Annotated in this window: 213 protein-coding genes, 3 tRNA genes, 1 other RNA gene, 1 pseudogene and 1 riboswitch (1 of these 219 only partly in view); of the genes and pseudogenes, 110 read left to right on the top strand and 108 right to left on the bottom strand. The window is 62.9% G+C overall.

Annotated elements, in window-relative coordinates; genetic code table 11:
* Window positions 1–20 precede the first annotated feature (20 nt).
* Both ACEN9T_RS21380 and ACEN9T_RS21375 read left to right on the top strand, forming a co-directional pair.
* Window positions 21–305, top strand: a complete 285-nt coding sequence (locus ACEN9T_RS21380) for a hypothetical protein (protein ID WP_092971853.1) — start codon at window positions 21–23, stop codon at window positions 303–305.
* 117 nt (window positions 306–422) lie between these two features.
* On the top strand, window positions 423–1,283 hold the full coding sequence (locus tag ACEN9T_RS21375) for a transglutaminase-like domain-containing protein (protein ID WP_413706988.1): 861 nt from the start codon (window positions 423–425) through the stop codon (window positions 1,281–1,283).
* 15 nt (window positions 1,284–1,298) lie between these two features.
* Here ACEN9T_RS21375 and ACEN9T_RS21370 read toward each other — a convergent pair whose 3' ends face one another.
* Complete coding sequence (locus ACEN9T_RS21370; RefSeq protein WP_009238940.1) at window positions 1,299–1,559, bottom strand: hypothetical protein; 261 nt, start codon at window positions 1,557–1,559, stop codon at window positions 1,299–1,301.
* A 474-nt stretch (window positions 1,560–2,033) separates the two neighbouring features.
* Here ACEN9T_RS21370 and ACEN9T_RS21365 point away from each other — a divergent pair, with 474 nt between their 5' ends.
* On the top strand, window positions 2,034–3,323 hold the full coding sequence (locus tag ACEN9T_RS21365; RefSeq protein WP_092971851.1) for an NRAMP family divalent metal transporter: 1,290 nt from the start codon (window positions 2,034–2,036) through the stop codon (window positions 3,321–3,323).
* A gap of 95 nt (window positions 3,324–3,418) precedes the next feature.
* On the opposite strand, the gene ACEN9T_RS21360 is transcribed toward ACEN9T_RS21365, so the two are convergent.
* The gene (locus tag ACEN9T_RS21360) at window positions 3,419–3,634 is read right to left on the bottom strand and encodes a hypothetical protein (protein WP_092971850.1); all 216 of its coding nucleotides are present in this window, start codon (window positions 3,632–3,634) and stop codon (window positions 3,419–3,421) included.
* 396 nt (window positions 3,635–4,030) lie between these two features.
* On the opposite strand from ACEN9T_RS21360, the gene ACEN9T_RS21355 reads away from it, so the two are divergent.
* Window positions 4,031–4,246 carry a glycine zipper 2TM domain-containing protein gene (locus ACEN9T_RS21355; RefSeq protein ID WP_080693787.1) on the top strand — a complete coding sequence of 72 codons (216 nt, stop codon included), beginning with the start codon at window positions 4,031–4,033 and terminating at the stop codon, window positions 4,244–4,246.
* 93 nt (window positions 4,247–4,339) lie between these two features.
* Here the strand turns inward: ACEN9T_RS21355 and ACEN9T_RS21350 are convergent, their stop codons facing one another.
* The 4 genes and pseudogenes from ACEN9T_RS21350 to ACEN9T_RS21335 all read right to left on the bottom strand — a co-directional run.
* Window positions 4,340–5,227 (bottom strand): slipin family protein, encoded by an 888-nt coding sequence (locus ACEN9T_RS21350; protein WP_413706987.1) that lies wholly within the window; start codon window positions 5,225–5,227, stop codon window positions 4,340–4,342.
* A 90-nt stretch (window positions 5,228–5,317) separates the two neighbouring features.
* Window positions 5,318–5,575 carry a hypothetical protein gene (locus ACEN9T_RS21345; protein ID WP_009238936.1) on the bottom strand — a complete coding sequence of 86 codons (258 nt, stop codon included), beginning with the start codon at window positions 5,573–5,575 and terminating at the stop codon, window positions 5,318–5,320.
* 73 nt (window positions 5,576–5,648) lie between these two features.
* Window positions 5,649–5,807, bottom strand: coding sequence for a DUF3309 family protein (locus ACEN9T_RS21340; protein WP_037028723.1), 159 nt, complete (start codon window positions 5,805–5,807; stop codon window positions 5,649–5,651).
* 488 nt (window positions 5,808–6,295) lie between these two features.
* A pseudogene (locus ACEN9T_RS21335) lies at window positions 6,296–6,478 on the bottom strand (twin-arginine translocation pathway signal); the annotation flags it as partial.
* 475 nt (window positions 6,479–6,953) lie between these two features.
* Between ACEN9T_RS21335 and ACEN9T_RS21330 the strand changes: the two are divergent.
* Window positions 6,954–7,136, top strand: a complete 183-nt coding sequence (locus ACEN9T_RS21330) for a CsbD family protein (RefSeq protein ID WP_092971848.1) — start codon at window positions 6,954–6,956, stop codon at window positions 7,134–7,136.
* A 47-nt stretch (window positions 7,137–7,183) separates the two neighbouring features.
* Here ACEN9T_RS21330 and ACEN9T_RS21325 read toward each other — a convergent pair whose 3' ends face one another.
* Window positions 7,184–7,903, bottom strand: coding sequence for a Crp/Fnr family transcriptional regulator (locus ACEN9T_RS21325; protein ID WP_413706986.1), 720 nt, complete (start codon window positions 7,901–7,903; stop codon window positions 7,184–7,186).
* Between the two features lie 1,608 nt (window positions 7,904–9,511).
* On the opposite strand from ACEN9T_RS21325, the gene ACEN9T_RS21320 reads away from it, so the two are divergent.
* The 4 genes from ACEN9T_RS21320 to ACEN9T_RS21305 all read left to right on the top strand — a co-directional run bounded on the left by ACEN9T_RS21320 (window position 9,512) and on the right by ACEN9T_RS21305 (window position 13,211).
* Window positions 9,512–11,269, top strand: coding sequence for an ABC transporter ATP-binding protein/permease (locus ACEN9T_RS21320; RefSeq protein ID WP_413706985.1), 1,758 nt, complete (start codon window positions 9,512–9,514; stop codon window positions 11,267–11,269).
* Between the two features lie 628 nt (window positions 11,270–11,897).
* Window positions 11,898–12,260: a BON domain-containing protein gene (locus tag ACEN9T_RS21315; RefSeq protein WP_092977233.1), complete on the top strand. Its 363-nt coding sequence runs from the start codon at window positions 11,898–11,900 to the stop codon at window positions 12,258–12,260.
* A 138-nt stretch (window positions 12,261–12,398) separates the two neighbouring features.
* Entirely contained in the window at window positions 12,399–12,686 is a 288-nt protein-coding gene (locus tag ACEN9T_RS21310) for a hypothetical protein (RefSeq protein WP_413706984.1), read from the top strand.
* Window positions 12,687–12,749: 63 nt separating this feature from the next.
* The gene (locus tag ACEN9T_RS21305; protein WP_092977236.1) at window positions 12,750–13,211 is read left to right on the top strand and encodes a PRC-barrel domain-containing protein; all 462 of its coding nucleotides are present in this window, start codon (window positions 12,750–12,752) and stop codon (window positions 13,209–13,211) included.
* Between the two features lie 20 nt (window positions 13,212–13,231).
* On the opposite strand, the gene ACEN9T_RS21300 is transcribed toward ACEN9T_RS21305, so the two are convergent.
* The 3 genes from ACEN9T_RS21300 to ACEN9T_RS21290 form a co-directional block, all read right to left on the bottom strand.
* Complete coding sequence (locus tag ACEN9T_RS21300) at window positions 13,232–13,951, bottom strand: Crp/Fnr family transcriptional regulator (protein WP_092971847.1); 720 nt, start codon at window positions 13,949–13,951, stop codon at window positions 13,232–13,234.
* Between the two features lie 79 nt (window positions 13,952–14,030).
* Window positions 14,031–15,083, bottom strand: a complete 1,053-nt coding sequence (locus ACEN9T_RS21295; protein ID WP_413706983.1) for an AI-2E family transporter — start codon at window positions 15,081–15,083, stop codon at window positions 14,031–14,033.
* A 45-nt stretch (window positions 15,084–15,128) separates the two neighbouring features.
* Window positions 15,129–15,650 carry a hypothetical protein gene (locus ACEN9T_RS21290; RefSeq protein ID WP_092971845.1) on the bottom strand — a complete coding sequence of 174 codons (522 nt, stop codon included), beginning with the start codon at window positions 15,648–15,650 and terminating at the stop codon, window positions 15,129–15,131.
* A 704-nt stretch (window positions 15,651–16,354) separates the two neighbouring features.
* Between ACEN9T_RS21290 and groES the strand changes: the two genes are divergently transcribed.
* From groES to ACEN9T_RS21270, 4 genes are all read left to right on the top strand, one after another.
* Complete coding sequence (gene groES, locus ACEN9T_RS21285; protein ID WP_004629730.1) at window positions 16,355–16,645, top strand: co-chaperone GroES; 291 nt, start codon at window positions 16,355–16,357, stop codon at window positions 16,643–16,645.
* Between the two features lie 104 nt (window positions 16,646–16,749).
* Window positions 16,750–18,393 (top strand): chaperonin GroEL, encoded by a 1,644-nt coding sequence (gene groL / locus ACEN9T_RS21280; RefSeq protein WP_045203590.1) that lies wholly within the window; start codon window positions 16,750–16,752, stop codon window positions 18,391–18,393.
* A 238-nt stretch (window positions 18,394–18,631) separates the two neighbouring features.
* Complete coding sequence (locus tag ACEN9T_RS21275; protein WP_092971844.1) at window positions 18,632–19,705, top strand: YjgN family protein; 1,074 nt, start codon at window positions 18,632–18,634, stop codon at window positions 19,703–19,705.
* 26 nt (window positions 19,706–19,731) lie between these two features.
* Window positions 19,732–20,817, top strand: coding sequence for a M48 family metallopeptidase (locus ACEN9T_RS21270; RefSeq protein ID WP_092971843.1), 1,086 nt, complete (start codon window positions 19,732–19,734; stop codon window positions 20,815–20,817).
* A 28-nt stretch (window positions 20,818–20,845) separates the two neighbouring features.
* Here ACEN9T_RS21270 and ACEN9T_RS21265 read toward each other — a convergent pair whose 3' ends face one another.
* From ACEN9T_RS21265 to ACEN9T_RS21175, 19 genes are all read right to left on the bottom strand, one after another.
* A complete protein-coding gene (locus ACEN9T_RS21265) occupies window positions 20,846–21,274 on the bottom strand; it encodes a GtrA family protein (protein ID WP_092971842.1) in 429 nt (142 codons plus the stop codon).
* A gap of 19 nt (window positions 21,275–21,293) precedes the next feature.
* On the bottom strand, window positions 21,294–22,367 hold the full coding sequence (locus ACEN9T_RS21260; protein WP_092971841.1) for a glycosyltransferase family 2 protein: 1,074 nt from the start codon (window positions 22,365–22,367) through the stop codon (window positions 21,294–21,296).
* Window positions 22,368–22,424: 57 nt separating this feature from the next.
* Entirely contained in the window at window positions 22,425–23,699 is a 1,275-nt protein-coding gene (locus ACEN9T_RS21255; protein ID WP_413706982.1) for a glycosyltransferase family 87 protein, read from the bottom strand.
* Between the two features lie 65 nt (window positions 23,700–23,764).
* A complete protein-coding gene (locus ACEN9T_RS21250) occupies window positions 23,765–24,787 on the bottom strand; it encodes a pilus assembly protein TadG-related protein (protein WP_252693372.1) in 1,023 nt (340 codons plus the stop codon).
* A 31-nt stretch (window positions 24,788–24,818) separates the two neighbouring features.
* Window positions 24,819–25,265: a TadE/TadG family type IV pilus assembly protein gene (locus ACEN9T_RS21245; protein ID WP_092971838.1), complete on the bottom strand. Its 447-nt coding sequence runs from the start codon at window positions 25,263–25,265 to the stop codon at window positions 24,819–24,821.
* A gap of 46 nt (window positions 25,266–25,311) precedes the next feature.
* Window positions 25,312–26,256 (bottom strand): type II secretion system F family protein, encoded by a 945-nt coding sequence (locus tag ACEN9T_RS21240; RefSeq protein WP_092971837.1) that lies wholly within the window; start codon window positions 26,254–26,256, stop codon window positions 25,312–25,314.
* A gap of 62 nt (window positions 26,257–26,318) precedes the next feature.
* Window positions 26,319–27,296, bottom strand: a complete 978-nt coding sequence (locus ACEN9T_RS21235; RefSeq protein WP_092971836.1) for a type II secretion system F family protein — start codon at window positions 27,294–27,296, stop codon at window positions 26,319–26,321.
* 12 nt (window positions 27,297–27,308) lie between these two features.
* Complete coding sequence (locus tag ACEN9T_RS21230) at window positions 27,309–28,673, bottom strand: CpaF family protein (protein WP_092971835.1); 1,365 nt, start codon at window positions 28,671–28,673, stop codon at window positions 27,309–27,311.
* Window positions 28,674–28,719: 46 nt separating this feature from the next.
* Entirely contained in the window at window positions 28,720–29,913 is a 1,194-nt protein-coding gene (locus ACEN9T_RS21225) for an AAA family ATPase (protein ID WP_092971834.1), read from the bottom strand.
* Window positions 29,914–29,994: 81 nt separating this feature from the next.
* A complete protein-coding gene (locus ACEN9T_RS21220) occupies window positions 29,995–30,303 on the bottom strand; it encodes a hypothetical protein (RefSeq protein WP_092971833.1) in 309 nt (102 codons plus the stop codon).
* 31 nt (window positions 30,304–30,334) lie between these two features.
* A complete protein-coding gene (locus tag ACEN9T_RS21215; RefSeq protein ID WP_413706981.1) occupies window positions 30,335–32,230 on the bottom strand; it encodes a type II and III secretion system protein family protein in 1,896 nt (631 codons plus the stop codon).
* Between the two features lie 147 nt (window positions 32,231–32,377).
* The gene (gene cpaB, locus ACEN9T_RS21210) at window positions 32,378–33,235 is read right to left on the bottom strand and encodes a Flp pilus assembly protein CpaB (RefSeq protein ID WP_413706980.1); all 858 of its coding nucleotides are present in this window, start codon (window positions 33,233–33,235) and stop codon (window positions 32,378–32,380) included.
* A gap of 363 nt (window positions 33,236–33,598) precedes the next feature.
* Window positions 33,599–34,132: a prepilin peptidase gene (locus tag ACEN9T_RS21205; protein ID WP_413708494.1), complete on the bottom strand. Its 534-nt coding sequence runs from the start codon at window positions 34,130–34,132 to the stop codon at window positions 33,599–33,601.
* Between the two features lie 131 nt (window positions 34,133–34,263).
* On the bottom strand, window positions 34,264–34,440 hold the full coding sequence (locus ACEN9T_RS21200) for a Flp family type IVb pilin (protein WP_027678035.1): 177 nt from the start codon (window positions 34,438–34,440) through the stop codon (window positions 34,264–34,266).
* Between the two features lie 515 nt (window positions 34,441–34,955).
* Window positions 34,956–35,171: a Flp family type IVb pilin gene (locus tag ACEN9T_RS21195; RefSeq protein ID WP_092971830.1), complete on the bottom strand. Its 216-nt coding sequence runs from the start codon at window positions 35,169–35,171 to the stop codon at window positions 34,956–34,958.
* A gap of 633 nt (window positions 35,172–35,804) precedes the next feature.
* Window positions 35,805–36,329: a TPM domain-containing protein gene (locus ACEN9T_RS21190; protein WP_092971829.1), complete on the bottom strand. Its 525-nt coding sequence runs from the start codon at window positions 36,327–36,329 to the stop codon at window positions 35,805–35,807.
* Window positions 36,330–36,344: 15 nt separating this feature from the next.
* Window positions 36,345–37,205, bottom strand: coding sequence for a TPM domain-containing protein (locus tag ACEN9T_RS21185; RefSeq protein ID WP_413706979.1), 861 nt, complete (start codon window positions 37,203–37,205; stop codon window positions 36,345–36,347).
* A gap of 13 nt (window positions 37,206–37,218) precedes the next feature.
* On the bottom strand, window positions 37,219–37,845 hold the full coding sequence (locus ACEN9T_RS21180) for a LemA family protein (RefSeq protein ID WP_092971827.1): 627 nt from the start codon (window positions 37,843–37,845) through the stop codon (window positions 37,219–37,221).
* A gap of 105 nt (window positions 37,846–37,950) precedes the next feature.
* Window positions 37,951–38,154: a hypothetical protein gene (locus tag ACEN9T_RS21175; RefSeq protein WP_413706978.1), complete on the bottom strand. Its 204-nt coding sequence runs from the start codon at window positions 38,152–38,154 to the stop codon at window positions 37,951–37,953.
* A 91-nt stretch (window positions 38,155–38,245) separates the two neighbouring features.
* On the opposite strand from ACEN9T_RS21175, the gene dapA reads away from it, so the two are divergent.
* Window positions 38,246–39,154, top strand: coding sequence for a 4-hydroxy-tetrahydrodipicolinate synthase (dapA, locus tag ACEN9T_RS21170; protein WP_413706977.1), 909 nt, complete (start codon window positions 38,246–38,248; stop codon window positions 39,152–39,154).
* A gap of 147 nt (window positions 39,155–39,301) precedes the next feature.
* Here the strand turns inward: dapA and hemL are convergent, their stop codons facing one another.
* Complete coding sequence (hemL, locus tag ACEN9T_RS21165) at window positions 39,302–40,603, bottom strand: glutamate-1-semialdehyde 2,1-aminomutase (RefSeq protein ID WP_413706976.1); 1,302 nt, start codon at window positions 40,601–40,603, stop codon at window positions 39,302–39,304.
* A 215-nt stretch (window positions 40,604–40,818) separates the two neighbouring features.
* Here hemL and ACEN9T_RS21160 point away from each other — a divergent pair, with 215 nt between their 5' ends.
* From ACEN9T_RS21160 to ACEN9T_RS21135, 6 genes are all read left to right on the top strand, one after another.
* The gene (locus ACEN9T_RS21160) at window positions 40,819–41,001 is read left to right on the top strand and encodes a rubredoxin (protein ID WP_003261842.1); all 183 of its coding nucleotides are present in this window, start codon (window positions 40,819–40,821) and stop codon (window positions 40,999–41,001) included.
* 292 nt (window positions 41,002–41,293) lie between these two features.
* Window positions 41,294–41,791, top strand: coding sequence for a response regulator (locus tag ACEN9T_RS21155; RefSeq protein ID WP_147216854.1), 498 nt, complete (start codon window positions 41,294–41,296; stop codon window positions 41,789–41,791).
* A gap of 30 nt (window positions 41,792–41,821) precedes the next feature.
* Window positions 41,822–42,190 carry a response regulator gene (locus ACEN9T_RS21150; protein ID WP_004629647.1) on the top strand — a complete coding sequence of 123 codons (369 nt, stop codon included), beginning with the start codon at window positions 41,822–41,824 and terminating at the stop codon, window positions 42,188–42,190.
* A 78-nt stretch (window positions 42,191–42,268) separates the two neighbouring features.
* Window positions 42,269–42,814, top strand: a complete 546-nt coding sequence (locus ACEN9T_RS21145) for a chemotaxis protein CheW (RefSeq protein WP_413706975.1) — start codon at window positions 42,269–42,271, stop codon at window positions 42,812–42,814.
* Window positions 42,815–43,064: 250 nt separating this feature from the next.
* Window positions 43,065–45,302: a methyl-accepting chemotaxis protein gene (locus ACEN9T_RS21140; protein ID WP_092971821.1), complete on the top strand. Its 2,238-nt coding sequence runs from the start codon at window positions 43,065–43,067 to the stop codon at window positions 45,300–45,302.
* A gap of 96 nt (window positions 45,303–45,398) precedes the next feature.
* Entirely contained in the window at window positions 45,399–51,440 is a 6,042-nt protein-coding gene (locus tag ACEN9T_RS21135; protein ID WP_413706974.1) for an Hpt domain-containing protein, read from the top strand.
* 70 nt (window positions 51,441–51,510) lie between these two features.
* Here ACEN9T_RS21135 and ACEN9T_RS21130 read toward each other — a convergent pair whose 3' ends face one another.
* Window positions 51,511–53,064 (bottom strand): cryptochrome/photolyase family protein, encoded by a 1,554-nt coding sequence (locus tag ACEN9T_RS21130; protein WP_413706973.1) that lies wholly within the window; start codon window positions 53,062–53,064, stop codon window positions 51,511–51,513.
* 79 nt (window positions 53,065–53,143) lie between these two features.
* Here ACEN9T_RS21130 and ACEN9T_RS21125 point away from each other — a divergent pair, with 79 nt between their 5' ends.
* The 7 genes from ACEN9T_RS21125 to ACEN9T_RS21095 all read left to right on the top strand — a co-directional run bounded on the left by ACEN9T_RS21125 (window position 53,144) and on the right by ACEN9T_RS21095 (window position 58,723).
* On the top strand, window positions 53,144–53,890 hold the full coding sequence (locus tag ACEN9T_RS21125) for a pseudouridine synthase (protein ID WP_413706972.1): 747 nt from the start codon (window positions 53,144–53,146) through the stop codon (window positions 53,888–53,890).
* A 96-nt stretch (window positions 53,891–53,986) separates the two neighbouring features.
* Entirely contained in the window at window positions 53,987–54,559 is a 573-nt protein-coding gene (locus tag ACEN9T_RS21120; RefSeq protein ID WP_413706971.1) for a YqgE/AlgH family protein, read from the top strand.
* Entirely contained in the window at window positions 54,552–54,983 is a 432-nt protein-coding gene (ruvX, locus tag ACEN9T_RS21115) for a Holliday junction resolvase RuvX (protein WP_413706970.1), read from the top strand. Before ACEN9T_RS21120 ends, ruvX begins: the two co-directional genes overlap by 8 nt.
* Window positions 54,980–55,498 (top strand): bifunctional pyr operon transcriptional regulator/uracil phosphoribosyltransferase PyrR, encoded by a 519-nt coding sequence (gene pyrR, locus ACEN9T_RS21110; protein ID WP_413706969.1) that lies wholly within the window; start codon window positions 54,980–54,982, stop codon window positions 55,496–55,498. The genes ruvX and pyrR overlap by 4 nt, the downstream gene beginning before the upstream one ends.
* Window positions 55,499–55,563: 65 nt before the next feature.
* Window positions 55,564–56,535: an aspartate carbamoyltransferase catalytic subunit gene (locus ACEN9T_RS21105; protein ID WP_065856972.1), complete on the top strand. Its 972-nt coding sequence runs from the start codon at window positions 55,564–55,566 to the stop codon at window positions 56,533–56,535.
* A gap of 126 nt (window positions 56,536–56,661) precedes the next feature.
* Entirely contained in the window at window positions 56,662–57,939 is a 1,278-nt protein-coding gene (locus tag ACEN9T_RS21100; protein ID WP_413706968.1) for a dihydroorotase, read from the top strand.
* Window positions 57,926–58,723, top strand: coding sequence for a lysophospholipid acyltransferase family protein (locus tag ACEN9T_RS21095; RefSeq protein WP_413706967.1), 798 nt, complete (start codon window positions 57,926–57,928; stop codon window positions 58,721–58,723). Before ACEN9T_RS21100 ends, ACEN9T_RS21095 begins: the two co-directional genes overlap by 14 nt.
* Before the next feature lie 9 nt (window positions 58,724–58,732).
* Here the strand turns inward: ACEN9T_RS21095 and ACEN9T_RS21090 are convergent, their stop codons facing one another.
* On the bottom strand, window positions 58,733–59,587 hold the full coding sequence (locus ACEN9T_RS21090) for a symmetrical bis(5'-nucleosyl)-tetraphosphatase (protein WP_413706966.1): 855 nt from the start codon (window positions 59,585–59,587) through the stop codon (window positions 58,733–58,735).
* Window positions 59,588–59,798: 211 nt separating this feature from the next.
* Here ACEN9T_RS21090 and rfbB point away from each other — a divergent pair, with 211 nt between their 5' ends.
* From rfbB to ACEN9T_RS21010, 16 genes are all read left to right on the top strand, one after another.
* Window positions 59,799–60,863, top strand: a complete 1,065-nt coding sequence (gene rfbB / locus ACEN9T_RS21085; RefSeq protein WP_413706965.1) for a dTDP-glucose 4,6-dehydratase — start codon at window positions 59,799–59,801, stop codon at window positions 60,861–60,863.
* Window positions 60,853–61,770: a dTDP-4-dehydrorhamnose reductase gene (gene rfbD, locus ACEN9T_RS21080; RefSeq protein ID WP_413706964.1), complete on the top strand. Its 918-nt coding sequence runs from the start codon at window positions 60,853–60,855 to the stop codon at window positions 61,768–61,770. The genes rfbB and rfbD overlap by 11 nt, the downstream gene beginning before the upstream one ends.
* A 10-nt stretch (window positions 61,771–61,780) precedes the next feature.
* Window positions 61,781–62,659: a glucose-1-phosphate thymidylyltransferase RfbA gene (rfbA, locus tag ACEN9T_RS21075; protein WP_413706963.1), complete on the top strand. Its 879-nt coding sequence runs from the start codon at window positions 61,781–61,783 to the stop codon at window positions 62,657–62,659.
* Window positions 62,656–63,210 carry a dTDP-4-dehydrorhamnose 3,5-epimerase gene (gene rfbC, locus ACEN9T_RS21070; RefSeq protein WP_413706962.1) on the top strand — a complete coding sequence of 185 codons (555 nt, stop codon included), beginning with the start codon at window positions 62,656–62,658 and terminating at the stop codon, window positions 63,208–63,210. The genes rfbA and rfbC overlap by 4 nt, the downstream gene beginning before the upstream one ends.
* 19 nt (window positions 63,211–63,229) lie before the next feature.
* The gene (locus ACEN9T_RS21065; RefSeq protein ID WP_413706961.1) at window positions 63,230–64,492 is read left to right on the top strand and encodes an oligosaccharide flippase family protein; all 1,263 of its coding nucleotides are present in this window, start codon (window positions 63,230–63,232) and stop codon (window positions 64,490–64,492) included.
* A 40-nt stretch (window positions 64,493–64,532) separates the two neighbouring features.
* Window positions 64,533–65,588, top strand: coding sequence for a hypothetical protein (locus ACEN9T_RS21060; RefSeq protein WP_413706960.1), 1,056 nt, complete (start codon window positions 64,533–64,535; stop codon window positions 65,586–65,588).
* 23 nt (window positions 65,589–65,611) lie between these two features.
* Complete coding sequence (locus tag ACEN9T_RS21055; RefSeq protein WP_413706959.1) at window positions 65,612–66,655, top strand: EpsG family protein; 1,044 nt, start codon at window positions 65,612–65,614, stop codon at window positions 66,653–66,655.
* Window positions 66,656–66,684: 29 nt separating this feature from the next.
* Window positions 66,685–67,590: a glycosyltransferase gene (locus ACEN9T_RS21050; protein WP_413706958.1), complete on the top strand. Its 906-nt coding sequence runs from the start codon at window positions 66,685–66,687 to the stop codon at window positions 67,588–67,590.
* A 246-nt stretch (window positions 67,591–67,836) separates the two neighbouring features.
* Window positions 67,837–68,973, top strand: coding sequence for a non-hydrolyzing UDP-N-acetylglucosamine 2-epimerase (gene wecB / locus ACEN9T_RS21045; RefSeq protein ID WP_413706957.1), 1,137 nt, complete (start codon window positions 67,837–67,839; stop codon window positions 68,971–68,973).
* Window positions 68,974–69,082: 109 nt separating this feature from the next.
* On the top strand, window positions 69,083–69,916 hold the full coding sequence (locus tag ACEN9T_RS21040) for a glycosyltransferase family 2 protein (RefSeq protein WP_413706956.1): 834 nt from the start codon (window positions 69,083–69,085) through the stop codon (window positions 69,914–69,916).
* A 15-nt stretch (window positions 69,917–69,931) separates the two neighbouring features.
* Complete coding sequence (locus tag ACEN9T_RS21035) at window positions 69,932–71,056, top strand: MraY family glycosyltransferase (protein WP_413706955.1); 1,125 nt, start codon at window positions 69,932–69,934, stop codon at window positions 71,054–71,056.
* Complete coding sequence (locus ACEN9T_RS21030; protein WP_413706954.1) at window positions 71,046–71,936, top strand: chain-length determining protein; 891 nt, start codon at window positions 71,046–71,048, stop codon at window positions 71,934–71,936. Before ACEN9T_RS21035 ends, ACEN9T_RS21030 begins: the two co-directional genes overlap by 11 nt.
* Before the next feature lie 67 nt (window positions 71,937–72,003).
* Window positions 72,004–73,395, top strand: coding sequence for a phosphomannomutase/phosphoglucomutase (locus tag ACEN9T_RS21025; protein ID WP_413706953.1), 1,392 nt, complete (start codon window positions 72,004–72,006; stop codon window positions 73,393–73,395).
* A 43-nt stretch (window positions 73,396–73,438) separates the two neighbouring features.
* Window positions 73,439–74,437 (top strand): lipopolysaccharide heptosyltransferase I, encoded by a 999-nt coding sequence (gene waaC, locus ACEN9T_RS21020; RefSeq protein WP_413706952.1) that lies wholly within the window; start codon window positions 73,439–73,441, stop codon window positions 74,435–74,437.
* Window positions 74,437–75,753: a lipid IV(A) 3-deoxy-D-manno-octulosonic acid transferase gene (gene waaA, locus ACEN9T_RS21015; RefSeq protein ID WP_413706951.1), complete on the top strand. Its 1,317-nt coding sequence runs from the start codon at window positions 74,437–74,439 to the stop codon at window positions 75,751–75,753. Before waaC ends, waaA begins: the two co-directional genes overlap by 1 nt.
* Before the next feature lie 101 nt (window positions 75,754–75,854).
* Window positions 75,855–76,535 (top strand): META domain-containing protein, encoded by a 681-nt coding sequence (locus ACEN9T_RS21010; protein WP_413706950.1) that lies wholly within the window; start codon window positions 75,855–75,857, stop codon window positions 76,533–76,535.
* Here ACEN9T_RS21010 and ACEN9T_RS21005 read toward each other — a convergent pair whose 3' ends face one another.
* The 4 genes from ACEN9T_RS21005 to ACEN9T_RS20990 form a co-directional block, all read right to left on the bottom strand.
* Window positions 76,536–77,972: a TolC family outer membrane protein gene (locus tag ACEN9T_RS21005; protein ID WP_413708493.1), complete on the bottom strand. Its 1,437-nt coding sequence runs from the start codon at window positions 77,970–77,972 to the stop codon at window positions 76,536–76,538.
* 145 nt (window positions 77,973–78,117) lie between these two features.
* The gene (locus ACEN9T_RS21000; RefSeq protein ID WP_092971798.1) at window positions 78,118–78,450 is read right to left on the bottom strand and encodes a rhodanese-like domain-containing protein; all 333 of its coding nucleotides are present in this window, start codon (window positions 78,448–78,450) and stop codon (window positions 78,118–78,120) included.
* A gap of 23 nt (window positions 78,451–78,473) precedes the next feature.
* Window positions 78,474–79,124 (bottom strand): protein-L-isoaspartate O-methyltransferase family protein, encoded by a 651-nt coding sequence (locus ACEN9T_RS20995; protein ID WP_175537113.1) that lies wholly within the window; start codon window positions 79,122–79,124, stop codon window positions 78,474–78,476.
* Between the two features lie 95 nt (window positions 79,125–79,219).
* Window positions 79,220–79,963, bottom strand: a complete 744-nt coding sequence (locus ACEN9T_RS20990) for a TetR/AcrR family transcriptional regulator (RefSeq protein WP_092971796.1) — start codon at window positions 79,961–79,963, stop codon at window positions 79,220–79,222.
* A gap of 181 nt (window positions 79,964–80,144) precedes the next feature.
* Here ACEN9T_RS20990 and ACEN9T_RS20985 point away from each other — a divergent pair, with 181 nt between their 5' ends.
* The 4 genes from ACEN9T_RS20985 to ACEN9T_RS20970 all read left to right on the top strand — a co-directional run bounded on the left by ACEN9T_RS20985 (window position 80,145) and on the right by ACEN9T_RS20970 (window position 83,168).
* Window positions 80,145–80,402 carry a YkgJ family cysteine cluster protein gene (locus tag ACEN9T_RS20985; protein ID WP_092971795.1) on the top strand — a complete coding sequence of 86 codons (258 nt, stop codon included), beginning with the start codon at window positions 80,145–80,147 and terminating at the stop codon, window positions 80,400–80,402.
* 6 nt (window positions 80,403–80,408) lie between these two features.
* The gene (locus ACEN9T_RS20980; RefSeq protein ID WP_413706949.1) at window positions 80,409–81,002 is read left to right on the top strand and encodes a DUF1439 domain-containing protein; all 594 of its coding nucleotides are present in this window, start codon (window positions 80,409–80,411) and stop codon (window positions 81,000–81,002) included.
* 52 nt (window positions 81,003–81,054) lie between these two features.
* Window positions 81,055–81,936 carry an undecaprenyl-diphosphate phosphatase gene (locus tag ACEN9T_RS20975; RefSeq protein ID WP_027677989.1) on the top strand — a complete coding sequence of 294 codons (882 nt, stop codon included), beginning with the start codon at window positions 81,055–81,057 and terminating at the stop codon, window positions 81,934–81,936.
* A 119-nt stretch (window positions 81,937–82,055) separates the two neighbouring features.
* A complete protein-coding gene (locus tag ACEN9T_RS20970; RefSeq protein WP_413706948.1) occupies window positions 82,056–83,168 on the top strand; it encodes an NADH:flavin oxidoreductase/NADH oxidase in 1,113 nt (370 codons plus the stop codon).
* Window positions 83,169–83,193: 25 nt separating this feature from the next.
* Here ACEN9T_RS20970 and trmB read toward each other — a convergent pair whose 3' ends face one another.
* From trmB to ACEN9T_RS20955, 3 genes are all read right to left on the bottom strand, one after another.
* Window positions 83,194–83,967: a tRNA (guanosine(46)-N7)-methyltransferase TrmB gene (gene trmB, locus ACEN9T_RS20965; RefSeq protein ID WP_316901885.1), complete on the bottom strand. Its 774-nt coding sequence runs from the start codon at window positions 83,965–83,967 to the stop codon at window positions 83,194–83,196.
* 86 nt (window positions 83,968–84,053) lie between these two features.
* Window positions 84,054–84,127, bottom strand: a tRNA-Gly gene (locus ACEN9T_RS20960).
* Window positions 84,128–84,201: 74 nt separating this feature from the next.
* Window positions 84,202–84,708: an Lrp/AsnC family transcriptional regulator gene (locus ACEN9T_RS20955; protein ID WP_092971791.1), complete on the bottom strand. Its 507-nt coding sequence runs from the start codon at window positions 84,706–84,708 to the stop codon at window positions 84,202–84,204.
* A 119-nt stretch (window positions 84,709–84,827) separates the two neighbouring features.
* Between ACEN9T_RS20955 and ACEN9T_RS20950 the strand changes: the two genes are divergently transcribed.
* Together ACEN9T_RS20950 and ACEN9T_RS20945 are read left to right on the top strand one after the other, a co-directional pair.
* Window positions 84,828–85,754 carry a DMT family transporter gene (locus ACEN9T_RS20950; protein WP_413706947.1) on the top strand — a complete coding sequence of 309 codons (927 nt, stop codon included), beginning with the start codon at window positions 84,828–84,830 and terminating at the stop codon, window positions 85,752–85,754.
* Between the two features lie 31 nt (window positions 85,755–85,785).
* Window positions 85,786–86,991 carry an aromatic amino acid transaminase gene (locus ACEN9T_RS20945; RefSeq protein ID WP_413706946.1) on the top strand — a complete coding sequence of 402 codons (1,206 nt, stop codon included), beginning with the start codon at window positions 85,786–85,788 and terminating at the stop codon, window positions 86,989–86,991.
* 84 nt (window positions 86,992–87,075) lie between these two features.
* Here ACEN9T_RS20945 and ACEN9T_RS20940 read toward each other — a convergent pair whose 3' ends face one another.
* The 4 genes from ACEN9T_RS20940 to ubiD form a co-directional block, all read right to left on the bottom strand.
* Window positions 87,076–87,789, bottom strand: a complete 714-nt coding sequence (locus ACEN9T_RS20940) for a hypothetical protein (protein ID WP_413706945.1) — start codon at window positions 87,787–87,789, stop codon at window positions 87,076–87,078.
* Between the two features lie 129 nt (window positions 87,790–87,918).
* Window positions 87,919–89,973 (bottom strand): acetoacetate--CoA ligase, encoded by a 2,055-nt coding sequence (locus ACEN9T_RS20935; protein ID WP_092971787.1) that lies wholly within the window; start codon window positions 89,971–89,973, stop codon window positions 87,919–87,921.
* Window positions 89,974–90,054: 81 nt separating this feature from the next.
* Window positions 90,055–91,566, bottom strand: coding sequence for an NAD-dependent succinate-semialdehyde dehydrogenase (locus tag ACEN9T_RS20930; protein WP_413706944.1), 1,512 nt, complete (start codon window positions 91,564–91,566; stop codon window positions 90,055–90,057).
* 128 nt (window positions 91,567–91,694) lie between these two features.
* Window positions 91,695–93,206 carry a 4-hydroxy-3-polyprenylbenzoate decarboxylase gene (gene ubiD, locus ACEN9T_RS20925; protein WP_413706943.1) on the bottom strand — a complete coding sequence of 504 codons (1,512 nt, stop codon included), beginning with the start codon at window positions 93,204–93,206 and terminating at the stop codon, window positions 91,695–91,697.
* A 538-nt stretch (window positions 93,207–93,744) separates the two neighbouring features.
* Here ubiD and ACEN9T_RS20920 point away from each other — a divergent pair.
* Window positions 93,745–94,932, top strand: a complete 1,188-nt coding sequence (locus ACEN9T_RS20920; protein ID WP_413706942.1) for a transglycosylase SLT domain-containing protein — start codon at window positions 93,745–93,747, stop codon at window positions 94,930–94,932.
* 80 nt (window positions 94,933–95,012) lie between these two features.
* Here ACEN9T_RS20920 and ACEN9T_RS20915 read toward each other — a convergent pair whose 3' ends face one another.
* The 20 genes from ACEN9T_RS20915 to glyA all read right to left on the bottom strand — a co-directional run bounded on the left by ACEN9T_RS20915 (window position 95,013) and on the right by glyA (window position 114,312).
* Entirely contained in the window at window positions 95,013–96,197 is a 1,185-nt protein-coding gene (locus ACEN9T_RS20915) for a pyridoxal phosphate-dependent aminotransferase (protein WP_413706941.1), read from the bottom strand.
* Window positions 96,198–96,240: 43 nt separating this feature from the next.
* Window positions 96,241–96,708: a transcription antitermination factor NusB gene (gene nusB / locus ACEN9T_RS20910; protein ID WP_092971782.1), complete on the bottom strand. Its 468-nt coding sequence runs from the start codon at window positions 96,706–96,708 to the stop codon at window positions 96,241–96,243.
* Between the two features lie 27 nt (window positions 96,709–96,735).
* On the bottom strand, window positions 96,736–97,236 hold the full coding sequence (ribH, locus tag ACEN9T_RS20905) for a 6,7-dimethyl-8-ribityllumazine synthase (RefSeq protein WP_004629552.1): 501 nt from the start codon (window positions 97,234–97,236) through the stop codon (window positions 96,736–96,738).
* 80 nt (window positions 97,237–97,316) lie between these two features.
* Window positions 97,317–98,456 (bottom strand): bifunctional 3,4-dihydroxy-2-butanone-4-phosphate synthase/GTP cyclohydrolase II, encoded by a 1,140-nt coding sequence (gene ribBA, locus ACEN9T_RS20900; protein ID WP_413706940.1) that lies wholly within the window; start codon window positions 98,454–98,456, stop codon window positions 97,317–97,319.
* A 127-nt stretch (window positions 98,457–98,583) separates the two neighbouring features.
* Complete coding sequence (locus ACEN9T_RS20895; RefSeq protein ID WP_092971781.1) at window positions 98,584–99,240, bottom strand: riboflavin synthase; 657 nt, start codon at window positions 99,238–99,240, stop codon at window positions 98,584–98,586.
* Window positions 99,241–99,246: 6 nt separating this feature from the next.
* A complete protein-coding gene (ribD, locus tag ACEN9T_RS20890; protein ID WP_092971780.1) occupies window positions 99,247–100,359 on the bottom strand; it encodes a bifunctional diaminohydroxyphosphoribosylaminopyrimidine deaminase/5-amino-6-(5-phosphoribosylamino)uracil reductase RibD in 1,113 nt (370 codons plus the stop codon).
* A 48-nt stretch (window positions 100,360–100,407) separates the two neighbouring features.
* Entirely contained in the window at window positions 100,408–100,890 is a 483-nt protein-coding gene (locus ACEN9T_RS20885; RefSeq protein WP_413706939.1) for a GspH/FimT family pseudopilin, read from the bottom strand.
* 32 nt (window positions 100,891–100,922) lie between these two features.
* Window positions 100,923–101,321, bottom strand: a complete 399-nt coding sequence (locus tag ACEN9T_RS20880) for a type IV pilin protein (protein ID WP_413706938.1) — start codon at window positions 101,319–101,321, stop codon at window positions 100,923–100,925.
* Window positions 101,321–102,691 carry a PilC/PilY family type IV pilus protein gene (locus tag ACEN9T_RS20875; protein WP_413706937.1) on the bottom strand — a complete coding sequence of 457 codons (1,371 nt, stop codon included), beginning with the start codon at window positions 102,689–102,691 and terminating at the stop codon, window positions 101,321–101,323. Before ACEN9T_RS20875 ends, ACEN9T_RS20880 begins: the two co-directional genes overlap by 1 nt.
* Window positions 102,692–103,149: 458 nt before the next feature.
* A complete protein-coding gene (locus ACEN9T_RS20870) occupies window positions 103,150–103,731 on the bottom strand; it encodes a pilus assembly protein (RefSeq protein ID WP_413706936.1) in 582 nt (193 codons plus the stop codon).
* Window positions 103,732–103,760: 29 nt separating this feature from the next.
* Entirely contained in the window at window positions 103,761–104,639 is an 879-nt protein-coding gene (locus ACEN9T_RS20865; RefSeq protein ID WP_413706935.1) for a PilW family protein, read from the bottom strand.
* A gap of 34 nt (window positions 104,640–104,673) precedes the next feature.
* Window positions 104,674–104,880: a type IV pilus modification PilV family protein gene (locus ACEN9T_RS20860; protein ID WP_413706934.1), complete on the bottom strand. Its 207-nt coding sequence runs from the start codon at window positions 104,878–104,880 to the stop codon at window positions 104,674–104,676.
* A gap of 87 nt (window positions 104,881–104,967) precedes the next feature.
* Window positions 104,968–105,564, bottom strand: coding sequence for a Tfp pilus assembly protein FimT/FimU (locus ACEN9T_RS20855; RefSeq protein ID WP_413706933.1), 597 nt, complete (start codon window positions 105,562–105,564; stop codon window positions 104,968–104,970).
* Between the two features lie 5 nt (window positions 105,565–105,569).
* Window positions 105,570–106,046 carry a type IV pilin protein gene (locus tag ACEN9T_RS20850; RefSeq protein WP_413706932.1) on the bottom strand — a complete coding sequence of 159 codons (477 nt, stop codon included), beginning with the start codon at window positions 106,044–106,046 and terminating at the stop codon, window positions 105,570–105,572.
* Window positions 106,047–106,060: 14 nt separating this feature from the next.
* Window positions 106,061–110,026 (bottom strand): pilus assembly protein, encoded by a 3,966-nt coding sequence (locus ACEN9T_RS20845; RefSeq protein ID WP_413706931.1) that lies wholly within the window; start codon window positions 110,024–110,026, stop codon window positions 106,061–106,063.
* Window positions 110,027–110,089: 63 nt separating this feature from the next.
* Entirely contained in the window at window positions 110,090–110,734 is a 645-nt protein-coding gene (locus ACEN9T_RS20840) for a PilX N-terminal domain-containing pilus assembly protein (protein ID WP_413706930.1), read from the bottom strand.
* The gene (locus ACEN9T_RS20835) at window positions 110,728–111,684 is read right to left on the bottom strand and encodes a PilW family protein (protein ID WP_413706929.1); all 957 of its coding nucleotides are present in this window, start codon (window positions 111,682–111,684) and stop codon (window positions 110,728–110,730) included. Before ACEN9T_RS20835 ends, ACEN9T_RS20840 begins: the two co-directional genes overlap by 7 nt.
* On the bottom strand, window positions 111,684–112,319 hold the full coding sequence (gene pilV, locus ACEN9T_RS20830) for a type IV pilus modification protein PilV (protein WP_413706928.1): 636 nt from the start codon (window positions 112,317–112,319) through the stop codon (window positions 111,684–111,686). The genes ACEN9T_RS20835 and pilV overlap by 1 nt, the downstream gene beginning before the upstream one ends.
* Window positions 112,320–112,489: 170 nt before the next feature.
* Window positions 112,490–112,939: a transcriptional regulator NrdR gene (gene nrdR / locus ACEN9T_RS20825; RefSeq protein WP_027677963.1), complete on the bottom strand. Its 450-nt coding sequence runs from the start codon at window positions 112,937–112,939 to the stop codon at window positions 112,490–112,492.
* Window positions 112,940–113,064: 125 nt separating this feature from the next.
* The gene (glyA, locus tag ACEN9T_RS20820) at window positions 113,065–114,312 is read right to left on the bottom strand and encodes a serine hydroxymethyltransferase (protein ID WP_413708492.1); all 1,248 of its coding nucleotides are present in this window, start codon (window positions 114,310–114,312) and stop codon (window positions 113,065–113,067) included.
* 134 nt (window positions 114,313–114,446) lie between these two features.
* Window positions 114,447–114,576: riboswitch (ZMP/ZTP riboswitch) on the bottom strand.
* A 139-nt stretch (window positions 114,577–114,715) separates the two neighbouring features.
* Here glyA and ACEN9T_RS20815 point away from each other — a divergent pair.
* The 18 genes from ACEN9T_RS20815 (at window position 114,716) to ACEN9T_RS20730 (ending at window position 130,138) form a co-directional block, all read left to right on the top strand.
* Window positions 114,716–115,468 carry an SDR family NAD(P)-dependent oxidoreductase gene (locus tag ACEN9T_RS20815; protein ID WP_413706927.1) on the top strand — a complete coding sequence of 251 codons (753 nt, stop codon included), beginning with the start codon at window positions 114,716–114,718 and terminating at the stop codon, window positions 115,466–115,468.
* 69 nt (window positions 115,469–115,537) lie between these two features.
* Window positions 115,538–115,942, top strand: coding sequence for a tol-pal system-associated acyl-CoA thioesterase (gene ybgC / locus ACEN9T_RS20810; RefSeq protein ID WP_092971768.1), 405 nt, complete (start codon window positions 115,538–115,540; stop codon window positions 115,940–115,942).
* Window positions 115,939–116,631 carry a protein TolQ gene (tolQ, locus tag ACEN9T_RS20805; RefSeq protein ID WP_004629517.1) on the top strand — a complete coding sequence of 231 codons (693 nt, stop codon included), beginning with the start codon at window positions 115,939–115,941 and terminating at the stop codon, window positions 116,629–116,631. The genes ybgC and tolQ overlap by 4 nt, the downstream gene beginning before the upstream one ends.
* A gap of 12 nt (window positions 116,632–116,643) precedes the next feature.
* Window positions 116,644–117,078 carry a protein TolR gene (gene tolR, locus ACEN9T_RS20800; protein ID WP_092971767.1) on the top strand — a complete coding sequence of 145 codons (435 nt, stop codon included), beginning with the start codon at window positions 116,644–116,646 and terminating at the stop codon, window positions 117,076–117,078.
* 37 nt (window positions 117,079–117,115) lie between these two features.
* Window positions 117,116–118,144 (top strand): cell envelope integrity protein TolA, encoded by a 1,029-nt coding sequence (gene tolA, locus ACEN9T_RS20795; RefSeq protein WP_413706926.1) that lies wholly within the window; start codon window positions 117,116–117,118, stop codon window positions 118,142–118,144.
* A gap of 67 nt (window positions 118,145–118,211) precedes the next feature.
* Window positions 118,212–119,516, top strand: coding sequence for a Tol-Pal system beta propeller repeat protein TolB (tolB, locus tag ACEN9T_RS20790; RefSeq protein ID WP_092971765.1), 1,305 nt, complete (start codon window positions 118,212–118,214; stop codon window positions 119,514–119,516).
* Between the two features lie 29 nt (window positions 119,517–119,545).
* Window positions 119,546–120,067, top strand: coding sequence for a peptidoglycan-associated lipoprotein Pal (gene pal, locus ACEN9T_RS20785; RefSeq protein ID WP_004629508.1), 522 nt, complete (start codon window positions 119,546–119,548; stop codon window positions 120,065–120,067).
* Window positions 120,068–120,135: 68 nt separating this feature from the next.
* Entirely contained in the window at window positions 120,136–120,921 is a 786-nt protein-coding gene (ybgF, locus tag ACEN9T_RS20780) for a tol-pal system protein YbgF (protein WP_413706925.1), read from the top strand.
* Between the two features lie 162 nt (window positions 120,922–121,083).
* Window positions 121,084–121,758 (top strand): 7-cyano-7-deazaguanine synthase QueC, encoded by a 675-nt coding sequence (gene queC, locus ACEN9T_RS20775; protein ID WP_092971763.1) that lies wholly within the window; start codon window positions 121,084–121,086, stop codon window positions 121,756–121,758.
* A gap of 6 nt (window positions 121,759–121,764) precedes the next feature.
* Window positions 121,765–122,880 carry a YeeE/YedE family protein gene (locus ACEN9T_RS20770; protein WP_413706924.1) on the top strand — a complete coding sequence of 372 codons (1,116 nt, stop codon included), beginning with the start codon at window positions 121,765–121,767 and terminating at the stop codon, window positions 122,878–122,880.
* Window positions 122,881–122,932: 52 nt separating this feature from the next.
* A tRNA-Lys gene (locus ACEN9T_RS20765) sits at window positions 122,933–123,008 on the top strand.
* Between the two features lie 274 nt (window positions 123,009–123,282).
* Complete coding sequence (locus ACEN9T_RS20760) at window positions 123,283–124,053, top strand: sugar phosphate isomerase/epimerase family protein (RefSeq protein ID WP_413706923.1); 771 nt, start codon at window positions 123,283–123,285, stop codon at window positions 124,051–124,053.
* A 29-nt stretch (window positions 124,054–124,082) separates the two neighbouring features.
* Window positions 124,083–125,072 carry a sugar kinase gene (locus ACEN9T_RS20755; RefSeq protein WP_413706922.1) on the top strand — a complete coding sequence of 330 codons (990 nt, stop codon included), beginning with the start codon at window positions 124,083–124,085 and terminating at the stop codon, window positions 125,070–125,072.
* 59 nt (window positions 125,073–125,131) lie between these two features.
* Entirely contained in the window at window positions 125,132–126,412 is a 1,281-nt protein-coding gene (locus tag ACEN9T_RS20750; RefSeq protein ID WP_092971759.1) for an MFS transporter, read from the top strand.
* 4 nt (window positions 126,413–126,416) lie between these two features.
* Window positions 126,417–127,391: an NAD(P)-dependent oxidoreductase gene (locus ACEN9T_RS20745; RefSeq protein ID WP_092971758.1), complete on the top strand. Its 975-nt coding sequence runs from the start codon at window positions 126,417–126,419 to the stop codon at window positions 127,389–127,391.
* Between the two features lie 84 nt (window positions 127,392–127,475).
* Entirely contained in the window at window positions 127,476–128,540 is a 1,065-nt protein-coding gene (locus ACEN9T_RS20740) for a LacI family DNA-binding transcriptional regulator (RefSeq protein ID WP_413706921.1), read from the top strand.
* Window positions 128,537–129,022: a nucleoside 2-deoxyribosyltransferase gene (locus ACEN9T_RS20735; protein WP_092971756.1), complete on the top strand. Its 486-nt coding sequence runs from the start codon at window positions 128,537–128,539 to the stop codon at window positions 129,020–129,022. The genes ACEN9T_RS20740 and ACEN9T_RS20735 overlap by 4 nt, the downstream gene beginning before the upstream one ends.
* A 213-nt stretch (window positions 129,023–129,235) precedes the next feature.
* Entirely contained in the window at window positions 129,236–130,138 is a 903-nt protein-coding gene (locus ACEN9T_RS20730) for a TauD/TfdA dioxygenase family protein (RefSeq protein ID WP_413706920.1), read from the top strand.
* 11 nt (window positions 130,139–130,149) lie between these two features.
* On the opposite strand, the gene ACEN9T_RS20725 is transcribed toward ACEN9T_RS20730, so the two are convergent.
* From ACEN9T_RS20725 to ACEN9T_RS20715, 3 genes are read right to left on the bottom strand one after another with little or no spacing between them, the layout of a single operon-like run.
* On the bottom strand, window positions 130,150–130,611 hold the full coding sequence (locus ACEN9T_RS20725) for an NUDIX hydrolase (RefSeq protein WP_092971755.1): 462 nt from the start codon (window positions 130,609–130,611) through the stop codon (window positions 130,150–130,152).
* Window position 130,612: 1 nt separating this feature from the next.
* Window positions 130,613–131,422, bottom strand: a complete 810-nt coding sequence (locus ACEN9T_RS20720; protein ID WP_413706919.1) for an ABC transporter permease — start codon at window positions 131,420–131,422, stop codon at window positions 130,613–130,615.
* Entirely contained in the window at window positions 131,419–132,093 is a 675-nt protein-coding gene (locus ACEN9T_RS20715; protein WP_092971753.1) for an ATP-binding cassette domain-containing protein, read from the bottom strand. The genes ACEN9T_RS20720 and ACEN9T_RS20715 overlap by 4 nt, the downstream gene beginning before the upstream one ends.
* A gap of 310 nt (window positions 132,094–132,403) precedes the next feature.
* On the opposite strand from ACEN9T_RS20715, the gene ACEN9T_RS20710 reads away from it, so the two are divergent.
* On the top strand, window positions 132,404–132,769 hold the full coding sequence (locus tag ACEN9T_RS20710) for a hypothetical protein (protein ID WP_413706918.1): 366 nt from the start codon (window positions 132,404–132,406) through the stop codon (window positions 132,767–132,769).
* A gap of 62 nt (window positions 132,770–132,831) precedes the next feature.
* Here the strand turns inward: ACEN9T_RS20710 and ACEN9T_RS20705 are convergent, their stop codons facing one another.
* From ACEN9T_RS20705 to ACEN9T_RS20695, 3 genes are all read right to left on the bottom strand, one after another.
* Window positions 132,832–133,359 (bottom strand): DUF3318 domain-containing protein, encoded by a 528-nt coding sequence (locus ACEN9T_RS20705; RefSeq protein ID WP_413706917.1) that lies wholly within the window; start codon window positions 133,357–133,359, stop codon window positions 132,832–132,834.
* On the bottom strand, window positions 133,356–133,733 hold the full coding sequence (locus ACEN9T_RS20700) for a phage holin family protein (protein WP_092971750.1): 378 nt from the start codon (window positions 133,731–133,733) through the stop codon (window positions 133,356–133,358). Before ACEN9T_RS20700 ends, ACEN9T_RS20705 begins: the two co-directional genes overlap by 4 nt.
* Before the next feature lie 140 nt (window positions 133,734–133,873).
* Complete coding sequence (locus tag ACEN9T_RS20695) at window positions 133,874–134,200, bottom strand: DUF883 family protein (RefSeq protein ID WP_004629476.1); 327 nt, start codon at window positions 134,198–134,200, stop codon at window positions 133,874–133,876.
* Between the two features lie 282 nt (window positions 134,201–134,482).
* Between ACEN9T_RS20695 and ACEN9T_RS20690 the strand changes: the two genes are divergently transcribed.
* Window positions 134,483–135,121: a peroxiredoxin gene (locus ACEN9T_RS20690; protein ID WP_413706916.1), complete on the top strand. Its 639-nt coding sequence runs from the start codon at window positions 134,483–134,485 to the stop codon at window positions 135,119–135,121.
* A gap of 147 nt (window positions 135,122–135,268) precedes the next feature.
* Here the strand turns inward: ACEN9T_RS20690 and ACEN9T_RS20685 are convergent, their stop codons facing one another.
* A complete protein-coding gene (locus ACEN9T_RS20685; RefSeq protein ID WP_413706915.1) occupies window positions 135,269–136,651 on the bottom strand; it encodes an NCS2 family permease in 1,383 nt (460 codons plus the stop codon).
* Between the two features lie 410 nt (window positions 136,652–137,061).
* On the bottom strand, window positions 137,062–138,255 hold the full coding sequence (locus tag ACEN9T_RS20680; protein WP_413706914.1) for an acyl-CoA dehydrogenase: 1,194 nt from the start codon (window positions 138,253–138,255) through the stop codon (window positions 137,062–137,064).
* Between the two features lie 103 nt (window positions 138,256–138,358).
* Between ACEN9T_RS20680 and ACEN9T_RS20675 the strand changes: the two genes are divergently transcribed.
* Complete coding sequence (locus ACEN9T_RS20675; protein ID WP_413706913.1) at window positions 138,359–139,183, top strand: IclR family transcriptional regulator; 825 nt, start codon at window positions 138,359–138,361, stop codon at window positions 139,181–139,183.
* Between the two features lie 10 nt (window positions 139,184–139,193).
* Here ACEN9T_RS20675 and kynA read toward each other — a convergent pair whose 3' ends face one another.
* Genes kynA through kynB form a run of 3 tightly spaced genes read right to left on the bottom strand, consistent with a single transcriptional unit; the run spans window position 139,194 to window position 141,998 of the window.
* Window positions 139,194–140,030: a tryptophan 2,3-dioxygenase gene (gene kynA, locus ACEN9T_RS20670; RefSeq protein ID WP_413708491.1), complete on the bottom strand. Its 837-nt coding sequence runs from the start codon at window positions 140,028–140,030 to the stop codon at window positions 139,194–139,196.
* 40 nt (window positions 140,031–140,070) lie between these two features.
* Window positions 140,071–141,324 carry a kynureninase gene (gene kynU / locus ACEN9T_RS20665; protein WP_092971745.1) on the bottom strand — a complete coding sequence of 418 codons (1,254 nt, stop codon included), beginning with the start codon at window positions 141,322–141,324 and terminating at the stop codon, window positions 140,071–140,073.
* A gap of 44 nt (window positions 141,325–141,368) precedes the next feature.
* On the bottom strand, window positions 141,369–141,998 hold the full coding sequence (gene kynB, locus ACEN9T_RS20660) for an arylformamidase (protein ID WP_092971744.1): 630 nt from the start codon (window positions 141,996–141,998) through the stop codon (window positions 141,369–141,371).
* A 148-nt stretch (window positions 141,999–142,146) separates the two neighbouring features.
* Here kynB and ACEN9T_RS20655 point away from each other — a divergent pair, with 148 nt between their 5' ends.
* Window positions 142,147–142,674 (top strand): Lrp/AsnC family transcriptional regulator, encoded by a 528-nt coding sequence (locus tag ACEN9T_RS20655; protein WP_092971743.1) that lies wholly within the window; start codon window positions 142,147–142,149, stop codon window positions 142,672–142,674.
* An 89-nt stretch (window positions 142,675–142,763) separates the two neighbouring features.
* Window positions 142,764–142,970 carry a DUF3079 domain-containing protein gene (locus ACEN9T_RS20650; RefSeq protein WP_092971742.1) on the top strand — a complete coding sequence of 69 codons (207 nt, stop codon included), beginning with the start codon at window positions 142,764–142,766 and terminating at the stop codon, window positions 142,968–142,970.
* Between the two features lie 12 nt (window positions 142,971–142,982).
* Here ACEN9T_RS20650 and ACEN9T_RS20645 read toward each other — a convergent pair whose 3' ends face one another.
* A complete protein-coding gene (locus tag ACEN9T_RS20645) occupies window positions 142,983–143,561 on the bottom strand; it encodes a flavin reductase family protein (RefSeq protein ID WP_092971741.1) in 579 nt (192 codons plus the stop codon).
* Between the two features lie 181 nt (window positions 143,562–143,742).
* Between ACEN9T_RS20645 and msrA the strand changes: the two genes are divergently transcribed.
* The gene (gene msrA, locus ACEN9T_RS20640) at window positions 143,743–144,303 is read left to right on the top strand and encodes a peptide-methionine (S)-S-oxide reductase MsrA (RefSeq protein ID WP_092971740.1); all 561 of its coding nucleotides are present in this window, start codon (window positions 143,743–143,745) and stop codon (window positions 144,301–144,303) included.
* A 15-nt stretch (window positions 144,304–144,318) separates the two neighbouring features.
* Here msrA and ACEN9T_RS20635 read toward each other — a convergent pair whose 3' ends face one another.
* The 3 genes from ACEN9T_RS20635 to pdxH all read right to left on the bottom strand — a co-directional run bounded on the left by ACEN9T_RS20635 (window position 144,319) and on the right by pdxH (window position 147,464).
* Window positions 144,319–145,404, bottom strand: coding sequence for a DUF72 domain-containing protein (locus ACEN9T_RS20635; RefSeq protein WP_413706912.1), 1,086 nt, complete (start codon window positions 145,402–145,404; stop codon window positions 144,319–144,321).
* A 4-nt stretch (window positions 145,405–145,408) separates the two neighbouring features.
* Entirely contained in the window at window positions 145,409–146,629 is a 1,221-nt protein-coding gene (locus ACEN9T_RS20630) for an SAM-dependent methyltransferase (protein ID WP_092971738.1), read from the bottom strand.
* A 196-nt stretch (window positions 146,630–146,825) separates the two neighbouring features.
* Entirely contained in the window at window positions 146,826–147,464 is a 639-nt protein-coding gene (gene pdxH / locus ACEN9T_RS20625) for a pyridoxamine 5'-phosphate oxidase (RefSeq protein WP_316663310.1), read from the bottom strand.
* A gap of 204 nt (window positions 147,465–147,668) precedes the next feature.
* Between pdxH and ACEN9T_RS20620 the strand changes: the two genes are divergently transcribed.
* The 3 genes from ACEN9T_RS20620 to ACEN9T_RS20610 are packed head-to-tail and all read left to right on the top strand — an operon-like array spanning window position 147,669 to window position 151,061.
* On the top strand, window positions 147,669–148,154 hold the full coding sequence (locus tag ACEN9T_RS20620) for a sugar dehydrogenase complex small subunit (protein ID WP_092971736.1): 486 nt from the start codon (window positions 147,669–147,671) through the stop codon (window positions 148,152–148,154).
* Complete coding sequence (locus ACEN9T_RS20615) at window positions 148,154–149,776, top strand: GMC family oxidoreductase (protein ID WP_413706911.1); 1,623 nt, start codon at window positions 148,154–148,156, stop codon at window positions 149,774–149,776. Before ACEN9T_RS20620 ends, ACEN9T_RS20615 begins: the two co-directional genes overlap by 1 nt.
* A gap of 1 nt (window position 149,777) precedes the next feature.
* Window positions 149,778–151,061, top strand: a complete 1,284-nt coding sequence (locus tag ACEN9T_RS20610; RefSeq protein ID WP_413706910.1) for a c-type cytochrome — start codon at window positions 149,778–149,780, stop codon at window positions 151,059–151,061.
* A 22-nt stretch (window positions 151,062–151,083) separates the two neighbouring features.
* Here the strand turns inward: ACEN9T_RS20610 and ACEN9T_RS20605 are convergent, their stop codons facing one another.
* Window positions 151,084–153,369, bottom strand: a complete 2,286-nt coding sequence (locus tag ACEN9T_RS20605; protein ID WP_413706909.1) for an AsmA family protein — start codon at window positions 153,367–153,369, stop codon at window positions 151,084–151,086.
* Window positions 153,370–153,449: 80 nt separating this feature from the next.
* On the opposite strand from ACEN9T_RS20605, the gene tcdA reads away from it, so the two are divergent.
* Window positions 153,450–154,352, top strand: coding sequence for a tRNA cyclic N6-threonylcarbamoyladenosine(37) synthase TcdA (gene tcdA / locus ACEN9T_RS20600; protein WP_413706908.1), 903 nt, complete (start codon window positions 153,450–153,452; stop codon window positions 154,350–154,352).
* 12 nt (window positions 154,353–154,364) lie between these two features.
* Here tcdA and ACEN9T_RS20595 read toward each other — a convergent pair whose 3' ends face one another.
* The 4 genes from ACEN9T_RS20595 to trxA all read right to left on the bottom strand — a co-directional run bounded on the left by ACEN9T_RS20595 (window position 154,365) and on the right by trxA (window position 156,803).
* A complete protein-coding gene (locus ACEN9T_RS20595) occupies window positions 154,365–154,688 on the bottom strand; it encodes a thioredoxin family protein (RefSeq protein WP_092971731.1) in 324 nt (107 codons plus the stop codon).
* Between the two features lie 97 nt (window positions 154,689–154,785).
* On the bottom strand, window positions 154,786–155,202 hold the full coding sequence (locus ACEN9T_RS20590; protein WP_092971730.1) for a bacteriohemerythrin: 417 nt from the start codon (window positions 155,200–155,202) through the stop codon (window positions 154,786–154,788).
* A gap of 80 nt (window positions 155,203–155,282) precedes the next feature.
* Window positions 155,283–155,948 (bottom strand): DsbA family protein, encoded by a 666-nt coding sequence (locus ACEN9T_RS20585; RefSeq protein ID WP_092971729.1) that lies wholly within the window; start codon window positions 155,946–155,948, stop codon window positions 155,283–155,285.
* A 9-nt stretch (window positions 155,949–155,957) separates the two neighbouring features.
* Window positions 155,958–156,803: a thioredoxin gene (gene trxA, locus ACEN9T_RS20580; RefSeq protein WP_413706907.1), complete on the bottom strand. Its 846-nt coding sequence runs from the start codon at window positions 156,801–156,803 to the stop codon at window positions 155,958–155,960.
* A 210-nt stretch (window positions 156,804–157,013) separates the two neighbouring features.
* Between trxA and ACEN9T_RS20575 the strand changes: the two genes are divergently transcribed.
* On the top strand, window positions 157,014–158,720 hold the full coding sequence (locus tag ACEN9T_RS20575; RefSeq protein ID WP_413706906.1) for a long-chain fatty acid--CoA ligase: 1,707 nt from the start codon (window positions 157,014–157,016) through the stop codon (window positions 158,718–158,720).
* 50 nt (window positions 158,721–158,770) lie between these two features.
* On the opposite strand, the gene ACEN9T_RS20570 is transcribed toward ACEN9T_RS20575, so the two are convergent.
* The 5 genes from ACEN9T_RS20570 to ACEN9T_RS20550 all read right to left on the bottom strand — a co-directional run bounded on the left by ACEN9T_RS20570 (window position 158,771) and on the right by ACEN9T_RS20550 (window position 161,540).
* Window positions 158,771–159,565, bottom strand: coding sequence for an ankyrin repeat domain-containing protein (locus ACEN9T_RS20570; RefSeq protein WP_413706905.1), 795 nt, complete (start codon window positions 159,563–159,565; stop codon window positions 158,771–158,773).
* A gap of 11 nt (window positions 159,566–159,576) precedes the next feature.
* On the bottom strand, window positions 159,577–160,317 hold the full coding sequence (locus ACEN9T_RS20565) for a gamma-glutamylcyclotransferase (protein WP_092971725.1): 741 nt from the start codon (window positions 160,315–160,317) through the stop codon (window positions 159,577–159,579).
* Between the two features lie 136 nt (window positions 160,318–160,453).
* Window positions 160,454–160,529: transfer RNA gene (locus tag ACEN9T_RS20560), tRNA-Cys, on the bottom strand.
* Window positions 160,530–160,592: 63 nt separating this feature from the next.
* Window positions 160,593–160,946, bottom strand: a complete 354-nt coding sequence (locus ACEN9T_RS20555; protein WP_012761517.1) for an FKBP-type peptidyl-prolyl cis-trans isomerase — start codon at window positions 160,944–160,946, stop codon at window positions 160,593–160,595.
* Between the two features lie 42 nt (window positions 160,947–160,988).
* The gene (locus tag ACEN9T_RS20550; protein ID WP_045204548.1) at window positions 160,989–161,540 is read right to left on the bottom strand and encodes a YaeQ family protein; all 552 of its coding nucleotides are present in this window, start codon (window positions 161,538–161,540) and stop codon (window positions 160,989–160,991) included.
* A 172-nt stretch (window positions 161,541–161,712) separates the two neighbouring features.
* On the opposite strand from ACEN9T_RS20550, the gene ACEN9T_RS20545 reads away from it, so the two are divergent.
* Together ACEN9T_RS20545 and ACEN9T_RS20540 are read left to right on the top strand one after the other, a co-directional pair.
* Window positions 161,713–164,574 carry a DUF2339 domain-containing protein gene (locus tag ACEN9T_RS20545; RefSeq protein WP_413706904.1) on the top strand — a complete coding sequence of 954 codons (2,862 nt, stop codon included), beginning with the start codon at window positions 161,713–161,715 and terminating at the stop codon, window positions 164,572–164,574.
* Window positions 164,571–165,893, top strand: a complete 1,323-nt coding sequence (locus ACEN9T_RS20540) for a DUF3999 domain-containing protein (RefSeq protein WP_092971722.1) — start codon at window positions 164,571–164,573, stop codon at window positions 165,891–165,893. The genes ACEN9T_RS20545 and ACEN9T_RS20540 overlap by 4 nt, the downstream gene beginning before the upstream one ends.
* Window positions 165,894–165,954: 61 nt before the next feature.
* On the opposite strand, the gene ACEN9T_RS20535 is transcribed toward ACEN9T_RS20540, so the two are convergent.
* From ACEN9T_RS20535 to ACEN9T_RS20490, 10 genes are all read right to left on the bottom strand, one after another.
* Entirely contained in the window at window positions 165,955–166,338 is a 384-nt protein-coding gene (locus ACEN9T_RS20535; RefSeq protein ID WP_092971721.1) for an MAPEG family protein, read from the bottom strand.
* Window positions 166,339–166,414: 76 nt separating this feature from the next.
* Window positions 166,415–166,636: an RNA-binding S4 domain-containing protein gene (locus ACEN9T_RS20530; protein ID WP_413706903.1), complete on the bottom strand. Its 222-nt coding sequence runs from the start codon at window positions 166,634–166,636 to the stop codon at window positions 166,415–166,417.
* A gap of 16 nt (window positions 166,637–166,652) precedes the next feature.
* A complete protein-coding gene (locus ACEN9T_RS20525; RefSeq protein WP_413706902.1) occupies window positions 166,653–167,216 on the bottom strand; it encodes a YceI family protein in 564 nt (187 codons plus the stop codon).
* Window positions 167,217–167,260: 44 nt separating this feature from the next.
* Window positions 167,261–168,991, bottom strand: coding sequence for a glutamine--tRNA ligase/YqeY domain fusion protein (locus ACEN9T_RS20520; protein WP_413706901.1), 1,731 nt, complete (start codon window positions 168,989–168,991; stop codon window positions 167,261–167,263).
* A 62-nt stretch (window positions 168,992–169,053) separates the two neighbouring features.
* Window positions 169,054–170,076, bottom strand: coding sequence for a lipase secretion chaperone (locus tag ACEN9T_RS20515; RefSeq protein WP_413706900.1), 1,023 nt, complete (start codon window positions 170,074–170,076; stop codon window positions 169,054–169,056).
* A 60-nt stretch (window positions 170,077–170,136) separates the two neighbouring features.
* A complete protein-coding gene (locus tag ACEN9T_RS20510; protein WP_092971716.1) occupies window positions 170,137–171,135 on the bottom strand; it encodes a lipase family alpha/beta hydrolase in 999 nt (332 codons plus the stop codon).
* A 191-nt stretch (window positions 171,136–171,326) separates the two neighbouring features.
* Window positions 171,327–172,829, bottom strand: coding sequence for a tripartite tricarboxylate transporter permease (locus ACEN9T_RS20505; protein ID WP_092971715.1), 1,503 nt, complete (start codon window positions 172,827–172,829; stop codon window positions 171,327–171,329).
* 19 nt (window positions 172,830–172,848) lie between these two features.
* On the bottom strand, window positions 172,849–173,271 hold the full coding sequence (locus ACEN9T_RS20500; protein ID WP_252693457.1) for a tripartite tricarboxylate transporter TctB family protein: 423 nt from the start codon (window positions 173,269–173,271) through the stop codon (window positions 172,849–172,851).
* Between the two features lie 295 nt (window positions 173,272–173,566).
* The gene (locus ACEN9T_RS20495; RefSeq protein ID WP_413706899.1) at window positions 173,567–174,019 is read right to left on the bottom strand and encodes a DUF2214 family protein; all 453 of its coding nucleotides are present in this window, start codon (window positions 174,017–174,019) and stop codon (window positions 173,567–173,569) included.
* 32 nt (window positions 174,020–174,051) lie between these two features.
* The gene (locus ACEN9T_RS20490) at window positions 174,052–175,272 is read right to left on the bottom strand and encodes a CaiB/BaiF CoA transferase family protein (protein WP_413706898.1); all 1,221 of its coding nucleotides are present in this window, start codon (window positions 175,270–175,272) and stop codon (window positions 174,052–174,054) included.
* A 207-nt stretch (window positions 175,273–175,479) separates the two neighbouring features.
* Between ACEN9T_RS20490 and alaS the strand changes: the two genes are divergently transcribed.
* On the top strand, window positions 175,480–178,122 hold the full coding sequence (gene alaS, locus ACEN9T_RS20485) for an alanine--tRNA ligase (protein ID WP_413706897.1): 2,643 nt from the start codon (window positions 175,480–175,482) through the stop codon (window positions 178,120–178,122).
* 79 nt (window positions 178,123–178,201) lie between these two features.
* Here the strand turns inward: alaS and ACEN9T_RS20480 are convergent, their stop codons facing one another.
* A complete protein-coding gene (locus ACEN9T_RS20480) occupies window positions 178,202–180,022 on the bottom strand; it encodes an ArnT family glycosyltransferase (RefSeq protein WP_413706896.1) in 1,821 nt (606 codons plus the stop codon).
* A 411-nt stretch (window positions 180,023–180,433) separates the two neighbouring features.
* Here ACEN9T_RS20480 and ACEN9T_RS20475 point away from each other — a divergent pair, with 411 nt between their 5' ends.
* From ACEN9T_RS20475 to ACEN9T_RS20465, 3 genes are all read left to right on the top strand, one after another.
* Window positions 180,434–181,549, top strand: a complete 1,116-nt coding sequence (locus ACEN9T_RS20475; RefSeq protein WP_413706895.1) for a purine-nucleoside phosphorylase — start codon at window positions 180,434–180,436, stop codon at window positions 181,547–181,549.
* Complete coding sequence (locus ACEN9T_RS20470; RefSeq protein ID WP_413706894.1) at window positions 181,546–182,595, top strand: purine-nucleoside phosphorylase; 1,050 nt, start codon at window positions 181,546–181,548, stop codon at window positions 182,593–182,595. The genes ACEN9T_RS20475 and ACEN9T_RS20470 overlap by 4 nt, the downstream gene beginning before the upstream one ends.
* A 232-nt stretch (window positions 182,596–182,827) precedes the next feature.
* Complete coding sequence (locus ACEN9T_RS20465; protein ID WP_413706893.1) at window positions 182,828–184,936, top strand: TonB-dependent siderophore receptor; 2,109 nt, start codon at window positions 182,828–182,830, stop codon at window positions 184,934–184,936.
* A 6-nt stretch (window positions 184,937–184,942) separates the two neighbouring features.
* Here ACEN9T_RS20465 and ACEN9T_RS20460 read toward each other — a convergent pair whose 3' ends face one another.
* The 3 genes from ACEN9T_RS20460 to ACEN9T_RS20450 all read right to left on the bottom strand — a co-directional run bounded on the left by ACEN9T_RS20460 (window position 184,943) and on the right by ACEN9T_RS20450 (window position 188,091).
* Window positions 184,943–185,701, bottom strand: coding sequence for a slipin family protein (locus ACEN9T_RS20460; protein ID WP_413706892.1), 759 nt, complete (start codon window positions 185,699–185,701; stop codon window positions 184,943–184,945).
* Between the two features lie 11 nt (window positions 185,702–185,712).
* Window positions 185,713–187,107, bottom strand: a complete 1,395-nt coding sequence (locus tag ACEN9T_RS20455) for an NfeD family protein (RefSeq protein WP_413706891.1) — start codon at window positions 187,105–187,107, stop codon at window positions 185,713–185,715.
* 75 nt (window positions 187,108–187,182) lie between these two features.
* Complete coding sequence (locus tag ACEN9T_RS20450; RefSeq protein ID WP_092971704.1) at window positions 187,183–188,091, bottom strand: LysR family transcriptional regulator; 909 nt, start codon at window positions 188,089–188,091, stop codon at window positions 187,183–187,185.
* Window positions 188,092–188,193: 102 nt separating this feature from the next.
* Here ACEN9T_RS20450 and ACEN9T_RS20445 point away from each other — a divergent pair, with 102 nt between their 5' ends.
* The 6 genes from ACEN9T_RS20445 to ACEN9T_RS20420 all read left to right on the top strand — a co-directional run bounded on the left by ACEN9T_RS20445 (window position 188,194) and on the right by ACEN9T_RS20420 (window position 192,462).
* Window positions 188,194–189,408 (top strand): YbfB/YjiJ family MFS transporter, encoded by a 1,215-nt coding sequence (locus ACEN9T_RS20445; RefSeq protein WP_413706890.1) that lies wholly within the window; start codon window positions 188,194–188,196, stop codon window positions 189,406–189,408.
* A 75-nt stretch (window positions 189,409–189,483) separates the two neighbouring features.
* On the top strand, window positions 189,484–190,269 hold the full coding sequence (locus ACEN9T_RS20440) for a class II aldolase/adducin family protein (protein ID WP_413706889.1): 786 nt from the start codon (window positions 189,484–189,486) through the stop codon (window positions 190,267–190,269).
* 55 nt (window positions 190,270–190,324) lie between these two features.
* Complete coding sequence (locus tag ACEN9T_RS20435) at window positions 190,325–190,513, top strand: 4-oxalocrotonate tautomerase (protein WP_004629375.1); 189 nt, start codon at window positions 190,325–190,327, stop codon at window positions 190,511–190,513.
* A 40-nt stretch (window positions 190,514–190,553) separates the two neighbouring features.
* Entirely contained in the window at window positions 190,554–191,591 is a 1,038-nt protein-coding gene (locus tag ACEN9T_RS20430) for a threonine aldolase family protein (protein ID WP_413708490.1), read from the top strand.
* Between the two features lie 14 nt (window positions 191,592–191,605).
* On the top strand, window positions 191,606–192,187 hold the full coding sequence (locus ACEN9T_RS20425; protein WP_413706888.1) for an NUDIX domain-containing protein: 582 nt from the start codon (window positions 191,606–191,608) through the stop codon (window positions 192,185–192,187).
* 47 nt (window positions 192,188–192,234) lie between these two features.
* Window positions 192,235–192,462, top strand: coding sequence for a sulfurtransferase TusA family protein (locus tag ACEN9T_RS20420; RefSeq protein ID WP_024976289.1), 228 nt, complete (start codon window positions 192,235–192,237; stop codon window positions 192,460–192,462).
* Between the two features lie 93 nt (window positions 192,463–192,555).
* On the opposite strand, the gene ACEN9T_RS20415 is transcribed toward ACEN9T_RS20420, so the two are convergent.
* Window positions 192,556–193,188 carry a LysE family translocator gene (locus ACEN9T_RS20415; protein WP_253536640.1) on the bottom strand — a complete coding sequence of 211 codons (633 nt, stop codon included), beginning with the start codon at window positions 193,186–193,188 and terminating at the stop codon, window positions 192,556–192,558.
* 267 nt (window positions 193,189–193,455) lie between these two features.
* Here ACEN9T_RS20415 and ACEN9T_RS20410 point away from each other — a divergent pair, with 267 nt between their 5' ends.
* The 9 genes from ACEN9T_RS20410 to ACEN9T_RS20370 all read left to right on the top strand — a co-directional run bounded on the left by ACEN9T_RS20410 (window position 193,456) and on the right by ACEN9T_RS20370 (window position 206,354).
* Complete coding sequence (locus tag ACEN9T_RS20410; RefSeq protein ID WP_413706887.1) at window positions 193,456–193,791, top strand: RcnB family protein; 336 nt, start codon at window positions 193,456–193,458, stop codon at window positions 193,789–193,791.
* A 193-nt stretch (window positions 193,792–193,984) separates the two neighbouring features.
* A complete protein-coding gene (locus tag ACEN9T_RS20405) occupies window positions 193,985–196,441 on the top strand; it encodes an ExeM/NucH family extracellular endonuclease (RefSeq protein WP_413706886.1) in 2,457 nt (818 codons plus the stop codon).
* A gap of 77 nt (window positions 196,442–196,518) precedes the next feature.
* Complete coding sequence (gene rrtA, locus ACEN9T_RS20400; protein WP_092971889.1) at window positions 196,519–197,025, top strand: rhombosortase; 507 nt, start codon at window positions 196,519–196,521, stop codon at window positions 197,023–197,025.
* A gap of 270 nt (window positions 197,026–197,295) precedes the next feature.
* Window positions 197,296–199,776, top strand: coding sequence for an ATP-binding protein (locus ACEN9T_RS20395; RefSeq protein ID WP_217649355.1), 2,481 nt, complete (start codon window positions 197,296–197,298; stop codon window positions 199,774–199,776).
* Window positions 199,777–200,139: 363 nt separating this feature from the next.
* The gene (locus ACEN9T_RS20390) at window positions 200,140–200,727 is read left to right on the top strand and encodes a fimbrial protein (RefSeq protein WP_092971697.1); all 588 of its coding nucleotides are present in this window, start codon (window positions 200,140–200,142) and stop codon (window positions 200,725–200,727) included.
* Between the two features lie 213 nt (window positions 200,728–200,940).
* The gene (locus ACEN9T_RS20385) at window positions 200,941–201,561 is read left to right on the top strand and encodes a molecular chaperone (protein ID WP_413706885.1); all 621 of its coding nucleotides are present in this window, start codon (window positions 200,941–200,943) and stop codon (window positions 201,559–201,561) included.
* Between the two features lie 197 nt (window positions 201,562–201,758).
* Window positions 201,759–204,239: a fimbria/pilus outer membrane usher protein gene (locus ACEN9T_RS20380; RefSeq protein ID WP_413706884.1), complete on the top strand. Its 2,481-nt coding sequence runs from the start codon at window positions 201,759–201,761 to the stop codon at window positions 204,237–204,239.
* Window positions 204,240–204,683: 444 nt separating this feature from the next.
* Entirely contained in the window at window positions 204,684–205,346 is a 663-nt protein-coding gene (locus tag ACEN9T_RS20375; protein ID WP_413706883.1) for a molecular chaperone, read from the top strand.
* Window positions 205,347–205,361: 15 nt separating this feature from the next.
* Complete coding sequence (locus tag ACEN9T_RS20370) at window positions 205,362–206,354, top strand: fimbrial protein (RefSeq protein ID WP_217649354.1); 993 nt, start codon at window positions 205,362–205,364, stop codon at window positions 206,352–206,354.
* Window positions 206,355–206,763: 409 nt separating this feature from the next.
* On the opposite strand, the gene ssrA is transcribed toward ACEN9T_RS20370, so the two are convergent.
* From ssrA to ubiG, 4 genes are all read right to left on the bottom strand, one after another.
* Window positions 206,764–207,121: a transfer-messenger RNA gene (gene ssrA, locus ACEN9T_RS20365) on the bottom strand.
* 32 nt (window positions 207,122–207,153) lie between these two features.
* A complete protein-coding gene (locus ACEN9T_RS20360) occupies window positions 207,154–210,936 on the bottom strand; it encodes a DUF748 domain-containing protein (protein WP_413706882.1) in 3,783 nt (1,260 codons plus the stop codon).
* A gap of 118 nt (window positions 210,937–211,054) precedes the next feature.
* Complete coding sequence (locus ACEN9T_RS20355) at window positions 211,055–211,744, bottom strand: HAD-IA family hydrolase (RefSeq protein WP_092971692.1); 690 nt, start codon at window positions 211,742–211,744, stop codon at window positions 211,055–211,057.
* Window positions 211,741–212,457: a bifunctional 2-polyprenyl-6-hydroxyphenol methylase/3-demethylubiquinol 3-O-methyltransferase UbiG gene (gene ubiG, locus ACEN9T_RS20350; RefSeq protein ID WP_092971691.1), complete on the bottom strand. Its 717-nt coding sequence runs from the start codon at window positions 212,455–212,457 to the stop codon at window positions 211,741–211,743. Before ubiG ends, ACEN9T_RS20355 begins: the two co-directional genes overlap by 4 nt.
* A gap of 160 nt (window positions 212,458–212,617) precedes the next feature.
* Here ubiG and ACEN9T_RS20345 point away from each other — a divergent pair, with 160 nt between their 5' ends.
* A complete protein-coding gene (locus ACEN9T_RS20345; RefSeq protein ID WP_092971690.1) occupies window positions 212,618–213,124 on the top strand; it encodes a glycine zipper 2TM domain-containing protein in 507 nt (168 codons plus the stop codon).
* A gap of 172 nt (window positions 213,125–213,296) precedes the next feature.
* Here the strand turns inward: ACEN9T_RS20345 and ompA are convergent, their stop codons facing one another.
* Window positions 213,297–213,953 carry an outer membrane protein OmpA gene (gene ompA / locus ACEN9T_RS20340; protein WP_027677885.1) on the bottom strand — a complete coding sequence of 219 codons (657 nt, stop codon included), beginning with the start codon at window positions 213,951–213,953 and terminating at the stop codon, window positions 213,297–213,299.
* Window positions 213,954–214,385: 432 nt separating this feature from the next.
* Between ompA and gyrA the strand changes: the two genes are divergently transcribed.
* From gyrA to rpsA, 9 genes are all read left to right on the top strand, one after another.
* Window positions 214,386–217,058, top strand: coding sequence for a DNA gyrase subunit A (gyrA, locus tag ACEN9T_RS20335; protein ID WP_413706881.1), 2,673 nt, complete (start codon window positions 214,386–214,388; stop codon window positions 217,056–217,058).
* Window positions 217,059–217,186: 128 nt separating this feature from the next.
* Entirely contained in the window at window positions 217,187–217,747 is a 561-nt protein-coding gene (locus ACEN9T_RS20330) for a DUF2059 domain-containing protein (protein WP_413706880.1), read from the top strand.
* A gap of 115 nt (window positions 217,748–217,862) precedes the next feature.
* On the top strand, window positions 217,863–218,999 hold the full coding sequence (serC, locus tag ACEN9T_RS20325) for a 3-phosphoserine/phosphohydroxythreonine transaminase (protein ID WP_252693168.1): 1,137 nt from the start codon (window positions 217,863–217,865) through the stop codon (window positions 218,997–218,999).
* Between the two features lie 87 nt (window positions 219,000–219,086).
* On the top strand, window positions 219,087–220,202 hold the full coding sequence (gene pheA / locus ACEN9T_RS20320; protein ID WP_252693166.1) for a prephenate dehydratase: 1,116 nt from the start codon (window positions 219,087–219,089) through the stop codon (window positions 220,200–220,202).
* Window positions 220,203–220,254: 52 nt separating this feature from the next.
* Window positions 220,255–221,379: a histidinol-phosphate transaminase gene (gene hisC / locus ACEN9T_RS20315; protein ID WP_413706879.1), complete on the top strand. Its 1,125-nt coding sequence runs from the start codon at window positions 220,255–220,257 to the stop codon at window positions 221,377–221,379.
* Window positions 221,380–221,476: 97 nt separating this feature from the next.
* The gene (locus tag ACEN9T_RS20310) at window positions 221,477–222,385 is read left to right on the top strand and encodes a prephenate dehydrogenase (protein ID WP_413706878.1); all 909 of its coding nucleotides are present in this window, start codon (window positions 221,477–221,479) and stop codon (window positions 222,383–222,385) included.
* Between the two features lie 25 nt (window positions 222,386–222,410).
* Window positions 222,411–223,715, top strand: a complete 1,305-nt coding sequence (aroA, locus tag ACEN9T_RS20305) for a 3-phosphoshikimate 1-carboxyvinyltransferase (protein WP_413706877.1) — start codon at window positions 222,411–222,413, stop codon at window positions 223,713–223,715.
* A 27-nt stretch (window positions 223,716–223,742) separates the two neighbouring features.
* A complete protein-coding gene (gene cmk, locus ACEN9T_RS20300) occupies window positions 223,743–224,438 on the top strand; it encodes a (d)CMP kinase (protein WP_413706876.1) in 696 nt (231 codons plus the stop codon).
* Window positions 224,439–224,573: 135 nt separating this feature from the next.
* Window positions 224,574–224,903, top strand: partial view of a 30S ribosomal protein S1 gene (gene rpsA / locus ACEN9T_RS20295; protein WP_004629196.1) — the start only. The gene runs 1,359 nt beyond the window's last position; 330 of the gene's 1,689 nt are visible here — the first part of the coding sequence; the start codon lies at window positions 224,574–224,576; its stop codon lies off the right edge, out of view.

Raw genomic sequence — 224,903 nt, 5'->3', positions numbered from 1 at the left:
CCCCCTTTACGGAGTCCGCTGTGGATACCTATCCGACTTGCCGCTACAAGGGGTTTGATGTCTACCCCCTCATCTACCTGTTCGACCCGCCTCGTGAATGGCACGAGCGGCGCCCGGACCGGTCCTACAACGCTTCGGTGCTGATCTGTCAGGCTGGCGAGGAGCCCAGCATGGAGGACTCCCGCATCTTCCGGCTGGAGGCCACGCCCTGGGACAGCGTCGGCGTGGCCAAACGTGTCGCCGTCAAGATGGCCGAAGACATCATCGATGGCTTCGTGCCTGGCCAGACACTGATGGCGCAATAGCCGCACGAAGGCGGTTGCTTGCGCGTGGATGGCCACCATGCCAGACGCGAGCGTACCGCCCGTTCGTCATCGGTGGCCGTGGCCGCCGGTAAGACGATGCACGCAGCAGGAGGCCGTATGGTGCGCATGCGTTATTCGGTCGGCTTGCGCTACGAGGTGCACGACTCGACCGCCGATTTCATCTTCAACTTCCACGCGGCGCAGACTGCGCGCCAAGTCGTCGTCGCCGAATCATTGCAGTTGACCCCGGCGCTGATGGCAGAGCCGCACACCGAACCCGGCCTGCTGAACCGGCGCTTGCGCGTGCGTGCCCCCCGCGGGCACTTCTCGGTCACCTACACCGCCACAGTCGACGTCGACCATGTGCTCACACCGGCGGAGCAATTGTTCGAAGTCCCCATCGCAGAGCTCCCGCTCGATGTCGTCACGTTCCTGGCCCCCAGCCGGTATTGCGAATCGGATCGGCTCATGGAATTCGCACTGCGCGAGTTTGGCGGCTGCGAGCGCGGGTACCGGCTCGTCATCACGATTCGCGACTGGGTCTGCCGCTATGTGCGGTGTGTCTCTCAATCTACGAACGAGCGCACGTCGGCCGTCGACACGCTCGTTGAACGCAAGGGCGTGTGCCGCGACTATGCACACCTCATGATCGCTTTGTGCCGCGCGCTGAGCATTCCCGCGCGCTTTTGCAGCAGCCTCGACTACGGTGCCGACCCCGGCATGGGGCCGGCAGACTTCCACGCGTTCGTGGAGGTATTCGTGGGGCAGCATTGGTACCTCGTCGATCCATCCAATGCCGCGGTGCCCATGGGGCTCTTGCGGATCGGGACGGGGCGCGACGCAGCCGATATTCCCATCGCCATGGTCTTCGGCAACGTGACGCCATCGAGACCGCTGGTGCAGATCGAGGCCGTGGCGAGCATTGCGCCTGGGTTCAGCATGCCGGTGGACACCGCGCAAGGCATCAGCACCTGGTGACGGCGTGGCACGGGCTTACCACTCGTCCGTGGACGGCCCCTCTTCTTCCACGCCGAGGATGACGTCGATCGCCGCCCGTCCTGCCAGCTCGCCCACGAGATGCGCCCAGCGCCGCGAGAAAGGACCACCGTGGACCTTGATGCGCTTTCCGATGGCCGCGACGCCCGCGGGCTGCGTCGGCCCCTGGATGGAAAACCACAAGTCGAACATGTCCTTTGATCGACCCACGAGCTCCATGTGGATCTGGTAACCACGGTAGTCGGTCGTACGTGTCATTGAAGACATCCTTGATGTGTCGTGGTCGTCTTCCAAGGGTAGGGGCCATGCGCGATGGACGCAATGCGTTTCATGGGAAGCCCCAGCATCTTTTTGCTGTTGACTGCCCCCTGAACCGGCAGCTGCAACCGCAACCTTGTGCAGGCTACGGTCTTCACGGTTCAGGCGTGGCGTTCGACGGTCCGGCAATGGAATGCGGGCCTCGAACTGCGGCATTTCAATATCAAAGACTGAAGCGAGACCCCAAGAGAGTGGGAATAGACACGCGCTCCAGGCGCCGTATCGCAGACAATGTCGGAAGCACGACCACAGCCGGCGATGCTGCGCACCTAGAGGCTTTGCATCCCACCGCTTGTTTTGGGCATGCCCATACGCTAATACACGAGCAAGACGCGAGCCGCCCTATCACGATCCGGCACTAGAACATCGCGACGATCAACTCCAGCCCAGCGCTGGTAGACAAGGAAGCCAAACATGGACGGCAGCGGAGAGGCCCGGCCCAATCTGTATCGTGTTCTGCGCGCGCGCTTGAATGCGCATCCGTTGTCGCATGTCGGGCCCGGGCTGATCACGGGCGTCGCCGACGACGACCCGAGCGGAATCGCGACCTATTCGCAGGCCGGGGCGCAGTTTGGCCTGGAGATGCTATGGACGATGCCGCTTACGTTTCCGTTGATGGCGGCCATGCAGTCCATGTGCGCAAACATGGGACGCGTCACGGGCAAGGGACTTGCGGCCAACATCAAGGACGTCTTCCCGCCGATTGTGTTGCGCGTCGTGGTGTTGCTGTTGCTGATCGCAAATACGTTGAATATTGCTGCTGACGTTGCGGCGATGGGCGAGGTCGCGGAACTCGTTTCCGGCATCGACCGGCATGTCATGACGGCGTTGGTGGTGTTCGGCACCCTGGCACTGCAGATATTCGTTCCTTACCACCGATACGTTTTCTTTCTGAAGTGGCTGACGGCGTCTCTGCTGGCGTATGCCGCAGTCTTGTTTACCGTACACGTGCCGTGGAGCCGCGTGGCGCTGCACACGGTGTGGCCCAGTGTCAGGCTTGATGCCAGTGCCGCATCCATGGTGGTTGCCGTGTTCGGTACCACCATCAGCCCCTACCTGTTCTTTTGGCAGGCTTCCGAAGAGGTGGAAGACATGCGGGCGCGCCCGTCGTTGAAAGCCGATGGGGCCAAGGCCCGCACCGAGCTCCGGCGCATTCGATGGGACACCTGGAGCGGCATGTTGTACTCCAACGTGACCGCTTATTTCATCATCCTCGCCACGGGGGTGACCTTGCACGTTTCTGGAGTGACCGACATCACGACCGCGGCGCAGGCGGCCAGTGCTTTGCGACCGCTTGCGGGAGACTTTGCGTACGTGCTGTTCACCGTCGGGATCCTGGGGGTGGGGCTGATCGGCGTGCCTGTGCTGGCGGGATCAGGCGCCTACGCGCTGTCCGAAGCGATGGGCTGGAAAGAAGGGCTGGAACGGAAAGTGAGCGACGCCCGCGGGTTCTACAGCATCATCGCCTTGAGCGTACTCGCAGGGCTGGCGATCCAGTACTCACCGATCCGACCGATGAAAGCACTTTTCTGGAGCGCAGTCATCAATGGTGTGGTGGCGGTCCCGCTGATGGCGGTCATCATCCTGCTCGTGTCGAAGCCCGCGGTGATGGGCCCCTATACCGCAAGCCGGCCATTGATCGTCTTGGGTTGGTCTGCCACGGCAATCATGGGGGCTGCTGCCCTGGCGATGTTTCTGCTGTAGGCATCGGCACGCAAGCAGGTTGCCCGCATGCCGATGTTGACCTCATGCAACGTGTTGGCGGCGTAGCCCCCTCGGGTGGCGCCGCCTCTTCCCCCTCACCCGGTGAGTTCCGCGCATTGTTGCCCCAGAAGTATCCCGGCGCTGAATGCCAATCCGGAGGAAACGAACCCCTCTGGGATTGCGGCTGCTTCCCAGCCGGTGCCGCCTCCATCACTGTGCGTGAAGCGATATTCGGAGAACCATCGCCGGTCACTACGCTGCAGCGTGCGGATTTCAAGCGTTCCGTTTGGGAGGTCGAGCGAATTGATCATAGATGTCCTTGGTGCGGTTACCTCGGTATGTCGGAAAGTGCCGTTTCACTGTTATTTGAGACTGCAGCGTAAGGCCGGGGCGAAACGTCGTCGGCTCGGTACCGTACAGAACCCGGTCCGTATTGACGGTGAATCACGCAGTCGGTCCGCCGCTTGCCCTCAGCGGTTGCACACCTGGGCAGGTGACGACTGCGTCTGCCACCGTACCGACACACTTCACGCGAGCGAGGATCCTCTTTGTCGGGACGTCCGCGCGACACTCACGCTCACGTGCTGACGCAGGGACGCCCCGATGGGCTGTACGCCGCTTTTGGTCCGTACAGAAAATTCAAGTCCTGGTTTTGCGTTCTCCGCAACAGCACGCGGTGGCTTGTGATCGGGGCGGAGGTGCACAAAATGCGTAGCAATCGGATAGCACAACTGTGCGGCGCGATGCTGGTGATCGTGACGCTCGCGGGCGGGTGTGCCGGGATGTCCCGGCGAGGTACGGACACTGCAATCGGCGCCGGTGTCGGTGGTGTGGCAGGCGCTGTCCTGACAGGCGGTAGCGCGGTAGGGACAGTGGGCGGCGCAGTCGTCGGTGGCGTCGTAGGCAATCAGGTTGGGAAATGATTGCGGACAGGGAAGGCGAAGCGACATGCCCACACTCACACTAGTGGGGAATGCCGCTTTCCAACCCGTTCTTATGAATCGATGGTGTATGGCTTAAGCGGCGGCCGCAGCCGCAGCCGTCTTGAGCGGCAGGACAGCGCTGGTCTGCTCCGTGCTGCCGGAAACCCCAAAGGCAACCGCAACGGGATTCATGCTGTCGACCATTGAGGTCGGCATCAGGATCGTGGCGCCACGCTCTTTGGTGGTTTCGTAGATGATGTTCATGGCACGCAGTTGCAGCGCTTGCGGATGGCCTTCGTACATGCCCGCAGCCTCGACGAACTTGGCGGCGATGGCCGCTTCCGCAGAACCCAGGATGACGCGGGCCTGTTTCTCGCGTTCGGCCTGCGCCTGCCGGGACATTGCGTCCTGCAGCGCCACGGGGATGGCCACGTCGCGCACTTCGACCGACGATACGGTCACGCCCCATGCTGCAGTCTTCTCGCCGATCTCTGCGCTCAGCTGCTCGTCTGCCGCCTTCCGGTCTGATAGCAGTGCCGAGAGCATCGAGGCGCCGATCATTTCACGCAACGATGTCTGGGCGACGCGGTCGATGGCCTGACGGTAGTCGGTAATGGCCAGCGCAGCCTTCTGCGCATCGTGAACGTGCCAGAAGATGATCGCGTCGACATTGACCGGCACAGTGTCTTTCGTCAATGCCTGCTCGGCATTGAATCCGGTCGTTTGAATGCGCTCGTCAATCACAGCGGTGACGCTGTCGACGATCGGCAGGATCATGAACAACCCGGGCCCTTTCACGCTTTGCAGCTTGCCTGCGCGCAGGATGACGAACTTCTGCCAGGCGTTTGCCATCTTGAGTGTCGATGCAACGAGGATTGCCGCAACCCAAAACACGGGCGCCAGCAGAACCGAGCCGAACATACCGGCGGCGGCCCCCACAGCCAAGAGAAGGACAACGATGAATGCGGTGATGGGATTCATATGGCGCCTCGCCAGCAAGTGGTACTGCAAACCATGAGGGACGGGGTCAGGGTTCTGGAGACGGTCGCTCGAACTGTCTGCGTGACGTCTTTACCCGAAGACGTGTGACCGGATGTCGTGTTCAAAATCGACTGTCCAGTCCGGGCCATGAGCACCGTCGTATTCCCGCATGGTCTTGCCCATCCGGACGATGACGCTACGGTCCAGCGCCTCGGAAGGGGCGCCACTCGAGAAGTGTTCCGTGGATGACACCTCAAAGCCGTCGGGCGCGAGGCCGTTTCGCAGGCACACCTCGCGAAACGCGTCGCGCTCCATGTCTGGGAACTGGAGAATGGTTTGATCGAGCATCACGTTGGCCTCTTTCTCGTAGTGCGCCGCCGCCTGTGCATGAGATGCCGTGGGGCGTAACGGATCGTCGGCTTTAGAGTCGCCCCATGAACAAGAGCACGAGAACGATGAGCAGAACCACGCCGAGCGCACCGCTTGGCGCGTAGCCCCACCCGTTGCTGTAGGACCACCTTGGGAATGCCCCAACCAGTAAAACGGCTAAGACAATGAGAAGTACGAGTCCGAGAGACATGATGTCCTCCTTGTTTTGTAGATTCCCCCCACTCCGTGTGCACGAGCCAGGCAAGAAGCGCTCCACGGTTGGTTCTTCATGAGGTTGACGCGCGAAGTTTTCCGGGCATTGCCCGAGCGAATTCAGCGTCCCCCATCCTCTTGAAGAATAGAGTAGTGCGGGTTTGAAAACGGTTCGGTAGCGTACGCACCAGCATGCCAATGCATGTCTCGTGCGGGTCGCAAAGCGGCGATCACCCCCCCCCTGATCAGCGGGGGCCATCAATAACGGCTTCGCTAACGATGATCACGGTCTCTATCACCGTGGTCACCCTCGTAGCCTCCGTGGCGATTACCTTCATAACCGCCACGGTGGTCACGTTCATAGCCACCCTGCCGGCCGTCGTGGTAGCCGTCGTCAGGAACCCACAGGCAACCGGCCAGCGAGGCCATCCATATCCCCAGGACCGTATAGATAAGGGCGCGCATGGCGGCCTCCTCGCGACTGCACTAAAGAGATTTGAGTTTGGTGACTTTCGTGCCCTCGAGCGTCACGCCTGCCATCAACCCACTGTTGGTGAGAACGAATGCCTCGATCGGCCCCGTCGCGGTCGAACTGTCGATGTTGCCGTTGGCACCCACTTTCAGGACGGCAACCGATGCGTCACCGCCTGCGGACCATCCATCGCTATTGCTATTGCTATTGCTATTGCGCAATCGTGCCGGCGCCTCCTGTGGCAAGAGTGGCAAGAGCCATCGCCGTCAGGGTTAGGACACGCCTTTCTCGCATCTCTGACTCCATCGCGGACGCGCCATGTTCAGCGTACGTCAATGCGGAGTGCGTTACGGTACGACAGCGTACGAAGATGCAGGGCCGGGTGAGAAGAGCCAGTGATGGCGATTTGCTGCGCGCTGGCGGATCCGGTCCATCGCAGCTTGCGACGCGGTTCAGCCAATTTGCGTGGGTGATTGCGCCGCCCCTCTCGAGTTAGTCCACTACCGTACAGACGGCACTGCGTCTGCGGAGACATCATGCGGTTTCGTTGGGCAAGGTCTTGTCTTGGTATGCGCATCGCCGGGTAATGAAGTGGAAGTGGTCCGAGCGCGGCGCGTCAAGGCACGGCATCCCCCACGACCAACTGAGCGCCGAAAGCGCAGGAGCATTGCCATGAACAAGGATCAAGTGAAGGGCCGTCTTGAGGAAGCGAAGGGCAAGTTGACTGAAGCCGTTGGCAAGGTCACCGGAAAGGACACCACGGCAGCGAAAGGAAAGGTCGAACAGATTGCCGGTAAGGCGCAGGCTGCGTATGGCGACGCCAAGGATGCGCTCAAGAAGCAGCCGAAGCCTTGAACGAACGTCGCGCCCATCGCTGACATGCAGCCCCCCCGGGGGGGCGGTCAGAGCGCCTCGAGGTCTGGAAGCAGGCGATCGAACTCGCGCTTGACCACGGCATAGCATTCGCAGACGCGACGCTCGAGGCCGGGGCGATCCAGGACTTCGATGGTTCCGTGGCTGTATCGGATCAACCCGGCGGTCTGCAGCTTCAAAGCGGCTTCAGTGACCCCGGACCTGCGCACGCCCAGCATGTTGGCAATCAGCTCCTGGGTCATGCGCAGCTCGTTGGAGGGCAGGCGGTCCAGGCTCAGGAGGAGCCAGCGACACAGCTGCTGGTCGATCGAGTGGTGCCGATTGCAGACAGCGGTTTGCGCCATCTGGGTAATGAGTGCCTGGGTATAGCGCAACAACAGACGCTGCATGGCCCCGGCGCGGGCAAACTCCTGTTTGAGAATGCGGGCACTGAGGCGGTAAGCGCCGCCCGCACTCTGAACCACGGCACGGCTGGGGGTGGTTTCCCCGCCCATAAAGATGGCGATGCCGACCATGGCCTCGTTGCCGACGATCGCGATCTCGCCCGAGGAGCCGTCCTCCATGACATAGAGCAGGGAGACGATGGACGTGACGGGAAAGTAGACGAATTCGGGGCGGTCGCCCGATTCATAAACGACATGCCCGAGCGGCATGTCGACCCAGACAAGCTGGGGCGCGATGCTCTCCCATTCCGCTGGCGGCAGCACGGACAGCAGATGGTTCAGCTTCGGATTCGGTAGAGCTTTCATGGCTGCTTCCCTTTCACTCGGACCAGAACAGCAATTCGGACTGATCGCGATGTGGAACCAGAAACAGCCGCTATCGGGTATCAGCCGCTTTGTTGCCCTGAATCTATTGGTAAACCTACGTCCGGCTCTCGCAACATTCAAGCCCACCAGATTTCCGACACGCGAAAGCGGCCGCGGCAATCAGTGGATGGCTCGGGCAAATTGGTGTTCGGCAGCTAGCGATCGTTCTGGCCGCGTCCGTCGCGTCGGCGGTCACCATCTGGCTCTCGCCCATCCGTGCGCGTGGGTCGAGAATCGGCGCGCGGATCATGCGTTGATTGAGGGGCAGGCATTGGCTGCACTGGCTGTCGAATCTGCGGCCGCACGGGCTGCTGCGGCGCATCGGGTCGCATGTACTGTTGCTCCGGCAATCGCTGACGACCGGTCCCTTCTTGTCTCGTTTCAGTGCGCGAACTGTCTGCGTTACCGTGCGGTTGAGGGCGTTGCGGCATCGCGTCATGTGAAGGCGGTATTTGAGGGCGCTGTATCGGCTGCGCAGAGGGGGGCTGTGGCGCGGCGGAGTCTCGCTGCTGACGCGCGAACCCGCCCTCGCGCTGGTTCTGTACCTCCCGGGGCTCACGAGTGGGCGGACGCGGCGCGGCGCGTGACGTTCCTGATTGACCAGGCTCTCCAAACCGTCGCTGCGTTTCGCTCTCGCGCGGCTGGTAGCGGTAGTGCTCGGACCGGATCAAATTCTGCTGCTCCAACGCGCGAGGATAACGTTCGCCAGAGTACCGGCGTTGGTAATCCGGTAAGGGCGCCGGGGAAGGTGCCGACCGATGGTCCCATTGATCCCATCCCCCACGACGCGCTTCCCAGTTTGGTCCCCAGTGTTCACCCCAGCGCGGGGGCGCGTTGCCATTCCAGCCACGGAAATACCAAGGGGGCTTCCGGTAGTAGCGCACGGGAATACGGAGCACGAACAGCGGCACCTCTTCTGGTCCGACGACCTGCCATGGCCCGTTGTACCAGTTGCTTTCATACCATTCGTCCCCCTCATACACCCAGTACAGGCCGTCGTAGAAGAAGTAGTTGGTAGGCGCACGCGGTGCGTAGTAGACGGGGTAGCCCGGTACCGGGATGAGTTGTGGGTACGCGGGTAGGTTGATGCCAATGCTGACGCTCATCTGGGCGTGCACCGCAATCGGCAGGCAAAGCAGCAGCGACAGGGCGAAGAGCACGGAACGCATTTTTCGGTCCTCCTATCTGACCCACCCGCGCCCATATCGAGGTATTAGACGGGCAACGACTGGGGATCGCGTTCCAACCAGTAACGAGCGAGGCAGCTCGGGGACTCTGGTATCAATGGACAGTGAGATATGCGAACGACAACTTTTGCGTCTTCCACACCCCTGAGGAGCCCGGAATAACAGAACGCTTCCACTCTCACATTAGGGGACGTCCGGTCGGTTGTCGGTACGCTAACGGGCAGGTATTGCGGATAGTTCCGGTAGGGTCAACGCGCGCGTTGCTGACCTATAGTTCGACAGGGGTTGGGAGCCTCTGCAGCGTGAGTCGGCAGGATCAATGTGACGAGTGTGGCATTCGTTCTGTTCTGGGAGTTGTGACATGAGCGTCACCAATGATCAGAGAGCGGACGGCAAGTCGAGGTCGGAGAACGATAACGACACTTCGAATCGTCACCTGTGGACTCGGTTCTGGGCCATCGCCAAGCCCTACTGGTTTTCCTCAGAAAAATGGACGGCGATGGGTTTGCTTCTGTTGCTGGCAATCTTGCTGCTGGGGCAAACCGAGACAAACGTATTGTTCAACGAGCAATCCGGCGAATTCACATCAGCCCTGGCAGCCAAGGATGCGGATCGCTTCTGGCACTCCATCATTGAATGCATCTACATCATGATCCTGGCGGTGCCGATCTATGCATTTTATTTCTATATCAGAGACAAGCTTGGAATCCTCTGGAGGCGATGGCTCACCAATCACTATCTGGACGGCTATTTCAAGAATCGGATCTTTTACAGGTTGAATGCAGATTCCTCGATAGACAATCCGGATCAGCGGATAACGGAGGACATCAATACATTCACGCGGAAATCTCTCTATTTTTTGCTGGTCAGTATCGGTGCGATTCTTCAACTGATTGCGTTCAGCAGTGTCTTGTGGTCGATCTCCAAGCCGCTGGTCTTCTTTCTTCTTGCATATGCCGTCGCGGGCACCTCTATATCGATTTTCTTCTTTGGCCGGATCCTGATTGGGCTTAATTTCTATCAATTAAAGCGGGAGGCGGATTTCCGTTTCAGCCTCATTCGAATTCGTGAGAACGCCGAATCCATTGCGTTCTATCGAGGGGAGGAGCAGGAGTTCTTTCATGTGAAGGGGCGATTTGAACAGGCCTTTCGCAACTTCAACAGACTCATCCGCTCGCAGCTGAATCTGAATCTTTTTCAGTATGGCTACAGCTTTCTGACCGTCATGCTGCCCAGCGCGATTGTTGCTTCGCGCGTTCTTTCCGGCGAGCTTGAAGTCGGTCGTGCTATCCAGGCCGCTGGCGCGTTTGCGGCCATACTCAGCGCGTTGGCCGTGATCGTTGACAACTTTGAAGACCTGAGCCGATTCGTGGCAGGGCTCGATCGGCTAGACACATTCTCAGGTGCCCTGACGGCGAGCGTGGCTGCATCTCCCGATGCGAGAAGCACGATCAAATCCATGGAGGACTCCCACCTGACCCTTGCACATGTCACTTTGCAAACACCGAACCATGAACGGACGCTGGTCAAAGACTTGACGGTGTCCATCAACCCCGGCGAGGGCCTGCTCATTGTTGGTGCCAGTGGAGGCGGGAAGAGTTCGTTGTTGCGTGCAATCGCGGGACTATGGAGCGGCGGTTCGGGATGCATCACGCGACCGAAGGCGGACGAAATGCTGTTCCTGCCTCAACGCCCCTACATGGCCGTCGGTAGCCTGCGCAATCAACTGCTCTATCCGAACAACCACGACAGGCACGTGTGCGACGAAGAACTTCTTCTGCTGTTAGAGATGGTCAACCTGTCGAATGTTGCAAGGAGGTTCGGAGGGCTCGACGCAGAGCTGGAGTGGGACAAAGTCCTGTCGGTTGGGGAGCAACAGCGCCTCGCGATCGGGCGCGTACTGCTTGCGAAGCCCCGCTACGCCATTCTTGATGAGGCGACGAGTGCCTTGGATCTGCGCAACGAAGAACATCTGTACTCGCAACTGACCGGGATGTCGACGACGCTTGTCAGCGTCAGCCATCGTCCCACGCTTCTCAAGTATCACCACCATGTCTTGACGCTATCCGGGGATGGGGGGTGGCAGTTGCACTCGGCTAGACACTACCGCTTCAATTGATCGCGCCCACACCAAAGGGCGCCGGACTATTGCCCTTCGCAGCCCCGGCCATGGGCAACGCGCGGCGCTCTCAGACCACACCGTTCATATCGTGTAGTTGCCGCCGGTCATCGAATGCGGCGTTGCCCGGTACCGTACAGACGTTTTCGTGACGGGGTGGGAATGTGTTCCTACCCTGCGCGAAGGCGATGGGTACCCTTGCAAGCATGTCCTCCCGTACTGCCTCGCAACGCTCTCGCCTCGTCTGCAGGCGAGGCGTTTAAGGAGTGCATCATGAATAGCATCATCTGGCTGGTCGGGGCCGTCGTCATCGTCTTGTTCGTGCTTGGGTACTTTGGATTCAGATAACCGACCGCAGCAGTTCCGAGACATCGTCCCAGTGCATTCACCCGAGAACTGTTGGGTTGACCGCACAGGGCAAGCGGGTATGCAACCCCGCGGCCCCTGCGCCAGGCTGACCCACACACCGCGCCTTGTTTTGTCTGGAGAGAACCGGACAGATCGCGGGCGTTCCCTCCGCCGGCACCCCGAAAAGGAAGAGGTCACTGTCCGCCAGCGTACGGACAGCGGCATGGATGGATGCCAACCTTGATTGGTCACCGCTTTCCTCCCAATCGAGGGCGTTCCTATGAAACCCACCCGTTCCATCACGTTCACTCCCGGCGCAGCGTTGCTCGCGCTCGCAGTCGGCTTCTACGCTTCACTGGGCCCGGGGCAAAGCAGCGCATCACCTGCCTCCTCGGCAGACCACAGCTTGACACGTGCGACGGTTCGCGAGGGTATCTCTGATACAGCGATTACGACCAAGGTGAAGGCTGGCCTGCTCAATCAGAAGGATCTCGGCTCGATGCGCATACACGTACGCACACGCGACGGCGTGGTTCGCCTGACCGGCAGTGTCCCGACAATGGTGCAACGACAGATGGCAACGAAGGTGGCCAAGGGAGTTACCGGAGTGGCATCGGTGGAAAACGATCTGATCGTCCACTAATTCTCATCGCCGGCCGAACGGATGGGGCCTCTCCCCCATCAGCGGGAAAGGTCGAGACAGGCGCGCTTTGCCGAACTGTATCCATCCCCTCGAGACACTGCGATCTGCCGAGCGAGTCAACGCAACCCAGGAGCGATCATGCACAAAGTCACTACCACCGCACAGCACAGAAAGTCGGAGCCTGCTGGTTGCGGATGCATACCTGCCGCGGATGAAGGGCACACCTATCAATCCGCTGTGGACGCATCGCTTGAGATGACCTTTCCGGCGAGCGACCCAATCTCGCCGGGCGCGGCCATGTATGCGGAGCGTCAGCTCAGTACCTCGCTCGACAAGACAGATTGGAGCCTGGCTGTCGGGAGCAAGAGGCAGGCTTCCCGCGTCGAGCCCACTCCACGGCACAAGGGCAAAAGCCGTGCGCATTGACGTATCCCCCCCGCCGGCGCAGTCGCCGGTTCAATGGCTAATCACCTTATCTGGAGTCACACCATGAACATCAACGAATTGGACCATCAAAGCAGCGGACCGCGCGCTGCCATCGTCGGCAACGGTCAGCTGAAGGGCGCCGGCCCCGGCCCCGTCATCATGGCTGCCGACACACTCAACGGCGATCCGGTTCTTGGTCCGAGCGGTGAGAAGCTCGGCAAGATCGATCACATCATGCTGGATGTTCCCCGCGGGCAAATCGCCTATGCGGTGCTGTCATTCGGCGGTTTTCTAGGTGTCGGCACGAAGCTGTTCGCTGTGCCATGGTCTGCTCTGACGCTCGACACTGTACGCAAGAGCTTTGTGCTGGGCATCGACAAGAAGCAGCTGGAAGCCGCGCCGGGTTTTGATCAGAATCACTGGCCTAGCATGGCGGATACGCAATGGGCCACCAGCATCCATCAATACTATGGAACGCCCCCGTACTGGGAGGGGAGCCGGAAAGAGGTCAAACTGGATTCCTGATGGAGTAGGCGTATGCCTGGTCAGAGCGCCTCGAGGTCTGGAAGCAGGCGATCGAACTCGCGCTTGACCACGGCATAGCATTCGCAGACGCGACGCTCGAGGCCAGGGCGGTCGAGGACTTCGATGGTTCCGTGGCTGTAACGGATCAACCCGGCGGTCTGCAGCTTCAAAGCGGCTTCAGTGACCCCGGACCTGCGCACGCCCAGCATGTTGGCAATCAGCTCCTGGGTCATGCGCAGCTCGTTGGAGGGCAGGCGGTCCAGGCTCAGGAGGAGCCAGCGACACAGCTGCTGGTCGATCGAGTGGTGCCGGTTGCAGACGGCGGTCTGGGCCATCTGGGTAATGAGTGCCTGGGTATAGCGCAACAACAGACGCTGCATGGCTCCGGCGCGGGCAAACTCCTGTTTGAGAATGCGGGCACTGAGGCGGTAAGCGCCGCCCGCACTCTGAACCACGGCACGGCTGGGGGTGGTTTCCCCGCCCATAAAAATGGCGATGCCGACCATGCCCTCGTTGCCGACGATCGCGATCTCGCCCGAGGAGCCGTCCTCCATGACATAGAGCAGGGAGACGATGGACGTGACGGGAAAGTAGACGAATTCGGGGCGGTCGCCCGATTCATAAACGACATGCCCGAGCGGCATGTCGACCCAGACAAGCTGGGGCGCGATGCTCTCCCATTCCGCCGGCGGCAGCACGGACAGCAGACGGTTCAGCTTCGGATTCGGTAGAGCCTTCAAGGCCGCCTCCCTTCCAGTGGTGGTGTGGTATCCCGGTCGTCATTCCCGCGGCGCTGCTGGGCAGGGCGGCGTCCGTGCATCAGCGTACCTCGTGGCCCAGGCCCTGCGCTGCCCAGGCGCGCGACAGCACAATCTTGAGCGCGGCGATGACGGGCACCGACAGGAAAATGCCTGCGACGCCGCCCAACTGCTCGCCTGCAAGCAACCCCACGATGACGAGGAGCGGACTGACCTTGACCCCTTCGCTCATCAGGTAGGGATTCAGCACGTAGTCCTGGAACAGACGGTAGACCACGATGAACCCGATCAGCCAGAACAAGTGCGGATACCCGCTGAACACGGCGACGGTGACGATCGCCACCACGGCGGCCAATGGCCCGGCAAACGGAATGAACTCCAACACCGCAGCCGTGGTTGCAAGCAACAGTGCATATGGCACGCCCAGCAGGTAAAAGGCGATGCTGTAGAAAAGCAAGGTGGCCAGGGACAGTAGCAGCAGTGCACGCACATAGCGTGACAGGAGCGTGTCCAGATCATCGATGATGTTTCCCCAGAGGCGCTTATCCGAGGATCGAATCCATGACAGCAGCGCAGCGTGGATGGAAGGCGCTTCATTGATCATCAGAAAACTCATGATGGGGATGAGCACAAGGTAGACGAGATTGCTGGCTGCGTGCATGACACCCAGGCCGATGTTTCGAACCAGAGGCATAGCCTGGTCGGAGGTTGTCGAGAGTTGCTCGCGGAGGAACTCCAGAATGCGCGCGCGCAGCGGCTCCAGAAAGTTCGGGAGGGCAAGGCGATCTGCCATGGTGCTGGTATCGAGCAGCTTCGGGAGTTGATCGGCAAGCCTGCCCGCTTCCTCCTGCACCGTCACGCCAAACACCGAGCCCGCCACGATGACCACCAACACGACGAGGATGAACACGATGCCGATCGATACGCTGCGCGGCGCCTGTCTCGGCATGCGCCGTTCCAGTTGTTCGATCAGCGGGTACAGCAGGTAGCTGAAGAAGACGGCAAATACCGTGACCAGCAGCACGGACGCGATCTTGTAGATGATCAATACGGCCAGCGCAAAGAGAAAAACGGTCCAGACGATTCTTCCGGTGCGTGGGTCAAATCCGAGCATGACGATCCTCCCCGTCGGAGTGATGGCACGGCGAGCCCCGGATGACTAGATCTGGCTCACGTGTGCCGCGATGCTTTTACTGGTCTTGGTGATTGCCGCCTGGACGCTCTCCAAGGTCTCGAAGAACTCGCTGAAATGGGTGGCGTCCATACGGTGATGTGTGGCAATTGCGTTGGCCAGTTGCTCTCTGAACTGACGGATGCTGGCGAGCAACGCAATGACATCGCGCACCAGTTCAGGGGTGCTGAGGTTGTGCAGTTGAATGGCCGCGATCGCGGCCTCCAGCTCATCGATTGCGCGAATGTCGAAAGGCTTCTCTCCTGCAGCGATCGCACTCACGGCTTGCTTGTCGGGTAGCTCGCTCATAACGCTTCGTACCAGCGCCTCTGCTGCCATGGCAATTTCGCTCACCGCTTTGGCCACCGTGCGCCTCTCCGTGCGCCGTTCGCTGCGCTGAAGCAACCAGCCTGCCAGCCACGTTCCCGCAATCGCAACAATGATTGCGGCCGCCTGTACCCACGCAGCCAAGGCGGGGTGTTTTTCGATCCAATCCAGAAGGCTGCTCATGAGAGATGTCTACCCAATGGAGCGGCTCCCCGTTCTTGTGGTTATTCAGCGGCGCTTGCTCAAGTTATCTAACATCCTGCGCCTGTTTGCACCCTTTATATGGCATTCGTCGAGCCGACTCAGACGTCTTGTGGAGGCGGTCCAGCCAAGGTGAACGCAATATCCACTCCAGTGTGATGGGGGTGCTTTGCAGCGATGAATTCAATCGGGCTGCGCAATGGTTTGGCAGCGTCCACGGCGCCGGGCGGAGCAATCAGAGTTCCGGCGTCAACCCGTTGGCTATGATTCAGCCGCTGCCGCATCAACGGCGGCGGGGTGTAACGACTTGTTCCACGCAGTACCTCTGGACGGCAATTGCTTCGCAGTTCGCCGGCAGGTAGCGGCTATGCCGACGCTGCGTCGCACTTCAATCTCACTGGACAGCTTGGAGCTTTGGAGAAGCTAAGTTATTGAAATTTATGAGATTTGTGAGCGAGGGGCTACGTGGGCGACCCGCAGGAGAGTTCAGCGTTGAGTGAATCTCGACATCGACATCTCCGCAACTTCCCCTGCGCCCGTTCTTGAAATCGTAATACCCCGTCCCTATAATTAGCACTCGCCGGGCAGGAGTGCTAACAAAGCCTCCACCCCCGATGCTTTCCCGATGCGCCGCGTCCTGCGGCGCGTTTTGTGAATAAACACTCACTTTGCATTGAGGAGTTTGTATGAACCTGCGTCCCTTGCATGATCGCGTGATCGTGAAGCGCCTGGACAACGAAACGAAGACCGCTTCGGGCATCGTCATCCCTGACGCCGCCGCTGAAAAGCCGGATCAAGGCGAAGTGCTGGCCGTCGGTCCGGGCAAGAAAGACGACAAGGGCAATGCGATCGCGCTGGACGTGAAGGTCGGCGACCGCGTGCTGTTCGGCAAGTACGCCGGCCAAGGCGTCAAGGTGGATGGTCAGGAAGTCCTGGTCATGCGCGAAGAAGACATCATGGCCGTGGTGGCGAAGTAAGCGGGCGCTCTGTCGCATCGGCTTACCAGTAACCCAATCCTCATTGTCTGCCCGGCGGATTTCCCCGGTGTAGGCAACATCCAAAGATTTCGGAGATTCTCAAGATGGCAGCTAAAGACGTAGTGTTCGGCGACGCCGCACGTGCCAAGATGGTCGAAGGCGTGAACATTCTCGCCAACGCAGTCAAGGTGACCCTGGGGCCCAAGGGCCGTAACGTGGTGCTGGAGCGCAGCTTCGGTGGCCCGACCGTGACCAAGGACGGTGTGTCGGTCGCAAAGGAAATCGAGCTGAAGGACAAGCTGCAGAACATGGGCGCGCAGATGGTCAAGGAAGTTGCTTCCAAGACCAGCGATAACGCCGGTGACGGCACCACCACCGCAACGGTGCTGGCCCAGTCGATCGTGCGCGAAGGCATGAAGTACGTTGCCGCCGGCATGAACCCGATGGACCTGAAGCGCGGCATCGACAAGGCTGTCGGCGCTGCCGTCGAAGAGCTGAAGAAGATCAGCAAGCCGACGACCACCAGCAAGGAAATCGCTCAAGTTGGCGCCATCTCGGCCAACAGCGACGAATCCATCGGCCAGCGCATCGCTGAAGCCATGGACAAGGTTGGCAAGGAAGGCGTGATCACGGTGGAAGACGGCAAGTCGCTGGCCGACGAGCTGGACGTCGTGGAAGGCATGCAGTTCGACCGTGGCTACCTGTCGCCGTACTTCATCAACAACCCGGAAAAGCAAGTTGTCCAGCTGGACAACCCGTTCGTGCTGCTGTTCGACAAGAAGGTCAGCAACATCCGCGACCTGCTGCCGGTGCTGGAACAAGTCGCCAAGGCTGGCCGTCCGCTGCTGATCATCGCTGAAGACGTCGAAGGCGAAGCCCTGGCAACGCTGGTGGTCAACAACATCCGTGGCATCCTGAAGACCGCTGCTGTGAAGGCTCCGGGCTTCGGCGACCGCCGCAAGGCCATGCTGGAAGACATCGCCATCCTGACGGGCGGCCAAGTCATCGCTGAAGAAGTCGGCCTGACGCTGGAAAAGGCAACCCTGAACGACCTGGGCCAAGCCAAGCGCGTTGAAATCGGCAAGGAAAACACCACGATCATCGATGGCGCAGGCGATGCCCGCAACATCGAAGCCCGCGTGAAGCAAGTGCGTGCCCAGATCGAAGAAGCGACCTCGGATTACGACCGTGAGAAGCTGCAAGAGCGCGTGGCCAAGCTGGCCGGCGGTGTTGCTGTGATCAAGGTTGGCGCTGCCACCGAAGTCGAAATGAAGGAAAAGAAGGCTCGCGTGGAAGATGCTCTGCACGCAACGCGCGCTGCCGTGGAAGAAGGTATCGTGGCTGGCGGCGGTGTTGCACTGCTGCGCGCCCGTGCGCTGATCTCCGGCCTGAAGGGTGCCAACGCTGACCAAGACGCCGGTATCAAGATCGTGCTGCGCGCCATGGAAGAGCCGCTGCGCCAGATCGTCACGAACGCTGGTGACGAGGCTTCGGTGGTGGTGGCTAACGTCATCGCCGGCCAAGGCAACTACGGCTACAACGCTTCGACCGGCGAGTACGGTGACCTGGTGGAGATGGGCGTGCTGGACCCGACCAAGGTGACCCGCACCGCGCTGCAGAACGCCGCTTCGGTCGCTTCGCTGATGCTGACCACGGATTGCGCCGTGGCAGAACTGCCGAAGGACGATGCAGCTCCGGCAATGCCGGGCGGCATGGGTGGCATGGGTGGCATGGACGGCATGATGTAATTTGCCTGTCCGGCAACCTGGCCCGGCCATCTTTCGGGATGGCTGTTCCAAACAAAAAACCCCGTGGGTGCGAGCCCGCGGGGTTTTTTGTTGCCTGCTTTGTTAAGGCGGCGTTAACGCTGCAATGCAGTGGGCTTCGATACAATCGGCCCACCCGCGAGCCTCAGCGTCGTTAAGTATCGATAAGCGATAAGCGTCCTGAAGCGGGCACGACAACAACTCAGGGAAGGGAAAACAGATGAACGACATCGCACGCGAGTCCGTCCTGGGCAGCGCCCCCGCTCCGGCTGCGCCGCAACCCCTGCGACTGCGCTTTATCGGCAGTGGCTCCGAATACTTCCGCATCTGGATCGTCAACCTGCTGCTGACCATCGTCACGCTGGGCATTTACTCGGCCTGGGCGAAGGTGCGCACGCTGCAGTATTTCTATCGCAACACCCAACTGGCCGGTTCGAGCTTCGACTATCACGGCAGCCCGATCGCCATTCTCAAGGGCCGCGCGATCATTTTCGTGCTGGCGCTTGCGTTCAACCTCCTGGGCCATTCGTCGCCGCTGCTGGGGCTGGCGCTGCTTGCATTGATGGCCGCTGCGTTTCCGTGGCTGCTCGTGCGCTCGCTGCGGTTCCGCATGGCGAATTCCAGCTACCGAGGCCTGCGCTTCGCCTTTACGGGCAAGGATGCGGAGGGCTACATGGTGTTTCTGGTGTGGCCGATTCTGAGCGTGTTCTCGCTGTATCTGCTCGCACCGCTGGCGCACCAGCGCTTCAAGCGGTTCCAGCACAAGAACACGCGCTTCGGTACCGCGCAGTTCGATTTTTCAGGCACGCCGGGCCACTTCTACGGCGTTTATCTGCGCACCTTCGGGCTGGCGATCCTGGCACTCGTGGTGGCCTCCTGCCTGGCGCTGCTGCTGGGTGTGTCGCTGCACAGCGCGCCGGGCGTGGGCCAGATCTTCGGCTTCATCCTCATCGGGCTGTTCATGTATGCCGCGATGCTGTTCCTGACGCCCTATTTCCTGTCGCGCCTGCAGAACCTCGTGTGGAACCACACCACGCTGGGCGCGCATCGCTTCCAGAGCCAGGTGGGTGCAGGCAAGCTGTTCTGGATTTTCGTGTCGAATGCGGTACTGATCGTGATCACCATCGGCCTGTTCACGCCGTTTGCACGTGTGCGCACGGCGCGCTACAAGCTCGACTCGGTGACGATGCTCGCGGCCGGTTCGCTTGACACCTTCGTTGCCGGAGAAACCACCAACGTGGGCGCCCTGGGCGACGCAACGGTGGACTGGTACGACATCGATATCGCGCTGTAAGCGCGCTGCAGGCAAAGGCAACCGCTGTGATTCTCGCGACCTACTTCGACGGCCGTACCTCGCGCGCGCAACCCGTGCGCCTTGCCGTCGAGGCGGGCGAGGCGGTGCTGTTCGACGCGGAGGGCACGGCGTTGCGCCGCGCGGCGCTCTCTACGCTGCGGGTGTCGGAGCGCGTCAAGCATGCCCCCCGCTTGATCACCTTCGAAGACGGCGCGTTCTGCGAGATCAACGACCCGGCGGAGCAGGCATCGCTGAATGCGCTGCTGCATCGCACCGGCTATCGCGAGGGCTGGGTCGTGCTGGCGCAGAACAGCTGGAAGCTGGCGCTGGGCTCGCTGTTGGCCATGGTGGTCGTGCTGGCGCTGGGCTACCGCTACGGCTTGCCGTGGGGCGCCAAGGTGGTGGCCAATATGGTGCCGCAGCGCGCCGAGGCGCAGCTCGGGCGCAGCACGCTGAAAGCCATGGACGAGCGCTGGCTCCGGCCCAGCAAGCTGCCCGCCGCGCAGCAGGACCGCATCCGCGCACGGTTTTCCGCTCTGCACAGGCCGCCACAGGCTACGCACACGTATCACATCGTTTTTCGTGATGCCGACATCGGCGCCAATGCCTTTGCGCTGCCCGGCGGCGACATCGTCGTGACCGACGCGCTGGTCAAGCTGGTGGGTGAGGGCGATGGCCTGACAGGTGTGCTGGCGCACGAGGCAGGTCACGTTGAATATCGCCATGGGCTGCGGCAAGTGATTCAGTCGTCGGCCATTGGGGCAACGGCGGCGCTGCTGTTTGGCGATGTCTCGACCATTCTGTCGGGCGTGCCGGCGGCGCTGCTGACGCTGCGCTATTCGCGTGACTACGAGCGCGATGCCGATCGCTATGCCGCGCTGCTGCTGCAGGAGAACGGCTTGTCTGTCGGCGCGTTTGCCGACGTGCTGCAGGCGCTGGAAGACACGCATGGCGGCACGCGCAAGGCAGATGCCACCAAGAAGGGCGACGCTGCCAGCGATGACGACGCCTCGGCGTTTTTCTCCTCGCACCCGCTGACGCGCGAGCGCATCGATACGCTGCGCCGCTTTGACCGCACGCACGGCGGCAGCGAAAACGGCGACGCGGAATGAAGTCTGTCGCCGGGATGGCCGCGCCGCATCAGCGGAACGTCCAGAACCGGTGCAGTACGAAGGTCAGCGGCGGCACCGTCGACAGGATGCCCGCTAGCCCGATCCAATAGCTCAGGCCCAGCGTCTGCGCGCACCACGAAATCGCAAGCGTCAATGCCAGGCCGAGCAGCGAGACGGCGTAGAAGCGCAGGAAGTTGGCGCGCGCCGGTTTGGCCGAAAAACTCCACAGGGCATTGAGCAGGTACGAGCACACGTTGGCGCAGACAAAGGCTGCGCCGTTGGCTGTCACCTGCGTTGCAGAGACACCGCTGATGAGCGCAGTGGCAATCGCCACATGCACGCCAGTGGCGATAACGCCCGAGACTCCAAAACGGAACATGCGGATCAGCAACATGCGATCCGGCAGCGGCAGTGCGCCTGCCAGTGCGTTCATGACGCTCGATTCTGCGTGTCGCATGATGCGTCTCCGGTTGGCATCAACGCCGGGCTGCGTGGTTGCGCTGGCGTTCTCCCTGCGGCTGGCGCGGTCGGGCGCTGGCAATCGGAATCACCTGCCGGCTGTTGCTGCCTTGCACGCGGCTGCGTGGGCGGCGCTCCTGATAGCGGCGTTTCACCAGGTAGATGGGGCGACCCTTGGCTTCGTCATAGATGCGGCCGACGTATTCGCCGATCATCCCCAGGCCGATCATCTGCAGCCCACCAAAGAACAGCATCAGCGACAGCTCTGAAGCGTAGCCCGGCACCACCACACCGAAGATCATCGTGCGCAGGATGATGAACGCGCCATAGCAGAACGCCAGCGCGGCAACCAGCGCACCGAGGTACGTCCAGCTACGCAACGGCAGCGTGCTGAAACTCGTGATGCCTTCCAGCGCGAAGTTCCATAGCCGCCAGCCGGAGAACTTCGACGTGCCTGCGCTGCGTCTCTCGCGTTCGTACTGCACGATCACCGTGCTGAAGCCCACCCACGCGAACAGGCCCTTCATGAAGCGATGCCGCTCCGGCAACTGCTTGAGCGCGTTCACCACGGCACGGTCCATGAGGCGGAAGTCGCCCACGTTCTCGGGCAGCTTCAGGTCGGACAGTCGATTGTGGATGCGGTAATAAGCGGCGGCAGTTACTCGCTTGAGGAACGAGTCGCAAGCGCGGTTGGCGCGCTGTGCGAGCACGACTTCGGCGCCCTTGCGCCAGTGCGCGACCAGCGTGGGGATCAACTCCGGCGGGTCTTGCAGATCAGCATCGATGGGGATCACGGCATCGCCCTGTGCCTCGTCCAGGCCGGCGGTAAGCGCGGCTTCCTTGCCGAAATTGCGGGTCAGGTCGACCACGCGCACGCGCGGGTCGGCATGTGATACGGCAACCAGCTTGGCGAGTGTGTCGTCGGCGCTGCCGTCGTTCACGCACACGATCTCGAACTGCATGCCGTCGATCGATTCCAGGATCGGCACCACGCGGGCGAAGAACAAGTGCAGTGCATCGCCCTCGTTGTAGAACGGTACGACCAGGGAAAGCAGTGGCGGGTCGTGAGGGTCTTGATGGTTCGGCTGCATGACTTCCCCCAAAAACTTTGATGACGATGTGCAGACCTATGGCTGGTCTGTCAGTGGTTATGCGGTGGTGCGCGCGTTGGCGCCTGCCGGCATGCTTGCTGCTGATGCCAACCCGGGCTTGGCTTCGGTGGCGATGCGTACTCGCGCGTGCGTGAGCGTTCGGTGCACGATCATCGCCATCATGGTCACCAGGAAGAACGGCCCGACCTGCGGCAGATGAAACAGCGGATTGGTGAACTCGAACACCGGCAGCAGCCACGCTGCAACCAGCAGCCCGCGCTCCGTGCTCGACAGGCCGAAGCGAATGCCATGGCGGATGTAGCCCGCAATCGCCACGACAAGCCAGGTCAGCTCATACGCACGCACATACGGCGAGATCAGCAGCGTGGCGGTTGCCAGCGCAGCAACACGCAGCCCCGTATCGTTCGTGCGGCGCCATACGGCGGCGGTGGCTAGCATGGCCAGCACAGCGACCGACACCTGAATCGCATAGGCCAGTTTGATGCCGATGCCGGCTGCGCGCACGGCCGCCAGGAACGTCGGCATGACGTACCACGCCGTGCCGCCGTGCTCGACGAGGTTGGTCTCGGCCCAGTGTGCGCTCTGGAAGAAGGCGGGCACGGTGTCCCACCCGCAGACGGCAATGCTGATGGCGCCGAACAGCACGGCGGTGACTGCCGCGCTTGCCATCGTCTTCCATGCGCGGGCGACGAGCAGCACCACCGGAAACAGCAGCGCCAGTTGCGGCTTGATGGCCAGCAGGCCAATGGCCACGCCAGCCAGCACGGGCCGCTTATCGAGCCAGGCGACGGCTGTAGCGGCCAGCCCAGCGGTGAGCATGGAGTTTTGCCCCATCAGCACCGTTACGAACACAGCCGGCGAGCTGATCACCGACATCCACGCATGCTGACGCGCGTCCACCTTGTCACCAAGCAGCCCGGTTGTGGCCTTCACATAGAGGCCGCCGGTGGCCAGCATGAACAACAGATAACTCGGCCACAGCGGCAGCAGCGACAACGGCAGCACCACCAGCAGAAAGGTGGGCGGATAGAGCCACGGCAGAATGCGCTCGCTGCCCGCTTCCAGCGTGCCGAATTGGTTGATCACCACCATGATCTTGTCGATGTCGTAGGCGTGCAGCGGCTGACCATGGAGCGCGATGTGCGATGCGCCCCAGAAGACGGAGAAGTCCGACGCGGGCCCAGTGATCCGCGTATCCGTGAAGCCGTTCGTCACCCAGGCTCCCAGCGCAAAAATCAGCAGGAACACGGCCAGCATCACCTTGCTGCCCTTACGCACCGTGTTGGCGTTGATCCAGTGGCGATCGGCCATCGGCGGCTCGTGTTCTTGTTGTGACGACTGGACCATGGCGCTTTCCCCGTGGATGCTCTGCGTGCCTAGTTCGCGAGGCGTGGCGGCACGTAGGCGCCGTAGTTGGTGCCGGAACCGCCTCCGCTGACCTTCGTGTTGGTTGTGAAGTTGCCTTCGATGTAGGAGTGTGTGCCGTTGGTGAAGATCCTCGTGATCGTGAAGCCCGCAAACGCGACCACGGGCGAGCTTGATCCGGGGACGACGTTGGCCACCACGGGCATCGTCACGGTGTAGGGCAGTGGAGGAATTGCGTTATAGACGCTGGTTTTCACGCCGGTGGAGATGTTGATGCTGTCACCGATGCTGACGGTGGTCGGGTTGCCGCTCGTGACCAGACCTTTTTCGGTGTTGGCATCGGTGGCGCCCCCAAAGCCGGTCCACTCGCCGCTGGCGCAGGTCGGGCTGCTGGCAGGGTAGCTGGCGTCGATGTCGATTACGTAAGGCTTGCCGGTCGATGGGTCGATCAGTGGCTGATTGGTGGTGTAGTTCCAGTACAGATCGAACAGGCACTTGTTGAGCGCCACCGGAAACAGTGCGCCGGGATTGGCCGTGCCGGGCGCAGCCATGACGGCGACTGCCGTGGCGCGGATATCCGCCGTGCCGCCACCAAACACCCAGGTGAGCCAGCCCTTTACAGCGCCACCGTTGACACCCGAGGCGCGGGTAATGGTGACCTGCACACCCGGTACGTCGTTGGTTCCCGGCGTGATGGTTTGTGCTTGCATGCCAGCCGGGCTGCCCGTCAGGTTCCAGTAACCCGCGACCACGGTACCGGTGGCGAGTTGCGTCCCATCGGAGGCATTCAGCTGGACCGCGTTTGTGCCTTTCGTGACAGCGTTGGTCCACTGCGGCGTGGGGTTGGCCGGATACAGCCCGGCGGCACCGGCTAGTGCGGCGGCATCTGCGGCGTTCTGCAGCTCATTGCGCACCACATACAAATGCGCGACATCGACGGCGATGGCGCCAACCGACAGAAAGACAACCAGCAGCATCGGAGAAATCACCCCGATGGCGCCGCGTTGCCGAAGGGTAAGGGTTCGCTTGGTCATGACATACCTCGCACAGTGCAAGAGCTGCGGGTTACTCGCAGAGCATGGTGGTCTGCGCGCTCATCGCCAACGACCCGGTGAAGGGCGCCAGGCGGCCCAAGACCAAACCCGTGAACGTGTACGACACCGTGACGGTGAGCGGGTTACCGCTGGCCGAGCACGTGGTGACTGCGCCGACGGTGCAATTGGAGGCGGCGCCGAACGTTACGAGCCGGTTCTGGCAGTAGTTGGTTGCCACGCTCTGGATCTTGGTGCTGGTTGGCACCGGCGAGCTGAAGATCACACCCGCCCGCGCTGCCTCACGGCTCGCGTTGGTGATGACGGCCTTGTCGTACCACGCCGCGCCAAATTCGACGATGCCGAACACGACCAGCAGCAGGATCGGAAAGACCAGGGCAAATTCGACACCGGCGGCGCCGCGCATCTTGCGCGTGCGGGCAGGGCGGTGCGCGGTACGTTGGAAGGCACGGGAGCGCATGATGGTCTCCTTGAAGCGATGGCGGGGTCGGCTGTTTGACTTCGATTTATTGCTGGGCCGCGACCGAGCGCAGTGCGCCAATTACCTGGATGGCAGCGGGGCCCAGCAGCACGACAAACAGCGACGGGAAGATGCAGAAGATCAGCGGGAACAGGATCTTGGTGCCGATCTTGGCGGCGCGCTCTTCAGCCAGCATGTGGCGCTTGGTGCGCAGCATGTCCGAATGCACGCGCAGCGATTCCGCCACGCTGGTGCCGAATCGGTCGGCCTGGATCAGCATGGCCACCAGCATGCTCACGTCTTCCACACCGGTGCGGGCGGCCAGGTTGCGCAGGGCCTTTTCACGTGCGAGGCCGGCACGCAGTTCGAGTGTCAGCAGTTCATACTCTTCGGCCAGCGCCGGGCGTGCGGTGCGCATTTCTTCCACCACGCGCAGCACGGCGGCATCCAGCCCGAGGCCTGCTTCCACGCACACCATGATGAGGTCCAGGCTGTCCGGGAACGCCTCGAAGATGTCGCGCTGGCGGCGGCGGATCTTCGCGCGCAGCACGATGTTCGGCAAGTAGAAGCCAAGCAGCGCCGCGGCGAACAGCACGCTCAGGAATTCGTTCTGGTGGTTGGCGTCGAAGCGCCCCAGCAGCGCCACCGACAGCAGCAGCGGCAGCCCGATCGCCAGCAGCGTCTTGATGCCGAAGTAGATGGCGGGTGCATCCGGCGAGCGCCAGCCGGCATGCACGAAACGCAGGCGCAGGTCGGAGGCGTCCCAGCCGTCTTTGGGCAACGACGCCTTGGCCAGCGGCTTGGCGATCTGGCTGATCTTGTGCAGCCAGTCGTTGGATTTGTCCTGCGGCACGAGGCTCGGTGCTTCACGGTCAATTTGTCCGAGGCGCCGCTGCAGCGCACTCGGCCGCAGCACGTTGAGTGCGACCAGCACCGCGCCAAACACGATGATGAACGTGCCGCCAAGCAAGACTGTCTGTGCGATCTGCATGTCCGTTCAGGGTTGCCCCCGCCTCCGAATTCTGTTCTGTGCTCTATGGCGCTGATGTCGTGTCAGATGTGGATGCGTACGATCTGGCGGATCCACAACACGCCCACGCAGGTCATCACAATGGCGGTCCACATCATTTGAATGCCGGTCGGGTCTTTCCACAGCGTGGACATCAATTCCGGGTTCAACTGGTAGACCACCACCGCCATGCCGGGCGGCAGCGCGGTCAGGATCCAGCCGCCGAGCCGGCCCTCTGCAGACAGCACGCGCACCTTGTCGAGCAACTGCAGGCGCTTGCGGATGAGCGAACCCACGTTGTCCAGGATCTCGGCCAGGTTGCCCCCCGATTCACGCTGGATGAGGATGGCGATCACCAGGTAGCGCAGGTCGTCCACCGGCACGCGGTCGATCAGGCCGGCGAGTGCATCGTTCAACGAGACGCCGTAATTGATCTGGCCGAACACCATCGCCAGCTCGGTACCGATCGGCTGCGGAAGTTCATCGCCGGCCATTTCCAGTGCGCTCGGCAGCGAGTGGCCGGCACGCAGCGCACGGCTGATCAGATCGGTCGCCTCCGGCAGCTGCGCTTCGAGCTTCATCAGCCGGCGCGTGCGTCGATGCAGCACATAGAACAGTGGCAGCGAGGCACCCGCAGCGGCCAGCGCAGCCGATGCCACCCATGGCGGGTTGAGCGTTGAGATACCGATGACTACCGCCACCGGCGCGATGAGGGTGAGCGCCAGAAACCGCGCGACCGACCAATCGAGCCCCGATTGCAGCAACAGCAGGTCAAGCCGATTGACGCGCGGCAGCTTGCCCAGCAGCGCCGCCACTTCCTGCGATTCCGCCAGCACGCGCTGCTTGAGAATGCTCTCGTCGGCGCCGTGCCGTGCGCTGCTGAGCAGGGCCATCTTCAGCCGCTGGCTCAGGCGCTTGGCAGTCTGGCTGTGGCGGCTGTCCCACCACAGATACACACCCGATACGCCCAGCGCAATGGCCACGAAAACCGAGAGCGTGAAACCGATCACCATGGTGTCCATGTCGGTTCTCCTTTAAACCTCGTATTGCACTGAGGGGTCGTACAGCGTCTCGGGCAGATGGATGCCGAAGGCCTGCAGACGTTCCGAGAATTTGGGCCGCACGCCCGTCGCGCAGAAATGGCCCTTGATGCGGCCGTCTGCGTCGATACCCTTGCGGCGGAAGGTGAAGATCTCCTGCATGTTCACGACTTCGCCTTCCATGCCGGTGATCTCTTGCACGCTGACCAGCTTGCGATTGCCGTCGGTTAGGCGCGTGACCTGCACCACCACCGTCAGTGCGGAGGTGATCTGCTGGCGCATCGTCTTGGGCGGCAGCTGCAGGCCCGCCATGCTGACCATGTTCTCCAGCCGGGTAAGCGCATCGCGCGGCGTGTTCGCGTGGATGGTGGCGAGCGATCCTTCGTGCCCGGTGTTCATTGCGTGCAGCATGTCGAGCGCTTCGGCCCCGCGCACTTCGCCGAGGATGATGCGATCTGGCCGCATCCGCAGTGCGTTCTTCACCAGCGAGCGCTGGGTGATCTCGCCGCGGCCCTCGATGTTGGCCGGGCGCGTTTCCAGGCGCAGCACATGGTTCTGGCGCAGTTGCAGTTCGGCCGCATCTTCAATGGTGACGATGCGCTCGTTCGTGGGGATGTAGCCCGAGAGGATGTTGAGCAGCGTCGTCTTGCCGCTGCCGGTGCCGCCCGAGATCAGGATGTTGAGCTTGGCCTTGACCATGGCGTCGAGCAGCTGCGCCATTTCCGGCGTCATCGTGCGGAAGTTGATCAGGTCCTGGATCGTCAGCGGGTTGACGGAAAAGCGCCGGATCGACAACAGCGGCCCGTCAATGGCCGAGGGCGGAATGATCGCGTTGATACGCGAGCCGTCGGGCAGCCGTGCATCCACCATCGGGCTGGATTCATCAATGCGGCGGCCGACGCGCGACACCATCTTCTCAATTACGCGCATCAGGTGTGCGTCGTCGTGGAACGTCACGCTGGTCAGCTCGAGCTTGCCGCGGCGTTCCACGTACACGTACTGGTGTGTGTTGACCAGGATGTCGGAGACGGTCGGGTCTGCCAGCAGCGGTTCGAGCGGGCCGTAGCCGAGCATCTCGTCCTGCACGTCGGAGACAAGGCGGCGGCGTTCACTCTCATTGAGCTGGTGCTTGCCTTCGTCGACGATCTGTTCGACCAGTTGCGCCAGCTCGCGCTTGATCTGCTCGGGCGTGAGATGCTGCAGGCGGCTCAGTTCAACGCGGTCGATGATGATCTGGTGCACATCCTGCGCCACCTGCTGATAAGCCGCGCTGGTGTGGCCGTTCGAGCCGTTGGCGTACGCAACACGCTGGGGTAGTGCCTCGCCGGCTTGCTGAAAGAGTTGTTCTCGCAATGACATGATGGGCTCCACGCGATCGATGGGTTAGGCACTTGTCAGGCGCTTGTTAGGCTCGTACCGGCGCCGGCACTTGGTTGGCATGGCCGAACAGCTTGCGCAGCAGGCCGTCGCGCTGGTGCTGCGTGGCAGGAAAGAGCTGGCGCGCCATGTCCATCAGCGCGCGGCTGATATGACTGTTCTCGGCCATATCGAGCACGGGCCGGCCCTGGTTGACGGAGTCGCGTACGGCGGTCGGGTCATACGGCAGCACATGCGAGACGGGCATCCCGAAGGCGCTTTCCATGGTGTTCTGCGTCAACGGAACGCGCTTGTCGTACTGGTTGACGACGAGCTTCAGCCGTTCTGCTCGATAACCGAGCGAGTGGCATATCTCCATCAGGCGCCGGCCGGCGCGCAGGTAAGCGAGGTTCAGTTGCAGCACGGCGTAGATCACGTTGCTGTGGTCCAGCACCAGGATCGACGCCGGGTTGATGTCCTGCCCCAGGTCAAACACCACCACGTCATACATCGATGCGGCCAGCGTCAGCAGACGTTCCAGATGCATCGCCTTGATCTCGCCCGCCTTGATCGGATCACCCGCGCCGGCCAGTACGTCGAAGTTCGCGCTGACGTGCGTCACGCAGGTATCGAGCAGGGAGGCATCCAGGCGGTCGATCTGGTTGCAGACGTTGGCCAGCGTTGCCGGCGGGGTCTGGTCGGTCACCAGGAAGGCGGCGTCGCCGTATTGCTGACAGAGATCGACCAGCAGCACATGCTTGCCGTGCCGGGCGCTGAGCACATGTGCAAAGTTGGCGGCGGCGAAGGTCGTACCGCTACCGCCCTTGCACGACAGAAACGACAGAACCTGGCCTTCGTTGCGCGAGCCGGACAGCGCATGGCTCGTGCAGCGTTGCAGCTCGTCGCGAAACTCGTGCGCATCGGGCGGCCAGGGCAGCACGCATTGCACGCCGGCGCGCATGGCACGCATCAGCAGGTCGGCAGACGGGTTCTCCGTCAGCAGCATGCACAGCGTATCGGGGCGGTCCGTCGTCAGCCGGCGAAGTTGTTGGATGTCGTCGGTGCTGAAGCTGGCCGCTTCCAGGATCAGCAGATCGGCACCCTGCGCAAGACCCGGTTGGCCGAGTGCCTGGGCCGGGGCAGTGCACGTGCGCTGAACGACGTGGCTGGTGGCCTGTGCAATCAGCCCTGCGAGGTATTGCAGGTGCGATTCGTCGGCGGATACGAGAGCGATCTTGGCCATGGCCGGGCTCCTGTGAGCGTCTGGTGACGCGCCGCGCGAGGCGGCGCGTTTTCCTCTTTCTGCGTTCTTGCGTGGTGCGATCTACCGGTTCTGTGAATCCAGGCTGCTGCCCGAGCCCACACCCACGGTGAAGGCGCTGACGTCGGCCGACGGTTTCACGAACTGCGTGTTGTAGCGGTCCATCGCGGCGGTGGCGGCACGCCCGTCGACGCCAGTCACCGGATCGGCGTTTGCCGATGCATTCGGGTTGAGCGTCTGCATGGCCTGCACCGAGCGGACGGCCTCACCGAAGTGCTTGTCGTACACCGGAGTGGTTGTCATGCACCCGGTCAGGGTGAGGGCGATTGCGCTGCAGAGTCCCGCCCGCGCCAGCTTCGAAGTGATGTTCATGATTCGTCTCCTTGAAGGTCGTGCGGTCGGTTCAGTCGTGGAAGGGCTGTTCGCCCATCGACACGAAGCGGCGTGCGTCGGGTGCCGGCGCCATGGCGGCAGGCGCGGGCGGTGTGCCGTTGTCGGCCGGTGCTGCAGGTGCCGTGGCGGCTGCGGGTGCTTGCGCTTCGGCTGCGGTGTCGGCTGCAGCAGATGCGCTTGCGGCGGGGGCTGGCGCTTGAACAGGTTCGGCGGCGGGCATTGCGGCGGCGGTTGCGGTTGCAACTTCCGCGGCCTTCGGTGCCGGCAGTGCGGAAGCCGGTGCCGCCGTGGCGGCCGGTGCCTTGGCCGGCTTGGCCTTGTGGCCTTCCATGTTGCCGTTGAGCAGGATCTCGCCGGTGTTGACCTGGCCGAATGTGTCGGTCGGCAGCGGGTAGTCGGCAGGCAGCGGCTTGACCAGGCGCGGCGTGACCACGAACACCAGCTCGGTCTGGTCTTGCTGGAAGCTCGTGCTGCGCGCCAGCGCACCGATCACAGGCAGCTCGCCAACACCGGGGATCGCCTTGAGGCTGCCCGTGATGTTGTTCTTGATGAGCCCGCCGATGGCAAAGCTCTGGCCGTCGTGCACCTGCAGCGTGGTGGAAGCGCGCCGGGTGGTGATCAGCGGCAGGATCTGCGTGTTGTTGCTGTTGGGCGCAGTCACCGCCACGCCCGTCGGCGACAGCTCGGATACCTCCGGCGACACCTTCAGGTTGATGCGGCCGTTTTCCATCACCGTGGGGGTGAAGCGCAGGCCCACGCCAAAGGTTTCTTCCTGCAGGATGACGGTGCTGGTTCCGCCCACGGCGGCACCTTGCGCCACCGGAATGAACACCTTGCCGCCGGCGAGGAAGCTGGCTTCCTGCCCGCTGATGGCCATCAGGCTCGGCTCTGCCAACACCTTGACGAGCCCGTCGCCCTTCTGCGCATCAAGTGCAAACTTCAACGGCAGACGGTTGTTCTTGCTGAAGTTGACGATGTCGTTGGAGCCCGACAGGAAGTTGGCGAGCGCGCCCACCGACCAGCTGCCGAAGGCACCGGCCACGTTCAGCGCGGAGCCCATCTGGTCGATCAGGGTCTTGGAAACTTCCGCCACCTTCACTTCCAGCATGACTTGTTGCGGGGCTTCCACCGCCATCATGTTGATGATGCGCGGGCTGCGCAGCGGCGCACCGTTCTGACCGCCCGCATTCATCTGGCCGGCGGCTTGTTGGCCACCGCCGCCTTCTTCACGCACGGGACCACGCGACTGACGTGTGACAAACGCATTGGCGATGTCCACGATCTTCTGCGCCTGCACCGAGTCGGTCACCGTGCCGCCCAGCACGATGCTGTCGGCTGCGGCGGAGACTTCGACGTTCTTTGCACCCGGCACCAGGCGGCGCAGTGCAGCTTGCAGGCCGGCCGGGTCAGCGCCCACCGACACATCGATTACCGTGCACGATCCACTGCGGCCCTGCACGATCATGTTGGTGGAACCGACTTCCAGCCCCAACACGTACAGGGTCTGCGGTGAGACCAGCATCGCCTGCACCACGCGCGGGTTGCCCACGGTGCGGCTGCGTACGGGTTCGGGCAACTGCACCATCGTCGACTTGCCGATGGGGACGGTCACCTCACTGTGTTCGCGCATGGCGCCGGTGCAGTTCGGTCCTTTCGGTGTTGGATCGCGGCTGGCTTCAGCGTTGCTTGCGCTGCCGATGGTCAGCTGGATCGGCCCGCTGGCCGACATGCGCATCGGCTTGGTTGGTGCCGCCGCGTTGTTGGTCAGGATGGCGGATTCCACGCCGACCTGCGCGTGCGCCGCACCTGCCCAAAGCCCCCCCAACATGGCCACTGCGGTTGCAGTCGCCTTCATGTACGTCCCCATGCAGCGTGTCTCGCCGCGTTGCGTGATGAGTCGGTTCATGGTGATCCCCCAGATTGGTTGTTCTGCAAGACAAGGCCGGTTATGTGTTGCCTGTGACCGTGCCGGAGCCCTCTTCCTGGGGCCTTTGGTCTGTTCTTCCTGTTTTCTTGTTGATCGTTGCCCGCGGGTTCCGTGGCGCGTTTCGCTTTAGAAGCACTCGGCGCTGTGATCCACGCCGGCAATCACGCCGATGCAGTTGCCGGGTGCGCGCTGCACAGCAACCACGCGGCGTACCACCTGCACCGTTTTGACCACCGGCACCGCCACGGCAGCCGTGATGGCGGGTTCCTTGAGCAGCGTGCTCTTGGTCGCGCCATTGGTATCTGCGGGTTGCGGGTCGATCTGGTTGCGCAGCACCAGAGAGAGCGTGCCTACGCTGCGTGCGAGGTCGAGCTTCTCGGCTTGTTCGGGCGTGACTTCCAGCGTGACGGCGTTCACGACCTTGGGTTTGGTGTCGTCGCGGTTGACCTCTTGAGCGACGGCCAGCACCAGGATCTTTTCCAGCACGATCTTCGAGATCGACTGATCGGACCGATCGCCGGCCACCGGCTTGCCGTCTTTGCTGTCTTGCAGCGTGTTGACGATGATGTCGACGTAGCTGCCCGGCAGTGCGAAGCCCGCCACGCCCACGACGTCATTCACACGCACGGTGATGGCCCGTTTGCCGTCGGCAATGACGGCCGACAAACCGCCCGCCGTGCCTTGCGGCGTGAGCTTCGATTCCAGCACCGGCTCGCCGCGTGTCAGGCTGGCGCGCACGACGCGGCCGCTGAGGGCTTGCGTGTCGGAGATGGCGCCCGGCGGCAGGCTGGCGGTGGGCCAGTCCACCACCTTGACGAAGTCCGGCGACAGGCGCTGGCCCAGGTCGATATCGGCTGCGGCCACCGCCACCTTGGTAATGCCGCTGCTGCTTTGCTGCGTGAGCCAGCGCGAGGCAAAGACCACCGCCGCAAGGCCGGCGATCGTGGCAATCAACAGCATGGAGAGAATGCGCAGGTTTTTCATTTCCCAACCCCACTCAGATGGTTCTCAATCCCACCGCCACTTGGTCCGAAGACACGTGACGGGCATGCACGGCCGGCCAATGCGCCGGTCGGCCGAAGACGACGGTGGAGAGGGAGGTGCGTGCCAGGACGGACGTGGCCCGCAGGCATGGCGATGGGGCGCCGCGCAGGTCCTGGCTTGCCCGATGGTGCGACTGGATTGACGCATGTCACTTCTCCCCGGTCCTGGACCGTTCTTGCGTGGTCCTTGATGCCTCGTATGTCTGGCGCGTGCCTGGTGGCGTTCATTCCGTCAGGCTGTCTGCGGCGACGCCGTGTGCTTGTCCAGCACCGCATCGGCACGCGTCAGGTGTTCCCCCCTCGGCTACAACACTCCCCACTTCACCAGCAACGTGCCTGCGGCAAACGCCACCGCGTACGGCAACTGGATCGTTCCGCTGCGCTTGCCCCCGGTTTCTGGCGAAGGCACGGCCTTGCCGCCGAATGGCAGCGACATCAGCAGCGTTGAAACCCCTGCAAACGAGCGTTGCGCGTCACGGCGCAGCAACACCATGGCAAGCGCGAGCACCCCGCCTGCCAGAAAACTCACGAAGGCAATGTGGAAGGCGCCGAAGGGCCCCATGAAGGCGCCGATCGCGCCCATCAGCTTTACGTCACCGGCGCCCATGCCACCGAGCAGGTAGACACCGATGCAAAGTCCCATGCCCACTGCTGCGCCACCGAGCCAGGCAAGCGCGCCTGCGGTGAAGCCTTGTGTGAGGCATTGCGCGAGAAGCGCAGCGACGAGGCCCGACGCCACCAGCCAGTTCGGGATGCGGCGCGAGCGCACGTCGCTCGCTGCGGCTATCACGATGAGCACGATCAGGCTGAGGTTCGCCAGGGCGCTCAGGCTTGTCATGGTGGTCATCTCGGGTTCCTCTCGGGCGATTGTTCTGGCTGTCCGCGCGGCATCGGGCGCCGCGGGCCAGCTTGTATTCCGCCGGATCAGGCCCGGGGCTGCCGGACCTGACCTGGGCGCACTGGCACTGCTCAGGCGGCGGCCGTCGACAGCTGGGTTGCGATCGAATTCCAGATGGCGCCGACCGCGGTCTTGACGGTGGTCCCGTAGGTCACCATCACCAGAGCCACAAAGGCCAGCAGCAGTGCGTATTCCACGCCGGCTGCACCGTCTTCTTCGCGCACGAAACGCTTGATCATGGCTTTCATTTCAATCTCCTCACGTCATGGTTCAAGGAAAGGCGCACCGCTGAAGATCGGGCGCTGGATTCTGGCCAGACAAGCCGGCCAAGGCCAAACCGGGGGTTCCGGAGATCGTGTGCGCACACCGGTGCCACACCGGCGCAAGGCCAGCATGTTCCGGAGCACGACAACACCAAGAGGCTCCCCCGACTTCACCAGTTCTCAGGGCTCGCACCGGCGTGGCCGCTGGTGCTCGCTCGCCCGGGCATCGCCGCAAATCGCAGCAGGTGCCCACTGGGCGCCGTGGGCTGGTCCACCATTCCTCCAGGGACCGGCTCACGCCTGAAAGTGCAACAACTTCCGTGTTCACCGCAGACGCTCCCAGCGGTTTGCTGGTCTCTGCAGCCGGCTGGCCTCTTTGTGCCAGCACGTTGACAACTTCCCCGTACGTCTTCTGTTCTGTTCGCTGCGCTGCTCGTCTGGCATGCGCTGTGTGCTACCGGCCCGTGGTGCGATTGCCCGCTGCCCAGGCCTTTGGAATATCAACCACCCGAACCACCGCCCTGCGAGCCCGATGATCCGAACCCGCCGGGTGTCATCAATACCGATGCCGCGTTGCTCCAGAAATCGCCCACGCTGGTTTCGACGCTCGCCATGACGGCAATCAGCACCAAAGCCACCATCACCAGCAACAGGGCGTATTCCACGCTGGCTGCACCGGTCCGGCGGCATTTGATGTGTTGGTCTTTGGTTTCCACGTCCCACCCCCTCAGGTGTGCGTCGATTCTGTCTTGTCTTTCCGAAACACCGTGCTGCTATGTCGGCGGGAGCAACAGAGCGACGAACGTGCCATTGCCGCTAAGTCCTTGATTTTCAATGGCTGGGCAGCCGTGCCAGCGTCTAGCCCAGGCAATTGGCCGGTGCTTGTTTCCCAAGCGTTACGCGCACTTTGTGCCGATTGCGATACAGCAAACGATGCCGCCGAATTAATTTGCGCAAACGCCAAACGTAAAAGTGACGCAGACGCGTTGTGCACCGCAAAAAGCCCCGGGTAAGCCCGCAGCCGTGCCAGTCACATCAATGCGTGCATTGCTGAAACATGCGGCCTCTGCCGAGACAAGATGGGATGCATCGGTGTCGTCCGGCGCGGCGTGGCCGCGAGGCGTCTTAGGGAGCGCGTTGCAGGAAAAGAGGCGAGCTTTATCGGGGAGGTGGCCTACGGCAGAACCGCGGCCTGAGCTTGACGCCTGATGCGCCGATGGCCATTCCCTCGTATGGAAGGATTAGGCGCGCGACCGACAGGGGTGACGCGGCCGGCCATGTCAAAACGGTTTCAGTTCTGAAACATGGCTCGGCACGGCCGGGGAAGAAACGAATAAAGCGTAGCGCCGTTACAGCACGATCGGCCGGTCGCTCAGCTCATTGGTGCGCGGCGTGCCATCGGAAGGCACGTGTGCGGCGAGGAGGTCGTTGATCTGCGCCAGCGCATCGAGCACCGGGGTCATGCTCACGCGCTGGGCAAAGCCGCGCGTGATGGTCTCGCAGATGGTGCGCCACGTATGCGCGTCGACTTTCGCGGCGATCCCGTGGTCGGCCAGGATCTCAACCGCGTGGTCGGCCAGGTTGATGTAGAGCAGCACGCCCACGTGCTCGCGCGTGTTCCACACCTCCAGCAGCCCGAACAGCATCCGGGCGCGGTGACGCGGCGATACACCAGCCCACGCGTCGCGCATCGGCAGCGAGCTTTCGATGACGACGCGCACTTCGCCGCGATGGCGTTGTTCGCCTTCGCGCACGGCGGCTTCGAGCTTTTGCAGTTCTGCCGGCGGAAACGCGCGCCTGGCGTGCGACGAGGTCGTCAGCAGATGGGTGAGGGCACGCCGGGCGCCGCGGTGATGTCGGGTCGTGGAAGCCATGGATGTGTTTACCGGTTACCAGTTGCCGGAGGCGCCACCGCCACCGAAATCACCACCACCCCCGCCGCCAAAGCCGCCGCCTCCACCGCCTCCGCCGCCAAAATCACCGCCTCCGCGTCCCCAGCCGCCCAATCCACCACCCAAGCCGCCGATGGTGCCAGGGCCCCACCCGCGATTGCCCATCATCACGCGCGAGCCGGGCCGGCCGGGCAGGCTGCCGGTCACGCGCCCGCCCGACCGCATGGCCGCGCTGAGCACGAAGAACACGATGATCGCGAGCGGAAACAGCACGGGCAGCCAATCGCCGATGCCGCCACCGGATTGCTGGCGCTTTGCCCGCTCAGCCGGCGGCAGGCTCTCTTGCGCAATGACGGTCTGGATGGCCGAGATGCCCGCTGACAGCCCGCCGTAGAAATCGCCCTGGCGAAAGTGCGGCGCCATCACGTCCTGCAGGACGCGCTTTGATTGCGCATCCGTCAGCGCCCCTTCCAGCCCGCGCCCGACCTCGATACGCATCTTGCGCAGCGACGCCGGGTTGTCCTTGGCGATGAGGATGATCGCGCCGTCGTCCACGCCCTTGCGGCCGGCCTTCCACGCATCGGCCACGCGGATGCCATACGCCTCGATGGGTTCCGGCGCAGTGGACGGCACCATCAGCACGAAGATCTGACTGCCGCGCTGCTGTTCGTAATCGGCCAGCACCTGTTCGAGCGCGCTTTTCTGCTCGGCGCTGAGCGTGCCGGTCAGGTCGGTTACGCGCGCAGCCAGAGGCGGTACGGCCACCATGTCGCTTTGCGCGCGCGCAGGTAGCGCGGCGGCCAGCCACAGGGCTGCAGTCAGCAGGAAGGCGAAGCAGGCACGCGCGCGTATCGACATGATCGTCAGCTCGTCAGAACTTCACCGCCGGGGCGGTGGAGATACCTTTCTCGTTCTCGACAGTGAAGTTCGGCTTGACCTGGTAGCCCATTACCTTGGCCGTCAGGTTGGTCGGGAAGCTACGCGCAAGCACGTTGTACTCCTGCACCGATTTGATGTAACGCTGGCGGGCCACCGTAATGCGGTTCTCGGTGCCTTCCAGTTGCGATTGCAGATCGCGGAACGACTGGTCAGCCTTGAGCTGCGGATAGTTCTCCGACACCGCCATCAGGCGCGACAGCGCGCTCGAAAGCTCGCCCTGCACCTGCTGGAATTTCTGGAACGCCGCCGGATCATTCAGCACCTCCGGCGTGATCTGGAAGCTGGTGGCTGCGGCCCGGGCCTTGGTCACCGCTTCCAGCGTGTCCTTCTCGTGCGAGGCATAGCCCTTGACCGTATTCACCAGGTTCGGAATCAGGTCCGCACGACGCTGGTATTGGTTGACGACCTCGGCCCAGGCGGCCTTGGTGGCTTCGTCTTTTGCCTGGAAATCGTTGTAGCCGCATGCAGAGAGGAACGGCGCAGCCAGCACGGCCAACGACAGCGCAAGCCAGCGCAGTCCCGAAAAACGCGTCGAACGGAAGGTCAGGGCAGGGGTCATGAAGTCCTCTAGATCTGAATCTGAAAAGAATGTGGCATGAGACCGACATCGTCGCATGTCGTTTCAGCGCACTTTAGCTTATGCGCTTGACGCTCCAGTCACACATCAGTACGGTATGGGGACTTTTTTGACAATTTCCATGCGCGCGATTTCCTCTTCCTCGTCGATCTGCACGGCACCGGCATTCAGCCTGTCGGTCGTGTCGACGCTCGCGCGCGCCAAAAAAGCCACCAAACAGCCGCTCGTCTGACCGGAGCGCTGTTCCGTCAGATGGGCGACGGAACAGCGGTTGACCGACACGTTAGACACGGTTGCCTCTCAGCCGCATCTCGCGGGCCTGCATTCCCGAAGCGCTTCTGATGGTTTTTGACCGGTCGTTGATTCGTCCAGGAGTGTTGTCGTGCTTGAAAATTCATCCACCAATCTGTCCACCCGCGAACGTCCGTCTTATGCGGGCATCTGGGTGCCCATCGTGACGCCGTTTGCCGATGACGCCGCGCGATCGGTCAACTACGGCGCACTGTATACGTTAGTGGTGCGCTATCGCGCGTTGGGCGTTGCCGGCTTCGTGGCGTGTGGCAGTACCGGCGAAGCCGCAGCGCTGACTGATCAGGAACAGGCGGACGTGCTCGATACGGTACGCGCCGCCGCTGACGGCTTACCCGTAGTGATGGGCGTCTCGGGCAGCGCCCTCGCGTCCGTACGCGAGCGGATGCTGCGTCTCGCTGAGCATCGGCCGGCAGCGTTTCTGATTCCGGCGCCTTCCTACATTCGTCCGTCGCAGCGCGGGATCATCGAGTACTTCACTGCATTGGCCGATGCTTCGCCCGTGCCGGTGCTGCTGTACGACATTCCGTATCGCACCGGTGCAAACATCGACGCCGAAACGCTGCTTGCGCTGGCGGCACATCCCAACATCCACGGCATCAAGGATTGCGGCGGTGATGCTGACAAGACGCAGCGCGTGATTGCCGACGGCCGGTTGCAGGTGCTGGCGGGGGAGGATGCGCAGGTGTTCGGCACGCTGTGCGCAGGCGGCGTGGGGGCGATCATTGCTGCGGCGCATGTCCGCACGGAGCTGTTTGTTGAGATGGCAAGGGCGGTGCAAGAACAACGGTTGAACGATGCGCGGCGGTTGCATCATGCGCTGGCGCCGGTGATTCGGTTGCTGTTTGCTGAGACGAATCCGGGGCCTTTGAAGGCTTGGCTGGCTGCTGAGGGGTTGATTCGGAATGTGTTGCGGGCGCCGATGATGGGGGCTTCTGAGGGTTTGGGGAGCGAGTTGGCGGAAATGGCTCGGAGGGTTTGAGTTTTTTTGTTGGTGGTCCATCCCCCTTTCGTTCCCTGCCGGGCACGACCTACTTTTCTTTGGCAAGACAAAGAAAGTGAGTCAGCCCCGGCAGGGGATGAAACCAGGGGTGCCCCACCAAGGCTCATCCCAAGAAAACAAAAAAACTCAAACAGCCTTAAACGCCTTCCGAGCCGCCTCAAAAGTAGCGTCCAAAATCGCATCATCATGCGTGGAAGACACAAACCCGGCCTCAAACGCAGAAGGCGCCAGATAGACGCCCTGATCCAGCATCGCGTGGAAGAACGCATTGAAGCGCCCAACATCGCTCTTGGTCACTTCTGCAAAGCTCGTCGGGACGCCTTCGCGGAAGTAGATGCCGAACATGCCGCCCACGCTGTCAGCAGCAAACGGCACACCAACTTCACGCGCGATTTCTGCCAGCCCATCCACCAGCTTGCGCGTCTGCGCTGCAAGCCGGTCATGGAAGCCATCCGCAGCAATCAGCCGCAACGTGGTCAGCCCTGCCGCCACGGCCAGCGGATTGCCCGACAACGTTCCTGCCTGGTAGACGTTGCCCAGCGGCGCCAGGAACCCCATGATGTCGCGGCGGCCACCAAACGCCGCGGCTGGCATGCCGCCGCCAATCACCTTGCCCAGGCACGTCAGGTCCGGCTTGATGCCGTACAGCGCCTGCGCGCAACCGAGCGCGACGCGAAAGCCGGTCATCACCTCATCAAAGATCAGCACGGCGCCGTGCTCGGTGCACAGCGAACGCATGGCCTGATGGAATTCGTTGCTGCCACGCACGAGGTTCATGTTGCCGGCCACGGGTTCGACGATGACGGCGGCGATTTCCTTGCCATGGCGGGCAAAGGCCTCGCGCAGTGCGGCCACATCGTTGTACGGCAACACCATCGTGTGCTTGACCACGTCTTCCGGCACGCCGGCGGAAGAGGGCGCGTTCTGCGTCGTATCAGCAAACGTCAGCAGGCCCGAACCGGCTTTGACCAGCAGGCTGTCTGCATGACCGTGGTAGCAGCCCTCAAACTTGACGATCAGGTCGCGCCCGGTAAAACCGCGCGCCAGGCGCAGGGCGCTCATGGTTGCTTCGGTACCGGACGACACCAACCGTACCTGCTCGATCGACGGCACGAGCTTGCAGATTTCCTCGGCCATGACGACTTCAGCCTCGGTGGGCGCGCCGAACGAAAAGCTGTCGGCCGCCACCTCCTGCACGGCACGGACGACATCCGGATGCGCGTGGCCAACGATCATCGGACCCCAAGAGCCCACGTAGTCGATATAGCGGGTGCCGTCCGCGTCCCACAAGTACGGGCCGGCCGCCTTGGCGATGAAGCGCGGCGTGCCGCCCACCGAGCGGAAGGCGCGCACCGGCGAGTTCACCCCGCCGGGAATGGTCTTCTGGGCACGTTCAAACAGGGCGGCGCTGCGGGAGGGAGTCGACATGGAGGGTTTTGGAAGAAAGCGTGGCGCCGAGCAGAGCGGCGCTGCGGCACGGTTTAAAGGCTGTTCAAGGCGATTATGCGGTGGTTTGCCGCAGATCCGGGTTGGATGCAGTCAAACACCTTGTCTGCCCAGCGCGTGTTCTGGCGCACCCGGGCGTGATTCGGTACCATCTGGCCTGCCATTTTAATAGACGGAACCCACCGAAGCTTTGCCCTATGGAACAACAGATTGAATACAAGACGTGGATGTGCCTGATTTGCGGCTGGATCTACGACGAAGAACAAGGCGCCCCGGACGACGGCATTGCGCCCGGCACGAAGTGGGAAGACGTGCCCATCAACTGGACGTGCCCGGAATGCGGCGCGCGCAAGGAAGACTTTGAAATGGTGCAGATCTGATCCGGATCTGACCTGTCTCCCGTCAGCAAGTGAGCGTTTGCCCTCTTGCTGACAGCCAAGTATCAGGAAGTGACGGTTCGATGAATCGGCTCGTCGCTTCCATGCCACAAGCGCTCGGCGGACGGCCGGCGCCATTGACGGCGAATAGGTGACTTGTCACACTTCGTCAAATTCTGAGCTTCACACTTCATAAGCGGGCCGGGGGGCGTAGTTTTGAAGTCGTCGCCAGCGTGGGCCCTTTCCGTTTGGAGGGCACGCTGCGCGGCGATTTGCCGCGATCCATCCGGTCAGAATGTCGTGGCGACCCGTGGTCGCGCACTGCGAGAACATGATGCAATCCGCGCGGGTGGAACAACTGGCTGACTCTCAACCGCTGGCGAACTCTCCGCTGGCGCATTCCCTGACAGGCTGCAAGGTGCTGGTGATCGACGATTCCAGCACCATCCGCCGTACCGCGCAGATTTTTCTCACCCAAGCCGGGTGCCAGGTTGTGCTGGCCGAAGACGGCTTCGACGCACTGGCCAAGGTGGGTGACCTGAAGCCCGATCTCGTATTCTGCGACATCCTGATGCCGAATCTGGACGGCTACCAGACCTGCTCGCTGATCAAGAAAAGCCCAAAGTTTCATGCCACGCCTGTGATCATGCTGTCTTCGCGCGACGGAATTTTCGACCGTGCGCGGGGCAAGTCGGTCGGGGCGGTTGACCACCTTGCCAAGCCGTTCTCGAAGGAAGCGCTGCTGGAGGCGGTCCAGACGCATTTGCCGGTGGCGCCAGCTGCCGCGCAGTGATGGCATCTCTCTTAACGAAGGACTGTTTGTATGGCAATCAAGAAAGTGTTGGTGGTCGATGATTCTCCGACCGAAGCGCTGCACCTGTCGGAGATCCTCGGCAAGAACGGTTTCAAGGTGACGGTCGCTGCCGATAGCGAGCAGGCCATGACCAAGCTCGAAGCCGAAACCTTCGACCTGATCCTGATGGACGTTGTGATGCCAGGCCAGAACGGCTACCAGGCGACCCGCGCCATCAAGAAGGACGAGCGCTTCCAGGGTATCCCCGTGATCATGTGCACGACCAAGGGTCTGGAGACCGACCGTGTGTGGGGCATGCGCCAGGGCGCATCGGACTACATTGTCAAGCCGGTCAAGGCGGAAGAGCTGCTCGAGAAGATCGCCAAGCTGGCGCAGTAAACCTGCGGCAGTTGGCCAATCGTTATCCAACCGCGCGCAACGCCTGACATGGCGTACAGCACAGGACATGAGCCAGACGTGAACGAACAGCGCACCAACCTGACCTCCCGCCAGCGCCTGCATGAATACCAGGCGATGCTAGCCCGCCGCCTCCAAGAGGCGCGCGCCAAGTCGTCGACGGAAGGCTTTCTGGGCGTGCAGATCGGCGAGCACCACTGGCTTCTGTCGCTGACCGAAACCGGCGAAGTGCTGGACTACCAGCCGCCTGCACGCGTGCCGCTCACGCAGCCGTGGTACCTCGGTCTCGTGAACGCGCGCGGCAACTTGCTTGGTGTGATCGATTTCGGCCTGTTCTGCGGTGAAGCGCCGACGGGCAGCGGCAGCGGCGCCAAGATCGTGGTGCTGTCCAAAGACCCGCAGCGTGCGTGCGCAATCGTTGTGCCGCGTGTGGCGGGACTGCGCAGCCTGAACGATCTGCAGCCCGCCGAAGCCACCGTGGAAGAGGGGCGTCCTTGGTTGGGCCGCGCCTGGCGCGACGTGCACGGGACGCAGTGGCGTGAACTGGATGTGCGGCAGTTGCTGGCCGATCCGGCGTTTCTGCAGGTCGGCCGCAGCCGCACATAAAGCGATTGGGAATCAGGCCGTAGAGCCTTAGAGCAAACAAGAAAGATTGAGCACGCCGCTACGGGAGCGGGGTGTGCAGGGGCAAGAGGCGGTGCGTGGCGCGCGCAACAGGGCGCGCCAGATGTATTCGACGGGCACCGCCGAAGGTGCGTACCACGCCGGGTGGAACAAGGCGCGGACGCGGACGGGAAATCCATGCGGCTGATCTCGATAGAACGAGACGGCAGCATCGACAAAACAAGAGGGTCCTATGGGGTTCAAGTGGTTCAACGCAGGTCGCCGTGCCGCAGAGGCAGGGGCGCCGGAGGTTGCAGTGGAGGGCGCGTCGGCGGCTTCCGTGCAGTTGGCGCAGTTGGACAATGCGCCCCATACGGATGAGGACAATCCCGCGGGCCCGCCCACGCAACTGGGCCGCTCGCCCATGGATGCCGTGGTCGGATGGATGGAGCGCGTGCCGTTTGCTGCGCAGCAGCGTGTCTTCACGATCGGCCTGGTGGTCGGTCTGCTGGCCCTGCTGATCTCGGTGTACCTGGATAACCGCCAGGCCAACAACGGGTCGGTGCAGATTGAAATTGCCGGTGACACGCTGATGCACTCGCAGCGTCTGGCCAAGGCAGTGCCGGTGGCGCTGCTGGGTAACACCAACGCATTCGCCCAGCTCAAGGAAAGCCGTGCGCGCCTGCAGGAGAACCTCGATGCGCTGAAGAACGGCAACTCCGAACGCGGCGTGCGCGCCTCGGGCGGCGAGGCCGAAGCGCTGCTCGATAAGTCGATCGAAGAGTGGAAGCGCAGCGACAAGAGCGCGCAGGCCATTCTGGCGCAGGAAAAGACGCTGGTGGCGGTGGGTAAGACGCTGAACGTGTTCAACGCGTCGAACCCCGAACTGCTGGAAGAAGCCGAGCAGATTTCGTCGATGAAGCTGCAGACCAACGCGCCGGCCCGTGAAGTGGCCGCCTCGTCGCAGCTCGTGATGTTGACGCAGCGTCTGGGTAAGAACATGAACGAGTTCCTGGCCGGCGAAGGCGTGAACCCGGAAACGGCGTTCCTGCTCGGTAAGGACACGAACACCTTCCGCGAAACCTTGAATGGCCTGCTCAACGGCTCGGAAGCGCTGCGCCTGTCGGCCGCCACCGATGCTGAGACGAAGGGCTATCTGCAAGAGCTGTCGACCCGCTTCGACAATGTGCAGAAGACTACGCAGATCATTCTGGAAAACCTGCCGGGCCTGATTGCCGCAAAGCGCGCCCAGCAGCAGATCTTCAACGACAACGAAAAGCTGCGCGCCGACCTGTCGGACCTGCAGTCGGCCTATGCCGGCAGCGTGCGCAGCCGTCCGGTGACGCTCGGCGCGGTGGTGCTGTCGGCCATCCTGACCGTGGTCTGCCTGGCCGGCCTGGCCGCCCTGTACCTGCGCGATTCGCGCGTGCGTACGATGGAAGCAGAAGCGCGTCAGCGCGAAGCTGAAGAACGCCGGATGGTGGAAAAGCGCAACAACGATTCCACCCAGGCCGCAATTCTGCGTCTGATGAACGAGCTGCAGGACATTGCTGACGGTGACTTGACCAAGCAGGCCACCGTGTCGGAAGACATTACCGGCGCCATCGCCGACTCCGTGAACTACACCGTGGAAGAACTGCGCGAGCTGGTCGGCCGGGTGCAGCAGACGGCCGAGCAGGTGACGCAGGCATCGTCGGCGGTGCAGACCACGTCGGAAAGCCTGGTGGCCGCATCCGAAGAACAGTCGCGCCAGATTCGCCAGACCGGTCAGTCGGTGGTGGAGATGGCGGACCGCATTACGCAGGTCTCGCGCGGCGCTGCTGAATCGGCCAACGTTGCACGCGCCTCGCTGGCCGCTGCCGAGCAGGGTCAGCAAGCTGTGCAGAACGCCATCACGGGCATGAACGACATCCGTGACCAGATTCAGGAAACCTCGAAGCGGATCAAGCGCCTGGGCGAATCGTCGCAGGAGATTGGTGAAATCGTGGAGCTGATCTCGGACATTACCGAGCAGACCAACGTGCTGGCACTGAACGCAGCCATCCAGGCAGCATCGGCTGGTGAAGCCGGCCGCGGCTTCTCGGTGGTGGCAGAGGAAGTGCAGCGCCTGGCAGAACGTTCTGCCGAGGCAGCCAAGCAGATTGGCGCGCTGATCCGCACGATTCAGACCGACACGCAAGACGCGGTGCACGCCATGGAGCGCAGCACGGCGGGTGTGGTGGAAGGGGCGAAGCTGTCCGATAACGCCGGTGCCGCACTGGTGGAGATCGGCCGCGTGTCGCGCCAGCTTGCCGAACTGATTGAGAGCATTTCGCAGACGACGTCGCACGAAGCGACGCTGGCTTCGGACGTGGCGCAGAACATCGAACAGATCCTGCACATCACGGAGCAGACGTCGACGGGTACACGCCAGACCGCGCAGTCGGTGCGCCAGCTCACGCAGCTTGCTGAAGAACTGCGCGACTCGGTGGCGCGGTTCCGCATCGCCTGATTCGCGTAACGACGCCGTCACTGGATTTCGGGCGGGAGCGCCGAAGGGGTCACCCAGGCAACTGCGGCAACCGCCACCTGCTTTTTGGAAGCACACATGCGTCATCAATCTGCCGCCGAGCCCGCCCAGTCCCATCCTGCCTCGCTCGAGGTGGCTGGCGCCCCCGCGGTGCGCCCGAAGTCTGCCGTGCCGGTGCGTGACCTTTCCGCGCTAGCGTGGGTCGCGCCCAACATGCGCGCTGCGCTGGACGATGCCGTGCGCGAGTTCGGCGAATACGCAGCCGATGTCATCGTCAATCCGGAAGTCATCGGGGCGCGCGATACGACGTCGCTGCGCCTGGCCGGCCAGTATCTGCACCAGGCTGCCGGCGCACTGCTGATCGTCGGCCTGCGTGGTGTCGACGTGTATTGCCAGGCCGCCAAGCGCCTGCTCGAAGCCGTCGATGCTGGCACCGTAGCCGCCGACGCGCAGACGCTGGACGTGTTCTCGCGCGCCGTGCAAGCGCTGCAGGAATACGTGGTCGACCTGATGGCCGGCATGGCCGAAGAGCCGCTGCGCCTGTTCCAACCGTATCAAGCCGTGCTCGCCCGCCTGGGCGAAGAGCGCGTCCACCCGGCTGACCTGTGGGCCGATGAGCTGCGCCATCTGCCGGCCCTGCTGCTGCCCTCGCGCGATCTGCCGGGGCTGGCACGCCTGCGCCGCAAGTTCGAGCTCGCGTTGCTGACGGCGCTGCGGGCACCGGCATCCAACGCCGATGGTGCGCAGGTGGATCCGTCTGCAGCTGCTGCAGCCTACGCCCCGCTGGAAGACCTGCTGCATGGCATTCGCGCGCTAGAGCGCGAGCCGCGCCGCGCCGGGGACGATCTGCAGCGCGATCTGTGGCTCGTGCTGGCCCTGACGTTTGGCGCCTTGCGTGCCGGTCTGGTGCCGGCCGATATGACCGCCAAGCGCCTGGCGGCACGCGTCAACCTGCTGCTGCGCCAGTACTCGCACAACAACGTCCACCTGCCGCAAGGCCTGCTGACCGACGCGCTGTATCTGTTGGCCGGCATGGCCTACAGCAACGCGCCCGCAGCGCCGGTGGGCGACGATACGCTCGGCCCGGACATCGTGGCCTGTGTGCAGGCCTTCGCGATTCCGCCCACGCACGCGCCCGCTGGCGCACTGCATACGCGCCAGTATTACGCGCTGCTGCCGACGGACACCAGCGACACGCTGCAACGCGTTGGCCGCTCGCTCGAAGCGCTCAGTCAACAACCGGCACCCGCTGCGGACGAACTCGACGCTGCACTGCAGACGCTTGCGCTGCATGCCGACGCGTTGGGGCAGCCGGCCCTGTCTGACCTGTCGAACCGACTGACCGAAGCTGCCGGGCAGGACGTTGCACCCACGCTGCAATTCCTCTCGCGCATGCTGGCACGCCCGTGGGCCGTGCATGGCGAATCCGGCGACCTGCGCAGCGCGTGGTTTGCCGCCCGCTGCAGCGAACTGGCCGAACATGCTCGCGCCACGCAAGACGGCCACGCCGTGCCAGCACCCGCATGGCTCACGCTGCTGGCCGAAGAAGCCGCACAACGCCGCGCGCGCGCCGAGCAGGTTCGCACGCTGCAAACGCAGTTAGCCTCTGCCGAAACGCACCTCGATGCGTTCGAGCGCGAAGGCGCAGAAAGCGGCGGCCTGCAAGAGGCTGCACGCCTGTTCGGCGAGATGCAGAGCACTTTTGCCGCACTGGACGCCGATGAGGCCGTCCACGCTACCGAAGCCGCTCAATCGACCATCAACGCGCTGCACGCTGCGGGCGAGGGTACTACTGCCGATCGCGAACGTTACCTGGCTGCGCTGGCCGCCAACGTCAGCGGCCTGCAAGCCCTGCTGGACGCGCTGTCTGCCGGCACAGAACTGACCGGCGGCCAGGTCGACGAGATCGTCATCGAAGGCCAGTTGACGCCGACCGAGCGCGAAACCGCATGGCGCGAGTTCGCCTTCGATGCCGAATCCGGCATGCTGACCCGCCGCGAGCCGCAATCCGAAACGCTCGCCGGCGCAGGTGTGTCCAATGCCGATGCTGCATCGCCGCTGCAAGCGCTGCTCGATCGCCTGCTGGCCAAGCAACCGGTTGACCCGACCGACCCGCTGGCCGCCGAGTTGCGTGCCGCGCTGCAGGAAGCACGCGACGCCGCCGCCATCGACGACGATCCGGCTCGCCGGCGTCGCCTGGAAGAGGCGCTGGCCCAGTTCGACGCATGGCAGGTTGGCAGTGCCGGCGCGCTTGAGCGCATGCAGGCCGCATTGGCCGCTCCGGCTGCGGTGCCCGCTGCTGCCGCTGCACCTGCACTTGGTGCCGTGCGGGATACCCAATCCATTGATGCCGAGCTGCTCGACATCTTCCTGTCTGAAGCAGAAGAAGTGCTGGCCGGCGTGCGCGCCGATCTGCAGGGCCTGCAAGCCGCTGCTGATGTGGGCACGGGTGGCCTGGCTACCGGCTCCGACTTGGACCTGCTCACGCAGTTGCGTCGCGCGTTCCACACGCTCAAGGGCTCGGGCCGCATGGTCGGCCTCACGCGCTACGGCGAAGCTGCCTGGGCCATTGAGCAGGTCATGAACGTTTGGCTGGCGGAGAGCCGCGTGCCGACGCATGACCTGGCCGCGCTGCTGACACGTGCCGAGTCCGAGTTGTCGACGTGGGCCGCGGCCATTGCGCAATCGCCGCAAGCCGATCACCCCATTGAACCGCTGGTCGCCGCCGCCGAGCGTGTGCGTCATGGCGGTCCGTTCGTTTGGCTGGAGGCCGTGCCCGAAGCGCAGGCTGCTCCCGAACACGTTGAGCCGCAAACGCCCGAAGCACCGGCTGCGGAAGCCGCATCGCACGACGTCGACGCGGTGCAGCCGATGGAGCTGGCTGCGCCGGATGTGCCCGTTGCAGAAGCAGAAGAAGCCGTCGCGCTCTCGTGGGATGACGAACCCCCGCTGCCCGAAGTCGAGGCGCCAATGCCCGAGGCCACCGCGCCGGTGGTGGAGCATGAGGCAATCGAGCCGGTTGCGGAGCACGTCGAAGAGGCTAATCAGCAAACGGCCGCTGAACCGGTTGCCGCTGACGCCGATGCCAAGGTGATCCCGTTCCCGTTCGCGCAGACTGGCGAGCCGGAGGAAGCACCGCACGACGATGGCGTGAAGGAGATTGGTCCGGTCCGCATCAGCGTGGCGCTGTACAACGTCTACCTGCAGGAAGCCGATGACCTGATCCGCCGCCTGGGCGTGGATTTCTCGGAGTGGCGCCACGAAGGCCGCACGCCCCCGAGCGAGCTGGCGCTGCGCGCCGCACACACGCTGCAAGGCAGCTCCGCCGTGGTCGAACTGGAGCCCGTGCGCCAGTTGGCTGGGGCGCTGGAGCAGGTGCTGCTGAACCTGAACAGCCGCCCGGTGGCGATGCATCCGGGCGACTTCCGCCTGCTCGATCAATCCATCGAGCGCATGCGCGGCATGCTGCATCAATTTGCCGCCAGCCTCTGGCCAGACGCTGACGAGGCGATGCGCCGCAGCCTCGATGAGTTGTGCGAGCGCCTGCTCGTGCGTCCGCGCCTGCCGCTGGAGCCGGCGCCCGCCGCCTTTACCGAAGTTGAACAGGCCGAGAACGAAACCGCTGGCCTGGCCGGCGAGCCAGGGTTTGAGCCGGCGGAGATCACGCCGACGTTCGTGCCGTCGCTGGTGCCCGTGCACGAGTCGCCGGTTGCCGAGCCGGCCGTGGGTGAGCTGGTCCGCCAAGCACCCGCCGACGCGCTTGATCCGGCGCTGCTGGAAATTTTCCTGGAGGAAGCGCACGTCGCGCTGCCCGAGCTGGGCCAGCACTTGCGTGCATGGGAAGCCGAGCCGCAGGACCGCAATGCCGCCGGCCTGCTGCTGCGTAACCTGCACACCGTCAAGGGCAGTGCGCGCATGGCCGGCGCCATGACGCTGGGTCAGGCAGCGCACGAAATGGAAAGCGCCATTGAAGGCGGCTTGCGCCAGAACCGCGTGGACGACGCGCTGTTCCGCAAGCTCTACGTCTGGTTTGACCGCATTCAGGCGCACGTCGATGCGCTGGGCGCGGGCAATCTGCTGCCGCTCGATGCTGGCCTTGCCGATGCTACCGAGGCGCCGCAGACGGCAGCTGACGCGCAGACATCGTCCGGTGCATCGATGCTGCCGGCTGTTGCAGTATCGACGAACGTCGATCTGACCGGCGCGCGCAGCCCTGAAGCTGAAGCCCTCGAAGTGGCTGAACGCCAGCGCGCGATGGTGCGCGTGCAGGCGCGTGCGCTTGACTCGCTTATCAACGATGCGGGTGAAGTCGGTGCCGCGCGTGCGCGTCTGGAGTCGGAAGTCGATGCGCTCAAGACCTATCTGTCGGAACTGAACGACAACGTGGCGCGTTTGCGCTCGCAGGTTCGCGAGATCGAAATCCAGGCCGAGACGCAGATGGAGTCGCGCATTGCCGATGCGGCTGCACACGACGAATCGTTCGACCCGCTTGAGTTCGACCGATTCACGCGCTTGCAGGAACTCACGCGGATGATGGCCGAGTCCGTCAATGACGTGGCGACGGTGCAGCAGAACTTGTTCCGCGGTTTCGATCAGGCGTCGCTCGATCTGGAAACGCAGGCACGCCTCACGCGGGGCTTGCAGCGCAGCCTGATGCGTGCGCGCATGGTGCAGTTCGATACCGTGGCTGACCGCCTGTACCGCGTGGCTCGCCAGGCGGCGTCGGAAACCGGCAAGGAAGTCCGCCTGTTCATCAAGGGCGGTACGGTGGAACTGGATCGCAGCGTGCTGGACCGCATGGGCGGCCCGCTCGAACACATGATCCGCAACGCCGTCGCACACGGCATTGAATCCGCCGACGAGCGTCGCGCCAAGGGCAAGAATCCGGCGGGCGAGCTCACGCTGGAAGTGCAGCAGGAAGGCAACGAAGTCGTGCTGCATTTCGTGGACGACGGCGCCGGGTTGAACCTCGACCGCATTCGCGCCCGCGCACTGGAGCGCCAGCTTCTGGCGCCGGATGAGGAGGCCAGCGACGCGCGCCTCACCGAGATGATCTTCACGCCGGGCTTCTCCACGGCGGATCAGGTGTCCGAGCTGGCCGGCCGTGGCGTGGGCATGGACGTGGTGCGTGCTGAAACCGTTGCCCTGGGCGGCCGGATCTCGCTGCAGACGACGCCGGAAGTCGGCACGCGTTTCACCATCCACCTGCCGCTGACCACCGCCATTACGCAGGTGCTGCTGGTGCGTGTGAGCGAGCGCGTGTACGCGATTCCGTCGGGCATGATCGACCACGTGCAGCAACTGCGTCCGCAGGCGCTGGCCGAGGCGTACAACGCGGCTGCACTGCAATTGCCGACGGGCCCCGTGCCGTTCCACTACTTTGGCGCGCTGCTTGAAGAAGCGAAGTCCGTCACGGGCGGGCGCAAGTACTCGCCGGCCGTGGTGGTGCGCAACGGTGCCGAGCGCGCCGCCGTGCACGTCGACGAAGTGATCGGCAACCGCGAAGTGGTGGTCAAGCACATTGGCCCGCACCTCGCGCGTCTGGAAGGCATTGCCGGTGCAACGACGCTGGGCGACGGCGAGATTGTGCTGATCTACAACCCCGTGGTGCTCACGCAGCGCTTCGAGCGCGAAGCGGTTGCACGCAGCCTGTCAGACCCGGAAGCCACGGGCGCCGTGGCCGAGCTGCAGCGCGACGGCAGCACCGACGCCGTGCCGGGCCTCGCCACACAGCCGATCGTCATGGTGGTCGACGATTCGCTGACCGTGCGTAAGGTCACGCAGCGTCTGCTCACGCGCTCCGGCTACCAGGCCGTGCTCGCACGCGACGGTGTGGACGCGCTGCGTCAGTTGCAGGAGATCACGCCCGACGCGATGCTCGTCGACATCGAAATGCCGCACATGGACGGCTTCGACCTTACGCGCAACGTGCGTGCGGACGAACGCATCGGCGCTACGCCGATCATCATGATCACCTCGCGTACGGCGGACAAACACCGCCGCTACGCCGCGGAGATCGGCGTGAATGTCTACCTGGGCAAGCCGTACAACGAAGAGGAGTTGCTGCAGCATCTGCGCAACCTCATCGGCGAGCGTGCGCCGGCGGCCAACGCAGGCTGACGACACGCCTGGCAGAAACAACAACGGGCCGGTGTTCTACCGGCCCGTTGTCTTTGGTGCGTGGCGATTCTCAATCGTCGCTGATCTTGCTCAGTGCCGCCGCCTCGGCGCCCGATGTGCGATGCGCCTTGGTGACGGCATAGCGGTCGAGTGTCGCAGCACGCGCGGCCGCGTGGTCGACGATGGGCAAGGGATACGTCTCGCCCAACGCGACGCCTGCTTCCTTCAGCACGTTGGCCGGCGCCGTCCATGGCGCGTGAATGTACTTGTCGGGCAGCTTCGCCAATTGCGGCAGGTACTTGCGGATGAAGCGGCCTTGCGGGTCGAACTTCTCCGATTGCGTGACGGGATTGAAGATGCGGAACCACGGCTGCGCGTCGCACCCACTGGACGCCGCCCACTGCCAGCCGCCGTTGTTGGCTGCGAAGTCGAAATCGTTGAGGACGTCGGCAAAATACTGCTCGCCGCGTCGCCAGTCGATGCCGAGGTCCTTGATGAGGAAGCTCGCCGCCACCATGCGCAGGCGGTTGTGCATGTAGCCGCTCTGGAAGATCTGCAGCATGGCTGCGTCCACGAGCGGGTAACCGGTGCGCGCAGCCTTCCACGCTTCGAAGCGCGCGTCGCCGGTGTCTCCGTCTACCCAGCGGATGCGATCGAATTCCGGATGGAACGCGGCGCCGTCGGCCAAGTCCGGGCGGTGATGCAGGATCATGAAATAGAAGTCGCGCCAGACCAACTCCGACAGCCACGTCGCCGCGCCCCGACTGCCGCGCAGCATGGCGGCATGCGCGCGCGCTGCGAGCGCGCGGATCGACACGGTGCCAAAGCGCAGGTGCGTTGACAGATAGCTGGGTCCGCGCACGGCGGGAAAGTCACGGCGCGCATGGTAGTCGTCCATGCGCTCTTCAAACTCGTCGAGCAAGGCCTGGCCGCCCGACATGCCAGTGGGCAGGGCGATCTCCGACAGATTGGTGCGTGCGAAGCCCATCGATTCCAACGCTGGCGTCGCGTGTGAAAGCGCCTGCGGCGGCTTGGCCAGCGCACCTAGGTAAGGCTCGGTCGGATACGCGCGCAAGTCGAACGGTGTCAACGCGGCCAACCAGGCATTCTTGTAAGGCGTGAAAACGCCATACGGTTTGCCTTGCCCGTTCAGGATTTCGTCGCGCTCGAAGATCACCTGATCCTTGAAGTCGAACCAGGCGCACGGCTGCTGGGCCAGCACTTTGCGCACCGCTTCATCGCGGGCCTGCGCAAAAGGTTCTTCGTCATGGTTGGCGAAAACGGCTTCGATGTTGAGCCGGCGCGCGATCTCGGGAATCGCCTGGCGCGGGTGATCATGCACGACGATCAGGTCGCCGCCGGCCTCGCGCAACACGCTGCGCAGTTCCTCGACGGACGCGCGGATGAACTCGATGCGGCGGTCGGCCTTGAGCCCGCGCGCAAGCAGCGCGTCGAGGATGTCGCGGTCGAATACGAACACGCAATAGACCTCGCGGCAGTGGCGCAGGGCATAATGCAGCGCCGCGTGGTCGAAGTGCCGCAGATCGCGCCGGAACCACACCAGGCCTCGCTGGAAGTGCGCTCCGATGTCGTAAGGCTGGCGGCTTGGGGCGGTGGAGGGCATCGGATGGAGTCGGTTGCTCTTTGGACTGGCCGAGCGTATCGCAAAATACGCGCCTTTTTGTCTTGTTCACGTTGTTGTCATGGCTGATTCTTCTCGTCTTCCGCTGTATCGCATCCTGCAATCACAGGGCTTCGGCACGCGCCGCTATTGCAAGGACCTCGTACTCGCGGGTTTGGTATTCATCAACGGCGTCGAGATGGAAAGCCCTGATGCGCTGGTCGATACCGCCGGCCTGGTGCTGGATGTCGACGGCGAGCGCTGGGCATACCACGCCCGAGCCTATTTGATGCTCAACAAGCCGGCCGGCGTGGAGTGCTCGCAAAAGCCGAAACACCATCCGAGCGTATACACGCTGCTGCCGGTGCCGCTGCGCGAGCGGGCCGTGCAGTGCGTCGGGCGGCTCGACCAGGACACCACAGGACTGCTGCTGCTCACGGACGATGGCCAGTTCGTTCACACCATCACCAGCCCGCGCCACCAGGTGCCCAAGGTCTACGAGATCACCACCGCCGAGCCCGTAACCGATGCGCAGATCGCCCAGTTGTGCGCCGGCGTGCTGCTGGCCGACGAGAATGAAAACGTTGCCGCCGCTTGGGCGGAGCGTGTCGACACGCACCACCTGCGTATGGCGCTCACGCAAGGCAAATACCACCAGGTGAAACGCATGGTGGCGGCTGCCGGTAACCACGTGGCCGGATTGCACCGCAGCGCCATCGGCGGGTTGTCGCTGGGCGACCTGGCACCGGGCGACTGGCGTTGGCTGGAAGCCGCTGATCTGGGGGCGTTGAACACCACGCCGCCACATGCAACCGGGCCGAGTGCCTGAGGCGCCACAATATGCCAGACCAAAAAACCTTGCGCCGAGGGCCGATTCCTCAAAATGAGAGGGGCAGCGCCCGGGGGCTTTTGGTAAACTCACCCCATGGCCTCGCCTGACGCACTTATCAATCTCACGAATCAGTTCCTGATCGCTATGCCTGGCATGGCGGATTCCACGTTTTCGGGCACCGTCGTGTACATGTGCGAGCACAACGAGCGCGGCGCGCTCGGGCTCGTGATCAACCGCCCCATCGACATCGACTTGGCGACACTGTTCGACAAGATCGATCTCAAGCTCGAAATCCACCCCCTCGCAGAACAATCCGTGTACTACGGCGGCCCGGTGCAGACTGAGCGCGGCTTTGTGCTGCACGACGCTACGGGCGCGTATTCGTCGTCGCTGGCGGTGCCGGGCGGGCTGGAAATGACCACCTCCAAGGATGTGCTAGAAGCTGTTGCCCAGGGAGGCGGCCCGCACCGCTTCATCCTGACTCTCGGGTATGCCGGCTGGAGTGCCGGACAACTGGAAGACGAAATCAGCCGCAACGGCTGGCTGACTGTCCACGCCGATCCCGAGATCATCTTCAACGTGCCTCCCGAAGAGCGGTTTGCCGCGGCGCTGAACCTGCTGGGCATCAACCCCGCCATGCTGTCGGGCGAGGCCGGGCATGCCTGAGCCGGCGCGTCCGGCGACCCATTCCGTGCCCGCAGAAGGCACCTTGCTGGCATTCGATTACGGCGAAAAACGCATCGGCGTCGCGCTGGGTAATTCCATTACGCGCTCGGCGCGGGCGCTGGAAACCATTCCTAACCGCTCGGTCGATTTCCGTTTCGCGCAGATCACGCGGCTTGTGGGCGAATGGCAGCCAGTCGGCTTCGTGGTCGGTATGCCAGTTCACCCCGATGGGGAAGAGCAGCCGATGATCAAGCTCGCCAAGCGCTTCGGCAATCAATTGCACGGCCGCTATGGCCTGCCGGTTACCTGGGTGGACGAGCGCTATTCGTCAATCGCCGCGCAGGACGCCGGTGCCTCCGACGATGTGCTCGACGCAGAAGCCGCGTGCATCATCCTCCAACAGTTTTTCGACGAACACGCATGACATCGCAACAGATCGATGCCGAGGCGCTGTACCAGAGCCTCGTTGCACAACTGCGCACGCGGCTGGCCGACGGCCACACCTGGTCGGTGGCCGGCATTGTCAGCGGCGGCGCCTGGATTGCCAAGCGGCTGGCGCATGACCTTGGCCTGCCCGATTACGGCGTCGTCAACGTTGCGATGCACCGCGACGATTACGCCAAGAAAGGCCTGCACGCCAAGGCGCAACCGACCACGCTGCCGTTCGACGTGAACGAGCGCCGCATCCTGCTGGTGGACGACGTGCTGGCCAGCGGTCGCACCATCCGCGCGGCCATCAATGAACTGTTCGACTACGGCCGTCCGGCTGCGGTCGAGCTGGCCGTGTTGGTCGACCGCGGTGAACGCCAGTTGCCCGTTGCCCCCGATTACATCGGTGAACGCATCACGCTGCCGCCCAACGAATCGCTCGTGCTGAGCGAAGCCGGCGAGGGCGCTTCGGCCCGCTTCACCTTTACGTGCGAGCTCAAAGGCGCTTGAGTTCGCCCGCTGCACCGCACCCGCTTTGACCTGACCTGTACTGACCTCGTCGCCTTTCGTTTCTCATGCCCAAGACTTTCGCCAACCCGCAGCTCACGAAAAACGGCGAGCTCAAGCACCTGCTGTCGATCGAGGGGCTGTCGCGCGACATCCTCACGCACGTGCTGGACACCGCGCAGCAGTTCGTCTCCGTGTCGGATTCCGACCGTGAGGTGAAGAAGGTGCCTCTGCTGCGCGGCAAGAGCGTGTTCAACCTGTTCTTCGAGAACTCCACGCGCACGCGCACCACGTTCGAGATCGCGGCCAAGCGGTTGTCGGCGGACGTGATCAACCTGAACATCAACGCGTCGTCCACCAGCAAGGGTGAGTCGCTGCTCGACACGATCAACAATCTGTCGGCGATGCAGGCGGACATGTTCGTCGTCCGCCACGCCAGTTCCGGTGCGCCGTACCTGATCGCGGAGCACGTCGCGCCGCATGTGCACGTCATCAACGCGGGCGATGGCCGTCATGCGCACCCGACGCAGGGGCTGCTCGACATGTACACCATCCGCCACTACAAGAAGGATTTCTCCAACCTGACGGTGGCGATCGTCGGCGACATCCTGCACTCGCGCGTGGCGCGTTCCGACATCCATGCGTTGACGACGCTGGGCTGCGCCGAAGTGCGCGCCATTGGCCCGCGTACGCTGCTGCCGGGCGGGCTGGAGCACATGGGTGTGCGCGTCTTCCACAACATGGAAGAAGGCCTGAAGGGCGTGGACGTGGTCATCATGCTGCGCCTGCAGAACGAGCGTATGAGCGGCGCGCTGTTGCCCTCGGCACAGGAATACTTCAAGGCCTACGGCCTCACGCAGGAGCGCCTGGCGCTGGCCAAGCCGGACGCCATCGTCATGCACCCCGGCCCGATGAACCGCGGCGTGGAAATCGATTCCGCCGTGGCCGACGGCGTGCAATCGGTGATCCTGAATCAGGTGACGTTCGGCATCGCCGTGCGCATGGCGGTCATGGGCATCGTGGCTGGCAACAACGACTGAGATCGATGAAAAACGATTCTGCCGGCCCGGCGTCGACTTGCCGTACTTTTTGTACTGTCTGCGTCGGCGCCGAACCGCCAGAACCGCTTCGCTTCGTTTTGCATCCATCTCAAAAATATTGAAACGATGAAACTGCATATCAAAGGCGGCCGCCTGATCGACCCGGCCAACGGTATCGACGCACAACAGGACCTGTACATCGCGGCAAGCAAGGTGGTCGGTGTCGGCCACGCTCCGGCGGATTTCCATGCCAACAAGACCATCGACGCGACGGGCTTGGTTGTTTGCCCGGGCCTGATTGACCTATCAGCCCGCCTGCGCGAGCCGGGCTTCGAATACAAGGCCACGCTCGAGTCGGAAATGGCGGCGGCCATGGCCGGCGGCGTGACCTCGCTGGTATGCCCGCCGGACACCGATCCTGTGCTGGACGAACCCGGCTTGGTCGAGATGCTCAAGTTCCGCGCGCGCAACCTGAATCAGGCGCATGTGTATCCGCTCGGTGCGCTCACTGTCGGTTTGAAGGGCGCGGTGCTGACGGAGATGGCCGAATTGACAGAGTCGGGCTGCGTTGGCTTCTCGCAGACCGATGCGCCGATGGCCGACACGCAAGTGCTGATGCGTGCGCTGCAATACGCGCAGACCTTTGGCTTCACCGTCTGGCTGCGCCCGGAAGACCCGTATCTGGGTAAGGGCGGCGTGGCCGCAAGCGGCCCGCTGGCTTCACGCCTGGGCCTCTCGGGGGTGCCTGTCATGGCTGAGACGGTGCGCCTGCATACCATCTTCGAACTGATTCGCAGCACGGGCGCCCGTGTGCACCTGTGCCGCTTGTCATCGGCCGCGGGCATCGAGCTTGTGCGCCGTGCGAAAGCCGAAGGTTTGCCGGTCACATGCGACGTGAACGTCCACCATATCTCGCTGACCGACGTCGATATCGGCTACTTCAATTCGCAGATGCGTTTTGTGCCGCCGCTGCGCTCCGGGCGCGACCGCGACGGCATCGTGCGTGCGCTGGCCGATGGCACCATCGACGCGATCTGTTCCGACCACACGCCTGTGGATGACGACGAGAAGCTGCTGCCGTTTGCTGAGGCCACACCCGGCGCGACCGGCCTCGAAACCCTGCTGCCGCTCACGCTGCGCTGGGCCACCGAACACAAGGTCGAGCTGTCGAAGGCGCTGTCGCGCATCACCAGCGAGCCGGCTCGTGTGCTGGGCCTGCATGCAGGCTCGCTGGAAGTGGGGGCGATGGCCGATGTGTGCGTGTTCGATCCGGATGCGACCTGGAAACTTGAGCCACGCGCGCTGCGGAGCCAAGGCAAGAACTCCCCGTATCTGGGCTTCGAGCTAGCCGGCCGTGTACGTGCCACGATGGTTGCCGGGCATCTTGCCTATGACGGGCATTGATCAACGCGTGACAAGCGCGCCCACCGAGACGTGCACGCCACAGCGCAAGCATGTGCTCCGCAAGCTGCGGTTGCTCGTGCATCTGGTCGAAGGTCTGATCACGTGCGCGTTGCTGTTCTGGTGGATCAAGCCGCAGACCAAGCAAGCGTTGATTCAACGCTGGTCGCGCAAGTTGCTGGCGCTGTTCCGGGTCTCGCTCGTGGTGCATGGCGAGCAGGTCTCGGGCCAGGAACTGGCGGGTTCCATGCTGGTGTCCAACCATGTCTCGTGGATCGACATCTACGCGATCAACAGCTGGTACCCGCCGCGCTTCGTCGCCAAATCGGAGATTCGCGGCTGGCCGGTGATTGGCTGGTTATGCGCTCAGACGGGCGTGCTGTTTGTCGAGCGCGCCCGCAAGCGCGATGCGCATCGCATCATGCACGTCATTGCAGATGCGATGCGTTCGGGGGATGCCATTTGCGTGTTCCCCGAGGGCACGACGTCTGACGGGCTGCAACTGCTGCCGTTTCACGCCAACCTGTTTCAGGCGCCCGTCAGCGCTGGCGCACCCATCCGGCCGGTGGCGCTGCGCTATCGCATTGCCGGGACGGGTGAGTTGACGACCATTCCAGCGTATATCGGTGACCTGTCGATGATGGACACGATCAATGCCATGCTGAACGGGCCGCCGTTGGTGGTGGAAGTGCTCGTAGGCCCCGCCGTGGCTCCGGAGATGGATCGCCGTGCCCTGGCCGCACATAGCCAGGAAGCGGTTGCGACCCTGATCGCTCGCGCGGGCTAGGTCAAACGGTTATTTCTTTTTGTGCGCGAGCGGGTCTTGCGCCTGCTCGCAATCCACCTGGATCACGTCACGCCCGGCTGGGGCCAGCGATAGCTTCGCCGCTGTCAGCTTCCCACCCCACACGCAGCCGGTATCCAAGCCCATCACATCGTCGCGCATCACCAGCCCACGGGTGGACCAATGCCCGAACACGATCGGCGTGCCTCGCGTGCGGCGGCCCGGCACGTCGAACCACGGCATGTGGCCATCCGGTGCGCCATCGGCGTCCGTCGTTTCGAACTCCATCGTGCCGTCGGGCTTGCAGAAGCGTAGGCGCGTCAAGGCGTTGATGGTCAGCCGTAGCCGATCCATGCCGACGAGATCGTCGCTCCACTTGTCCGGATGGTTGCCGAAGGCGTCGGCCAGGAAGGTCTTCCAATGTGCGCTGCGCAGCTCTCGCTCCACCGCGCCGGCCAACTCCAGTACATCGCCTGTCGTCCACTGAGGCAGGACGCCGGCGTGCACCATCAGGAAACTGTTTTCGAAAATGGCCAGCGGCTGGTGGCGTAGCCAGGTGATGAGTTGGTCGCTATCGGGCGCGGAGAGGATCTCGGCGATCGTGTCTCGCTTGCCGGGCTTGCGCACGCCTGCCGCCACGGCAAGCAGGTGGATATCGTGGTTGCCCAGCACGGTGCGAGCGCGGCCGGCCTCGCAAAGCGCGATAACTTGGCGCAGCGCGGCGAGCGACTCTGGGCCTCGGTTGATGAGGTCGCCGACGAAGCGGAGTGGGGCGTTGGCGGGGAGGGCGGCCAGCAAGGACTGGAGGCGGGAGCAGCAGCCTTGGAGGTCGCCGATGGCGTGGGGGGGGATAGTTGCAACTTTCATGTGCTGTCGACCGCGCATTCAGTCTGTTTGAGGCGTTGCGGTCTCAGGTGTTACAACGCGCTACAAAAAGTTCAGGCGCTTTGGCAGGGTATGCCTAGGGGGTCGGATAGAATACGCGACTTCTCACGACATTTAACAAATCCGTAGGGTCCCTGAGGGAAGTTCAACCGGATTCCAGGGCCCAAACGGGTCGCAGCAAGGAGCGCAGAGTTTGTCCTACATCCTGGTTACCGGCGGGGCCGGCTTTATTGGTGGCAATTTCGTTCTTAACTGGCTGGCGAACCCTGACGCTGAAGGTGTCGTCAACGTCGATAAGCTGACCTATGCGGGTAATCGCAAGACGCTGGCCGCTGTAGAAGGCGATTTGCGCCACGTATTTTCGCAAATGGACATTTGTGACCGCGCAGCGCTCGACCGCTTGTTCGAGCAGTACAAGCCACGCGCAGTGGTCCACTTTGCAGCCGAAAGCCACGTGGATCGCTCCATCCACGGGCCGGGTGAATTCATCCAGACCAATATCGTCGGCACGTTCACTCTGCTTGAAGCTGTTCGTGCCTATTGGGGCGGGCTCGACGCCGAGGCCAAGGCGGAGTTCCGCCTCCTGCATGTTTCCACCGACGAGGTCTTCGGCTCGCTTGGCGCCACTGACCCGCAATTTTCGGAAACGACCCCATACGCGCCAAACAGCCCGTATTCGGCGTCCAAGGCAGCATCGGACCACCTCGTGCGTGCCTACCATCATACCTATGGGCTTCCGGTGGTGACGACCAATTGCTCGAACAATTACGGTCCCTATCATTTCCCTGAGAAGCTAATTCCTCTGATGATCACTAACGCGCTCGACGGCAAGCCGCTGCCGGTCTATGGTGACGGCCAGAACGTGCGCGATTGGCTGTATGTGGGTGACCACTGCGCAGCCATACGAGAGGTGCTCGCACGTGGGCGCCTGGGTGAGACATACAACGTGGGCGGTTGGAACGAGAAGACCAACCTCGACGTGGTCTACACCCTTTGCGATTTGCTTGACGAACTGAAGCCGAAGGCGACAGGTTCCTATCGTGATCAGATTACCTTCGTGAAGGACCGCCCAGGCCACGATCGCCGCTATGCGATTGATGCTCGCAAGCTCGAGCGTGAGCTTGGCTGGAAACCGGCCGAGACATTCGAAACAGGTCTGCGCAAGACCGTTCAGTGGTATCTGGACAACCAGGCTTGGGTGCAGGACGTTGTGTCGGGCGAATACCGGAATTGGGTTGCAAAGCAGTATGCAGCATAAGGTGCGCCCCATCCCTCGCCTGCTAGTTACCGGAAGCAACGGTCAGGTCGGCTTTGAGCTCCGGCGCAGCCTTGCGCCTTTGGGTGACGTGATTGCCCTGGACCGGGCCACGTGTGACCTTGCTCAGCCTGACACGCTGCGCAAGGTGGTACGCGAGTATTGCCCCGACGTCATCGTCAATCCCGCCGCTTACACCGCCGTCGACAAGGCCGAGACGGACGCCGAGATGGCATTCGCCGTCAACGGCACGGCAGTCGGCGCGTTGGCGGATGAAGCACGCGCCCTTGGCAGCCTCCTGGTGCACTACAGCACGGACTATGTCTTTGACGGCACCAAGGACGGCGCCTACGTCGAAACCGACCCTGTCAATCCTCAGTCGGTCTATGGCAAGAGCAAGCTTGCCGGCGAAGAGGCGATCGCGGCATCGGGCGCGACTGCGTTGGTCATGCGCACGTGCTGGGTCGCTGGGGCGCATGGCGGCAACTTTGTCAAGACCATGCTGAAGCTCGGCCGCGAGCGAGACAGCCTGCGGGTGATTGCGGACCAGTTTGGCGCTCCCACCACGGCCGCACTTATTGCAGACGTCACCGCGCAGATCGTGGCTCGGGCGTGGTTGAGCGGCGATCGCGCAGAGTTTCCGTCAGGCATGTACCACTTGGCTGCTGCGGGCGAAACCACCTGGCACAGCTATGCCACCGCCGTATTGCGTTACGCCAAGGCGCTTGGGGTCGAACTCAAGGTCGATCCAGATCGCATCGACGCCATTCCGGCAACCGCATACCCGCTGCCGGCGCCGCGCCCTGCCAATTCCCGCATGAACACGGACAAGCTCGTCGAGACATTCGGCGTACACCTGCCGGACTGGCAACAGGGCATTCATCTCCTGTTGGACCAAATCCTTTCCTGAACGACTCGCTATGCGCAAGGGCATTATCCTGGCCGGAGGCTCCGGCACTCGGCTCTACCCGATCACCCGCTCGGTTTCAAAACAACTGCTGCCGGTGTACGACAAGCCGATGATCTATTACCCGCTGTCTACGCTGATGCTTGCGGGGATTCGAGACATTCTCATCATTTCCACGCCGGAAGATACGCCGCGTTTTACTGAAATGCTGGGGGATGGAAGCAAGTGGGGACTCAACTTGCAGTACGCCGTACAGCCTTCACCGGACGGGTTGGCGCAAGCGTTCATCATTGGTCGGGATTTTGTCGGCAACGATCCTTCGACGCTCATTCTGGGCGACAACATCTTCCATGGGCACGACCTGGTGGCGCAGTTGACCCGTTCGGCCGAACAAAACCAGGGCGCTACCGTTTTCGCGTATCACGTGCACGATCCGGAGCGCTACGGCGTGGTCGAGTTCGACGAAAACTTCCGCGCACTTTCCCTCGAAGAGAAGCCTGCCAAGCCGCGCTCGCACTATGCGGTGACGGGGCTGTATTTTTACGATAACCAGGTTTGCGATATCGCGGCTGATATCAAGCCCTCGGCTCGCGGTGAACTCGAGATTACCGACGTCAACAAGCACTATCTGGCGCAAGGGCAACTCGAAGTCGAGATCATGGGGCGTGGCTATGCATGGCTCGATACCGGCACGCACGATTCCCTGCTGGAAGCGGCGACGTTTATTGCAACGCTGCAGAACCGCCAGGGGTTGATGGTGGCCTGTCCGGAAGAGATCGCGTATCGCAATCGCTGGATCAATGCCGAGCAAGTCGCTGCGTTGGCAAAGCCGCTGAGCAAGAACGGATACGGGAAGTATCTCCAGCATATTATTTCGGAAACCGTCAAATGAATCTGAACGTTATCCCTACCGCTATTCCCGAAGTTCTGATCTTGGAACCGAAGGTGTTCGGTGATGATCGCGGCTTTTTCTTCGAGAGCTTCAACGCGCGCAGCTTCGAGCAGGCGACCGGTATTAAGCGGGCGTTTGTTCAGGACAACCATTCTCGCTCTGCGCGCAATGTGCTCCGCGGCTTGCACTACCAGATTCAGCATCCGCAAGGAAAGCTCGTGCGCGTGACGGTGGGCGAGGTTTTTGATGTGGCCGTTGATGTGCGCAAGAGCTCACCGACATTTGGCAAGTGGGTAGGGGTGACGCTGTCGGCCGAGAACAAGCGGCAACTTTGGGTCCCGGAGGGTTTTGCACACGGCTTTGTCGTGACCTCGGAGTACGCCGAGTTTCTGTACAAGACAACGGACTACTGGTACGCGGAGCACGAGCGCAGCATTGTCTGGAATGATCCGGATATTGGTATTGCGTGGCCCGACGTAGGTCAACCGTTGTTATCTGGCAAGGATGCGAATGCCCCCAGATTGCAAGGGGCAGAAGTTTTTGAGTTCTAATTTCTCGTCGGCGCGTATCTTGACGTCAGCCAGCCGCTCCCCTCTATTGCTAAAGAACATAACGTTTCTGCTTCTTGCGCAAGGCAGCAATTATATTGTCCCGCTGATTACGCTACCCATACTTGTGTCGCGCCTCAAACCTGAAGGTTTCGGTGTGATCGCCTTTGCGCAGGCATTGGCTGTGTATATTCAGCTTCTTGCCGATTATGGTTTCTCCATTTCAGCTACGCGTCAGGTTGCCGTCTACGCATCCTCTCCTTCCATCGACATTCTACGTAGTTATGTTTCAACAATTCATGCCTGTAAAGGGCTACTTGTTTTTGGTATAAGCATTTTAGCGGCACCGGTGCTTTACCTTTGGTCTGGGGGCGGTGACGCATTTGCTGTTGGTGTATTAATGATGGGCAGCGCTATTGGTAATGCATTGATACCATTATGGTATTACCAGGGTATTAACAATATGAAGATTGTGGCGATTACAATGGGCGCTTCCAAGTGGGCCGGCGCTGCCGCGATCTTCCTTTTCGTGCGTGAGCCGTCAGATATGTTATTTGCGGTGTGTGCGTACTCCATCCCGCCTCTCTTTGTGGCAATTACTTGCACGTTTAGTCTTCATCGTAAAGGCGTGCTAGAGTTTGAAGCCGTGAATTTTGCACTTATGGCGCGAGAGATGCGTGTCGGCGCACCATTCTTCCTTACGTCGGCGGGTGCTGGAGTATTGGCCAATAGCAGTGTAGTTGTGCTTGGTTTATTTTCATCGACATCGATCGTAGGTATCTATGCGGCCGCAGAGAAAATTATAAAAGCCGCGGTAGGTTGCATCGCACCAATCAGTCAAAGTATTTATCCCGTCAATGCCACTCGGTTTGCTGAATCCCCTTCGAAAGGGTTGCAATCAGTGAAGCAAACCGCGCTGTGGTTGCTTTTCCCCACGGCACTCGGGACCATAACGTTGTATATGATCGCTCCATGGGGCCTGAAGCTGCTGCATTGGACGGATGCTCGTTATCTCCTGGTAATACGCTATCTATGCCCGTGGATCGTGCTCGGAGTGATAAACAATGTACTTGGTATCCAGATACTTAGCGCAATGGGAAGAGGGGGGACATATGCTCGTGCATTCTTGGTGGCAGCGCTCGGTACTCTCGCTCTCATGTTCGCACTAACTCCAACTAAGGCGGAGGTGGGTGTTATTGCAGGCATGTTGGGAGGGGAGTTGATACTGATGATGTTGTTAATATGGGCAGTTAGATTGCTGCTTCGCGAAAATTATTCCCATTAATTGAATGCGCCGACTTGAGTGGCCCGGTTAATGAAAAAATATGGGTCAGTTAATCATGATTTTATTTTTTGGTCCTTATCCCTCCCCTGAGAACGAACGCGATGGCATGGTTCAGCGTGTCGCGGCAATTGACAACCTGGTAGCCGACACTCATCGCGAGTACGTTTCAGCTTCCTATCGTCGACATTGGAAGCTTGTGTCGGAGAAACGCGGGGTTGTAACCATCCACCGCGTGAATTTCTTTCTGCACTGGTTCTTCATACTCAAACTGATAGTTGCCGCTGAGTGGGTGTACGTTCATTCGGTGTTCAATGTACTTTTTGCTTTGCCTGCGTACCTTTTGAAAAAGCAAATTGTGACGGACGTCCATGGGGTGGTGCCTGAGGAGACACGTGCTCAAGGTAAACCGGTAAGAGCTGTTATTAGGTCTATTTGTGAAAGGCTTGCAGCATATAAAAGCACTGTGCTGGTATGTGTGACGCAGCGTATGGCCGATCATTTATCTAAAAAATATCCGGGATCTTCGCAGCAGCTTATCTTGCCCATTTTTGATATGGGAATGGTGCAAGATAAATGGGGGGAGTTTGTTGCGCCTGTAAAATCAAGGGCCACGATAATTTATGCAGGAGGTTTACAAGTTTGGCAAAATATCGATTTGATGCTTTGCTTTGCAAGCGATAATCCTGAATATGAATATATATTCCTAACCCCAAATCCGGATGCTTTGCGGTTGAAAGCGGAGAATTATGGAGGGATAGATGCCGATTTTTCTACCTGCCCACACCAGCAGATTGGGGAATATTATAGACGGGTGGAGTTTGGTTTTCTGCTGCGCGATGATAATGTAATTAATAATGTCGCCTGTCCTACCAAGGCAGTAGAATATATGGCGCATGGAGTAATCCCAGTTGTATTGAATATGAATATTGGTGATTTTTCTCGGTTAGGCGCATCGTTCTTGCTGCTCGATGAAATGAGCAGCCCACCCGAGCCTGCAACCATATTTGCTATGCGCAAGGCGAATTTTGAATGCCTAAGGCGATTGACGGAGCAATATCGTAAAGGAAGTACGATGTTGATCCACTACTTGACATAGGGTTAATCCAAGGCATTGAGCCAATGCAGAACGATAAAGCGATGAGACAAAAGATAGCAGCTGTGCCGGTTCCTGGAAGGCGACGAAGGGCTCTATTTCCCACCATCGCTAGTGTTCTGTTTCTTGCCGGTCTTCTAGTTCCGCCTGCAGCGCTGCGCTTAGGTCTGCAAACCGCCGACACGGATGTTTATTTGCAGCAGTATGGCGAATATGACCTCGGCGAAGGTCTGCTGAATGGGCCTTTTGAACCAGCTTTCATGTTTCTCTCATGGGTTGGCAAAGAGCTCGGCGCTAACTCGTTCCAATATCTTTGGATTGTCGCTTTAGTGGGAGTACTGTTAAAACTCCTTGGTATTTATCGTAGCAGTCATTTTTTTTGGCTCTCAATTCTGGTTTACATTTCAAAATACTTTTTGTTACATGAGATGACCCAGATGAGGGCAGGTATAGCGACGGGTATTTTCCTGTATAGCCTCCCTATGCTCCACAGGCGTGACGGGGTGCGCTATTTTTTCTGCTCGCTAACGGCAACTGCATTTCACCAGTCTGCAATAATCTATCTATTAATTTATCCGATCTGCAAGGAAAGTAAGCGAAAAATTCTATCTTTGTCGATGGTTATCGGTATTGGGTTGATGTTCTCTCTGTTGAATGCGAATGGGATGTTGTTCGAATTTTTATCTAACTATATTCCAAAGATCCGGGCTTATTTGATTCTTTTGGCTTCTGGTGAATATGCAGATATTAATTTGTTTAACGCAGAGATCATTCTAAAAATTTTTGTGTGGTGCGTTATTCTGTCTCGGTACGATAGGTTGAGTAACCGTTATTACTTGTTTGATGTGCTTTTTAAGGTATGGACGATGTCTATAGTCCTGTATTTCGCCTTGGCGAGCGTCCCGGTTTTTGCATTTCGTGTTGGTGAGTTACTGGATGTGGTTGCTATTCCGCTTCTCCCGGCATTGATTGTTGCTTTTGATAGGGTCTGGATCGGTTTGGGAATATTTTTCTCAATGATATTATTTTGGGTTGTAAATTATTATTTTGTTCAGCCGATTTTTTTATGATTAGAAAACCCTTAATGAGATGCGGCATCGTGGTGTTGTACAACCCAGTGCAGGAAGATGTTGTCAACGTAGAACGTATCGCGGATTATTTTGACCAACTGGTTGTTGTTGATAATAGCCCGAAGTCATCTTCTGTTTGCGCCCAAGAATGGACTAAATTGGAAGCGGTGTCGATATGTAGAAATTACAATAAAGGCGGAATCGCGGGTGCATTCAATAGGGCACTGGAGAACTTAACGGATGATCCCGATTTGGTGATTTTGTTAGATCAGGATTCGCGTATCACGTTGGAATGTGTTGACCAGCTCGTACAATCAGCCGAAGAAATTGGCGATGAACCGTTTGTTCTAGGGCCTGCAGTTTTTGATGTTAATCTAGAAAAATATTCAGTTTTACTAAATCTGGAAACATGGCGTTATCGAACTAAGAGGCCGGAGGACTTGCCTCCAGGACGGCATTCCGTTTTCTCGACTATTTCATCGGGAAGCGTTATATCTCGTAAGGCTCGAAAGATTTTGGGTGGGTTTGACGAAGAACTTTTTATCGATCACGTTGATACGGAGTACGCACTGCGTGCGCGGAAGCGCGGGGTTCCCTTTTTTATAGATACACGTGCAACGTTAAAGCATGCAATAGGTCAACGAACAGAATATAAGCTTCTCGGAGTGAGCTTCCGTCCGAATAATCATAACTCGGCTCGCAGATATTATATATTCCGTAATGGATTAATTTTAGGAATCCGCTATTTTTATGCTTGCCCCGCGTTCTTCTTGCTTAATTGCGCAAGAATGATTCACGAGTTGCTTTGTGTCATACTGTACGAGGGGAAGCGTTGCAGAAAAATTGTTGCAATAATGCTAGGAGTTTGGGATGGGCTGCGTCTAAAGGTAGGCGCGTTCTCGGATCGATGGCCGAAACTTTCCAAGAAACTTTAGGGAAAAAAGAATATTCGTTTGCACTGCGTCGCGGCATTGAATACCTGGCCTGGTGGCGTAGCGTAGGCAGGATGGTGCTGAACTCTTTTCGTGCGCATGACTTGGGTAATAATAAATATAAAATAATATTTATTTTTATACTTGTTTTGGTATCGGTGGCAATTTAAAGAAGGATTTCTCGTGATGCTGCCGACGATAAGTGGTGGGGTGGCATCATGCCTCGGTGTACTAAATTTTGGCTTCCTCATGAAAGTATTAACCGTATTTGGCACTCGCCCAGAAGCGATCAAGATGGCACCCGTTGTTCACGCGCTGAAAGCGCACTCCGGGATTGAGTCTCAGGTTTGTGTGACGGCTCAGCATCGTGAGATGCTTGATCAGGTTCTGGATTTGTTCGCCATCGAGCCGGAGTTTGATCTTAATATCATGCGACCACGGCAGGACTTATTTTCGATTACGGTCGATATTTTAGGGCAACTCCGTGAGGTAATGAAGAAGGCGCAACCCGATTTTGTACTCGTTCACGGTGATACGTCGACCACGTTTGCTGCTACGTTGGCGTCGTATTACAAGAGAGTGCCCGTGGGCCATGTGGAGGCTGGCCTAAGAACCGGAAATTTATTCTCTCCATGGCCTGAAGAGGGAAATCGCAGATTGACGGGGGTTCTAGCGCAATTGCATTTTGCTCCCACAGAAAAGGCTCGCAGAAATCTGATTGAGGAGAATATTGCGGATAACAGTATTGTTGTTACAGGAAATACTGTTATTGACGCGCTGCTGGAAATTAAGGGGAGAGTCGAGAGTGATAATAATATATCCACGGACTTGTTGGCGCGATTCCCGGGCATCCGATTTGATCGGCGCCTTGTTCTCATAACCGGGCACCGGCGAGAGAATTTCGGCAAGGGCTTCGAAAAGATTTGTATGGCGATTGCCAGGCTTGCTCGGAATTATCCCCAGGTAGAATTTGTTTATCCAGTTCATCTCAACCCAAATGTGCGTGAGCCGGTTAATCGAATTCTTCTGGGTCTTTCTAATATTCATCTGATTGAACCGCTGGAGTACTTGCCATTTGTATTTCTAATGTTGAAATCTTCCCTGATTCTGACCGACTCTGGTGGAATTCAAGAGGAGGCGCCGTCATTGGGCAAGCCAGTTCTTCTGATGCGCGATACGACGGAGCGCCCTGAAGCGGTCGAGGCGGGTACAGTCAGGCTCGTCGGGAGCGATATCGATAGAATCCATAGCGAGGTGAGTTTGCTGTTGGATAATCGTGCAGAGTACGAACGTATGGCATTTGCTCACAATCCTTATGGTGATGGTGCGGCAGCAGATCGCATCGTGGCTGCGCTGGTGAAATATTGGAAAGGCGCTCAGGATTGACGAATCGACAGGCAAGCCCGCTGGATTTATCGAGTGGATATTCCGGAGTATTAGATTTTCAGGGCGTAATTAGATCGTCGTAAATTCTTCAGTGCATTGTTCGTAAATAATGATTAATATCACGGCATCGATTGTCCTCTACAACAATCCGATCGATCAGATCCGCCAATGCATCGCATCCTTGCAGGCAGACGCGCGCGTTCATGTGCTGCTGGTCGACAACTCCGAGAACAAAGGCGGCTATTTCAGTCTGGTAACGGAAGACGTTGAAGTTCTCGATGCACTGGGCAACGTGGGCTTCGGTCGGGGCCATAATCTTGGGCTTGACCGGCTGTCGGCGCTCAATTCCGAGGTTCATCTGGTGGTGAATCCTGACATCGTAGTCAAACCCGGCTGTGTCCGGGCAATGGCTGATGTACTGGCGCAGCGCAAGGATGTTGTGCTCGTCGGGCCGCGGGTTGTCTCGCCAGATGGTGCGCTTTACCGGTCGTGCAAGCTTTTGCCCACGCCATGGAACCTGTTCGCCAGGCGGTTCGTGCCGTCGCAGTTCTACGCAGCGGCGGACGCCCGCTACGAGCTTCAGTCGTTCGACTATCGCTCGGAGTTGCGCCTCCATAATCTGTCGGGAGCCTTTTTGGGGTTCCGCTCTGAAGCGTTCAAGGCACTGTGCGGCTTTGATCCTCGATATTTCATGTATCTGGAAGACGTCGATATCTGTCGTCGGGCGTCTCGTCTGGGCGCCGCGATGTTCTTGCCGCAGGCTGAGGTGGTGCACGAGCACGGGAAGGGCTCATTCCGCTCCTGGAGGCTTTTGCGCGAGCACATGCGTTCGGCGATTTTGTATTTCAACCGCTTTGGATGGTTTGTTGATGCCGAGCGGCGGCTGTTGAACAAAGAAACGCTGGCGCGTGTGAATGCAATGCGCTCTGTTGTTGGACGATAAAACTGCGGGCCCCCTATGCTTACATTATCGGTGGCTTTTCTTGTGTCGTTTGCCGTGACGCTGATGGTGATCCGGTATTCGAGCCTGCACGCTCATATCACGGCCGACTGGGATCTGGACGGCGTGCAGAAATTCCATGCTCGCCCCGTACCACGCATCGGCGGGCTCGGGATTGTGCTGGCGCTCGCGGCCGCAGCCGTAGCCGCGTGGATACGAGATCCCAAGCTCGTGGGGTATCCGTTTCTGTTGCTGGTGCTTTGCGTCATGCCCGCTTTCGTTGCGGGCTTTATCGAAGACATGACCAAGCGCGTTAGTCCCCGGGAGCGCTTGCTTGCCACCATGGCGGCAGCCTTGGCGGCGGTCTACTTCCTTAACGCCAAGATTGTTCGGATCGACGTCCATCTGATCGATATGGCGTTGGCCTTTCCCATCATCTCCATCGTAATCACCACCGTTGCGGTGGCAGGCTTGGCCAATTCCATCAACATCATCGACGGCTTTAATGGGCTGGCTTCGATGGTGGCGATGATGATGTTCGTCTCGCTCGCTTACGTCGCATTCCACGTGGGTGACACGTTGATTCTGACGATCGCGTTCGCCATGATCGGGGCGATCCTCGGGTTCTTTATCTGGAACTTTCCCGCCGGGCACATTTTTCTCGGAGACGGGGGCGCTTACATGATTGGGTTCGTGCTGGCGGAGTGCAGCATTTTGTTGGTGCTGCGCAATAGTGGCGTCTCGGCGTGGTACCCCGTACTGATGGTGATATATCCGATCTTCGAGACGCTGTTCTCCATGTATCGGCGCCGTGTATTGAAAGGGGTGCCGGCCGGCTACCCCGATGGAGTCCATCTGCACACCCTCATCTATCAGCGCGTCATGCGATGGGCCGTCGGCAGTAAGGATGAGCGGCACAGGCTGCGGCGCAATTCGATGACGTCGCCTTACCTTTGGCTGCTCAGTCTGATGGCGGTCCTGCCAGCCACGCTATGCTGGAATAACGAGTTGGCCTTGTTGGGATTTGTCGCGGTTTTCATCTTCTTTTATGTTTGGCTGTACTGGCGGATTGTTCGGTTCCAATCTCCGCGCTGGCTGATCGTCAAAAAGCACCATCGAGTGAAGAAGCACCATGAACACTAATCAGCACCTTGACGATACTCGGGAAGACTATGCAGCCATGGTAACGATGGCCCAGGTCCTGGCGTTTTTTGGCCGTCACCTGATCAAGCTCGCTTTGACCTGCTTAGTGGGTGGCGCGATTGCGATAGGCCTCGCGCTGATGCTGCCCAAGCAATGGGAGGCCAGCGCAGTGGTCCAGATTGGCCAGATTGCCAACGAGACGCCTCAATCGCCCATGACGCCCGTGGAAACCGTAGGCCGGGCGATGGAGCGGCTGCAACTGCCTCAATTCAAGGATGTGGTTCTGCAAAAACTCGGCTTACCGCTGGGGATTGGCGAGAACGCCAATACGGATCTCATCCGGCGCTCTCTAAAGGCGACGCAACTCAAGAACGCAGACCTGATTGAGGTGACGGTACGGGGCTTCTCCCAGGCAGACGCCCAGCGGTACGTAAAGGCATTCCTCGATGAGTTGACCAGCGCACATGCCGTGCTCGCGAAGCCTTCTATGGACAAGATCAACGCGAACATGGCCGAAGTGACCCGCATGATTGCCACGGAAGAGGCCAGAAAGGCTCAGCTCGCGGAGTTGGGGCGTATTCGTGAACAGGCCAGGAGAGAAACCACGTTCCCAGAGGCTGTACTGTTGGCAAGCATGTCTGCCGAGAACGACAAGCAACTCCAAGCTTTGCGCCAACGCGAAATCAACATCCGAGAACAGTTGAATCCCGAGCGCACCTTCAACACACGGCTTTTCGGGTCCATGTCTGTCAGTCGACACCACGTATTTCCAAGCGGCCTGATTTTTGCGGCGGCCGGTTTGCTGCTCGGCTTCCTTGTCGCGGTGTTCTGGGGCCTGTTCAGTGATTGTCGGCGGGGCATCCTCCGCTGCGGTGAGTAAACGTGTCCGCCGGTGGCCATGCCCCCCAACCTTTTTACGAATAACGATTGAGATTGAACCAGGGTATATGCCGACACAACTCAACCCCACCATCTTTAAAGCCTACGACATCCGCGGCATCGTCGGAAAAACCGTCGATGCTGAGACCGCACGCCTGATCGGCCGCGCCTTCGGCTCCGCAGCGCGCGCCAAGGGCGAATCCGCCGTCGTCATCGGTCGCGACGGGCGCCTGTCCGGCCCGGAACTGCTGGCGGCCTTAGCAGAAGGCCTGCGCGCAAGTGGCGTCGATGTGATCGATCTGGGCCTCGTGGCCACGCCGATGGTGTACTTCGGCACGAATATCGAGCTGGCTGGCCGTCGCGCCACGTCGGGCGTGATGGTCACGGGCAGCCACAATCCGCCGGACTACAACGGCTTCAAGATGGTGCTGGCTGGCCAGGCCATCTATGGCGACCAAATCCAGGCGCTGCGCACGCGTATCGAGCAGGGTGATTTCACTGAGGGCGCAGGCGACTACGTCCAAGTGGACATCCGCCAACAGTACATCGACCGAATCGTCTCGGACGTCAAGCTGAGCCGCCCGATGAAGATTGCCGTGGACTGCGGCAACGGCGTTGCAGGCGCTTTTGCGCCGGAGCTTTTCCGCGCGATGGGCTGTGAGGTGACGGAGCTGTTCTGCGAGGTGGATGGCCATTTCCCGAACCACCATCCGGACCCCGCCCACGTCGAGAACCTGCAGGACCTCGTGCGCACGCTGCAGACCACCGACTGCGAACTTGGCCTCGCCTTCGACGGCGATGGCGACCGCCTGGGTGTGGTGACCAAAGATGGCCAAGTCATCTTCCCCGACCGCCAGTTGATGCTCTTCGCGGAGGAAGTCCTGTCGCGCAACCCGGGCGGCGAGATCATTTTCGACGTGAAGTGCACGGGCAAGCTGGCGCCGTTCATTCGCGAGCACGGCGGCAAGGCCACGATGTGGAAGACTGGTCATTCGCTGGTCAAGGCCAAGCTGAAGGAAACCGGCGCACCACTGGCCGGTGAGATGAGCGGCCACATCTTCTTCAAGGACCGCTGGTACGGCTTTGATGACGGGCTTTACACGGGCGCGCGCCTGCTGGAGATCGTCTCGCGGCTGGCAGACTCGAGCGCTACGCTCAATGCGCTGCCGAACTCACACTGCACGCCTGAGCTGCAACTGAAGTGTGCCGAGGGAGAATCTTTCGAGTTGCTCGACAAGATCAAGGCCAACGCCACGTTTGCAGGCGCGAAGGAAGTCAATCGCATCGATGGCGTGCGCGTGGAATACGAAGATGGTTTTGGTCTGGCGCGCCCGTCCAACACCACGCCGGTGGTGGTGATGCGTTTCGAAGCCGACAACGATGCCGCGATGGCGCGCATCCAGAGCGAATTCCGCCGCGTGATCCTGGCCGAGAAGCCGGACGCGCAACTGCCGTTCTGATCGCACGGTTCGCACACATGAAGTTGGGGGAAAGGGTGACGGCATGCGTGTGCTGATCGTCAAGGTATCGTCGCTTGGCGATGTGGTGCATTGCACGCCGGTCGTGGCCGATATTCTGCGGGCCTATCCGGATGCCGAGATCGACTGGGTAGTTGAAGAAGGCTTCGCAGGGATCGTCCGCATCGTGCGGGGCGTGCAGGGCGTCATTCCGTTTGCCCTGCGGCGTTGGCGCAAGTCGCTTGGTTCCGGGAAAACGTGGGGCGAGATGGCGGCGTTCCGTCGCGCGTTGCGTGCCAAGTCGTATGACGCGGTGCTCGACACGCAGGGGCTCATCAAGACGGCGCTCATTGCCGCGCAGGCCAGGCTGGCGCCTGGTGGTTTCGTCGCGGGCCTTGGTAATCGTTCGGAAGGTGCTGGTTACGAACCGCTCGCCAAGCTGTTCTATCAGCGCAAGGTTGAGATGGAGCCGCGCGTGCACGTGGTCGAGCGCTCGCGCCGCATGGTGGCGGAGGCACTCGGTTACGCGCTGCCCGATACCATCGATTTCGGTTTGCAGCCGCCGGCCGACTTGCCGTTCAAACTGCCGCGCCCGTACGTGGCGCTGGTGCATGCGACTTCGCGTGCCGATAAGGGGTGGCCGCAGGCGGCGTGGGTTGACGTCGCGCGCGAGTTGTTGGCACGCGACTACGCCATCGCACTACCGTGGGGCAGTGAAACGGAGCGGCGCACGAGCGAATCCATCCGCGAAGCCATCGTCGCTGCAGCGCCGGGCACGGTGGGCCGTGTGGTGATTCCGCCCCGCATGTCGCTGCCCGGTGTGACTGCGTTTCTCGATCAGGCGACTGCGGTGGTAGGTGTGGACACCGGTCTTGTGCACATTGCTGCGGCGCTGTGCAAGCCGACGGTGGCGCTCTACAACTTCGCCACGTCGTGGCGCACGGGCGGTTATTGGACGCCGAACGTGCACGACCTCGGCAGCGCCGAGGCCCATCCGACCAGCGCGCAAGCGCTCGATGCGCTGCGCGCGCTGGGTGTGCTCTGATGCTGCGCGTTCTGTATCGCTGGTTGTGGCGCATCGCGCTGCCGTTTGCATTGCTGCGCCTCTGGTGGCGCGGCCGCAAGGAGCCCGGTTATCGTCAGCACGTTGGCGAGCGGCTCGGCTTCTACCCGCCGCGCCCGAATCCGGATCGTCCGTTGCTGTGGGTGCATGCCGTGTCCGTTGGTGAGACGCGCGCCGCGCAGCCGCTCATCGATGCGCTGCTTGCGCGCTTTCCCCATCACGCCGTCCTGCTGACCCACATGACACCGACGGGTCGCCGCACGGGCGCCGAATTTGCGGCACAACGCAACGGCCGGGTCATCCAGGCATATCTGCCGTACGACTTGCCGAGTGCGGTCGATTGGTTTCTGCGCCATTTCCAGCCGCGCCTTGGCTTGCTAATGGAGACCGAGATCTGGCCGGTGCTAATCGAACGCGCCTATGCCGCTGGCGTGCCGATGGTGCTCGTCAACGGGCGGCTGTCTGCGCGCAGCCACCGGCGCACCGCACGCCTTGGCGATGCAGCGCGCCAGACGTACGCGCAACTCGCTGCGGTGCTGGCTCAGACGCCCGACGATGCCGATCGCTACCGCTCCCTCGGCGTGCCGCGCGTGCGCGTCACCGGCAACCTGAAGTTCGACATCACGCCGCATGTGGACCAGATCATGGCTGGCCGCGTGCTGCATGATGCGTTGCACGGCCGCTCTGCATGGGTGGCAGCCAGCACGCGCGAGGGCGAAGAGGCCCTGCTGCTGGACGCATGGCAAGCACATCGCGCGCAGCATGTCGGGCGCCGGCATGCCTTGCTGATTCTGGTGCCGCGCCATCCCCAGCGTTTTGATGAAGTCGCTCAGGCGGCCGAACGTGCAGGCTTGCGCGTCGTGCGTCGCAGTGCATTGTCGGTGTCTGCGGCAGGCGTGGCGGATGCCGATGCCCTTGCTGATGCCGATGTCCTGCTCGGTGACTCGATGGGTGAGATGGCGCTGTATTACGCCGCCGGGGAGGTGGCGTTCATCGGCGGCAGCTTGCTTCCGCTTGGTGGGCAGAACTTGATCGAGGCCTGCGCAGTCGGCACGCCCGTGGTTATTGGCCCGCACACGTTCAACTTTGCGCAGGCGACTCGCGATGCGGTAGCCGCGGGTGCCTGCAAGCAGGTGGAAGACGCGGCGGCTGTCATGCGTGTGATTGACGCTTGGCTCTCTGATGCCGATACGCGCGAAACTGCGTCGCGCGCTGCGCTGGCCTTTGCCGCCACACACGGCGGTGCGACGGCGCGTACGGTGGAGGCTGTGGCGTCCCTGGTCTTGCCGACGCTGTAACGTAGGGCACGTTCGGCACGAAAAGTGCGAACTCATGGCGAGCCGCGCAGACTAACGGCTCTTCATGTGGTTTGCATTCCGTTACCGTTCACGACACGTTCATGTCCCAACCGAATCGTCCCAAGCCGAGCCTGCTGCAAACGCCGCGCCGCGTGGTGCTGACCGCCGTGGCGCTGGCCGCAGTGACCGCCGCTACCATCATCGGTGCCGGCTGCATGACGCCGGCGCCTTCATCCACGCCCCCGGCGGCGGCCCCCGCTGCCGCGTCAGCGCCGGCCGCTGAAGCCAAACAGACACCCGCTAACGCAGCGCCCAATCCGGGCCAGGCGACGCTCGCCCAAGCGCAGGGCGAAGGCCGCTCGCGCTTCGTGCTGGTGCGTTGGCAAGAGTCGGGCGCCGCGCCCAAGGAATTGCCTTCCACCGAGGGCGAAGACGCTGATCCGGCTACGCAGCCGATTTCCATCGAATTCAGTGGTGGTCTGGAGGCGGCCAACGGCGTGGTGTCGGGCTATTCGGGCTGCAATCGCTTCTCGGGGCCGTATGAGAAGCTGGCCTCAGGCATGCGGTTCGGCAATCTCGTGTCGACGCGCATGGCGTGCGACCCGGCGCGTATGGAACTGGAGACTGCGTTCCTGGAGGCGCTCAAATCGCCCCTGGCGACCGTCGGTATGCAGCCCTCGGCCAACGGCAAGCAGGGCCGCCAAGTCGTCTGGAAAACAACCAGCGGCGCACTGTTGCAGTTTGCCGAGCGCCCGCTGCCGCCGCGCGGCCAGACACACTGATCAGCGTTTGGTCGATTTGCCGGCAGGTTTCGTCGAGGCGGTTTTGGCATTTGCCGGCGGCAACGCGGTGATATCGCTCGAACCGTTGGCTGTGAGCAGCGTGTTCACCTGGATCACGTCGGTCTCGCTCAACGAACCGGCGGCGGACTTCAGTCGCAGCCCGTTGACGATGGTGTCGTAACGCGCGCGGGCCAGATCGCGGCGTGCCTGAAAAAGCTGCGCCTGCGAATTCAGCACGTCGGTGCCGATGCGCACGCCCACCCCGTAGGCGAGCTGGTTGGAGTCGTACGCCGTGCGCGCCGACAGCTCGGCCGCTTCCAGCGCTTTTACCTGCGCCAGTCCTGCGATTACGCCGATGTACGCTTGCCGTGCGCCTTGCTCGGCAGAGCGGCGGGCGAACTCGAGGTCGTTCGCGGCCTTGGTTTCCAGCGCGATGTTTTCGCGCACGCGCGACTGGATCGCACCGCCCGCAAAGATCGGGATCGACACCTGCACGCCAATCTGTGAACTGTCGAAGCGAGCGCCGCCCGGTAGCGACGGCAGGTATTGGTTGCCGCTGGCATTGGTGTGGCCGGTCTGCGCCACCAGATCGACCGAAGGCAGATGACCTGCGGTCGCCTTCTTCACATCGCGCTCTGCGCTTTGCAGGTTGTACTGCGCCAGCGCCACTTGCAGGTTGCTGCTGCGCGCTTGGTCCACCCAAGGCTCTGCCGAAGCCGGCTCAGGTTGGGGAATCGTGACGCCCGGACGCACGCCGGCCAGCGTGCCAACGGGCTCTCCAATGATCTGCTTGAGCGCCGATTGCTTGATCTCAAAGTCGCTGCGTGCGGCAATAACGCTGGCGTCGATCGCGTCGCGGCGTGCCTGCGCGTCGTTGGCGTCGGTGATGTTGGCGTTGCCGACGTCGAAGTTGCGGCGCGCCTGTTCGTACTGCTGCTGGATCGCATCGCGCTGCGCGGTGGCAAGCTGCAACGTGTCCTGCGCGTTGAGCACGTCAAAGTAGGCCTGCGCCGTACGCGTGATGAGATCGAGCTGCGCTTGCGCGAGCGACGCCTCGGAGGCCTGCGCGGCAATTTCGCCTTGCTTGTAGGTTTCCCAGCGGTCCCAGCGGAAAAGCGGCTGCGATAGCGACAGCGTCCAGCCTGTCGACGAGAACGTCTTGTTGAATTCGGCCGGAGCGGTTTGATCAAAGATGACGCGCGTGGAACTCCAGGCGCCGCCGATCTGCGGTAGCAAACCGGCGCGGCCTTGCGTGAGCTTCTCGCGTTGCGCGAGCGACTGCGCACGGACTGATGCGAATTGCGGATCGTTGGCCAGCGCGGCGCGGTAGGCAGAGAGGAGGTCGGTCGCAGCCGGTGTGTTCGGTTGGGACTGCGCCCACGCGAACATCGGCATCATCGAACAGCACAGCACAACAAGCGAACCGCGCGCGGCCATCCGCGTGCGGCTACTGCGAGCAACAGTCATAAAGCCCCCGAGCGAGGAGGAAACGTTCGCGTTCGGAAGGCAGCGCGGGCGCGTCAGACCCTGTTCAGTGCCTGTGGAGGGTGAACAGGGCTTTGCCCGGCGGCCGCTTCCCCAATCAGTACGTTGCCATCTGCGGATCCACCTGGTGAGCCCAGGCATGGACGCCGCCTTGCAAGTTGTAGACACGCGCGGCATCGAAGCCGCCCTGCGTGATCAGATACTGCGCAACTTGCGCGCTGCGTCCGCCGTGGTGGCAGATGCAGACGATGTCTTGGTCAGCATTCAGCTCGCTGGCACGCGCCGGGATCTGATCCATCGGAATGTGCGTAATGCCAGGAATGGCGCAAATCTCCAACTCCTCCATCCAGCGCACGTCGAGCAGGACGGGCTTCGCGCGCGATGCGTCGGCGAGCCATTGGGCGAGGGCGGTGGGAGCGAGCTGTTGCATGATGATTGGGGAGCCGGGAGTGGTCAGAAGCGGAAGAGCGACGGTGCGGGAACGCCCACCAACGGCGCCACGTACGTCTCGAACAGGTTGCGCGTTTGATATTCGGTGTTCGAGATGCGCGTGATGAGTTGTGCTTCCATGACCGGCGCGCCACCCACGAAGATCGACAGGCGACCACCCACCTTGAGCTGCTTGAGCAGTGCTTCCGGCACGGCGGGCACCGAGCCCGATACGCAGATGACGTCATACAGGCCATCGCCCCAGCCCTGCGCGCCGCTGGCTTCGACCACGTCGACGTTGGTTACGCCGTTGCGCGAAAGATTGTCGCGAGCGAAGGCGATGAGCTCCGGCACGATGTCGAGCGTGGTGACCTGACGGCCGCGATGGGCCAGCAGGGCAGCCATATAGCCGGAACCTGCACCCACTTCCAGCACGTCTTCATGCTTGCGCACAGCCAGTTCTTGGAGGACGCGGGCTTCCACGCGCGGCGCCAGCATGTTCTGGCCGCCGGCCAGGGGGATTTCCATGTCGACAAAGGCCAACGCGCGGTAGGCCTCGGGCACGTAATGTTCGCGTTTGACGACGCTGAGCAGGTCAAGAACGTCGGTATCGAGCACGTCCCAGGGACGGATTTGCTGCTCGATCATGTTGAACCGGGATTTTTCGATGTCCATGGGCATGCCTTCCACGCGGAGCGAGTGATGCAAATGAGGGTTTGACGACAAACCCGGCATTTTAGCAAGTCCGGAGGACAATCCGGCAGACATTGTCATGACGCGGCGCCTTCATCGGGGTTGCCAGGACCTTCTGGCAACGTGCGCCACGGTTGCGCGGTGAGGGCGGGCGGCGGCGGAATCACTGGGCCTGTCACTGGATTGCGAAGCACGCCGTGCAGCAGCAGCGACACGACATGGGCGATGAACGCCTTAGGTTCCAACTCCCGGTGCGAGCACGGGCCGAACGAATGCTTCCACATCATGAGGAAGATCATCGGCGCGACCATGGTCAGCGTGGTGAGGTCGATGTTGACGTCGCGGAATTCGCCGCGGGCCATGCCACGTTCGAGGATGCGCGCGAACAAGCGGTCGCAGCGCTCGATGACTTCTTCGTGGTAGTACTGCGCCAAGTCGGGAAAGTTGCCCGATTCGGCCATCAGCAGCTTGGTGAGGCCCGAAGCCGGCGATTCGCCGATCAACTCCCACCAGCCCATCAGGATTTCGTGCAGCAGCGCTTCGCTGGTGCCATCAAAACTGTCAATCAGGGCTTCGCCCTCAGCCAGTGCGGGCACCAGGTTTTCTTGCACAACAGCCTTGAACAGCTCTTCCTTGTTGGCGAAATACAGGTAGACCGTGCCCTTGGATACCCCGGCGGCCGACGCCACATCTTCCAGTCGCGTGGCCGCATAGCCGCGCGCCACGAACAGGTTCAGCGCGGCGGCGACCAGTTCCTGGGGGCGGGCCTCTTTGCGGCGGGTCCAGCGTTTGGAGGAAGACTCGGAATCTTGATCAGTCACGGCGGTAGGGCGTTAGTCAGTGCACACGATCACTGACTCACGGATAACTTACTTTTCGGTCATTAATGTACGCATGCCGCAAGGGTGGGTCAAGCGGCATCGGCATTGTCAATCAGACTGGGCCTCGATTGTGCTGGTGCACAATAGCGGTTTCCGCCTCGATTTCGTTGACTAGGACAGCATGGACTGTCGACCCCACTGCGGCGCGTGCTGCATCGCGCCTTCCATTTCCAGCCCCATTCCCGGCATGCCAAACGGCAAACCGGCGGGTGTGCGCTGTGCGCAACTCGACGAGGCGAACCGTTGTCGTATCTTTGGCCAGCCGGAACGTCCGGCGGTCTGCAGCAGCCTGCAGCCCGAGCCCGACATGTGCGGTGGCTCGACCACGCACGCCATGCAGTTTCTGACCCGACTTGAAATCGCTACCGCAGCGCACTGATTTGTCATGACCGATTCCACGAAACCTGCTGCCCGCTCCAACCGCGTCCGCTGGTGGGCGGGTGCGGCCGCTGTTGCAGTGGCCGTTGCCGTCACGCTCGTGGCTTGTATGCCGACCGGCTGGACCGGTGACGGCTACACCTTTTCCCGCGGCCAGATGCAGGACGCGCTTGCGCGCAAGTTTCCGTTCCAGCGGCGCTTTCTCGGCTTCTTTGACGTGACGCTGTCGAACCCGCAGGTGTCGCTCGACCCCGCGCGCAACCGCATCGCCATCCAGGCAGATGCCGTGGTGCAGAGCGGTCTGTTCCGCCAGCCGCTGACGGGGCCGCTGGCCGTATCCAGCGGTTTGCATTACGACTCGCCGACGCATTCGATTCGCCTGGATCAGCCCACTGTCGATCGCTTCGATTTGCAGAACGTGCCCGGCGGCATCGGCCCGCAGATCAGTTCGATCGGTTCGTTGATTGCCGGCCAGTTGCTCAACGACTACGCCGTCTACACGTTCAAGCCCGAACAGTTGAAAGTGGCTGGCATGGCCGTGGAGCCCGGTACAATCACGGTTTTGCCCGAAGGCGTGCACGTTCAGGCCAAGCGGCTCTGAATTCTGCTGCGCGCCCAGCGCTTCATTTTCTTTTTCCCTCTTTGCTTACTGCATGGATATCGCACTCGCCATCAAAGCGCTGATTCTCGGCATCGTCGAAGGTCTGACCGAGTTCCTTCCCATTTCCAGCACCGGCCACCTGATCCTTGCTGGCCAACTGCTCGACTTCAATGACGAAAAGGGCAAGATCTTCGAGATCGTGATCCAGTTCGGCGCCATCCTGGCGGTGTGCTGGGAGTTCCGTCACAAGATCATCGACGTGATCAAGGGTCTGCCGAATGACCCGCGCCAGCAGCGTTTCGCGATCAACGTGATCGTGGCGACGATTCCTGCGATCACGCTTGCGCTGATCTTCGGCAAGGCGATCAAGGCGCATCTGTTCAACCCGATCGTGGTGGCGTCGGCGTTCATCCTCGGGGGCTTCGTGATCCTGTGGGCCGAATGGCGTGAGCGTCATCGCGGCGAGACGCACGACCCGCGCGCCAACGCGCTGCTTGAAGCCGCCAAGGCTGGCGCACCGCGCATTGAAACACTGGATGACCTGCGCATCTCCGATGCCATCAAGGTGGGCTTCGCGCAGTGCTTTGCGCTGATTCCGGGCACGTCGCGTTCGGGCTCGACCATCATCGGCGGCCTGCTGTTCGGCCTGTCGCGCAAGGTGGCGACGGAGTTCTCGTTCTTCCTGGCGATCCCCGTGATTTTTGGCGCGACGGTGTACGAGTTGTACAAGTCGCGCGCGCTGCTGTCGGCCGATGATCTGTCGATCTTCGCGGTGGGTTTTGTGGCTGCGTTCATCTCGGCGTTCTTCTGCGTGCGCTGGCTGCTGAAGTTCATTGCCACGCATGATTTCCGCGGCTTTGCGTGGTACCGGATCATCTTCGGCATCATCGTCCTGGTGACGGCCTATACGCACCTCATCGCCTGGCAGGCCTAAGCCACCGGCGAGCATTTCCCTTCCTCGGTGCGAGGCTTTCGCACCGTCTGCACGATCGGGCGGATTCGGACACACTGGCGGTTTCTTCCGTCAGCCGCTGACTGCCGAATCTCCCGATCATGAGTGCTCTCTTCCAGCCTTTCTCCCTGCGCGGTCTCACGCTTGAGAACCGCATCGTCATCTCGCCGATGTGCCAGTACTCGGCCGACAACGGCCAAGCCACGGCGTGGCATCACACACATCTGGGCAGCCTGTCGCTTTCGGGTGCCGGGTTGCTGATGATCGAGGCGACCGCGGTGTCGCCGGAAGGTCGCATCACCAACGGCTGCCTCGGTTTGTGGGACGACGCGACCGAAGCTGCGCTTGAGCGCACGCTGGCTGCCATTCGCGAGAACGCACTGGTGCCGATCGGCATGCAAATCGCGCACGCGGGCCGCAAGGCTTCGAGCGCTCGGCCTTGGGAAGGCGGCGCGTTGCTGGCGCCCGATGCCGGCGGCTGGGAAACGATGGGTCCGTCCGCGTTGCCGCAGCGCCCCGAAGAGCGCGCCCCGCGCGAAATGACGGATGCAGACTTGGCCCGCGTGCGCGATCAGTTCGTCGAGACTGCACGCCGCGCTGTGCGGCTTGGCCTATCGGCCATCGAGTTGCACGCCGCACACGGCTATCTGCTGCATGAATTCCTGTCGCCGATTGCCAATCAGCGCACCGATGCCTATGGCGGTTCGCGTGAGAACCGCATGCGTTATCCGCTGGAGATTTTTGATGCGGTGCGCGCCGTGGTGCCGGACAACATTCCGGTTGGTGTGCGCGTGTCTGCCACCGATTGGGTGGAGGGCGGTTGGACGCCGGAGGATTCGGTGGTATTTGCGCAGGCGCTGCGTGCGCGCGGCTGCGATTGGATCGATGCGTCGTCAGGCGGGGTGTCGCCGTTGCAGCAGATTCCGCTGGCGACCGGCTATCAGGTGCCGTTCGCCGAGAAGATCCGAAACGAGGCCGACATCCCAACCATCGCCGTCGGGCTCATCAACGAGGCGCATGAGGCCGAAGCCATCATTGCGCAAGGGCGGGCGGATTTGGTCGCTGTCGGCCGGGCGTTCCTCTACAACCCGCACTGGGCCTGGGCGGCCGCCGCTGAGCTGGGCGCGACGGTCAAGGCGCCGCCGCAATATTGGCGCGCTTTCCCGCGCCACGCCAAAAACCTCTTCGGTGATACGCATTTCGGCGCACGCTGACTCGCGCCAGCGTGCGCGGACGTAGTTAGGCCCGCTTGCGGAAGACCACGTCCCACACGCCGTGCCCGAGGCGCAGGCCGCGTTTCTCGAACTTGGTGACGGGGCGATAGTCCGGGCGCGGCGCGAAGCCGTCGGCGGTGTTTTCCAGCGTCGGTTCGGCGGACAGCACTTCCAGCATCTGATGGGCGTACTCCTCCCAGTCTGTCGCGCAATGCAGATAGCCGCCCGGCTTGAGGTGCGCGGCCAGACGTGCGACGAACGGGCTCTGGATCAGGCGCCGCTTGTTGTGGCGCTTCTTGTGCCAGGGGTCCGGGAAGAACACATGGATGCCATCGAGCGTGCCTTCCGGAATCATGTGGGCCAGCACTTCCACGGCATCGTGCGAAACGATGCGGATGTTGCCGATCTCGCGTTCGCCGATCAGCTTGAGCAGCGCACCGACGCCCGGCTCATGCACTTCCACGCCGAGGAAATCGTCGTCCGGACGCAATTGCGCGATGTGGGCCGTGGTCTCGCCCATGCCGAAGCCAATCTCGAAGATGCGCTTGGCACCGGAGCGGCCGAAGGCGGCGTCCCAATCCAAGGGCTCGGCAGCGTAAGGCAGCAGGAAGCGCGGCCCGAGTTCATCGATGGCGCGCTGCTGACCGGTAGACGTGCGGCCGGCGCGGCGCACGAAGGAGCGGATGCGGCGTGGGTGGCCGGTTTGCTCGCCCGTTTCGGCGCCTTCGGCTGTATTGGTGTCTTGCGATTCCGGCGTGATGTCGTCGGGGCCGGTGCCCGGTTGTTCGATGGGCTGCATGGAGATCCCGTGCCGGTTGCCCGTTGATGGAATGGCGGGCGCGCAGGCAACAAAAAAGCCGCCGAGGGCGGCTTCAGACTGTTCGGTGGAGCGGGCGATGGGAATCGAACCCACGGCTCTAGCTTGGGAAGCTAGGGTATTACCATTATACGACGCCCGCGTAGCCCGTCATTTTATGCGGGGTTGCAGAGATTCGGCAAGCGGCCGGACGTAGATGTTAGCGAGAAAAGCGGGCTAGCGTGCGCTTTCCGGCCTGTGTTTGCGCACCGTACTCCTCTTGTTCTCATCCCACGCCGGGAACACCGTCGAGCGCTTGACCACGCCATACGCAAAGCTCGTGTCGATGGCGGCGATGCCCGGGATGGCATGCAATTGGCCGCGCACGAACTGCTCATAGTCCTGCAGGCTTTCCACCAGCACGCGCAGCAGGTAATCCGCCTCGCCAGTCAGCACGTAGCAATCGAGGATCGCGTCGATGGCGCGGATGCGGTTCTCGAACGTCGAGACCACCTCCCGCGAGTGCTGCTGCAGACGAATATGCACGAACGCCGTGACCGGCAGCCCGTACGCCTCTTCATCAACGATAGCCGTGTAGCCGCGGATGATGCCCGCGTCTTCCAGCAACCGCAGCCGGCGCAGGCAGGGTGAGGGCGACAGGTTGACCCGCTCCGATAGCTCCTGGTTGGTCAAGCGCCCCTCTTTTTGAAGTGCGGCAATGATCTGCCTGTCTTTCTTATCCATGTGATTTTTCCAGAGTGGCAGGTTCTGCCAAAGCGACACGCAGCATTAGTGGAAATCGCAAGATACTACTTTTCATGCTGGGGCATTCTGTCTCCATTCTGAAATCGAGGGTGGGCGGTATGCGTGGTTCGACATTGACGGTGGGCGTGGGCGCGCAGGCTGGGCGAAATGCCTTCCAGGCCAACCCGCTAATCGGGTATGCGGCGATGGTGCTGACGGTGCTGATCTGGGCCGGGTTCGCGCTGTCGATCCGGGCCATTGGCGCTTCGCCGCTGGCGCCTGCAGACGTGGCGCTCATCCGATTCGGCCTGCCGACCTTGTTGCTGTTGCCGTTCCTGCCCGCCCGCTGGCCGATGCTGCGGCGGGTGAAGCCGCTCAGCGCGCTGATGGTCCTGATGGGCGGCGGCGTGCCGTTCTTCTTCATGGCTTCGGCCGGCGGCAAGGTGACATCGGCCGCGCACGTGGCTGCGTTGATCGCGGGCACGACGCCGTTGTCGGTGGCGCTGATCGCGTATGTGGTCGACCGCCAGCGCATCGCTGCGGCACGCGGGCGGGCGATCACGATCATCCTCGCAGGCGTGCTGCTCCTGTTGGTCTCGCAATCGCACGTGTCGCATGGCGCGTTTGTCGCCGGTGCCGGATTGCTGTTGCTGGCGAGTCTGCTCTGGGGCAGCTACACGCTGGGGCTGCGTCGGGCGGGGCTCGATGCCATCGGTTGCGCATTGCTGCTGAGCGTGCCGTCCTTCTTGCTGACGGCGCTGCTGGTGAGCCTGGGCGTGGTCGACAGTCATGTCGGGCACTTCACCGTGGCCAACGCTATGCCTTTCCTGCTGGCCCAGGGCTTGGGGGTTGGCGTGATTTCCAGTCTGTCCTATGCGCTGGCGATTCGTCATCTGGATACGCCGCGCTGTTCCGCCATCGGCTCGCTGGCGCCCGCGCTGGCCTGCCTCGGCGCGGTGCCTTTGCTTGGTGAATCGCTGACGCTGACTGTTGCCTGCGGCATTGCCGTGATCACCGCTGGCGTGATCCTCGCAAACCGCGCATAGACCATCGCATCGCTCTTCCGGAGACCACACCATGCTCGCAAGTCTCGCCACCGTTGCCCCGGACCCGCTATGGGGGCTAACCGCTGCTTTTCGCGCGGACCCTCGGCCCGACAAGGTTGATCTTGTGGTGGGCGTCTACCGCGATGACACCGGGCAGACGCCGGTCATGGCCGCAGTGAAGGCCGCCGAAGAGCGCCTGGCCGCCACCGGTGCCTCCAAGGCTTACCGTGGGTTGGCTGGCAATACCGACTTCAATGCCGGATTGGCGACGCTGCTGCTCGGCAACGACGTAGGTCGCCTGGCACGCCAGCACACGATGCAGACCGTGGGTGGGACCGGCGCGCTCCGGTTGCTCGCTGACTTCATCGCCGTGGCTTCGCCCGGTGCTCGTGTTTGGGTGTCTGACCCCAGCTACGTCAACCACGTGCCCATCATGCGAGCGGCCGGGTTTGCAGTGAACCGCTACCGCTGGCGTGCCGAAGGCGGGCTGCTCGACGCGGATGCCATGTTCGCGGACCTGTGGGCTGCGCGTGCTGGCGATATCGTTCTGCTGCACGGTTGCTGCCACAACCCGACCGGCATCGACATGGGCGTCGGGGTCTGGCAAACCGTGGCGGAGCGCTGCGCGAAGCAGGGCCTGATCCCCCTGGTCGACATGGCGTATCTGGGTCTCGCCGATGGTCTGGAGCAGGATACCGCGGGCCTGCGGTTGGTCGTCGATGCGCTTGATACGGTGCTGGTGGCGGCAAGCTGCTCGAAGAGCATGGGCCTGTACTGCGAACGCACCGGCGCGGCGATGGTGATTGGCAAGAACAGGGCGGCTCTGCAGCCGGTTGGCGGCGTGCTGGAGCGCATCACACGCAGCAACTATTCGATGCCGCCGGACCACGGCGCGGCCATCGTGGCGGCCATCCTTGACGATGTCGCATTGACGGCGTCCTGGCGTAACGAGTTGGAGCACATGCGTCAGCGCATCGTGGGCAACCGGCGCCGCCTTGATGACGCATTGGCCAGTCTGGGCGCTCCCGTTTCGCTACAGAATCTGTCGCGGCACAAAGGCATGTTTTCCATGCTGCCGCTGGATGCTGATGCCATGGAGCGTTTGCGCGCAGATCACGCCATCTATGGCACTCAGGGCGGCCGGATCAATATTGCGGGACTCGCACCGGAGCAGATCGACCGGGTGGCCGGCGCGCTCGTCACCGTGGCTTCGGACATGGCTTGTGCGTTGGCGTGAACGACCTGGATGACTTCGCTTTGAACCCAGGCAGCGCGCTCTGCACTGTCTGGAAGCTGGTCGCGCTCACATCGGTGCCGTTGCCTAGCGCCGCAGCGCCATCGCCCGCATGGCCGCATCCACGAACTTCGCAGCGGCGTGTTCGCCTGCCGTTGGGGCCGCAGCCTTCGTGCACGCCGCAACCACTTCGCACAGCGATTGCGGGTCTTCCTTGCAGGCGCGCAGCAGCGGCATGGCGGCACCCGTAGCCGAACCGAAGTGCTGCACAGCCAAACGCATCAACTCGACCTTGACCACGTTGGGCAACACGTCGGCCAACTCCGGCGGAACGGCAGGCTGTGGCACAGAAAAAGTCTGGACCGGAGCCGCAGGCGGCGCGCTTGGGTCATTGGCCGCAGGCTCGTCGATGGGGGCAGCTACCGCTTGCAGACCGAGCGTCATGCCCGTCAACGGCGGCAGTTCGTCGTAGATGAGCGACAGGGCAGCAGGGACGCTGTCGCCGTCATCGTCGAGCAAGGGACGGTTGAAGTGGGCGATGGGGTCGAACGGTTGTGCGGCCGTTGTGTTCTCAAGCGAGAACCCCGGCAGAACGTCGACCATGCCAGCCTGTTGCAGCCCCACCAGCAGTTCATCTAGGTCCGGCCAGTCGCTCAGCAGTTGATGCAGTTGGCCGACCGTGCGGGCACCGTCGATGAGGATCAGCAGATGGCGCTGGCGCATCTGCATGTCGTGGCGGCGCTCGGCCAAGGCTTCACGGCCGTCCTCGGTTTTGACGAGGACGTTCGTCGTTGCAAGCATAGTGATTCCCCGTTAAACAGCTCGCCCGGCATCTTGATGTACCGGTGCAAGCTGTACGTTAGTCATCACATCCGGGCCGTGCCATCGTTCAATTGGCGGAGATTGTGAACCGAGGGACCAACGATTGGTCTAGCTCCGCCACGATTCCAGTGCTGGTGCGGGCTCACCGGCGGTGCCGCTGTTCTGAGCCAACGACTGGGCGTAGCTCGCATACCACGCCAGAACGTCTGGATTGGCCATCGCATCAGGGTTGGCAACGCGCTCGGGCGGCGCGCCCAGCAGCAGCTTCTTCATCGGCACTTCCATTTTCTTGCCCGAGAGCGTGCGGGGCACGCCGGGCGCCTGTACGACCACGTTGGGCACATGCCGGGCCGATAGCCCTGCCTTGATGCGCGCGTTGATCGTGCTGCGCAGCGTGTCGTCGAGCGTCGCGCCTTCGCGCAGCACGACGAACAGCGGCATGAACGATTCCCGGCCGAGAAATTCCAGGTCGACGACAAGGCTGTCGAGCACTTCGGGCAGGTCTTCCACCACGCGGTACAGCTCGGCTGTGCCCATGCGGATGCCGTGGCGATTGATGGTGGCGTCGGACCGGCCGTAGATGATGGCGCCGCCGCGCGGGGTGATCTTGATCCAGTCGCCGTGGCGCCACTGGCCGGGGTACATATCGAAGTAGCTGTCGCGGTAGCGGCTGCCATCGGTGTCGCCCCAGAAGAAGAGCGGCATCGACGGGATGGGTGCCGTGCACACCAGTTCGCCCACCGCGTCGATCAGCGGTTGGCCAGCTTCGTCCAGAGCTTCCACACGCGAGCCGAGGTTGCGGCATTGCATCTCGCCCGCATAGACGGGCAGCGTGGCGACGCCTCCCACAAAGCATCCGGCGAAGTCGGTGCCCCCGGAAATCGGATTGAGCCAGACGTCGGCCTTCACGTGGTGGTAGATCCAGTCGTACGCCTCGGCAGAGAGCGGCGAACCGGTCGAGCCGACCGCACGCAGTTTCGACAGGTCGAAATTGCGACCGGGTTCGATGCCGGCCTTCAGGCAATTGGCGAAGAACGCCGCCCCGGCGCCAAAGAAGGTCACGCCTGCATCCTGCGCGAAACGCCACAGCGTATTGAGATCGGGCGTGCCGGGATTGCCGTCGTAGATGGCGAGCGTCACGCCGCCGAGCAGGCCGCTCGCCTGCGAATTCCACATGACCCAGCCGGTGCTGCTGTACCAGTGGTAGACGTCGTCGGGGCCGAGGTCGAGATGCAGCGCGCCCATCATCGTCTGCACGAGCAGCAAGCCGCCGTGGCCGTGCACGATCGGCTTGGGCATGCCGGTGGTGCCGGACGAATACAGAATCCACAGCGGGTGGTCTGCGGCGACCGGTGTGATGACGAGCGGCACGTCGCTGGCCGTCAAGTCGCGCCAGTCGTGGGCGTCCGGGAAGCGCGCGCGGTTGATATCGCCAAGCAACTGCGGCACGACGACGAGGTGTTCGACCGTCGGCAGCGCGGCGAGCATCTCTGCGACCACGTCGGTGCGGTCAAATGCGCGGCCGCCGTAGTGATAGCCGTCCACCGCGATCAGCACTTTGGGCTCGATCTGCCGGAAGCGGTCGGTCACGGCCACTTGCCCCATGTCGGGCGCGCAGACGGACCAGATCGCCCCGACGCTGGCCGTGGCGAGAAACGCCACAATCGCGTCCGGCGTATTCGACAGATACGCGGCCACGCGGTCGCCCGGCACCACGCCCATCTTGCGCAGCGCATCCGCCAGCGAGGCAACGCGTTGGCGCAGTGCGCGCCATGACAGGTCGGCCAGCGGTTTGGTCTCGCTGGCGTAGCGGATGGCGGTGCGGTCGGGGCTGCCGCCTTCCTCCACATGACGCATGACCTGATCGACGTAGTTCAGTTTGGCGCCTACCAGCCACTGCGCGCCCGGCATGGTGCGGTCGCCCAGCATCTGCGTGAACGGTGTCGAGGCGCGCAGGTCGAGGTAATCCCAGACCGACGTCCAAAACGCTTCAAGTTCAGTGGTAGACCATTCCCAGAGTTGCGCGTAGCCCTCGGGCGTGGTTGCCGAGAAGCGCAGCCCGCGTTCGCGCGCAAGCCAGTCGAGGTAATGCGTCAGGCGCGCGCGTGCGATGAAGTCCGCCGATGGCGTCCAGAGCAGGGCGCCTTCCTGGATGGTGCTCATGTGTCTCCTCCGCCGGTCAGGCAAGGGGGAAGGCCGCCCGCTCTATCGATGTGGCAGGTCGGCCAAGGGGGGGATGGCGTTTCAGATGCCGCCCATGCACAGATACTTGAGTTCGAGATACTCGTCGATCCCGTAGACCGAACCTTCGCGGCCCAGGCCCGATTGCTTGATGCCGCCAAACGGCGCGACCTCGTTCGAGATCAGCCCCGTGTTGATGCCGACCATGCCGTATTCGAGTTGCTCGGCCACGCGCCAGATGCGGCCGATGTCGCGGCTGAAGAAGTACGACGCCAGGCCAAATTCGGTGTCGTTGGCCAGGCGCACGACTTCCGCTTCGTCCTGGAACTTGAAGATGGCGGAGACCGGGCCGAAAGTTTCTTCGCGCGCGATCAGCATGTCGGGCGTGGCGTCGGCCAGCACCGTGGGCTCGACAAAACGCTGCGAGCCGAAGCCCTGCATCAGCTTGCCGCCGGCGGTCAGGCGCGCGCCTTTCTGCGTCGCGTCGTCAATGTGGCGCTGCACTTTCTCCACGGCCTGATCGTCGATCAGCGGGCCTTGCACCACGCCCGACTCGAAGCCGTTGCCGACCTTGATGCCGCGCACCTTGGCCGAGAGCTTCTCGACAAACACGTCGTACACCGAGGCATGCACGTAGAAACGGTTCGTACACACGCACGTCTGGCCGGCATTGCGGTACTTCGACTGCACCGCGCCCTCAACGGCGGCATCGATATCGGCGTCGTCGAACACGATGAACGGCGCATGGCCGCCAAGTTCCAACGCTACCTTCTTCACCGTCGGCGAGCACTGCTGCATCAGGATGCGGCCCACCGGCGTCGAGCCCGTGAACGACAGATGCCGCACGATCGGCGATTCGCACAGGGCTTTACCGATGGCGATCGAGCGGTCCGCATCGCCCGTCACCACGTTGACGACGCCCTTGGGAATGCCCGCGCGGTGCGCCAGTTCGGCCATCGCCAGCGCAGACAGCGGCGTTTGCTCGGCCGGCTTGATGACGATGGTGCAACCTGCCGCCATGGCCGGCGCAACCTTGCGGGTGATCATCGCCAGCGGGAAGTTCCACGGCGTGATGGACGCGCACACGCCCACCGGCTGCTTCAACACGACCATGCGCTTGTCGCGCCAGGTGCTGGCCATCACGTCGCCCGAGATGCGCTTAGCTTCTTCGGCAAACCACTCGATGAACGATGCGCCATAGACGATCTCGCCCTTGGCTTCGGCCAGCGGCTTGCCTTGCTCTGCCGTCATCAGTGCGGCGAGGTCGTCGGCGTTGGCAATCAGCAGGTCGAACCAGCGGCGCATCAGCGCTGCGCGCTCCTTCCCAGTCAGCTCGCGCCATGCGGCCCAAGCCGCGTTGGCCGCGTCAATGGCGCGCAGCGTTTCTGCGTGCCCGAGGTTGGCGACGTCGGTCAGATGTGCGTTGGTCGCAGGGTCGTAGACGGGAAAGGTCGCGCCGTCAGCGGCGCCAACCCAGGCGCCATCGACATAGGACTGTGTCTTGATGAGGGTGCGGTCTTTGATGCGCTCCAGCGCGTTGGCGGCGGTGCGGGATGAGTCGAGTGCTTCGGCCATGGCGTTCTCCATAAGGAAGGCGGACCCAGTAGACAAAAGGGCCCGCCTTTTAGATGCAGCAGTCGCTTAACTCGCTAAGAATAACCGAACGATCGTTCGCTCGCAGACTGAGCCGCCGGGCCTTGTGGTTATTGGAAGAGCGTGTCCCACATGGTGTCGACCTTGGCCTTGACGGCGGCATCCATGACGATGGGCTGGCCCCATTCGCGGGTGGTTTCGCCAGGCCATTTGTTGGTGGCATCGATGCCCATCTTGGAGCCCAGGCCTGACACCGGGGAGGCGAAATCGAGGTAGTCGATCGGCGTGTTCTCAACCATGACCGTGTCGCGCGCCGGATCCACGCGAGTGGTGATCGCCCAGATCACTTCCTTCCAGTCGCGCAGGTTCACGTCGTCGTCCACCACCACGATGAACTTCGTATACATGAACTGCCGCAGGAAGCTCCACACGCCAAACATTACGCGCTTGGCGTGGCCGGCATATTGCTTCTTCATGCTGACTAGAGCCATGCGGTAGCTGCAGCCCTCGGGCGGCAGATAGAAATCGGCAATCTCCGGAAACTGCTTCTGCAGCAGCGGCACGAACACTTCATTGAGCGCCACGCCGAGCACGGCCGGCTCATCGGGCGGCTTGCCTGTATACGTAGAGTGATAGATGGGGTCGCGGCGCATCGTGATGCGCTCGACCGTGAACACGGGGAACCAGTCCTGCTCGTTGTAATAGCCGGTGTGATCGCCGAAGGGGCCTTCGAGCGCGTGCTGGTAGCCGCTCGGGTGCGTTGGATCCGGCTGGATGTGGCCTTCGAGGATGATTTCGGCGCCGGCCGGCACTTGCAGTTGTGCCTGCGCCAGCGAAGGCGTCAGGCATGTCGCAAGCTCAGTCCGGCTGCCGCGCAGCAGCCCGGCAAACTGATACTCAGAGAGCGTATCCGGCACCGGCGTCACCGCGCCAAGAATGGTGGCCGGGTCGGCGCCCAGCGCGACCGCAATCGGAAACGGCTGACCCGGATTGGCGATGGCGTGCTCACGGAAATCCAGCGCGCCACCCCGGTGCGCCAGCCAACGCATGATGACCTGGTTGCGACTGATGACCTGCTGCCGGTAAATGCCAAGGTTTTGCCGCTTCTTGTGCGGCCCGCGCGTGATGACCAGCCCCCATGTGACGAGCGGCGCTGCATCGCCAGGCCAGCACGTTTGTACGGGAATGCGCGAGAGGTCAACGTCATTCCCTTCCCATACGATCTCCTGGCACGCCGGCGACGACACCTTGCGCGGTGCCATATCCCACACGGCCTTGGCCATCGTCCACAGCTTGCCGGCTTCACGCAGGCCGCGCGGCGGTTCGGGCTCTTTCAACGCCGAGAGCAGGCGACCGACGTCCCGCAGTTCTTCGAGCGACTCCGCGCCCATGCCCAGCGCCACGCGACGCGTGGTGCCAAACAGGTTAGCCAGCACCGGCATGTCGTACTTCTGCGCGCCGTCCACCGGTTGCTCAAAGACGACCGCCGGGCCTTCGGCGCGCAGCAGGCGGTCACAGACTTCGGTCATTTCCAGGCGCGGCGACACCGGCTGGCGCACGCGGCGCAGTTCACCCGTGCGCTCGAGCTGGGCGAGAAAGTCACGTAAGTCTCTGTATTGCATGGAGATTTTGTAACCAAAGGTAAGGTGGATCGCCTATCACGTGGAGGGGCTGGCCCTCCGAACGGTCGTCCGGGAGACATTTTTTTGGTGTAGGCAGGGTGGCCGCGATTGTACGGCCAAAACCCCATGGCTCCCTGATGACAGAACGCATCGCAGGTCAGCTAGTCCCAACAATGCAGGTTAAATCATAACTTTTAGATATGAAAACTCACTTCTTTATGATTGACTTGGAATAACGCGCTTCCTACAATCCAATCCGATCTGGTAATTGTTGCAATGCAACATGTATTCGGCTAATGCCTTCGCCTAACTCTTCGACGTATGAGGGGCGACACCAGAGCACATCAGCATCGCTGCGGGACGTGACCTCCCCAAGGACACGCCCCGCATTTCTCTGGGCACTAGGGGAGTGCCCCCAACAGATGCCGGCTGACTGCAACAGCGCGGCATCCTTACTAAAAACCGTTGCGATTCGAAACGCACGGCGCCAGGCAAAAGAAAGGCGTCTACCGGATCTGCGCAGCGGACGGAGGTAAGTATGAACGGTTGGAAAACCCTTCATTCTTCCGGGATCGGATCGGCGCTGCAACGCCGGCTCGTAGCCCCGGTTGGCCGCCGCCTCGCGCGTGCAGGTCAAGTTGCGCTGCCTCGTAAGCTGCGCATGGAGTTGAACGCAGGGGGCGCTGCCGCGTCCCGCAATGAGTTGCATCCTGGCGTACTGCTGGTTTTCCGCAGCGGGCATGTCGTGCTCAACAGCATCGGCTTGCTGGCTGTGGCCGCCGCAGTTGCACTCTCGCTCAACAGCGAGTGGCGTGCCACGGTCGCTCAACGCGTGCTGCATTTCACGCCGGGTGTCGACACCAGTGTCGCCTCGGCCAATCCGTCACCCGCGATTGCGGCGGGCGTCCAGCCGGTAGCTTTTGCGCCGACTGCGCCGTCTGCCGGTACGGGCGCCGCCCAGGCTGTGGCCCCGGCTACGGCCCAAGGCGGCACGGTCGCGGCTGCTGGTTGGGACACGCTATCCAAGGTGCCGTCCGTGGCCGAGTTGGCTGCGCAGATTCCGAACACGCAAGTCGTCCGCGACGCGCGTGAGTCGGCAACCACCGGTACCCCGCGAGAGCAGGCTGCCGTGGCGGAATACATCGCCCGCAAATACCGCGTGGCGGCCACTGCCACTGGCCAGTTGGTGAAGGCGGCCTACCAGACCGGCAAGGAAGTCGGCCTGGATCCACTGCTCATCCTGGGCGTGATGGCGATCGAGTCCAGCTTTAACCCGTTCGCCGAAAGCGGTATGGGTGCGCAGGGCCTGATGCAGGTCATGACCAAGGTCCACCAGGACAAGTACGAGGTGATGGGCGGTGTTGGTGCCGCGCTCAACCCGTACGCCAACATCAAGGTCGGTGCGCTCGTGCTGAAGGATTGCATCGCGCGCGCAGGTTCGATCGAAGGCGGCCTGAAGCTGTATGTCGGTGCGGTCACGCAAGGTGACGGCGGCTACGGCGGCAAGGTGCTGCAAGAGCGTTCGCGACTCCGCATGGTGGCGACGGGACATCGTTCGCCCATGACGGCGGCGTCGGAGCGCGAACCGGTGAAGCCGGTCGCGACGGCAACGCCTGTGACGCAGGCCGATGCGAAGACGCAAGCCGCCAAGCCGGCCGACAAACAACCGGCTGCGGGTCAGCAGGAAGAGGCACGGCTGGACGACAAGTCCCAAGGCCAGGCCTGATCGACTTGCTTCGCTGCGCTATATAAGAAAGGCCGTCCTTAGGGACGGCCTTTCTTGTCTGGGCGAGGCGTAAGGGGGCTTTACCGGCCGAACAGCTTGCCCAACCTTGTGACCGCTTCTTCCAGATGCGCCATCGATGTGGCGTACGACAGTCGGATGTAGTGCTGCGCCGTGTGCGGACCAAAATCCAGGCCAGGCACGAGCACCACGCCGGCGTCATGCAGCATCGACTGGGTGAGGGCGTCGGCATTGGCGGCGTGCGGGTGGTTTACGCCACGGCAATCGGCGTAAACATAGAACGCCCCATCCGGCTTGACCGGTACCTTGAAGCCGAGCGACTCCAGCGCCGGCACGATGAAATCGCGGCGGCGACGGAATTCGGCCTTGCGCTGTTCGTAGATCGCCAGCGCTTCCGGCTCAAAGCACGCGAGCGCCGCGTACTGCGCCACCGCTGACGCGCAGATGAACAGATTCTGCGCGACTTTCTCGAACTCGGGCACCAGTTCGGCGGGGGCCACTAGCCATCCGAGCCGCCAGCCGGTCATGTTGAAATACTTGGAAAAACTATTGATCGTGACGACATCATCGCCGAACGACAGTGCCGAGACCGGCGCCTGGTCGTACGACAGGCCTTGGTAGATCTCGTCAACGATCGAAAATCCGCCTCGCGCGCGTACCGTCTGCACGATGCGCTGCAGCTCATCCGGAAGGATCGACGTGCCCGTCGGGTTGGATGGGGAGGCCAGCAACACGCCCTGCGTGCGTTCCCCCCAGTGCGCTTCGACCTGGGCCGCCGTCAACTGGAAGCGTTCTTCCGGCCCCGACGGCACCAGCTTCGCCTCGCCATTGAAGGCAGCCACGAAGTGACGGTTGCACGGATAGCTCGGATCAGGCATCAGGACTTCGCCGCCAATCTCCACTAGCACCGCACACGCTAGCAGCAGCGCTGCCGACGCACCCGCCGTGACGATGATGCGCTCGGGCGCAATGTCGAGGCCGTAAGTGGTCTGGTAGTAGCGGGCGATGGCGTGGCGCAGTGGGCGGATACCCAAGGCGCCGGTGTACTGCGTGACGCCACGCCGCATGGCATCGGCGGCGGCCTGCACGACCGGTTCGGCGGCGGTGAAGTCGGGCTCGCCGATGCCCATGTGGATGATGCTGCGTCCCGCCAGTTCCAGCTCACGGGCCTGCTTGGCCAACTCCATCACGTGAAAGGCGCGGATATTGGCCAGCCGGGCGGCTGTCTGCAGGCGGTGGGCGTCCATCTTGAAGCGAAGTGAAAAGGTAAAGCGAAGAGCAGACGCCGAATCACCGGCGGGCAGCGACCTCGACTGCGCGCACTTGCGCAGCCAGCTTGTCCAGCACGCCGTTGACGTACTTGTAGCCTTCCACGCCGCCGAAGGTCTTGGTCAGTTCAACCGCCTCGTTGATCACGACCTTGTACGGGATGTCCACGCAGTGCACCAGCTCGTACGCGCCGACCAGCAGGGCGGCACGTTCGACCGGTGACAGTTCGGCAACCGGGCGATCCAGGTACGGCGTGAACGCCTCGGTCAGCGTGGATTCTTCGCGGATGGCGCCGTGCAGCAGCGCGTCGAAGTGCGCGCGGTCGGCCTTGTTGAAGCCTTGCGCGTCCTGCAGATGCGCTTCGACCACGCCCGGGTCGTTGCGATTGAGCAGCCATTGATACAGACCTTGCAGCGCCAGTTCGCGCGCACGGCGGCGCGCACTCTTAGCGGGCGCCTTGGTCTTGGCTTGGGAATTGTCTTGCGTCATGGGAAAAGCCTTTGCGCGAGGAAGCGCTTATTCATTCTCGCCGTCGTCGTCCTGGCCGTGATCCTGCAGACCGTCGAGGTCGTTGGTCAGGTTGGCCATTTCGACGGCGGTGCGGGCGCAGTCGCGACCCTTTTCGCGGGTGCGGGCGTGGGCCTGTGCGTCGGTGTCGGTGGTCAGGATGCCGTTGGCGATGGCGATGTTGAAGTCCAGGCCCACGCGCGTGATGCCGGCGCCCGATTCATTGGACACCAACTCGAAGTGGTACGTCTCACCGCGGATGACTGCGCCCAGCGCGATCAGCGCGTCGAACTGGCCCGATTCGGCCATCTTCTGCAGGGCCAGCGGGACTTCCAGCGCGCCCGGCACGGTCACCAGCAGCACGTCTTCGCCGGCCACGCCGAGTTGTTCGAGTTCAGCGACGCAGGCTTCGCGCAGCGCTTCGCACACGGGCTCGTTGAAACGCGCCTGGACGATGCCGATGCGCAGGCCTTCGCCGTTGAGATTGGTCGGGTAGAAGCCGTGGTCCATGGTGTATTCCGGTTGGGTGCCGGTGAGGCAAAGTCAAAAAAGAAAGCTGGGGCGGCAGCCTAGGCTGCCGGCGGAAAAAATCAATGTGTGGCAGCGGACGAAACGGAAGTGACGTCCGGTGCATCCGCCATCGATTGGTACGCCGTGACCTCCAGATCGTAGCCGACCATGCTGGGCAGCTTGAGCGGCGAGGCCAGCACACGCATCTTGCCGACGCCCACCTCCTTCAGGATCTGCGCGCCGATACCGTAGATGCGCGGATCGGGTTTGGTGCGCGGACGCTCATGCGGCGCGTCCAGCGCGGAGAACTGGGTGAAGAGCCGGTCAGCCGAATCGCCACAATTGAGCAGCACGACCACGCCGGTCGGGGCGGCTTGGACGGCGCGCAGGGCGGCGGGCACGCTCCACGAGTGTGTCGTGCGCTGGCACTCGAGCAGGTCGAGCACCGAGAGGGGCTCATGCACGCGCACCAGCGTCTCGGTGTCCGGCGTGGGCGTGCCCTTGACCAGCGCCAGATGGGCGCGGCCGGCTGCCCGATCGCGGAAGGCGACGGCGTGGAATGTGCCGAACTGCGTCTCCATCGTGCGCTCGCCGACGCGCTCGACGATGCTCTCGGTGCGGCTTCGGTATTGGATCATGTCGGCAATCGTGCCGATCTTCAAACCATGTTTCTTGGCGAACTCCACCAGGTCTGGCAAGCGCGCCATGGTGCCGTCGTCCTTCAGGATTTCGCAAATCACGGCGGCGGGGGTCAAGCCAGCCATCGCGGTCAGGTCGCAACCGGCTTCGGTGTGGCCGGCGCGCATCAGCACGCCGCCCTTCTGGGCTCGCAACGGGAAGATGTGGCCCGGATTCACCAAGTCAGAAGGTTTCGCGTTCTTGGCAGCGGCCACCTGAATGGTGCGTGCGCGGTCGGCGGCGGAAATACCGGTGGTTACGCCTTCAGCCGCTTCGATCGATACGGTGAAATTGGTGCCGAACTGCGTACCGTTGCGGCTGGCCATCATTGGCAGGTCGAGCTGGTCGCAATGCTCTTCGGTGAGCGTCAGGCACACCAGGCCGCGCGCGTGCGTGACCATGAAGTTGATGGCTTCCGGCGTGACGAAATCACTCGCCAGGATCAGGTCGCCTTCGTTCTCACGGTCTTCCTCGTCGACCAGGATGACCATCCGGCCGGCGCGGATTTCGGCAATGATTTCTTCGACTGTGGCGATCGACATGGCGTAGCAGGGGTGCGCGCCGCCGGCCAACTCCCGTAAATCCGTAATTTCGGGGGCCGTGCGACTGCGTAAATGGGAAGCCCGCTATTGTACGCCAAGGCGGCCCCAAGCCAGTGGGGCCAGCGGTTCAAACGGCTGCCAGAGGTTGGGTGCCCACGGGCAGGCCGCCGATGGCGGCGTGGGTCAGCATGCGTTCCACGTACCGGGCGATCAGGTCGATCTCCAGGTTGACTTGACTGCCGGCCTTTAAGTGCTTGAGCGTGGTGACCGCCACGGTGTGCGGGATCAAATTGATCGAGAACTCGCAGCCGTCGGCGTCGTCCCGGACGGTATTGACCGTGAGCGACACGCCGTTGACCACCACGGAGCCCTTGTAGGCGAGATATTTGCCCAGCTCCGCCGGCGCCCGCACACGCAGTTCGTGTGATTCGTTGACCGGCGCGAAATGCGTGACCGTGCCCAGACCGTCCACGTGGCCGGATACGAGGTGCCCGCCGATGTGATCGGCCAGGCGCAGGGCCTTCTCCAGATTCACCTCACCCGGGCGTTCCAGTCCGACCGTTTTGGACAGCGATTCGCGCGACACATCCACGTCGAAGCGGTTCTCGGTTTTGGCGACGACCGTCATGCACGCACCCTGGATAGCGATCGAATCGCCCAACGCCACGTCCGCGAGCGGCAGGCCGCCCGAGTCGATGGACAGGCGCACGCCTGCATCGGCGTTGTCGCCAAGCGGCGAGACGGTTTCAATGCGGCCAACTGCGGCGACGATTCCGGTGAACATAAGCAATCAATCCGTGGGGTTGCGGCGCGCGAGGATGCGGAGGTCGCCCCCGATGCGCGAGATGTCGTGAAAGAAGAATTCGGCCGCGCCTTCCAGCGTCTGCAGCGGCCCCATATTGAACATGCCCTGGCCCGCGCCGAGCACCTTGGGCGCCAGATAGACGAGGATCTCGTCCACCAGCCCTTCGCGTAGCAGCGAGCCGTTGAGCTTGAAGCCGGCCTCGACGTGCAGCTCGTTGATTTCGCGGCGGCCCAGCTCGCGCAGGACCGCGGCCAGGTCGACCTTTCCAGCGGCGTTGGGCAGGAGGATGACCTCCGCGCCGCGCTCGCTCAACGCACGCATGCGGCCGGCTTCGGGCTGGGCGGCAAAAATCAGCGTCGGCTCGTGGTGGCCATCTGCGGTGAGGATGTGCGCGTCGAGCGGCACGTCCAGCGCCGAGTCGATCAGCACACGCCGCGGCTGGCGCGGGGTATTGACGGCGCGCACGGTCAGTCGCGGATTGTCTTCGCGGACCGTGCCAATGCCGGTGAGGATGGCGCAGGCGCGTGCGCGCCAGCGGTGGCCGTCGTTGCGTGCTTCGGTTTCGGTAATCCACTGGCTGATGCCGTTGTCCAGCGCGGTGCGGCCGTCCAGCGATGCACCGACCTTCACGCGCACCCACGGCGTGCCGCGCGTCATGCGCGAAACGAAACCGATGTTCAGCTCGCGCGCCTCGCGTTCCAGAAGACCGCAACGCACGTCGACGCCGGCGTCTCGCAGCTTCTGCAAGCCACGACCGGAAACCGCGGGGTTCGGGTCTTCCATGGCCGCGACTACGCGCGCAATACCGGCTTCGACCAGTCGGTCTGCACAGGGTGGGGTGCGGCCAAAGTGGCTGCAAGGCTCCAACGTCACATAGGCGGTGGCGCCACGCACGTCCTGGCCGCGCGACTGTGCATCCTTGATGGCCTGGATTTCAGCGTGGTCTTGGCCGGCGGGTTGCGTATGACCTTCGCCGATGACGGTGTCGTCACGCACGATCACGCATCCGACGCGCGGGTTGGGCGTGGTGGTGAACAAGCCCTTCTCGGCCAGCGCCAGGGCGCGCTGCATCATGGCGTGGTCGAAGTCGGAGAACATGGGTTTGAAGCGAGAATGAAAAATGGATTATGGGGATGGATACTCTAACTAACAGTCGCCGTTCGAATTTGGCGTGCAGACGCGGGCGCGGCCAGCGGCACTGATGACCACGTTACGTCTATGCCGGCCACTGGAAATTGTTACCGTGGCGCCGGATATCCGTGAGTATCCCATAGGCTCGTAGGAAAGCGCGTCGGGCGGCCGGTTCGAATAGAGCCGCACGATGGGCGCCGTCGGCAGTGGCTCGGACAACAAGGTTCTTGCATCCGATGCAGAATCAACGCCGGCCCCCTGGGGGAACTCGAGCAGCCGCCAGCCGCTGGCCCAACCACGGGAGGCGTCGCGCGGGGTGAGCAGCGTTCGAACCCGCCGATGCTGTGCCGTCTTCTGAGCCAAGGACAGCGCGCTGGCCAAGCGATCGGCTTGCAGGATGACCGTCTCGCGCTGCCAGGAATCGATAACGGGCAGCACTGCCGCTGTGGCAAGTATCCCTACGATCGCCGTCACGATGATCAATTCGATGAGCGTCACGCCGGCTTGCGCTGGCCGTCGTTTCGATTCGTTTATGGCCAACATGCGGAATTTTCGGGCCAGCGCTCGCCCGTGCTGCGCAGGACCAACATGCCGCAGGCAGAATCTTCGCGCTCTGGAATTGCAATGACTTGGATGCATTGGGCTGGCGGCAACTCCGTGCCCACGCCGGAGCAAGGCTGGCTGCGGATACTGTACCCATCGACATACAGCTTGGGGCTGGGCATCGACATACCGTCGTCATACCTTCCTGTGCGCGCATGGCGTACTTCCAACTGCGCTAGAGCGGCGACCAACGCGGCGCCGCCTGCGGCACGACGCGTTCGCTCCCAGTACGTCGTCCATGCCGACTGCGCAGCAAACGCCAGCACACCGCCAACGACTAGCACGACCATCAACTCGATGAGCGTGAATCCACGTCGTGGTCGCATTAGCGCGTACTCGTTTCAGTCATCTCTCGCCAGCTCAATCGCCCGAGTTGACGTGTGTAGCGACGGGTTTCGAGTTGACGAATGCGCCCGCTTTCAACATGCCACAGCGTTGTATTCACGCTTTGCGTGGGTTTACCGCCAGCGGTGGCGCCCAACACGTCCGTTTGCACGGTGATGAGCGGCGCGCTGGCGAGTATGTGGCCGGTGGGGCTGTCCTTGTGGGGAGGCAGTCCGGTCAGTGTGTCGAGCAAGTAGGCACGGTCACGCCCTGCAATATCCCGCGTGGTGAGCAGGAGGCTATGCGAGCCAGCCGCGCTGAGGTCGTCCGGCAACTGCCCGCCGGGCAAGTCGATGTGCCAGCCGTTCTGCGGGCTGTGCGCATGGGGTTCGATGACGACACCATCAGCGACGTCCGTAGCGCCCAGGCCCGTCAAACTGTCACGCGAAAGGCGACGTGAACCACCGTCTGCCACCCCATATAGGGTGGCATTGCCGTCATCATCAACGGCAGTGAAGACCAGTAGCGGACCGCCGGCCGTTGCGGCAAGCAGAATCGGCGCGAGAATCCGCTGAATCGATCCGGAACGCGATGTGGCCGTAAAAAACGGAAGACGGCGATCAGCCTCGTTATTGCCCAGCGCGTTCGACCACGGCGGAGCGCCTGTCAGATCAAAGCGCCAGATTTGGCCTTGAGCGTCGCCAGCGTAGGCCACCGTGGCAGTGCCTTTCAGCCCGAGGGCTACGGCGGCCGGCCCCAGGCCGCCACGACTGGCGTCCGTCGGTATCGTGATCGCATAGGCTGTGCGGCCCGGCTGCCAAGAGGCGGTATGTTGTTGTTCGAGTGACAGCAACAGCAGTTTGCTTACGGCGTCCGCTTTGCATCGGCCGTTGCCGCTGATGGCAAACCAGCGCGGTGTGGGATCGCCGCCATTGGGCACGGCCACCACGGGTACAGGGCCCTCCATCGCGCCAACATCGTGATCGTCATTGCTGTCGTACGCCAGCATAGCTGGCGGTGGGAAAGTCGAGAGCGGCTCTGTGACATCGACGAGGAAGAGGCCCGGCGCCATCGTTCCGTTGGTGCATGCGAGTATCGAACGCCATTGCGTACCCGTCCATGCGTCGGCAGCGAAGGGGCGTGCGCAGACGGGGCGCGGCACAGACTGTCCCGGCGAAGCGTTCTTGGCCGCCGTTGCCAGAACGGCGTCAGGCATCACTGCGAAGCGTTCCACCCCGGTGAGGGCATCAAAGCCGTGAAGCATGCCGTCGTTGGCACCGATGTAGACCATCCAAGGCCGCCGCGCATGTTGTTCGCGAAAACTGATATGGCTCGGATCGAGTACAAAGCCGGGAGGGCCAAGCAGTTGCACGCGCGCGCCGCGCATGGCACCAAGCAGTCCCGAGCGTGGCCGCAGGGCCGACGTGCCTTGTTCATGTCGTCGGATGCCCCGAAGATAGTTGATGCGCTCTGCTCCGAATTCGTCTGTCGCATTGATCGTTGCTTGCTGCGTGGGCGAGAGGGTTTCCCACCGCAGGATGGCCGGCGCGTGCTGTGCGGAACCGCGGTCGCGGAACGTCCAGAGATGCCGCGTATCCGCTGGCATTGCGTTGAGCATCGCGCCGGCTTCCCAAAGATCGGTCGGCGCAGGCGCATCGAGTGTCCCCAAGGTAGGCAGAAAGTGGAGGGCCCGCAGTCGACCGGCCCATGCGTCGTCGCCACGTGCAACGATGACGTGTGTCGGCAGGTGTCCAGCAGGGTGATCGCTAGCTGCTGCAGCCATGGACGCCTTCAGGGTAGCCATCAGCAAGATGGTGGCAAGCCTCGACATCAAGGCTCGGTCCCCCGAGGTCGATAGACCGTTTGCAGCTTTACATAGACGGCTTCATCGGCTCCGAAACCTACTGCGGTGATGCGGAAGAGCACGGGTATTCGCGACGCGTTGGCGTGAACCCATTGCCCAGATAGAGCATCGCGGATCGGCTCTATGACATAGCGCGCACGATGTGCTGGCTGACGCCACGGGCTGTCGGTGGGCAGAAGCGATATCGCATTGCGTTCGTTCAGCGTCAATTCCGAAAGCGTCTCGACGGACTCGCCGTCCTGTGGCCAGCACAGGCCGCGATTTGCCGAATTTTTTCCGCATTGGTGTCGAGCAAAGCCGGCCAAGGTGACGGGATCGAGGGCTGCAATTCGTGCGGCGTCCAACTCGGCCTGGCACCCTTCGCGGCCGGGTGTGTCTGTAGCGATTGCGATCTCGCATTCGGCTGCCGCCAACGCGGCTTCGGCTTCGTGCATCGCGAGCGCGCGATCGGCCGACAGTGCGGCACGACGATTGTGGTCCAGGACCAGATGCAACGCGCCCACCATGAGTAACCCTATGATGATCAGCGCGCCGGTCACCGCAATCATTGAGAAGCCGCTTGTTCGTGCACAGCGGCTTAGCATGCATCCACCTCGCAGCGCAGCGGGTTACGCACAGCATAGGTCGCCACGAAATGGGCACGATTGCGGCGCGGGTCGGCCGGTCGGAATTGGAGGTCTTCAGCGAGTGCATCTGACGCCGTGGTCAGTTCGGGGAATAGGGAGATCGCGTCCGTGGTGGGCGTCTTAACGGCGAAGTGATCGCCCTGCACAACGATTCCCACGTGAATGAGCCGTACGCGAAACCAATCCTCGTCTTGCATCGACCGCGCCGACTTAACGGTGCTTGGCGACGTCGAGTCCGAACCAATTGTGTAGAGCAACTGGAGGGTCTCGATACCGCGGACGACGGCATCGGACGAGCCGTCGTCCGGAGCGTCGACATTTCGTTGGAACGCACGACACACGAGTTGCGGCACGTTGGCGGCGCCGCTATACGTGATATAGAGCATGAGACCGCCCAAACGTGGGTCGCCTTGGGTTGTTTGCCGCTCTGGCACGCCATACCCGAGGCAGTCGCGCATAGCGCCGTCGCCAATTACACCTCGGCCAGAAAAGCGCACGAGCAGGGCATCACTTGCTCCTTCACCACGGCGGTCGCAGTTGAATGCGGGAGTCATGTGTGGTCTGCCGCAGTTGTCTTTGCCGAGCAGCGATGAAGGTGCGTTCGCGCTTGGCCAGCGTCGGACAGATGACACGATTGGTGTATCGGTGATCCAGCCTGCCTGGCGTATCACCTTGCCAATGAATTCGATTGCCTCCATGCCGCGATCCTGGATCATGGCATCGTCGGCCATCCGCCAGTAGTGGGCTCGTGCGATCAGGGTCAGTTGCAGCGCGATACCCAACACCATCAATGCGATGGTCATGCCAACCAGCAGTTCGACCAGCGACACGCCGCGCGCCGGCCGGGCGAGTGCGCGAGGCATCTCAGCGGGCTTCCGTTCGTTTGAGTTGAGCGCGTGTGTCTACGCCAAGTTGATTCGCGGCGTGACTGGTGGCTTGCAGATTATCGAACCCGCGGAACATGGCGGCCGCGCCCAGCGACAGGATGGCCAGGGCGATGAGCGATTCGATCAGGATAGCGCCGTGCTGGCGCCGCGCGGTGCGGGGGACGTGATGGTGGTACTCAGGCATGGTCGGTAAAGGCGCATTGGGCGCCACAAGAACCGACCTACCTTATGAGATATGCGGGTGTTTGACTGTTACGTTTGGTGGCAATCGCTACTGTGTTGCCGTCGGAACGCAGGTGCTATCAACCGCGGGGTCACAGGTTCGAGCGCGACCCAGTGCATTGATGATGACGCCGCGTGAAGGGGGTTTGCCGTCGACAAACTTCACTATAAACGTTGCGTTAACCTGTGCGACTTTGCCGGTAGTTACGGTGTAGCCGACAGGTGAGTAAGTCAGCGAGGTCTGGCTGGAGGTCGAACTCGCGATGTTAGCGGTGCTCTTGAACGCCACAGTCATGGTAGTGGGCATTGCGTCGTACTGGCCAAGCAATTTGTCTGCGGTGGCGCTATATGTGCCGCTTGGGCTTTGCCCCTCTGAGAAGACGCGCACGCCGCTGTTCCAGTTTGTGCCATCTACCGGAGCGATAGTGACGTAACTGTTTGTGGCGATCGCGATGGAGCGCGCCTGACCGATCGCAGAAGTGATCGAATCGACGGCGGTAATGACGCGCTGCTTGCGCATGAAGTCATTCAGGCTGGGGCCGGCCAGCATGAGGATGACGGCCGCCACCGTGATGGTGGCCATCAGCTCCAATAGCGTGAAGCCTCCGGGCCGGATAACCGGTAAAGGTCTGGAAGGCGTGCGCATGCCGGTCACCAGCAGCCCTGCGTGGACGCATAGGCCCCGCTTGTCACCATGTTGAACTTCTCACCTGTACTGCGGTAGATAAGCGAACCGCAAGTGGTATCGGTTTTGCCAGCGACAGGCGTGGCGGTCAGCTCAACACACTGATCTGCTTGGGCGCCGACTGGACTACCGGTGCAGAGCGCCGCGCCGATTGTGTAGTTTGAACTGCTCGGCGAGTCGCCAGAATAAGTATTGAACCCCGTCCATGCTGTTGTGCCGCCCGGCGCCGATGCATAGCTGTTGACCTGCGCGAAATGGCGTTCGAACAATTGCATGGTGGACAGGAGCGCCGCCTTCGCCTCCGCTCGGCGCCCTTTCTGAACGAACTGGGTATAGCTGGGGTATCCAATGATGGCCAGGATGCCGACGATAGCTACCACGATCATCAGTTCGACGAGCGTGAAGCCTCGCTGGCGAGAGAGGGCGGAGCGTTGGACCTGCATGTTGGCGCCTTCCATTAGTTCAGCGTGAAGTTGCGGACTTCACGCCAGCCGGCACGGCCTCGTCGCTGCGTAATCTGCGTGACCGAACCGCCCGATCCTCCAGAGCCATTCGAGTTGCCCACGGTCAGACCCTGCGTGCCCGGTGAGAGCACGATCTTCGTCTTAGTTTCAACCGTGCCACCCACCGAGTCGCGCGAAGCGTTGGCGATGGAGATGACGATCAGCGACGGCGCACCGAGCAGCCCAGTGGATGACTGGTAGCCCGTGGTCGTGCCGCCCAGCGGCATGCCGGTCAGCACGTTCAGCGCATAGCTGCGGCTGCTGCCATTGTTACCGCAAGCATCGCCACCGGTGAGTGAGTTGAAGTAGACCACCCCGTCGGAAGCCACCGCCGCTGTGACCTGCTTTTCCGTGTTGTCAGGGAAGTCGAGCACCCAGCCAGGCTTACGGGGGCTGGCGTAGCCTACCCCGGCCGCACCTGTTGCGTAGGCTATGTTGTATGACTTGCCATCCGACGAGGCCGTCGCCGTCAGCTTGTTGAGCTTGCTGCGGTCCGTGATGTAGTTGGTGCTACCACCGTCGTCATAGATGCCGTAGAAGCTGTTGTACTGCGTCGGCGTTCCGGTATCGGACGTTTCGTAGTACTTGCCGGTGCCGAACAGGATCATGTAACCGCCCGGCGCATAGACGATCTGGGGTGCCATGGTGATCGGCTGGTTCCGGCCGGGCGTGCTGTAGTTGTCGGTTGCGGCAAACAGCGGCTTCTTTGTCGTGCCACCTCCGTAGGCGGGCAGGGCGGTGGAGGTCTCGTTCCAGGTCGTGCTGTCGCCGGACAGCACAAACTTCCACAGGTTGCCTTGCAGGTCGCCTGCGTAGGCCGCCATGGCACGCCCATTGACGGCCGGCACGATGGCTGGCGTGGAAAGACCGTTGGCCGTGGTGTATGGCGGCGTACCACCCGGAATCGGGGTGACGATCTTGAAGTAGTTGGTGTTGCGCTGCCAGGGAGTGCCTGCCGGCTTGTCCAGCGACAGCAGAAACAGAGCCGCCGGCGCATTGGCGTTGTAGCTGCCATCGACCGCGTTGGAGTTCAGGCCGTTACCGACCATCACGAACCACTTGTAGATCGGCACATTTGGAGTCTTCGACGTGTCCGTGCCAGTCTGCAGCTTGACGATGAGCGGAGTGCCCATCACGTTGCCCATGTCGGCGTCGTCCTTGTCGGTGAACTCCCACAGCACGTTGGAGGCAGTGAAAGAGCCTCCCTTAGAGCCCGTCGGGTCGGTCACGTCGAGTGCGTACACGCCTTGAGCCCCGCCGCCGAAACCGCCCGTCAGAACTGTTCGCCAGTTGCCGTTGACTTGCGCTTCGGCAGCGACAGGTGTGGCATCCACGAAAAGCCGGTGGGCGTAAGCGGTGGACGTCAACTGATTCAGGCCCGAGAAGACTGCGTTCGGTACGTAGCCAAAGACTTCCGCGCCGGTGTTCGCGTTGAAGCCGTGCACCATGCCATCGTTGGCACCCACGTAGATCATTGGCGTACGGCCGTTGTACGTGCCGGTGAACGTCGTGTATCCCGTATCCGTGATCGCGCCAGATGGGTCGCTCACATAGGTCGGCGCAGAGCCGATGATGTCGCCCAGGATGCTGTTGCGCGCGCGGAAGATACCGCTCGAGTTGACCGAGCTGTTTTCCTTGCTTTGGTCGCCCAGCAAGTAGTTGAGTCGATTTTGCCCGTTGCCATCGTTGGTGCCGCTGCTAGGGCTCGTGTTGAGCAACGTTTGCTGACTTTGCGAGATGTTCGCCCAGGCGAAGGTCACGCCCTTTCCGGTGTCCGAGTTCGTGGTGAATACTGAGCGGCCGGTGTATTTGGTACCCGACGTACCGCCGTATGCCGTGGTCAGCAAGGCGCCAGCTTCCCACGCGGCCTGTGAGCTGACCTGCACGTTGGTGCCGTTCAGCGTGAGCTGATACGCCGCAAGGCGGCCGTTCCACTTTTGGTCGAAGCCAGGGGCGTACACATAGGTATTGTTTCCGGAGCCGCCGGTGATGCGCGCACTCGACAGGGCAACGCCCGACAGCGTCCCGGCGTACGAAACGATTTGCGCGAAGATGTTCTTGATGGCGGCGATCATCGTGGCGGGCTGGCCACCCAGGAACCAGTTGTACGGAATGTTCGAGCCAGTCGGAGCCGCTTCCCATTCGGTGTTGTTGTTGACCACCGTGATGCCGTCCGGACCAAACGTCTTGAACGGATTGCCGTCGTTGTTGTTGTCCTGGAAACCGCCGTACTTGGCCGCAAGAAAGAATTGGCTCTGGCGTTGCGTTGCTCCCACCGTACCGTTGCCGTTTTCGTTGACGTCGATCACGAACGTCGTGACGCGGGCCGTCGGCATGTCGGGGCGGAAGCCATAGGTGTGCGCCCAGTAGGCGACGCCCGCGAGGTAATACGAAGCCCAATGCGACGTCGCGTGATTGATATCGCCGAGGTTGGTAAACGACGAGCTGAGTGGGTTGCTGTTGCCCGCGGCCGGCGTATTGGTTTCCATTGCGCCAACCTTGTTGGTCCAGGCGCGAACGTCAAAGTTGTCGTAGGAACTGACCGCACGAGCAGGGTCGCCCTGGCCGGTGACTTGGTTGCCGGGGATGTAGTGATCCTCGTGGGTGTTGATATCTCCGATCAGGAATGCGTAGTTGCGTTGGCAACCGCTCAACATCGGATCGGTGTCCCAGGTGCTGTAGACCGGGAAGTTGTCCGAATACGTCGAGTTGGGCAAGCCTGCGACCGCTTCCGGCGTGGGGCCTTGCTTGAATTGCAAGTAACGGATGCTCTCGTAGAACATTTCGCTCACCGGGTCAAACGTCTTGTAGTTGCCGGTGGGGTTGTCGGTCGGGCCACCCAGATAGCCCATTGGCTGACCGGAGAGCTGGGCGCTGGTGCGGCCGAACTTGTTCAGGTAATTGATGACGCCGCTGGTGCCTTCGGCCGCATTGAGGGGGTTGGCCGCGAAGATGCCCGTTACTGGGTCGAACTCCGGCGCAGGGTTGGTAATCGCATTCAGGCTGGTGTCGACAGCGGTTGACCCGACGTACTTCATTGGCGCCCGCAACACGCCGCCGTAGCGTTCGTCCTGATCCAGCGTTGTATCGTTCGTGCTGTCGTTCAGATATCCAAAGGCAGCAAAGCGCATGCGATCGGCATTGAGCTGCATCTGGCCGACCGGCTTGTAGTTGCCGTTGTAATTCAGACAGAGATCGGTGCGTGTTGAGCCTTCGTTGCTGTCGCAGACCTGTACTTGAGCGCGGAATGAGCGGCGCTCTATCAGGTTGCCCTTGCGGTCGTACTGGTCGCCGTAGCCTCCGGGGTTGCTGCAACTCGTGCTGCTGTAGTCCTGATCCGCAAAGAAAATGTGGTTGCCGCACGAGACGATGTACAGCGTCGAATAGCTGAATGGCGTGACCTTGTTCGGCGCACTCACGTTGCCCGAGCCGTTGATGCTCTTGACCGGAAAGTACGAGCCGCTGCGGAAGAAGTCCGAGCGCAGCACGGCACGCTGTAGCACGGTCTGAGTCGACGTATCGATGACGCGATCACCGCCCGTCAGCGCCATGCGGAACTCGTCGATGGCCGAAGAGGCGGCCCAGTTCATGAAGTTGCCCGAGAAATTTCCCGAACACTCGAATGACGAGTTGGCCGCACCGGAGATCACGAAGTAGCCGTTCGTGGCATCGTAGTTGTAGCACTTCGTAGCATTGAAATAACCCAGGTATGTCTGGGTCTTGTCGTAGGCGCCACGATACGCTGCGCCCGTCGTCGGAAATTCCACCGACAGCGAGAGCATCAGGTTCGGGTGCACGTTTTGGCTGCGCCCGTACAGCGGGACAGTGGAGATCGCCACGGTCGGCACGCTGTTGGCCGCGCCCATGACCGAAACCCAGCCCATTGCAAAAACGGCCAGCAAGCCGCGGATGATTTTCATGGTGGTCAGCCCCCCGAAAAGGCTTTGTTTTTTTGCCATGTTTGTCGTATCGCCCTGTGCTGGTCAGCCCGGTGCATCGGTCTTGCGATAGACCGACTGGAGCATGACCTGTGCCCCGAGATTGGGCCCCCAACCGACTGCTGTGATGCGATAGAGGAAAGTGGCCGGCCCCTGCACATTCCCGCCGATTGTTCGGTCCGGCAGGATCTCAATGATGTAGCGCGGTTTTTGTGCGGGCAGCAGGCCCGTACCCGTGGGGAAGGTCCGGCCGGTGAAGTCGCCGAACCCCACGGTCTGCGGCGTGCCTGATGCACTCCAGCTCACCGTATTCCAGACACCGGTGGCGCCATCAGGGGCCGGTTGGCACAGTCCCTGATAGGGCGTGGCCGTGCCGGGGCCGCCGGTGTTGCAACCGCTGCCAGGAAAGCCAGTGGCTTTGGTCGGATCGAAGATTGCCGATCGCGTGTTGGTGGCCGTACCGTTGCCGGCCGATGCATTCTGGATGTCGTATTCAGCGTCGCGCAAGGCCGCCTCGGCCGCCTGGAAAGCGATGTCTGTGTCGCGCTGGTTTCGACTCATCCGCTTGGAGTCGATAGCCAGCCGCGCGCCGCCGATTGCCAAAAGGGTGATGACGAGCAGCATCACCAGTGCAGTGATCAACGCGAAGCCCGTCGAACGCCCTCGAGCGCGAGTGGAGATCATCAGCATGACGGATCCCCCGAGAAGCAGGTCATGTAGTTGCGCGTTTGAACCGTGGCGGTAAAGAGCCGGCGCGCCATCTGCGTGTTTGCCGTGGCTTGGTAGGTGCCGTCGCCGTAGGTGTATTGCTTTCCGAATAAGGTGAACTTCTGTGCGCCGCTGCCAACGTCTGCACTGGCGTTGTCGGCACGTACTACGAGCGCCACCTTGACGGCGTAGACGTTCTGCCAGTCAGTCGTCGACATGTCGGTGGCGCGTTTGAACACATCGGGCACGGCGTCGCCGTCCACCGATACGCCATACAGAAATTGCAGCGACTCCACGCCTGGCACCAGTTGCTGGGTGGCGAACGTGGCCGTAGCGGCGCCTGTGCTGTCGCGCTGTCGGAACTTGCAGGCAAGGTACGGACCAGTGCTGTCCGTCTGAACGAAGAATATCGACAGGCCGCGCTGGCTCGCTGCTAGGTCAATGCTGGTGGGGGAGGCGACGCCTTGGCCGGAGCAGTCGACCATCGAGTTATCCGGCACTGTTGGATTCGCAGCGGTGCCGGAGCCGAAAAAGCGCACCTCCAGGGCATCGTTGTTCTTGTCCACCATGGTGTTCTTGCACGAGGCCGTTACCGTCTGCGAAAGCGATTCCACATCGCCTGGGTTATCGCAACCGTCCACCCCGCTAATCATGGGCGGGTCGCTTTGAGCGAGCTGGATCATTCCACCGCCCGACGTATTCGGCGGCGAAAACGCCGTTTGCCGAAGGGCTCGCGTGATGACGCCGAGGGCGAATTGTCCGCGCTCCTCTAGGTTCGAGCTGTCGTCGATGGTCGTGTAGGTCGAGCGCGTCATCAGATAGAACGACACGGTCGCCACCAGCACCAGCAGCGAGATCACCAGGGCGACCATCAACTCGATCAGCGAGAAGCCGCGTGCATGAGCGATCGAGCGAAAGGGAGGGCGATGCATCACTGGCCTCCCGTATCCACGACGACGACCATCTGCGGATTTGGCGCCACCGAGCTGGCCGCATCTGCCGCGTTCGCCGCTGCGGCGCTGGCTGACAAGTCCTTGTTGGAGAAGCGCGAGACCCAGCCCATCTTGATCACGACCGGCGACGTGGCTGCTTTATCGCAGTTCCATCCGCTGAAACCGCCGGTAGTGGAGTAGGTCACGGTGTCACGGCAAACGACTGCGCGGCCGCCCGGCAGGGCGCCCTGAACAGCGCTTGCCCACTCGATGATGTCGAATTGCGCGGCGGCGGCGGCGCATACGGCGCTGCCAGAAGTGCATCCACAGTTGGTCGCGCCGGTCGCGCAACTCTGCGCGTAAAAATTGATGGCCGGCGTTCCGCTGGCGCCTTGGGTATCGATGAAGTAGGGCGAACTGGCTGTGCTCAACGTGCCCGAATTGGCCCGCATCCGATCCGCCATATTCGACGCCAATTGCAGGGCCAGCGTGTCATACGCCCCCTGCTGCGTAAACCGATACGACTTGATTAAAAGATTGGCGACACTCAGCACGCCGACGGCCAAAATCAGCACGGCGATCAATGCTTCGAGCATGGTGAAGCCAAGCGCTTTCCCCGGCAAAGCGTGGCGCATGGTGACTCCCGCAAATTGTTCCGACCAACTATTTTTTTAATGCTTCTTTCGTCACTTATCCGGGCATGGTACGCCAAGATTGTGACAAAGTGCTACTTCTTTACTTTGACAGCGGATTTAACCGAAATTTTGGTCGGAACGCTAGCTGGAGCAGCGAGGAAGAACAGCCTCTATTGGCGGAATTCGTCGAGCATGTCGCGAAATTCCGACACATCCTCAAAACTCCGATACACCGACGCAAACCGGATGTACCCGATCTTGTCCAGCCGCTTGAGTTCGCGCATCACTAGCTCGCCCACGCGGTCGCTGCCGATTTCCTTCTCGCCGTGGCTGAGGAGTTTTTCTTCGATGCGGGCGATGGCTTCGTCGATGGCTTCGGCGGAAACGGGGCGCTTGCGCAGCGCTAGGCGCATGGAGTCTTTGACCTTGTTGCGGTCGTAGTCGACGCGGCTGCCGTTCTTTTTGACGACGGCCGGAAAGAACAGCTCGATACGTTCGTAGGTCGTGAAGCGGCGGTCGCAGGATTCGCAACGACGGCGGCGGCGCACGGTGTCGCCTTCTTCCGACATGCGGGTATCAATCACCTGGGTGGCCGCGTGGCCGCAAAAGGGGCATTTCATGCCGGTGGTCTCCTCGGCAACCTCAAAGAACGCACTGCGCTAAAAGAACAACGCCGCGATGGCCTGGGCAGGCGCATCGCGGCAGGGTACTACGTGGCCGGAAGATCCGGCCATCGGCGGATGCCTTAGGCGTAGACCGGGAACTGCTTGGTCAGCTCGGCCACCTTGGCGCGCACGGCGGCGATGTTCGCTTCGTCGTGCGGATTGTCCAGCACATCGGCGATCAGGTGGGCGACCTTCACGGCCTCCGCTTCCTTAAAGCCACGCGTGGTCATGGCCGGCGAACCCAGGCGCACGCCCGACGTCACGAACGGCTTTTCCGGGTCATTCGGAATCGCGTTCTTATTGACGGTGATGTGTGCGTCACCCAGCACCTTCTCAGCTTCCTTACCGGTGATTTTCTTGGCGCGCAGATCGACCAGCATCACGTGGCTTTCGGTGCGGCCCGACACGATACGCAGGCCACGGGCCATCAGCGTTTCGGCCATGGCGCCAGCGTTTTTCACGACCTGTTGCTGATAAGCCTTGAACTCCGGCGACAGGGCTTCCTTGAACGCCACTGCCTTGCCGGCGATCACGTGCATCAGCGGGCCGCCCTGGATACCCGGGAAGATCGCCGAGTTGATGGCCTTTTCGTGTTCAGCCTTCATCAGGATCACGCCGCCGCGCGGGCCGCGCAGGCTCTTGTGCGTGGTCGTCGTGACGAAGTCTGCGTGCGGCACCGGGTTCGGGTACACACCAGCGGCGATCAGGCCGGCGTAGTGCGCCATGTCCACCATGAAGTACGCGCCGATCGACTTGGCGATCTTGCCGATGCGCTCGAAATCGATGCGCAGCGCAAATGCCGATGCGCCCGCGATGATCAGCTTCGGCTTCTTCTCTTGCGCCAGGGCTTCGAGCGCGTCGTAATCGATGTCTTCCTGCGCGTTCAGGCCGTAGCTCACAACGTTGAACCACTTGCCGCTCATGTTGAGCGCCATGCCGTGCGTCAGGTGGCCGCCTTCGGCCAGGCTCATGCCCATGATCGTGTCGCCCGGCTTGAGCACGGCGAAGAACACGCCCTGGTTGGCCTGCGAGCCCGAGTTCGGCTGCACGTTGGCGGCTTCCGCGCCAAAGAGCTGCTTCACGCGGTCGATGGCGAGCTGTTCCACCACGTCCACATATTCGCAACCGCCGTAGTAACGCTTGCCGGGATAGCCCTCGGCGTACTTGTTGGTCAGTTGCGAGCCCTGCGCGGCCATCACGGCCGGGGAGGTGTAGTTCTCGGAGGCAATCAGTTCGATGTGGTCTTCCTGACGCTGATTTTCCTTCTGGATGGCGGCAAAGATTTCGGGATCGATCTGGTCGATCGTATAGCGGCTGCGTTCGAACATGGCGAGTGTCTGGTCTGAAACGAAACGGAAATGGCGGAGATCGGGCGAGGCGTGGGGAAACATGCGCGCGGCTTGAACGACTGCGCTCGGGGTTGGCCGATTGCAGCGGGTGTCCAAGTCACCCTGTGCTTCCCATTCGCTGCCCAGGCGAGCGGCAGGCGCCGTTGTGCATGACGCCAGAAACCTTGCGCTTCCTCGTGGTCGCTGCCCACATGTCGAAGCCGCTCAAAGCAGCTTCAGGATTCGCCAGTCGCGCAAGGTGGAATGGTTGCCCGCGAGTGTACGACAGCCCCATGGCCGCCGCAAGAAGCGGGCGTGCCGACGCGCACATTGCGGTGCAATACCGCACAACGCTTCAGGTAAACTCTGAGCTTTCGTTTTTTTCAGGCCCGGAGACACTTCCATGATCGTATTCGTGACCGGCGCAACGGCCGGGTTCGGCGCGGCCATCGCGCGGCGTTTTGTGCGAGAAGGCCATCGTGTGATCGCGGCAGGCCGCCGCCAGGACCGCCTTGATGCGCTCAAGGCTGAATTGGGTGACGCCGTGCTGCCGTTCGTGCTGGACGTGCTGGATGCCGACGCCGTTGCTGCGCTGCCGGGTACGCTGCCCGAGGGGTGGCGCGAAGTCGACGTGCTGGTCAACAACGCCGGTCTGGCGCTGGGCCTCGAACCCGCCCAGCGTGCTGACCTGACCGATTGGGACCGCATGATCGGCACCAATTGCTCCGGGCTGGTGCATATGACGCGTGCGTTGCTTCCTGCCATGGTCGAACGCAATCGTGGTCACATCATCAATATTGGCTCGATCGCCGGGACGTACCCGTACCCGGGCGGCAACGTGTATGGCGCTACCAAAGCGTTCGTGCGCCAGTTTTCGTTGAATTTGCGCGCGGACCTGACTGGCACGCGCGTACGTGTATCGAACGTCGAGCCAGGCCTTTGCTCCGGTACGGAGTTTTCCAACGTGCGTTTCAAGGGCGACGATGCCCGTGTGGAGAAGGTCTACGAAGGCACCGAGGCGCTCTCCGCGGACAATATCGCCGAGGCCGTCTATTGGATGGCGGCGCTTCCCGCGCACTTCAATGTCAACGCGATGGAGCTGATGCCCGTTTGCCAGTCATTCTCGGCCACCAGCGTGACGCGAGGCATGGCCTGAATTCCAGCGCAAGCCCTCGGCCGGTCGGTGGATGGCTGGCCGTCACTTGCGTGTTGGTAAAATTACCCGATGGCTTCTTTTGACTGGAACCTGCGTGTGTATTGGGAAGATACCGACGCGGGTGGCGTGGTGTTTTACGCCAACTATTTGAAATTTTTTGAGCGCGCACGCACTGAGTGGCTGCGCGCACTGGGGGTCGACCAGCAGGCGCTGGCCGACACGACCGGGGCCATTTTCGTGGTGCGTAGCACCGCCGTGGACTACCGCGCGCCAGCACGCCTGGATGACCTGCTGCAGATCCGTTCGCGTATGGAACGGGTCGGCTCCGCGTCGGTCCAATTCGCCCAAGAAGGCTGGCGCGGCGACGTTTTGCTCGCATCAGGCACGATTCGTGTTGGATGTGTAGACCGGCTCACTTTCCGGCCGACCCCGATTCCCGCTCCCGTACTCGCAACCATCAAAGCCGCCGCATGAATCCCGTCGAGGTCACACAAGATCTGTCGATCGTCTCGCTGGTGCTGCACGCCAGCCTCCTGGTCCAATTCGTCATGGGCCTGCTGCTGGTGATGTCGCTGTTCTCCTGGACGTACATCTTCCGCAAAGCCTTTGCCTTGCGCGCCGCGCGCAGCCAGACCGAATCGTTCGAGCGCGATTTCTGGGCCGGCGGCGACCTGCAGGCGCTGTATCAGAGCGCTGCCAACAACCGCCACACGACCGGTGCGCTGGAGCGCATCTTTGAAGCCGGCATGCGCGAATACCTCAAGGCGCGCGAGCTGCAGCGCGGCGGCGGCGATCCGAGCGCCATTCTCGATGCCTCGCGCCGTGCCATGCGTGCGGCCTACCAGCGCGAGATGGATTCGCTTGAATCTCACCTGCCATTCCTGGCGTCGGTTGGCTCGGTCAGTCCGTATATCGGCCTGTTCGGTACCGTATGGGGGATCATGAACGCCTTCCGCGGCTTGTCCAACGTGCAGCAGGCCACGCTATCGGCCGTGGCGCCTGGTATTGCCGAAGCGCTGGTCGCCACGGCCATCGGCCTGTTTGCGGCCATTCCGGCGGTGATTGCCTACAACCGCTACGCCACCGAGATGGACCGCCTGGCCAACCGCTTCGAGAGCTTTATGGAAGAGTTCTCGAACATCCTCCAGCGCCAGACGCGCTAAGGAGCCGCGCTCATGGCTACCATCCAGCGAACGCGCCGCGCCCGACGGGCCAAGGCCGACATCAACGTCGTTCCGTACATCGACGTGATGTTGGTGCTGCTGGTCATCTTCATGGTGGCGGCGCCCGTGGTGAACCCAGGGGTGGTCAATCTGCCGTCGGTGGCCAACGCCACGCCGCAGCAGACCCAGCCACCCATCGTCGTGACCATCAAGGGTGACGGCACGATCCTTGCTCGCGTCAAAACAGGTTCGGGAGCAATCGAGCAGAAGCTCGCCAACAACAACGAGCTGCGCGCATTTGTGAAGCAGCGCACTGACGAAAACCCCGATCAGCCCGTCGTGATTGCCGCCGACAAGTCGGTCCAGTACGACCGCGTGCTGACCGTGATGAGCGTGCTCAAGGGCGATGGCGTGAAGCGCGTCGGCCTGATGGTGAAATCGTCATGAGCACGTTGAAGAATCCGGGCGAGGCAACCTGATCGTCATGGCTACGACGTCGTTGCACCGTTACGAGCCTGTTCGCGAGCGCGGCACGCTGCGCGCGTTCGGGCTGGCGGTCCTGACACACATTCTGCTGCTCATCTTTCTGTACTTTGGCGTGCAGTGGCAGAGCAGCACCCCGCGCGGCGAAGAGGCCGAGTTGTGGGACGAGGCGGCGGTTCAGCAGGCCGTGCAGCAGTCCGCCCCGGTGCCTGAGGTCAAGCCGGAACCGGTGATCAAAGCACCGCCGGCCAAGGTGGAAGAGGAAGCCGATATCGCGCTTGAGCAGCAGAAGCGCAAGCGTGAGCAGGAGGCTGCGGCGGCCCGTGAGGCCGAGCTCGCCCGGCGCGCCGCGCAAGACCGCGCCGAAGCACAGCGTCAGGCCCGTCTGAAGGAAGAGCAACAAGCCCGTCAGGCGGAACTCCAACGCAAGGCCTTGGCCGAACAGCAGGCCAAGGAAAAAGCGGCTGAAAAGGCTGCTGCCGACGCGGCGCAGGCTCGCAAGAATGCGCAACTGCAAGCCCAGGCCGAAGCCAAGGCCAAGGCGGAAGCCGAAGCGAAGCAGAAGGAATTGAAAGCCAAGGCTACCGCAGAAGCCAAGGCCAAGGCCGATGCCGAGCGTAAGGCGAATGAATCGCGTGCCAATGCACAGCGTCAGGCCCAACTGGATCGGTTGCGCGCAATGGCGGGGGCGGGCGCGACTGGCACGGTGGCGGGTTCCGGCGGTGGTGTTGGCAATGCCCAGGGCACGGGCGGTACAGCATCGGCAGGGTATGCCGAGCGTGTGCGGGCCAAGGTCAAGCCGAACATCCTGTTCGATCCTTCGGCCGTCAATGGCAACCCGTCGGCGGTCGTGTCGGTGCAGATGGCGCCGGATGGTTCGATCCTGTCCAAGCGCCTGACGAAATCGAGCGGTAACGGCGCGTATGACGAAGCCGTGATGCGCGCGGTCGAGCGTTCTGACCCGCTGCCACGCGATACCAACGGCAAAGCGCCGTCGAGCGTCATCCTGACGTTCCGGCCAAAGGAATAACGGGTCGGTGCTCGCGCAGGCGGCGCCGGCCGACGGTACTCAGATTCCGGATTTGATAGTAGGGAAGATGAACATGATGCGAACGATGTGGATCCCGATGTTTCGACGCGCGGCGCAGGCGTTGTTGCTGACCGCGGCAAGCGCCGGCGTGGCCCATGCGCAGCTCAACGTGGAGATCTCGGGCGTTGGCGCCAGCCAGTACCCGATCGCGATCGCCAACTTCCAGGGCGAGGCACAGGCTCCGCAAAACCTCTCGGCCATCGTCCGGGCAGACCTGGTGCGCAGCGGCCGCTTCTCAAACGTCGATGTGGCCGGGGCGGTCGTGCCGGAAAGCCCGGCGCCTGACCTGGGTGCCTGGAAGTCCAAGGGGGCCGCAGCCTTCGTGGGCGGCACCGTGACCCGCAACGGCGATCGCTACGAAATCCGCTTCCGCCTGTACGACACCGCCAAGGGCGAAAGCCTGGGCGGCCTGTCGCTTACGCGTGGCCCCGGCCAATTGCGCCTGGCTGCGCACGAAATTGCCGATTACATCTATCAGAAGCTGATTGGCGAGCGCGGCGTTTTTGCGACGCGCCTGTCGTACGTGTCCAAGGTCGGGCGTCGCTTCCAGCTGCAGATTTCCGACTCGGACGGCGCCAACCCGCAGATTGCATTGACGAGCAACGAGCCGATCATCTCGCCGTCGTGGTCGCCGGACGGCACCAAGGTCGCGTATGTGTCGTTCGAGAGCAAGAAGCCGGTGGTGTACGTGCATGACCTGGTGGCAGGGCGCCGCACGGTCATCTCGAACCAGAAGGGCAACAACTCGGCGCCGGCTTGGTCGCCGGATGGCCGCCACGTGGCGGTGTCGCTCTCGCGCGATGGCAATACGCAGGTCTACCTGGTCAACGCCGATGGCTCGGGCCTGCGCCGCCTGAGCCGCAGCAGCGCGATCGATACCGAGCCGTCGTTCTCGCCGGATGGCCGTTATATCTACTTTACGAGCGACCGTGGTGGTGCTCCGCAGATCTATCGCATGTCGGTTGACGGAGAGGAGTCGGGCGGTGCGCAACGCGTGACGTTCAAGGGCAGCTACAACACCAGCCCACGTGTGTCGCCGGACGGCAAGCTGCTGGCGTACATCTCGCGCGTGGGTGGTGCGTTCCGTCTGTACACGCAGGACTTGTCCAACGGCGATGTGAACGCGCTGACAGACACCTCGAACGACGAATCGCCGAGCTTTGCGGCCAACGGCAAGTTCATCCTGTATGCCACGCGCGTTGGCGGCAAATCGGTGTTGGCCGCGGTGTCGACCGATGGCCGTACGCGTCAGGTTCTTTCCCTCCAGGCCGGCGAAGTTCGTGAGCCGGCGTGGGGTCCTTTCATGCAATAACGAAGCTGTTCCACTAGGAGAAATCGGACATGTCGAAGTCCCAAACCATGATCAAACTCGCAGCCATTGCCGCGCTGCTGGCCCTGGGCGCTTGCAGCTCGGGCGTGAAGCTCGATGACACCGCCAAGAACGGTACGGGCGGTGCCGCTGGCACGGGCGCTGATGCCCGTACGGTGACCCCGGTGGACGTGGGCCGCGACGAACTGACCGACCCGAACAGCCCGCTGGCCAAGCGCAGCATTTACTTCGATTTCGACAGCTACTCGGTCAAGTCGGAGTACCAAGGCCTCCTGGGCCAGCACTCGCGCTACCTACAGTCGCACAACCAGCGTAAGGTCCTGATCCAGGGCAACACCGACGAGCGCGGCACCAGCGAATACAACCTCGCACTGGGCCAGAAGCGTGCCGAGGCCGTGCGTCGCGCCCTGTCGTCCATGGGCGTGCCTGACAGCCAGATGGAAGCCGTGAGCCTGGGCAAGGAAAAGCCGCAAGCGACCGGCCACGACGAAGACTCGTGGGCACAGAACCGCCGCGCCGACATCGTCTACTAATCGGTATGGTTTGAAGTGGAACGCGCCGGCTGCGAGGTTGCGGCCGGCGTTCTTACGTTGGCAATCACATGAATACGATGATGAAACAGCGCGCTTATGGGGCCACGCGTCGGGCCATCCTGATGGCGACGCTCGTCGCGGGTGGCGCCCTCACCATGGCCGGCCCGGCGGCAGCGGGGGTGTTTGACGACGATGAGGCGCGCCGCGCCATCATCGACATGCGCGACAAGTTCAACAACTTCCAGTCGACGGCGGCCCAGCGCATCGATCAGAACAGCAAGAACCTGATCGACGCACAAAACCAGATCGAGACGCTCAAATCCGAAGTGGCGCGCCTGCGCGGGCAGAACGAAGTGCTGCAGAACAGCGTCGATACGCTGACCAAGCAACAAAAGGATTACTACTCTGACCTAGATGCGCGCCTGAAGAAGTTCGAGCCGCAGCAAGCAACGGTGGATGGTCGCGAAGGCATGGTCCAGCCGAACGAGAAGCCGGAATACGATGCTGCGCTCAAGGCGTTCCAGGGCGGCGACTTCAAGGGCGCGGGCAATCAGTTCTCGGCGTTCGTGAAGAAGTATCCGCAAAGCCCGTATCTGCCGCTGGCGCAGTTCTGGCTGGGCAACGCGCTCTATGCGCAGCGCGACTACAAGGGCTCGAGCTACGTGCTGGAGAACATGGCGCGCACTAATCCGCAGCATCCGAAGGCGCCCGATGCGCTGCTGCAGGTGGCGACCAACCAGGGCGAGTCAGGCCAGAAGGCGGCTGCACGCAAGACGCTGGAATCGGTGGTCTCGCAGTATCCCGGTACCGAGCAGGCCAAGACTGCGCAAAGCCGTCTGAAGACGATGCGCTGATCGGCAAGCCGCCCAGCATGTGGACCAGCGCCCGCCCGTGGCTGCACCGGCGGGCGTTTTTCATGGGGCGCCAAATGGCGGACATATGGGGCAGCGGGCGCGTGCCGGGCGGTGGCACGCTAAAATGCGGGCCTTCCCGAATCGCTTTGCAAGGCTTCGCCCATGAAAAAACGCGCCATCGTCCTGCTCTCCGGCGGGCTGGACTCTGCCACCGTGCTCGCCATGGCCAATGCCGACGGCTTTGAGACTTACGCGCTGTCGATGCGTTACGGCCAACGCCACTCGTCCGAGTTGGAAGCGGCCAAGAAAGTGGCGGCGACGCTGGGCGCAGTGCGCCATGAAATCGTCGATTTGGACTTGCGTAAGTTCGGTGGCTCGGCGTTGACGGACGATGCGCTTGACGTGCCGACCGACGGTGCGCAATCGGGCATCCCGATCACGTATGTGCCGGCGCGCAACACGATCATGCTGTCGCTGGCGCTCGGCTGGGCCGAGGCGATGGGCGCACGTGACCTGTTCTTTGGCGCGAATGCCGTGGACTACTCCGGCTATCCGGATTGCCGTCCCGAATACGTTGCCGCCTATGAAGCGCTAGCCAATCTGGCGACGAAGGCCGGCGTGGAAGGCGAGCGCATCCGCGTGAACGCTCCCATCATCAACATGACCAAGGCGGAGATCATTCAGGCCGGCGTGCGGCTGGGCGTGGACTACGGCCTGACCGTGTCGTGCTACAAGGCCGACGACGACGGCCGCGCGTGCGGCGTGTGCGATTCGTGCCGCATCCGCAAGGCCGGGTTTGACGCCGCTGGCGTGCCCGACCCCACCCGCTACGCCTGACGAACCATGCCCGATATTGACCTCAACGCGTTGTCCCACACGGTGCTGTGGGCCACGTTTGCGCTTACGTTTGTGTTTGGCGCGATCCTTCAGCGCACGCACTTCTGCACGATGGGCGCGGTGTCCGACGTCGTCAATATCGGCGACTGGAACAGGCTCCGCATGTGGGCGCTGGCCATCGGTGTGGCCATGATCGGCACGGGGTGCCTGAGCTGGCTTGGCCTGATCGATACAAGCAAAACGATCTACACGGCCAGCAAGCTGCTTTGGCTGTCGTCGCTCGTGGGCGGGCTGCTGTTCGGATTTGGCATGGTGCTGGGCTCGGGATGCGGCAGCAAGACACTGGTGCGTATCGGCGGCGGCAACCTCAAGTCGGTGGTGGTGTTCGTGTTTCTGGGGCTGGCGGCGTACATGACGCTCAAGGGCGTGTTTGGCGTGGTGCGTGTGGCAACGGTGGACAGCGTTGCCATTGCGCTGCCGACGTCGCAGGACTTGCCGAGTGTGCTGGGCCACGCGTTTTCCGCCGATGCGCGCGTGCTACGTCTCGTGCTGGCGCTGGTGATCGGTGGGGCGCTGTCGCTGTGGGCGCTGCTCGGGCGCGATTTCCGTACGGGTGACAACCTGCTGGGCGGCATCGGCGTTGGCCTCATCATCGTCGGCATGTGGTACGTCTCGGGGCATCTTGGCTACGTGCAGGAAGATCCGAACACGCTGCAGGAAGCGTTCGTGGCGACCAACAGCGGCCGCATGGAAGCGCTGAGTTTCGTGGCGCCGGTGTCGTACACGCTGGAGTGGCTGATGTTCTTCAGCGATACGTCGAAGGTGCTGACAGTCGGCATCGTGAGCGTGTTGGGCGTGATTGCCGGCTCGGCGGCGGTGGCACTGGGCACGCGCACGTTCCGCTGGGAGGGTTTTGCCAATGCTGAGGACACGGGCAACCACATCATTGGCGGCGTCCTGATGGGCATTGGCGGCGTCACGGCGCTCGGTTGCACGATCGGGCAGGGGCTGTCGGGCGTGTCGACGCTGGCAATTGGCTCGTTCATCGCGCTGGCCGGGATCGTGATCGGCGCGGTGCTGGCGTTCCGCTATCAGATGTGGCGGATGGAGCGTCTGGTTTGATCTGCCAGGCGTTGACAGAATCGCCGATATCTTCCTATAATCGCGGTCTTTGGGGTCTTTAGCTCAGTCGGTAGAGCAGTAGACTTTTAATCTATTGGTCGCGGGTTCGAATCCCGCAGGACCCACCAAAATTCGAAGGGCTGACAGGCAACTGTCGGCCCTTTTTGTTTGGTTGTCCTCACGGCCAACTTCATCTCCTCTCGCGCTCTGCGTGGACGCAGCTTCCACATCGATAGCACGCTGCGATTCCTCCTTAGCGCATCCCCTTGATTACGGCCGGTCACATGGCCGGCACGTCGCATTCTGCCGGCGCCGCTAGGGATTTCCTCTATAGCGCTCATAGCTACCAACCACCACCATATTCTCTATTGGAACCGGTTCCATACGGAGAAAAGTGCACAAATGGCAGATATCGTGATCGTGGCAAGCGCGTTTGGCGCCGCGCAGGTGCTTGAGCAGGGGCATCACGCCTATGTTCCCGTAGCCGCGTCGGTGGGTGCAGCCGGTTTCGAAGTGCGGCGTGAATTGTTGCCGGCAGGGCTCGATGGCACGGTATCGACAACGCTTCTCGCTGCCTTGGGTCGGCTGATTGCCGCGCATGGTCTTTGGGCGGTTTTTTCGACGCCGGCCACGCTGTATACGAACGACGGTGCTCTGGACGCGGTCGCTATCCGCGGCGCGCTGCTCGAAGCGCAAAGTCTGGGCGCGCGCATCCTGAAGTTTCAGCTTGGCGGTTTTGCAGGTGATGCCTCAGCAGGTGTGCTGGCCCAACTGCTGCAAGGCTGGCGCGCACGGGTGCTGGTTGAGAACGGTCAACAGGCCGTGGGCGGCTCGCTGGCGCAGTTTCAAGGTTTGTTCGACGCATTGGAAGGGGCGAGCGTGGCGGACATGCTGGGCATGACGTTCGACATCGGCAACTGGGAATGGTCGGGCGAAGTGCCGCTGGCGTGCGCACGGGCCTTAGCTCCGTACGTTGAATACATCCATTGCAAAAGCGTCGCGGGCGAGGGAGCACGCCGTTTTGCGGTGGCGCCCGCGGGCAACGATGCGCGGTTCGCCGCCGTGCTGGCGGCATTGCCGGGTGATGTTCCGCGCGGCATCGAATTTCCGTTCGACGCGGTCGATCTCGCTGTCGATGCGCATCGGCATGTCACGTGGCTCAGGGCCGCCTGACTGTGACTCGACATCAAAGGAGCTTACGCATGTCACAGATGTTGGATGTCATCACCTACGGCGAAGCCATGGCGATGTTCGTGGCGACGGCGCCTGGGCCGCTCGCGCAGGCCACGCAGTTCACCAAGCGGATAGCGGGTGCCGACCTGAACGTGGCCATCGGCTTGAGCCGGCTGGGTTTTCGCGTCGGCTATGTGAGCCGGGTGGGGCAGGACTCGTTTGGCGAATACGTGCTGGAAACACTGGCACGCGAACGGATCGATGCCTCATGTGTGGCGGTGGACCCGCAGTTTCCGACCGGCTTCCAACTGAAGTCACGGGCCGACGACGGTAGTGATCCGCGTGTCGAGTACTTCCGTAAAGGCTCGGCCGCCAGCCGCCTCTCCCGCGCCGACTATGTGGCCGACTATGTGCTCGGCGCTCGCCATCTGCATCTCACGGGTGTGGCCCCCGCCCTTTCGGCGTCGTCGTGTGAATTTGCGTTCCACCTCGCGCGAGAGGTGCGCGCGGCCGGTGGCTCGATCTCGTTCGATCCGAATCTGCGCCCAACGCTGTGGCCGTCCGCTGCGAAGATGGTGAGCACGCTGAACGCGCTGGCGGCGCTTTCCGATTGGGTGCTGCCCGGCTTGGCCGAGGGGCAGCAACTGACCGGCTATGACAGCCCGTCTGATATCGCGCGCTTCTATCTCGATCAAGGTGCCCGTGGTGTTGCCATCAAGCTGGGTGCTGCCGGCGCGTACTACCAGACCGCCGACGGTGCAGAAGGCATCGCCGACGGCGTGCGCGTGGAGCGCGTCGTCGATACGGTGGGCGCGGGCGACGGCTTTGCAGTGGGCGTTGTCAGCGCGCTGCTCGAAGGGCAGTCACCCGGGTTGGCCGTGGCGCGCGGCAACCGTATTGGCGCGCTGGCAATCCAGGTGATCGGAGATTCCGAAGGCCTGCCGACTCGCGCCGAGCTCAATGTGCTTGAGCGACCGGCTCGCATGATGCGCGTGCCGGAACCCATTTCCAGCGTGTAACGCAGCGCTTCGACTGCCGTCCCTCGCGGGCGACGCAAACCATCAAAGGAGACACGACCATGGCAACGCAACTCGCGGCGCGGCGCTGGTGGATGATCATGCCGATCGTCTTTATCACCTACAGCCTGGCCTACCTCGACCGCGCCAACTATGGTTTCGCGGCGGCGGCCGGCATCAATCACGATCTGGGGATCAGCCAGGGTCTGTCGTCGTTGATCGGTGCGCTGTTCTTCCTTGGCTACTTTTTCTTCCAGATTCCGGGCGCCATCTATGCCGAGCGCCGGAGCGTGAAGAAGCTGGTGTTCATCAGCCTCGTGTTATGGGGCTTGTGCGCCGCGCTGACGGGTGTCGTAAGTGACATTCCCTCGCTGCTGGCGATTCGGTTTGTGCTGGGCGTGGTCGAGGCGGCCGTCATGCCGGCAATGCTGATCTACATCAGCAACTGGTTTACCAAGCAAGAACGCTCGCGCGCGAATACGTTTCTGATCCTCGGCAATCCCGTGACGGTGCTGTGGATGTCGGTGGTATCGGGTTACCTCGTGCGCGAGTTTGGCTGGCGCCACATGTTCATCGCGGAGGGCGTGCCCGCCATCATCTGGGCCGTGTGCTGGTGGTGTCTGGTGCAGGACAAGCCCGCGCAGGCATCGTGGCTGAGCACACAGGAAAAGCGCGACCTGGAACAGGCTTTGGCGGCGGAGCAGGCGGCCATCAAGCCGATGCGCAACTATAGCGAGGCATTCCGCTCGCCTGTCGTGATCAAGCTGTGCGCGCAGTACTTCTGCTGGAGCATCGGCGTCTATGGCTTCGTGCTGTGGCTGCCATCGATCGTGAAGAACGGCTCGTCGCTTGGCATGGTCGAGACGGGCTGGCTGTCGGCGCTGCCATATCTTGCGGCCACCATCGCGATGCTCGCTGCGTCGTGGGCATCCGACAAGTTGGGCTCGCGGCGCGGCTTCGTTTGGCCGTTCCTGCTGGTGGGCGCGGCGGCGTTCGCTGCATCGTATGGGCTTGGGTCCACGCATTTCTGGATGTCGTACGCGCTGCTCGTCATTGCCGGCGCGGCGATGTATGCGCCGTACGGCCCGTTTTTCGCGATCGTGCCGGAGTTGCTGCCGAAGAACGTCGCGGGTGGCGCGATGGCGCTGATCAACAGCATGGGCGCCCTCGGTTCGTTTGTCGGTTCGTACTTCGTGGGCTACCTCAACGGTGCCACGGGCTCGCCGCTGGCATCTTACGCATTCATGAGCGCGGCGCTGTTGGCCGCCGTGATCCTCACGCTCTGCGTCAAGCCGCAACCGCGTGATGCTTACGCGCTCGCCCACCCCATGCCTGGAAAGTGAGCCGATGAAACCTCTTGTCGTTGCGTACAAGCCGTTGCCCGATGATGTGGCCGCCCAGTTGCGCCAGCATGTCGAACTCGTGCAGGTCGACGGTGCTGCGGCGTTGACCGAGGCGCTTGCCAACGCCGACGGCGCGATCGGTGCGAGCCTGAAGATCACGCCTCAGATGCTCGACTGCGCGCCACGGCTCAAGGCGTGGTCCACGATCTCGGTCGGCTATGACAATTTCGACGTGCCTGATCTCACGCGCCGAGGCATTGCACTGGCGCATACACCTGATGTGTTGACCGAGTCGACCGCCGATACCGTGTTTTCGCTGATTCTCGCGTCGGCGCGGCGTGTCGTGGAGCTTGCCGAGTGGGTCAGGGCCGGGAATTGGCAGCGCAGCATCGGGCCAGAACTTTACGGCACGGACGTTCAGGGCAAGACGATCGGCATCGTCGGGCTGGGTCGGATCGGTGCGGCATTGGCGCGCCGCGCAGCGCTCGGGTTCCGGATGCATGTGCTCTACACGAACCGGAATCCGCATCCGGAAGCCGAAGCACAGTACGGCGCGCGCCGTGTGACGCTCGACACGTTGTTGGCCGAAGCCGATTTTGTTTGCCTGCAGGTGCCGCTAACGCCCGAAACGCAGCACCTGATCGGCGCGGCGGAACTGGCGAAAATGAAACACAGTGCGATCCTGATCAATGCATCGCGTGGGCCCGTCGTTGACGAGGCAGCGCTCATCCATGCATTGCGCAACGGCACGATCCGCGGCGCGGGGTTGGACGTGTTCGAGCAGGAGCCGCTGCCCGCCGACTCGCCATTGCTGGCGATGAAGAACGTGGTGGCACTGCCCCATATCGGCTCTGCAACGCACGAGACACGACACGCAATGGCCCGCTGCGCGGCCGACAACCTGGTCAGGGCGCTGGCTGGAACGTTGCGTGAGAACCTCGTGAATCCGCAGGTGCTGGAGCGGGCCCGCGGCTCATGAGCGGGGCGTGGGGATTGCGCTATGATCCTCGCACTCCGGCTCCGGCTCCGGCCCCCGCGCCGACGGCCCGTTCTGAAGCGCATCGTGACTGATTTCCCATCCTCCTCCTCGCGCCCTGCGACTATCACCGACGTAGCCCGCGAAGCGGGAACCGGCAAGACAAGCGTGTCCCGCTATCTGAATGGCGAGACACAAGTCCTGTCCGACGATTTGCGACAGCGCATCGAAGCCGCCATCCAGCGGTTGAACTACCGGCCCAACCAGATGGCACGCGGCCTCAAGCGCGGGCGCAATCGCCTGCTCGGTATGCTGGTGGCCGATCTGACCAATCCTTATACGATCGAAGTGCTGCAGGGCGTGGAGGCGGCCTGCCACGCGCTTGGCTACATGCCGCTCATCTGCCATGCCGCAAACGAGATCGAGATGGAGCGCCGGTTCGTCCAGTTGCTGACGACGTACCGGGTCGAGGGACTGATCGTCAACGCGCTCGGTGCAGAAGAGGCCGTGTTGCGTCCGCTGCGGGGCGGCGGCATTCCCGCCGTGCTGGTGGATCGCACGGTCGAAGGGTTCGACGCTGACCTGGTGGGCCTCGATAACCGCGACGCCGTCAGGTTGGGGGTGCAGCATTTGCTGGATCAAGGTTTCGATTGCATCCAGTTCATCGTGCAGCCGTTCGAGCAGGTCAGTTCGCGGCGTGAGCGCGAACTCGCCTTCCGAGAGACGATGGCAGCGCGAGGCCAGCCAGCGGAGCCGGCTGTGGTGTTGGACCTAAACGACCCGGCCTCAGTCGAGCGTGCGCTGGCAGCGATCGATGCACGCATCGAGGCGGTGCACCAGCGGAGCGGAAAACGACTGGCGCTGTTTGTTGCCAACGCGCCGGTTGCGCTGGTCGTCGCGCGGCATCTGCGCACGCGATTTGGCACAGCTTGGCAGGAGCGGGCGGCGCTGCTGTCGATCGATGATCCGGAGTGGGCGGAGTTGATCGGCATCACCACGATCCGGCAACCGACATACGACATCGGTTACAAGGCGGTCGAATTCGTGCATGAACGCATCGAAGGTGTGAGCGGCGATGGCCGAGTCGTGTTGCTCCCGGGTACGCTGGTCGAACGTGCTTCGACGGTGCACTCGGTGGAGGAGGCGTCATGACGTTGCGCCTGTATCTTGCCGGGCCGGACGTTTTCCGTCCTGATCCCATCGCGCATGGCGAAGCGCTCAAGACGCTGTGTGCGGAGTTCGGCTACATCGGCCTGTATCCGCTCGATAACACGATCGCGCCCCAGGCCGATGGCCCTGCGACCGCCGCGGAAATCTACCGCCAGAACATCGCGCTGATCGACTCCGCCGACGCCGTGCTTGCCAACGTAGCGGACTTTCGTGGCTATGAACCCGATTCCGGCACGTGCTTCGAAATCGGCTACGCCATCGCCCGTGGCAAAGATGTGTGGTGCTACAACGTACCGGCGGTGCCACTCTTGGGGCAGGTGCCGAACACCAACGGCAACGATGCAGACGGCTGGGCCGTGGAAGATTTCGGCCTGCCGCGCAACCTCATGATTGCTTGCAGCTGCCACCTCGTCGTGGGTGATGTGCGCGCGTGCCTGGAGCGCATGCGCGTGCACTACGCATAGTCGTGCGCTCGACATGCGTATGCAGATTGCTTCCTTTGGGGGTCGGAGCGGTCTGTATAGTGCCCGCCCCATCGACTGCTATGCGGTGGAAGGCACCCTGCCTGGCGCCACCGTCGGCGGCTGAACGCGTATCGATCTGAGCATTCCTTCGTTGGCACGCGACGGGTGCGGGCGGTGTAATGTGGAATTCGTCTATTGCTGCGCGCTTACATCATGTCCGACGCTGTTCTTGCCGCTGATGCACCTGCCGTTCACACGGCCCGGTTCCACGTTCGCCGCTTGCCGGGTGCACCGCTGGGCGCAGAGATCCTGGGCCTGGGCGATGCGGCGGACCTCTCTGCCGCCGACATCGCCGCTATCCGCCAAGCGTGGCTCGCACACGATGGCTTGCTCGTTTTCCGTGATGTGCAGTTCACCCCGCAGGCGCAGGTGGCATTCAGCCGCCTTTTCGGGCCGCAGCAGGTGCACGTGCTGAACCAATTTCATTTGACCGGGTACCCGGAGATCCTCGTTGTCTCCAACGTGGTCGAGAACGGCCAGCCGATCGGTCTGGGCGATGCGGGGCGCGACTGGCATTCGGATCTGTCATACAAGCCGCTGCCGAGCCTCGGTTCGATGCTGTTGATGCGCGAGTTGCCGGAAGAGGGCGGTGACACGCTGTTTGCCAACATGGTCCGCGCATACGAAACGCTGCCCGCTGATCTCAAGCGCATTATCGAAGGCCGCCGCGCGGTGCATTCGTATGTGTACCGTTACGAGCGATTGCGCGCGCTGTCGACTTGGCGGCCGCCACTCACGCAAGCGCAGCGCGACGCCGTGCCGCCGGTTGACCACCCCGTCGTGCGCACGCATCCGGAAACGGGCAAGCGCGCGCTCTTCGTCAACGAAGGCTTCACCTCGCACATCCTGGGTTTGCCGGAAGACGAAAGCACGAGCGTGCTGGAGCAGCTCTTCGCCCACAGCGTCCGCGCCGACAACGTCTACACGCACCGCTGGCGCGTCGGCGACATGCTGTTCTGGGATAACAGATCCACCATCCACTTCGCGCCAGGGTGCCCGGATAAATTTCGGCGCACGCTGCATCGCACGACGATTGAAGGCGATGTGCCGATTTAGGTGCCGTTCGTCTACAGCCCGGCCTCGGCCAGGCGGGCATCAATACTCGCCAGCGTCAACGTCTGCGCAAACAACCGCGTGAGCGATTGGCTCGCATACTTCGGCACCTCGTCAGCGGTGGCCCAGCGGTACGCATCCATCTCGGGGATGAGCCGGCCGCTGTGATAGCTGTTGAACATCGACGTGCACGTCAGTGTGTTGAGTGCAACTTCCGCGCGGCGCACGCGTGTGGCGAACAGGTGCAGCTCCTTGTCACGGCGATACGGAAACCTGCCCAGTTCGATCAGGGCGTGGCTGTCGAGCACGAGACCGGTTTCCTCGCGCGTCTCGCGCAGGGCGGTGTCGCGGTGGTCCTCGCCGGGGTCGGGCGCGCCTTTGGGGATGTCCCAGTGACGCGTTTCAGTAGCGTGGGCGAGGAGCACATCGCCATCTTCGTTGAGCAGCACGAGGCCGCAGGATAGGGCGATGGGCATGTTATTTCGCTCCGACGCGTTGCGTGATGCGTGCGCTCAGCAGCTGGTGTTCGCGGCTGAACAGCCGGCGATAGGCCAGCAGCACGGCCGCGACCGTCCCCAAGCCCGAAGACGCCGCCAGCAGAAACATGATGACGATCTGGTAGCGCACGGCCTCCAGCGGAGATTGCCCTGCCAGCACCTGGCCCGTCATCATGCCGGGCAAGCTCACCACGCCCACGACGGTCATCTGATTGATGATCGGTGTCATGCCGGCGCGCACGGCCGCCCGTGCGGCATCGCGCGCCGCCTCCCAGCGTGTGCCTCCCAGCGCAAGAATGGTCTCCACCTGGTCTCGCGTGGCCGTGAGTTCGCCGGTCATGCGCTCCAGGGCAAGCCCCACGCCGGTGAGCGTGTTCCCCAGAATCATCCCCATGATCGGGATGGCGTATTGCGGCTCGTACCACGGCCGCGCTTGCAATACGGCCATCAGTCCGATCACCCCGATCAGCCACGTGCTGCCGAAGACCGACAACGTGCCGTCCCATCGCAGGCCCGAATAGCCGCGCGCGCCGCGGCTACCGGTTGCATTCCCTGCAATCAACGTCATGACGGCCACGATGCCCAATACCACCGGCCAATACGCGTGAGCGAATACCCATTCGAGAACGAAGCCCACCGCCAGCAGCTGCGCGACGGTCCGCAAGGCCGCCCACGCCAAGCGGTGTTCCAGTCCAAGCCCCAGCACAACGGATAGCGCGCCGTTCACGAGGATCAGCGCGGCCGCAATGCCGACCTGCCAGGCGGAAAGCGAGAGGTTCTGCCCGTTCATCGCGTGGGCTCCGTGTCGAGCTGCCCGGCAACCATGCGCCAATGCCGACTGCCGATGCGTTCCGCTTGCGCCGGATCGTGCGTCACCCACATCCACGCATGCCGCTCGGGCGCCTGAGCGAACCAATGCTGCAACAGCGCCTCAACGGCGCGAGCGGAGGCGGGGTCAAGGGCGGCCGTAGGTTCGTCGAGCAGCAGGACGGTCGGCCGAGTCTGCAGCGTGCGGACCAGCGCTGCGATCTGCGCTTCACCGCCGGAAAGATCGATGGCGTTCTTGTCGAGAAAGCTGGCGTCGCGCTGGGCACCCGCAAGCAGGGCGATGGCGGCATCGCGATCGAATCCGGCGCTGTGTCTCCGCGCGTGTAGGCGGTACGGCATGTGCAGGTTGTCTTCCACCGTACCGGGCAGGAGCGCAGGGCGCTGGCGCACGTACGCCACGTGACAGCGATAAGCCGGAACGGCGCGCGGCCCAATCGCCTGGCCGTGCCATGTCACGTGCCCGCCATCGAGCGGATCGAGCAATGCCAGCGCGCGCAGCAGCACGCTTTTGCCTGCGCCCGATGGCCCGGATAGCGCAATACGATCACCGGCCCGCACAGCAAGGGTGGCAGGGTGCAGCAACGTGACATCGGTGCGTGCGTCGCGGCGTTGGAGGTGGGTGGCGGCAAGCATGGTGGGGCGAGTGTGTTGCATACGGTGCGGCATCAATGCGCCGCTTTTATGCATTATGCATATGAGCGGGTGTGGCGCTCCTCCGCCGTAATCCTGAACACACCCGCGCAGGCGCAGTGCCGTCGCCGCATGGTTACGCCATCCGCGTGCCATGCGGAGTGGCCCTTAGCCCAAACGGAGCAGCCTCAAAGCGTTGACGGGTGGCCGATGTCGGACGAATCCGACATGCCATTCAGCGACGGGAGGGTCGCCATTTGCGCATGCGAGACATAGGATCGAAGCATCACTAGAAGAAGCGACGGAGGGCGCCATGGAGACCGACAAAGTGCAAGTTGCCCACCCATGGTGGCAGCCGGGAGTCTTTGCATCGGCGCCGGCCATTTTTCTCTGGATCTGCGCGGAGTTGCCTCCCGATATGCTCGGCGCCATCTTCCATGCGGGCACGTCGCCCGATTCCCTTCGGCATGTTGGTGACACGCTGTTCGTGATCGGCTGGACCGCCAGCGGCGCGCTGATGTGGCATGGCCGGCGGCGCATCGGGCATGAAGCGGACGCGGCAGCGCAGCCCGTTCGAGCCGAGGTTGACGCCCCCGAGCAGCCGCACGGGCTCGCTGGATTGCGCCAGAACATGGCTCGGCGCTGGGAGCGCATGCGCCATCCGATTCCGCTGCACTGATATTGCACTGCCGCAAACGAGAAAGGCCGGATTGTCCGGCCTTTTTGGTGGGTGTGTCGCCCTCAGGAGGTGCTGCCAGGAATGATCTCGTCAGGATCGATATTCGAGGCGGGAGTTGGGGCGCTGGCGGGCTCGCCTTGTGCTTCTTGCCATTTTTTGTAGCCCCACCAGGCCGCTCCGGCCACGATTCCCACCTTGCCGAGCTTGCGCGTGATCCGGCCGATGACGGTGCGGCGCAATCCTGCATACGCGAGTGACAGCGCAGTGCCGACCAGCGGGTATTCACGTGCAATGCCTAGCGTCCGCATCAGGCTGTTCGGTCGCGCCAGCGGGCGGAGCAGGCTCGGCAGCAACGCCCCGAGGCCGCCCAGGCTGAAGGTGCGGCCGGTGGCGCGATGTACATCGTTGCGGGCTTGAGCGTAGTCGTAGCGCTCCAGGGCGGCGCGTGTCAGCAGCAATTCCTTTCGAACGCTCAGTGGCAGGCGTGTCTCGCCACCGCGGCGTGACGGCCGGACATGATGTCGCGCGCTCGATGCGGGTTCGTTCACGGACGTGCCGGGCGACGGTGCGTGTTCGGTGGGGTCAGTCATCGGCGCAGGATCTCCCGGTCTTTGTCGAGTTCGGCCAGTGTGGCCTCGAACAGCGGCGGTGCGTCACGCAGCAGCGAGCGTACCTTCCACAGGCACGCCGCCGCACCCAGCGCATACAGCGCCGCCATCACGGCAAGGGATTGCCAACGATACGTATCCCAGCACAGGATGACCACCAACGCCGTCAGCGTCATGATGGACAGGCCAATGAGGCTCACGGCCAGCATGCCCAGGAAGGCGGTGCCGAGCAGCCGTTCTTTTTCTTCAGCCAGTTCGACGCTTGCCAGCTCGAGCCGCGTCTGCAGCATCGAGACGACCGTGCCGGCCAATTTCTTCAAGGAAGCGAACAGCTTTGGGCTGGTGTCGTCGGTCATGGAGTGTGGAAATGGTGCAAAGCCGATAGCGCCGCTGCCAACGCAGCACGCGCCATGCCCGGAATGGAGCCGCCAAAACGCAACTGGCCGATGGCGCGATCCACAGGGCGCGCGCCATCGGCCAGACAGGGTGCTGCGGCTTACTTGCGGTTGAGCAGCAGGCCGATCAGTAGGCCCACGCCGGCCGCCACGCCCACGGCTTGCCACGGGTGATCGTGGACGTAGTCATCGGTGGCGCGTGCGGCAGCCTTGCTCTTGTGGACGACCGCGTCTTGCAGGTCCTGCGCTTTTTCCTTGGCTTGGCGGAGCATCCCCATACCGCGCTCGCGCAGTTCCGCGGCCTTTTCGCCGCTGGTGGACGCAGCTTGTTTGAGCAGGGTTTCAGCGTCGGACAGTACAGTCTTCACGTCGGTCATCAGTTTCTCCTTATTGACGGAATCGGCCAGGTTGGGGGAAGTGTTCGTCATGGTCGGGTCCTCGGTGTCGGGGGGTAGTTCAATCGTCAATATGTCGACGCGCTTATTCGCTAGCATATGTGTGGGCGCCGCGAAACTTCAAGCGCTCGCGTCGCGCGCCCTGCGATGGATCAATGCTTCGGCCATTGTCCGGCAATGTGCGCACGCCTTCCACCCTGTTGTCAGCAAATGCCGCGCCTAATGACGAAAAGTGATGTTGTTGTGAATTTATAGTCGTTTTAGTTGGATGGCAATCTGGCTATAGTGGTTCCCAATCTGTGTATGGAGGACACGATGTCTCTACGTTTGGGCGATATCGCCCCTGATTTCGAGCAGGATTCCAGCGAAGGCCGCATCAAGTTTCATGAATGGCTGGGCAATAGCTGGGGCGTGCTTTTTTCGCACCCGGCCGACTACACGCCGGTCTGCACCACCGAACTGGGCCTGACCGCCAAGCTGAAGGATGAATTTACCAAGCGCAATGTCAAGGCGATTGCGCTGTCGGTCGATTCGGTCGAGTCGCACAAGGGCTGGATCAACGATATCAATGAGACCCAGAACACCAGCGTCAACTTCCCGATCATTGCTGACCCCGATCGTAAAGTCTCGCAGCTGTACGACATGATCCATCCGAATGCGAGCGAGACCTTTACCGTGCGTTCGCTGTTCGTGATCGATCCGAACAAGAAGATTCGCCTGACAATTACGTATCCCGCTTCGACGGGGCGCAACTTCAATGAGGTGCTGCGCGTGATTGACTCGCTGCAGTTGACCGATAACCACAGCGTGGCCACACCGGGTAACTGGCAAGACGGCGACGACGTGGTCATCGTGCCGTCGTTGAAGGACGAGGAAGTCCTCAAGCAGAAATTCCCGAAGGGCTACAACGCGGTGCGGCCGTATCTGCGCTTGACGCCGCAGCCCAACAAGTGACCGTCTCCTTGGTAGTGTGATTGCCGCCCGGCCCTGTGCCGGGCGTTTTTTGCGTTGGAACCGGTTCAGGTTCCTAGGCAAAACAAAACCGGCCAGCCCTTTCGGGTCTAGCCGGTTTGTTTTTTGTGAAGACGGTTCAGTGTGCGATCAGATCGCCCAGCCGCCTGCGTAGAAGGCCACTAGGGCACCGGCAATCGCCACGGTGCCGATGTTCAGCTTGCGCCATTCGCCGGCCACCAGGCGGCCGATCACCAGCGTGCTGAAGCCGAGCATGATGCCGGTGACGATGTTGCAGGTCAGCACGATGAACACGGCGCAGACCAGGCCGGACAGCGCGTCAACCATGTCGTCCATGTGCAGCTTGCTCACGCTGGAGAGCATCAGCAGGCCGACATACATCAGCGCCGGGGCCGTTGCGTACGACGGCACCAAGCCGGCCAGCGGCGAAAAGAACATCACCGCCAGGAACATCACGCCGACCACGACAGCCGTCAGGCCCGTCTTGCCGCCTGCTGCCACGCCAACCGTCGACTCAATGTAAGCCGCGGCCGGAGCACCGCCGAAGAACGCCGAGAAGATCGAGCTGATGGAATCGGCCGTGAGGGCTCGGCCACCGTTGATGATGTGGCCCTTGTCGTTGAGCAGACCGGCTTGGCCGGCCACGGCGCGGATCGTGCCGGTGGCATCGAACACGGCAGTCATCACGAGTGCCAGCACGCTCGGCAGCACGGCGGCGGTGAGAGCACCGCGGATATCCATTGCGCCGATCAGCGAGGCATGACCTGCAGAGGCGAGTGAAGGCACTGCGAACACGCCCGTGAACTTCACGGCCGGGTCAAAGATCAGGCCCAGGATTGAGATGGCGATGATCACGATCAGGATGCCGCCCGGCACGCGACGACGCTCCATACCGAAGATTGCGGCCAGACCCAGCACCGACATCATGACCGGGAAGGCGGTGACGTGGCCCAGTGCAACAGGCAGGCCCTCGGCGGCGTTTTTGACCACCAGACCGACGTCGTTGGAGGCGATCAGCAGCAGGAACAGGCCGATGCCGATGCCCGTGCCATGTGCCACGCCTGAGGGCAGATTGCGCAGGATCCAGGAGCGCACGCCCGTAGCCGAGATGGCGGTGAAGGCCACGCCCATCAGGAACACGGCGCCCAGCGCGACTTCTGGCGTCAGCTTTTGCCCCAGCACCAGCCCAAAGGCCATGAATGCGGTCAGCGAAATTGCGCAGCCGATGGCGATCGGCAACTTGGCCCATAGACCCATCAGCAGCGAACCGAAGGCGGTGGTCAGACACACCGCGACGAAGACTGCGCTGGTATCAAAGCCGGCCTTGCCCAGCATGCCCGGCACGACAAACACGGCGTAGACCATTGCCATGAAGGTGGTGATGCCAGCCACGACCTCGCGCTTTTGCGTGCTGCCGCGTGCAGAAATCTGGAAATAGCGATCAATGGCACGCGCGTCGGCGATGCTAGCGGCGCCAAGTTCCGTCGACGACGGAATGGACTGTTCAGCCATGGTGGGTTTGTCTCCTGGCAGGACTCCGCGCCGGCCGATCTTGGTCGTCCGCGTAAGGTGCCCTGTTCTGGTTTTGATATCGGTACGGGTGCCTGCGTACGCGCGCCGGCATTCTCCAGACCGTTGTCTCGCGATTGGTTTTGTCGCGTGGCGCTGCAATCTGCGTGTGGATCGCGCGCTCGTTCTATCGGTGTGAGGGGCGTGCGGCCCAACAATCCGCCGACACTTGGACCGAAGCATAGACGCGCGCTACCGCCGATTCATGCGGCGTGGCGTATCCCGGTCATTTGCAAATTGGTATATCGCGAGGGAAGGAGAACAACGGTGCCCAGGACGGGCGAGAGGTGCAGCAGCGGGTGTGGCGAGTGGTGCACGAGTGTGCCCCAACTCGCCGGAAAAACAAAGCGCAATCAGAAGAAAGCCTGGATGCCGGTTTGTGCGCGGCCGAGGATCAGCGCATGGATATCGTGCGTGCCTTCGTACGTATTCACCACTTCCAGATTCACCACGTGGCGGATCACGCCAAACTCATCGGAGATGCCGTTGCCGCCCAGCATGTCGCGCGCCACGCGGGCGATGTCGAGCGACTTGCCGCACGAGTTGCGCTTCATGATCGACGTGATTTCCACCGCCGCCGTGCCTTCGTCCTTCATGCGGCCAAGACGCAGGCAGCCTTGCAGGCCGAGCGTGATTTCGGTCTGCATGTCGGCCAACTTCTTCTGCACGAGCTGATTGGCGGCCAGCGGGCGGCCGAACTGCTTGCGATCGAGCACGTACTGGCGCGCGATGTGCCAGCAAGCTTCTGCAGCGCCCAGGGCGCCCCACGCGATGCCGTAGCGCGCCGAGTTCAGGCACGTGAACGGGCCCTTCAGGCCGCGCACGCCGGGCATCAGGTTCTCTTCGGGCACGAACACGTCGTCCAGCACGATCTCACCGGTGATCGACGTGCGCAGGCCGACCTTGCCGTGGATGGCCGGTGCGGTCAGTCCCTTCCAGCCTTTCTCCAGGATGAAGCCCCGGATTTCATCCTCGCCGTTGTCATTCGGCAGCTTGCCCCACACGACAAACACGTCGGCGATGGGCGAATTGGTGATCCACATCTTGGCGCCCGACAGCGAGTAGCCGCCGTCGACCTTCTTGGCGCGCGTGATCATCGAGGCCGGGTCGGAGCCGTGGTTCGGTTCGGTCAGGCCAAAGCAGCCGATCCACTCGCCGGTTGCCAGCTTGGGCAGGTACTTCTGCTTTTGCGCTTCGCTGCCGAATTCATAGATCGGCACCATCACCAGCGACGACTGCACGCTCATCATCGAGCGATAGCCCGAATCCACCCGTTCGACTTCACGCGCGATCAGCCCGTAGCAGACGTAGTTCAGTCCCGGGCCGCCGTACTGCTCGGGAATCGTGGGACCCAGCAGGCCCAGCTCGCCCATCTCACGAAAGATCGATGCATCGGTTTTCTCGTGCCGGAACGACTCCAGCACGCGCGGCATCAGCTTGTCCTGGCAATACGATGCGGCGGCGTCGCGCACCATGCGCTCGTCGTCGGTCAGCTGTTGGTCGAGCAGCAGGGGGTCGGCCCAATTGAAGGCGTTGCGAGCGGTCACAGCGGTAGTCTCCGAGGCGTTGTTGTTCCGATATACGGAACACAGTTTCGAAATTTAGAGCTATCATAGCGCAACCACCGACGATTTCCAGAGCTTTTTTGCCATGAGCACAATCCGTCTCCCTGACCCCGAATTCGACACGGCGCCCGCCGAGTCGAGCGATCCGAATTTCGTCACGGCACTGGCGCGCGGGCTGGAGCTGCTGCGCGCATTCCGCCCGGGCGACACGCTGCTCGGCAACCAGGAGTTCGTGCGGCGCACGGGCTTTCCCAAAGCCACGGTCAGCCGGCTGGCCGGCACGTTGGTCTCGCTCGGCTACCTGCGTTACGACGAGGCCCTCGGCAAATACGGACTCGACGCCGGTGTGCTCGCGCTCGGATTCGCCTATCTGGCCTCGAGCGACGTGATCCAGCTCGCGCGGCCGCACATGAGCGCGTTTGCGCAGCGCTTTGGCGTATCGATCTCGCTGGGCAAGCGCGATCGGCTGGACATGGTGTATCTGGAGACGATCCGCCACGACAGCCCCTCGATGAGCGGTTCGTCGGGACTGGGCGTGGGCTCGCGGCTGTCGCTGCTGTCGAGTTCGATGGGACGGGCGTATCTGGCTTCGTTGCCCGCAGCGCGGCGTGAGCGCTTGTACGAAGCATTGCGCACGCAGCAGCCGGCGCAGTGGGCGGCAGAAGGGGCCGCAGCAGATGACGCAGTGAAAGCCGGCATACGCAATGGCTACGCCGTATCCTTGCGCGACTGGCATCCCGCCATCCACGCGTGCGCGGTGGCGTTCTTCGCGCCGAGCCAGCGCGAGCCTTACGTGGTGAGCTGCAGCGCGCCTTACACGGCCGCCGACGCAGAGCGCATTCGAGACGAACTGGCTCCCGCGCTACGTGAGTTTGCGGCGCGGCTCGGCCAAGTGGGCGAGCCAGCCTGAGCTGCGTCGATCAAAGGTCGGTGCGCAGCTTCCAAAGCTCCGGAAACAACACGACATCCAGCATCTTTCGTAGGTAACTGACGCCCTCGGTGCCGCCCGTGCCGCGCTTGAAGCCAATCACGCGCTCCACCGTCGTCACATGCCGGAAGCGCCATTGCCGGAACGCGTCTTCCAGATCGACGAATTTCTCAGCCAGTTCGTACAGCTCCCAATGGTGCGTCGGGTCGCGATAGACCTCCAGCCACGCTGCTTCCACCGAGGCGTTGTAAGTGACCGGGCGCGACCAGTCGCGCTCGACGCAATCCGCGTCGAATGCAAAGCCGTGGCGCGCCATGTAACGCACGGCTTCGTCATACAGCGACGGCGTTTCCAATGCAGCTTTGACCTGTTCGTAATGCTCGGTGCGGTGCGCGTGTGGCTTGAGCATCGCCGCGTTCTTGTTGCCGAGAATGAACTCGATCTCGCGGTACTGATACGACTGGAAGCCCGACGATTGCCCCAGGTGCGGGCGCATGGCGGAGTACTCCGGCGGCGTCATCGTGGCGAGCACGTTCCACGCCTGCACCAGCTGATCCATGATGCGCGACACACGCGCCAGCATCTTGAACGCAGGCGGCAGATTGTCATTGCGTACGCAATCCCGTGCGGCACGCAACTCGTGCAGCATCAGCTTCATCCACAGCTCGGTGGTCTGATGCTGGACGATGAACAGCATCTCGTTGTGATCTGGTGAGCGCGGATGTTGTGCGTTCAGGATCTGGTCGAGCGCGAGGTAGTCGCCATAGCTCATCGATTTCGAGAAATCGAGCTGTGCGTCGTGCCAGCCTTCGCCCTGGGCGGCATGCATTGGGCAGCCCGATGCTGCGGGTTGATTCGGGTTCGACATCTCAGGTCACCAGCGTACGTTCGTTGAATTGGGCCGATTGCCATGCGCCGGTTTCCAGCACATCGCGCAACACCTCCACGGCATCCCACACATCGGCAAAGCTCGTGTACAGCGGAGTGAAGCCGAAGCGCATGATGCGCGGCTCGCGGTAGTCGCCGATCACGCCTCGTGCGATCAGTGCCTGCACCACGGCATAGCCGTTGGGGTGCTCGTAGCTGACGTGACTGCCGCGGATGGCGTGGTCGCGCGGCGTGACGAGCGTGAGCGGGAAGCCCGCGCAGCGCGTTTCCACCAGCGTGATGAAAAGGTCGGTGAGCGCGAGCGATTTGGCCCGCAGCGCGGCCATCGACGTCTGCGCGAAGACGTCGAGCCCGCATTCCACCATCGCCATCGACGTGATTGGCTGCGTGCCGCAAAGGAAGCGGCCAATGCCGGCATCGGCGGCATAGCGCGACTCCATCGCGAAGGGGCGCGCATGGCCCCACCAGCCCGACAGCGGTTGCCAGAAGCGTTCGCGCAGCGCCGGCGCCACCCACACAAAGGCTGGCGAGCCTGGGCCGCCGTTCAGATACTTGTAGGTGCAGCCGATGGCGTAATCCGCGCCGCCTGCGTGCAGGTCCACGGGTACCGCGCCGGCCGAATGCGCGAGATCCCAGATGGCGAGGGCGCCGTGCTTGTGGGCCAGCGCGGAGACGGCCGCCATGTCATACATGTGCCCGCTCTTGTAGTTGACGTGTGTAAGCATGGTTACGGCGACGTCATCACCCAGCGCGCCTTCCAGCTCCTCCGGCGAATCGATTAGCCGCAGCTTGTAGCCGTCGCGCAGCAGATCGGCCAGTCCTTCCGCGATGTACAGGTCGGTCGGGAAGTTGTGCGTTTCCGAAACGATGATCTTGCGGTCTGGCGCGTCTTCGCGCTGCACGCGAATCGCCGCGGCAAGCACCTTAAACAGGTTGATCGACGTGGTGTCGGTGACGACGACTTCATCTTCGCGCGCGCCAATCAGCGGCGCCAGTTTGTTGCCGAGGCGGCGCGGCAGCTCAAACCAGCCGGCTTGGTTCCAACTGCGGATCAGCCCGTCGCCCCATTCGTTGGCGACGACTTCCTGCGCGCGGGCAAGGGCAGCTTTCGGGCGTGCGCCGAGCGAGTTGCCATCCAGATAGATCACGCCGTCGGGCAGTGCAAAGGCGTCGCGCAGCGAGCCGATCGGATCGGCCGCGTCGCGTTCGAGGCAGGAGTTGCGGGTGATTGTCATGTGAATGCGGGGGCGAAGTGATTGGTGTTCTGTCGTGGTATCGATCAGGGCAGGCTGCGGAGCACGGCGCGCACCGGGCTTGCATCGAGGGTGGCGAACTTGAGGGGCAGGGCGATCAGTTCGTAATCGCCGGCAGGCACGTCGTCGAGCACCAGCCCTTCGAGGATGGCGAGGCCGTATTTGCCGACGGCGTGGTGCGCGTCCATGGTCTTGGAGGTTTGCGGGTCGAGCGAGGCGGTGTCGACGCCGATGAGCTTCACGCCGTAGGCAGCGAGCAGCGCGATGGTTTCGGGCGCAACGGCGGCAAAGTGGTCATCCCACGCGGTCTGCGGCATCTGTGCGTACGTGCGCAGCAGCACGCGCGGCGGTGTGTCAGTCAGCGCATCACGCACGTGTTCCGGTTCGACGCGCACCACACCCACGCAGTGGATGACGCGGCACGGGCCAAGGTACGCATCCAGCGGCACTTGCCCGATGGCGGCTCCGTCGGCGCGGTAGTGGAGCGGCGCATCGGCATGCGCGCCCGTGTGCGGCGAGAGCGTGATGCGCCCGACGTTGACCGGGCAGTCGCCTTCCAACTTCCACGCAATTTCCTGCGAAAACGGCGTGTCGCCGGGCCAAGTGGGCGTGGCGGGCGAAAGGGCGGGGCTGATGTCCCACAAAGTGCGTTCCAAGGCGGCTCCAGGGCGGAAAATTCGATGAATCCGTGCCGAAATGATAGGGAAAACCACGCGCAATGGGTGTGCATAATCGTGCGTGCTATCTTAATGAATTCGCATAAAATTCAACGTATCAAAGAAATCACGCAAAGAACGACGACAGATGCAACTCGATACCACCGATCTGCGCATTCTGCAGGTGTTGCAGGAGGACGGCCGCATTAGCAACCAGGATTTGGCCGAGCGTGTGGCGCTGTCGCCGTCCGCTTGCCTGCGGCGTGTGCGGATGCTGGAAGAGTGCGGCGCCATCACCGGCTATCGGGCGCAGCTGGGGCGCGCGGCACTCGGGCTGGAACTCGAAGCCATCGTGCAGGTGTCGATGCGCCAGGACGTGACGGGCTGGCACGAGACCTTCATGGCGGCCGTGCAGAGTTGGCCCGAGATCGTTGCCGCCTACATCATCACCGGGGACTGCAACTACATCCTGCGCGTGCAGGCCCCCAACCTGCAGCACTACTCGGAGTTCATCATTGAGCGGCTGTACAAGACACCCGGTGTGATGGATATCCGTTCGAATATCGTCCTGCGTACGATCAAGGATCGCGATGGCGGCCTGGCGCTGCTGATGGAAGCGCGGGGCGTGCGCCCGCTGGAAGGCGGAGGGGTAGGCAAGCGCGGGAAGGCAAAGTAGAAGGTAGTGCTGGACTTTCTGACGAGAATCAATCCCCTACTGCAAGCATGCGCAGATAGTGGCCCCCGTGTTGTCGACCGGAGCGGGCCATGGCCAAGAAGTTTCCGCTGCATCCTGTGCACCCCGAGCGCATCTGCTGGGGCTGCGACAAGTATTGCTCCACCGACGCCCTGGGCTGCGGCAACGGCTCGGGCCGCACGCAGCATCCTGCTGAACTGCTCGGCGACGACTGGTATGAATTCGGGGATTGGGGCATCGACGCGGAAGCGCCGCCCAAGGCAGCCACTTCCACGTGATGTGGCGGCGTGTCAGTCGCCGATGCGTGTGAGAGACGAAAACGCGCCGCGATGGAACACCAGCGGTGCGCCATCCGCGTCGATCACGCCGCAGCGCTCAACTTCGCCCACGAAGATGACGTGATCGCCCTCGTCGTATCGGCTGCGGTTATGGCACTCGAACCACGCCAGCGATTGCGCGAGGATCGGCAGGCCGGTCGGGCTCAGGCGGTAATCGATGTTGGCAAAGCGGTCGCCTTTGAGCGTGGCGAAGCGCTTGCACAGGTCCAACTGCTCGGCCGCCAGGATATTGATGACGTAGTGCGAGCCGGCATGAAACAGCGGAAATGAATTCGCCTGCGTGCCAAGGCTCCACAGCACCAGTGGCGGGTCGAGCGACACCGAATTGAACGAGCTGGCCGTTACGCCGACAAACGCCGGCGTACCTGGTCGACCTTCCGAGCGCGTGGTGACTACCGTCACGCCGGTGGCAAACTGGGACAGTGCATGCCGGAAGTGCGCGGCGTCAAAATCGGGCGGGGTGGCGCGGCCATGTGCGCGTCGATGTGCTGACGCTTCGCGCGCGAAAGATTCCGGGGCGCGCGCATCCATGGGAATGGCTCCGTGTTGATCCATGAAAACTACCGAAAGTAATGCTCAATTGTAACGGACGCCCGATAGGCCGCGCCGGGGTAGGGCTTTGCGTGATTCTGCAGCCACACGGTGGTGCCTGTGTCAGGATTCGTGCTTTCGGCCGACCAATGGCAGCCCAATCAACCACAGGAGAATCCGAATGACTGAACAACGCGCCCTTGAGACCGCCGTTCTGGGCGGAGGCTGCTTCTGGTGCCTGGAGGCCGTGTTCCAGCAGGTGCAAGGCGTGCAAAGCGTGGTCTCCGGCTATGCCGGCGGCCATGTCGATCGCCCAAGTTACCATGCCGTATGCAACGGCAATACCGGCCATGCCGAAGTGGTGGCCGTGAAGTTCGATCCGGCCGTGATTCCGTATCGCGAGATTCTCGACATCTTCTTCGCCATCCACGACCCGACCACCGTAGATCGCCAGGGCAACGATGTCGGTCCGCAATACCGTTCAGCCATCTTTGCGCAAACGCCCGAGCAATTGGCGACGGCGCGCACGGCCATTGCCGAACTCAGCGCCAGTGACATCTTTGAAGCGCCCATCGTGACGGAGCTGGTGGATGCCGCTGACGGCAAGGTGACCTTCTGGCGCGCGGAAGACGAGCACCAGAACTACTTTCGCGACCACCCGGCCCAGGGCTATTGCGCGTTCGTGATCTCGCCCAAGGTGGCGAAGTTCCGCAAGCAGTTCGCGCACCGCTTGCAGGGCTAGGAGAGGGCGCCGAGGCTACGCTGCGTCTGCCGGCAGGCGCGCGGCGATGGCCTCGGCCAGCTTGATGCACGACAACGGGGACGACCCTTCCGCCTTATTGCTGACCAGGATCGTCACCTTGCGCCCGGCCGCCAGCGCGGCGACCGCCATGTCGGCCAACGTCTCCCGCGAGAACGGGTCTTCATCGACGAGCTTGTTGAACGGTTTGTATGCCGCTTCGGCTTGCGCGTAGCGATAGCGGCTGTTCAGGTTCCAGCGCACCACCAACGGACCGCCCGCGCCTTCATCCAGCAGAGCAACGGCGGCGGCTTGCCGGTCCACAGCCGGCATCCGCTCATGCAGACCGACGCAATAACGCACGCCTGCTGCGCGCAGCATCTTGATCAAGCGTGGCGTGAGCAGCGTGGCGTCGCGCAATTCCACCGCGTAGACGGCATCGGGATTGAGTTGCGGATCGAGCGGCGGCAGGGCGGCCAGGAACGTCTCAAGCCGTTCCACAAAACCGGCCGCATCTTCGGCCAGCGCGCCCAGCGGAGAAAGCTGAAACACCAGCGGCCCGCATCGCGTTCCCAGCCCCCGAGTGGCAGGCTCGACAAAATCGCGTATCGCAAATTCAGCATTCAGGAAGGCGGGATTGGCAATGCGCCCGCGTCCATCCGATTCCCGAATCCACGCGTCGCATACGGCAGAGGTGGCCTTGACCGCAAAGCGGAAATCTTCCGGCACGCTGGCCGCGTAAGCGACGTAGTCCGCCAAGGGGATCGGCGAATAGAAACCGCGATCGATGCTGACCGTGCGCAGCAACGGATGTTGGGCATAAGCCGCCAAGCCCTTGCGCGCGAGCATCGAATCGGAATATTCGCCGGCATATACCAGCCCGTCCCACCCCGGATACGACCAGGATGACGTGCCAATGCGTAGCCCCCGCGGCAAGCGTTGCGCGAGCTCGGCCACTTCGGGTGCGACCGTGGCTGGCAGCACGCCCTGGCGGGTGGGCGAACGTTTGATTTTCGGAGTGGACGTGCCGGGATCGGCGGCCGCGCCGCCGGTGGTTTCTGGCGGCGCGCCGAACAGATCGTCGATGGGGGAACTGGCGGTCAAATGGTTACGCGTAGATATAGCGGCGCGACCAAGGGATCGACGTCGCCGACTTGCCGGCCTTCTGCAGCACGGTCTGGAAGATCGAGATTTCGTCGGCGTCGAAAGCGTGCGCGCAGCCGGCCAGATAGACGCGCCAGATGCGGTATTTTTTCTCGCCCACCATTGCGCGGATGGTCTCGCCGTTGGTCTCGAAACGCTCGGCCCAGTGTTCGAGCGTGCGCGCATAGTGGCGGCGCAGGCTTTCAACGTCAAGCGCTTCCAGGCCGCCATCCTGCGCGGCGCTCAGTGCCAGCGAGATGTGCGGCAGTTCACCTTGCGGAAAGACGTAGCGATCGATGAAATCGCCGCCGCCCATCGAGCTTTCACCGCCGGCCGAGTCCGACGACGTGATGCCGTGGTTCATGGCGACGCCATCGTCAGCCAGCAGATCGTGCATGCGGCGGAAATACCCGGGCAGGTTCTTGCGACCGACGTGCTCGAACATGCCGACGCTCGTAATGCGATCGAACTGGCCCGTGAGATCGCGGTAATCCTGAATGCGGATTTCGATCTGGTCTTGCAAGCCCGCCGCCCGCACGCGTTCGGTGGCAAGCTCGTACTGGTTTTGCGACAGCGTTACGCCCAGGCAGCGCGCGCCGTACTTCTGTGCAGCACGCAGCACCAGCGCGCCCCAGCCGCAGCCGATATCGAGCAGCGTTTGCCCGGGCTGCAAGCGGATCTTGGTGAGGATATGGTCGATTTTCTTGAGCTGCGCCTCGTCGAGCGTTTCATCGCCGTTTTCGAAGTAGGCGCAGGAGTAGACCATGTTCTGGTCCAGCCACAACTTGTAGAAATCGTTGGAAACGTCGTAGTGATACTGGATCGATTCCTTGTCACCTTCCTTCGTGTGGGCGAAGTGGCGCACCACGCGGGCCAGCGCATTGCCGCTGCGGGCCGCAGCCGCAGAAGCCAGGCCGTAGCTCACGTTGATGATGTCGGCCAGCTTGCCGTCCAGGTCGATCTTCTCCTGGACATACGCCTCGCCTAGGTTGTTGAGCGTGGGGGACAGCAGCAGCGGCAGAGCGCTCGCTTCGCGCACGGTGAGCGTGACGCGGGGCTGCTCGAAGCGGCCCAGTTCGTATTGGTCACCGTTCCATAACCGCAGGCGTACAGGAAGGTTGGCAGACTCGCGGATGTCCTGGATCCACTGCTCGAGTTTGCGGTCAATCGCCTGTTGGAAAAACATGTCGACGCCTCCCTGATGTGCAAATGTTCGGGACGGCCATCGGATTGCGGCCCGAACGGATCACATTAGCTTACGACAAACTTTCCCATTGTGCTGTGCGGGTCTTACGGGCGCGTGCCGGGTCAATCCGTTGGCAGCAAGCGCCGTGCCGGCATGACGCGATGCGCAATAACGTATTGAGCGTATGTCCGTCCGGCTAAGGGGCGAGGCGGACGATCGTCCAGCTGCCATCTGCCTGTTTGCGGTACTCAAGCCGGTCGTGCAGGCGCGATGGGCGGCCTTGCCAGAATTCAAGCCGCTCCGGTAGCAAACGGTAGCCGCCCCAGTGCGGCGGGCGCGGCGGGGCATCGCCAAAGCGCTGGCTGTACTCAGCTTCGCGGGCTTCGAGCGTGGCGCGATCAGGCACTTCGCTGCTCTGTTCGGACGCCCAGGCGCCCAGGCGGGATCCCAGCGGGCGCGAGTGGTAATAGGCATCGCTCTCGGCGTCGCTCACTTTTTCGACGATGCCCTGGATGCGTACTTGCCGCTCCAGCCCGATCCAGTGGAACAGCAGCGCAGCGCGCGGGTTGGCCGCCAGTTCTTCGCCTTTGTGGCTGGCGTAGTTGGTGAAGAAGGTGAAGCCGCGTTCGTCCAGGTTCTTGAGCAGCACGATGCGGGCAGCGGGCTGGCCGTGCGGGTCTACCGTGGCGAGTGTCATGGCGTTGACTTCAGCCACCTCGGCCTTCAGGGCCTCGTCGAACCAGCGGCGGAACTGGCGCAGGGGGTTGGCGTCGACGTCGGCGATGTCGAGCGAAGCGCGGGCGTAATCAGTGCGGATATCGGCGATGGAGGTCATGAGCGTGGCGGAAGCAGCATGCGAACGGGCCGAGTATAGACAAACGCTGCCAACGGTCCTTTGCTCGCGCGCAAGGGCTGGCACGGTTTGCGCTTCGGGCGGGGGGCTGGCGATCTGTCCCGCGCCGCCTATATTGGCTAGTCAAGGGCGTCAGGCTGGCGCCGCCTGCCATGTTCCCCACAAAAATTTCAACAGGATGTCGAAATGGCCCCCCGTTCCCATTCTCCCGACACCGCCGCTGGCCTGACTCGCCGCCAGTGGCTGCAGGGCACGCTGGCATTGGCTGCGGCCGGGCTGGCTGGTTCGCAGGTGCTGCGTGCGATCGCCCAGGCCCCGACTGAATCGCTGGATGCGTTCATGGCGTTGTCACAGGCGCTGACGGCGCGGCCGGCGCTGGATCGTGGCGTCGGCACGCGGTTGCTGGCGGCGCTGGGCAAATCCAGCGCCGACTTTGCGGCGCAATTGCGGCCGTTGGCGCAGGCATTGGCGGCGAGCTCGCTTTCCGATGCGCAGCAGAAGACCGCGCTGCAGATTCTGGAAGCGTGGTACCTGGGCGTGGTCGACGGCAATGTCGTCACGTACGAGCAGGCGCTGATGTACAGCGTGGTCTCCGACACGCTAGTCATCCGCACGTATTGCCCCAACCAGCCCGGCTTCTGGGCCGAGCCCCCTGTCGAGAGGCAAGCCTGATGGCCCAATCTGAACAAACTCGCCAACAAGCCGATATCGTGGTGGTGGGCTCCGGCGTGGCCGGAGCGTTGGTAGCGTACGAGCTGGCGCGTGCAGGCAAGTCGGTGCTGATGCTCGAAGCGGGTCCGCGCCTGCCACGCTGGGAGATCGTGGAGCGCTTCCGCAACCAGGCCGACAAGATGGATTTCATGGCGCCGTATCCCTCGACGCCATGGGCGCCGCACCCGGAATATGGGCCGCCCAACAACTACCTCGTGCTCAAGGGCGAGCATCAGTTCAACTCGCAGTACATCCGGGCGGTGGGCGGCACGACGTGGCACTGGGCCGCGTCGACGTGGCGCTTCTTGCCGAATGATTTCAAGCTGCGCAGCCTGTACGGCATCGCGCGCGACTGGCCGATCCAGTACCAGGATCTGGAGCGCTATTACGGCCTGGCCGAAGCGGCCCTGGGCGTATGGGGCCCGAACGACGAAGACCTTGGCTCGCCGCGCAGCCAGCCGTATCCCATGGCCCCGCCTCCGCTCTCGTTCAATGAACGCACGATCAAGGAAGCGCTCAATGCGCACGACGCGAGCTTCCACGTGGTGACCGAACCCGTGGCGCGCAACAGCCGCCCATATGATGGCCGCCCGACCTGCTGCGGCAACAACAACTGCATGCCGATCTGTCCGATCGGTGCGATGTACAACGGTATCGTCCATGTGGAGAAAGCTGAGCAAGCCGGCGCACGACTGATCGAGAACGCCGTGGTCTTCAAGCTCGAAGTCGGCGCCAACAAGCGCATCGTGGCCGCACGCTACAAAGACTCGAAAGGTGCTGAGCACCGCGTGGAAGGCAAGTGGTTCGTGCTGGCCGCCAACGGCATCGAAACGCCCAAGCTGATGTTGATGTCGACCAGCCAGGATTTTCCGAAGGGCGTGGGCAACAGCTCCGACATGGTGGGGCGCAACCTGATGGACCACCCGGGCACCGGCGTGAGCTTCTATGCCGACCGCAAGCTATGGCCGGGGCGCGGGCCGCAGGAAATGACGTCGCTGATCGGCTTTCGCGACGGGCCTTTCCGCGCCACGCAGGCTGGCAAGAAGCTGCACCTGTCGAACATCTCGCGCATCGAGCAGGAGACACAGCGCATCTTCAAGGAAGGCAAGCTCATCAAGCCCGCCGAACTGGATGCGCGCATCCGCGACCAGGCTGCGCGCTACGTGCAGTTCGACAGCTTTCACGAGATCCTGCCGCTGCCCGAGAACCGCATCGTGCCGAGTGCGACGGAAGTGGATGCCATCGGCATTCCGCGCCCCGAGATCACGTATCACATCGACGACTACGTCAAACGCAGCGCGGTCCATACGCGAGAGGTCTACGCGACGGCAGCTCAGGTGATGGGCGGCACCAATGTCGAATTCCACGACGACTTCGCGCCCAACAATCACATCACCGGCGCCACGATCATGGGTGCCGACCCGAAAGACTCCGTGGTCGACAAGGATTGCCGGACGTTTGACCACCCGAACCTGTTCATCAGCAGCAGTTCGACCATGCCGACGGTGGGCACCGTCAACGTGACGCTGACCATTGCGGCGCTGGCGCTGCGGATTGCCGATCAACTGAAGAAGGAGGCGTGAGATGAAAACGATCGCTTCTTTCTCGCTGCTGTTGCTGACCGGCCTGGTGGCCAATGCGTGGGCGAAGGACACGCCGGCCGACACCGCACAGATCAAACGCGGCGAATACCTCGCCATTGCGGCGGACTGTGCGGCCTGCCATACGGCGCCCGGCGGCAAGCCTTTTGCCGGCGGCTTGCCGATGCAGATTCCGATGCTGGGCACCATTTACAGCAGCAACATCACGCCCGATGAGAAGACCGGCATCGGCAAATGGAGCTACGAAGAATTCGAGCGCGCCGTGCGCAAGGGCGTGGACGACGACGGCAACAACCTGTATCCGGCCATGCCGTATCCGTCGTACGCAAAGATCAGCGATGCGGACATGCGCGATCTCTATGCGTATTTCCACAACGGCGTGACGGCCGTGCAGAACGATCCGCCACCGAGCACGATCCGCTGGCCGCTGAACATGCGCTGGCCGCTCAAGCTGTGGAACCTCGTTTTCCTCAAGAGCGAGCCGTACACCCCGAAGGATGACAAGTCCCCGACGTGGAATCGCGGTGCGTACCTCACGCAAGGCCTCGCACACTGCGGCACGTGCCATACGCCGCGCGGCTTCGCCATGCAGGAGAAGGCACTGGACGAGCGCGGCAGCGGCTATCTCGCAGGCTCAACCCTCGCGGGCTGGACGGCATTCAACATCACGTCGGACCCAACGAGCGGCATCGGCGCGTGGAAGCCCGAGCAGCTCGTGCAATACCTGCGAACCGGCAGCGTGCCCGGCGTGGCGCAAGCCGCGGGGCCGATGGGCGAAGCGGTGCAGCACAGCTTTTCGCGGATGACGATGCAAGACGTCCAGTCCATCGCCGAATACCTGCGCACCGTGCCAGCCGTGAGCAATAACCTTGAACGCGCACGACAAGATTGGGGCAAGCCCGCCACCGATGTGACCGCCCTGCGCGGCAAGCCCATCGAAACCACGATTGACGCCGCGCGCCTGTACCTTGGCAATTGCGCCACGTGTCACCAGGCTGATGGACGCGGCACGCCCGACGGCTACTACCCGCCGCTGCTGCACAACTCTACGGTCGGCACGCGGGACACAACCAACCTCGTGCAGGTGATGTTGTTCGGCATTGAACGCAAGGCGGGCGACAAGCACATCGGCATGCCGGCCTTCGGACTTCAATTGTCCAACGAACAACTCGCCGCGCTCACAAACTACGTCACGCGCCAGTTTGGCGATCCGGCCACGCCGGCAGTGACGGCGGAAGCCATCGCAAAGCGGCGGTCAGCGAAGTAGCGGCGATGGTGCCGGCGGCGGATTAGCCGCCGGTCGTATGCGGGTCACGCGAAGTGGGTGCTGCGGGACGCTGGGGCGCAACGGTCTTGCCCGGGGCGGGCTGCGTCGACTTCAAATCGCCTTCCGGCGTGCGGCCCGGGTTCTTGCTGTGATACGTCTTGCCCGGCGGCGGCGCGCTCGGGCGTTGGCGCACATCGGCGAGCAGCTTGCCGCAGGCGCTTTCGGGTGCAGGCTTGAGTTCGAGCACCGGCAATACTGCCGCCACCGGCGCCGTCAACGCCAATGCCACGGCGCCGCCCGCCCGCAGCGCAACGACGGCCGGGTTGACCGACACATCCGGATGCTTGTACGTGCCTTTCACGTACAACGGCGTGCGCAGCGAAAACACGCGGAGCCCCTTTGAATCCGGGTGGATGGTGAAGTCCAGCGCCTCCTGCTTGAAGCTCGTCGCGCCGGTCACGTCGATGACGGCATCCTGCGTATCCACAACAAACGTACGCGCCTGCGCCAGGCCATTGCTCACGGCGAAGTCGCCCGCCGCGCAGTTGATGGTGACCTGCTTGTCGCCAAAGAGCTTGGTCAGGATCACGTTGCCCACGTTCAGCCCCATGGCTTCCAGGATGAACTTGCTGATGGTGCCTTGCTCCACCAGGATCTTCACCTCGCCGTTGGATGAGCCGAGCAGCGCCGCCACCGAGTTGCCCGTGGCTGAGAGCCGCGCGTCACCGTTGATCTCGCCCACGCTGGCGCGCACCGATTCGATCTTCGGGAACAATTGCTTGATCTTGAAGTGCCGTGCTGCCAGCGCTGCGCGGGCCTGCATCGGCGTGACGTGTCCGTCGAGCTGGATGTTGGAGGCGAGCGTGCCGCCCGCAATGCCGAAGTTGAGCGGGTCGAGCGTAAGCACCGCATCCTGCAGCTTGACGTGCGTAACGAGGTGATTGATCGGGAGGTCTGCTGTGTGGACGATGCGCTCGCCGGTGAACTTCACGTCGGCATCGATGGCGTTCCAGCGATCGGTGCGGAAGGGCTCGACCGGCAGCACCTTGTCGGGGGGCTGCCGCACGGTTTTGCTGTCGCCCGGATCGGCGCTTGGGTCGGCGCGCTTGGCCTTACTGGCGTTGGAGTCGGCGCCAATGATCGGCGCGAGGTCAGCGAACAGCAATTGATGCGAAACGAGTTCGCCCGTCAATTGCGGACGGGGCTGGCGCATCGCAAACGCCAGCGTGCCGCCCAAATCGGAACCGCCCACGCGGCCCGTGAATTTCTCATAGCGCCACGTCGATCCTTGCTTGCGCAACTCACCGATCAGCCGGCCGCGTGTGTCGAAGGGCGGCGTATCCGGCAGCACCACGCCGGTCAGCGGATACAACTGCGCCATGCTCGCGCCCGATAGGTGCAGGCGTAAGTCGATCGCCGTCAGGCTGGCGGGGTTGGTGAGCGTGCCGGCCAGGTCAATGCGTGTCTTGCCGACCGTCACATCGGCCTGCAGCGGGTAGGGCCGTTGCGCATCCTGCAGGCGGAGCACACCACCCGCCTTGCCGCTGCCCGCGATGGCGGCGTTGTTGTAGGTGCCCTTGACCGTCCACGCAATGCCATAAGGCTGCTGCGGATCCGGCGCGGCCGGCGTCTGTGCCGTGGTATCGGGTGCTGCCGCGCCGGACGCAGTCGGCACCTTGGCGGGCTGGTCCTCGCTCTTGATGGCCGTGCCGTTGGCGGCGGTATACAGGGTCTGGTTGTCGACGGTGTCGATGGTCGCAGTCAGGTGAATGCGCTTGATGTCGTCGTCCAGGGCCAGCGAGCCCTTGCTGAACGCGATCTCGCGGAGGTCCAGTTTCCAGTCCGACGGCTTCTTGTTGTCGCCTTCGCCGCCCGTCAGATCGAACGTCCAGTTGTTGCGGTTCTGCTTGTCGCGTTCCAGCGCGATGGCCGGCGTGTCCAGTGTCACGCTCGGGACGACGATGCGGTGTGCCAGCAGCGGCAGCGCCTCCAGCACAAACGTGAGTTGATGGATGGTGGCCACGTTCGGCTGCTTGGCCCAATCCGGGTTCCCGACGGTGATGTCGTTGGCAATCAATCGCGGCCAGGGTACATACGCACGCCAGCCGGATTCGCCTTCGGGCTTCTTCCACGTGAGCATCAGGTCGCCATTGATGGCGAAGGGGCGCCCGATGGCTTGCGAGACGCGATCATTCAGATAGGGCCTGGCGCGGTTCCAGTCGAACGTCAGCACAAAGATGACCGCCGCTGCCACGATGACGACGGGTGTGATGACCAGTCCGAGGGCGAGTTTGCCGGATGTACGCATCGTCTTTTTGTTGGTATTGGCACAAAATGCGACCGCGCACGTTGATATATAGTTCGGCGCAACCACGATTCAATTGTGTCATGAGCCAAGTAGCAATCAGCGCGCCTGCGCACCCGCCCATCCTCGATGACGAATACGCACGCCGGTTTGGCGGTGTTGCCCGTTTGTACGGTCCGCAAGCGCTTGAGCGTTTTGCGGCGGCGCACGTGTGCGTGATCGGCATCGGCGGTGTGGGGTCTTGGGTGGCCGAGGCGGTGGCGCGCTGCGGTGTTGGCAAGTTCACGCTGATCGACCTCGATCACATCGCCGTGTCCAACACCAACCGCCAGATTCACGCGCTGGGCGACGCGTACGGCATGGCCAAGGTCGACGCCATGGCCGAGCGCATCCTCCAGATCAATCCGCGCGCAGAAATCAGCCGCATCGACGATTTCGTGACCGTCGAAAACGTCGAGGCATTGCTTGGTCACCCGTTCGATTACGTGATCGACGCGATCGATGCGGTGAAGGTGAAGACGGCCATCATCGCGTTCTGCAAACGCACGGGCAAACGCGTGGTGACGTGCGGCGCCGCAGGCGGGCAACTGGACCCGACACGCATTCGCGTGACAGACCTCTCGCGCACGATTCAAGACCCGCTGCTCGCCAAGGTGCGCGGCAACCTCCGCCGCCAGCATGGCTTTCCCAAAAACCCGAAGTCACGCTTCGGTATTGATGCAGTCTTCTCGGATGAGCCGTTGCGCTACCCCGAGGCCGAGCAGCAGGCGTGCGCCGTCGAGTTGCCGGTCGAGTCCAGCCACGCCGGCATCGACGACCTTGCAGCGGCTGGGGATATTGCAGTGGTTAATGCGCCGCCCGCTCCGCAGCCTGCGCAGGGGCCGCAAGGCCTTGCATGCGCGGGCTTTGGTTCGTCCGTATGCGTGACGGCGGTGTTCGGGATGGTGGCCGCGTCAACGGCGCTGCGTGCGATCGCCGGTGTTTGACGGCGTGCTGCTTTATCGCGGGATCACCTGATCCAGCTTCTCGCGGATGGTGTCGGCGTACACGCCCGACCACCCGTCGCGCGGTTGGCTACCGGAAAAGACCACAAAACCAGGCATGACCGACACGCCGTATCGATCAGCGGTGTGCTGGTTCTCGTCGAAATCCATGGTGACGAATGTGGCGCGCCCGGCGTAGCTCGATTCCATCTGTTCGAGGCTTGCCACGGCGGATTGGCTCGGATGGCTCCACTCTGCGGCAAAACACACCACCACCGGGTTGCGTTGCGAGGCGTCGATCACATCGGATTGAAACGAGGCATCGTTGACGATCTTCATGGGCGCTCCCAGGGTGGAGTGGAGGCCCGCGCAACGAAGGCCAGCGGGCAGGGCCACTTTGACTCTAGGCAGCAGACCGCCGGTCGACAACCCGGATTCAGCCGACGTGCTCGATGTTGCGCACCGCGCTGCCCATTTGCGCCAGGTACGTCGTCATCATGCGGTCCATCACGTCCACATGCTGGGCAAACCACTCTGGCAATTCCGCCACCAGCCGCCGGCCCAGATCCATCTCGCCGGAGGCGGCGCGCTTGCGCACCTCGCGGCACAGCGCCAGCACGTTGTCGTGCTCACCGCGGTGGCAGTGGCGCGGGGGGAAGTCCGCGGCGTCCATCCACGCGTTTTCCTCACCAAAATGGTGCTCAGTGTGGTCGATGAAGGTGTCGAGCGCGGGGATGAATTCAGCGTCCGAAGCATCGGCAATCGCGTTGAGCAGCGCGCAGAATTCGGCGTGGTTGGCGTCGGTGGCGGCGTCTCCGAGTTGGAGCGCCTCGGACCATTCGATCACGGGCATGGCAGGTGAGGAATTGGATGGGCAAGGCGGTCAGCTTAAGCGACGGCCACCTCGCCACAGTTTGACGTCGGGCAAACGTGTTAGCTGGCGTCCGCCGCGGGATGCTGCTGCAGCACTTCTACCGCCCGCGTGTATAGCGCCACCGACGGCGCATAGCCACGCCCAATCTGATACAGCGTGCCGCCCTGTTCGGCCAGCAGGCTGGGGAAGCCGTTGATGCCCCAGCGGCGCGACAGGCGGAAGTCTTCGCGCGTTTCGTCGCGCAACGCGTCCGTGTCGAACACAGCATCGAAGTGTTCCGCTTCAACGCCTTTGGCCAACGCAACGTCGCGCAGCACGTCGGCTTGCGTGGTGTCGCGGCCTTCGGCGTAGAAGGCGTGCTGGATGGCATGGAAGACGGTAAGCACGCGTTCGTCGTCTTCGGCCCAGTGCTCGCGCGCCATGACGACGGCGCGGCAGGCGGGTTCGGTGTCGTAGACGAAGCCGTCGCGGCGCATGGCCACCTCGGGCGACTGGTCGAATGGCATGCCGCTGCGTTCGGCTACGGCATGCCAGTGGTGCAGGATTTCGTCGCGCTTGTCTGCGGCCATCGGTTCGCGTTGGCCGGGACGCAGGCCGCCGGTGATGAGCGTCACGGGCACGGTCGCGCCGAGCGTGTCGGCCAGCCGCTTGCGCAGGTCAGCCAACTGCGGGCCGAAGCCGTAGCACCAGGAACACATCGGATCGGCTACGTAGATCAGTCGCATGACGACTCCTCAATTCAGTTTGGACGCCAGTTGCCGGCGCCAGTGCGATACCGCTTGCGGCGCGTCGCGCATCATGTCGAATACCGAAACCATCGTCTTGCGGGCGACGTCGTCACGGAATGTGCGATCCCGCTCAACGATGGCGAGCAATTGCTCCAGAGCCGCTTCGTAATCCTGGCCGGCGATGTACTGTTGCGCCAGATCGAGCCGCGCCTGCAGATTGCCGGGCTCCGCTTCCACGACCGTGCGCAGGGCGCCGGCATCGGGCAGCGTATCGGCGCGTTCGGTCGCCTTCAGCCGCGTCTGTAGCGGGGCATAGCGTGTGTCCTGCGGCGCCTTTGGGGAGAGCAATGCGAATTCGCCCTGTGCGGCATGCGCGTCGCCGCTATCCAGCAAGAGGTTCACCAGTTCAAAGCGGGCAGCATCGAAGCCCGGGTCGAATGCCAGCGCGTTCTGAAACGCTTCGCGCGCGTGGGCGGTTTCGCCGGCCTGGCTCGCGGCCAGCCCTTCGCGATAGGCGACTTCTGCGGGTTGCGGAATCACGCGGTCCAGGAATGCGCGCAATTGTGCTTCGGGCAAGACGCCGACGAACTGGTCAACCGGCTTCCCATCCACGAACGCCACCACATACGGGATGTTGCGTACGTGGAACTGGGCGGAAAGCTCCGGGTTTTCGTCTGAGTTGACCTTGGCCAGTTTCCACTTGCCGGCGTACTCGGCTTCCAGCTTTTCCAGCATCGGGCCCAATGTGCGGCACGGACCGCACCATGGCGCCCAAAAATCCACCAGCACTGGGATTTGGCGAGAGGTTTCGATCACTTCCTGCGCGAAATTCTGCGAGGTGATGTCACTCATCGTCGGGGGTCTCCTGAGGGGCAAGGGCGCCGGTACACGCACCGGCGAGAGGTATCGTGCATTTTACTTGGGGGTGGGGCGGGCCGTTTCGAGCGCGTCCCCCGGTCGCCTGTCCGCCGCAATAACGTATGTCAGAGCAATGGTTGAAAATAGAACGATCGTTCGGATACCATCCGGTAAAAACAACACACAGATTCACGGAGACATGGCATGACACGACCGCACTTCCAGTTCTGGCCCCGACGTTTGCCGCACAACATCAGCTCGCCGCAAACGAGCCTTTGGTACAACCTGGAAGTGTCTGCCCGACGCTATCCAGACAAGGACGCGATCATCTTCTACGGTCGCCACACCACCTTCCGTGAGTTGCACGACGATGCGGTGGCCGTGGCCGGCTGGTTGCAGCAGGTGGCGGGGGTGCAGAAAGGCGACCGCGTGTTGCTGTACATGCAGAACTGTCCGCAGTTCATGGCCGCGTATTACGGCATCCTGCGCGCCGATGCGGTGGTCGTGCCGGTCAATCCGATGAACCGGCCGGAAGAATTCAAGCACTACATCACCGATGCGGGCGCAGCCACGGTCATCTGCAGTGCAGATCTGGCCGTCAACGTGACCACGGCCAACGCCGAGCTGCCGGAGGCGCAACGCACCCAACACCTGCTGGTCACGTCGTACGCCGATGCGCTGCCCGCCCAGTACGAATATCCCGAAGATGCACCCCCCGCGTGGATTACTGCGCAGCATCCGGCGCAGCCCGGTGCCGTTGCATGGAACGATGCGCTCGCACAGCGCCTCGTGCCCGGCCCGCATACCGCCGGACCGGACGACCTGGCCGTGATGCCGTACACATCTGGCACCACGGGCTTTCCGAAGGGCTGCATGCACCCGCATCGCACGGTCATGCACAACATCGTCGGCGGTTCGATGTGGTCGAACGGGACGAAGGAAGGCGTGAGCCTGTCGATCATCCCGTTGTTCCATGTGACCGGCATGCAGTACGGCATGAATGCGCCGATCTATATGGGCTCCACGGTCGTGATGCTGCCGCGCTGGGATCGCGAAGTGGCGGGGCGGCTGATCTCGCGCTACAAGATCACGCATTGGACGAACATCCCGACCATGGTGATCGACTTCTTGGCGAGCCCGCAGCTGGCGGAATTCGACCTGTCGAGCCTGGCCTACATCGGCGGCGGCGGCGCGGCGATGCCGCAGGCTGTGGCCGAGCGGCTGCTGAAGGATTTCAACCTCGCGTACCAGGAAGGCTACGGCCTGTCGGAAACGATCGCGCCTACGCACAGCAACCCGGCGGATCGGGCCAAGCAGCAGTGCCTGGGCATTCCCGTATTCAACACCGACGCCCGCATCGTCGATCCGCAGACGCTGCAGGAGCTGCCGATTGGCGAGGTGGGTGAAATTATCGTCAGCGGCCCGCAAGTCTTCCTGGGTTACTGGGGCAAGCCGCAGGCCAGTGCCGAAGTCTTCATCGAGTTCGAAGGCAAGCGCTTCTTCCGCACGGGCGACCTCGGCAGGATGGACGAAGATGGCTATTTCTTCCTCACCGATCGCCTGAAACGCATGATCAATGCGTCAGGCTTCAAGGTCTGGCCGGCCGAGGTGGAAAGCCTGCTGTACAAGCACCCCGACGTGCAGGAGGCCTGCATCATCGGCACGCGTGATGCGTATCGCGGCGAGTCGGTCAAGGCGGTGGTGGTGCTCAAGGCCCACGCCAAGGGCAAGACCACCGAAGACGACATCATCAACTGGGCGCGCGACAACATGGCCGCCTACAAGTACCCGCGCGTGGTGGAGTTTGTGGATGCGCTGCCCAAGTCCGGCACGGGCAAGGTGATGTGGCGCACGCTGCAGGAGCAGGAAAACGCAAGGAATGAAGCGGCCGAGAAACCGGCGGCAGCCTAAAGAGAGCATCCGAGATGCATCAAGAGAAAGGGGCCTCAGTGGCCCCTTTTTCAATGTCCGCGCGCCTTGAACAAGAGTGCGCCGATCCCGTGGAAGCCACGCTGACGCGCATGCCGCATCGGCGTGACGCCACCGCGGTCGGCCAGGTTCGGGTCGGCTCCGCCGTCGAGCAGCAGTTGCACGGTTTTCTCGTATTTGTCACTGCCGTCGCCCAGGGCCACGGCTTCAATCAGCGCGGTCAGGCCCAGGTTGTTGGTGGCATCGGGCGGTACGCCGGCCTTCACGAGTTCGTTGACGACTTCGACGTAGCCACGGCGTGCGGCCGGGATGAGCGCGGTGTCGCCGTCAGCGTTGGTGGCGCGCAGGTTGGCGCCGTGCGAGAGGGCCAGGCGCACCGTTTCCGCGTCGCCCTGGATGGCAGCGAGCAGGAAGGCGCTGTTCTGCGTGTTGTCCTGCAGGTTGACGTCGGCGCCGGCCTGGATGAGCAAGCGGGCCGCCGCACCCATGTGCGCCATGACGGCGACGATGAGTGCGGTGCGGCCGTCGGCATCACGCGCCTTGAGGCTGGCGCCTTCGGCCAGCAACGACTGGATGGCCATGGTGTTGCCGGCCTGTGCGGCGAGGATCAGGTCGCGGTCACGCGTAGCGGGGTCGCTGTGGCGGACGGGCCGGGCGTCGGCCGGGCGTGCCGCGCCGGGCACCACTTTGGCGCTGGCGTTGGCTGCGACATGCAGGATCGGCAGATGCTGCTCCTGCCACGCATTGGCCATGTCGCCCACGGCCAGTGCCATCCCCAGCATGACGCCAATGAGCTGGTTGAGCGCGGGATGCGGGGCGATAAGCATGGCGGGCGGGTTCAGGCGCTGAGATAGGGATCGGGCAGCGGCGCGGTGTCCGTTGCGTCCGTTGTCACAGAGGGGGCGTTTGCCGCATCGGTGGCCTGCAGGCGCGACCACAGGCGGTCCAGGTACGGATCGCGCAGCCCATTGCTGGCCAGGCCGATCAGCGTGCGCTGCAGGTATTCGCGTGCCGGGCCGTATAGCCCGACCGCCTCGCGCAGGCAACCGACCACGCGTTCGTCTGGCAGGCGGCCGGCATAGGCCTCGTGCGCGCGGTTCATGACAAAAGCCAGCGCCATGACGCGTCGGCCATTGATTTCGGTGGGCAGCCAGCGGGGTAGGTACGCGCCGGTCAGCATTTCGCGGCGCCAGAGCACGCGGAATTCATGCTCCGCATGGTCGCGCGGAACGCGGAAGGCTACGCCTCGGCAGCTGCCGCCGCGGTCCAGGCCGAGCACGAGTCCGGGGTTGTCCCAGGTACCGCGGTTGATGCGGGAATAGAGATAGAAGCCGCGGTGATAGCCGTGCACCGTGGCGCGGGTGGCCTCGGTGTGGAAGATCATCGGGTTCCAGATGAGCGAGCCGTAGCCGAACACCCAAGCGTCTTGGCATTCGCCGTGCGCAGCCGACAACCGCGCGAGCGTCGATGCAAGCGACGCTTCCAGCGCAGCCTCGGTCAGCAACGACGACGCGACGGGCGAATCACCCAGGGCGGCGCGCAACCGGTTCTGTTCGAGATCCTCTCGGGTGACGGCCATGTCGCAAGCATAGAGCAATCGTTACGAGTGGTCACGCAGGCGGACGGACGACGGCCCGGAAACAGGGCGTTGCGAGGCTCGGGGGACGTTTGACTATGGCGCGGCCGCAACGGTGAGGCGTGCGCAGCCGGAAAACTGGAGGCGGGGGATCGGAATTGAACCGTCTTATACGGCTTTGCAAGCCGCAGCATTGACCACTCTGCCACCCCGCCGGGGGACGCGGCCGCGATGCACCGTGTGGCGCATCGCAAGCCGGGGCGGATTCTAGCGCAGGATCAGACTTCCAGCAGATCGACCTCGAAAAGCAACGTTGCGTTCGGGGGAATCACGCCGCCCGCGCCGCGTGCGCCGTAGCCCAGGGCCGCAGGAATGATCAGCTTGCGCGTGCCGCCGACCTTCATGCCTTGCACGCCTTCGTCCCAGCCCTTGATGACCATGCCGCCGCCCAGGTGGAAGGCGAAGGGGTCGTTACGGTCTTTGCTGGAATCGAACTTCTTGCCGGCCTGGCCGTTTTCGTAGAGCCAGCCGGTGTAGTGCACGGTGACGTATTTGCCGGCCGTAGCTTCAGCGCCGTCGCCGACGACGACATCTTCGTATTGCAGGCCGCTTGCGGTGGTTTCGATGGTCATGATGAGCCTCGTGGAGTGGCGTGGGTGATAAGCGGAAAAAGCTCAGGCAGCGTCTGCGGCCTTGAGCGTTTCAAGCTGGACGTGGACGTTGTCCGCGTCGTTGGCGATCCAGATGTCGCCGTCCTGGATGGTGACTTGCAGACGCATGGTGCGTTCCACCATGGCGGCCAGCGCGGCCACAGTGTCCGCCGCGACTTCGTACACCGACACGTTGGCAAAACGCGTGATCTTGGTCTCGATTTGTTGCCACCACACGCGGCTTGCATTGCCGCTATATGTATAGACGGCGACTTGTTCGGCGCGGTTGCTGGCCTTGCGGATGCGGGTGTCGTCGGGGTTGCCGAGGTCGATCCACAGCTCGATGGCGTCGGTCAGGTCGCGCTGCCAGAGTTCGGGTTCGTCAGGCTCGGACAGGCCGCGTGTGAAGGCAAGCGTTTCGCTGGCGTGGCGGGCGAAGGCGAGCACGCGCACCATCATGCGCTCGTCGTTCTCGCTGGGGTGGCGAGCAACGGTCAGCGCGTGGTTGGCGTAGTAGTGGCGATCCATGTCGGCGATCTGCAGATCGACCTTGTAGATCGTGGATTTCAGGGCCATGCGGGTGGTCGGCGGACGGGCCGTTTTTGGCAAAGCGCGCATTGTCGCACGGGCCGGTGGAGCTGACGGCATTGGCCTGGCGCATTCCCAACGGCGGCTGTTTGCGGTATATGAGCGGTGCGTGCGCTAGTCGGCGCATGTTTTTCCTATCCAAACCAGGACAATCAGAACGATGCGTTGGATATTCGGAATCGTGGGTCTGTTGCTCGGAGGCCTGTCGGGGGGCGTCGTCGGGGCGTTCTTTGGAGCGTTGATCGGTCTGGGACTGGCATCGCTGATTTTGTACATGGACAAGCGGGCCAGCGCGCAGTGGGCAAATCCACCCGACGCGCCGGACGCAGCCGGCGCCGCGCAGGGCCATGCGCCCGCCCAGGCTGCTGTGTCGCCACAGCCTGCGACGCTACAGGAGCGCGTGGCGCAGCTTGAGCACGAGGTTTCGCTCCTGCGCCGGCAGATGGCTGAAATCAAAGGTGGAACGTTTGCAGCGCCGGCCAACGTGGAGGCTGCTGCGATTGAACTGCCGCCCGTCGTGGCCGAGGCCTTACCGCCCATGGAGACACCTGCCGTGCCTGCGCCGGCGCCGCAGGTGGTGGCTCCGCAGCCGACTCCTCAGCCTGTTCCCCAACCCTTGCCGGTCTTGGCCCCGCACGAGCCCGATTGGGTCGAGCGCGCCGTCGGCGCTGCCCGCGACTGGCTGCTGGGCGGCAACAGCGTGGTGCGGGTCGGCATCCTGATCCTGTTCTTCGGTGTGGCGTTCCTGCTCAAGTACGCAGCGGACAACAGCCTGCTGCCCGTCGAGTTCCGCCTGGCAGGTGTGGCCGTCGGGGCGATTGTGTTGCTGGGCATCGGCTGGCGCCTGCGCGAAAAGCGTCCGGGCTATGCGCTCGTGCTGCAGGGCGGCGGGGTCGGCGTGCTGTATCTCACGGTGTTTGCAGCCACTCGCCTAGTGCCGCTGCTGAGCCCGGGGATGGCGTTTCCGCTGCTGGTGCTGATCTGCGCGCTGGCCGCCGGGCTGGCCGTCAAGCAGAACGCGTCGGCGCTGGCCTTTACCGGTAGTGCAGGCGGCTTCCTGGCGCCGATCCTGATCTCGACGGGGCAGGGCAGCCATGTGGCGCTGTTCAGCTATTACGCGCTGCTGAATGCGGGCATCTTCGCCATTGCGTGGTTCCGGGCGTGGCGAGCGCTGAATCTACTGGGCTTCGTCTTTACCTTCGGCATTGCCACGGCGTGGGGCGTGCTGCGTTACCAACCGTCGTTGCTGGCGAGCACTGAGCCGTTCCTGATCCTCTTCTTCCTGATGTATGTGGGTATTGCGCTGTTGACTGCGCTGCGCCGCCATATCAGCCTGACGAACTACGTTGACGGCACGCTGGTGTTCGGCACGCCGTTGGTAGCGATGGGGTTGCAGGCAGGGCTGGTGCACCACATTCCGTTTGCGATGGCGTGGAGCGCCACTGCGCTGGCCGCGTTCTATCTGGCGATTGCGGGCTGGCTGGCGCCCAGGCGCGCGAACCTTGGGCTGCTGTACGAGGCGATGTTCGCGCTGGGCGTGATCTTTATCACGCTGGCGATCCCGCTGGCCTTCGATGGGCGCACCACCAGCGCGGTGTGGGCGCTGGAAGGCGCCGCCGTGGTGTGGCTGGGCGTGCGCCAGCAGCGTCGACTGGCGCTGGCGGCCGGCCTGCTCCTGCAGCTTGCGGCGGGCGCAGCATTCGCCGTGGATGCCGTGTTCGATTGGGCGCCGCACAACGGCTGGGCTGTGCTCAATAGCCGCTATATCGGCGGGGTATTGATTGCGGCGGCGGGCGTGTTTAGCGGCTGGCGCCTGCATGGCAAGGAGGAGGCGCGGGCGTGGCTGAAGGCAGCGCCGGTGCTCGGCATTGTTGCGTCGGTGTGGGGCTTGCTGTGGTGGCTCGGCAGCGGCAGCAACGAGATTGACCGCTGGTCCTGGCGCATCGCCAGCAAGACAGTCGACCGGCCCGACATTCCGCTGTATGCGGCCTTTGCCGTGTTGACAGCGTGGGCTGCGCACGGCCTGCGTCGCAAGCTCGATTGGGCACTGGCCGAATGGCCCGCGCTGGCGTTGTCGCCGGTGCTCGCGTTGATTTCGCTGGCTGCGATCGAGCATTGGGTGCCGTCACCGCTGGCCGGCTGGGGCGGGCCGGTGTGGATTGCGGCCGTGGTGCTGACCTTCGTGCTGCTGCGCTCCCAGGAGCGCGACGTGAAGGACACCATCCTCGCGCCGCTGCATACCGTGCTGTTCTGGCTGATCTGCGGCGTACTGGCAACGGAAGGCTACTGGCGCCTCGATGCCTACGTGCCCGAGGGCACCTGGAGCTTCGCAGCCTGGGCCTACGCCTACGGCGCGTTGCTTGCCCTGCTGGCGGGCGCAGGCTGGCGCATCCGTTGGCCCATCGCCCGCTTCGAGCGCGCCTACCTGCTGTGGGGTGCTGCACCGCTGGCTGCCCTGCTGTGGCTGTGGAGCCTGGCGAGCGCCGCCAGCGATGGCAATGCCGCGCCGCTGTTCTACCTGCCGATTCTCAACCCGCTGGACGTGGCGCAACTGCTGGTTTTCCTTGCCATCGCGCTGTGGATGCGCCGCGTAGCGCTGCAGAAGCTCGTGCCCGAGCCGATGGTGATCGGCTACGCCATCGGCGCGACGTTGTTCATCTGGGCTAACGCGGTGCTGCTGCGCACGCTGCACCATTGGGCGCATGTGCCCTACACGCTGGACGATCTGGGCGCCTCCATGCTGGTGCAGGCATCGCTGTCGATGTTCTGGACGGTGCTGGCATTGGCGGTGATGGTGTTTGCCACGCGGCGCGCCAGCCGCGCGCTGTGGTTCACCGGCGGGGCGCTGCTGGGCGTGACGGTGGTCAAGCTGTTCCTGTTCGACCTGTCACGCGTCACGGGTGTTGAGCGCATCGTGTCGTTTATCGGGATTGGCGTGCTGCTGTTGCTGATCGGCTATCTGTCGCCGTTGCCGCCGAAACCCAAAACCAGCGCCGAAGCTGAAACCGGGGAGGTTCTGTGAAGAAGGTTGTTCTTGCGATGGCTGCGGCGTCGCTGTTGTCTGCCCCCGCCTGGGCCGAGCGCTTTGCGCTGACCGGCACGCCCGGCGCGCCTTACTACGCCGTCACGCTCAGCGAAGACGTCTATGCCCATGCGCACGAGGCCAGCCTGGCCGACCTGCGCATCCTCAATGGCGACGGCGAGCCCGTGCCGTTCACCATCGACATCCCGCGCGATCCGGCGCCGCAGGCGCGCACGCTGCACGACGTGCACTGGTTTGCCACGCCCATCGACGATACGCAGAAGCCCGGTGCCGCCGGTGTCGTGCTCGGCACCGATGGCGTGCTGCGTGCAACGGGCGCTCAGCCATCGCTGGCGTCTGTCCGCGCGTGGGTGGTCGACCTTAGCCAGCTTCGTGACACGGTGACGGCGCTGATCGTCGCGTTGCCCGCTGCGGAATTCCAGAGCGGTGTGAGCGTACAGGCCAGCGATGACTTGCAGCACTGGAGCCCGGTCGCCCAGGCCACGCTGTTCCGTCTGTCCAATCAGGGCAGCACGCTGGTGCAGGATCGCATCGAATTCACCGGCCTGCGGGCGAAATACCTGCGCCTGACATGGCAAGGCAAACCGCCTGTGCCGGATGCCGTGCGCGCAGAACTGGCTGCCGGTGCGCCGGTCGCGCTCGCGGATAACGCGATCCAGTGGCGCTCAGGTCTGGCGCCAGTGCAAACGCCCGCCGCTGGCGATTACTACTTCGATACCGGCGGAGTGTTCCCGGTCGAGCGCGTGAAGATCCATCTGCCACAAGCCAACACCATCGCGCAGGCGACGCTGTATGCGCGTGCCGATGCCCAGGCGCCCTGGCGGCCGGTGACCTCTGCGCGTCTGTTCCGGCTATCGGGCGCTGAGGGGAAGGGCGAGCAGGAAAACGCGGCCATCACCGTGCCCGCTACAGGGGAGCGCTATTGGCGTCTGCAAGTTGACACGCGCAGCGGCGGCCTGGGTGCCGGCGCGCCGCAGTTGGCGATCGGCTGGCGTCCGGCCACGGTCACGTATGCGGCGCGCGGCAATGTGCCGTTCACGCTGGCGGTGGCGGAAGTGGCGCGCGGCAATCCGGTCGCACGCGCGGATTTGCTCGCGGGTGCGTCGCCCGCCATTGCGCATGCACAGCTTGGCGCGATGAGCGATTCGCCTGCCGACGCGCTGACGGCAGAACCCCCGGGCGGCCGCAAGCGCCAGTGGGTTCTGTGGGGCACGCTGTTGGCGGCGGTGGCGGTGCTGGGCGGGATGGCCTGGCGGTTGTTCCGCGCGCCGTCCGTGCCGCCGGATGCATCGACTTAAACCGCATTGCCCAACAAAAACGGCGCCATCTGGGCGCCGTTTTTGTTGGCAGAGCGGATGTTCAGTGCACGAAGGCGGGTTGAACGAACAGCGCAACGCACAACGCAAAGCCCGCAAACCACATCAGCGAACGCAGCGGTGCCCAGTTGGCGAGATAGCACACCGTGTACAGCACGCGCACCACGATGAACGCGATGGCCAGCAGGTTGATGCGGTCGATGACGCCCCCGCCCAGGATGGCCACCAGCACGGCCACCGCAAAGAAAGGAAACGCTTCAAAGTGGTTCTGCTGCGCGGCTCCGGCACGGCCCGCGACGCCGGTCTGCTGTGCGAGCCATGCACGCGGATTGCGGTTGTCGTACCGCGGGCCTTTGGCCTTGGCGATGCCGACGCACACGATCGGCAACACCGCTGCCACCAGAACGCACCAGAGGGCGATCGGCATGGTCAGTCTCCTGGATGTGGATGGTTGTGAGGGTGCCGCACCGTAGCACAAGGTGCGTTTTCAAACACCTGAGGCGCTAGTCGGTACTCTGCACGGCAATGCGCACATCACCGAGCATGACCACCTGGCCCGCGCGAATCTTGGCGGTCTTGCGCAATTCCGGCTGGCCGTCGACCGTGACCGCACCTTCGGCGACCACCGCCTTGCCGGCGCCGCCGCTGTCGACCACGCCGGTGAGCTTGAGCAGTTTGTGCAGCTCGATGTATTCGGTGGTCAGGGCGAAGTCGATATTGGGCATGGATGGATTGCGAGGTTTATTGAGGCGTGGCTTCCACGCTGATGTCGAGGTCGACGCGGTCGCCCACGTCGGGCAGAAAGCGCGTCATGCCGAAGGCGCTGCGGGCAATGGAGAGGTGGAAATCGCCCCCGCAGACGTGGCGTGTGCTGCCGGGCATCTTCTCGTCTCCGCAACTGAAGCGGCGAACCTCCAGCCGCACAGGTTGCGTCACGCCGTGCAGCGTCAGCTTGGCTTCGATGGCGACAAGCTTGCTGCCTTCCACGACAAAGCGATCGCTGCGCAGGCGGATGACCGGAAACTGCGCGGCGTCGAGAAACTGCTCGGATTTCAGCACACCGTCCAGCACCCGCAGGCGCGTGTTGACGGATGCAGCATCGACGGTGAAATCGAGGCCGCCCTGGTTGGTGGCTTCATCGAAATTGATGGCGCCGTCGATTTTGTCGAAACGGCCGCGCATCGTGCTGCGATCAAAATGCGATGCGCCGAAGTAGACGGACGTATGCGCCAGGTCTGGTGCAAATGATGTGGCGAAGGCGGGAGCGCAAAGCAGCCCCGCCAGCAATACGATCCATGCACGCATGATGCCTCCGTTGTCAGAGGCCCATGGCGTGCATGGGCCCGTGCTTATTTGCCCCAGCTGTCCTTCAGACCGACCACGCGGTTGAACACGGGCTTGCCCGGTTGTGAATCGGTGCGGTCAGCCACGAAATAGCCATGGCGCTCGAACTGGAAGCGGTCTTCCGCCTTGGCCGTTGCCAGCGTCGGCTCCAGGAAGGCCGTGACGATCTTCTTGGAGTCCGGGTTGAGCGCATCCAGGAAGTTCTTGTCGCCCGAATCCGGTTGCGGGTCGCTGAACAGGCGGTCGTACAGGCGCACTTCGGCTTCCAGCGCATGTGCGGCGCTCACCCAGTGGATGTTGCCCTTCACCTTCACGCTGTCAGCACCCGGCGTGCCACTCTTCGTATCCGGAATGATGTTGGCGTGCACGGCGGTGATGTTGCCGTCGGCATCCTTGTCGCAGCCGATGCATTCGATCACATAGCCGTAGCGCAGGCGCACCTTGTTGCCCGGGAAGAGGCGGAAGTAGCCCTTGGGCGGCGTCTCGGTAAAGTCCTCACGCTCGATCCACAGCTCGCGTGTGAGCGGGAATTCGCGGCGGCCGAGTTCCGGCTGCTTCGGATGCACGGGTGCGGAACACGGCTCGTTGAAATCGGTCGGCACGTTGTCGAGCACGAGCTTGACCGGGTCCAGCACGGCCACCGAGCGCGGCGCACGCGCATCGAGGTCGTCGCGCACGGCGCCTTCCAGGATGCTCATGTCGATCCAGCTGTCGGCCTTGGAGACGCCAACGCGTTCGCAGAAGAGCTGGATCGATTCCGGCGTATAGCCGCGGCGGCGGATGCCAACGAGCGTCGGCATGCGCGGGTCGTCCCAGCCGTCGACACGCTTTTCCGTCACCAGTTGCAGCAGCTTGCGCTTGCTGGTGATGGCGTATGTCAGGTGCAGGCGCGCGAATTCGTATTGATGCGGCAACGGCGCGGGCAGCACGCCGGCGTCGCGCAGGTGGTCGAGCACCCAGTCGTACAGCGGGCGGTTGTTCTCGAACTCCAGCGTGCAGAGCGAATGCGTGATGTTCTCCAACGCATCGGAAATGCAATGCGTGAAGTCGTACATCGGGTAGATGCACCATGCGTCGCCGGTGCGGTGGTGATGCGCATGGCGGATGCGGTACAGCACCGGATCGCGCATCACGATGTTGGGCGCGGCCATGTCGATCTTGGCGCGCAGCACGTGCTCGCCGTCCTTGTATTTGCCGGCGCGCATGTCGCGGAACAGCGCCAGGTTTTCGTCCACCGAGCGATCACGGAACGGCGAGGGCGTGCCCGGGCGGGTGAAATCGCCCCGGTTGGCGGCGATCTGCTCGGCGCTTTGGCTGTCGACGTAGGCCGCGCCGCGCTGGATCAGCACTTCAGCAAAACCGTAGAGCTGCTCGAAGTAGTCGCTGGCGTAATAGAGGTGCTCGCCGCCGGCGTCGCTCCACGAATAGCCGAGCCAGTGCACGGCGTCGATGATGGAATCGACGTATTCGGTGTCTTCCTTGACGGGGTTCGTGTCGTCAAAGCGCAGGTGGCAGCGGCCGTTGTAATCGCGGGCCATGCCGAAGTTCACCCAGATGCTCTTGGCGTGACCAATGTGCAGGTAGCCATTGGGCTCCGGCGGAAAGCGTGTGACCACGGGCGGGATCGGCTGGCCGGTGGCGTCCTTGCGATTGGCGTAGGTGCCTTGCGTGAGGTCGCCGTCAATAATCTGGCGCAGGAAGTTGGACGTGGGGGCGGCGGCGTTGTCTTGGCTCATGGGAGTGCGTGATTCGGCAATCCCGCGATTTTACAGTGCCCGGCGGCTTACGCCCCTGGACGCTATTTGCGCTGGGCCAGGCCGTCGAGCGCTTGTGCGCGCAACAGCTCATTCGAGGCGGTGAAGGTCTGCTGACGGAGTTGCGCGATTTGCGCGGCGCGATCGGCTTCCGACAGGCCGGTAAAGGCGTTGATGCGATCGCGTTCGCGCGTGTAGGCGTCGTAGCGGTTGCGCCAGTCGGCTTCTTCGCGGTTGCCCTGGATGAGGCGGTCGGCCACGAGGCTGTCCACGCCGCGCGCTGACAGGCGCTGGCGCATCTCGGCTTCGCTCATGCCTTGCTTCGTCCACGTTTCCATGTCGCTGGCGAGCTTGAGCGGGGCGGAGGCATCGCGGCGCGCCTGCTGCACCGAGGGCGGCAGGTTGGCATCGATGGCGGCGATCCTGGCAGCGCGCTGCTCCGGCGTGAGCGACGGATCAGCCATCACGGCCAGGCGGTCGAGTGCGGCGGCGTCCATCGCGTCGTCATCGCCGTACCAGGCCTGGGCGACGTCCGCCCCCAGGTATTGGCGGCGCAACGCGGTGCGCTCGCTCAACTGCTGGCGCAGCGTGGCGATCAGCTCCGGCCGCTGCTGGACTTGTTCGAGGCTCGGCTTGTTGCGGCCAGTGGTGCCGCTTTGAGCCGCCGCTTTGCGATAGGCCAGGTAGTGCTGCAGCAGCGATTGCGCCTCCGCCAGCGCCGGCGTGATCAGCTTGGCGCGCAGATGCGCCTCGGCCATCGACACACGCTGTGCTTCGGGCAGCGACGCGGGCACGTCGAGGAAGTAGTCGAACACTGCGCGATTGGCGGCTTCAACGATGAGGTGGCCGTGCGCATCGACGTGCAGGCCGTCCGGCGCCTGGGTGTCGGCCAACTCGGGTGCGGCCGCGGCCGTCGTCAATGGTTCGCCGCCCACACTGCCGATGAATGCGCCCTTGGCCGCCTGCGGCTGCGAAGCCACAGGCGTGTCCGATGCATCCGACGTGTGCCACCAGTAGACCCCGCCCGCGACCGACACCGCCACCAGCACGGCGACAACAAACGTCATGGGTTGTATCGATGGCGATTGGGGCTTCATCGTGGCGATCGGCGTTAGGCGATTAGAGGGTTAGAGACCTGCCGTCTTCAGTCGATTGGCCTGCGTGCGGATCACAGCAACGGGGTCGGCCGCGCCCCAGCCGATCAGGCCGAGCAACTGGTTGACCTCATCCAGGTGGTTCCACGCGTAATCCGTCGACAAGACCTGCCCGAACTTCGCGCTGCACACGGAGACGAGCCCGTCGTTGGTTCCGGAGCCACGCGCCTGCATGACGCTGCCGCTGAACACCAGCACCGGATCAAACACGTCGAGAAGGTTGGTGGCGGTGGAGCGGCCCGTCCACGAATACAGTTTCTGCACGTTGCCGTTGCGCACGTCGGTGGCGCTGCCGGTGTTGCACCCGCTGGCCAAGCCCGCGCTCGGGAAGGCCTTGTTGAAATCGGCGGCGCCCGACGTCGACAGGATATGCAGCGCCGCAAAACCGTTCTGCGGATTGCTATTGCCGTTGAACCAGCCGAGCACCGAGCCGAACACGTCGGCACCGAGATTGACGAGGGCCTGGAACGGCGCCGGTGTCGACTCCACGAAGTCCGCAAACTCCGACCCCTTGTGCGGTGTGCCGATGGTGGTGACGGAGGCTACGAGGTTAGGCACCACGGCTGCCGCGTAGCGCGATGTCAGTCCGCCCTGGCTGTGTCCAATGAGGTTGACCTTGGCGGCGCCCGTGGTGGCCAGCACGCTGCGGATCTGGCTGACGAGTTGTTCGCCGCGTACGGTTTCATCGTTGAAGGCGGAGACATCGGCCACGTAGACATTGGCGCCGTTGGCGCGCAGGTCTTCGGGGATCTGGTACCAGTAATCGACCACGCCGAGGAACTTGCTGGTGCCCGATAGGCCATGCACCAGCACGATCGGGTACTTGGTGGCGGCATACGTGCTGGCGGCCTGGGCCGGCGCGACGGCACCCAAGGTGAGCGCGGATGTGGCCAAGACGGCGGCTGCAGCGTGTGTGCGCAGGAAGCTGCGCGCTGATCCATAGACAGCATGGAGCAGGGAAGTCTGTGACATTCGGTTGTCTCCTGGACATTGGATTGGTGGTCGACCTCTACGGGCCGATCGCCCTCCGTTATCCGAAGCGCCGCGTCCAACGTCAACTGGAGTGGAAGTTTGGCTCTAATGCTGCGCTGCCGCGTGCGCAAACAAAAACCGGAGGGCGGGCCTCCGGTTTCGTAGGGTGCGATGCAGCAACGTCGCGCCTCTTACTCTTCTTGAAACGCCTCCTCGCGTTTCCTGTTGATAGCCGGCAGAGCCACCAACAAGATCAGGATGCCCGCTGCAATCAGCAGCCCCAGCGACAGCGGGCGCGTGACGAAGGTGGAGAAATCCCCGCGCGAGAGCAGCAGCGCGCGGCGAAAGTTTTCTTCCATCATCGGCCCGAGCACGAAGCCGAGCAGCATTGGCGCCGGTTCACAGCGCAGCTTCACGAACATGTAGCCGATCAATCCGAAGAGCGCCGTCTGGAAGATATCGAACGTTGTGTTCGACACCGAATACACGCCGATGCAGCAGAACACCAGGATGGCCGGGTACAGGAAGCGATACGGCACCTTCAACAGACGCACCCACACGCCGATCATCGGCAGGTTCAGCACGATCAGCATCAGGTTGCCGATCCACATCGAGGCGATCAGGCCCCAGAACAGCGCGGGGTTGCTGGTCATCACCTGTGGGCCGGGCTGGATGTTGTGGATGGTCATCGCGCCCACCATCAGCGCCATCACCGCATTGGGCGGAATGCCCAGCGTGAGCAGCGGGATGAAGGACGTCTGCGCGGCAGCGTTGTTGGCCGATTCCGGACCGGCCACACCTTCGATGGCGCCCTTGCCAAACTCGTGTGAATACTTCGACGTCTTCTTCTCCAACGAATACGACGCGAACGACGCCAGCGTCGCGCCGCCGCCCGGCAGGATGCCCAGCAGCGAGCCGAGCGCCGTGCCACGCAGCACGGCCGGGATCATGCGCTTGAAGTCTTCGCGGCTGGGCCAGAGGTTGCGCACGTGCTCGACAAAGGTTTCGCGGTGCTCTCTCTGTTCGAGGTTGGCGATGATCTCGGCAAAGCCGAACACGCCCATCGCCACCGACACGAAGTTCAGCCCGTCGGCCAGCTCCGGCACGTCGAACGAATAGCGCGCGGTGCCCGAGTTCACGTCGGTGCCGACCAGACCGAGCAACAGGCCTAGAACGATCATCGCGATCGCCTTGATGAGCGAGCCCGAGGCCAGCACCACCGCCCCGATCAGGCCCAGCACCATCAGCGAGAAATACTCCGCCGGCCCGAAGTTGAACGCGAATTCCGACAGCGGCGTGGCAAACGCCGCCAGCACCAGCGTGGCCACGCAGCCTGCGAAGAACGAGCCCAGGCCCGCGGTGGCCAGCGCCACACCTGCGCGGCCCCGTCGGGCCATCTGATAGCCGTCAATGGTGGTCACGACCGATGACGATTCGCCTGGCAGATTGACGAGGATGGCCGTGGTGGAGCCGCCGTACTGTGCGCCGTAGTAAATGCCGGCCAGCATGATGAGTGCGGCCACCGGCGGCAGCGCGTATGTGGCGGGCAGCAGCATCGCAATCGTGGCGATGGGGCCAAGGCCCGGCAGCACGCCGATCAGCGTGCCAAGCACGCAGCCGATGAACGCGTAGATCAGGTTCTGGATAGAGAGTGCGGTGGAGAAGCCGAGCGCGAGATTGGCAAAGAGATCCATGGTGTCGTCCGCGTTCCGCTCAATTGCCGATGAAGGCGGGCCACACCGGGAACTGCAGCTTGAGCCCGTAAACGAAGGCCGCGAGGCTCATCACCACCATCACGATGGCAGTGCCGACCGCGCCTTTGAGCGTGAATTCGTGACTCGCCATGCTGGAGACCAGCACGAGCACCACAAGCGAGAGCACCAGCCCCAGCGGTTGCAGGAGCAGCCCGAACAGCACCACCGAGCCGAGAACCCACAGCAGCGTCTTGACGTCCCAGCGCGGAATGCGATCGATTACGCCCTTGCGCGACAGCGATTGCACGACCACCACCACGCCCAGCAGCACGAGGACCACGCCCAGCCAGAACGGGAAGTAGCCCGGCCCCATGCTGCCTGCCGTCCCCATGCGATAGCTGCGCGCCAGAATGGCAAACGCTGCGCCGGCGACAATGAACATGACGCCGGATGCAAAGTCCTGGTGACTGCGGATCACCGGACGACCTCGTGGATCGTTCTGCAAGTCTGGTCTCCTGGGGGTGGCGTGCTGCGCCGGGTGTGGCAGGCCGCCTTGTGCCTTGTAAGGCGACCAAGTTTGCACGCTAAGCAGACCGGCTTTCAAGCACCTTGCGGAGGGGAGGATGGACCGTGTCATGGCCCGGCGCGGCGCCTGGGCAAACGATTCAGGGTTTGTCCCTAGCGTTGTCCTGGGGAAAACTTGGGGCCGGACAATGCGGTTGCGCGGCCCCGTGCATTTACATGCCGATACCGCGCGCCATCAACACGGCCGCCAGCGGAATGAAGATGATCAAGTGCGATTCGATCATGACCCAACGCCGCGTCTTCGCAATTTCCGCGGGCGTCGGCACGAAGTTGGGCAGCGTCTTGCCTTGCTTCTTCCAGCGCAGGATGTTGATGGTCGGAACGATCGACATCAGCCCGACCAGAATGAACAGCCCGACCTTGACGTGGAATACCGGATTGTGAACGTAAAACCCGTAGCCCTTGGCGCCGTAGAACACGCGTAGCGACCCGGTGATCAGCACCGCCAGCGCGGCGAAGCCGAACACAGCGTCATAACGTGCCAGGCGCTGGCGGATCTCGGGCGTCATGTCCGGGCGAAGCACCACGGCCTCGGCGGTGAGAAAGACGATCAGCGTGAAGATCGAGATGTAATGCAGGTAAGCCAGCAACGCATCAAGCCACATGAGGACCTCGTCTTGGGTGGAAGAAGTTGCGATTAGATGACGCCTTGCGCGCGCAGTGCTTCGATCTGCTCGGGCGAGAAGTCGAGCACGTCGCGCAGCACGGTTTCGGTGTGCTCGCCCAGCAGTGGCGGGTGGCTCGCGGCCTTGGGTGGCGTGGCACTCATCTTGACCGGGCTGCCGACCAGCTTGACCTTACCGGCACTCGGGTGAGGCAGGTCGACGCGCAGTCCGCGCGCCTGCACCTGCTCGTTGTCGAACACCTCGTCGAGCGAGTTGATCGGGCCGCACGGTACGCCGGCGGCTTCGAGCTTGTCGATCCATTCGCCTTTGCTCAGGCGCTTGACCATCTCGGCCAGGATCGGCACCAGCACGTCGCGGTTGGCCACGCGCTGCGGGTTGGTAGCAAAGCGCGGGTCGTCGGCCAGCTCGGGCATGCCGCCGGCTTCGACAAAGCGGCGAAACTGGCCGTCATTGCCGACCGCCACGATGATCCAGCCATTGGAGGCCTGGAAGGTCTGATACGGCACGATGTTCGGGTGCGCGTTGCCCCAGCGCTTGGGCGCCTGACCGCTGGCGAGGTAGTTGGTATTCATGTTGGCCAGCATGGCGACCTGCACATCGAGTAGCGCCATGTCGATGTACTGGCCCTCGCCGGTGCGGTCGCGGTGCGCAAGCGCAGCCAGCACGGCGACGGTTGCGTACATGCCGGTCATCAAATCGGAGATGGCCACGCCGGCCTTTTGCGGGCCGCCGCCGGGCAGGTCGTCGCGCTCGCCGGTCAGGCTCATGAAGCCGCCCATGCCCTGCACGATGAAGTCGTAGCCGGCGCGCGCGGCGTAAGGGCCGGTCTGGCCGAAGCCCGTGATGGAGCAGTAGACGAGGTCCGGCTTTACCGCCTTGAGCGATGCGTAGTCGAGGCCGTATTTCTTGAGCTGGCCGACCTTGTAGTTTTCGAGTACCACGTCCGCATGTGCTGCGAGCTTGCGGACGATGTCCTGTCCCTCGGGCGTGCTGATGTCGACGGTGATCGAGCGCTTGTTGCGGTTGGCCGCGAGGTAATAGGCGGCTTCGGCGGTGTTGTCGCCCGCTTCGTCCTTGAGCCACGGCGGGCCCCATGTGCGGGTGTCGTCGCCGGCGCCGGGGCGCTCAACTTTGATGACGTCGGCCCCAAAATCGGCAAGGTTCTGCGCGCACCAGGGGCCGGCAAGCACGCGGGTCAGGTCGAGAACACGAAGATGGCTCAGAGCGCCCATGGATTGACAAATCGACACGATTGGATCGGGTGCACTCTACACCACGCCCCGGCGGCGTCGCAGCCCCCTGCGACCAAGCGCGGGAAATGCGGCGCAGAATGGACGCGACCCGGGCGCGAACCCCGTATAATCAACGGTTTGCACTAATCCAAGGCGCTCAGGAGCGGGATGCTCCGAGGCGCCTTGATGACTCCGGCACCCCGCGACATGAAAGCCTCCGATATCCGCCAAAAATTCCTGACCTTCTTTGAGGGCAAGGGCCACACCGTGGTGCGCTCCTCGCCGCTGGTGCCGGGCAACGACCCGACGCTGCTGTTCACCAACTCCGGCATGGTGCAGTTCAAGGACGTCTTCCTTGGTACCGACAAGCGCCCGTACGTGCGCGCGGCCTCCGTGCAGCGCTGCCTGCGCGCCGGCGGCAAGCACAACGATCTGGAAAACGTCGGCTACACCGCGCGTCACCATACGTTCTTCGAAATGCTGGGCAACTGGTCGTTCGGCGACTACTTCAAGCGCGATGCACTCGTGTGGGCGTGGGAGTTGCTGACCCAGGAATACAAGCTGCCGGCCGACAAGCTCTGGGCCACCGTCTACCAGACCGACGACGAGGCCTACGACATCTGGACCAAGGTCATCGGCCTGCCGCCCGAGCGCGTCGTACGCATCGGCGACAACAAGGGTGCGCCGTACGCCTCCGACAACTTCTGGCAGATGGCTGAAACCGGCCCGTGCGGCCCGTGTTCGGAAATCTTCTACGACCACGGCCCGGACGTGTGGGGCGGCCCCCCGGGAAGCCCGGAAGCCGACGGCGACCGCTACATCGAAATCTGGAACAACGTGTTCATGCAGTTCGATCGCCAGCTCGATCCGGCGACCGGCGAATACACGCTGACCCCGCTGCCCGCACCGTGCGTCGACACCGGCATGGGCATGGAGCGTCTGGCTGCGATCCTGCAGCACGTGCACAGCAACTACGAGATCGACCTGTTCCAGGCGCTCATCGCCGCCGCCGCGCGCGAGACCAACACCAAGGATCTGGCCAACAATTCGCTGCGCGTGATTGCTGACCACATCCGCGCGTGCTCGTTCCTGATCGTCGACGGCGTGATCCCGGGCAATGAAGGCCGCGGCTACGTGCTGCGCCGGATCATCCGCCGCGCCATCCGCCACGGCTACAAGCTCGGCTGCCGCGCTGCGTTCTTCCACAAGCTGGTGGACGATCTTGTGGCGCAGATGGGCGAAGCCTATCCGGAACTGCGTGAAGCGCGCGACCGCGTGGTCGAGGTGCTGCGCACAGAAGAAGCCCGCTTCTTCGAGACCATCGAGCACGGCATGTCGATTCTCGACGCCGCGCTGGGCGAGCTGAAGACCTCGGGTGCCAAGATGCTTGACGGCGAACTGGCCTTCAAGCTGCACGACACCTACGGCTTCCCGCTGGACCTGACGCAAGACGTCTGCCGCGAGAACGACGTGATCGTCGACGAAGCGGCCTTTGATGCCGCCATGAACCGCCAGCGCGAGCAGGCACGCGCCGCCGGCAAGTTCAAGATGGCCGCCGGCACGCTCGACTACACCGGCGACAAGACCACGTTCCACGGCTACGACCAACTGGTGCGCGAAACTGCGCGGGTGACGGCGCTGTTTGTGGACGGTGCATCGGTGCAGGAAATGCACCCGGGCCAGACGGGCGTGGTGGTGCTGGACCACACCCCGTTCTATGCCGAATCGGGTGGTCAGGTTGGCGACCAGGGCACGCTCAAGGCCGCAACCGTCTGGTTTGACGTGGCCGACACGCTCAAGGTGCAGCCGGAAGTGTTCGGCCACCACGGCGAGCTGCGCACCGGCGTGCTGAAGGTGGGCGACGCTGTGGCCGCCGAAGTGGACGCGGTGCGCCGCGCGCGCACCATGCGCAACCACTCGGCGACGCACCTGATGCACAAGGCGCTGCGCGAAGTGCTGGGCAGCCACGTCCAACAGAAGGGCTCGCTGGTCGATGCGGAAAAGACGCGCTTCGACTTCTCGCACAACGCACCGATGACGCCGCTGCAGATTCGCGAAGTCGAAGCGCGCGTCAACGCAGAGATTTTCGCCAACGCGGCCACGAGCGCCCAGCTCATGGGCTTTGACGATGCGGTCAAGAATGGCGCGATGGCGCTCTTCGGTGAAAAGTACGGCGATGAAGTGCGCGTGCTGTCGATTGGTTCGTCGAGGGAACTGTGTGGCGGCACGCACGTGGCGCGCACGGGCGACATCGGCCTGTTCAAGATTGTGAGCGAATCGGGCGTGGCAGCGGGCATCCGCCGCGTGGAAGCGATCACCGGCGACAACGTGCTGCATTACCTGCAGACGCTCGACACGCGCATCAACGAAGCGGCAGCCGCGCTGCGTGCACAGCCGTCGGAACTGACGCAGCGCATCGGCCAGGTGCAGGATCAGGTGAAGACGCTGGAGAAGGAGCTGGAGCGCCTGAAGTCGAAGCTGGCCGCAAGCCAGGGCGACGAACTGGTGAGCCAGGCGGTGGACGTTGCCGGCATCAAGGTGCTGGCCGCCAAGCTGGATGGCGCCGATGCCAAGACGCTGCGCGAGACCATGGACAAGCTCAAGGACAAGCTGCAGACCGCGGCCATCGTGCTGGGCAGCGTGACTGACGGCAAGGTTGCGCTGATCGCCGGCGTGACGGCTGACGCCACGGCCAAGGTCAAGGCCGGCGAGCTGGTCAACTTTGTCGCCCAGCAAGTCGGCGGCAAGGGCGGCGGCCGCCCGGACATGGCGCAGGCCGGTGGCACGGAGCCGGACAACCTGCCGCAGGCGCTGGCCGGTGTGGCAGCGTGGGTGCAGCAGAAGGTCTGATGTAACGCCTTCGCACCGGATGCGCCGAACGGCGCGCGTTCCTGGCAACGGGGCGCGCGCCGTTTTGTTTTGGGGGCGATCAGCCAGGCGGCGCAGTTTCCAGACGGAAGACGCGCAGCCGCTCATTCCGGTCGCCATGGCGGGCGCCCGACCAGAATTCGGTCCATTCCTCTCCGGGCGTTCGCGCGTGCGCATGGCTGTCCTGGACGATCAGCCATCGGCACTTGTGGGCGGAGGATTGTGCAACGGGCCGGTGCAGGATGCCGGTGAAGTAGCGCAGCATAGGCGCTTCCGATTCGCCAAGGTGCAGGCTCGCCATGCAATCATCGGGGCGCCATGCCGGCGCCAGCTTGGCACTGAGGCTGTCGAACACAGACCGATAGCTCTTGGCCTCGTCCAGCCAGGGCAGCAGCAGGGTGCCGATCAACCCCCAGCCGACCAGGGTACCGGCTGCCCACGAGAGCGCACCGCGGCATGCGCCGGCTTGTTTCAGCCGTGGCAGCAGCCAGAGCCATCCCCCTGTCAAGGCGAGCGCAGCGGACACCAGCGTGGGGTCAAACGGCAAGGTCCAGTCGACCGGCAACCAGCGGTCGAGCCAGAGCAGGCCTGCACGCGATGTGCTTTCCGTCATGACGGCCCATAGCAGCCACGCAAGCAGCACGATGCTGCCGAACAGCGCGCGGCTGAAGTAGTCCCACACGGCGTGCGCGCGCATCGGCAGCCGCGCGATCGCTTGCTGGCCCAGCATCGCCAGCGGCACGATGAACGGCAGCAGATACAGCGGGCGGGCTGTCGCCGAGACCTGGAGTGCAAGCAGTCCCACAGCCGCGAACGCCAGTGGTAGCGCCACACGCGGTTTACGCCAATCCCGCCACGCGCTGCCAGCCAGTGCGACGAGCGCGAGCGGGCCGGCTGGAAACCCGATGGTCAGCAGCGAATGCCAGACGTAGAACGGATCGTCGTTCTCCGCGCCCAGGACCGGCACGGAAAAGCCCAGGAAGCGGCCGATGTTGTTGTCCCAGAACCAGACGTGGAAGAGGTCTGGCGCGCGCAGGTAGAGGAGCGTCGGCCAGACCGTGGCGAATGGAAGGAAGACCAGCACCGCCGTGCCGAGTTGTCGCACAAACGCGCGACTGCGGCACGCGGGAAGCAGCACGCACGCGCTGGCGATGGTGATGCAGAACACCAGCGGGATGAATACGCCCTTGGCCAGCAGCGCCATCCCCATACCGATGCCGAGCAGCCATGCCGAGCCACGAGCACGCGTTGCCGGCAGCGCGCATTCGAACAACCCGCAGAAGCCGATGGCAGTGCCGGCCAGCAACGCCACGTCGGTGATCATCTCGTGGGTGTGCTTGACGACGATCAGCGAGCTTGCGCACAGCGCCACCGTGCCGACCACGCGCGCGTCCGTCCATGAAGATGCGCCTGTGGCGGTCCGCGCGAGCCGCGCCGTGAACACAAGAGCCAGTCCGGCAAACAGCGCACTCGCGAGCCGCGCGGCATCGTGCGCGGGCAGCACGTCGGCCAGCAACCAGACCAGCGTGCTGGCTACCCACGCATAAAGCGGTGGCTTTTCGACAAAGGGTTGGCCTGCGCTGACCGGCACGATCGGGTCGCCGGTTTCCACCATGTGCTGGACGATGCCGAACGTATAGGTTTCGTCCTGCTTCCAGGGGTCGTGGCCGAGGGTGCAGGGCAGCAGGTAGGCGCAGGCGATCAGCGCGACGAGAAGCCATTTGCGCAACGCTTGCCATGGCCACGCGCGCACTGATGGGGCCGCGGGTGCGATCACCCCACCTGAGGCGAGCAGGGCAGGATTTGCTGTGAAGTCACGCACGTGCGTGGTCGCGGCGGGCGTGTGTGCGCTCCGCCGTCCAGGGCGTGTGGGTTCCTGCATGGTGCGAGGTTTCCGGTTTGCTGGATGCGGCCCGGAAGGTGGCGGGCCGATCGGCTTGGATGACAGACAGAACGCCCCGATCCGGTCCGGGTGGAGCGGTGTGCAGTACATCACGCACAACTTACGGAGACCCTGAGCCGCGGGCGCAAATCTGAGCAACGGATTTCCGTGGGGCAAGCAGCGCGATTTTCCGGGCACGGCACGCCCCGCGTTGGGGCTTGTCTGTACCGTGAGAACAAGCTCGGGAACGCGGCCCGGCTGGAGACAGGCCCCGCCATGGCCTATACCGGGAAAACGTTGCCGATTGTGTAGGGATTGTGTGCCGCTTGGCAGGCAATTTGCATCGGTGGCGCGTGCTGTTCCCCACAGCACGGGTTGATCCCATCCCTATCCCCAAATCCGAGGAGAACCATGAGCGTCCTATCTGACAAGGTCGACGCCCCGCCACCGCAGCCGCCGCACCGGCTGCTCGGGCGCAAAGGCAAACGATTGGCGCGTGCCGTCGCGGTTGGCGCTTTGCTGGCGGCCGGCGTCGGTGCATCGACACAACCGGTTGCGCAACTTGCGCCGGAGTCGCACGCGCGCAAGGTCAAGGTGCTGATCATCAGCATGTTCGCGCCCGAGGCGCAGCCCTGGATCGACAAGCTTGGCCTCACGCAAGACGTGCCGGTGCCGGGCCTGTCGATCGACTACCCGAACGTGCATTGCAACGCCAGCGACGTCTGCCAGCTCACCACGGGCATGGGCAAGGCCAATGCCGCGTCGTCGGTGTCGGCGCTGATCTACAGCGGCAAGTTCGATCTGCAGCGCACGTACTTCCTTGTGGCCGGCATTGCTGGGATCGACCCGTCGCAGGGCACGCTCGGCAGCGCTGCGTGGGCGCGCTTCCTGGTCGACAGCGACATCGCGTGGGAGATCGACGCGCGCGAGGTGCCCGCCAGCTGGCCCAACGGCTTTATCGGAATCAACACGCAGGGCCCGGGGCAGAAGCCGCCGCTGGACTACAAGACCGAAGTCTTCCGCGTGAACGAGGCGCTGCTGCAGAAGGCGCTGGCGCTTTCCAAGGGCGCGGCGTTGGACGACAACGCAACTGCGCGCGCCTATCGCGCCAATTACCCGAGCGCACCCGCCAACCAGCCGCCCTCCGTCGTGCAATGCGACACCGCTGCCGGCAACACCTACTGGCACGGCGCCAAGCTGGGCGAGCGTGAAGCTGCGTGGGTCAAGCTGCTGACGGACGGGCAGGGCACCTACTGCACCACGCAGCAGGAAGACAACGCCACGTTTGAGGCGCTAACCCGCGGCTCGAAGGCCGGGCTGCTCGATCTGCAACGCGTGGCGGTGCTGCGCACCGCGTCTAACTTCGACCGGCCGTATCCGGGGCAGACGCCGTACGACTCGCTGGTCAACAGCAACTCGGGCGGGTTCGTGCCGTCGCTCAACAACCTGTACCTGGCGGGCGGTCCGCTGGTCAACGAGATCGTCACGCGCTGGAGCGTGTGGAAACACGGAGTGCCTTCGCCATGATCGATTCCCGACTCAAGATGCCCATGCCTCGTTTGCGTACGATCGCCAAGCTCTGCGCCGTCGGTGCCGCGGCGCTCACCTTGAACAGTTGCGCGTATGACGGAGTGAAAGTCATCGTCATCAACATGTTCCAGGGCGAAGCCCAACCCTTTATCGACCGCTACGACCTGAAGGAGAAGGTCTATATCTCCGGCCTGTCACCCGATGCGCCGAACATGCTGTGCAACTACGACGGCATCTGCCAGGTCACCACGGGCATGGGCTACGCAAATGCCGCGTCGACGATTTCCGCGCTGCTCTATCGCAGCAAGCTTGACCTCTCGCACACCTACTTTGTGATTGCCGGCATTGCGGGCATCGATCCGGGCCAGGGGACGGTGGGCTCGGCGGCGTGGGCGCGGTACGCGGTCGATTACGGCCTTTCGCACGAGATCGATGCGCGCGAGATGCCGGCAGGCTGGCAGTACGGCTACTTCGGCATCGGCACCAAGGGCCCCGGCGAGAAGCCACCGATGGACTACCGCACCGAAGTGTTCCAGCTCAACGAGACGCTGCTGCAGCGGGCCTACACGCTGTCGAAATCGGCGACGCTGGAAGACAGCCCCGAGGCCATCGCCTTCCGCAAGAACTACCCATATGCGCCGGCCAACCAGCCACCCGCCGTCATCCAATGCGACGTGGCTTCCGCCGATACATGGTGGGCCGGCCGCAACCTGGGCCAGCGCGCGCGTGACTGGGTGAAGACGATGACCGACAACAAGGGCACGTACTGCACGACCGCGCAGGAGGACAACGCCACACTGGAAGTGCTCACGCGCGGCGCCCGTGCCGGGAAGGTCGACTTCAGCCGCGTGGCACTGCTGCGCGCCGGGTCCGACTTCGACCGTCCGTACGACGGCCAGACTGCCTCCGATGGGCTCATCAACTACGCGCAGCAGGGTGGTTTTGTGCCGGCCACGCACAATCTCGTCAATGCGGCCAAGCCATTGTTGGACGACATCGTGCAGCACTGGCCCCAGTGGAAACAGGGGGTGCCGGCGAATTAACAGTTGCTGACATCACATTTCAATCTATATAATGCGAATCATTCTCATTTGATGGGTGGCGATAGGCAACTTGCTGACCGCTGACCATCGCTCTTGCCGGGCGAGCCAGCGGGTTCCACCTGCCAGCCAACGGATCAACGCGCCGCGTGATGTTTTGCGGCGCGTTTTCTCTTCTCTCAGCGCATTGCCGCGCGTCCGGTTTCGCTAATCCTGATCGACCCTGTTGCCTGCGATGAACTGTCATCTCACGGCCCGCGCCTTGTCCTGCGCGCTCGCCGCCAGTCCTCTTGCCGTTTCCACATTGGCGCATGCCGAAGCCGGCCAGCCGTCCGCAGGTGGCGCTACCGTCGACCTCAACGAGACGACCGTCACGGCAGGCAGCCAGCGGGGCTTTGCGGCCAGCACGGCGCAGGTTGGGGCGTTCCGCGGCATGGCGTTGCGCGACATTCCTGCCACCGTGAACGTGGTCACGCGCGAGGCGCTCGACGCGCAGCAGGACACGTCGCTGTACGACGCCCTGCGCAATACGGCGGGCGTGACGCGCCAGCAGCTTTCGGGCGAAACCTTCGACAACCTGGCCATCCGCGGCGTGACGCTGGAGAACCGCACCAACTTCCGCTTCAACGGCTCGATGCCGATGGCAGCACTCACGGCGATCCCGCTGGAAGACAAGGAACGCGTGGAGGTGCTGAAAGGCGTATCGGCGCTGTATTACGGCTACACGACGCCGGGCGGCGTGGTCAATCTCGTGACCAAGAGGGCGGGCAACACGCCGGTGACGACGCTCGGCATGCGGTTCGACAGCAACGGCACCGTCGTCGGCACGCTCGACGTCGGGCGCCGCTTCGGTGAAGACAATCAGTACGGCATCCGCTTCAACGCGGCGGGCGGCTCGCTGCAGTCGCCGACGAGCGGCATTGACGGCACGCGGCAGCTTGCCGCCGTGGCTTTCGACTGGAAGGTCAACAGCCGCCTGAGCCTGAAGGCCGACGTGGAATACTCGCGCAAGGTCATCACGGAGCAATCGGTGGTGACGCTGCCTGCTGCCAAGAACGGCGTCATCACATTGCCCACCATGCCCGACCCGGCCAAACGCATTTCACCGGGGTGGGCCGACTTTGACGGCAACAACACCAACGCGTTGCTGCGTGCCGATTACGTGTTGGCCGATACCTGGCTGCTGACGGTGGAGGGCGGCATGTCGGAGACGGCGCGCACGCGGGCGTTCTCCGAATTTCGCCTCACCAACGCGGTGACGGGCGCGGGCACAGTCTCTGGCCAGCGTCAGAGCGGTCGCTGGAATACCAGCCACGTGCGGGTGGATGTTTCCGGCACCGAGAAGACGGGTTGGATCACGCACGACCTGACCTTTGGCGTTGCGCGATCCGACATGCGCCAGGCGGCCGTGTACTCGGACCGCTTCTCCGGCGCGCAGAATCTGTACAACCCGGTCGACCTCGGCTGGTTGCCGACCACGGGCACGGGCTTCACCGCCGAGCAGCGCGCCGTGGATACGGGCGTCTACGCGCTGGATCGCATGACGCTGTCGCAGCACTGGCAGGTGATCGCCGGCCTGCGCTACACGCGCTACACCAGCGAGCAGGCGCCCAATCGCTACGAGGCCAGCAAGACCACGCCGCTGGGAGCGGTCATCTACAAGTTCACGCCGGCGCTGTCGGCATACGCGTCGTACGCACAGGGCCTCGAAGCCGGTGCGCGCGCGCCCAACACGGCCGCCAACGCCAATGTGGCCATGCCGCCTGCACTGTCGGAACAGAAGGAGGTGGGCGTGCGCTACGAGACGCCGGCCGGCACACAGCTCGCTGCTGCCGTGTACGACATCGACCGTGCGGCGAGCTACACCAACGACGCGAACGTCTTCGTGCAAGACGGGCGCGAGCGCATTCGCGGTATCGAGCTGACTGCCCAGGGCCGCGTCACCAAGGACCTGTCGCTGCTGGCCTCCGCCGGCTGGACGGACGCGAAGTTCCGTGGTGTCGGTAACGGCCTCGACGGAAAAACGCCGGAGAACACGCCGCGCAGCACCGCCAGTGTCTTTGCGGAATACACGCTGCCGATGCTGCGTTCGGTCTCGTTCAATGCAGGCGCCTATTACCTTGGCCCGCGCCCTGTGAATGACGCCAACCAAGCGGAGCTGGGCGGCACGACGCTCTTCAGTGCAGGCGTGCGCTACGTGACACGCATCTCAGGCAAGCGCGCAACGCTGCAATTCAATGTCGACAACCTGACCGACAAGCGCTACTGGGCGGGCGCCGGCAACAACCGTCTGTCGATGGGCGCGCCGCGGCTCTTCAAGCTCGGCATGAAGATTGATTTGTGATGCGCGTCAGCCGCCGGCGGCTTTCTTTACTGCGCCCAGCACATCCATCGGCAGCGGAAAGACAATCGTCGAACTTCTGTCACCGGCGATCTGTGTGAGTGTCTGGAGATAGCGCAACTGGATTGCCTCGGGCTGCTGGGCCAGCATGCGTGCGGCTTCGAGCAGCTTTTCCGATGCCTGCAGCTCGCCTTCCGCGTGGATGACCTTGGCGCGGCGTTCGCGCTCGGCCTCGGCCTGCCGGGCGATGGCGCGGATCATCGATTCGTTCAGGTCAACGTGTTTGATCTCCACGTTCGCGATCTTGATGCCCCAAGGGTCGGTCTGGATGTCGAGCACCTTCTGGATGTCGAGATTGAGCTTTTCGCGCTCTGCCAGCATTTCGTCCAGTTCGTGCTTGCCGAGGATGGCGCGCAGCGTCGTCTGCGCAAGCTGACTCGTCGCCTCCAGGAAGTTGGCCACCTGGATGATGGCGCGTTCCGGGTCGACCACACGGAAATACACCACCGCATTGACCTTGACCGATACGTTGTCGTGCGAGATCACATCCTGCGGCGGCACGTCCATCACCACCGTGCGCAAGTCCACGCGCACCATCTGCTGGATGGCCGGCACGATGAGCACCAGCCCCGGCCCCTTCACGCGCCAGAAGCGGCCGAGCAGGAACACCACGCCGCGCTCGTACTCGCGCAGCACCCGGAACGAGGAGATGATCAGCAGCGCGGCCAGGAAGATCAGGCCGCCTGCGCTGAAGAAGCCGTAAAGCATTTTTCTTCTCCTTATGAAGACGCGGCGAGGGGGGCGACGGGTTCGACCATCAGTGTCAGCCCATGCCGGGCGATCACACGCACCTGATCGCCACGCGCAATGCCACCTTCGCAGCGCACGCGCCAGCGCTCGCCATGGATGCGCGCCCAGCCATCGTTGTCGGCATCGGCGTCCGGAGTATCGACGTCCACCACTTCGCCTGTCATGCCGATGAGCGTATCGCCGCCGGTCACGATCGGCCGCCGTCGTGCACGCACCGCCAAGCTGGAGAGCGCTAGAACAACGGTCAGGCTCACGAAGGCCAGTCCGATGATGAGCGGCAGCGGCACGCCAAAGCCCGGCGTTTGCGTGTCGATGAGCATCACTGCGCCCAGCACGAACGCAACGATGCCGCCCACGCCGAGCGCGCCGAACGTCGGGAGGAACGCTTCAGCAACCATGCAACCTAGGCCGAGCGCGATGAGGGCAAGGCCCGCGTAGTTGATCGGCAGCATCTGCAACCCGTAGAGCGCCACCACGATGCACACTGCGCCGAGGATGCCCGGCACAACCATGCCCGGCGTCGAGAACTCGAAGATGAGTGCATACACGCCCACCGTCAGCAGCAACAGCGCCAGGCTCGGATCGGTAATGACGCCGAGGAAGTGGTTGCGCCAGTCCGGCTCCAGCGTGACGATCGTGGCCTCTGCCGTATGCAGCATGACCACGCCGGCGGACGTGCGCACCGCGCGGCCGTCGACTTGCTTGAGCAGATCAGGAAGGCTTGCCGCAACAAGATCGATCACGTGCTGGCTCGCGGCTTCGGGCGCGTCGAGGCTCACGGCTTCACGCACGGCGCGCTCGGCCCATTCCCCATTGCGACCACGCAGTTGCGCCAGCCCGCGGATGTACGCCGCCGCGTCGTGCATCTGCTTGCGGGCGAGGGTGTCTTCGTTGCTGGAAGGGGCGATTGGCGCGCTGGCCGGTTTGGCACTGTCGCCGGGGCTGGGAGCGTGGCCGCCCATGCCGATCGCCACGGGAGACGCCGCACCCAGGTTCGTGGCGGGAGCCATCGCGGCAACGTGGCATGCATAGAGGATGTAGGTGCCCGCGCTCGCTGCCCGCGCGCCGCCGGGGGCCACGTAGCCTGCCACCGGCACGGGCGACGCAAGGATGGCCTGAATGATCTGGCGCATCGACGCATCGAGGCCGCCGGGCGTGTCCATCTGCAGCACCACAAGCTGCGCACCTTGAGCGCGCGCCTGTTGCAGGCCGCGGATCACATAGGCTGCGCTGGCGGGCCCGATGGCACCGGTGACAGGCAACACCACGACCGGCGCGGCTGCCACGGCAAGGCTGGTCCAGACCACGGCGATGACCGCTGCCAACCATCCTATCCAACGCCGCATCCGCAACGACGGTCGCATTCGCGCCTCCGTCCGGGATTGCCGCGGTTGTTGCCTGATCAGACCTGCGGCACGGTCCCGATATCCGCTTTCAGTTTAGGCGGCAATAGCCTCGCGCGCGGGTGCGCTTGGCGCTGGTTGCGGCTCGCTCAGCACCTGAACCAGCGCCTGTAGAGCGGGCCCTGCCATGTCGCGATGCCAGGCAAGCAGCGTGTCGACACGGCCCGGCTTTTCCAGCGCGTGGATGCTGATTTCCGGCGCGTTCGTGTACAGCTCAAGCACCGAGCGCGGCACCAGCGCCACGCCAATGCCTGCCGCCGCGCACGCGATGATGGCGTGGTACGAGCCAAGCTCCAGCACGCGCGACGGCGCCACGCCGTCTGCTGCAAACCAGTCTTCGATCAATTGCCGATAGGCGCAGCCGGGTTCGAACGCGAGCAGGCCGGCGGTCTGCACATCCGCAGCGCGGCGGATGGGCGGATGGGCGCGGTGAGCAATCAGCACCAGCTCTTCCGCAAAGGCCGGCAGCGTCGTCATTGCGGCGCGCGTGTTATTCAGGCACGCCGTCTCGGCAACGAACGCACAATCGACTTCAAAGTTCGACAGCGCCTGGAGCGACTGGCGCGTGGTCATCGTCACCAGTTCGAGCTGCACGCGCGGCCACCGCTGATGCAGCGTGGCGAGCAGGGCTGGAAGGCGGCTGGCCGCCGTGCTTTCCATCGAGGCAATGCGCAGGCGCCCGTGCGGCTCGCTCGGCTGCACAGCCTGGCGCGCTTCGGCAGCCAGGCGGAGGATGTCGTCGGCGTAGGTCAGCAAGGTCTGCCCGGCGGGCGTGAGCACCATGCGCTTGCTCTCGCGCACGAACAGTTGCACGCCAAGCGAGGTCTCGAGCTGGCGGATGCGCGTCGTCACATTCGACTGCACGCGATTCAACTGCTGGGCCGCCCGGGTGACGCCGCCTTCCCGCACCACCGTCCGAAAGATCTCCAGCGAGGACAGATCCATGATGTATCTCAAATGCTAATGGGTTCGTTCAATATAATTCATTTTTCAGGATGAGCGGCCTTGCGTACGATGAAGTGCCGATTTCCTCATCCGGGCCCTTCCATGGAGCACACGCTGTCGTCTACCTCTGCCTTGTCCGCCGCGCGTTTCCAGCGGGCCACCGCCTGGCGCGTGGCGATTGCGGGCATGGTGGCGCTGTCCGTGGCGATGGGCATCGGCCGCTTTGCCTTCACGCCGATCCTGCCAATGATGCTCCACGACGGCAGCCTGACGTTGGCGCAGGGCAGCTGGCTGGCAACCGGCAACTACCTGGGCTATTTCGTTGGCGCGCTGGCCTGCATGGCCGTGCGTGGCGACGCGGCGCGCCTCATCCGCATCGGTCTGGTTGCGACGGTGCTGCTCACTGCCGGAATGGGCGTCCTGCAAGGGCAGCCTGCGTGGCTTCTGCTGCGCTTTGCGGCCGGCATGGCCAGCGCGCTGGTGTTTGTCTTTACGGCGGGCTGGTGCCTTCATCGGCTGACCGAGCTGGGCCATGCGGCGCTCGGCGGCATCATCTTCTGTGGGCCGGGCCTTGGCATCGCTATTCCGGGCTTGGCGGCCAGCGGCATGGTGGCGCTGGGTTGGCACGCAACGTCGGCATGGATGGCGTTTGGCGTGCTGTCGGCGCTGCTCTCGACGGCCGTGTGGTCGACCGTCCGGCCTGAAGCGCATGCGCATGCCGCTCCGGCGCCGGCTCCATCCGGCACGGCACCCGGGCTGGATGCGCCTACCAGCGCGCTGACGATTGCCTACGGCCTGGCGGGCTTCGGCTACATCATCACCGCCACGTTCCTGCCCGTGATCGCGCGCAAGGTGCTGCCAGCAGGTTCGGTCTGGCCCGATCTGTTCTGGCCGATGTTCGGTGCGGGGGTAGCGCTCGGGGCGTTTCTTTCCACACGGATCAGCCTGGCGCGCGACAACCGATCGCTGCTGGCCACGGCCTACGCCATGCAAGCGGTTGCCGTGACCATCAGCATCGTCTGGCCGACGGTGGCGGGGCTGGCGCTTTCCAGCACGCTGCTCGGCCTGCCGTTCACCGCGATCACGCTGTTTGCCATGCGCGAGGCGCGCCGGCTCTGGCCGCATGCCGCGCCGCGTCTGATGGGGCTCATGACGGCCGTGTACGGCATCGGCCAGATCGTTGGGCCGCCGCTGGCGAACCGGTTGTTTGCGGCCACGGGCGGCTTCAATGCATCGCTGGCCGTGGCAGCGGTGTCGCTCGTGGCGGGTGTGGCGACCTTTCTTGTGGTCAAGCGGGCGGCCCCGGCACGTGCGTGATGCGCGGCATGTGAAGGCGCGTACAACGCGGTCAGCGCACCCGTTCTAGAATGCCTCCTCCATTGGAGGAGCCTCATGTCTTTTGCCTTGCGCCCCGATGCCGTTGCGCCCGGCGGCGAGATCAGCCAGGCCGAGCGCGCAGTGCGGGTCGACCTTGCTGCCGCGTACCGACTGGCCGCGCTCAACGGTTGGGACGATCTTGTCTACACCCATCTGTCGGCCACCGTGCCCGGCGAGCCCGATCACTTCCTGATCAACGCGTTCGGCCTCGCGTTCGACGAGATCACCGCATCCAACCTGGTCAAGATCAATGGCCGCGGCCAGCTTGTCGGCGATTGGCCCGATGCGGCTGCGCGTCCGTCCGTCAACGTGACGGGCTTTGCGTTGCACGCTGCCGTGCATGCCGCGCGGCCTGACGCGCAGTGCGTGATTCATCTGCATAACACGGCGGGCATTGCCGTGTCGGCGCAGAAGCGCGGGCTGCTGCCGCTGTCACAGCATGCGCTGCGGTTTCACCAACGCATTGCGTATCACGATTACGAAGGGCTTGCCTTTACGCCGGAAGAGGGCGCGCGTCTCACCGCATCGCTTGGCAATTATTTCGCCATGCTGCTGCGCAATCACGGCACGCTCACCATCGGCCGTACCGTGGCCGAGGCGCATGTGCTGATGGCCACGCTCATCAAGGCATGCGAGATCCAGATTCAGGCGCTTGCTGGCGGCGAGGTCGTCTCGCCCGCGCCGCAAGTGGCAGATCGCGCGGCAGAACAGCTTGAAGATGGCGGCGCCATTGAAGGCGTGATCGAGTGGCCGGCGCTCTTGCGCAAACTGGATAAAATCGACGCTTCATACCGTGACTGAGGCGACTGACACATCCGCCGCGACTGTCAAAGCGATTCACTAAATAGGGGACACCATGCCGACTTTCCATATTGAGATGTTCGAGGGCCGCAGCGTTGAGCAGAAGCGCAAGCTCGTCGAAGAAGTGACGCGCGTCACGTGTGAATCGCTGGGCTGCGCGCCGGGCGCCGTCGACATCATCATCACCGACATCAAGCGCGAAAATTGGGCCACCGGCGGCGTGCTGTGGTCCGAACAGAAGTAACCTGTCTTCCACTCACATTTGCCGGCCCGCCATGCAGCCCATGCAGCATTTCGCCTCAGACAACTACGCGGGCTTCTGCCCGGAGTCTCTGAAGTATTTCCTGGAGGCCAACGGCAGCGGCCACGAGCCTGCCTATGGCGATGATTCCTGGACGCAGCGCGTGTGCGACCGCATCCGCGATCTGTTCGAAACCGATTGCGAAGTCTTCTTCGTCTTCAACGGCACGGCAGCCAATTCGCTGGCGCTGTCGTCGCTGTGCCAGTCGTATCACTCCGTGATTTGCCACGAGCTGGCGCACATCGAGACGGACGAATGTGGCGGCCCGGAGTTCTTCTCCAACGGCTCCAAGCTGCTGACCGCCAAGGGCGAGAACGGCAAGCTCACGCCGGATGCGATTGAAGCCCTGGTCACGCGGCGCTCCGATATTCACTACCCGAAGCCCAAGGTCGTTTCGCTGACGCAGTCGACGGAAGTCGGCACCGTCTACACCGTCGACGAGGTGCGCGCGATTGCCGCGATTGCCAAGCGCCGGCAGTTGCGCGTGCACATGGACGGCGCGCGTTTTGCGAATGCGGTGGCGTCGCTCGGCGTGCATCCGTCGGAGATCACCTGGCGCGCAGGCGTGGATGTCCTGTGCTTTGGCGGCACGAAGAACGGTCTGCCGGTCGGCGAGGCGGTGGTCTTCTTCGATCGTCGCCTGGCGGAGGACTTTGCCTATCGCGTCAAGCAGGCAGGGCAACTGGCCTCGAAGATGCGGTTCATCTCGGCACCGTGGCTGGGTTTGCTTGAGAACGACGTATGGCTGCGCAACGCGCGTCACGGCAATGCGATGGCGCAGCTTCTGCATGCGCGCATTGCCGATGTGCCGGGCGTGCGCATCATGTTCCCGACCGAATCGAACGCCGTGTTCGCTGAGCTGCCGCTACCCGCCATCGAGGCGCTGCGCGCACGCGGCTGGCGTTTCTACACATTCATTGGTGCCGGCGGCTGCCGCCTGATGTGTTCGTGGGACGTGGAGCCCGAGACGGTGGAAGCCTTTGCCGCCGACATCCGCGCAGCCTGTGAGCAAGCTGTCTAACGCATCTCTCTGCCATGAGCTCCGACTACCGCTTCTGCCCTCAATGCGCCACGCCGCTCGTCGAGCAGCACAACGCCGGCCGCTTGCGCATCGCATGTCCGATGCCGGACTGCGGTTTTGTCCACTGGAACAATCCGCTGCCGGTCCTGGCGGCGGTGGTCGAGTATCGCGGGCAGATGTTCCTTGCGCGCAACGCGCTATGGCCTGAAGGCATGTTTGCCCTTGTCACCGGCTTTCTGGAGCGCGATGAAACGCCTGAAGAAGGCATTGCCCGCGAACTGAAGGAAGAGACGAACTTGGACGCACAATCGATCTCGCTGATCGGTGTGTATGAGTTCATCCGCAAGAATGAGCTGATCATTGCGTACCACGTGGTGGCCGATGGCGAAATCGCGCTGTCGGAAGAACTCGTCGAGTACCGTCTGAAGCCGTTTGAGAAAGTCCGTCCGTGGACGGCCGGCACCGGGTATGCCGTTGCTGATTTCCTGACCGCGCGCGGCCTGCCCGTCAGCTACATCGACATCCGTACCGGCGAACCGGCCGAGCCGCCGCCGCGCCAGTGGCAGCCCACGCGGCTCGTTACAATCCCGGAATGACTGATGCGAGCGGCACTGCGCCGCTTGCCCGTACCACTGAGGAAGACATGGAGTTTCAGAAGGAAATCGACGCGCGCGGCCTGAATTGCCCGCTGCCCATCCTGCGCACGAAGAAGGCGCTTGCCGACATGCAAAGCGGCGACGTGCTCAAGATTCTTGCCACTGACCCCGGCGCCACGCGGGACTTCCAGGCATTCGCCAAGCAAACCGGCAACGAGCTGCTGGAGCACAGCGAGCAGGACAAAGTGTTCACGTTCTACATGCGCCGCCGCTGATCGGGTAGGGCGTTCAATGAAAACGGGGCGATCCGGTTTGGCCGGATCGCCCCGTTTTCATTGGCTGCGGATCGTTTCGCGAATTGGCGTGGCTTACTTGCGGGCTTCCATCGCCATGCGCAGCGCCAGACTGGTCAGCACGGTGCCCATCAGGTAGCGCTGAACCGACAGCCAGCTCGGCTTGCGCGAGAGGAACGCGGCGATGCTGCCCGCCGTCGCGGCGATCATCGAATTGACGGTCACGCTCACGCAGATCTGTGTGAGCCCCAGGCAGACCGACTGCACCAGCACGCTGCCATGCGCCGGCTCGATGAACTGCGGCAGCAGCGACAGATAGAGCACTGCCACCTTGGGGTTGAGCATGCTGGTCAGCAAGCCCATCGTGTACAGCTTGCGCGGGCTGTCCACAGGCAGCTCCCGCACCTGGAATGGCGCGCGGCCACCCGGGCGCACGGCTTGCCAGGCCAGATACAGCAGGTAGATCGCGCCGCCAAAGCGCAGCGCATCGTAGGCAAACGGCACGGCCATCAGCAAGGCTGTGATGCCGAATGCCGCGCACAGCATGTAGAAGACAAAGCCCGTGGCGATGCCCGCCAGCGACACCAGCCCGGCGTTGCGCCCCTGGCAGATCGAACGGGAGATCAGATAGATCATGTTCGGGCCGGGCGTCAGCACCATGCCGAGAGCAACCAGGGCAAAGGTGAGCAGGTTGGTGAGGGTAGGCATAGCGGGCTCGATGTCAGCGGCAAGGACGAAGAGCTTGCAGGCTAGCACCCGTCGCCAATCGCCCAACAGGTACAGAAAATCACAAATTTCAGCGATTCTGTATTGGTCCTCATACGGACTGCGCGACGACTGGATGACGTACGCGGCGTACAGCGCACAAAAAATTGTCTGTTACATCCTTAACGCGGATTGTCACAGCCTGCAGCCAAGTGCGGCATAGAGTGGAAACAAGGTTCGGCATGTCCGGACGCTTTAAGGGAGCACTCCATGCAAAAAGCTAAGTTCCTGATGTCATTGATGCTGGCTGTATCGGCACTCGCTCCGCTGGCCGGCCATGCGCAAGACCGCGATCACCGCTGGGACCGCGACCGCCACGACGAACGTGTCGACATGGATCGCCGCGCCGATCGCGAAATGGCCCACCGGTGGAATCGGGGTGAGCGCATTCCGCCTGAATACCGCGATCGCCAATACATCATCGACGACTGGCGCGAGCATCGTCTTTCGCCACCCCCGCGTGGCTATCACTGGGTCGGCGTGGACGGCGGCTACTACCTGGTGAGGCCGGATGGTCTCGTCTTCAATGTGACGATCGGCGGTTAGGACATCCCTCCGCTGCGTGAAAAACCCGCGACTGCGAAAGCGTCGCGGGTTTTTCATTTTTTGGTGAGAGCGGGCTTCTGGGATAGGGTGCCTTACAGAATGCTGAACGATCGGCGGCCGCGCGCCATGCATACGTCATCGGCGTTGTTAAAGGTATGCCTAAACCATTCCATCCCCCACCCCCTGATCCCCCATGCACCTGCATTTCCTCCTTCCCGCCGTGCTGTTCATGGCGCTGCCTGCTCATGCCGAGCTCCTCATCAGCGAATACGTAGAAGGCAGCTCGAACAACAAGGCCATTGAAATCTACAACCCGGACGCCGCAGAGGCCGATCTGTCGGTCTACAAGATCGAGCAGTACAACAACGGCGGCAGTACGCCTACCGCCTCGTTCTCACTCTCAGGCAGGTTGGCGCCGGGTTCCGTGCATGTGATGGCTCACAGCACGCTGGCCAGCGTGCTCGGCACCCGCGTCAACCAGACTGCGGCGTTCTCCTTCAACGGCGACGACGCGCTGGCGCTGACGCGTTCCGGCGTCGTTGTGGATCGCATCGGCCAGGTCGGCTATCAACCCCCGTCCGGCTTCTGGGGTACCGCCAGCGCCGGCACCAAGGACCACACCCTGCGCCGCAAGGGCACGGTAAAGCAGGGCGACGCGGACATCTCCGCTGCGTTTGATCCGTCCGTGCAGTGGGATGCATTCAACGTCGACGACTTTTCCGACCTGGGCCTCTACAACGGGCAGGGCACGGTCACACCACCGCCTGCCATGGCGACGTGCGGCGCGCCTGCCACGCATCTGGCAGATGTTCAGGGCGGGGCGACGACGTCGCCGCTGGCTGGGCAGAACGTCGAGATCGAAGCGGTCGTGACCGCCGACTACAGCGGTGCCAACGGCTTCAGCGGCTTCTTCGTGCAGCAGCCGGACACCCAGCGCCGCAAGCTGCCCGGCGTGTCCGAAGGACTCTTCATCTACGCCCCCGGGGTGATGGCACGCGCGGGCGACTTGGTTCACCTGGTCGGCAAGGTTGAGGAAAAGTACGGCCAGACCCAACTGACGCTCGCTACCAACGGCATGGCCAGTTGCGGCAGCGGCTACAACGTGACACCGGTCGACGTGACGCTTCCCGTGGCCGAAGCCCGCACGCTGTCGGCGTACGAGGGGATGCTCGTGCGCCTGCCGCAGACGCTGACGGTGAGCGAAACGTACGAGTTGGGGCGCTATGGCAGCGTCCTGCTCAGCAACGGGCGCCTGCCATTGCCGACAAACGTGGCGCCTCCCGCGAATGGCGCGGCGGCGCAGGCCGCGGCCAATGCGCTGAACCGCATCGTGCTCGACGATGGCTCCAACCAGCAGAATCCCGGCAGCGTGCGGTACCCGACGCCGGGCTTGTCGGCGACCAACCCCCTGCGCGCCGGCTATACGGTCAGCGGTGTGCGGGGCGTGCTGGAAAAGCGCTACAACGCGTGGCGTCTGCAGCCGGTGCCGGGGGCCGCCGCGCCGGCATTCAATGCCGCCGCCAATTCACGCGCAGGGGCGCCCGCACGGCACGCTCAGGCGGACGTGCGGGTAGCTTCCTTCAACGTGCTGAATTACTTCAACGGCGACGGAAAGGGCGCCGGCTTCGACGATCCGAACAACCGAGGGGCAAAGACGCAGGCCGAGTTCGAGCGGCAGGAAGCCAAGATTGTTGCGGCGATCCGCGCGCTCGATGCCGATGTGGTTGGCCTGATGGAAATCGAGAATGACGGCTACGGTGAACTCAGCGCCATCCGCCGCCTAACAAGCCAGCTTGGCGCCGACTGGCGCTACGTCGATCCTGGCGTGCCGAAGCTGGGCAGCGATGCGATCACGGTGGCGATGGTCTACAACAGCCGCACCGTGCAGCCCGTCGGCGTGCCGGCGACGCTGGCTATCGACGACAAGAACCGCCAGCCGCTGGCGCGCAGCTTCCGCCGCGTGGGTGGCGCGCAGAACTTCACCGTGGTGGTGAATCACCTCAAGTCCAAGGGCTGCACAGGTGCCACCGGCAAGGATGCCGACCAGGGCGACGGCCAGAGCTGCTGGAACCCAACGCGCGTGCGCGCTGCCGCGCTGATCGCCGATTGGCTGGCAACCGCTCCGACTGGCGTGTCCGACGTAGGCAAGCTGCTCATCGGTGACCTCAACAGCTATGCCAAGGAAGACCCCGTCTTGCTGCTTGCCGACAAGGGATATGCCGACATGGTGGAGAAGTTCGTCGGCAAGGATGCCTACAGCTACGTCTACGGCGGCGAATCCGGCTACATCGACCATGCGCTTGCCACCTCCGGCTTGGCTGAGCGTGTACGCGCCGTGCACGAGTGGCATATCAACGCCGACGAACCGATTGCGCTGGAATACTCGTTCGCCTACAAGAGCGCCGAGCAGCAACAGACGTTCTACGCTCCGGATGCATATCGCTCCTCGGATCACGATCCGGTGCTCGTTGACCTCGCACTCAACACGCAGGCGGCCGGTGGGGGCACGGCTCCTGAAAGCGATGTTGCTACGGGGAGCGGCGCTGGCAGTGCCGGGGCATCGGGTGCGGGTGCGGTGGATCCCCTTGTGGGGCTTGTGCTAGGAGTCGGTGTGGTGGCCCTGGTGCGGCGTCGCGCGTGGCACGCCTGAGCATCCCGGCTCTTCGCCGTCCAGCGTGGTGGTCGCGCGGCCGAGTGCATCCTGGGTTTCTTGCGGTCGCGCTGCTGATGCTCGCCTTGCAGGCCGGCGGCGCCACCGTCGCGGATGCGCTGCGCTACGAACGCGCCTCCATCGCGTCTGGTGAAGTCTGGCGGCTGGTCTCCGGGCACTTCGTCCATTTCACCTGGGCGCATTGCCTGCTCAATGTCGGTGGTCTCGTCGTGCTGGCGGTCATTCTTCCCGCGTCGCTATGCGTGTGGCGCTGCTGCCTGTGGCTTGCGGCGTCGATCGGTTTCGTGCTTTTTTTCGCGTTGCCCGGGCTGCAGCACTATGCCGGGTTCTCGGGCATCGCATGCGGTCTGGCCGTGGTCGCCTTGCTGCCACGTGCGCGTGGCGAGCCGATTGCAGCCCTCGTACTGCTTGCGTTCGTGGCACGGGCGCTCTGGCAGTGGCTGGACACGGGCAACGCCGATGTGATGGCATGGTTGGGCGCGCCGCCGCTTGCGGCTGCGCATCTGGCCGGGTTGGCGGCGGGCGCGCTACTGCTTTGCATCGAGCGCCAGACATCCGTTTGAGCACCCCGACCGTCGACGTTCCCGGGGATGCGAGTAGCGAGAAGCCGATCCGCAAACCGGCCTAACGAGCAACGCGCCCATCGCCAAATCGGGTGCCTGAAGACGGTACGCTCACCCATCAGAAGACGGTCGTGTCAGGCTTTCACTCGCCCGTCCACGCGCCCGGCAGTTGAACTTTCCAGTGCTCCAGGCTTTGGACTGAATTAAGCTTCTGAATTGGCAAGATCGGTAACATCGCGAGTGCGACGCGCCGATGCAATCGATTCCGATATGGCGACTGGGGATGATGTGAACAATGTAGCGGCGGCGGTGCGCGCGCTGATCCTGGGCGTATGGCTGGGCTTGATGTCCGCCGGCAGCCACGCGGCCGCGACCTCGCTGTTCACGCCCGAGGAGCACGCGTGGATCGCCGCGCATCCGGTTGTTCGCACCTGCGTCGACGAGCACTGGCGTCCGTTCGAGTTTGTCGATGCAGGCAAGGTGGTCGGGATTGTCCCGTCGTTTCTCGACGCAGTTTCCGAACTCAGCGGCCTGCGCTTCGAATACGTCGACGGCGCATGCTGGAAAGGGTCGGTCGCGGCATTGAAGTCCGGCACGGTCGACATGTTGCCCGATTGGAGCAAGGACGAAGAAGCGGCACCGGGCCGCGAAGGCTTTCTTGCGACGCCGCCGTACTACGTCGGGACCATCGTAATCATCACGGCCGAGCGTGAAAACCTCTTTGCCGGTTTCGCACAGTTGGGTGGCAAGCGCGTGGCAGTCAAAGGCGGCGGCGGTCTTGAACTGGCCATCCGCCACGGCGGCGTGCCGTTGACCGTGCTGACGTTCCAGGAGGAGTCCGACGCGCTGGAGGCTGTCGCCGACGGGCAAGCCGATGCAGCGCTCGGCACGGATGCGTCGATCCTCCCGCAACTGCAGCGCCGATTCAAGGGCCGGCTCTTTCTCTCTGGCAGCATCTGGGACCGGCCTTATGCCCTTGCCATGGTGACGCGCGAGGACAACGCCGTGCTCGCCTCGATTCTGGGCAAATCGCTGACTTCCATTTCGGCGTCGGACGCTGATGCCATCCGCCATCGGTGGCAGGAAACGACCGACTATGGTGCGCCTTCACTCGCCTCGATCCTGCATTACCGGTGGCGACAGGTCGCTTTGGTCGCAGGTGTGATGCTGGCCTTCGCGATGCTGGCGTACGTGCTTTGGCGCGCGCGCATAGCCGCCGTCCGCAGCGAGCGCGACAAGGCGATGTTCTTGGCATTCATCAGCCACGAGATCCGCACGCCCATGCACACGATCCTCTCGTCGCTGGAACTGCTGCAGCGCTCGCAGTTGACGGGGCAACAGGCCAGTCGCGCCGATGCAGCGATCTCAGCGTCCGAGACCCTGTTGGCGCTGCTCGATGATGTTCTTGAATACTCGCGCCTCGAATCCCGCAGTGTCCAACTTGCGCCCAGGCCAACCGTGATCGGATCATGGGCCCAACAGACGCTCGACATGGTCCGTTGGCGTGCGGACGAAAAGCATCTGGCCTTGTCCCTTGACGTGGCATGCCCGCCGGGCTTCAGCGCGGACATCGACGCCACGCGCGTGCGGCAGATCGTTCTGAATCTGTTGGTGAATGCGATCAAGTTTACGGACGTCGGCAAGGTGGTCTTGCGCATCGACTACCTGGGAGGAAAGCATCCTGGTGCCGGTACGCTGGTGCTCGAAGTCCGGGACACGGGCATGGGCATTCCTCCCGAGCGCCAACGCAACATCTTTGACCCGTACGCGCGTGTGGAAAGCCCGGGCAATCGCGGGGCGAGCGGCAGCGGACTCGGCCTGGCCATTTGCCGCGAACTGGTCGACCTGATGAAGGGCGCGATCACAGTCAGCAGCAGCCCGGAGGTCGGCACCGTGTTCACCGTCATGCTGCCCACTGGAGCGCCGCAGACACGTGCGGCCTCGCAGCAGACGCCGCTGGAGAGCGCTGCGGCGCCAAGGCGCGGCCACAAGCCGAGAGCCGATATGCCGTTGCCGCAGGCACAGGAAGGACCGCTCGTGCTCGTCGTCGATGATCACGAGGCGGTGCAGCACGCGATCCAGCATCAGTTGGACGCACTGGCGTGCAGGTCGACCGTCGCCGGAACAGGGGAGGTGGCGCTCGATATGTTCGGGGCGACGGCGTTCGACATGGTGCTGCTCGACTGCAACCTGCCGGGCATCGACGGATACGCCGTCGCCCGGCGCATGCGCGAGATCGAGCAGCAGCGCGCGGCGACACGCACGCCGATCATCGCCATTTCCGCTGCGACAGACGACGCGCACCGCGCCCAGTGCTTTGACAGCGGCATGGACGGCGTTCTGTCAAAGCCGCTGCGCCTTGCCGCCTTGCGCGAGATGATCGAGCTATGGTGCGCGCACGGCGACGATGCGTCGGGTGCCATGCCTGCGGAGCACGACCCACCCTCGGCGGGGTTGGAGGCCATCTACCGCGACACCCTGCAGGCAGATATGGAGACGCTCCGGCTTGCACTGCGTGATCATGACGTCGGATTGGCACGCCACGCCGCACACCGGATCAGGGGTGCCGCAGCGGTGGTCGGACATTCTCGCACGCGCGACGTGGCCGCCGAGATCGAGCGCCGGCTTTCGTCCACAGCGGGCGGTGCGCAACCGGGCACTGACGAACTGTTTGCAGAGTTGCTGTCTTTGAACCCGCCCAACGCGGCCGCTGGTGAAAACGGTGCCAGCGTGAGCGACGCCCAGCGGTAAAGCCTGCGCGTCGTTTCGTCGTCGCGGGTTCGGCGCTCACGGCAGCGCTTCTGTTGGGGCAGAGATCTTGTATTCAGCACGGCAATCCAATCGTGCTCCCTTTGAATCCCGCCGAACCGCTCATGTAACGGGTGGTGAGCGTTGCCCCGGTTGCTGCGTCCTAGGCGATATCGAGCGCCTCCCACGCTTCCCACTCAGAGGCGTTATTCCAAGAAATGCACCAATCTCGCACGCTTTTCAGAGCAGTCTGATATTGCGTGGCACCCTGGGTTGGAATACTTGCGCCTGCCTTCTTCGATAGGCATTTGTTCTCGACCAAGTCCCAGCACTGAACGCTGCGGTCTCAATCAAAAGGGTAAGTCAATGAAAGCGAAATTGTTCGTGGCGGGCGCCGCCATGTCTGTGCTGTCTTCCGTCGCAATGGCGCAGACGACGCCGACCACGGTGGATGGCGTCATCAACTTCCAAGGCTCGATTGTCAATGACACCTGCAAGGTTTCGTCGGCCACGGGTGATGCAGGCACCATCAACGTCAACATGGGCACCATTGCCGCCGACGACGTAGGCACGCTTGCCGCACCGAAGCGCCTGACGAACGGCGCTGGCGCGGCCAACTTTGACGTGGTCTGCAAGACGGGCGCCAAGGTCAGCATGAAGTTTGCAGGCAAGACCGCAGAACTCAGCGCTGACAAGAAAACGCTGCGCGTCAACAATGGCAACACCGCTGCCGGCTTCGCCCAGGGCGTGAGCATTGCCGTGTACGAAGGTACTGGCGCGAGCGCAAGTGCGTTCGACCTGAGCAGCGGTGACCTCCTGGCACAAACCGATGTGCCGGCAAGCGGCGGTACGCTCAACGTCCGCTTTGCCGCTGCTTACGTGGCTGCCGATCCGACCAAGATCAAGCCCGGTATTGCCAACGCAAGCCTGCCGTTCACGCTGAGCTACCAATAAGCCAAGTGCCAGCCAGTCCGGCTGGCTTCAATCGGCAGCGGAACTTCATCTGCTGCCGTCTCTTTCTCTTCACAGGCACTTCCGGATATGAAAGCAAAACGAATCGCCGCTGGCGCGGCGTTGGCGTGCGCGTTGGCTGCGTCCGCAAGTCACGCCAGTATTTCCTTGAGTACCACGCGGGTGATCTTTGAGGGCAAAAACAAAGAAAGCTCCGTGGTGGTCAGCAATGAGGGCGCTGATGTGCTGATCCAGTCGTGGCTGGATCCACTCGATGATGCGGCCGATACACAGCTTCCGTTCGCCATCACGCCGCCTTTGGCCAAGGTGGGTTCTAAACAGCAGCAACTGCTGCGCGTGCTGTATGAGGGTGTGGGCATGCCTGCCGATCGCGAGTCAGCGTTCTGGCTGAACGTGCAAGAGATTCCTCAGGCAGCCAGCAGCGAAAATGTACTGCAGCTGGCCGTGCGCCAGCGCATCAAAGTGTTCTATCGACCCGCTGGTCTCGGTGGCGATCCTCAGAAGGCCACAGCGGGCCTGCAATGGCAGCTCAACCAGGACGCGGGGAAAGCCATGCTGCGTCTGAGCAACCCGAGTCTGTATCACGTCACCGTGGTGGATGCCAAGCTGCACGCAGGCGGCACGGACGAACCGGTTGTCGATGCCAACATGATTGCTCCCGGTGCCACGCTGGTACTGCCCGTGAAGCTGCCGACTGGCTCCGCCGCTGCACCGGAGGTGCGCTACGAAGTCATCAATGACTACGGCGGCCGCGAGAGCTATCGCGTCGTCCTCCGCGGCAACCAACTGAGCACACCGGTTCCCGCCGGCAACTGATCGAGCTGATGGATTCGATCTCTCCACCCTCATGGGTTGGAGCAGCCCGCACCCCTCCGTAGCGGAGCTTGCCTATGTGACACCCCCGATTCTCAAAGCCAGAAGCGAGCATTGCGATGTCTAAACGCCCGACCACCAAACGGTTTCCCAGAAAGATCGATGGAAAAGCGCTTGCCGCTCGTCCGAGCGCGACCCCAATGTATCTGGCTTTGTGTGTGGCGATGTTCAACAGCGCGCGCGCCGCAGAGGGTGATGTGCTTGTTGCGCACGCTGCCCCAACACTGCTCGCGTTCAATACGAACTTTCTTCACGGACAGGGCCGACCTACAGACCTGAGTGCCGTTCTGTCTTCGGGCAGCAGCGTTCCGCCCGGCACATACCGCGTCGAGGTGCAAGTCAATGGCGATCTGGTCGGACGTCGCGACATTGACTTCCATCAGAATGGCGCCGAAGGCAAATTGCGTCCGTGCCTGACCGCTCAACTGTTGCTGGATTTTGGCGTCAACCTTAGTGCCATCACGCCGCCGCTGGATCGCTACAGCCCGGCGTGCCTGGACTTGCCGCAGTTGATGGAGCAGGCCGCGGTCGACTTCGACGCCGGCCGGCTCCGGCTCAACCTGAGCATTCCGCAGGCATTTCTGTCGCGTGCTGCGCGTGGCTACGTGGATCCCGCCTTATGGGATGAAGGTGTCACCGCTGGGTATGTCAATTATCAGTTCAGTGGTAACTACGGCCATGGCCGTATCGGTCCCGACAGCAGCAGCTATTACTTTGGCCTGCAGAACGGCGTGAACATCGGCCGCTGGCGACTGCGTAACGAGTCGTCGCTGAGCGGTAGCAACGATGGTCAGACGCGCTTCAAGAGCAACCGGACGTTAGTGCAGCGCGACCTTGATGCGATCAAGGGCCAGCTGACGCTGGGCGAGCAATATTCCGACGCAACACTGTTTGACAGCGTGCGTTTTCGCGGCGTGCAAGTGGGCTCGGACGACGCCATGCTGCCCGATAGCGAACGCGGGTATGCGCCCGTCATCCGAGGGCAGGCGGCCACCAATGCGGTCGTGGAAGTCCGTCAGAGCGGCTACGTGCTCTACCGCGCGAACGTGCCGCCCGGTCCGTTCCAACTGACCGATATCTTTCCCTCCGGCTCCAATGGTGACCTCGAAATTACGATCATCGAGGCCGATGGCACCAAGCGAGTGACTCATCAAGCGTTCTCCAGCTTGCCGCTGATGCTTCGCAAGGGCCGATTGAAGTACAACTTCGCGGCGGGCAAGTACAACGGTGACCAGGACACATCGCCAAACCTAGTCAGTGGGTCGCTGGTCTACGGCTTGACCGACAACAGCACGGTGGCAGGAGGTTTCCAGGCTTCGCGCGACTTCCAGGCCGTCAACGTGGGCGCCGGTACAAACACGCCAATCGGCGCGCTATCAGTTGACATCACGCAATCGAGCAGCCGCGCACAGGGCAAGCGTGATATTGGTCAGAGCGTGCGAATCCTGTACGCCAAGACCTTTACGCGGACCAACACCAACTTCACCCTGGCGGCTTATCGTTACTCGACGTCGGGCTATCGTACGTTCAACGATCACGTCAACGATCTGAGCAATGCGACGGGCATCCCATCTGGCCGTAGCCGCTCGCGCATCGACCTGACGACGAGCCAGGACCTCGGAGGCCCCGAGCGCAGGTATGGCAGCGTCTACCTGAACGTCAGCCAGCAGACCTATTGGAATCAGGAGGGGGCCAGCCGCAGCGTCAGCGTCGGCTACGGCAACAATTGGCGCCAGCTTAGCTACAACCTGAGCCTGAGCCAGACCAAAGATACGCGCTTTGGCGGCTATGGCAACAACACTCAGGTCATGTTGACGATGTCGATTCCGTTGGGCGGCAAGCTGCATTCGCCGCGTGCCTATACCAACGTAAGCAAAGACAGCAACGGCGGCACCAACATCCAAAGCGGGCTGAATGGGTTCCTCAGCGAGCGGACGTCGTATGCGATGCAGGCCGGCTATACCAGCCGCGGGCGGGGCGCCACGGGGGGCGCCAGCATCACGCACGACGCCGATGCGGGCCAGCTTTCGGCCAACGTCAATGTCGCACGGGATTACCAATCCGCCAGCGTGAGTGCCATGGGCGCGGTCGTGGTGCATGGCGGCGGCGTCAACATGAGCCGCACGGTGGGCGACACCTTTGCGCTGATGAAGATGGACGGCCTCAAGGGCACAGATGTGCGTACCGATCGCGGTGCCGCGGTTGGGCGTAACGGTTACGCGGTGGTGACCTATGCACAGCCGTACCGCTTGAACGCTTTGCGTCCTGACACGCATAACCTGGGCGCGGACGTAGAACTCGAAGATACCGTCAAGCAGGTGGTGCCGCGCCGCGGCGCCATCGTGCAGGCGACCTTCAAGGGCTACAGCGGTCGCCGCGCGCAGTTCATGCTTGAACAGGCTGACGGCAAGCCGGTGCCTTTCGGGGCCAGCGTGAAGGACTCGCAAACCGGCAAACAGTTGGGTATCGCGGACCCGAGCGGCAAGGCATTTGTGCTGCTCCCGCAGGATCAGGGCACGTTGGCGGTGAAATGGAAGGAGGGGCAGTGTCAAGCGCCCTATGCGCTGCCTAAAGCGCAAGGCGCGCTCAACTACCAGCGACAGACCTTGCGGTGCCGATAGCTTTCCGCAAGTTCAGTCTTTCCACTGCACGGCCATCGATGGGCCTTGTAAGAGCACTAGCGTGCGACCCGGAAGCAAATGCGCGATGCCGATTCTACGTGGTGATCATAAATCGCTTGTCCGGGTTGTCTGTGCAAAAGCGAAAGCGAAATCTGTCACGGACACTTTGAGCTTGGCCCCTTCGTCCTAGCGCGTCCAGCTGACGTGGCCGGTGCGCGTGCATCGTCTGAATAGGAGTCAAAGGACAAATTGAACGAGTCAAATGAAATCCAAGCTCGGCGCGATGGCGATGCGCGACGGGCCAAACTTAGGGCCAGCGGCCCCATGGCCAGCGGGCCAGTTTCGCTGCATGCCTTTGCCATCCGGCTCTCGCATGTCTCGTCAAACGCTTTCCAGCGAGTGCGACATGCGATTGCGTGTTCCCCGGCATTCCTTGCAGCAGCAATGCAACTGCTGCTGATCGCGCCGTCTAATGCTGCACTGACTATTACCGGAACCCGTGTGATCTATGAAGAAGCGAGCAAGAGCGTCACTGTGCCGGTGACCAATCTGGACGATCTGCCCGTTCTTGTGCAGAGCTGGATCACGGATGCCCATAACGAGGATGACCCGACCATTCCGTTTGCGATCGCAGAGCCGTTGCTGAAGGTCGAGCCGAATCGAAGCCGCGATATACGCATTTTCTATGCGGGCCATGGGATGCCGTCGGACCGCGAATCGATGCTGTTTCTGAACATCATGGGTATTCCGGTCAAGCCGATGCAACAAAACACGGTTCAGTTCGCTATCAAGCAAAGGCTGAAGCTGTTCTATCGTCCCAAAACCCTGAGCGGCAGCGTGTCAGATGCCGTCGCCACGCTCCGCTGGCGGATCAACGGTGACCAGATTGAAGTGGTCAACGCCAGCCTGTTTCATGTCTCATTGATCGATCTGGATCTGCAATGGAAGGACGGGCATCGTCCCATTTCCGACTACCTGCTGCTTGAACCCGGAGCGACCCGAACATTCGACGCGACGGTGCCGCATGCCGTCAGACCGCTGCGTATGCGATTCGTCGAGATCAACGACATCGGGCTGCAGTTTCCGCACGAAGTCGATCTTCAATAAATTCCAGCGCGAATCATGCATACCAAGATGAATATTTCGAGAGTGCTCTCGCTCCTAATGATGTTGCTCGCATGGCTGCCGGCCAAGAGCTTTGCAGTGAGCTGCTGGGCCGACGATGGTAAGAACACCGCCATCATTACCGAGGCGCTCGGCACCGACCTTGCCGTGCCGGCAGATGCGCCCGACGGAACGATCATTTGGGAATCGAAGCCCAGAACCATCTACGTTCTTTGCGCTGACGACCGGGAGATTGGGTCGGAGTGGATCTATTTTTATCTCAATCCTTGGAGCATAAGTGTCGGAACAGGCATTCGTGTGGGTATCCGCTATCAAGGCGTCAAAATTACGCAGTCGAGCGGCAAGGTCAATACCTGGCATAGCTCCCATGAGGGATGTACTTGGGCAAACTGCACCGGGTGGCGCAAAGCGCAATTCACGCTGACCTTTTCAGTGTTCGTGGAAAAGTACGGCGCGACACCGACTTCGGGACAAGCCTCGAACCTGGCGACATATAACGTGTTCCAGTTGGATGGCGCCGGAGGGATGAATTACCCGGCAACCAACAACCTTAACTATGTGCTGACAGGCCTGAGCAACATTCGTTTTGTGCCGTGCGCGCCCCAACTTACGGTCACGCCAGGGACAGTCGACTTTGGCGAGGTATTTGGATTGAATGCAACGGTGGGTTCGGTCGCCGCGAGCAAGCGCGTCAACCTGAATCTGCAACGTGCATGCACGACGCCGTACACGGTCAACGCGCGCTTCACGCCTACGGCCGGCACCGTCGTGGACGGCTTGCTGGTCCCGGAGAAAAACGACTCCGTTGGGATATCGATCCTGCGTTCAGCGACTCAGGAAAAACTGGCCTTCAACGATTGGTTCAAACTGACCGATATGAGCGGCTCAACGCCTGCTTCCATCAGTCTCGACACGCAGCTTGTGTGGCGCAAGAAATCCGTCCCTGGGCCGTTCAATGCCGCTGTCGTGATTGATCTGTATTACAAGTAGTTGACCCGGGGCAGACCGTAGACCCTTGAGAATGAGGGGTTGCAGTCAGTGAACCCTGGCGAGTCTGCCCAAGACGCGTCGGATAGTAGCGTCCATCCCGCAAGATCACATCTTGTAGACCGAACCATCACGGAGAGGACCGCCGTGCATCTCCACGATGCATCAAGGGAGGCAACATCTTGGTGTTCACATGTCTTGGTGCCAGTGCCGTTCGCAAGTCGGCGTGAGGTCAAGGCGGTGCCCGCGCAATGCCCGCATGCCGGGCAGTCAGACACCTTGCTTTACGAGGACCTTCAGATACGGCGAGCGACGATCTCGCGACAACGGCGCACCAATGGAAAACGGGCCCGAAGGCCCGTCAAATTAACAGCTTAGATTGTCTTTCGTAATCTTTGGTACTGCGGTGTATTGGTGGAGCCGGCGGGAATCGAACCCGCGTCCGCAAGCCCTCCACAGAGAGTTCTACATACTTAGTTCTGTCATTTGATTTAACCGCCGCATCGCGGACGAACACGCTCTACGACGGCGATTCACTAAGTTTTCGTCTCTAGGCCCGTGACTCACCTAGAGCTTATCTGACGTAGATGACCTCGCTAGTCTTTCGACCCTAGCCCGTCAGCGAGCCAGTGCGAGGACGGCGGCCCTTAGGCTGCCAGTGCGTAACGTTCGTCGTTAGCAGTTATTGCATTCCCATTGATTAACGAGGTGACGGGTCCTCGGTATGCCCTCCACTGCTTCGCAACCCACGTCGAAACCAGGTCGGCCCCAGTAAGGAAGTGTCGATTATCCCATAGATGGGCTACTTCAGCGAGAAATCAACCCGCGTCGTCTTGCCCTTGTCCTTGATGCCTTCGGCGGTCAGCTTCGGAGCCACGACGAAGAGGCGCCCCGGATCCACACGTTCTGCCAGCGCCACATGCACCGCATTCGCCCGACGCTGGGCAAGCTCCCGCAGATCCGCATCCGTCACTTGCACATTGGTTTCCATCAGCTTGCGCATCTCGTCGGGCGGCAAGGATTTGGCTAGGCCGATCACGTTGCGCGGTTTCGGGAATTTGGCGGCCTTGTACGCGCGTTCAAGGTACTTGTTCTCCTCTTCCGGCTTGACGGTGGTGTCTGCCTCAGCAGCGTCGCCGGCATCCTTGAGCTTCTGTTCACGAATCTGACGGTTCACCACTTCGCGGCGCAAGCCGTCGCGGTCAAATTCCGGGTCGACGCGGCCGACGATGTCGACCTTCAGCGCCGGGCGGTCCTTGAGTGCAGTGGCCAGCTTGTCGAGCTTGGCCAATGACGCCTGACTGATGTTCGACGTGCCCGGATCGAACTCGATGTAGCCGAGTTCTTCGCCGCCGCTGCCACCAAACGCGCTGGCAAGCAAGGAGAACGGTGCCGTCACGGCGCGTGCAATCAGGTTGACGAACGCGCGCAGAATGACGCCGCCGATGCTGAACTGCGGGTCATCGAGTGAGCCCGACACTGGCACGCGCACGTCGATCTCCCCACGTGAATTCTTCAGTAGCGCCACCGCCAGCCGCACCGGCAGATTTGTGGCGTCTTTGCTTTCCACGCGATCGCCGAAGGTGAGCTGGTCGATGAAGATGTGGTTATCCGCGGTCAGCTTGCCCTGGTCGAGCAGGTAGTGCAGATCCATCGTCAGCTTGCCCTTGGTGATCGGGTAGCCGGCGTATTTGGCGGAGTAGGGCGTGAGGTTGGTCAGTTCCACGCCGTCTGCCTTGGCTGTGAGATCCACAGAGGCCGTGGGCGCGAGCGGATTGATTTTGCCGTGGATGTCGATGGGCGCGGTGCCGTCGACACTGCCTCGCAGCGTCACGTCAGCGGGTGTCTGATTGGCGGCGGTGCTGATCGTGCCGATCGAGCCACCGATGGCCGTAAGGTTGGCGGTGTAATTCGGCTTGACGAAGTTGTCGGTGAAGCGGATGTTGCCGTCCTGCAGTGTGATGGCGTCAACGCGCAGGTCGGCGCCGCCGGCTTTGGGCGTGGGGCCGGTGGCTGTGACGGTGACGGCCGATGCAGGTGCCGCAGTCGGGGCCGAAGCCACCACGGGTGCAGCTGCCGGGGCGGACGCAGCTGCGGCCGACGCCGATGCAGGTTCGCTTTGCGTCAGCGAGCGTCGCTCCTCGGTCGGCTGCACGCGGATGTCCTGCAGGTTCAGGCGTCCATTCGGATTGATGATGATCCGTGCGTAGAACGTCGACAGCGCCACCGCGCCCACCCGCACACGCGGCGTGGTGCCGTCGTAGTTGGCCTGGATGCGGTTGAGCGCGAGCGAACGCCAGCGCAGGAAGTCGTCCGAACTCACGCGGTCTTGCAGGCGCACGTTGCCCAGCGTCGCGTTGCCCTGGTAGTTGACCGTCAGGGCCTTGCCCTGGTTGAGCACGAGGCGCCCGTCCATCGATAGCAGCGCGCTCGTAATCGCCGCATTCAGCGTCTTGTCCAGATACGGATCAAAACCCGCCAGCGAAAGGTTCTGCGAGTTCACTCGCAGATCGGCCTTCAGTGGCTGCGGCACCACTTCGCCACGCACATCGAGCTTGCCCTTCGTGCCCAGCACCGCACCGATCTGCACGTTGACAGGTTTGCCGAGATCGGTGGAGGCGTTTTGCACGACCACGTTCAGCGGCTCGACACGGATCTTGACCGGACGCGAGTTCGATTGGTCTTCAAAGCCGACAGCGCTGTTGTCCAGCTTCAGTGTCTGCACCGTCACTGCCCACGGCTTTTCGGCTGGGGCATTCGACTTTGCGTTGGACTTGGCGGGCGCCGCCGACTTGCCCGCGGCGGGCTGCGGCCCATCGAGCAGCGTCAGCGTGGTCGTACCATCCTTCCTGCGCAGCGCGTCGATCTGCAGACCGTCGGCGCGCACTTCATTGAGCGTGATGGTGCGGGCGATCAGGTCGAAGCTCTTGACGTCCGCGCGCAGCAGCTTGGCGCGCAGCGCGGTGTCCTTGCCCGTGGCGGGCGCCAGCGACAGGTCGGCCAGGCTTGCGTTCAGCGGTTCCGCGCGTACGTTGAATTTGTCCGGCCCGAAGTCGAGCGCCACCTTGCCGTCGGCCGACAGCGCGCCATTCTGCAATTGCGGGGCGCCCGCCTGGCGCAGATACGGGCTCATGCCAGCCAGCTTCACGCCGTCCAGCTTGAGTTCCAACTCGCCGGTGTTCTTCTCCAGTGACGTGTTGCCTTTGACATTGAGCGTGCCGCCTTGCGCCAGCTTGGCGCCCACATCGAGAGTGGTTGGACCACCCAGCGTGCGTACGCCAATGTCGCCGTGGAGGTCTTCCAGCGTCAGGTCAGCCGCCGGCTGCGTGGTCGCGTCACGCCAATGGACCGTGCTGTTGGTCAGTTGCAGCTTGCTGACCACCACATCCAGCGGTTTCGGTTTGGCGGTCGACGCGGGCTCAGGTTTGACAGCTTTCGCTTCAGCAGATGCAGGCTTGCCCCCGAGCTGAGCGAAATTGATCACTCCATCTGCACCACGCGTGGCATCGACGCGCACGCCATCGAGCGTCAGCGCATCGAGGTGGAACACGTTGTCGAGCGGGCGCACGTCGCTCAGCGTTGCACGCACTTGTTTGGCGGCCAACAGCGGTGCTTTCTTGGCGTCGACCACTTCCAGGTTGTCGAGGCCGGTCGTGCCGTGTACGCGCAGCACCGGCGCGCCGCTCTTCGGCTTCTGAAAGTCGATCGTTAGGTCCGTCGTCAGCTTGCCTTGCGGCACTGCCACCGGCAGCGGGCCGGGCACGTAGCCGAGGTAGCGGGGCAGATCCAGGCCATCAATCTTGACGTTGAGGTTGGATTCGAGCGAATCGGCGAACGGCTTTGTTTTGCCCGCGAAATGCAGCGGTGCGCCGTCGATGCGCGCGGCCAGCAGCGGCTGCACGAAGATATCCACGTCGGCCGGCAGGCTCGCCAGGAAAGGCACGCCGATCTGCAAGCCATCCACTTTGTGCTGCGTGCCGAGCGGCTGGTCGACAAAATCAATCGCGCCGTTGGCCAATTGCAGATTCGCGAAGACGAAACGCGCCGGCTCGTTCGACTTGGGCTTGGGTGGGTTCTCCGGCTGGCTTAGCCTGTCGACGATGTCGGAGAAGTTGAAGCGCTGTTCGGCGGTGCGCACGATACGCACGTGTGGCGCGTCTATGCCGAGCTCTTCGATGACGGGCGCGCGGCGGAAGATCGAACTCCACGAGGCATTGACATGCAGATGGCCGACGTCGACGAACGGTGTCTTGCCGTCGCGCTCTGCAATGTGGAGCTGGTCAACATCAAGCCGCAGCGTGTATGGGTTGATGCTGATCTTGCCGACCGAAACTGGCCGTTCCAGCACCTTGCTGAGTTGCGTTTGCGCCAGGTGGCGCAGTAGCGGCGGGCCACCGAATGCGCCCAGCAGGCCGAACACCACCAGGAAGATCAGCACGCCGATCCCGGTGCGTTTGGTACGTCGCGATGTGCCGACCTGAGCCGCGCGTTGCCAGCCGGCCGTGCCGCGCACGCGATCAAGCCGTGCGCGCCAGCCGTTGGTATTCGATTGCAGATCGGGGCGCGAATCGCGGGAGGTGCTCATGCTGGTGTCGGTCCGGCCATGGCGTGGCCTACTTCGTCAGTCGGTCGACCGCCACGTCCCCGGGGGAGGCGGCGGTCCTGAAAGATGCGGCGCCCAGGCATTCACCGGGGCATCGTGGTCAAGCGCGTTGCGATTCGAGCAGCAGCGGAATCAGCTCGGCCGCGCTGGCAATCAGCGCATCGGCGCGCCATTCCACGGGCGATGGTCCATTACCACAATAGCCGTAACTGGCCGCAATGGTAGGCATGCCGGCGGCGCGGCCGGCTTCAATATCGCGAAGGTCATCGCCCACGTAGACGATCTGCCGTGCATCGACGCCGATGGATTCGGCTGCATGCAGCAGCGGGGCTGGGTGAGGTTTAGCGTGCGGCGTGGTATCGCCTGCAACGACGCAGGCAGGCGGCACGGGGAACGACAGCTGTGCAACCAGCGGTACCGTCAGTCGGCCCGATTTGTTGGTGACGATTCCCCAGGGGATGCCGGCGCGGCCCAGTTCCGCCAGCACGTCAGCCATGCCCGGAAACAGCTGCGTGCGCACACAGATTTCTGCTTCGTAGTTGGCGAGAAATGCCAGCCGCAGCGATTCGAATTCAGCATCTCCCGGCCCAATGCCGAACGCCACGCCAATCAGCCCACGGGCACCATGCGAGGCGACCGGGCGCAGCGCTTCGTAGTCCACCGGTTCGAGACCGCGGTCGGTGCGCACCTTGTTGGCCGCCGCAGCAAGATCGGGGGCCGTGTCCGCAAGCGTGCCATCTAGGTCGAACAGCACCGCGCCCAGCGGATCGGGAAATTGGCGCACCCTCATGCCTCGGCCGGACGGCGAGTCGCCATCAAGTAGTTGACGCTGGTGTCCTGCGTAAGGGCGTAGCGGCCGGTAATCGGGTTGTATTCCAGCCCGCGCATCTCTTGCGCTTGGAGGCCAGCCCCGCGTACGAATGCGCTTAGCTCAGAGGGGCGAATGAACTTGGCGTAGTCATGCGTGCCGCGCGGCAGCATGTTCAGGATGTATTCCGCACCTATCACCGCCAGCAGGTACGCTTTGGCGTTTCGGTGGATCGTGGAGAAAAATACGTAACCGCCCGGCTTCACCAATGTCGCGCATGCGCGAACAATGGATGCCGGATCGGGCACATGTTCGAGCATCTCCATGCAAGTAACGACATCGAAGCTGCCAGACTCACGCGCGGCCAGCGCTTCTGCTGCGATCTCCTCGTAATCGACGGTAATGCCCGCCTCGAGGCTATGCAGGTCGGCGACACGCAATGCTTTGCGGGACAGATCGATGCCTTTGACGTTGGCTCCGGCACGCGCCATGCTCTCTGAAAGGATGCCGCCGCCGCAGCCGACGTCGACGACACGTTTGCCGGCTAGCGGTGCGATTGACTGGATCCAGTCAAGGCGTAGCGGGTTGATTTCGTGCAGGGGTTTGAACTCGCTGTTCGGATCCCACCAGCGGTGGGCGAGTTCGCTAAATTTTTCGAGTTCGCCGGGATCGGCGTTCGCGTGAGTGGTCGTCATGTTGCGCTGCGCCAGGGCATATCGGCTAGGTGAGGAAATGTACCAAAAAGCGTGGCCCCGACCAAATCACGGGGTCTGGAAAAAGGTTTCACATTGAAACAGAGGTGAACAAACGCGCATGCATTTCCTCCAACTGTCACCTTCGCTCAAGGAGAGATCAATGAAATCCAAACAAATTCTGATAGGACTGGGTGTTGTGGGCCTGACGGTGCTGGCAGGCTGCGCCGCGCCCGGTTACGGCGGTGGTTATAACGGTGGGTATGCTCAGCAGCCTGCCTATGGTCAGCAACCGGCTTATAGCGGACAGCCCCAGCAAACGGGCGCCCTTTATGGCCGGGTCGAATCGATCCAGCCGATGCAGGCCCCGGCAAATAGCCCGGGCATTTTGGGCACGATCATCGGCGGCGTGGCCGGCGGCATTCTGGGTCACCAAGTTGGTGGCGGTACGGGCAACACGGTCGCGACCATTGGTGGCGCAGCACTCGGTGCTTATGCGGGCAACCAAGTCGAACAGCGCGCCGGGGCGGGCGGTCAAACGGTGTACCGCATCACCGTGCGCCTGGATGATGGCCGCGTCGCGACCGTCACGCAGCGAAACCCGAACAATCTGCGCGTTGGTGATCGCGCCATGGTTGCTAACGACCAGGCGACACCTTCCTATCAATAAGAAGGGCGGTCATGAGGAAGGGGCATCGGTGCCCCAAATAGAAAAAGCGATGGCGCATTTGGCGTCATCGCTTTTTTATTGCCTATTTCCGCAGCAGACCAGGGGGCATCTGCCGATGTATAGGCGAAAAAAAGCCCAGCTTTCGCTGGGCTTTTTCCCGGTGTGAACCGAATTACTGAGCCTTGCGGGTGCCGACCACTTCGACGTCCACGCGGCGGTTCGGTTGCTGGCAGGCGATTTGCGCCTTGCGAGCGCCCTTGCACGACTTCGGATCAACCTTCAGCTGGCGCTTGCCCTTGCCTTCCGTGTAAACACGGTTGGCTTCGATGCCCTTGCTGACCAGGTAGCCCTTGACGGCTTCAGCACGACGGACCGACAGACGGTCGTTGTACTTGTCCGAACCGAACGAGTCGGTGTGGCCAACGGCGATCACGACTTCCAGGTTGATGCCATTCAGCTTCGAGACCAGGTCGTCCAGCTTAGCCTTGCCTTCCGGCTTCAGCACAGCCTTGTCGAAATCGAACAGGGTGTCAGCAGCGAACGTAACCTTTTCGCTCGACACAACCGGAGCAGCCGGAGCAGCCGGGGTGGCCGTCGGAGCAGCAGCCGGAGCCAGAGCGCCGTCGCACTGAGCGTTGGCGGTTGCCGGCGTCCAGAAGCCATTGCGCCAGCACAGTTCGTTCGTGCCGTTCTTCCAGACCCACTCGCTCGTGCCGTTACCCCAGTTGTCGTTGACGGCCTTCTTTTCGTAGGGCACCGACTGAGCGTAAGCGGACGCAGCCATGGCTACCGCAGCTGCAGCGAACGCGAGCTTGGCAAATTTTTTCATATTTCTCCTCTCAGGATGAGATCACCGCAGAAGACTGCGAGCAGATGGGACGAAAACAAGTCATACATTCTTCGGAGTATAACATTCTCGGTGTGGTGAAGGCTCCACTTCGAACAATGTCTGCCTCTTCGCTGGGGGATTGTGCCACAAGCACGCACTCCTAAAAAGCAAATATAAGCGATTCGAACGGGGCGCCACGGCCTTGTGGTGTGTACGCAACAAGGCAGGAAATGGCTCGCAAACCCTTATGGGGACTGGCTCCCCGGTTTTTCCCTCGCTCGCACGGAACGTGCCCGGGGTTGACGATGCGTCGCTCGCGCGTATGAGGGGAGGGGGCTTGCGGCATGGTAAAATGTTCTGTTATTCGCGCAACCGCAGCGTCCTGCAGTGGGCACCACTGTGCTCACTAGGGGACCTCTCACCGTTCGCCCAATGGATCAATTCGCCAAAGAGACACTCCCGGTATCGCTCGAAGAAGAAATGCGCAGCTCGTACCTCGCTTACGCGATGAGCGTGATCGTGGGCCGCGCCCTTCCAGATGTGCGGGATGGTCTCAAGCCGGTGCATCGTCGTGCGTTGTACTCGATGCACGAGCTGAACAACGACTGGAATCGCCCCTATAAGAAGTCCGCCCGTATCGTCGGGGATGTGATTGGTAAGTATCACCCCCACGGCGACACTGCTGTATACGACACCATCGTGCGGATGGCGCAGAACTTCTCTCTGCGCTACATGCTGGTCGACGGCCAAGGCAACTTTGGCTCGGTCGACGGCGATAACGCCGCGGCGATGCGTTACACCGAAATCCGCTTGTCGAAGATCGCTCACGAACTGCTGGCCGACCTCGACAAGGAAACGGTCAATTTCGAGCCGAACTACGACGGTTCCGAAACTGAACCGTCCGTTTTGCCGGCTCGCATTCCCAACTTGCTGATCAACGGTTCGTCTGGGATTGCGGTGGGTATGGCGACGAACATTCCGCCGCACAACCTGAATGAAGTGGTTGATGGCTGCCTGCATTTGTTGCGCAACCCCGAAGCGACGGTTGACGAGCTGATCGAACTGATCCCGGCGCCGGACTTCCCGACGGCCGGCATCATCTACGGCATTTCGGGTGTGCGTGAAGGCTATCGCACCGGCCGCGGCCGCGTCGTGATGCGCGCCAAGACGCATTTCGAGGATATTGATCGGGGCCAGCGCCAAGCGATCATCGTCGACGAGCTGCCGTATCAAGTTAACAAGCGCACGCTGCTCGAGCGTATCGCCGAGCTGGTCACCGAAAAGCGCATCGAAGGCATTTCTGACATTCGCGACGAGTCGGACAAGTCCGGCATGCGCGTGGTGATCGAGCTCAAGCGTGGCGAAGTGCCGGAGGTTGTTCTCAACAACCTCTATAAGAATACGCAGCTGCAGGACACGTTCGGTATGAACATGGTGGCGCTGGTCGACGGCCAGCCGCGTCTGCTGAACCTGCGCCAGATGCTGGAGTGCTTCCTGCTGCACCGCCGCGAGGTGGTAACGCGCCGCACCGTGTTTGATCTGCGTAAAGCGCGAGAGCGTGGCCACATCCTCGAAGGTCTGGCTGTTGCGCTTGCCAACATCGATGAGTTCATCGCAATCATCAAGGCCGCTCCGACCCCGCCGGTTGCGAAAGCTGAGCTGATGAACCGCAGTTGGGATTCGGGCCTCGTGCGCGACATGCTTGTTCGCGCAGAGAGCGAAACCTCCGGCGGCGGTGCTGCGTATCGGCCAGAAGGTTTACTGCCTGCATTCGGTATGCAAGGCGATGGGCTGTACAAGCTGTCGGACACGCAGGCGCAAGAAATCCTGCAGATGCGCCTGCAGCGCCTCACCGGGCTGGAACAGGACAAGATCGTTCAGGAATACCGTGAGGTGATGGCGCAGATCGCCGACTTGCTGGATATCCTGGCACGTCCTGAGCGCATTACCGCCATCATCGTCGAGGAACTTACCGCCATCCGCGCGGAATTCGGTGATGAGCGTCGCTCGCAGATCGAGCACAATGCGACCGAGTTGGATACAGAAGACCTCATTACGCCGCAAGATCTGGTGGTGACGCTGTCCCACAGCGGCTATATGAAGAGTCAGCCGATTTCCGAATATCGTGCGCAAAAGCGTGGCGGGCGTGGCAAGCAGGCTGCCGCGACGAAGGAAGACGACTGGATCGACACGCTGTTTGTTGCCAATACCCACGATTACATCCTCTGCTTCTCCAATCGCGGTCGCCTTTACTGGTTGAAGGTTTGGGAAGTGCCGCAAGGCAGCCGTAACTCGCGCGGTCGCCCGATCGTCAATATGTTCCCGCTGTCGCCGGGCGAGAAGATCAACGTGATTCTGCCCGTGAAGCAGTTCGACGAGCAGCACTTTGTGTTCATGGCTACCTCCAAGGGGACGGTCAAGAAGACGGCGTTGACGGAATTCTCGAACCCGCGCAAGGCCGGCATCATTGCGGTGGACCTGGACGAGGGCGATTTCCTGATTGGTGCGGACATCACCGATGGCCAGCATGATGTGATGCTGTTCTCCGACGCCGGCAAGGCGGTGCGCTTCGATGAAAACGACGTGCGCCCGATGGGTCGTCAGGCGCGTGGCGTTCGCGGTATGAACCTGGAGGAAAGCCAGCAAGTGATTGCCATGCTGGTTGCGCCGGCGGAAACCGAAGGCGAAGGTGCCCAGTCGGGCGCCGGCAGCGTGCTGACCGCTACCGAGAACGGCTATGGGAAGCGCACGCCGATCTCGGAATACACCCGACATGGCCGCGGCACGAAGGGCATGATCGCCATCCAGACTTCTGAGCGTAACGGCAAGGTGGTGGCCGCCGCGCTGGTGGCGCCTGAAGACGAGATCATGCTGATCACGACGGGCGGCGTGCTGATCCGCACGCGTGTGGACGAGATTCGTGAAATGGGTCGCGCCACGCAGGGTGTCACCCTCATCTCGGTGGGCGAGGGTAACAAGCTGTCTGGGCTCCAACGTGTGATGGAGTCCGATGCTGAAGGTGCAGAAGGAGGTCTCGAAGGGAGCGATGCGGAGGATGCCGCCCCGGGTGCCGATGCACAGGCGGATGACAGCAGCGAGACATAATTAGAAACATCTTTTGCTTGCCGTTAGGCGCAGTTCTGTCATGATGCCGGACCTGTGCGCGGCAAGGGCTTGGAACTTTTGCATCACACGCCCGGCCTAAACGCAACGCTTATCTCAAGGGAGCAACAATGCACAAGAGTCTCAAACTCAAACATCTGATTGTGGTGGCCGGTTTCGCTCCGCTGTTTGCGTTCGCGCAGGCTGGCGACGCTGACAAGACGGCTGCCATCAAGGACCTGCTGACGACGATGAACGTCGATGCAGCCATCAAGGGTCAAGGTGAAGTGTTGGCCAACGGCGCTAAGCAGGAAGCCCCGCTGGTGCTGGAGCAAGCACTGGTCGAGAACAGGACTCTGAACGACAAGCAGAAGCAAGCCGCTGTCGACAAGCTGAAGAAGAACGGCGCTGTGCAGCGCATGACCGACGGCGCCGGCAAGGACTTCGACACGGAAGCGTTCCGCAAGGACGCTCTGCAAGCCCACTATGACTCCCTGGGCAAGTACTATTCGACCCAGGAAATCAAGGACCTGACCACGTTCCTGAAGACGCCGAGCGGCCAGAAGTTCATGGCCAACCAAGGTAAGGCGATGCAGGAAGTGTGGGGCAACGTGATGCAGAAGTACGGTCCGCAAGTCGGCAAGAAGATGCGCGACATGGCTGACAAGGAAGTTGCCGCTGCCGCGAAGTAATTAACCGGCATAGGCGGACGATCGGGGGGCGCAATCCCCGGCGCGCTGCCAGTTGGTAGATAATGGCTGTTTGGGTTTGCGCCCAGACAGCCATTTTTCTTTTGCCCTTCGCCCTATGAACCAAGCGGATCGAGCCCTTCAAGCCAGCCAAACGCGCGTGTACAACTTTTCGGCAGGTCCGGCGGTGTTGCCGCTCGAGGTGCTGGAACAGGCGAAGGAGGAGATGGTCTCCTGGCACGGCAGCGGCATGAGTGTGATGGAAATGAGCCATCGCGGCCGCGAATTCGAAAGCATCCTGGCAGCCGCGTTTGGCGATTTGCGGCAATTGCTGGCGGTGCCAGACAACTACGAAATCCTCTTCCTGCAAGGCGGCGCCATCGCCGAAAACGCGATCGTGCCGTTGAACCTCATGCGTCGGCTGTCGGCGGATGCACCGAAGGCTGACTACGTCGTTACCGGCACGTGGTCAGTCAAGTCGCAACAGGAAGCGCGCAAGTACGGCGAGGTGAACATCGCTGCCACCAGCGAGGCCGAGCGCTTCCACAAGATTCCGGATGTCTCGAGCTGGAAGCTGTCGTCGGATGCCGCCTACGTGCACCTGTGCACGAACGAAACCATTGTCGGTGTCGAGTATCAGGAGACGCCTGACATCGGTCAGGCGCACGGGCGTGTGGTGGTGTCCGACGTGTCGAGCCACATCCTCTCCCGGCCGATCGACTGGAACGGTTATCAGGTCCTGTACGGTGGCGCGCAGAAAAACATCGGCCCCGCCGGCCTGACGATTGCCATCGTCCGCAAGGACCTCCTGGGCCACGCGCACCCGCTGTGCCCGTCGGCATTCAATTGGCGCCTCGTGGCTGAGAACGGCTCGATGTACAACACGCCGCCCACTTACGCCATCTACATCGCGGGGCTCGTGTTCCAGTGGATCAAGCGCCAGGGCGGGGTCGAGGCGCTGGAGACGCGCAACATCATCAAGTCGAAGATGCTGTACGACTTTATCGACGCCAGCAGCTTCTACCGCAACGAAATTCATCCGACGTGCCGGTCGCGTATGAACGTGCCGTTCTTCCTCAACGACGAGTCCCGCAACGAGGCGTTCCTCACGCAGGCGCGCGAGCGCGGGTTGGTGCAGCTCAAGGGCCACAAGTCCGTGGGCGGCATGCGGGCAAGCATCTACAACGCGATGCCGCTGGAAGGGGTAGAGGCGCTGGTCGACTTCATGCGTGAGTTTGAAAGAGTGTCTGCGTAAGGCTGATACTTAATCACGGCAGAACATTGCGCGAAGCGCCCGCTTCGCGCGGCAATTTGCAATCCGTTGCCGAACCAGATTCCTACAATGACCAGTCAGTCAGACGATACGAAGCAAAACAAGGACGCCGCATTGGCGGCGGAGCTTGCGCCGTTGCGCACGCAGATCGACGCCATCGACAACCAGCTGCTTACGCTGCTCTCCGACCGCGCCAAGGTAGCGCAGGAAGTGGGCGAGGTGAAGAAGCGCTATTCGTCACCGGCGTTCCGGCCGGACCGCGAGTTGCAGGTCATCCGCAAGATGCAGTCCGGCAACCAAGGGCCCCTGCACGACGAGAGCATCGCCGCCATCTGGCGCGAGGTGATGTCCGCCTGCCGCGGTCTGGAACAGGCCCTGCGCATCGGCTACCTCGGCCCGGCGGGCACGTTCTCGGAGCAGGCGGTGATCGCGCATTTCGGCCACGAGATCCAGCCGATGCCGTGCCCGAGCATCGACGAGGTGTTTCGTGCGGCGGAGTCCGGCACGGTCGATTGTGGCGTGGTGCCGGTGGAAAATTCGACGGAGGGCGTGGTGTCGCGCACGCTCGATCTGTTCTTGCAGACGTCGCTGAAGATCAGCGGCGAGATCGCGCTGCGCGTGCACCATAACTTGCTGCACAAGACGGGCGACATGTCGCAGGTGAAGGTGGTGCGCGCGCATGCGCAGGCGCTGGCGCAGTGCCAACGGTGGCTGAACACGAACTATCCGAATCTGCCGCGTGAGGCTGTGTCGAGCAACGCCGAGGCAGCGCGCATGGCAGGCGAGGACGAAACCATCGCTGCGCTGGCAAGCGTGCAGGCGGCCAACCGCTACGGCCTGCACGTGGTGCGTGCCAATGTGGAAGACGATCCGCACAACCGCACGCGCTTTGTCGTGATCGGCAACTACGAAACGGAGCCGAGCGGACGCGATCAGACGTCGTTGATCCTGTCGGTCCCGAACGAGGCTGGTGCTGTCTACAAGTTGCTGGCGCCGTTGGCAGAGAACGGCGTGTCGATGTGCCGCTTCGAGTCGCGCCCGGCGCGCAGCGGTGCGTGGGAATACTACTTCTACGTCGATGTGGAGGGCCATCAGCGAGACCCGCAGGTCGCGCGTGCGCTGGAAAAGCTGCGTCACGACGCGGCGTATTTCAAAGTGTTGGGGTCCTATCCCTCGGCACATTGAGGGATTCAAGGCGCTCTGCACGGGCAGAGCGTCGATAACAGAGGAGCACCCCATGTCTTTGCAGTTCGGCCCCGAGTATGTCCGCGCCATCGCCCCTTATGTGGCCGGCAAGCCGATTTCCGAAGTGGCACGCGAGTTCGGTCTGGATGCCGCGCGCATCGTCAAGCTGGCGTCCAACGAAAATCCGCTGGGCATGCCGCAGTCAGCCAAGAACGCGATGGCCGCGGCCATTGACGAACTGGCGCGCTATCCAGATGCCAATGGTTTCAGCCTGAAAGCGGCGCTGCATGCCAAGTTTGGCGTGCCGGAAACATGGATCACGCTCGGCAATGGCAGCAATGACATCCTCGAACTGGCGGCACGTGCGCTCGTGTCGCCGGGGCAGGCCGTGATGTATGCGCAGCACTCCTTTGCCGTGTACGCACTCGCGGCGCAGGAGGTGGGTGCGCGCGCCATCGAGGTGCCGGCCCTCGATTACGGCCATGACCTCGATGCGATGGCTGCGGCGATTACCCCGGACACGCGTCTAATCTACATCGCCAACCCGAACAACCCGACTGGCACATTCCTGTCGTCCGACGAGATCGCGGAGTTCCTGGCCAAGGTGCCGCCGACGGTCGTCGTCGTGCTGGACGAGGCATACAACGAGTTCCTCAAACCGGAGCAGCAGTACGACTCCACCGCCTGGGTGCGCCAATACCCGAACCTGCTGGTGTCGCGCACATTCTCCAAGGCGTACGGGCTGGCTGGCCTGCGTGTGGGCTACGGCATTGCGCAGCCGCAGTTGACCGATCTGCTCAACCGCATCCGCCAGCCGTTCAACGTCAACAGCTTGGCCCAGGCGGCAGCGGTAGCAGCGCTCAACGATGCGGAATTCCTGGGTCGATCAGCTGAACTGAACGCTGCCGGTTACGTGCAGTTGACGGACGCGTTTGATCGGCTGGGCCTGAAGTACGTGCCGTCTTCGGGCAATTTCGTCCTGGTGCGCGTGGGCGATGACACGGGCGCCGGTGCGCGCGTGAACGTTACATTGCTCAAGCAAGGTGTGATCGTGCGTCCGGTCGGCAACTACGGCTTGCCGCAATGGCTGCGCATCAGTATCGGCTTGCCGGAAGAGAACGCCACGTTCATCGGTGCACTTGAGGCGGCCCTGGCGCAGGAAAAAGCCGCCGCTTAACTTCTGCAGCGACCGTCGTAGCGCCCTGTATCAGGCATCGGGCGTCGCGCACATCGGGCTACAATGCCGCTTTGCTTTTTTCTGGCAGGGCGGTGTTGTGGCCTCTTCTTTTTCCAGTTCCCGGTTGGTGATTGTCGGCGTCGGTCTGATCGGCGGTTCGCTGGCGCTGGGCTTGCGTCGTGCGGGGGTGGTTGGGCATGTCGTGGGCGTCGGGCGATCGGCCGCGTCGCTTGAGGCGGCGATCCGTCTGGGCGTGATCGACGAGGCCTTGCCAATGGAAGAGGCCGTGCACGGCGCGGACATGGTCGTGCTGTGCGCGCCCGTCGCGCAGACGCTCCCATTGCTGCTCGCCATGCAGCCGCATCTGGGCCCGGACACCATCGTGACGGATGCCGGCAGCACCAAATCCGACGTCATCATGGCCGCCAAGACGGCGTTGGGCGATCAGGTCAGCCAGTTCGTTCCGGCCCACCCGATTGCCGGCCGTGAGCTGAACGGCGTGGAGGCTGCGCTGGCCGATCTCTATGTCGGCAAAAAGACCGTGCTTTGCCCCCTGCAGGAAAACCGGCGCAGCGATGTTGCCCGTGTGCAGGCGATGTGGGAAGCCGCGGGCGCGTATTGCCACATCATGTCGGCCGTGCAGCACGACGCCGTGTTCGCCGCCGTCAGCCACCTGCCGCACGTGCTGTCATATGCGCTGGTCGCGCAGATCATCAATGCCGAAGACGGGGCGCTCAAGCTTGATTTCGCCGGCGGCGGCTTTCGCGATTTCACCCGCATTGCTGCATCGTCGCCCGAGATGTGGCGTGACATCTGTCTGTCAAATCGCGAGGCACTGCTGCGTGAGCTTACGACCTACGAGGCTGTGATCGGACGCCTGAAGACGATGATCGCTGAGCGTGACGGCGCCGCGCTCGAGCGCGTGTTCCGCCGTGCCAGCGAAGCACGTTTGGCGTGGCCGCAACGCGTGGCAGCGGCTAATGCCACCGGCCCGCAATCCGAATAACGTTTGTTTTGAACTGAATGGATTCATGGAACATCTCGACGTTGGTCCGCTGAAGACGGCGCGCGGCACCATCAAGCTGCCTGGCTCGAAGAGCATCTCCAATCGTGTGCTGTTGCTGGCCGCGCTCGCCCAAGGCGAGACTGTGGTGCGCGACCTGCTCGACTCCGACGACACGCGCGTCATGCTCGCGGCTCTCGATAAGCTGGGCGTCTCGATCGAAGGTCTTGGCGACAACGCATACCGTGTCGCCGGCACGGGCGGCCGCTTTACGAACAAATCGGCCGATCTGTTCATGGGCAACGCCGGCACAGCCATCCGCCCGCTGACGGCCGCGCTGGCGCTGCAAGGCGGCGAGTACACCTTGCACGGCGTGCCGCGCATGCACGAGCGGCCGATTGGAGACTTGGTTGACGGGCTGCGCCAAGTTGGCGCGTGCATCGATTACACGGGCAATGAGGGCTATCCGCCGCTGGCGATCCACGCCGCGGCGGTCAAGATCGATGCACCGATCCGCGTGCGCGGCGATGTGTCGAGCCAGTTCCTGACGGCATTGCTGATGGCACTCCCACTGGTCGAGTCTGCCGGCAATGTCACCATCGAAGTGGTTGGCGAGTTGATTTCCAAGCCCTACATCGAGATCACGCTGAACTTGATGGCGCGCTTCGGCGTGCACGTCGCGCGCGATGGCTGGGCGTCGTTTACCGTACCGACCGGCGTGGCGTACAAGGCGCCGGGTGAGATCTTTGTGGAGGGCGATGCATCGTCTGCCTCGTACTTCCTGGCCGCAGGCGCGCTTGGCGGCGGGCCGGTGCGCGTGGAGGGTGTCGGCATGTCCAGCATCCAGGGCGATGTCCGCTTTGCCGACGCGCTCAACCGCATGGGCGCCAACGTCATGGCGGGCGGCAACTGGATCGAGGTGCGGGGCGTCGAGCGCGACGACGGCAAGCTCAACGCCGTTGAGTTGGATTGCAATCACATTCCGGATGCGGCAATGACGCTGGCGGTGGCTGCACTGTTTGCCGACGGCACGACCACACTGACCAACATCGCCAGCTGGCGCGTCAAGGAAACCGACCGGCTGAGCGCCATGGCCACCGAACTGCGCAAGCTTGGCGCCGAGGTGGAGGAAGGCCCCGACTACATTCGCGTGACCCCTCCATCGCAATGGACCCCGCCGGCCGGTGGCATCGACACCTATGATGACCACCGCATGGCGATGGCGTTTTCGCTGGCGGCATTCGGTCCAGTGCCCGTGCGTATCAACGACCCGCGTTGCGTCGCCAAGACGTTCCCGGAATATTTCACTGCGTTCGGTGGCATCACCGCTTGAATCGCAATTAACCGCCTGCATTTCATCATGCCCGAGACTGCTGCTTCCATGTCGTACCCGGTCATTACCATCGACGGACCGACCGCATCTGGCAAGGGCACGGTCGCTCACCAGATCGCGGATCTCCTTGGTTTTCACCTGCTGGATAGCGGCTCGCTGTACCGATTGGTGGCGCTTGCCAGCATGCGAGAGAACATCGACGACCACGACGTTGAGAGCCTCGTGCGCATCGCGCGAGAACTCGATGTGCGCTTCAAGGCAGATCACATCTGGCTCAAGGGTGAGGATGTGAGCTTGGCGCTGCGGCATGAGTCCGTTGGCAATCAGGCTTCGGCCATCGCCGTGCATGGGGCGGTACGGGAGGCGTTGCACGCACGCCAGCGCGCGTTCCTGGAAGCACCCGGTCTCGTGGCCGACGGCCGCGATATGGGCACGGTGGTTTTTCCTGAAGCGGTGCTCAAAGTGTTCCTGACGGCAAGCGTGCAGGCACGCGCTGAGCGGCGTTATAAACAATTGATTGCAAAGGGTTTTTCTGCTACAGTTGAAAGCCTTTCGCAGGACTTGGAGGCGCGTGATTTGCGGGATCGCACCCGCAGTGTCGCGCCGCTGCGTCCGGCGCAGGATGCGCGGCAACTGGATTCGTCCGACATGACGGTCGATGAAGTGGTCGCGCAGGTACTGGACTGGTACCGGCAGGTGCAGGGCGCTGACAAGGCAAACTGATCCGGCTGAACTGGTTCGATCGGTGCCGGTGGCATGTCGCTGCCGGCGGTTGTTTAACTCATAACCCCGCATGCGTGTCTTCGCCCGTTTTGTGCGAAAGCAATGCGAGGCATGTTCTGCGGATGCCTATTTTTTATGTCCCAAACTAACGAATCTTTTGCCGCCCTGTTCGAAGAGTCGATCGCCAAGTCCAATATGAAGGCTGGCGAAGTGATCTCTGCGGAAGTTGTGCGTATCGACCACAACTTCGTCGTTGTGAACGCGGGCCTGAAGTCTGAAGCTTTTGTTCCGGTCGAAGAATTCCTGAACGATCAGGGCGAGCTGGAAGTGCAAGTTGGCGACTACGTTTCGGTCGCAATCGACGCGCTGGAAAACGGCTACGGCGACACCATTCTGTCGCGCGACAAGGCCAAGCGTCTGGCTTCGTGGCTGAACCTTGAGAAGGCATTGGAATCCGGCGAGATC

The organism is Ralstonia sp. Ralssp110, from assembly GCF_047325135.1.
Taxonomy (GTDB): Bacteria; Pseudomonadota; Gammaproteobacteria; order Burkholderiales; family Burkholderiaceae; genus Ralstonia; species Ralstonia mojiangensis.
Note: the sequence above shows the minus strand (reverse complement) of the source record. Positions and strands in the feature narration are given on the sequence as shown.

What these genes read in the sequence shown, in the direction of transcription:
- tolA (WP_413706926.1), top strand. Translation starts at nt 117,116, where the DNA reads ATGGCTACGACGTCGTTGCACCGTTACGAGCCTGTTCGCGAGCGCGGC.
- ACEN9T_RS20470 (WP_413706894.1), top strand. Translation starts at nt 181,546, where the DNA reads ATGATCGATTCCCGACTCAAGATGCCCATGCCTCGTTTGCGTACGATC.
- ACEN9T_RS20520 (WP_413706901.1), bottom strand. Translation starts at nt 168,991, where the DNA reads ATGAGCCAAGACAACGCCGCCGCCCCCACGTCCAACTTCCTGCGCCAG.
- ACEN9T_RS20610 (WP_413706910.1), top strand. Translation starts at nt 149,778, where the DNA reads ATGAAAACGATCGCTTCTTTCTCGCTGCTGTTGCTGACCGGCCTGGTG.
- ACEN9T_RS21060 (WP_413706960.1), top strand. Translation starts at nt 64,533, where the DNA reads ATGGGTCAGTTAATCATGATTTTATTTTTTGGTCCTTATCCCTCCCCT.
- ACEN9T_RS21205 (WP_413708494.1), bottom strand. Translation starts at nt 34,132, where the DNA reads ATGACAAGCCTGAGCGCCCTGGCGAACCTCAGCCTGATCGTGCTCATC.
- ACEN9T_RS21180 (WP_092971827.1), bottom strand. Translation starts at nt 37,845, where the DNA reads ATGACCCCTGCCCTGACCTTCCGTTCGACGCGTTTTTCGGGACTGCGC.
- nusB (WP_092971782.1), bottom strand. Translation starts at nt 96,708, where the DNA reads ATGACGCAAGACAATTCCCAAGCCAAGACCAAGGCGCCCGCTAAGAGT.
- ACEN9T_RS20370 (WP_217649354.1), top strand. Translation starts at nt 205,362, where the DNA reads ATGCATACCAAGATGAATATTTCGAGAGTGCTCTCGCTCCTAATGATG.
- ACEN9T_RS20515 (WP_413706900.1), bottom strand. Translation starts at nt 170,076, where the DNA reads ATGACGTTTGTTGTCGCCGTGCTGGTGGCGGTGTCGGTCGCGGGCGGG.
- ACEN9T_RS21295 (WP_413706983.1), bottom strand. Translation starts at nt 15,083, where the DNA reads ATGCTCGGATTTGACCCACGCACCGGAAGAATCGTCTGGACCGTTTTT.
- ACEN9T_RS20675 (WP_413706913.1), top strand. Translation starts at nt 138,359, where the DNA reads ATGAGCACAATCCGTCTCCCTGACCCCGAATTCGACACGGCGCCCGCC.
- ACEN9T_RS20880 (WP_413706938.1), bottom strand. Translation starts at nt 101,321, where the DNA reads ATGCGACCACGACGTGGATTCACGCTCATCGAGTTGATGGTCGTGCTA.
- ACEN9T_RS20430 (WP_413708490.1), top strand. Translation starts at nt 190,554, where the DNA reads ATGCAGCATTTCGCCTCAGACAACTACGCGGGCTTCTGCCCGGAGTCT.
- ACEN9T_RS20440 (WP_413706889.1), top strand. Translation starts at nt 189,484, where the DNA reads ATGTCTTTTGCCTTGCGCCCCGATGCCGTTGCGCCCGGCGGCGAGATC.
- ACEN9T_RS20595 (WP_092971731.1), bottom strand. Translation starts at nt 154,688, where the DNA reads ATGAAGATCGTCAACGATGCCTCGTTTCAATCCGATGTGATCGACGCC.
- ACEN9T_RS21220 (WP_092971833.1), bottom strand. Translation starts at nt 30,303, where the DNA reads ATGAACATCACTTCGAAGCTGGCGCGGGCGGGACTCTGCAGCGCAATC.
- ACEN9T_RS21125 (WP_413706972.1), top strand. Translation starts at nt 53,144, where the DNA reads ATGGCTGATTCTTCTCGTCTTCCGCTGTATCGCATCCTGCAATCACAG.
- ACEN9T_RS21160 (WP_003261842.1), top strand. Translation starts at nt 40,819, where the DNA reads ATGGAACAACAGATTGAATACAAGACGTGGATGTGCCTGATTTGCGGC.
- ACEN9T_RS20710 (WP_413706918.1), top strand. Translation starts at nt 132,404, where the DNA reads ATGGAGACCGACAAAGTGCAAGTTGCCCACCCATGGTGGCAGCCGGGA.
- ACEN9T_RS20615 (WP_413706911.1), top strand. Translation starts at nt 148,154, where the DNA reads ATGGCCCAATCTGAACAAACTCGCCAACAAGCCGATATCGTGGTGGTG.
- ACEN9T_RS21140 (WP_092971821.1), top strand. Translation starts at nt 43,065, where the DNA reads ATGGGGTTCAAGTGGTTCAACGCAGGTCGCCGTGCCGCAGAGGCAGGG.
- aroA (WP_413706877.1), top strand. Translation starts at nt 222,411, where the DNA reads ATGGAACATCTCGACGTTGGTCCGCTGAAGACGGCGCGCGGCACCATC.
- ACEN9T_RS20955 (WP_092971791.1), bottom strand. Translation starts at nt 84,708, where the DNA reads ATGGATAAGAAAGACAGGCAGATCATTGCCGCACTTCAAAAAGAGGGG.
- ACEN9T_RS21260 (WP_092971841.1), bottom strand. Translation starts at nt 22,367, where the DNA reads ATGCAGCCGAACCATCAAGACCCTCACGACCCGCCACTGCTTTCCCTG.
- glyA (WP_413708492.1), bottom strand. Translation starts at nt 114,312, where the DNA reads ATGTTCGAACGCAGCCGCTATACGATCGACCAGATCGATCCCGAAATC.
- ACEN9T_RS20605 (WP_413706909.1), bottom strand. Translation starts at nt 153,369, where the DNA reads ATGCGTACATCCGGCAAACTCGCCCTCGGACTGGTCATCACACCCGTC.
- ACEN9T_RS21310 (WP_413706984.1), top strand. Translation starts at nt 12,399, where the DNA reads ATGCACAAAGTCACTACCACCGCACAGCACAGAAAGTCGGAGCCTGCT.
- ACEN9T_RS20345 (WP_092971690.1), top strand. Translation starts at nt 212,618, where the DNA reads ATGAAATCCAAACAAATTCTGATAGGACTGGGTGTTGTGGGCCTGACG.
- ACEN9T_RS20530 (WP_413706903.1), bottom strand. Translation starts at nt 166,636, where the DNA reads ATGCCCAATATCGACTTCGCCCTGACCACCGAATACATCGAGCTGCAC.
- ACEN9T_RS21265 (WP_092971842.1), bottom strand. Translation starts at nt 21,274, where the DNA reads ATGCGACACGCAGAATCGAGCGTCATGAACGCACTGGCAGGCGCACTG.
- ACEN9T_RS20620 (WP_092971736.1), top strand. Translation starts at nt 147,669, where the DNA reads ATGGCCCCCCGTTCCCATTCTCCCGACACCGCCGCTGGCCTGACTCGC.
- ACEN9T_RS20945 (WP_413706946.1), top strand. Translation starts at nt 85,786, where the DNA reads ATGCTCGCAAGTCTCGCCACCGTTGCCCCGGACCCGCTATGGGGGCTA.
- ACEN9T_RS20405 (WP_413706886.1), top strand. Translation starts at nt 193,985, where the DNA reads ATGCACCTGCATTTCCTCCTTCCCGCCGTGCTGTTCATGGCGCTGCCT.
- groES (WP_004629730.1), top strand. Translation starts at nt 16,355, where the DNA reads ATGAACCTGCGTCCCTTGCATGATCGCGTGATCGTGAAGCGCCTGGAC.
- ACEN9T_RS20510 (WP_092971716.1), bottom strand. Translation starts at nt 171,135, where the DNA reads ATGTCACAGACTTCCCTGCTCCATGCTGTCTATGGATCAGCGCGCAGC.
- ACEN9T_RS20355 (WP_092971692.1), bottom strand. Translation starts at nt 211,744, where the DNA reads ATGAGGGTGCGCCAATTTCCCGATCCGCTGGGCGCGGTGCTGTTCGAC.
- ACEN9T_RS21365 (WP_092971851.1), top strand. Translation starts at nt 2,034, where the DNA reads ATGGACGGCAGCGGAGAGGCCCGGCCCAATCTGTATCGTGTTCTGCGC.
- ACEN9T_RS21105 (WP_065856972.1), top strand. Translation starts at nt 55,564, where the DNA reads ATGCCCAAGACTTTCGCCAACCCGCAGCTCACGAAAAACGGCGAGCTC.
- ACEN9T_RS20375 (WP_413706883.1), top strand. Translation starts at nt 204,684, where the DNA reads ATGCAACTGCTGCTGATCGCGCCGTCTAATGCTGCACTGACTATTACC.
- ompA (WP_027677885.1), bottom strand. Translation starts at nt 213,953, where the DNA reads ATGAAAAAATTTGCCAAGCTCGCGTTCGCTGCAGCTGCGGTAGCCATG.
- ACEN9T_RS20475 (WP_413706895.1), top strand. Translation starts at nt 180,434, where the DNA reads ATGAGCGTCCTATCTGACAAGGTCGACGCCCCGCCACCGCAGCCGCCG.
- msrA (WP_092971740.1), top strand. Translation starts at nt 143,743, where the DNA reads ATGACTGAACAACGCGCCCTTGAGACCGCCGTTCTGGGCGGAGGCTGC.
- ACEN9T_RS21130 (WP_413706973.1), bottom strand. Translation starts at nt 53,064, where the DNA reads ATGCCCTCCACCGCCCCAAGCCGCCAGCCTTACGACATCGGAGCGCAC.
- ACEN9T_RS20575 (WP_413706906.1), top strand. Translation starts at nt 157,014, where the DNA reads ATGACACGACCGCACTTCCAGTTCTGGCCCCGACGTTTGCCGCACAAC.
- kynA (WP_413708491.1), bottom strand. Translation starts at nt 140,030, where the DNA reads ATGCATGCCGCCCAGGGCGAAGGCTGGCACGACGCACAGCTCGATTTC.
- ACEN9T_RS20450 (WP_092971704.1), bottom strand. Translation starts at nt 188,091, where the DNA reads ATGGATCTGTCCTCGCTGGAGATCTTTCGGACGGTGGTGCGGGAAGGC.
- ACEN9T_RS21375 (WP_413706988.1), top strand. Translation starts at nt 423, where the DNA reads ATGGTGCGCATGCGTTATTCGGTCGGCTTGCGCTACGAGGTGCACGAC.
- ACEN9T_RS20505 (WP_092971715.1), bottom strand. Translation starts at nt 172,829, where the DNA reads ATGGATCTCTTTGCCAATCTCGCGCTCGGCTTCTCCACCGCACTCTCT.
- cmk (WP_413706876.1), top strand. Translation starts at nt 223,743, where the DNA reads ATGCCCGAGACTGCTGCTTCCATGTCGTACCCGGTCATTACCATCGAC.
- ACEN9T_RS21245 (WP_092971838.1), bottom strand. Translation starts at nt 25,265, where the DNA reads ATGCGCTCCCGTGCCTTCCAACGTACCGCGCACCGCCCTGCCCGCACG.
- ACEN9T_RS20815 (WP_413706927.1), top strand. Translation starts at nt 114,716, where the DNA reads ATGATCGTATTCGTGACCGGCGCAACGGCCGGGTTCGGCGCGGCCATC.
- ACEN9T_RS20555 (WP_012761517.1), bottom strand. Translation starts at nt 160,946, where the DNA reads ATGACCATCGAAACCACCGCAAGCGGCCTGCAATACGAAGATGTCGTC.
- ACEN9T_RS21040 (WP_413706956.1), top strand. Translation starts at nt 69,083, where the DNA reads ATGATTAATATCACGGCATCGATTGTCCTCTACAACAATCCGATCGAT.
- kynU (WP_092971745.1), bottom strand. Translation starts at nt 141,324, where the DNA reads ATGACAATCACCCGCAACTCCTGCCTCGAACGCGACGCGGCCGATCCG.
- ACEN9T_RS21185 (WP_413706979.1), bottom strand. Translation starts at nt 37,205, where the DNA reads ATGTCGATACGCGCGCGTGCCTGCTTCGCCTTCCTGCTGACTGCAGCC.
- ACEN9T_RS21155 (WP_147216854.1), top strand. Translation starts at nt 41,294, where the DNA reads ATGTCGTGGCGACCCGTGGTCGCGCACTGCGAGAACATGATGCAATCC.
- ACEN9T_RS20410 (WP_413706887.1), top strand. Translation starts at nt 193,456, where the DNA reads ATGCAAAAAGCTAAGTTCCTGATGTCATTGATGCTGGCTGTATCGGCA.
- ACEN9T_RS20390 (WP_092971697.1), top strand. Translation starts at nt 200,140, where the DNA reads ATGAAAGCGAAATTGTTCGTGGCGGGCGCCGCCATGTCTGTGCTGTCT.
- rfbC (WP_413706962.1), top strand. Translation starts at nt 62,656, where the DNA reads ATGAATCTGAACGTTATCCCTACCGCTATTCCCGAAGTTCTGATCTTG.
- tcdA (WP_413706908.1), top strand. Translation starts at nt 153,450, where the DNA reads ATGAGCCAAGTAGCAATCAGCGCGCCTGCGCACCCGCCCATCCTCGAT.
- ACEN9T_RS20480 (WP_413706896.1), bottom strand. Translation starts at nt 180,022, where the DNA reads ATGCAGGAACCCACACGCCCTGGACGGCGGAGCGCACACACGCCCGCC.
- ACEN9T_RS20755 (WP_413706922.1), top strand. Translation starts at nt 124,083, where the DNA reads ATGTCACAGATGTTGGATGTCATCACCTACGGCGAAGCCATGGCGATG.
- ACEN9T_RS21150 (WP_004629647.1), top strand. Translation starts at nt 41,822, where the DNA reads ATGGCAATCAAGAAAGTGTTGGTGGTCGATGATTCTCCGACCGAAGCG.
- waaA (WP_413706951.1), top strand. Translation starts at nt 74,437, where the DNA reads ATGCTGCGCGTTCTGTATCGCTGGTTGTGGCGCATCGCGCTGCCGTTT.
- ACEN9T_RS21320 (WP_413706985.1), top strand. Translation starts at nt 9,512, where the DNA reads ATGAGCGTCACCAATGATCAGAGAGCGGACGGCAAGTCGAGGTCGGAG.
- ACEN9T_RS20395 (WP_217649355.1), top strand. Translation starts at nt 197,296, where the DNA reads ATGGCGACTGGGGATGATGTGAACAATGTAGCGGCGGCGGTGCGCGCG.
- ACEN9T_RS20725 (WP_092971755.1), bottom strand. Translation starts at nt 130,611, where the DNA reads ATGCCCATCGCCCTATCCTGCGGCCTCGTGCTGCTCAACGAAGATGGC.
- ACEN9T_RS21240 (WP_092971837.1), bottom strand. Translation starts at nt 26,256, where the DNA reads ATGCAGATCGCACAGACAGTCTTGCTTGGCGGCACGTTCATCATCGTG.
- ACEN9T_RS21100 (WP_413706968.1), top strand. Translation starts at nt 56,662, where the DNA reads ATGAAACTGCATATCAAAGGCGGCCGCCTGATCGACCCGGCCAACGGT.
- ACEN9T_RS21055 (WP_413706959.1), top strand. Translation starts at nt 65,612, where the DNA reads ATGCAGAACGATAAAGCGATGAGACAAAAGATAGCAGCTGTGCCGGTT.
- ACEN9T_RS21120 (WP_413706971.1), top strand. Translation starts at nt 53,987, where the DNA reads ATGGCCTCGCCTGACGCACTTATCAATCTCACGAATCAGTTCCTGATC.
- ubiD (WP_413706943.1), bottom strand. Translation starts at nt 93,206, where the DNA reads ATGCAATACAGAGACTTACGTGACTTTCTCGCCCAGCTCGAGCGCACG.
- ACEN9T_RS20380 (WP_413706884.1), top strand. Translation starts at nt 201,759, where the DNA reads ATGTATCTGGCTTTGTGTGTGGCGATGTTCAACAGCGCGCGCGCCGCA.
- ACEN9T_RS20545 (WP_413706904.1), top strand. Translation starts at nt 161,713, where the DNA reads ATGCGTTGGATATTCGGAATCGTGGGTCTGTTGCTCGGAGGCCTGTCG.
- ACEN9T_RS20650 (WP_092971742.1), top strand. Translation starts at nt 142,764, where the DNA reads ATGGCCAAGAAGTTTCCGCTGCATCCTGTGCACCCCGAGCGCATCTGC.
- rrtA (WP_092971889.1), top strand. Translation starts at nt 196,519, where the DNA reads ATGCTCGCCTTGCAGGCCGGCGGCGCCACCGTCGCGGATGCGCTGCGC.
- hemL (WP_413706976.1), bottom strand. Translation starts at nt 40,603, where the DNA reads ATGTCGACTCCCTCCCGCAGCGCCGCCCTGTTTGAACGTGCCCAGAAG.
- ACEN9T_RS20490 (WP_413706898.1), bottom strand. Translation starts at nt 175,272, where the DNA reads ATGGGCGCTCTGAGCCATCTTCGTGTTCTCGACCTGACCCGCGTGCTT.
- ACEN9T_RS21000 (WP_092971798.1), bottom strand. Translation starts at nt 78,450, where the DNA reads ATGCAACAGCTCGCTCCCACCGCCCTCGCCCAATGGCTCGCCGACGCA.
- ACEN9T_RS20995 (WP_175537113.1), bottom strand. Translation starts at nt 79,124, where the DNA reads ATGGACATCGAAAAATCCCGGTTCAACATGATCGAGCAGCAAATCCGT.
- ACEN9T_RS20655 (WP_092971743.1), top strand. Translation starts at nt 142,147, where the DNA reads ATGCAACTCGATACCACCGATCTGCGCATTCTGCAGGTGTTGCAGGAG.
- trmB (WP_316901885.1), bottom strand. Translation starts at nt 83,967, where the DNA reads ATGCAGCCCATCGAACAACCGGGCACCGGCCCCGACGACATCACGCCG.
- ACEN9T_RS20915 (WP_413706941.1), bottom strand. Translation starts at nt 96,197, where the DNA reads ATGGACGCCCACCGCCTGCAGACAGCCGCCCGGCTGGCCAATATCCGC.
- alaS (WP_413706897.1), top strand. Translation starts at nt 175,480, where the DNA reads ATGAAAGCCTCCGATATCCGCCAAAAATTCCTGACCTTCTTTGAGGGC.
- ACEN9T_RS21350 (WP_413706987.1), bottom strand. Translation starts at nt 5,227, where the DNA reads ATGAATCCCATCACCGCATTCATCGTTGTCCTTCTCTTGGCTGTGGGG.
- ACEN9T_RS20565 (WP_092971725.1), bottom strand. Translation starts at nt 160,317, where the DNA reads ATGGCCGTCACCCGAGAGGATCTCGAACAGAACCGGTTGCGCGCCGCC.
- ACEN9T_RS20835 (WP_413706929.1), bottom strand. Translation starts at nt 111,684, where the DNA reads ATGCATCGCCCTCCCTTTCGCTCGATCGCTCATGCACGCGGCTTCTCG.
- ACEN9T_RS20415 (WP_253536640.1), bottom strand. Translation starts at nt 193,188, where the DNA reads ATGCCTACCCTCACCAACCTGCTCACCTTTGCCCTGGTTGCTCTCGGC.
- ACEN9T_RS21135 (WP_413706974.1), top strand. Translation starts at nt 45,399, where the DNA reads ATGCGTCATCAATCTGCCGCCGAGCCCGCCCAGTCCCATCCTGCCTCG.
- ACEN9T_RS20935 (WP_092971787.1), bottom strand. Translation starts at nt 89,973, where the DNA reads ATGAGCACCATCCAGGAAGGCGCCCTGCTCTGGACGCCATCGGCGGAC.
- ACEN9T_RS21305 (WP_092977236.1), top strand. Translation starts at nt 12,750, where the DNA reads ATGAACATCAACGAATTGGACCATCAAAGCAGCGGACCGCGCGCTGCC.
- ribH (WP_004629552.1), bottom strand. Translation starts at nt 97,236, where the DNA reads ATGGACCACGGCTTCTACCCGACCAATCTCAACGGCGAAGGCCTGCGC.
- hisC (WP_413706879.1), top strand. Translation starts at nt 220,255, where the DNA reads ATGTCTTTGCAGTTCGGCCCCGAGTATGTCCGCGCCATCGCCCCTTAT.
- ACEN9T_RS20840 (WP_413706930.1), bottom strand. Translation starts at nt 110,734, where the DNA reads ATGCTGATGATCTCCACTCGCGCTCGAGGGCGTTCGACGGGCTTCGCG.
- pdxH (WP_316663310.1), bottom strand. Translation starts at nt 147,464, where the DNA reads ATGACCTCCATCGCCGATATCCGCACTGATTACGCCCGCGCTTCGCTC.
- ACEN9T_RS21235 (WP_092971836.1), bottom strand. Translation starts at nt 27,296, where the DNA reads ATGGACACCATGGTGATCGGTTTCACGCTCTCGGTTTTCGTGGCCATT.
- ACEN9T_RS21370 (WP_009238940.1), bottom strand. Translation starts at nt 1,559, where the DNA reads ATGACACGTACGACCGACTACCGTGGTTACCAGATCCACATGGAGCTC.
- ACEN9T_RS20920 (WP_413706942.1), top strand. Translation starts at nt 93,745, where the DNA reads ATGAACGGTTGGAAAACCCTTCATTCTTCCGGGATCGGATCGGCGCTG.
- rfbD (WP_413706964.1), top strand. Translation starts at nt 60,853, where the DNA reads ATGCAGCATAAGGTGCGCCCCATCCCTCGCCTGCTAGTTACCGGAAGC.
- ACEN9T_RS20760 (WP_413706923.1), top strand. Translation starts at nt 123,283, where the DNA reads ATGGCAGATATCGTGATCGTGGCAAGCGCGTTTGGCGCCGCGCAGGTG.
- ACEN9T_RS21035 (WP_413706955.1), top strand. Translation starts at nt 69,932, where the DNA reads ATGCTTACATTATCGGTGGCTTTTCTTGTGTCGTTTGCCGTGACGCTG.
- ruvX (WP_413706970.1), top strand. Translation starts at nt 54,552, where the DNA reads ATGCCTGAGCCGGCGCGTCCGGCGACCCATTCCGTGCCCGCAGAAGGC.
- ubiG (WP_092971691.1), bottom strand. Translation starts at nt 212,457, where the DNA reads ATGACGACCACTCACGCGAACGCCGATCCCGGCGAACTCGAAAAATTT.
- ACEN9T_RS20700 (WP_092971750.1), bottom strand. Translation starts at nt 133,733, where the DNA reads ATGACCGACGACACCAGCCCAAAGCTGTTCGCTTCCTTGAAGAAATTG.
- ACEN9T_RS20585 (WP_092971729.1), bottom strand. Translation starts at nt 155,948, where the DNA reads ATGCGACTGATCTACGTAGCCGATCCGATGTGTTCCTGGTGCTACGGC.
- ACEN9T_RS21225 (WP_092971834.1), bottom strand. Translation starts at nt 29,913, where the DNA reads ATGGCCAAGATCGCTCTCGTATCCGCCGACGAATCGCACCTGCAATAC.
- ACEN9T_RS20870 (WP_413706936.1), bottom strand. Translation starts at nt 103,731, where the DNA reads ATGATTGCGGTGACCGGCGCGCTGATCATCATAGGGTTACTCATGGTG.
- ACEN9T_RS20570 (WP_413706905.1), bottom strand. Translation starts at nt 159,565, where the DNA reads ATGCTTATCGCCCCGCATCCCGCGCTCAACCAGCTCATTGGCGTCATG.
- ACEN9T_RS20445 (WP_413706890.1), top strand. Translation starts at nt 188,194, where the DNA reads ATGGAGCACACGCTGTCGTCTACCTCTGCCTTGTCCGCCGCGCGTTTC.
- ACEN9T_RS21345 (WP_009238936.1), bottom strand. Translation starts at nt 5,575, where the DNA reads ATGCTCGATCAAACCATTCTCCAGTTCCCAGACATGGAGCGCGACGCG.
- ACEN9T_RS21340 (WP_037028723.1), bottom strand. Translation starts at nt 5,807, where the DNA reads ATGTCTCTCGGACTCGTACTTCTCATTGTCTTAGCCGTTTTACTGGTT.
- ACEN9T_RS20980 (WP_413706949.1), top strand. Translation starts at nt 80,409, where the DNA reads ATGACCGATTCCACGAAACCTGCTGCCCGCTCCAACCGCGTCCGCTGG.
- ACEN9T_RS21095 (WP_413706967.1), top strand. Translation starts at nt 57,926, where the DNA reads ATGACGGGCATTGATCAACGCGTGACAAGCGCGCCCACCGAGACGTGC.
- ACEN9T_RS21215 (WP_413706981.1), bottom strand. Translation starts at nt 32,230, where the DNA reads ATGAACCGACTCATCACGCAACGCGGCGAGACACGCTGCATGGGGACG.
- queC (WP_092971763.1), top strand. Translation starts at nt 121,084, where the DNA reads ATGAAAAAACGCGCCATCGTCCTGCTCTCCGGCGGGCTGGACTCTGCC.
- nrdR (WP_027677963.1), bottom strand. Translation starts at nt 112,939, where the DNA reads ATGAAATGCCCCTTTTGCGGCCACGCGGCCACCCAGGTGATTGATACC.
- ACEN9T_RS20930 (WP_413706944.1), bottom strand. Translation starts at nt 91,566, where the DNA reads ATGGCCGAAGCACTCGACTCATCCCGCACCGCCGCCAACGCGCTGGAG.
- ACEN9T_RS20330 (WP_413706880.1), top strand. Translation starts at nt 217,187, where the DNA reads ATGCACAAGAGTCTCAAACTCAAACATCTGATTGTGGTGGCCGGTTTC.
- ACEN9T_RS20855 (WP_413706933.1), bottom strand. Translation starts at nt 105,564, where the DNA reads ATGCGCACGCCTTCCAGACCTTTACCGGTTATCCGGCCCGGAGGCTTC.
- ACEN9T_RS20895 (WP_092971781.1), bottom strand. Translation starts at nt 99,240, where the DNA reads ATGTTCACCGGAATCGTCGCCGCAGTTGGCCGCATTGAAACCGTCTCG.
- ACEN9T_RS20685 (WP_413706915.1), bottom strand. Translation starts at nt 136,651, where the DNA reads ATGGCTGAACAGTCCATTCCGTCGTCGACGGAACTTGGCGCCGCTAGC.
- ACEN9T_RS20720 (WP_413706919.1), bottom strand. Translation starts at nt 131,422, where the DNA reads ATGAACGGGCAGAACCTCTCGCTTTCCGCCTGGCAGGTCGGCATTGCG.
- ribBA (WP_413706940.1), bottom strand. Translation starts at nt 98,456, where the DNA reads ATGTCGATCGCCACAGTCGAAGAAATCATTGCCGAAATCCGCGCCGGC.
- ACEN9T_RS20455 (WP_413706891.1), bottom strand. Translation starts at nt 187,107, where the DNA reads ATGCGACCGTCGTTGCGGATGCGGCGTTGGATAGGATGGTTGGCAGCG.
- ybgC (WP_092971768.1), top strand. Translation starts at nt 115,538, where the DNA reads ATGGCTTCTTTTGACTGGAACCTGCGTGTGTATTGGGAAGATACCGAC.
- ACEN9T_RS21325 (WP_413706986.1), bottom strand. Translation starts at nt 7,903, where the DNA reads ATGAAAGCTCTACCGAATCCGAAGCTGAACCATCTGCTGTCCGTGCTG.
- pilV (WP_413706928.1), bottom strand. Translation starts at nt 112,319, where the DNA reads ATGCGCCACGCTTTGCCGGGGAAAGCGCTTGGCTTCACCATGCTCGAA.
- ACEN9T_RS21355 (WP_080693787.1), top strand. Translation starts at nt 4,031, where the DNA reads ATGCGTAGCAATCGGATAGCACAACTGTGCGGCGCGATGCTGGTGATC.
- tolQ (WP_004629517.1), top strand. Translation starts at nt 115,939, where the DNA reads ATGAATCCCGTCGAGGTCACACAAGATCTGTCGATCGTCTCGCTGGTG.
- ACEN9T_RS20970 (WP_413706948.1), top strand. Translation starts at nt 82,056, where the DNA reads ATGAGTGCTCTCTTCCAGCCTTTCTCCCTGCGCGGTCTCACGCTTGAG.
- ACEN9T_RS20715 (WP_092971753.1), bottom strand. Translation starts at nt 132,093, where the DNA reads ATGCTTGCCGCCACCCACCTCCAACGCCGCGACGCACGCACCGATGTC.
- ACEN9T_RS20590 (WP_092971730.1), bottom strand. Translation starts at nt 155,202, where the DNA reads ATGCCCGTGATCGAATGGTCCGAGGCGCTCCAACTCGGAGACGCCGCC.
- tolB (WP_092971765.1), top strand. Translation starts at nt 118,212, where the DNA reads ATGAACATGATGCGAACGATGTGGATCCCGATGTTTCGACGCGCGGCG.
- ACEN9T_RS20525 (WP_413706902.1), bottom strand. Translation starts at nt 167,216, where the DNA reads ATGCGTGCATGGATCGTATTGCTGGCGGGGCTGCTTTGCGCTCCCGCC.
- ACEN9T_RS21330 (WP_092971848.1), top strand. Translation starts at nt 6,954, where the DNA reads ATGAACAAGGATCAAGTGAAGGGCCGTCTTGAGGAAGCGAAGGGCAAG.
- ACEN9T_RS20985 (WP_092971795.1), top strand. Translation starts at nt 80,145, where the DNA reads ATGGACTGTCGACCCCACTGCGGCGCGTGCTGCATCGCGCCTTCCATT.
- ACEN9T_RS20940 (WP_413706945.1), bottom strand. Translation starts at nt 87,789, where the DNA reads ATGCTTGCAACGACGAACGTCCTCGTCAAAACCGAGGACGGCCGTGAA.
- ACEN9T_RS21030 (WP_413706954.1), top strand. Translation starts at nt 71,046, where the DNA reads ATGAACACTAATCAGCACCTTGACGATACTCGGGAAGACTATGCAGCC.
- ACEN9T_RS21360 (WP_092971850.1), bottom strand. Translation starts at nt 3,634, where the DNA reads ATGATCAATTCGCTCGACCTCCCAAACGGAACGCTTGAAATCCGCACG.
- ACEN9T_RS21290 (WP_092971845.1), bottom strand. Translation starts at nt 15,650, where the DNA reads ATGAGCAGCCTTCTGGATTGGATCGAAAAACACCCCGCCTTGGCTGCG.
- ACEN9T_RS20770 (WP_413706924.1), top strand. Translation starts at nt 121,765, where the DNA reads ATGCCCGATATTGACCTCAACGCGTTGTCCCACACGGTGCTGTGGGCC.
- ACEN9T_RS20550 (WP_045204548.1), bottom strand. Translation starts at nt 161,540, where the DNA reads ATGGCCCTGAAATCCACGATCTACAAGGTCGATCTGCAGATCGCCGAC.
- ACEN9T_RS20465 (WP_413706893.1), top strand. Translation starts at nt 182,828, where the DNA reads ATGAACTGTCATCTCACGGCCCGCGCCTTGTCCTGCGCGCTCGCCGCC.
- ACEN9T_RS20500 (WP_252693457.1), bottom strand. Translation starts at nt 173,271, where the DNA reads ATGTTCATTGTCGCCGGCGCAGCGTTTGCCATTCTGGCGCGCAGCTAT.
- ACEN9T_RS21255 (WP_413706982.1), bottom strand. Translation starts at nt 23,699, where the DNA reads ATGGCCGATCGCCACTGGATCAACGCCAACACGGTGCGTAAGGGCAGC.
- ACEN9T_RS20730 (WP_413706920.1), top strand. Translation starts at nt 129,236, where the DNA reads ATGTCCGACGCTGTTCTTGCCGCTGATGCACCTGCCGTTCACACGGCC.
- groL (WP_045203590.1), top strand. Translation starts at nt 16,750, where the DNA reads ATGGCAGCTAAAGACGTAGTGTTCGGCGACGCCGCACGTGCCAAGATG.
- ACEN9T_RS20695 (WP_004629476.1), bottom strand. Translation starts at nt 134,200, where the DNA reads ATGACGAACACTTCCCCCAACCTGGCCGATTCCGTCAATAAGGAGAAA.
- ybgF (WP_413706925.1), top strand. Translation starts at nt 120,136, where the DNA reads ATGAATACGATGATGAAACAGCGCGCTTATGGGGCCACGCGTCGGGCC.
- gyrA (WP_413706881.1), top strand. Translation starts at nt 214,386, where the DNA reads ATGGATCAATTCGCCAAAGAGACACTCCCGGTATCGCTCGAAGAAGAA.
- cpaB (WP_413706980.1), bottom strand. Translation starts at nt 33,235, where the DNA reads ATGAAAAACCTGCGCATTCTCTCCATGCTGTTGATTGCCACGATCGCC.
- ACEN9T_RS20735 (WP_092971756.1), top strand. Translation starts at nt 128,537, where the DNA reads ATGACGTTGCGCCTGTATCTTGCCGGGCCGGACGTTTTCCGTCCTGAT.
- pyrR (WP_413706969.1), top strand. Translation starts at nt 54,980, where the DNA reads ATGACATCGCAACAGATCGATGCCGAGGCGCTGTACCAGAGCCTCGTT.
- ACEN9T_RS20705 (WP_413706917.1), bottom strand. Translation starts at nt 133,359, where the DNA reads ATGACTGACCCCACCGAACACGCACCGTCGCCCGGCACGTCCGTGAAC.
- ACEN9T_RS20975 (WP_027677989.1), top strand. Translation starts at nt 81,055, where the DNA reads ATGGATATCGCACTCGCCATCAAAGCGCTGATTCTCGGCATCGTCGAA.
- ACEN9T_RS20535 (WP_092971721.1), bottom strand. Translation starts at nt 166,338, where the DNA reads ATGCCGATCGCCCTCTGGTGCGTTCTGGTGGCAGCGGTGTTGCCGATC.
- ACEN9T_RS21275 (WP_092971844.1), top strand. Translation starts at nt 18,632, where the DNA reads ATGAACGACATCGCACGCGAGTCCGTCCTGGGCAGCGCCCCCGCTCCG.
- ACEN9T_RS21025 (WP_413706953.1), top strand. Translation starts at nt 72,004, where the DNA reads ATGCCGACACAACTCAACCCCACCATCTTTAAAGCCTACGACATCCGC.
- ACEN9T_RS21200 (WP_027678035.1), bottom strand. Translation starts at nt 34,440, where the DNA reads ATGAAAGCCATGATCAAGCGTTTCGTGCGCGAAGAAGACGGTGCAGCC.
- tolR (WP_092971767.1), top strand. Translation starts at nt 116,644, where the DNA reads ATGGCTACCATCCAGCGAACGCGCCGCGCCCGACGGGCCAAGGCCGAC.
- ACEN9T_RS20360 (WP_413706882.1), bottom strand. Translation starts at nt 210,936, where the DNA reads ATGAGCACCTCCCGCGATTCGCGCCCCGATCTGCAATCGAATACCAAC.
- ribD (WP_092971780.1), bottom strand. Translation starts at nt 100,359, where the DNA reads ATGTTCTCCGACTTCGACCACGCCATGATGCAGCGCGCCCTGGCGCTG.
- ACEN9T_RS20860 (WP_413706934.1), bottom strand. Translation starts at nt 104,880, where the DNA reads ATGCCTGAGTACCACCATCACGTCCCCCGCACCGCGCGGCGCCAGCAC.
- waaC (WP_413706952.1), top strand. Translation starts at nt 73,439, where the DNA reads ATGCGTGTGCTGATCGTCAAGGTATCGTCGCTTGGCGATGTGGTGCAT.
- ACEN9T_RS21010 (WP_413706950.1), top strand. Translation starts at nt 75,855, where the DNA reads ATGTCCCAACCGAATCGTCCCAAGCCGAGCCTGCTGCAAACGCCGCGC.
- ACEN9T_RS21190 (WP_092971829.1), bottom strand. Translation starts at nt 36,329, where the DNA reads ATGGCTTCCACGACCCGACATCACCGCGGCGCCCGGCGTGCCCTCACC.
- rfbA (WP_413706963.1), top strand. Translation starts at nt 61,781, where the DNA reads ATGCGCAAGGGCATTATCCTGGCCGGAGGCTCCGGCACTCGGCTCTAC.
- ACEN9T_RS20645 (WP_092971741.1), bottom strand. Translation starts at nt 143,561, where the DNA reads ATGGATGCGCGCGCCCCGGAATCTTTCGCGCGCGAAGCGTCAGCACAT.
- wecB (WP_413706957.1), top strand. Translation starts at nt 67,837, where the DNA reads ATGAAAGTATTAACCGTATTTGGCACTCGCCCAGAAGCGATCAAGATG.
- ACEN9T_RS21005 (WP_413708493.1), bottom strand. Translation starts at nt 77,972, where the DNA reads ATGGCCGCGCGCGGTTCGCTTGTTGTGCTGTGCTGTTCGATGATGCCG.
- ACEN9T_RS20750 (WP_092971759.1), top strand. Translation starts at nt 125,132, where the DNA reads ATGGCAACGCAACTCGCGGCGCGGCGCTGGTGGATGATCATGCCGATC.
- ACEN9T_RS21250 (WP_252693372.1), bottom strand. Translation starts at nt 24,787, where the DNA reads ATGACCAAGCGAACCCTTACCCTTCGGCAACGCGGCGCCATCGGGGTG.
- ACEN9T_RS20850 (WP_413706932.1), bottom strand. Translation starts at nt 106,046, where the DNA reads ATGCAGGTCCAACGCTCCGCCCTCTCTCGCCAGCGAGGCTTCACGCTC.
- pal (WP_004629508.1), top strand. Translation starts at nt 119,546, where the DNA reads ATGTCGAAGTCCCAAACCATGATCAAACTCGCAGCCATTGCCGCGCTG.
- ACEN9T_RS20745 (WP_092971758.1), top strand. Translation starts at nt 126,417, where the DNA reads ATGAAACCTCTTGTCGTTGCGTACAAGCCGTTGCCCGATGATGTGGCC.
- ACEN9T_RS21315 (WP_092977233.1), top strand. Translation starts at nt 11,898, where the DNA reads ATGAAACCCACCCGTTCCATCACGTTCACTCCCGGCGCAGCGTTGCTC.
- ACEN9T_RS20630 (WP_092971738.1), bottom strand. Translation starts at nt 146,629, where the DNA reads ATGTTTTTCCAACAGGCGATTGACCGCAAACTCGAGCAGTGGATCCAG.
- ACEN9T_RS20435 (WP_004629375.1), top strand. Translation starts at nt 190,325, where the DNA reads ATGCCGACTTTCCATATTGAGATGTTCGAGGGCCGCAGCGTTGAGCAG.
- ACEN9T_RS20950 (WP_413706947.1), top strand. Translation starts at nt 84,828, where the DNA reads ATGCGTGGTTCGACATTGACGGTGGGCGTGGGCGCGCAGGCTGGGCGA.
- ACEN9T_RS21090 (WP_413706966.1), bottom strand. Translation starts at nt 59,587, where the DNA reads ATGAAAGTTGCAACTATCCCCCCCCACGCCATCGGCGACCTCCAAGGC.
- ACEN9T_RS20420 (WP_024976289.1), top strand. Translation starts at nt 192,235, where the DNA reads ATGGAGTTTCAGAAGGAAATCGACGCGCGCGGCCTGAATTGCCCGCTG.
- ACEN9T_RS20425 (WP_413706888.1), top strand. Translation starts at nt 191,606, where the DNA reads ATGAGCTCCGACTACCGCTTCTGCCCTCAATGCGCCACGCCGCTCGTC.
- serC (WP_252693168.1), top strand. Translation starts at nt 217,863, where the DNA reads ATGAACCAAGCGGATCGAGCCCTTCAAGCCAGCCAAACGCGCGTGTAC.
- ACEN9T_RS20690 (WP_413706916.1), top strand. Translation starts at nt 134,483, where the DNA reads ATGTCTCTACGTTTGGGCGATATCGCCCCTGATTTCGAGCAGGATTCC.
- ACEN9T_RS21230 (WP_092971835.1), bottom strand. Translation starts at nt 28,673, where the DNA reads ATGTCATTGCGAGAACAACTCTTTCAGCAAGCCGGCGAGGCACTACCC.
- ACEN9T_RS20495 (WP_413706899.1), bottom strand. Translation starts at nt 174,019, where the DNA reads ATGTGGCTTGATGCGTTGCTGGCTTACCTGCATTACATCTCGATCTTC.
- pheA (WP_252693166.1), top strand. Translation starts at nt 219,087, where the DNA reads ATGACCAGTCAGTCAGACGATACGAAGCAAAACAAGGACGCCGCATTG.
- ACEN9T_RS20845 (WP_413706931.1), bottom strand. Translation starts at nt 110,026, where the DNA reads ATGAAAATCATCCGCGGCTTGCTGGCCGTTTTTGCAATGGGCTGGGTT.
- ACEN9T_RS20460 (WP_413706892.1), bottom strand. Translation starts at nt 185,701, where the DNA reads ATGCTTTACGGCTTCTTCAGCGCAGGCGGCCTGATCTTCCTGGCCGCG.
- trxA (WP_413706907.1), bottom strand. Translation starts at nt 156,803, where the DNA reads ATGAGTGACATCACCTCGCAGAATTTCGCGCAGGAAGTGATCGAAACC.